The organism is Virgibacillus sp. LDC1 (assembly GCF_025792345.1).
Lineage (GTDB): Bacteria > Bacillota > Bacilli > Paenibacillales > Paenibacillaceae > Paenibacillus_AQ > Paenibacillus_AQ lautus.
In genome coordinates this window covers 3,460,288-3,690,973 of sequence record NZ_JAOXLZ010000001.1, presented here as the reverse complement: position 1 = coordinate 3,690,973, position 230,686 = coordinate 3,460,288, and the positions used below count along the sequence as shown (strand labels likewise).

Here is a 230,686-nt window from a genome sequence, read left to right as displayed (position 1 = left end):
GTGAAATACCTGAAGTACTTCACGTTCTTGACCAAAGAGCAAATTGATGAGCTGGCCGAAAAGGTGCAGAGCGAGCCGCATAAACGCGAAGCGCAAAAAATGCTGGCTGAGGAAATGACGAGATTCGTGCACGGCGAGGAGATGCTGGAGCAAGCCAAGCGCATTACGGCGGCCTTGTTCAGCGGCGATATTAAATCCCTTACGGCCGATGAGATTGAGCAGGGCTTCAAGGAGATGCCGACATTCGAAGCCACGCCGGAAACGAAGAATATCGTGGACTGGCTTGTGGATCTGGGCATCGAGCCTTCCAAGCGGCAAGCTCGCGAGGATATCACCAAAGGCGCCATCTCGATGAACGGCGAGCGTATCAGCGACGTCGGTCACGAGGTGACAGCCGACCAAGCGATTGGCGGCCGGTTCATCATCATTCGCAAAGGCAAGAAAAACTACAGCTTGGTGAAAATGTCCTAGAAGACGGTATAACCATCGGGGAGAACGGTGTCCCCGGACGAAAACACCCGTAAAAAGCCGCTAAACACGTTTCAAGGTGCTTAGCGGCTTTTTTTAGAGATAAGAAAGTATAAACTCCTGAGGCTAGCCATCCTGATCTCGCAAGAAAAACTTCCGCTATATGCGGTCTATCTTCTTGGAAGTTACGCCGATCCGACGTTTTTCTTAAGAGATAAGAAAGTATAAACTCCTTGAGGCATATCATCCTGATCTCGCAAGAAAAACTTCCGCTAGATGCGGTCTGTCTTCTTGGAAGTTACGCCGATCCGACGTTTTTCTTATTTATTGGAAGATTCTCTCTTTTAATAGGATAATATCTGTAGTGTTAAAGGAGGTATATCATGAATATTCAACTGCAGACCGAGCTGTGCCAACGGTTCCATATCCGCTATCCGCTTTTTCTGGCAGGAATGGCGGGGGGACCGACGACAGTTGAGCTGGTCGCCGCCGTATCCAACGCAGGCGGACTCGGGACGCTGGGTGCGGCTTATATGGAGCCGGCTGCCATTCGCCAGAGCATTCAGGAGATTCGCAAGCGGACGGATCAGCCTTTTGCCGTCAATCTTTTTGCGCCCAGTGCCCCGGATGGCCAAGAGCGAATCGGAGAAGTTCAACAGGAGCTAAACCGGATGCGGGATGACCTTGGCATTCCCCATGCAGGCAAGGATCTCGTAACTACCCCGGATTGGTTCGAGGAGCAATTCGCGGTTCTGATCGAAGAGAAGGTGCCCGTCATTAGTACGGCATTCGGGATTCTGGATGAGCCTCATATGCAGCAAGCGAAAACAGCCGAGCTTCGGGTTGTTGCGATGGCAACCACGGTCCGTGAAGCCATATTGGCTGAGCAGGCAGGGTGTGATGCCGTCGTTGCCCAAGGCAGCGAAGCGGGCGGACACCGTGGAACGTTTGACATTTCGGAGCACACGATGGGTGCCCAAATCGGAACGTTTGCCTTGGTACCGCAAATTGTAGATCGCGTCAAGATTCCCGTGATTGCCGCCGGAGGCGTGATGGATGGACGCGGACTCGCGGCATCGCTTGTTCTTGGAGCCCAAGGCGTTCAGATGGGGACGCGATTTCTGACGGCGGTTGAATCGGGTGCGCATGAGGTTTACAAGCAAGCGCTGCTTCAGAGTACGGAAGAGAGCACGGTGATCACCAAAGCGTTCTCGGGCCGGCCTGCAAGGGGCATCCGCAATACATTCATCAGGCAATGGGACGAGAGCGGTATAGCGCCGCTGCCTTTTCCTACGCAGAATACGGTAACCCGCGACATCCGAAACGCGGCTAATCGCCAAAACAATCCGGAGTATATGTCATTGTGGGCGGGGCAAGGCACCAGAGGCCTTACTTCGGGACAAACGGCAGCGGATATTGTGGCCGAGACGATCCGGGAAGCGCTGTTGTTCTGCCCATTTCGTGAATCCGATCATTTAAAATGAGAGCGGATTATGCTATACGCTTAGGAAAACATGAAGCAGCAGGCCACCTAAGGAAAAACCTTGAGGCGGCCTGTAAAGCTTTTTGCTAGAAACCGCCGTAAGTATCTCCGCCTTCGCCGCTCCACGTCATCTCCACGAAGGAGGATGGATTGGAAGACGTCGCTGTTTTGGAACCGGAAGCGTAGAGCCCCCCGGCAACCCCGGTCATTGTATAGTCGGTATATAATTTGTTCGAAGTATAGTTCGTGTAAATCATCGCTCCCGACATATTGGATGCGGTTACGTTCTTAAGCTCCAAATTGCTTCCGTAGGACACTCCGTCCGAGGCCGTGGTTTTGCTTGTTCTGAACGCCTGACCCGTGGCTGCATTGTTTTTGACCGTGGTGTTGATAATCTGTACGTCATTGGCCCGCATGAATATTCCGTTGTTGCCCACGGTTGATTCCGGTATCGTATTCTGAAAGTCAACCGTGCTGCCAATCACTTTGATATGATGCGTGCCCTCTTTGAAATCAAAGCCGTCGTTTTTGGTCTGTATGGCGCTGCAATTCAGGAACGTAATATAACCGCTTCGATCCGGATTCGGCAGTGTGGTCCAGTTCTGATCGGCATCCCCCACATAGAAGCCCTCGCCGAATTTTCCGCCTTGCCCCGCACTTTGTGCGGTACTGTTCGAGACAAGCCAGTATTGGCTGTTTTTCCGAATCTTGAACGCTTCTGCCGTCGTATTTTTGACCGTTACGTTGGTTACGTAACCATGTGAGGCTTCGATCAGAAGCCCTTTGTTCGATTTGGCATTGGAGTTAATCGTCACATTCTCCAACTTGTAATAGCTGTTTTTGATATGGAATGCGGCGTTTCCCGCCGATGCCGTGAAATGAAAGGTAGCCCCGCCGCCCGTGCCGCGAATCGTGATGTAATTGCCTGACGATCCGCTCCTGGAAGTTGCAATGGTTCCATCCGACACCGAGTAGCTCCCGGACACTTCGATAATGTCGCCGGGATTCGCACTGGCTAAGTAGCTCCGCAGCGTCGCAACGTCACCGGCGGGGACCGTTTTGGTTGCCGCCTTTACAATATGACCAGGGTAGAATGCGAATACAAGCATGAAACAAAATAAGGATACCATGCCAAACTTGAATGATGGCTTGATCATTATGAAACCTCCTCGCTATTTTGGACACTATTCATCGTACCGTCGCATTTTTTGCCTTGCATTCTTTCTGTGCGAAACACATCACCCCACTTGATAAGGATCAGAATCATTGTTTAAGCGCTCTAATTATAATCCAATCCCAATATCACATTGCTGCTTGAAAATATCATAATTTCGTCTGCATTCGATACTGAAGGGGCGTCATGCCGTACTTTTTTTTGAACATCGCGATAAAATACGAGGGGTAGTTATATCCGGTCTGTTTACTGATGTCTTCGATTGTCAGAGACGGCAAGCCAAGAAGCGTTCTGGCTTCATCCAAACGCTTGTTGTTTGTATATTCAATGATGGTCATGCCCATCTGCTCTTTGAACAGCTTGGACAAATAACTGGGGGAGAAATGAAGCTCTGCAGCCATTTCGTTAATCGTAAAGGATAGATGATAGTGCTTGTCAATCCACCTTACCATGGCGCCGACAGGCTCGATCGAACCAGCGGCTGTATGATACTTGAAGCCCCCGCTGCGATCCGGCGAGTAAATATGGCTATTGAAGTAGGTGAAGAAATGAAATAAAAACAGGACGACAACTTCCTTCTGAACCTTGGTCGGAACGCTAGCCAGCATCTCATGCAGCTGCAAAAACTGATTTTCCAAATATAAGGCATCCTTGGACGACAGATGAAACACCTGATTGGACCACGGATGCTCCAGCAATTGTGAAACAGCGGTTGTCAGCTGTGGGAGTGCCGTGAGGAAACGCTCGATGACGGACGCTTTGATTTTCAGCAGGCTGCGAATGTAATTCGGCGGTACGATGACTTTAATATGGTGAATTTGAAAAGGTTTAATCAACACCAGGGTGCCGGGCTTCAGCGAGTACGTTTGATTATTGACGATATATTTTCCGGCGCCCTCGTGAATGTACAGGATCTCCAATCCTTCATGATAATGAAAATATTCCACCGGCTCTGTATGTACGCTTCGATAGTTGAACAGATACAAATTGTCACGCCAGGGAATCGAATGGTGAATTTTCATCTGAAACCTCCTTTTGCATGAATGATAGGGATGATAGGTTCAATTACAGGGCCTCAAGCATTTCGGATACATCGTATGCCTAACCCTGCAAATCATGCTTCTGATACTCAAACCCTAAGCGAATGGATTTAACGTACAAGAGGGAATTCCGGGAAGCCGTCGAACATTTTATCATAATATATATGTTAAAAAATGCTGCAATGACGGCATAACGGGGGTTATGATGTCCACGCCTATTTTGTCTACAAAACTGTATATACCTCCTCCCCGATCCAAGGCTGTTCTTCGTCCCCGCTTGATTGAGCGTTTGAACGAGGGGCTGCGTCTGCAACGAAAGCTGACTATGATTTCCGCCTCTGCAGGCTGCGGTAAAACCACGCTGCTCAGCCAATGGATCGAAGGCTCCCCGCTGCCCGTCGCCTGGCTGTCATTGGAGGAGGGAGACCGTGAGCCGGCAAGATTCCTGGCTTATCTTGCGGCTGCCCTGCAAACCATCGGGGTTGATATCGGAGAGGGCGTCATGAGGAAACTTCAAACTCCGTCCCCTGTTCCTCTGCCGGTCGAAGCTATCGTCACGGCCATTCTTAATCACATCGGGGTCCTACCGGACCGTTTCATTCTGGTTCTTGATGATTACCATGTGATGGATTCCAAACCAATCGACAGCGCTCTGGGCTTTCTCATTGAGCGGATGCCGCCGCAGATGCATGTGGTTATCGCCAGCCGCCACGATCCCGATCTGCCCTTGGCCAGGCTGCGTGCCCGAGACCAGTTGACGGAAGTGCGGACATCGGACCTGCGCTTCACATCCGCTGAAACCTCTGAATTCATGCGACGCGTCATGGGACTGGATTTGTCAGCGGAGGATGCAGCGCTCCTTGAATCCCGTACGGAGGGCTGGATTGCCGGCCTGCAATTAGCGGCGCTGTCCTTGCAGGGCCATCAAGACGCAGCCACTTTCATCCGATCCTTCGGCGGCAAGCACCGTGATGTACTGGACTATCTGGTCGAAGAAGTGCTGCAGCAGCAGCCTGAGGGCATTCAGGATTTTTTGCTGTACACCTCCATCCTTGACCGGCTGTGCGGTTCATTATGCGAATACGTTCTGATGAGCGAAGCTCGTGATTCTCCGATGAACGCCATCTCCGGGCAAGAGACCCTGGAGTACCTGGAGCGCGTTAACTTATTCATTGTTCCGCTCGACAAGGAGAGGCGCTGGTACCGATATCACCACCTGTTCACGGATGCACTGCGGCAGCGTCTATCTCGAAAGGGCACTTCTGCGGTTGGCGGAGAGAGGGATGTATCCGAATTGCATCGTCGTGCAAGTGAATGGCATGAACGTCATAAACTTCTGCTGGAAGCTTTCCACCATGCGATTGCCGCGCAGGATGTGGATCGGGCCGCACGTCTGATTGAAGGGGAGGGGATGCCCCTGGTTTTCCGTGGAGCGATAGGCCCTGTGCTTCATTGGCTGGATTCCTTGCCTAAGGAGGAATTGGATGCACGGCCCGCTTTAAACGTGATGCAGGCTTCTGCGATGTTAATGGTCGGCCAAATGACCGGTATCGAACCTAAACTTCAAGCCGCCGAGACTCATCTGCATGCTGCGGAGGGCGATTATACCCGGGATCTTATAGGGCATATCGCCTCTATACGTGCCACCCTTGCTGTCAGTAAACATCAGCCGGATACCATCATGGCCGAATCGCGCCGGGCATTGGAATTCTTGAATCCGCATAATCTGCCTGTCCGCACGGCCACGATATGGACGCTGGGATACGCCTACCAGCTGCAGGGGGATCGGGCCGCGGCTGGCAAGGCGTATCAGGAAGCCGTAACCATCAGTCAGAAGATTGGGCACATGATGATCAACATGATGGCGACGCTCGGACTCGGAATCATTCAGGAAGCGGAGAATCAGTTATATGCTGCGGCCGAGACGTATCGGCGTGTTCTGCATTTGGCAGGTGACCCTCCACTGCCGGCAGCATGCGAAGCGTATTTGGGCCTGGCCCGAATATGCCGTGAGTGGAATGACCTGGATGCGGCGGAACAGCATGGGCAGCAGGCCCTCTACTTGGCCGGGCAGTTCGAGCATACAGACAGGGTCGTGGCCTGCGAGGTGTTTCTCGCAAGGCTGAAGCTTTCACGGGGAGCGCTGAGCGAAGCGGTTGCCATGTTAGCCAAGGCGGCTCACTTCGCCCGTCAGCATCATTTCGCGCATCAGCTGCCCCATATTGCCGAGGCACAAGTGCTAGCCATGCTGCAGCAAGGAAATGTCCGTTCAGCGTCGCAGCTTGCCCAGAAGTATGATCTCAAGCTCAGCCAAGCCCGAGTGCTGCTCGCACAGGGGGATACGGCGGCAGCACTGGTAATACTTGAACATTTACGAGCAGATATGGAAGTTAAGGGATGGGCGGACGAGCAGCTCAAAGTGAAAGTGCTGCAGGCTTTGGCCCTTCAAGCCCATGGTGAGAAGCTGAAAGCCGCACAGATTATGGCGGAGGTTCTGGGGATGAGCGAGCCGGGCGGTTTCATCCGGTTGTTTATCGATGAAGGGCAGCTGATGCGGAAGTTACTAAGCGTAGCAACTATGAGCAAACCGAAGCAGCTGCCCTTAAGAGGAGCTGTAGACGGGCCGGAGCAGAAGCTGTTATGGCCCATCCATGATTATCTGGAGCGGCTGCTGCATGCATTTGATGTTGAAGGACTAGAAAGTGGAGTTACATCAGTATTCGTTCCAGGGTTTGTTCAGCCTGCGGAGTCTCTGATTGAGCCGCTTAGCCGGCGGGAATTGGAGGTTCTGCAGCTTATTGCCGATGGACTATCGAATCGTCAGATTAGCGAGAGGCTTTTTGTTGCCCTCAGCACTGTGAAAGGGCACAACCGGATGATTTTCGATAAACTTCAGGCCATGCGCCGTACCGAAGCTGTAGCGCGCGCACGAGAGCTGGGTTTACTGTAAGTGACTGACGGTCGGTCGCAGAATGGATATTCATCGATAGCTATCTCCCTTCCGATATCGCTGTTCATGAGAAAACCATACTTAAGTATCTATGTTCCAGTACCTGACGGCAGATATACTGATTGCAAATGCAGGTTTGGAGGAAACCCATGAAAGCAATGGTATGCACCGCTTATGGATCACCGGCTGTGTTAAAGCTGCAAGAGGTAGAGAAGCCTATCCCAAAAGAGCGCGAAATTCGGATCAAAATTTACGCCACCACCGTCAATTCGGGGGATTGCCGAGTACGGGGATTACGCAGTCCTCTTGTGTATAAGATTCCCATGCGATTGGTGCTGGGTCTGAGAAAGCCAAGACAACCGATACTCGGGGTGGAGCTGGCAGGGGAAGTAGAAGCAATAGGCAAGGATGTTACGCGGTTCAAGGTAGGCGATCAGGTCTTGGCATTCAGGGGAATGCGATTCGGTACGTATGCCCAGTATATCTGCATGCGCGAAGACTCATTTTTGCTGATGAAGCCCGATCATGTGACTTATGACGATGCCGCCGCCGTATCTTTCGGAGGAACGACGGCCCTGCATTTTCTTAGAAAAGGGAACATCCGGCAGGGGCACAAGGTTCTGATTTATGGAGCGTCCGGTGCGGTGGGGACGTTAGCCGTACAGCTTGCTAAGCAGCACTATGGAACAGTTGTTACCGGCGTTTGCAGTACCGTGAATGTGGGGCTGGTGAGGTCGCTCGGAGCCGATCAGGTCATTGATTATACAAAAGAGGATTTGACCACAAGCGGAGCGCGATACGACATCATCCTGGATGCGGTCGGTAAACTGCCGAAATCCAGATGCAAGCATTTGCTCACCCCGGGCGGGAGCTATGTAACCGTTGAAGGGCAAGGGGTGGCCAAGGTGCTGATGGAGGATCTGAGATTGCTTGCGGAGCTGCTTGGAAAAGGGAAGATCAAGCCGGTCATCGACAGAAGGTATGCATTGGAGCAAATGGCTGAGGCGCACCGGTACGTAGATGAAGGACGCAAGAGGGGCAGCGTTGTCATCACGGTGGACCATGATCATTGAGGAAAAGTCATCATTCACGGCGGGGCATGATTATGACAGCAGATGAAGCAAGGCATCATTCAAGGATATAGACAGCCATCCAAGCATGCCCCCGGACCACACCGTGCTGACACAGGGAGCAGTGCCGCCGCACGATGGTACTCATTGACTAGCCGATCCTGCAGAGGGTCGGCTTTTCTCATCGGAATGAGGGGAAGCGGTGATCAACATCCGGATTATAGCAGGAAGAAATCTCTAAACCTTCTACTAGGAAGTGATATATAATGTGATCACATATATGAATTCCAAGGGAAGGGCTGCTGCATACGATGTCTAAAGCCGATAATATGCTGGCTATTCTATGGCTGCTGAAATCGCGAAAAAGAATCACGGCAAAACAGCTATCGGAGGAACTGGGCGTGCATATCCGAACGATTTACCGGAATATCGATGCCCTGTGCATTTCGGGTGTACCCGTCATTTCGGAGATTGGACGCGATGGAGGGTACTACATTCCTGAACATATCAAGCTGGAGCCCCTGTTTTTTGATGCCGATGAGCAAAAGGCGCTTCTTCATGCAGCCGCATTCGCACGGGAAGCGGGGTATCCGTCCATCGATCCGCTCCATCGAGCCGTTTCCAAAATAAAACGATATACGAATCCGGAGCAGCTGGAGCGTTTGGAGCGCCACGAAAGCAGCATCGAGGCCATCCATCCGCCCGCAGCATCCGGGCTTACCTCCATGCTGCATGAGATCGAGGCGGGGATCGACCGGCAAACCAGTCTGGTAATCGATTACGCAACAGGCTATGACGGTGTCAGGCAAACGCGTACCATAGATCCATATGGGCTCGTCCATTGGAAAAGCAAATGGTATGCGGTGGGCTATTGCCATTTGCGCGGTGAAATTCGCTGTTTCCGTGTCGACCGTATGAGCGATATCCGGCATACCGACAACACGTTTGAACGTCCGACGCCGTTTTCCCCGCGGGAGTATGTATTGGAGAGCTTACTGTCGGGGCAAGGTACCGAATCCAATCCTCATTTGGTTTCCGTGCATATCCAAGGGATCCCTCAAGCTTTGGACGATCTATGCGCGCACTGGCTGCTCAGTCAAGCCCTCGTCGAACGTACGGCGGAGGATGCGGTGTTCAGGCTGGATGAGCATACGTTATACACGCAAGTTGCCTACTACCTTTTGTCGTTTGGCGGGAAGATTCGAATCATCGGGCCCGAGGAACTGAAATCAGGCATGATCGACATTGCGGAGTCCCTATTAAAATATTATCAATCCTAAGCATAAACACTGACCTTCTTTGTCAGTGTTTGTATTATATAATAAACTCCATCAGATAGCGTCAGGGAGGAGAGAGCACGATGGCAGGCACGATTTTTAAACAAGAAGTGATGAAGGCAACGGAACGTTCGTGGGAAGAATGGATCGTGGTCCTTGGGCAGGAAGTGGGTCCGCTCTGGTCACACGAGCAGATCCGAAACCATATCGTTGAGCAGCATCGGATATCCGATGAATGGGGCGAATGGATCGCTGTCATGTATGAGCAGATCATGGGGCGTGTGCCGGTCGGCGTATCCAAAGATGCCGGGGTGCAGATCGGGGTCAGAAAGACGATGGCCGTGACGAAGAGAGAGTTTGGGATTTCCTCATGTCTTCTGAGGGACTGCCCTTATGGATCGGAGATGTCCCTTCTCTGGAGCTGCAGGTCGGGCATGAGTATGAGTCAAAGGAAGGCGTGTCCGGCAAAATTACGGTGGTCGTACCTTACCATAAGCTGCGCTTAACTTGGAAACGCAAGGAGTGGGACAACCCATCCCGGCTGCAAATTTATGTGTTGTCCACGAAAACGGGAAACACGACCATTGCGATTCACCAGGAGATGCTGGATGACGTTTATATGAGAGAGATCATGAGGCGCTATTGGGATGAGATGCTGACTACCTTACAAAGCCGGGTGATGGTGCCCAAATGAACAGATTTAGTTATTTGGTTCTAAGGGTGAATTGATTGGATTGAACTTGATTTGATTTGATTGAATTGAATTGAATTGAATTGATGGATGGATTGTGTGGATCGACCGCCCGTCCGATTTGTAACGATTAACCTACTGTGTCGAACGGATAGAATGAATCGAAGGACGAGGATGTATTGATGGACGGATTGTATCGATTAATTGGATTTTATCCATCGATGGAACTGACTTGTGGACTGATTGCATCGGTCAATTAGATTGAATTGATGGTTGTATTGTGTTAGTAGATTGAGATTTTGTTTGTCCGAGGAATACCAGGCCGCTGAATAAGGGTGTTGACTGTTGGATCGTTTGAGGACAGAGGATCCGCTATGAAGTCTCGAGTGATGGGTTTTGGGTAATATGAGGACACCAGATCCGCTATTACATAGAATATGGCTGTTAATCGTGGTATTTAAAGTAAATAGCGGATTCTGAGTCCGGAAGTTCGGCTAAAGTGGCTGTTTTTTCGGAATAACGGATCTGGTGTCCATTAGTTTGTTTATTTGTATCTTGGATATCTGCAAGAACTTCAATACCTCAATACCTGCAATGCTTGTAATATCTGCAAGAACTGCAAGAACTGCAGGAACTGCAAGAACTGCAAGATTGCAAGAACTGCAAGAACTGCAGGACCTGCAATATCTCCAAGGATGTTGCATGCTCCCGTCAGTACTGCAATACAAGCGGAGCTGATAGGTACGGGCTCGTGTTGGACTGACTCTTGCAACGTTTTGAGGACAGAGGTTCCGCTATTTCGCCTCGAGTGATGGGTTTTGGGTAATATGAGGACACCAGATCCGCTATTACATAGAAAATGGCTGTTAATCGTGGTATTTATAGTAGATAGCGGATTCTGAGTCCGGACGTTCGGCTAAAGTGGCTGTTTTTTTCGATATAACGGATCTGGTGTCCACTTAGTGTAGCTAATATTCGTTTCTTGGGTATCTGTAAGAACTGCAAGAACTGCAGGACCTGCAAGAACTGCAAGAACTGCAAGAACTGCAAGAATGCAAGAACTGCAGGACCTGCAATATCTCCAAGGATGTTGCATGCTCCCGTCAGTACTGCCATTAGACGCGGAGTTTGTAGATAATGGCTCGTTTTTGGCTGACTGTTGCAACGTTTGAGGACAGAGGTTCCGCTATGAAGTCTCGAATGATGGGTTTGGGGTTAAATGAGGACACCAGATCCGCTATTACATAGAAAATGGCTGTTAATCGTGGTATTTATAGTAGATAGCGGATTCTGAGTCCAGAAGTTCGGCTAAAGTGGCTGTTTTTTTCGAAATAACGTATCTGATGTCCGCTTAGTGTAACTAACATTCGTCTCCGGATACTGCAATACCTTCAATATCTGCAAGAACTGCAAGAACTGCAATATCTGCAGTACCTGCAAGAACTGATTCATGCTCCCGTCAGTGACTGCCATTACAAGCGCAGTTTATAGGTACGAGCTCGTTGTTTTCCGCTTGCTATGTCCAGAATCTGGAGCTCGACCAGTTTATGCAATAAGCGCCGGGTGTGCCGGTCACTCACCCTAAGATGATTCGCGAGTTCTAATGGGGTTATCGGGCGCAGCAATCGTCGCGCAAATCGGACAGCTTCTGCTTCCAGCCAACTTAAGGACGCAGGCACATCCGACGCTACAAACCTGCCGACGAAGGATAAGATGAGCTGCTGGCATTGTTTTGGCTCATCGACGATGGAGGGGTAGGCAATGGGAAGGAATGTCCAACCATCCAGTGCCAATAAGCAGTGACGGCGGCATAAATCCTTAAACCTTCTGACGTCCAGATCGCGGGCATGTGGTCCATATCCTTGGATTTCGATGCCTCCTCTCCCATCACCGGGCATATAGGCAAGGTCCAAATAACGATAACCATTGCTGAAATCGCGTACTTCCCATTCCGGATGCAAGTCATTGAAATTACCGATCGCCGAAAACCATACCGAGCGCAGGAACTCTACGGTGCCGTGGCCTAACCCTTTATGAAGGATTTCGAGCCTGCGGGGATTCTTTTCATTCAAGATATTGGTGTGAATCCAGAGCTCATATTGTTGATCAAACCGTGACATGACCAGTTTCCCTCCTTAGTAATAGATGGAATGCGATTGCGCTAGACAATAAAAAAGCCGCCCCATACAATGCAACCCCAATCCTTCATTGGGGCACTTTGCGTAGAAGCGGCGTGTTCTTCACGTCCTTATGATGGCTAGTATAACTCGTGTTTTGCGGGTTTAGCAATAGGTATTGCTTTCAGGCTATGCTTAACAGCGATATAGTTCTTCCAATTGATTAAAAAAGCATATGCTGGCGTGATATTTGCAAATTTAGGCCATGAACCGCTTTCCGTTACGATCGAGAGTGGTTTTTTTATGTTGCCCCCATAAATATGACGTCATATATAACGAAATTAGACTATTTTACGAATATATATTGTGTATTATTTATTTATATTGTACATTAATAACATGAGATGATTATTAAAAATGCATAATTGGAGGTGAGTTGAAACCAGAAGAGTTTGAAGCGAGAATGGAGGTTCGGTCTGTAAATGATCAGGAAGCTGATGGCGGGAAGTTCGAACACAATCTGATACCAAGAAAGGATGAGTGAAGTATGGACAATTCTGTTAAAAGGGTGAATATGGGTGTCATCTTGTGCAGGCATTGCAATGCTCAAATCGATACGGTGGATACCAATCGAATCGCTACCTTCTATGGCGTGTGCGATCAGCCGGAGTGCCAGCAGCTGCACAGCCGCATGCATGTATCAGTAAGTGATGTAATAGACCAAGAGTAATGACAGGAGAAGGCTGGTTCCCAAAAACGTACCACTTGATGTGGTGCGTTTTTGCGTTGAACGAAGAATGCGAGTGCTGCGCGCTCTTTCGAGTCTAAGTAAATGCTTTGTTCACTGACAGCGGGTGCTAACGCACTTGTCGAACTCGGGTGCTGCGCGCTCTGTCATGCTTGTAACTACGGTGCACTTGTCTAAGTAAATGCTTTGTTCACTGGCAGCGGTTGCTAACGCGCTTGTCGAACTCGAGTGCTGCGTGTGCTTAGTGCTTGTCAAAATACGAGTATCCTATCGCGCTTGTAATAATACGATACTGTGCGCACTTATCAAACGGCGGGTGCTCTATCCACGCATGTCACAGTGCGCCTTGTCGTGCTTGTCAAACTACGATGCTCTGTGCATTTGTCAAACTGCGAGTACCCTGTACGCTTTGTCTAATTGCAAGTCCAAAGCACATACTTAATCAGTGATTCCGTTTGTCGAGCAAACCTAACGATCGGATGAATTGGCATGGTCTTCCCGATGAAAAGTGGCCCTTAAGGATGCCTTTCCATCATGCTAAGATAAGAACTGTCAAGCCGCCAATATCCAATGGGACCACGGCCCTTCTAACGTCTTTCAATCCCGAAGGTCCACATTCATTTTATATCGAGTACGCGGGAGGTTATCATTTATGAAGATATTCGTAGCGGGCTCCACCGGAGTGATCGGCCAGCGGTTGCTTCCCAAACTGGTGCAAGCCGGTCATGAAGTTACAGGCATGACCCACAATCCTCAGCGGAAAGGGTTGATCGAATCATGGGGAGCAAGAGCGATCGTGGCGGATGCCTTTGATCGACAAGGGATGATAGCTGCGATCGGGGAAGTACGGCCGGATGTCGTTATCCATCAGCTCACTTCGTTAAGCCAATGGAATCTGGAAGATAATGCGAGGATTCGGATGGAGGGTACCCGCCATCTGGTAGAAGCCGCGCAGATCCATGGCGTTACACGAATGATTGCCCAGAGCATTGCCTGGGCATACGAGCCGGGGGAGCATCCCGCCGCCGAAGACGCCCCCCTGGATATCCAGGCGCCTGCACCTCGCAAGTCCACGATAGACGGTATCATATCGCTGGAACATGCCGTTGTCCAAATGCCAAACCACGTCATTCTAAGGTACGGCATGTTCTACGGTCCCGGCACGTGGTACGACGCCAACGGGGTCATGGCGGAAAAGGTACGAACTCGAGCTCTTCCGGCAACGGACGGCGTTATATCATTTCTCCATATCGAGGATGCGGCGAATGCCGCTCTGCAGGCATTGGACTGGCCGGCGGGTCCGGTTAATATCGTAGATGATGAGCCTGCTGCGGGAACGGTATGGCTGCCGGTGTATGCCGAAGCGCTGCAAGCGCCATCTCCAGCATATCAAGCGGGGAGCAAGCGCGGCGAACGCGGCGCTTCGAACGCCAAAGCCCGGATGGAGTACGGCTGGCAGCCGCTACATCCTACGTGGCGAACAGGGTTCGGGCAATCGCTGAGTTGAGAGAGCTTAACAATGCACCAACCGATTCCTGCCGTTAAGAGTATATACACAAAAGAGTATGCTGTTCACAATACACACCGTGATCGATCTGAAAGGGGAACATCTAGAGCATGTCCCAAGCAACGCACGGTTCGCACAGGTAGCAGTGCGCACAACTCCATGGAGATGCTATAAGACTTCCGGTCATTTCGCTCCCTTATATGCAAGAAGCCAAATGCCTGCCGGTCATTGGTAGATTCAAAGAGCTCCTTGTTGATATGGGAATGAAAAGAAAGCTATAGTTAATAGAAAGGATGGATGGCCATGAGTATGACTGGGCCGAAATCGAGCTGATTTGACTCACACTCAATAAGGAGGGGCTAGCATGACAGAACGGCTGCCATGTCGAAGCGAAGGCTGTTCCGCAACGATACTACCGGCAACCGCGGCCAAGACCGGCGGTTATTGCATGCCGTGCAAGCAGCAGATGGAGCGTAAGGAACGGCAGCGTTACATAGAACAAAATCGGAGAGACATCAACTTATACGAAGGGATTACAGATCCCGTAGAGGTCCTTAAGATCATGCATGCCCCGCTGAAGCGGGATCCATTGATTCGATATATTCCCTATCCGCAGAAAAGAGAAGAGGTATATTCGGCGTTATCTCCAGGCGAGGCCGAACGCATGCTGAATTTTGCCCTTGATCTGCTGGAAGCGGGCGATGAGGACACCTGTCAGGAAATTCTTGTGTCCCTGATCTGCTATCAGAACAAGTCGCTTGAAGCCTGCATACCAACATTGCTGGAACGTAGTATCTATTACCCCGGCATTCTGTTCAAGGATGCCTCTGCCCGGAGCCGGGACGAGCTGCTGCAACAAGTAGAGCAGGACAGCGATCATCGCAACCATCTGCTGCTTGCCCTGGCTTGGATCGGAGATGATCAGGTTGTGCACCAATTTCAAGAATGGAGGTCAGATCCTCCATCCTGGGCGGAGGAACTATATGTCCCGCCTGAAGCTTATGCGCATGAGGGGGGCTGGGAGCTTACGGAGAATGGGGGCAAGCGCCGGTTATTTTTCAATGAAAGCTTCGCCATAGAGAAAAGGGTGCTGTCCGAAAGCACATGGATAGCGGAACACGAACCCGCACAATTTTTGAAGGAGAATTCCGCGCTCTGTCCATGGTGCGGGCGTCGCCTGACCACCCTGACGGATCTGGACATCAGCCACCCGAAGCTTCGATTCCTTGGATTGTCTGGAGATAGGCTGCGTGTGAGCACCTGCGTGACCTGCAGCTGTTACGATACGATCTATATGGATGTGGATTTCCATGGGGAATCCAACTGGAGCCAAGCCAATAGTAGACAGGGTTATGTACCGGAACCTGATTCCGAGGAGGATGATAGAAGCTATGCAGCGGCGGCGCGGTCCTTACGGCTTGCGGACCATCCTCGCAACAGCTATTATGTGGCCTATTGGACGCTCGGTCCGGCGGTTTCGCAAATCGGCGGCTACCCGGCTTGGATTCAGGACGCCGTATATCCTACCTGCTCCTGTTGTTCCTATAGCATGACATTCATTGGGCAGCTGGATTGGGAACAGATTGAGGAGTATGGGGAAGGCATATATTATATGTTCCTGTGCGCGGACTGCCAGGTCACGGCAACCTTGTTTCAACAGACGTAGGCTTACTCTAGCAAGGATTTGAAAAGCTATCAGATCGGTATGCTAGTTTTTCCTTTCCAGTATGGTTTTTCTCTAATGGAAGGAATACCGTATCGATTAAGTCCGGTAGATCCCGCAGTTGCATTGGTGAACGGAAAGGTGACACGTGATGACGTCAGCGTTCCATTTCTGGCCAATACGAGCATGTTTCCATTGGAGTTGATTACATCACAGCTAGGCATTCCGATGTCCTGGAATAAGACGACAGGCGAGGTGATCCTGGGGAAAAACACCATAAGGAAAGCTTGATGAAGGCACGCCATACGGCGTGTCTTTTGCTATTCTGAGGAAAAGCATCCATAACTATATATAGAGAAACACATCCAGTCCCCACCTCATCGGCAGGGATCATCTTCTCAACCACCTCTCTAATCGCTGTCCGTGACTCATCACTTCACCGGTGTGAACATCCGATTTGCCGCTACAAACGAAGTAATACCTATCTCCATGGGGAATCTCTCCTTTAAGATTTTTAACACGTATAGGTCATAAGCTTTATTTAATTACGGGTGCCACAGTACCTTTGGTCACAGCCCAAAATACAAGAGCAACAGCACTGACAGAGGCCCCGAGCACGCATACCCCACTCCAGCCGAAGTGTGCGTAAATATGGGTTGAAGCAATGGAACCGGCAGCACTTCCGATGGAATAAAAAATCATGTACCCGCCAACCATCCGACTGCGCGCCTTCGGGCGCAATGCAAAAAGCATACTCTGATTCGTAACATGCACGGCCTGTACCGCCAAGTCCAGCAGAATAATGCCAATGACCAAGGCGAACAGCGACCGTTCCGTGTAGCTGATTGGCAGCCATGACAGCAATAGCAGGAACAATGCAATCCCCGTCGTTCTTTGTCCATAACCCCGATCAGCCAGCTTACCGGCCTTTGCTGCAGCCAATGCACCCACGACGCCCACGAGACCAAACGCGCCGATAGCCGAGTGCGAAAGGGATAGCGGTGGCGAGCTCAGGGGCAGTACCAATGGGGTCCACAAAATGCTGAAAGCCGTAAAAATCAGCATAGCCAATACAGCACGGATCCGTAATAACCGTTCTTGCAGGAACAATATCAGTACCGACTTTAGCAGTTGAGAATAGGAAAGAGTCTTTACCTTACGCTCAACATTTGGCAGCACCTTATATAATGCGTAAACCATCAGCAGCATCAACACGGCAGACACCAGATAAACCGAACGCCACCCTGCAAGATCCTTCAAAACCCCTGAAATGGTTCGCGCAAGAAGGATGCCAATCACAATTCCGCTGGTTACCATACCTACGGCACGCCCTCTCTCAGCAGGGGCAGCTATGGCAGCAGCGAACGCCACAATGGTTTGCGTTACAACGGCAAGCAATCCGACCAAAGCCAAACCTGCGAAGAGCATCGTGCCGGAGGAAGCAGTACCAACGATAACCAGAGCCATTATGGAGATTACCATCTGACCGATAATCAATCGGCGCTGGTTCAGCAAATCCCCCAGAGGCACCAGCAGCAGCAGGCCCAATGCATAAAAGACCTGTGTGACGGTAATCAGAATTCCGATGATGGAATAGTCCATGTTGAACTCGTTCGATAGTTGATCGAGCAGCGGCTGTGCGAAGTAGATATTGGCAACCGACATACCGCAAGCAATCGCAAACAATAACGTAACGTTACGAGTCAGGGGAGTACGATGAACGGATTCGGTCGAGGTCACCGTCACCTGTAACGCATTCGCCCCTGTGTCGTTTTTGACCGCTACCTTTTCTGTAATATCCTCCATTTTTGTATATTCAACCCTTTCATTTTTTATGTACTGATCAGTATGGTAAATTTCCCGATAAATATATCTTATAAACTCATGCCGTGTCAACACGTTTATTTTTGACGATTAGGATGACATCTATTATGTTGGTTTTATCCTGACATAGAAAGAAAATCGTTATTTGACAAGAGCATCGGTACATCATAAAATTAATTATACTGATTGGTAATAAAATAAGCTGTTTACATGCAGTTGTGATCATGGAGTTTCCTAAAAATAAAAAGTAACGAGAGGTAATTCATTATGGGGCGAATCCGCGAATTTGATGAAGAGAACGTATTAGATGCCGCAATGCAGCTATTTTGGGAGAAGGGATATGAGGCTACCTCATTGAGCGATTTGACTTCCAGAATGGGCATTCAGCGGCCAAGTATATACTCTGCCTTTGGAGACAAAAAGGAACTGTTTGAAACCGCTCTGCGCAAATATACGAGGTCGCATGCTTCCGAGGTGCGAACCAGGCTGCAAAACCATCGAACGGTTAGAGAGGCGTTTCGAGCTTTTTTTGAGAACGTGGTTAATGAGGAATATTCCGAAAGCCGCAGCCGAGGATGCTTTTGCATTAATACGATGGTCGAGCTTGCGCCTCATGATGAGAAATTTGAAATTCTCACAAGGGAGCATCAGATGTACCTGGCGGTCATATTTCAAGAAACCATTGAACGAGGCATACAATCGGGCGAGCTTGCGAGTGACACAAACGCCAAAGCTTTATCACAAGCGCTCATCGTATCGCTAATTGGGCTGACCGTCATGTTGAAATCCCGTCCGGAGCGCTCATTCGTAAATAATACGATAGAGGTGACTCTTACATTGCTTAGATAAATGGTCATCCTAACTGGAACGTATAAAAGGTGCTATTCCACGAAATGAATGATTTGGTAGGATGCTATCGAGTTTCACGGTCGTGTTGTTACAGTCGTCCAATCATAGTAAACTGTTCTAAAAAAACAATAGTAGGTGCATCGATGAATATAAACATACGGACAGGACGAATAGAGGACCTTCAAGAAATCATGGCTTTGATTGCACGCTGCGTTAGTGTCATGCAGGCTGGAGGCAGCGATCAATGGGATGATCAGTATCCGAACCGGGAGGTCATCGGTGAGGATTTACAGCGTGGAACGTTGTTTGCGGCTGAGGGAGAAGGCCGTATTTTGGGGATCGTTGTCCTCGACGAATCGCAGGCTGAACAGTACCAGACCATTAACTGGAGGCAGGTAGAGGGACCGCATCTGATGATGCATCGCCTTGCTGTCGATCCGGAAGCACACGGACAAGGCATTGCGCGAAAATTGGTAGCTTTCTCCGAAGAATATGGCGCACGCGAGGGTTACCGAAGTCTTCGATTGGACACCTATGCCAAGAATACGGCGGCGCTCAGGCTGTATCAGGGCTTAGGTTATGACCTGCGGGGAGAAGTGAAATTCCCGGGAAGAGCGGCAAGCTTTCCGGTATTTGAGAAGGTGCTTGGATAAACAAGCCATGAAGTTAGTCTGCTGAGGATCAGCACGTATGCTGGTCCGAGGCGGACTTTTGTTGTTTTAAGGAAATCAACGATTTCTTGGATCAAGGCGTTGGGCATGTCGGGATGCCCATTTTACTTTCTATTTAGACTTTTTTCAAAATAGGTATTGCATTTCGGTGCAGGAATGAGAGATAATGTATTTAGATGAAATTCTAAATAGAAATCTGGTGATGCACATTGGGGTTTCCGGAAACATTCAAGGCGTTATCTGATCCGGTGAGACGGGACATCCTGGTTATGCTCAAACGCGGCAAAATGTCAGCCGGTGAGATCGGTCAGCATTTCGATATGACCGGGGCGACCATTTCGTATCATTTGTCACAGCTGAAGAAGGCCGGACTGATATTTGAAACAAAATATAAAAATTATGTTTACTATGAGATCAACGTGTCCGTCTTCGAAGAAATCATGCTGTGGTTTTCACAATTTAACGGGGGGAAACAAGATGAGGAAAAAGAATAGTTCAATGCTGGTTATAACAACGCTGATATGCTTGTTGCCGATTATTTTATCGATGACAGTGTACAGCCAATTGCCTGAGCAGGTGGCTGTTCACTGGGACGCGGCGGGCAATCCGGATAATTATGTGTCGAAGGCGGTTGCGGCGTTTGTGCTTCCGTTGATTACGGCGGTTATTAACGTCATTGTCCATGTAGCGCTTAACAACGATCCTAAGAAAATGAACGCCGCCCCGGTTTTAAGAACGATGGGTCTATGGCTTATCCCCGCGCTGTCTCTCATTCTCATGCCGATCACGCTGTTCAAGGCCATGGGGGCCGAGCTGCCGATCCAGACGATTGCACCGGCTCTCGTGGGCATGCTCCTCGTGGTCACCGGCAATTATTTGCCGAAGAGCAAACAGAACTATACGGTGGGCATCAAGCTGCCTTGGACGCTGAACAGCCAGGATAATTGGAATAAAACGCATCGTTTTGCCGGGTACCTGTGGATGACAGGCGGAGCGTTCATGATCCTGACGGCGTTTCTGAAAGTGAATCTTGCCGTCGCAATTGTTCCTGTCATTATACTGATTGTGGCGGCTCCAGCGATTTACTCTTTCTCTTTGTTTAAAAGGGGCGTGTAACCGCCGGGCTGCAACATATGAACTATAACGAATCGCAAAACAAGCTGACTCCATAAACGATGGGTCAGCTTGTTTGTTTTACGGCAGAGTGCGAGCCTTGCTGTTCGAGATGCCTCCGCTGTAGTAGTTATAGACACTGCGCCGCACGAGGATGAAGCTTATATTTCACGACATGTTTGCCTTGCGATCCGGTTACGGGAATCAGCAGACCCTTATCGCAAAGAGAGTGAAGGAAGCGAAGGGCTGTACGATGATTCAGTCGCAGATGCGTTTTCACGTCAATCGGGCGCAGGGGCCGTGCCAGCATGCATGCAAACCGGATGATTTCGCGTTCCGTTACCGACGATACGCTTGTTGAATGTGGTTCTGCCAGATACCGGCTCAGGACCTTCCGCAGGAGCATGATGCACAGTTCCGGACGATCGGTCACATCATCGCAAGCAAATGAAATCACCTGATACCCCATGGCGGATAAAAAGGTTTCCCGATTCAGCTCGTCGCAATATTTCTGCCGGTCCGTCTCGGTTGTATACGTGCTAAATGGTTTAACCTCAATGATCAGTCTCAGATGCGGAGTGATGAAAGCGAAGCTGCAGTAATAGGAACGTCCGCGCCAATCCAGCACCTCGAATTGTGGATGTAAATCGCGAAAGTGACCACGCAGCGGCCACCAGACTTTTTGGCAAAATAAGGTTTCGGCCTCACCATGCCCTCGTTCCAGACGGCCTCTTCTTTCTCCAGTCCTGTTGCTCAGATGATAATACATAAAAATCCCATATGCCTTCCGAAAATCCATTCGACCGCATACCTCCCTAAATAAAAAAAGAACGCCCCGGCTTCACTCCAAATTTGGAATGCGCTGGGACGTTCTTCGTCTCTTACCACTCATTATAATCAATAGGTGATTGTTTAACCACAGGCTATCTCATGAAAATTACGGGCTCTGTTCAAGCACCGCTTCCCGGGTTCTTTTGCTGCGCCAACGAAACATGATCCGGCGCAGCAATTTGATAAAATAGCCAACCAAAAAAGCCGAAATAACGGTACCCTCGCGTACGCCTTCAATCGAACCGAAAGCAAACAGCGAGATGACGATACCGATGGACACCAGGGTCCAGTCGAATATGATCTTGATGTTCCCGAATTCGGCACCTAGTTTTTCGGAAATGACTTTCACGATGCCTTCACCCAGGTTCAGGATCGTATTAGCGATGATTTGAAGATAGATGCCGATCGCCAGAATCATGCATCCCGTCAGTAACGCTAAAATTTTCATGAAATACATCGTAAAGTTGAGCGAACTTACGATATACGCCCCCATATCCAGAAACAGGCCAAACAGAACACCGACAAACACTTGCAGGTACTGCATCCTGGGAAACTGCTTACCGAGCAGGAGGACCTGGATCACTACAAACAGCAGGCATAACAGGATGGTCATCAGTCCCATGGAGAGGGGGAATTTTAAACTCAGCACATACGGTACGCTGGCAATCGGGGAGGTTCCGATATTGGCTTTGGTCACGAGAGCCGTGCCAAGTCCCATTAAGAATAGTCCTGCAATCAGGATGATATATCGTTTCATAAGCTGCCTTGTCATGGTTGCATTCCTTCTTCTGTGTGATATAGATGGATCCGCCGCGACTAACATCAAAAAATGATAGCAGCTTTCATTATATCACTAAACAACGACAGCGAAGCAGCTGTAAAAAATTGAACCGGAAAAAGCTGAACTCCATAGTCATGGAATCCAGCCTTCCTCTTGCCTTATTTACCGTACGGATCAATCGTCTGAATGGTGCCGTCCTCATTGTAGGTCAGCTCGGTGAACTTGACGCTGCGTTTGTTGTCGGCCCCGCCGGAGAGGGAGCTGTCATGGTAGAAGAGATACCATTTATCCTGAAACTGAACGATGGAGTGATGGGTCGTCCAGCCGATAACAGGTGTTAGAATCGTGCCTTTGAACTCGAAAGGCCCCGTTGGACTTTGGCTCGTCCCGTAGACGATTTTGTGTGTTGAGCCGGTAGAATAAGAAAGATAGTAGGTGCCGTTGTATTTATGGACCCAAGGTCCTTCAAAATATCTTCGCTCTTCATCCCCCGCGACAATCGGGTTGCCCTCCTCATCGACGATGGATATTTCTCGCGGCGTCTCCTTGAAAGTAAGCATGTCGTCGCTCAGCTCGGCGACCCGCGGTCCGATGGCAGGCGCATCCGCGGCAGGTCCTTCCGCATCCGGAATATGGGATCCCGTCTGCCATTGTTCCAGCTGTCCGCCCCAGAGGCCGCCGAAGTAAATATAGGCCCGGTTATCGTCGTCCACGAATACGGCAGGGTCAATGCTGTAACTGCCCGGGATGTAATGAGGCTCCGGCTTAAAGGGGCCGGAAGGCGAGGAGCTTGTCGCTACGCCAAGTCGGAAAATATCGTCATGATCCCTGGCAGGGAAGTATAAGTAGTACGTGTCGTTCTTGAAGGCGGCATCCGGTGCCCACATTTGCTTCTTCGCCCATGGAACATCCTTCACATGAAGGGCTTCGCCATGGTCCACGCATGGAGCATTCACATCATCCATCGAGAGAATGTGGTAGTCTTCCATGTCATACTGGTCGCCGTTATCATTGGACGTGTTCTCGTGATCCAGGTCATGGGATGGATAAATATAAATTTTACCCTCGAATACGTGGGCGGAAGGGTCCGCGGTATAGATATGGGTTACGATCGGTTCGTTAGGCTGTACGGGTTTGGTCATCACGTTTCCTCCTTGAATCGTTGCATTGTAAGCGCTTGTATTTATTCTATCAGACGCTTTCCACTCAAAAAACCTAATAAAATTAGGTTTTTCACCTAAAAATATTAGATCTTTTTTAGTTGAGCCTTAGAAGTGATTCCAAATTACCGTCTTTTCTACCGGTAAACGGGTAGAAGGATGAGCCGGAACGGACTTCTTACCGATCGCAACCAGCATAACGGGAACCAAATGGCGCGGAACCCCGAATGCTTCCGTGAATAGGCTTGCGCTGTATCCGCCCATCGGGCATGAATCAAGACCGCGTGCCTTTGCAGCCAGCATGAGCTGCATGGCGGCCATGGAAGCGCTCCGTATCGCTTCTTCCTGGGCGAGTTCAGGCGCATTGGTGTACGAATTCATAATTTGCCGGACCAGATTCGTTTTGACCTCCTCTGGCATGAACCCAGCCTGAACCGCTTGGTCATATATCGCTTCAGCATGTTGATGGGCCTGCAGGTTTCCCAACACCGCGATGACAGCGGAGGCTTCAACGATTTGCCTTTGTCCATATGCGATGGGCAGCAGTTTTTCTTTGGCGGCCTTATCTGTAATGGCAAGATACGTCCAATGCTGCAGATTCCAAGCGGAAGGTGCGGTACTCGCAATCTCAAGCAATTCTTGAATCTCTTCATGACGGAGGTTGTGCTGCGGGTCAAAATGTTTAACCGCTTGACGTTCACGTACAGTCGTTAAAAAGTCGGTATGCGAGATGGATGACATACGAATCAGCTCCCTATCACAGTTATCTTCATTCTTAAAGCTGGGAAGGTGTTCCCCAAGCAGCGAACGGTTACTTGAAATATAGGATAATGATGCGTTTGAAACCATTCCCTATTTTGAAAACTGTACCGATACAGTGGTGAGGTCCTGTATAATAAGAGTCACAAGGGGGCGTGATCGTGAAAAAGTATTTATCCATTCTTACCGATATGGAATCGAAAATTCAGGAAGGCCAATACCGTTCAGGGCAGAAGCTGCCTTCCGTTCGAAGTGCGGCACAATCCTACGGGTGCAGCATCAGTACGGTGATTCGTGCCTATTCCGAGCTTGAGAAACGGCACGCCATTTATTCGGTTTCGCAAAGCGGCTATTATGTCGTCCAGAAAGACGGAGATTCGGATAACATGGATAAGAGTTGGATTGATTTTGCATCGGCCTCTCCGGACGTGAATGTATTCCCGTATCTGGATTTTCAGCATTGCCTGAACAAGGCGATTGATACCTATAAATACGAGCTGTTTACCTATGGCGATCCGAAAGGGATGGAGAAACTGCGCCATACGCTGGTCTCCCATCTGGCAGGAGCTCAAGTGTTCACTACCGCGGAGAGGATCATGATTACGGCGGGCGCCCAGCAGGCACTTGAGATTTTGACTAAAATGCCGTTTCCCGGCGGAAAGTCCGTCATTCTGGTCGAACAGCCTAGCTACAATAATTATTTGCAGTTGTTGGAGAGTGAAGGAGTACCCGTTATCGGAATCGCGCGCACGGCAGCTGGCATCGATCTGCAGGCTCTGGAGGAGCATTTCCGCTCCGGACATATTAAATATTTCTATACCATGTCGAGATATCATAATCCGCTGGGCACTTCCTACAGCGCCGAACAGAGGAAGGCCATTGCGAAACTGGCGACCCGATATAACGTCTATATCGTCGAAGACGACTATATGGCCGATCTAGGCGAAGAACGGGGATATGATCCTGTCTATGCGTACAACAGAACATCGCACGTCGTATACCTGAAGAGCTTCTCCAAGATCATTTTCCCCGGACTGCGCTTAGGAGCCGTCGTCCTGCCGGAACGTTTGCTTGAAACGTTTCATGCTTTCAAAAGTTATGGGGATACGTCGCTGCTGTCCCAAGCGGCGCTCGAAATTTATATCAGCAACGGGATGTACGAGCGGCATAAGCAGAAAATTTACAGCCAGTATGAAACCCGAATGCAAGCCCTGAATGCCGCTTTGCAGCGGTACGAGGGAACCGGATTCATTGAAGCCATGCCCGGCGACGGCGGCATATATAAACTGTTTAAGCTGCCGCAGACCGTTAACCTGGAGCGATTGATCAGGCGGCTGCAAGAGCGGAACGTTCATGTGGTGTCCGGCAAGCATTTTTATCTGTCCGACTACCTTATGCGCGAGAAGTTTATACGTATCAGTATTTCTAGAGCGCGATTGGATCAGATCGAGGAAGGGGTTCGTGTTATAGTGGAAGAAGTAAAGCGAGAGGTCGGAAATCACTGGTAATGCCATATCGTGGAACGAAGGAGCGAGGCTTTTCATGGAGCATAAGGAAAAAGTATACAACACCGCGGTCGAAGCTACGCTGGAGGTCATCGGCGGAAAGTGGAAACCGGTCATTCTATTTCATCTTACCTTCGGTAAAAGACGCAACAGCGAATTTTTAAGCCTGATTCCCCAGATCACCCAAAAAATGCTGACACAGCATCTGCGGGAGCTGGAAGAGGAGGGCATTATATTACGCAAGACGTATAATCAGGTTCCGCCCAAGGTGGAGTATGAATTGAGCGAGTATGGCTGGAGCTTGAAGGAAATTCTTCATTTGATGTGCAGATGGGGAGATATTCATATCGAACGGAAGTATGGGGAATCGGCCATGGTGCTGGAGAAGCCGGCATTTGAGGATCGGCATTAAAAGGTATAATAAATGAAAGAGCCGACTATTCCACGTATAGTCGGCTCTTCGTCATGCAGCTTGCGCGATTATTTATGGAATAACTTTACGTCGCCGGAGCTCGTCAAAGATATTCATGAACATGGCTTCCGTATCGACATACTCATGAAAACCGAAGCGGCGTGCCTTCGAACCGTCTGCAAAGAAATCATAATCCCAGGAGAACACAAAATCACCGAACTTCCAGGATGAAACCTCTTGATACGTGTGCTCCGCAAGTCCATGCAACTCAACCATACGATTCCAGACCGGCTCTTTATCCGCCATGACCGTTTCCAGATTCATCTGCAGGGGCGGCGCGGTTTCCATGCCGAAATAATTCGCAATCTTCGGCCACAACTCGTTCCAGCGGAACAGGTCCCCGTTCGTGATGTTAAATGCTTGATTGGCGCATCGTTCATCGGTAGCAGCCCAAACCGTGGCTTTGGCGAGCAGATCGGCATCGGTCATCTCCAGCAGACTGTGATAGGCTCCCGGCTTACCTGGGAAACGCAGAGGAATGCCGAGCTCTTTTGAAATCGAGGCATAGACGGCAATGACCATCGCCAGATTCATCGGGTTTCCAAGGGCAAATCCGCTGACAACGGATGGACGCAGCGCGGACCAGGTCCAGGCTTTGCCTTGCTGCCGTTCCTCCAAAAAGTTCTGCTGATCGATATTGAATTCTGGCGGCATATGGTTCGCATCCGTCTCCCGGGCCGGCGTCTTGAATGGACCGAGATGCGCGCCGTATACCTTGTAGCCCTGCATCAGGCTGACATGCTGCAGATTGGCAGCAATGGGCTCGATAGCTTCCACGACATGGACAAGCATGGCCAGATTTGGTGCGACAAGCTCGGCCCACGTTGGCCGGTCCTGATAAGCCGCATAGAAGATATGCGTCACTTCGGTCAAAGAGCTTAATTTGGCAATCGTATCCTCCCGATCAAGCAGGTCGGCGGAGATATAACGTACGCGGTTCGTGGAATCTCCGCCTCGGCGCGATACGCCGACGATATCCCAGCCTTGAAGCGTCGAAAGGTGCTCGATGAGGTTGCGGCCGATCACCCCGTTGGCCCCTACAACCAAAGCTGTTTTTTGCGAATGATGTGAACGTTGATCTGTATTCATAGGTTCATCTCCCTAACGTGATGTTCTTGATTAATGTCATTTTGCACGTTAGGGTTCGGCTTGAGAAGTACGCACTTTGAAGTGATATAATTACTTTTTGGTAATGTTTAAGTTATGCCAACCATTTTTCAATCTAAGGAGATACGATGAGCTCACCCTATCATTTTCATGATGGCCAGTTCGAGTGAGAAAAATGTTATTATTTTGAATATATTATATTAAAACCTGCTTTTCTCATCCGATTCAGATAAAAACAAAGACAGAAATTGGACTCGACAACCTGCTCCCATCGGTGATTGGGCTACCACACCCGCTGTAAATGGAGTCGAGGCATCCATTCCAAAGTATCGAATCAATTTCCAAGCTTCACCATCCGATGAGTAGTAAAAAGAAATAGTTCTATCCTTCTTCGTTATTTTTAGATAAGGATTGCTAACGAATACACGCTCGGAATTACAATCATCCGAAAAGCCGTTCTGGGTAACAACGGACACAATCGTTGCATACTCACCATTGTATTCAAAACATAGCTTGGCCCAATTATTCTCGTCTGCCATCAACATCAAGCACCCGGAATCATATAAATGGAGCATATCTACCTGAAGCTGCGTTACTAGCTGGAAGGTAGAATCAACCTGAAGGTGAAGATAGGGGGCAGAATGAGCTATATGTTTTCCTCCAGGGTCTTTGAAAAAGTCTGCCTTCGACGGGGCATCCATGATTAGCCGGTCATCTGATGTAAACTCCCAATGCTCAGGCTCATTCAACCACATTAATTTCTGTCTTGTTTCGGGATGAAATAAATTCATACTCATAACCATCACTCCTCTATTGGATTGAATGCAAACTTCATGTTGAACCAAGCCGGGCAGATTCTAGCATATAACATATACTCTATGTACTTCGTATTTAGCATGTTTAAGTTCATGATCTGAACTACATATATAATAAACCAGGTGGCATCAATTGCAAGAAAAAAAAGGTAGAAAAGGAAATGTATCATCATGCTTGTTCCGTAAGTTTTCATAAGACCCAGCCGTTTTTGAGTTGATGATATCCTCGACATCGAACTGCCGGATTCCAAATAAAAAGACTTCCGGTGAATGAATCGGAAGTCTTTTTTTGAAAGGGAATGTTCATCCCGGCGGTCGGCTAGATATAGGACAGAAACAGGGTCGCGATGCCAAAGTAGATGACAAGCGAGAGAATATCGTTAATGGTTGTAATTAACGGTCCGGAGGCCACGGCCGGATCAATTTTGAATTTGAACAGAATGAGCGGAATGATTGTACCTGCCATCGTGCCCACGATGAGTGTTGCAATCAACGAGCTTCCGACCACAAACCCCAGATAGAGATTGCCCTGCCAGAAATATGCGATCAAGGATATCAGGATCCCGCATATGACCCCGATCATCAAGCCGACCTTCAGCTCTCTTGCTAACAGCCGGTACACCAGCGATTTGGTCATTTCTTTCGTAGTCAGGCCGCGTACAATAACAGCTAGCGACTGCGTGCCGGTATTGCCGGTCATTCCGGCAATCATGGGCATGAAGAAGGCTAGCGCCACAACCTGTGCCAGCGTCTCTTCAAATCGGGAAATGATCGTTCCCGAGATCAGACCGATGAATAAGAGCAGGATCAGCCACGGTAATCTTCGAAAGGCGGCAACGGTTGCTTTGGTGTTGAAGTCAATGGATTTGCCCCCGGTGGCGTTCATTTTTCGAATATCCTCATCGGCTTCCTTGATGACGACGTCGAGAATATCGTCAACCGTAATGATGCCTACAAGTGTGTTATCCTGTTCAACGACGGGGATGGCGACCAGATCGTATTTTTGGATCATCTGAGCGACTTCCTCCTGATCGGCATCCACAGGTACGGACAGCACCCGGCTGTGCATGATATCCACCATATATTCATCCGGTTCGGCCAAGATAAGACCCCGGTAAGACACCACGCCCATCAGTTTCTTGTCTTGGTTTATGACGTACAGATAGTTGATCGTTTCGGAAATGGAGACGTAGGTTTTCAGCTTCTGGACGACCTCGGATACGGTGTAATGCTGGGGAATCCACACGTAACGATTGGTCATGATTCGGCCCGCAGTTTCCGGCGGGTATTTCATCAGGTTCAAGACAAATTGGGATTCCTCGTCCCGCATTCCCTTGAGGAATTCGTCTTTCTGCTCAGGTGACAGCTCATCCAGCAAAATGGCGAGGTCGTCGTTATCCATCAAGTCCATGATGATGGCCGTTCTTTCTTTGCCCAGCCTGCCCAAAACTTCGATCTGCTGGTCATGCTCCATTTCCTGAATCATATCGGCCAGCTGCTCCTCGTTCAGAAACTGCAGAAATCGGGTCTGGTCCGCATCGCTGAGATGGCTATGTATTCTGGCCAGGTCATAAGGAAGAAATTCATCGATCATTCGCTGAAAGTCATTGGGTGTTTTTGCTTTCAGACTCTCTATAATGTCCGGCATCCATTGCTCCAGTGTCCGAGTATTCACGCCGACAATCCTCCTTTCTGATTCCGTTCTATAATAACGAAATGATTACGTATTATAGGGTTCACCATAACGACTTATTATTAAACAATCCGGATACGGCGAGCGGATGAAAAATATAGGTGATGGACGAGAAAAAAGAGTCCGCAGCATCAGTTGCAAACGGTTGCAATTTCAAATAAGATATAGGCGCACAAATCTAAGAGTAGGGGTGAGTATATGAAGTACAGACGTCTCGGAAAAACCGATCTGAAAGTATCGGTAGTCGGTGTGGGAACCTGGCAGTTTGGCGGTGATTGGGGGAAGGATTTCAACCAACAGGAAGTCGATGCCATTTTAACGCATGCGAAGGAGCTAGGCATTAATCTGCTCGATACAGCCGAATGTTATGGTCCTCATCATATGTCCGAGAATTTCATCGGTGATTTCTTGTCGCGCGACCGCCGCGAGGATTGGGTCATTGCCTCGAAGTTTGGTCATCGATGGCATGAGCAGTGGGAGAACGCATGGGATACGAAGCAGATTCGAATTCAGCTCGAGGAATCACTTAAAGCGCTTCGTACCGATTACATCGACCTGTATCAATTCCATTCCGGCTCGGATGAAGTGTTCAACAATGATGAGATGTGGACGATGCTGGACAAGCAGGTTCAGGCGGGAACCATCCGTAATCTGGGCATTTCTATTGGAAGTAACAGAAACATCTATCAAACGGATAAGGCTGCGGATGTGAATGCCAAAGCCATTCAGGTCGTGTATAACCGTCTGGAGCAAGCTCCGGAGGAAGAGGTTCTTCCTTCATGTTTGAAGCAGGATCTTGGAGTATTGGCGCGAGTTCCGCTTGCAAGCGGGTACTTAAGCGGAAAGTATAAGCCAGGGACGGTCTTCAGCGATAACGTGCGCAAGAACCGTGACCAGGACGAGATCAACGCCAAGCTGAAGCTTGTGGAAGAGATTAAGCAGAACGAAGTGCCGGAGGGCGTGAATATGGCCGAGTGGGCGCTGGCCTGGTGCTTGAAGCATCCGGCTGTCAGCTGCGTCATTCCAGGCTGCAAGAGCGTCGAGCAGGTGGAGGCAAACGCGAGAGCCGTGGAGCTGGATTTGGTTCAAGACGACCATCCGGGTGCATGGAAATCTTAAAATTAATACTGGCCTCGACTCGAATGCGAAAAGGCGATGACAGAAAAAGCACCCGCGGGTGCTTTTTCTTGTGTCATCCGTATCTTGTTGGAAACCGATCAACCATTCGCTTCTCAGGCAAGAATCGAAATTTAAAGTTCACTCGATGATGCGCGGGATGGTTCAATGCGATGATGCCGCGGTTTTCCTGAACGATTCAATCAGGCTGGTAAAGCTGTCCCCTTCACGGCCATTCGCCAACCCCCGCTTGAAGATCTCCAGAACCGCTTCAGGCAATGAAGCGTCAACGCCTGCATCCTGTGTGGTATGAACGATGTGCTCAACGCTGGCAACGCCCATGGCGAGCCGATCTACGTCCCCCGGATATTCTCCTGCATCGATGCGCGGGGTATAGAACTCAATGAATTGTGGCAGCGAAGCCATCGTGTTGATTGCATGTGACTTCAATTGCTCTGCCGTGATGCCGTTCGCTTGTCCTACTGCAACAGCGTGAAGATAACTGAGCATAGCCGTCCAGAACATATCCATTCCGATCTGATAATACAGCGCGGCGAGTCCAGGATCTTCCCCCCTGTAGTCCGTGCTAGTCAACACTTCAAGCACCTCCTTGTGTGCCTCGAAGACATCCAAGGGTCCGCTGTAAAAGGTGAAGGATTCCGACTTGCCGATTCCCGACGGAGGAACCTGCACACCGCCTGTTAGATGCGAAGCACCATGTCCGGCCAGCCATTTGGCTGCTTCCCGGGCTTTCTCCGGGGTGTCCGAGCTTAGATTAACGAATACCTTGCCGGCGAGGCTTTCTATGGCATTTTCCAGGATGGCGTACATTGCGCTGTAGTCGGTAAGACTGAGAAGCACTAACTCATTGGCATCCAGTGCTTCCTTAATTGTAGAGGCTCCGACAGCTCCCAGTTTAATAAGCTCATCGGCTTTGCTGGCCGTACGATTCCACAAGGTGACTGCGTGGCCATGGTTTAGAAACGTGCGTGCCATCGCTTGACCCATCGGTCCCAGGCCTATGATCGTCACTGATGATTGACTTTGCGTACTGTTTTTCATATTGAATTATAGCTCCTCTCGATAAGTCTAACCCCATGCTAAACGATGACACTGGTGTCAAAGTCAACTGCTGAAGTTCGGCTTATGATTCTGTGATTTTGCAGAGCGGATATTTCAGTGTGATAGACTCATTGCACGGGACTTTGTTATAGTTAACTTAACGGGATTTTTTGGGGAGGAACCAGATGAAACCTATTAATAAACTTAGCATTCAAGATGATTTTGTTGGTTTTTACTTGCTGAAGGAATTAAATATGAGACAGACCAACGGCACGCCGCCGAAAGATTATTTTGACATTATTCTCTCGGATGCGAGCGGCCAGATTTCGGCCAAGTACTGGGATGTGACCATTCAGGATAAAGAAACGTTCCTGCCGATGCAATTAGTCAAAATCCAGGGAACCGTACTGAGCTACCGGGATCAGCCTCAAGTTAAAATCAGCCGAATCCGCAAGGCAACGGATGAGGATGGCGTTTCCTTGACCGATTTTGTGAGGGCTGCGCCAATTCGCCCCGTGGATCTGTTACATACAATCAAACTTACGATGAACGAGATTGCGGAGCCGCAGGTACGAAGCATTGTGCAGTATTGTGTGTCGAAGGTGGAAGAGAAGCTGATGCATTATCCGGCTGCCAAAACCTATCATCATGCCTATTTTGCCGGACTTGCCTATCATATTGTCCGCATGCTGGAGATTGGCGATTTCATCTGCAAGCAGCGGCCGTTTCTGAATCCGGACTTGATCAAGGCCGGCATTATCCTGCATGATATCGCAAAGCCGGAAGAGATGATCGCCCAGATGGGCATCGTTACGGACTACAGCAACCAGGGAAAGCTGATCGGACATATCGCCCTGGCATCCAACTGGATCGTGGAAGCGGCCATTCAGAACGACATCGCGCTTGAATCCGAAGTGGTTTTGGGCTTGCAGCATCTCGTACTTTCCCACCATAACCTCGGAGAGTGGGGGAGCCCGGTTCAGCCGCAAACGGCCGAAGCCGTCGCGCTGCACCATATCGACCTGCTGGACGCCAAGCTGCAGATGGTGGAGGACGCCCTGGATACGACGCTTGAAACGGAGCCATGGACACCGATGATCCGCGGACTCGACAATAAGGCAATTTATCGGTTAAAGGTATAACGATTGAGGCATCCCCCGATTCATTGGATCGGGCAGGATGCCTCTTTATGATGCCTCGGGAGGCTTATGATTCTTGGATCGGTATGGTAAAGCGGATTGTCGCCCCGCAAGGTGAGGTATTCTCGGCGGAAATATGCCCTCCATGATGCTGAATGAGAAGTTTGGCGATATACAGCCCCAGACCGGAATGCCCTTTTTGTCTGGAGGAAGGATGTTCTCCTTGATAAAACTGCTTAAATACCTGCTGCAGATCTTGCTGCTTCCCAAAGCCTGCTCCATTATCCGTAACAGACATCATCACCTGCTGCTCGGTGAGTTCGATACGCCATAGAATCTGTCCGGCTTCAGGGGTATATCGAATGCTGTTCGAAACGAGATTATCCAGAACCTGCATGATGCGATAAGGATCCAAGATGACGGGTTTCTTGTTCATTCGGTTATCATTGATTTCTGTATGGAAGGTTATGTTCTTATTGCTGCATAAAGCGGTATATTCCATGGTTTTTTCATCCGCCAGCTCCTCAATATCCACGGGAAGGGGCTGGAGCCGAAAAGACACCTTTTCAATTTCTGCGATGGTGTTCATATCCTGAAGAAGTTTCGAAGCACGTGCCGTGTTGCGTTTGATGACTTGCAAATATGGCGATCGTTTGGTTTCATAAGACTCCCCGCTCATCTGCTCCAAGCCTTCAACATGTCCTTGAATAATCGTAAGCGGTGTCCGAAGGTCGTGAGCGAGAGCCGCAAACATGGTGCTTCGATCCTGCTCCAATCTCCATTCCCGCTCGATGGATTGCTCAAGCTCTTGACGCATGTCCTCAAAAGCATTCGTAAGCCGGTTAACTTCCGTTATGGACGATGTTCCTGTCATGGAAAAGTGTAAGTTTCGCTCTTTAATCTGTTCGGCTCCTTGCAGAAGCTGCTGCAGCGGAGTGCTGATCTTTCGGCTGAATCGCCTTCCGAATATCAGAGTGAACAGGATGATATACAGAAAAGGGGTCAGAAAAAAGGCCAGGAACCCGAAGGTTACCAAAGGATTCAGCGCCGGATTGGCTGCCGTCACCTTCAGGTTGTATCCAAGCAGAAGAGCCCCTGCAAGATCTCCGTCACTGGAGACAACCGGAATGTACTTAACGACTTGATTCATGCTTCTGTGGATCTGGTTTAAGCGTGCCATGATCTTCTGCCGGTCAAGCGATTCGTAGAGAGGAAGATCCCCGTATAAAGGTTCGCCGGTAAGGGACACAACCAGGTAGGACATGCCCTGCGAGGGGATTACCTTTTCCAGATCGGCTTGTCCCTGCGTGCTCATGACCGAATCGCCCCGGGCCTCGACATATTCCGAAATAACAGGGATTTGAGCTTCGTAATGATTCGCCGGGAGCGCGATGTCATGGTTGAACAGGTAGCCGAGCAGCAGCACGAGCAGCCCCCAGGTTACAAGCGTAGCCAGCAGGCTGCAGGCCAGAATCGAGACGAAATGGCGGGCGAACGTGTTTTTGATGGAACGCTGCTTCATCATTTGGGATCCCACTTGTAGCCAATGCCCCATACGGTTTGAATATAGCTGCGGTTCTGTGCATGGGCGGCCAGCTTGGCCCGGATTTTCTTGATGTGCTCGGTAATGGTAGCGTCGTCCCCCTCAGCGTCAAACCCCCATAACTTCTCGTAAATCTGCTCTCTGGAAAAGACCTGCCCCTGATGCATCGCCAGCAGTTCCACGATCTGATACTCCTTATTCGTCAGAGCGATGCTGTGCCCGTTGCAGCTAACGGCATGTCCCTTGCAATCGATCGTCAGGGCTTGGAACCGCAGGATGCCTTGTTCTTTTTGCGTGTGGATTCTCTGTTCTCGCCTAAGATGGGCATGGATTCTAGCTTTCAATTCCGCGAGGCTGAAGGGCTTGAGCAGATAATCGTCCCCGCCCGCAGCCAGCCCTCGTATCCGGTCCACTTCACTTTGGCAAGCACTCAAGAACACAATGGGACACTGCGTCCTTTCCCTAAGGTGCTCGCAGACCTCAATGCCGTTCATCTCGGGCATCATCACATCGAGTATGATCAGGGACGGCTGTTGTTTGCTCTGGATCAATGCATCCCGTCCACTTCCGGCAGTCAGTACGTGATAGCCTTCAAGCTCCAGCGCGTCTTGTATAAAAGAGATGATCTCTTCTTCATCATCTACCAATAGGATCGTTTCGTTTGCCATATCGATTACATCCTCCAAGAAATAGCTTTTAAAATATATCTGATTAGTGTACACGTCATTTCTAAAGAATGAATAAAGAAAGTTGGATTACTTGAAGTTTATAAGTGCCCATACTTCAACGGAGCAGGCGGAATCATCTGAAGCAGCGGCAGCGGTCGCCTTTGCTCACGGATTTCAACCATTCTTTAATGGATAGATAGAAATCTGGGGGCAACAGCGATCGGAAGAATGATCCGCATGCGGAGTGATGTTTAAGCTACTGTAAATTTACAGGTTAGTAGATGAGTTTCTTTATCCTTTCTTTATGATTGTACCTTAACCTGAAGGCACATTGATAAGGAGGTACAATGATGGCAACGAATCTACAGCCAAGAATAAGGCTCATTGACAGTTTGAGGGGATTTGCACTATTAGGCATCTTTTTGGTGAACATTACGTTTTTTACGACATCGCTACAAACGATTTCTTTCGGGGTCGAATTATGGTCAGGCTGGTACAATGAAGTCCTGATGCTGCTGCGCGGAATTGTCATTGACGGCAAATTTATTTTGATTTTCTCTTTCCTGTTTGGTTTTGGCATGGTGATGTTACAGGAGAGCAGTCAGGCAAAAGGCCGGAACTTTAATCGCATCTATGCTCGAAGGTTGACGGCATTGCTTCTGATCGGTCTGATCCATGGAATCCTGATTTGGTACGGAGACGTTCTGACCCACTATGCACTCATGGGTTTTCTACTGATGCTGTTTCAACGCTGCAAGCCGAGAACGCTGCTGATCTGGTCACTGTCCCTGCTGCTGCTTGTTCCCGTTCTCCTGACGGGAGCAAGCCTGCTGAGCTCTTCGGCCGGACAAGTCTTTGAGCCGTTTAGCCAGGCGGATGCCCATCAGATCGGAATCTATTTCCAGGAGCGGGATGCCGCCATATACGGTGAGGGGACGATGGCCGAGATCATCGCTCAGCGGCTGAATGATTACATCGGCTCCATCTTGAATATGGTGGTCTTTTACCCGCAAGTATTAGGGATGTTCCTGATGGGTGCCTACTTCTGCAAGCGCCGTATTTTGCATGAGGTCCGGAAGAACCGGAAGGGGATCATCCGATTGGTCGCGATGGGCGGAGGTCTGGGTCTTGTCCTTCAACTCGTGATGTCGCTGGCGGAAGGACTTCCATCCTGGGGCGAGGCCGTCGTTTTATTCGTTGGGGCACCACTCTTGACCCTGGGCTATATCGGATTGTTTGCACTTTTATACCAGAACAAATCGTGGCAGAAGGTGTTGGATCTATTTTCTTATCCGGGAAAAATGGCTTTCACCAACTATTTGCTGCAATCGATCCTTTGCGGATTGATCTTTTACAGCTACGGATTGGGGTGGTACGGAATGATCGAACCGATCTGGCAGATGGTGATGGTATTCATTATCTTCGCTATGCAAGTTGTATTCAGTAGATCCTGGTTAAAGCGGCTTCCGATCGGACCATTTGAATACGTTTGGCGCATGTTTACGTATTGGGGAAATCCGGTGAAACAAAGAGAAAGGGTGCATGTTTCTTCCTGAAGAACAAGGCCGCCCATAAGTCTTCGCTGCATCAAAGCACCCAAGCTTTAAATAAAACTCTTGCATTATCGATCCCGGGTGTAATACAATGCTTCTTAATTAACCAACACGATATGTTATAACAAGCGATGATGGAAAGAGTAAGCGAAAGAACGTTCCTGACAGGAAAGGGCCGCCACCGACTGAGAGCGCCCGGGCGAAGGTTCTCCGCTGAAGTTCATTCCGGAGCTGGTATGCTGATAATCTGCATGTTTCGTGCAGATGGTAGGTTTACCCGTAACCCTTGCGTTAAGAGGTTCAAGTGAGATGTGTTTGCTTTTTTTGGCATATCTAATAAGGGTGGTACCACGACTCCTCGTCCCTTTCCGGGCGGGGGGTCTTTTTGTTTTCATAAACTAGAAAAATAGGTGAGGGAGAGATTTCAGATGAGTCAAGGACGTTTGGAACAATTAAGATCGGAGCTCGATTCCGTTAATCTTCAGCTGCTGGAGCTGTTGTCGGAACGGGCACGGATCGCCCAGGAGATCGGTCAGGAGAAGCAAAAGCAGGGAGTTCCTGATTTTGATCCGGTACGCGAGAAAAAAATGTTGGATACTCTGGTGGAGCATAACCAAGGTCCTTTTGATAATGAAACGGTGCGTCATTTATTTAAACAGATTTTCCAGGCGTCCTTGAAGCTGCAGCAAGTCGATCACAAGAAGCATTTGCTGGTGAGCCGGAAGAAGAAACAGGAAGATACCCTGATTCAACTGGGCAGCACCATCATTGGCGGCGGCACGCCGGTCATGATCGCAGGGCCGTGCTCCGTTGAGAGTTATGAGCAAGTACGCCAGGTTGCGGCTGCCCTTAAGGAAGCAGGCATAACCGTCATGCGCGGCGGCGCGTTCAAACCGAGAACGTCGCCTTACGATTTTCAGGGCTTGGGCATTGAAGGTCTGAAAATTCTGAAGGAAGTGGCGTCCGAGTTCGGGCTGAAGACGATCAGCGAGATCGTGGACCCTGCGCATATCGAGCTTGCGTGCGAATACATTGACGTTATTCAGATCGGTGCGCGGAACATGCAGAACTTTGAGCTGTTAAAAGCGGCGGGCGACGTTCAGACGCCGGTGCTGTTGAAACGCGGTCTTGCGGCTACGATCGATGAGTTCGTGCACGCTGCTGAATACATCGTGTCTCGCGGCAATACGCAGGTGATGCTGATTGAACGCGGCATACGGACGTACGAGAAGGCGACGAGAAACACCTTGGACATCTCGGCGGTGCCGATTCTGAAACAAGAAACGCATCTTCCTGTGCTGGTGGACGTGACCCATTCCACAGGCCGCAAGGACATCCTGGCTCCTTGTGCCAGAGCGGCTCTAGCTGCAGGTGCGGACGGCGTGATGGTCGAAGTTCATCCCGATCCGGCTACGGCGTTGTCCGATGCGGCGCAGCAGCTGAATATTCCGGAATTCCATGATTTCCTGGCGAATGTGAAGAAGTCCGGATTGCTGTAAACCATGCATTCTTTGGCCTCTGGAAGATAAAGGGTTGACAAAACGATTCTCATTCCTTAAGATAGTTATCAAAATTCATATCGAAATGTTTTGATTAGAAATAGTAAAAGCGAAATGACTTTTCAGAGAGCCGTTGGCAGGTGTGAAACGGTAATGTCGTTCCCTTTGAACTCGTCTATGAACAGCTGCCTGATCATGTAGGGTTAGCCGGAGTTCCACCGTTATAGGGATAGATGGTGATGGCCATCGAAGAAGATCATTTTGCATAAAATGAATTAGAGTGGTACCGCGGGTTCAACCCCGCCTCTATACGTAGAGGCGGGGTTTTTTTGTTGGTTAAATTCCGGGTTTAACCAACCCCGCTTGATATAAATCAACGAAATGAACGATCGATTATCGAGGAGGAATATCAAATGGAACGCAACATTATTGTATTGGACACGACTTTGCGCGACGGAGAGCAGGTTCCGGGCGCCAAACTGAACGTACAGCAAAAGATCGAATTTGCACAACAGCTAAAGCGGCTGAACGTCGATATTATCGAAGCGGGTTTTCCCGCGTCTTCGGCAGGGGATTTTCAAGCGGTTCAGGAAATCGCCCGAACCGTGGGAGACAGCGTCTCCATTACTGCGCTTGCACGCGCGGTGAAGGGCGATATCGATGCCGTATATGAAAGCATTAAGCTCGCGCAAAACCCGCTGATTCATATCGTGCTCGGCACCTCGAACATCCATGTGGAGAAGAAATTCAACCGTTCCAAGGATGCCGTGCTTCAGATGGGCGTGGATGCCGTGAAGTACGCCAAAACGCTGCTGCCCCATGTGCAGTATTCGACGGAGGATGCCTCCAGGTCCGATTTTGAATATCTGTGGACAACGATCGAAGCCGTCGTGAAGGCCGGAGCAACAATGATTAACGTGCCGGATACGGTCGGTTACGCCGTTCCGGATGAATTCGGCGAATTGATCCGCAAAATCAACGAGCGCCTGAAGAATCTGAACGATCAGGTTGTCCTCAGCGTTCACTGTCATAACGATCTGGGGCTTGCTACGGCAAATACGCTCAGCGCAGTGAGAAACGGCGCCGAGAAAGTGGAATGCACCATCAACGGTTTGGGGGAGCGCGCAGGCAATACGTCGCTTGAAGAAGTGGTCATGGGGCTGAAGGTCCGGGAGAATCACTTTAAGGCCTCCACCAACATCCGGCTTAAGGAGCTGATCCGAACCTCCCGGCTGCTGACGCATTTGACGGGCCTGGATGTGCAGGTGAACAAGGCGATTACGGGCGAGAACGCATTCGCGCACTCTTCCGGTATTCATCAGGATGGTCTGCTGAAGGATAAGCAGGTTTATGAAATTATGTCGCCGGAGGAAGTCGGCGCCGACAGCATGGAGCTGATCCTGACGGCGCGGTCCGGAAGGCATGCGTTCAAGAATGCGGTGGAGAAGCTGGGCTTCGAGACAGGCGAAGGCGAAGATTTTGAAACGCTGTTTGAGAAATTCCTGCAGCTTGCCGATGCCAAGAAGGAAGTATATGACCATGACGTTTTTTATCTGGTGACCCAGCATCGTACCCATGAAGAAGTCAGCAGTCATCTGTATGAGCTGGATTCGTTCCAGGTCGTGACCAATGATCTGTATCCGACGGCAACCGTGATGCTGAGAAAAGGCAGCGAGACGTTCAGGGACAGCATGGTGGGGGATGGCCCGATCGATGCGCTGTACAGCGCCATGAAAGCGTTGGTCGGTTTGGACGTACAGTTGAAGGATTACAAAATCAACAGTCTGTCCAGGGGAAAAGAGGCTATCGGCCGGGTGAATATCCGAATCGAATATCAAGGCAAAGTCTATTCCGGGCGCGCCATGGATACGGATATCATTAAGGCAAGCGCTTTGGCTTTTCTTAACGGGATTAACGCGGTATTGCTTGATGCCGGCCAGGATGCGCAGGTGCAAGCGTCGGCGATAGAACTATAGTTAATACCGTCATCAGATCGTTGATGGTTGATTCGATACGATAAAGGGAGCTCGGTACGTTTACCAATGGGTAATCAAAGATAACGTAAAGCTGTTGCGGAGCTAAGTACCCCACGCTATTTCTAATGTAGAAGTGGGGTATTTGGCCGTCCGTAAAGGATAACTTTTGGAACAAACAACACTTATTGACCGAACGTTACAAAATATATATAATGAGCTGGAAGCCTTAGGAAAGGAGCCAATCACCGTGAAAAGAGTATACAGGGGCATCTTGTTGCAACCACGAAATGGTACTTTACTATATGTAGTATTGTAGTATTTTAGAGAGGCATGATTTTTTAGATATTTTTGTACTGGATAGTAAAAAAGTTGGTTTTATGTGAAAGCGAAAATCCAGCCATAATAGGGTTGGAGTTATTGCGTTTATTTTTGTACCGAAAGTTACAAAACTATAGAATCATCATGATAGGAGTTGTTCCCATTGCCATTTTCCATTTATATATTAGGTTTAATGATCTTCTCGATGACAACCTCTGAGTTTATGGTAGCAGGCATGATGCCTTCGCTTTCAGCAGAATTCGGCGTTTCGGTTGCAGCCATCGGGTATCTCATTACCGCTTATGCTGTCGGCATGATTATAGGAGGACCGCTGCTGACGGTGGGGCTTTTAAAGGTGCCGCGCAAACAGGCTTTTATGATCTTGGCTGCCATCTTCCTTGTCGGTCAGACGCTGGGCGCTGTCGCGTCCACATATGAAGTAATGATGGCGGCCAGAGTGATCACGGGCATCTCTTCTGCGGCAGCGTTTGGCGTATCGCTTGCGATTTGCTTTTCCCTCGTCGGTCCGGAGTCGCGTGGAAGGGCGGCGTCGATCGTCCTCGGCGGTTTAATGGTGGCAACGGCGATCGGACTTCCGCTGGCGATGTGGATCGAGCAGCTGCTCGGCTGGCGCGCCAGCTTCTGGGCCGTGGTGGTTCTGGTGTCGGTATCCGGTTTGGTAGGGCAGTTTACGATCCCGTCCTTATCCAGACCTGAATCGTCCGGCATCCGGGGAGAGTTTGTCGCCCTAAAGAATCGCCATCTATGGGCTGCTTATGCGACTAGCATGCTGATTATCGGAGCTACCTTTGCCGCATTCAGTTATTTCTCGCCGATCTTAACCGATCTCGCCGGCTTTGGCGCTCGGGCGGTTCCGATCCTGCTTGGCGTTTACGGCGTGGCAACGGTGCTTGGCAACATGGTCACCGGCAGGCTGGCAGATCGATATATGATGCAGATCCTCACCATTGGGTTGGTCGCTCTAGCCGCGGCTTTAGTGGTATTCGGATTATTTGTGCACAGCCAGGCGATCGCTATGATTGCGGTTGTGATCGTTGGTTTGGCGGGTGTGCCCATGAACCCGGCCATGGCGACCCGGGTCACCCGGGTTGCCGATACGGGATCGCTTGTTACGACGGTGCATGGGTCCGTTATCAGCCTCGGCGTTGTCGTTGGATCCTCCATGGGAGGAATGGCGATGGATGCCGGTTATGGCTTGGCATCGCCTCTATGGGTTGGGGCACTGCTGGCTGTTCTCGGCCTGCTGTCCCTGCTGCCAGCCGCGCGAGGTGGAGGAAAAGCACAGCCTTTGTCTTCCGATCAATGATGGATTACCTGAAACCACCAGCACCGATTATAACGGGGACAGGTGGTTTATCGAACAGGGACTCCGAGAACCCTTCCACGACCCACTTGCTCGCATCACCACTAAACGGCAGAAATGCCGTTTTTTTTATTATGAAGAAATAAACGCCCCTGCTTGCACATGACGAAACGTCATGTGTAAGAATAGGATGCAGGAGGTGCGGCAGTTGGAAGAAGAAATGTATACGGTAGGTCGGTTGGCAGAGATATGTGGTACCACCGTCAGAACTTTGCAGCACTACGATAAAATCGGATTGCTTGTGGCGACTCGCAGCGGAGATAAGAACAGCAGATATTATACCGAACATGATTTGGTGAAACTCCAGCAAATTCTATTCTATAAAAATCTGGGATTCACCTTAAAGGAAATACAAGATCAGTGCTTGGCTCTCGGAGCCAAAGGGGATCTTAAGCAGATATTACAGCGTCAAAGCGACGTTCTTTTCAAGAAAGAGATGGAGTTCCGAAGTGACCGGGCCTATATAGATGCGATGGTGGCGAGCCTGGAGACGAATCATCCTATGAACCTGGAGACGATGCTGGGGCTCACTGTGAACAGAAGGAAACATATTTTATTGGATTATCAGGATATGTCGCTTCCACCACAGGCAGCACAGGCTTTCGAAGAGTTTTTTCCGGATCTCGAGACCGCACTCCAAGTATATTGGAAGTGGAAAGAACTGGTTCTGGAGGCATTCTTGCTGACCAACAATGGGATTGACCCTGTCAGCGAAGCTGGATATGTCTTCGGCGAGAAGTGGCATTTCTTTGTTCAAAATGCTACGCAGGACAACGGGGAGATCTTAGACGTTTATCGGGCAGGTTATGCATCAAAGCAAACTTGGCCGCAGGAGGACCGTTTTCTCATGGAACATTGCGATTCTTTTATTGAAGCGGCTCATCAGTCTTTTTTGAAGAAAGGAGAGACAGATGGTGACAAATGATAAGCCTACCGGGCGTTTCCTCACAGAGAAGGGAAAGGCAGAGTTTGAGGCGGCTTATGAAGCTGCCATGAAGTTTCTCCCTCCGCCGCTTGAAACGAAAGATATTGAAACTGCATTTGGCCGTGTACGGATCTATCGATTTACCAAAGAAGAACATAAGGGGAAAGAGCCGCTCCTGCTATTGCCCGGACGCTCGTCATCCACTCCGATGTGGGAGCCGAACCTGCCTGGACTTATGAAGGAACGGCCGGTGTATACTCTCGATCTGCTGGGAGAGCCGGGAATGAGCTGTCAAACACAGCCGATCCGAAATGCTGAGGATCAAGCCAGTTGGTTGAGTGAGGCATTGAGCAAAGTGGATGTAGAAACCGTCCATCTCATAGGCGTTTCCATTGGAGGCTGGACGGCCATGAATCTTGCAAGACACGCTCCATCGAAAGTGGCAACGATCAGTTTATTGGATCCGGTCCTTGTTTTTGCGCCTCTGTCACTTAAAATGATGGCTGCCTCAATTCCTGCATCCGTACCGATCGTTCCCAAGTTTATCAGAGAGAAAATGCTGAGCTACATTTCAGGCGGAGCCAAAGCGGATGACAGTGAACCAATTGCAAGGCTGATAGAGTCGGGTATGGCAAATTATAAGATCAGCCTGCCGACGCCGGATTTGATGAGCGCGGAGGATTTGAAGAACATTCATATCCCCGTATTGGCTCTAATGGCAGAAAAAAGCACAATGCATAACTCGCAAAGAGCGGTGCAGAAAGGCAAAACCCATGTGCCGAATATTCAAATCGAGAACTGGCCTGGCGCCTCGCATGCCATGAATGGCGAGTTTCCGGAAGAGGTGAATGCAAGAATACTTGCTTTTGTTGATCAGCATTCTGATAACGAACTTATCTAGTCAATGACAGACGGCTTTGGCCGTCTTTTTTTATCCTCATAACCCGGTACTTTAAAGAATACATGAACGGGGTGTAGAGAGGTTGTTCTCCTCCCAGCAAACGGACAGCATAGGAAAACACATGCGATCAGAAGAAAGTACATGTTAATTTTCGGGAGTTGGATGTTATTATGAAAGCGCTTTAGGTTTGAGGTGAGACGCTCAGGGGGATAGGGATATTCTGGTTCATAGGGAGATGGGCAGCTCGAAATCCGAGCTGCGATGCAGAAGCGACAAAGGTAAACAATCTGTCAGAAATATGGAAGGAAGCGATGTGGATGAGAAGAAAATGGAGTTTGATTTTGATGAGCGCGCTAATTGCCTTAACCGCGGTCGGCTGTAATGGTGCCAAGGAAGCGGATGGCGGAACCTCCGGTTCTTCCGGCGCTGCCGCTGATGGCAAGCTGTCTTTCACGATGTCCATGGCAACCAGCGGAAACAAACATGCCGAGCGTTCGAAGGACGTAAATGAAGAGAGATGGGTGAAGGAGCTTGAAAAGCTGACCAATACGGATATTGAACTGACCATGCTGCCGCTGAAGGACTTCGACAGCAAAATGACTTTAATGTTTGCCTCTAATGATATTCCTGACGTCGTTCAGAACGTGGGAGGGGCTACAAGCAAGGGCATGTCCGGTTCCGTGGAAGCAGGCGTATTTATGCCGCTTGACGACTTGCTGAAGGAGCATGCTCCGAATTTGATGAAGAGCGTGCCGAAGGAAGCCTGGCAGGAGACAAGCTATGACGGCAAAATTTACGGAATACCGGCATGGCTGTCCAACCCGTCCCGGAGAGGGCTGTATATCCGGACCGATCTGCTGGAAAAGACAGGGCTCCCGGCACCCAAAACGGTGGATGAATTTCTGGACGTGATGCGTGCGATGAAGAAGGAAGGCGTTGAGTTCCCGTATCAAATGCGGGAGAACTTTAAATATGCGGACACGATTCTGGGAGCGTTCGATGTGCTGCCATCCCAGTACGAACTGCAGAACGGGGAGGTCGTTCCCAAGTTCTTCGACGTGGAAAATATGACAAAGGCGCTGGAGACCTATAAGACCATGTACGATGAAGGACTAATTCCTAAGGATTTTGCGACCCTGACCTCCAGTGACTACGGCAAAAACATTGAAAGCGGCAAATCCGGCATGTGGTCCGCCAACGCCCAGCTTCTGTCAGGCTTCCGCGGTAAGCTGAAAAATGCCGTGCCGGACGCCAAGGTTGATATCATTGCATCGCCGCGCGGTCCGGAGAACACTGGAGGCCATTTGCTGTATTCAAGCATAAATACGTCTTACTATATTAACAGTAAGGTCTCAGAAGAGAAGGCCATCGGCATTATCAAGTTTTTTGACTGGATGCTGACGCCGGAGGCAGAGACATATTTCTCGTTCGGCATTGAAGGCGAAACTTTCACCCGGGAGAACGGCGCGATCAAGTTTACGCCGCCATCCACGCCTGAAGCCATGGACGAAGACGGTTTCCGCGGCATGTTCTGGTTCGTCCACGATATGGTGTACAACAAGGCAAAGGAAGAGCTGACCGAGGACGGGCAGGACATGATCAAGTTTATGGATTCGGTAGTCTTCAAGGAAGGGCTGGGGTCGATCCGCTTCTCCCCGGCATTGGAGGCTTATTCCAAATATCCGGACACCGCGCCGCAAGGCGATGACGTGGGGCCAAAGCTGGTTCTTGATCATATGATCAAGATGATCTACGGCAGAGAGCCGATCTCGGATTGGCCGAAAGTGATTGAGGAGTACAAGAAGAAGGGCGGCCTTGAGATTATTAAGGAAGCCACAGACCGCTACAACGAAGGAAAGGGCGTTGTCGTCTCGGAAAACCGGAAATAATCGATTCATGAAGAAAAGGAGATGTTCACATGAGCTTGCATGACAGGAGCGGCAAACAAGCTGTATTCTTCGAGCGAATCATGGGGCTGCCGGTCTTCGATACCCATACCCATCTTATCGGTGACCGGCTTGGTGCAAGGGACTTCTGGGAAATCGCCCATTACTTCTGGTTCTATCGAGAGCTCCAAGCCGGTGGCTACCCGGATGAGGCCGATAAATTGCCTGAGGAGCAGCGAATTGCAGCTTTTCTAAAAGCCTATCGATCAACGAGAAGCACGCTGATGAACTGGGTATTCACCTCCATTATGCGTGAATTATACGGAGTCATCATCAAGGATGAACATTCGGTGCGGGAAGCCATGGCTCGCGTTCAGCATACATCCGCCGAACAAGGCTGGGCACAGCAAACGGCAGACCGGATGAATATCCGCCGGTTTGTCGTGAATCATCCGGAACATGCGGCGTTTCAAGGCATGCGGGACGATGCCGTATTGATCCCCCGGATTGACGGAGTGCTGGGTCCATGGGTTGACCGGATCGTGCAATCTAATGATCTGGCCAGGACATTTCTGGATGTGGGAGGCGAGATTGACTTGCTGCTCGGCGAATTTCGCGAAGCTGGTCTCCCGGGCATCATGACAACGCTGCCGCGGTATGAATCGAGCTCGCACATCCGTAAGGAAATTGGGCCGGCAAGCGGGCGTGACGACATTCTAATGGAGCTGCTGCACGTCCTATGTGGTGCTGCGGCTCGGAACGGCCTGCTCGTTCAGTTGTTTTTGGGAGTGGAGAGATCATGGTGCGGTGCGGCGTTCCCTGCCAATGATACAGAGCGGATTCTAAAGCTGACTGCTTTGTTTGAGTCGTACCGTTGTGAATTTGAGCTTGTGCTTGCATCGGAGCTGAACAATCTCGATGCGGTGCAGGCAGCCTGGAATTTCCCGAACGTTCATGTCGGCGGCATGTGGTGGTTCAATTTCCGAGCGAGCACCTACCGGGACAGCATGCAGTACCGTCTGGAGGCACTCCCGGCAAGCAAGAGCTCGATTATCGTCTCGGATGCCCGCTCTATGGAATGGAGTTACGGCAAGATTTTGCTTGTGAAGAAGCTGGCCGCCGAATTTCTGTGGGAGCGGGTCCTATCTGGCTGGATCGACGAGGAGACGGCACTGCATACGGCAAATGAATGGTTCTACGCGAGTGCCATGAGACGCTATGGCATTCGTTCGGAGGATCATGACTGAGGAAAATAAGGAAAATAGTTTGACATATCGATAATTCTCGATATAATGATACGTATGAAACCAATCGAAGTGTTTAAAGCATTGTCCAATGAATCGAGGCTTGAAATATTGCAGTGGCTCAAGGAACCGGAACAACATTTTACGCCCCATGAAGGGATTGATATGAGGAAAGTCGGGGTATGCGTAAGCCAGGTGACCGAGAAACTGAATATGACGCAGTCCACCGCATCGCAATATTTAGCGATTCTACATCGGGCAGGTCTGATCAAGACAGAGCGGCTTGGGAAATTCACGTATTATACGCGGGATGAAGAGGTTATCCGGGAAATCGGAGAGTATTTGAAGCAGGAGATATAGCGCAGGCACTGAATGATTCCTTAAGAAATAAGGAGTATTCAGTCTTGCTCCGCAATTCACATCTACATATTGCGATATGTATTTTTATTGGTTTAATATATCGACAATTCGCGATATATAAATATTAAATAAAGGAGTGTAATTCATATTATGACGGGTGCTTGGAAGATTTATTTTTTGGCTATCGTTAGTTTTTTAGTAGGAACGTCGGAGTATATTATATCGGGAGTTTTGGATAAAATTGCAGATTCGTTAGGGATTACAATAACCGCTGCTGGTCAGCTAATCACGATTTTCTCATTGGTCTATGCGATCTTGACCCCCATTCTTATGGCGCTAACCGCTAAAGTGGAGAGACGGAAGCTGTTGGTTTATTCATTAGGCATTTTTGTGATTGCGAATCTACTGTCATTTGCCCTTCCGGGGTATGTTCCATTTGTGATTGCGCGCGTTATGATGGCGGTGGGCGCAGGGATGGTAGTTGTAACTGCACTCGGGATTGCCGCCAAAATCGCGCCGCCGGGCAAACAGGCGAGTTCGATCGCTACGGTCATCATGGGCTTCACGGCTTCCCTGATCATTGGCGTCCCCCTCGGCCGTGTCGTAGCTGCTGCTTTTGGATGGAAATCAGTGTTCGGTTTCATTGCCATTCTGGGGGTTGTTTCCATGATTGTGCTGCATAAGGCGATTCCGAAAACAAAAGGAGATGCTCCCGTACCGCTGCTCCAGCAATTCGCGCTGCTCAAGAAGCCTAAAGTTGCACTCGGTTTGGCGATCACGTTCTTCTGGCTGGGCGGGTATTCCATTGCCTATACGTACCTGTCTCCTTACCTTCTTCTTGTTAGCGGCCTGAACGAAGGTCTGATTAGTGCAGCACTGTTTGCCTTTGGCATTGCCAGCCTCATTGGCTCCAAGTTCGGTGGATTCAGTACGGATCGATGGGGAGTACCGCTTACTTTATCCGGTGGCATGATTCTGCATATTCTCGCGCTAATCGTTCTGACTTTTACCCAAGCAGCCGTATCTGTCATTCTCGTGTTTGCGATTCTTGTTATATGGTCGTTATCTGCCTGGTCTTCCGGTCCGACGCAGCAGTATAACCTCGTCCAGCTGGAGCCGAATTCATCCGGGGTTATGCTGGGCCTGAACCAGTCCGTGATGCAGCTCGCCATGGCTGCGGGCGCAGGCATCGGAGGGGTTGCCGTCGAGCAATGGTCCTTGTCATCCATTACCTGGATCGGTGCCGGGGGCGTTGCCATAGCCATGATAGTGTCGTTTGTTCTTTTCCGATTAGGGAAGCAGGAGAGCGCGGCGCGCGCCCCATTGGAAGCTTAATGGGATAACCGCTGGCAACGGCTACGCTGTGACGGAGCCTGATATGCTGCATCTTTAACACGGTCTGAAAACGAAAGAATCCATAAGACATCGCCCTTCTCCAGCGAAGAACCGGACATCAATTTGACGCCCCGAAATGAGAAAGTTTATGCTATGATCAATGGATGGCGGAAAATTTGGTTCCAAATTTTGCGAAGGAGGAGATGCGATTGGCTAAGCTTAAAGATATCGCCGAACGGGTCGGGGTATCCATATCTACGGTTTCGCGGGCCATCAGCAATGATGCAAGCCGTCCGGTCAACGAGGATACTAAGCAGAAGATCCGGCAAGCGGCGCTTGATCTTGGTTATAAACTACCTGAGCCATCCCAAAGCGTGCATGTTAACGGCATGGCCGATAAGCGGGTTGTCTGTGTCGTTCCCCAAAACCTGATGGACGACCACCCGTATTTCTCAACGGTTCTTGCCGGTTTCCATAAAAAAATGGAGGAACTCGGACAGCCCCCGGCAATCGTTCGTACATGCGAGGAAGTCGGCGATGCGGACAAAATACGCCACATGCTGAGGGAGACAGGCGCTCAGGGGATTGTAGCGGTCAGTTGGTACGACAAGGAGCTGTTTGAACTGATACAGCAGGCCGGGGTTGCCATCATGGGCGTGAGTTTGAATGATGACCGGCTGACCGTGCCGGTTGTAGACTGTGACCGGATTTTATCAGCAAGGGCAGCCGTACGCCACCTGATTGACCAGGGACACACGCGAATCGCTTATATCGGGGGCCCTGCGTATTCCAAGCAGATGGAGAGCGAAGAACGGTATGTCGGATATAAATTCGCGATGCTGGAAGCCAACCTGGAAGTGCGCGAGGAGTGGCTGATGAATACCGGATGGAATGTGGATCGGAGCTTCAGCAAGATGTCCGAGTTATTGGGGGGGCTTCCCAAAGAGTTATGGCCAACGGCTGTTTTTTGTGCCAGCGACATGCTTGCCATTCCGGCCATGCGTGCCGTTGTCGAGAATCGAGGGCGCATACCGGAAGATATCGCGATCGTGGGGATGGATAATATTGATGTAGCCCAATATACAACGCCCCCGTTAACCTCCGTCTCCGTACCGAAGTACGAAATCGGCAGGGTCGCTGCCAAATCCATCGTGGATTATTTGGACGGGCACTTCAAGGTGGCAACCAAAATATTACTGCCATGCTCATTGATTGTTCGGGAGTCCTCCAGTTTTACTAGAGAATGAATTTAACTACCGCATCATGTATGATTAGTTGACATATAATATAAAAGAGGATCGTCGAACAGCTGCCGGCTTGAAATCAGGCAGCTGTTTTTTACGATTTTTCACCCAAATATCAATATTTTTGTGCCAAAATAGTCCAAAAAAATGTTTGACAATGCCATATCGCTATATTATCATGAGTGCAAATCAATGAAATATTTGGAATGAGATTTCTGGTTTAGGAATTCGAAAAAAAGTACTCTTCGTTTCATTTCACCCTATTATTGATTGCGTTTTCATCCCTTTTATATAAAGAAATTTTAATAATATATTAATTCCTCTCATTCATGAATTAGGCCCTTCGCATTGTCTGCGTGATGCCTTTCGTGTATCAATATTTATCCAAATATAATCCAAAATAAAGGGAATTATATCCAAAATGAATCCAAAGAAGTGAAATAATACCTGACTTATTCGGGTTTTATTTATATCATGATTTGGCGTTACTATACCTAACATATTGGGCGCCACAATAACCGTATTGACTTATGGATAGCTGAGGTGGTGGTAGCTTAGTCATATGACGGATTGCAGAGAAAAGGAGGGAAATCATAAACGAGTACTTTCCAAGCTCCATGCATGTGAATTGGAACTGATCCGCTGAATAAGCGGATACCCCGTGTTTTGATGGCATGTCAAGATGGCTTTGCTAGGATTAAGAGGTTAACCCAATCCATACATACGAGGTGATGCTCATTGGCTAATACGACCCTGCAGCCCGCAGCAATCGAGGTACCTGAAACGAAACGTAAGCGCTTACTGTGGAATCGTGTTTTACGCAATTGGCAGCTTTATGCCCTGATTTCACCGGTCATCGCCTATTACATCCTGTTCCAGTATGTTCCGATGTACGGCATCCAGATCGCCTTTAAGGACTTTATAGCAACGCAAGGGATATGGGGCAGTCCGTGGGTCGGCTTTGAGCATTTCGATCGCTTTTTCAACAGTTATTATTTCTGGCGCCTGATCAAGAACACACTGGGCATCGGGTTATACAGCCTTGCTGTCGGTTTTCCGATCCCGATTATTCTGGCTTTGCTCATGAACGAGGTTCGGGCTGAACGTTTCAAGAAATTCGTGCAGACCATCACGTATGCTCCTCACTTTCTATCTACCGTGGTCGTTGTCGGCATGATGATGATTTTCCTATCGCCCCGCTACGGCATCATCAATCATTTTATTGAAATGTTCGGCGGTCAGCCGATCAATTTCATGACGGAGCCTTCCTGGTTCAAATCCCTGTACGTTCTGTCGGATGTATGGCAGACCATGGGCTGGAGCTCCATTATCTATTTAGCAGCCCTTGCCGGCATAGACAGCCAGCTGCACGAAGCCGCACGTGTCGATGGTGCGACCAGGCTTCAGCGCATATGGCATATTAACATCCCAGGCATTATGCCAACGATCATCATCCTCTTGATCCTGAACATGGGCAGCATTATGGGCATCGGGTTTGAGAAGGTGCTCCTGATGCAAAACAACCTGAATATGGAGAGCTCCGACATTATTGCCACCTATGTCTACCGAATGGGGATTCAGAATGCCGAGTACAGTTTCTCCGCAGCCATCGGATTGTTTAATTCCGTCATCAATTTTGTCCTGCTGGTTGCCGTGAACTTTATTTCAAAGCGCGTGAGCGAGACCAGTCTTTGGTAAAGAGGGGAGCGAAAGAGCCATGCAAATCGAAACCAGAGGGGACCGCATGTTTAATGTTATCAACTATACGATTCTGATCCTGGTTACCATCATTGTTATGTACCCGCTGGTCTTTGTGCTCAGCGCATCGTTTAGCGACCCGCAGGCGGTTCTGAGGGGCGAGATGCTGCTGTGGCCCAAGGGAGTCAACCTGAATTCCTATGTGAAAATATTTCAGAACAAGGATATCATCAGCGGCTTTACCAACACGCTGGTGTATACATCGCTGGGCACGTTCATTAATCTCACGATGACCATCCTTGCGGCCTATCCGCTGTCGCGGAAGGATTTTGTCGGCCGAAATGCCATCATGGCGCTGCTGGTCTTCACGATGTTTTTCAGCGGAGGACTCATTCCGACGTATTTGCTGATCAAGAACCTCGGCATGCTGAATACGCTCTGGGTCATGATTATCCCGAATGCCGTATCGATCTGGAACATCATCATTATGCGTACCTTCTTTCAGCAGTCCATACCCGGCGAACTGCAGGAGGCCGCGACGATCGATGGATGCTCGAACATTAAAATTTTGACCCGGATCATACTGCCGCTGTCCATGCCGATTATCGCGGTGACCATTTTGTTCTATGCGGTCGGTCATTGGAATGCGTTCTTCAATGCACTTCTGTATTTATCGGATAAAGATAAATTTCCGCTGCAGCTCATCCTGCGCGAAATTCTGATTCAGGGGCAAACGAACGACATGGTCAAAATGTCGACCGAATCGGCGATCAAGCAGCAAAGGGAAGTGGAGGGCATAAAGTACGCGGTGCTGGTCGTGGCTAATATTCCCGTGCTGGTGCTCTATCCGTTCCTGCAGCGGTATTTTGTCAAAGGCGTGATGATTGGGGCCATCAAAGGATAATTCCTTGTATGGATAGATGGATGGAACATGAAAAGGGGAGGATTACGGATGAAGCTGAAGCAATGGGGAAGTCTTCTGTTGACCTGCATGTTGTCGGTATCGCTGGCGGTGGGCTGCAGTTCGAAAGGTTCGGGAGGAACGGCTGAATCGGACTCCGCGGGTGAAGGGAAAACAGCGATGAATGAGACCGGGTTTCCGATTGTCAGTGACAAGATGACGGTGACCGGATTTGCCGGAAAGTTCTTTGCCAACGCCGACTGGAACAACATCAAGCTGTGGCAGGAATATGAGAAAATGACCAATATTCAGGTACAGTGGGACACGGTGCACAAAGACAACTTGGCGGAAAAACGGAATTTGCTGCTCGCCGGCGGCGATTATCCGGAGATGTTCTATGCTTCCGCATTCCCGAGGGCAGATTTGCTGAAATACGGCAAGCAGGGCGCTTTTATCCCGCTGAATGACCTAATTGACCAATATGCGCCGAATTTCAAGGCATTGATGGAGAAGTATCCGGTCATTGAGAAGGGGATTACGATGCCCGATGGCAACATTTACGGGCTGCCGACGCTGTATGATCCGGAGTTCCGGTCCGTGCTGTACGGAACGCCGTGGGTGAAGTCGGAGTGGCTGACCAAGCTTGGCCTTCAAGAGCCGCAGACGCTGGATGAATTCTACGATATGTTGAAGGCGTTCAAGGAGAAGGATCCGAACGGCAACGGCCAGAAGGATGAATATGCCTGGGGTGGTGTGGGAACCGCAGGCATTGTCAACTATTTGCGCGGTTCGTTCGGCCTCAATTATCACGGAACCTCGAACATTAACGTGGATACCGATCCGGCGAGCGGAAAGGTCCGGTTCATTCCGACGGATCCAAGATACAAGGAACTGCTTCAGTTCGTGAACAAGCTTTACAAGGACGGCCTGCTGGAGCAGGATATCATGTCCGTGAAGAGCACGGAGGTGGACGCCAAAGGCGTAGAGGGTCTTCTCGGCGTGGTTGATAATGTGGACCCGGTCGCCATCTACAACCAGGAGGGTTACGTAGGACTTCCGGTATTGAAGGGGCCGCACGGCGATCAGATGTTCAGCGCCACAGGCTCTCCGCTGGGGAACATCGGGATGTTTGTCCTGACCGATAAAGCGAAGAATCCGGCAGCGCTGATCCGCTGGATGGATTACTTCTACAGCGACGAAGGCATCCGCATGTTCTTCATGGGCTGGGAAGACGAAACGTATAAGGAAGATGCAGAAGGCAATGTGGATTACGTGGACGAGATCAAGAACAATCCGGACGGCCTCAATCTGGACCAGGCGGTAGGGCAGTATCTAATATGGCCTGGCGGATATTATCCGGGCTTCGTGACACAGAAGTATTTCAAGGGAGCGGAAGGTCTGCAGACGTCCGTAGAGAACGCAAAAAAAGCCGAGCCATACGTCATCCCTCAAGACAAGGTTTGGCCGCCGTTTAATTTTACGGCCGATGAGCAGTCCGAGCTTACCGGTATCCAGACCGACATTCACACGTACGTGGATGAGATGCGGGATAAATTCATAGCCGGCAACGAGTCCTTTGAGAACTGGGATCAATATGTAGCTAACCTGCAGAAGATGGGGTCGGAGCGCTATCTGGCCATTTACCAGTCCGCGGCAGACCGATATACCGAATAAATGCGAGTACCAGAACCTAAAAGAAGGAGCGACATGATATGACACAATTGAAAGCCATATTGATCGGGGCAGGCGCGCGCGGCGCCGGGGGTTACGCCCCCTATGCCCTGGATTACCCGCATGAGCTGACCTTCGTGGCTGTAGCCGAGGCCGATCCGGCGCGGCGCATCGGTTTTGCCGAGAAGCATGGAATCCCGCCGGAGCGGTGTTATGAATCCTGGGAGCCGCTGCTGGCAGAGCCCCAGCTTGCCGATATCGCCGTCATCTGTACGCAGGACCGCATGCACTATGGTCCAACCATGAAGGCTTTGGAGAAGCAGTATCACGTGCTTCTGGAGAAGCCGATGTCTCCGGAACCGAAGGAATGTCTAGAGATGGAGCAGGCTGCTATACGTAACAACAGGCTTTTGACCATATGCCACGTGCTGAGATATACCCCTTTTTGGAGTACCATCAAACGCGTGCTTCAGGAAGGGACGATCGGCGAGGTGGCTTCGATCCAACTGAACGAGAATGTGGGATATTGGCATATTGCCCACAGCTTTGTGCGGGGGAATTGGAATAACTCCGACAAGGCAAGCCCGATGATACTGGCCAAATCCTGCCATGATATGGATGTGCTGTCGTGGTTGATGGACCGTCCTTGCACGCAGGTCACTTCGTTTGGCTCTCTGATGCATTTCCGTGAGGAGCAGGCCCCCGAAGGTGCGGCCGACCGCTGCCTTGATTGCCAGGTGGAACCAACCTGTCCATATTCGGCACCCCGGTTTTACTTGAGCGATCAATACAAGGGATGGGCGGGGCATTTCACCCAGGAGCTGACCAAGCCGAATATCATCCAAGGGCTTCGCGATACGGACTATGGCCGCTGCGTCTATCGGAGCGATAACAACGTGGTCGATCATCAGGTCGTCAATATGGAGTTTGAGGGCGGCGCCACCGCGATGTTCAGCATGTGCGGATTTACGTATGAACAGGAGCGCAGAATTCAGATCATGGGCACCCGCGGCGAGCTTCGGGGAGAGGAAGGCAAGATTACGGTTTACGATTTTCTGACCGGACAGAAAACGGAGATTACCATTCCTTCACAGTCCAGCGGACATGGCGGGGGCGACAGCGGAATTGTGTCCAGCTTCTTGAGAGAGGTTCGGAGCTATAATGGACAGGAGAGCCTGACGTCGGCCAGTGCCTCCGTACGAAGCCACCTTATTGCGTTCGCGGCAGAGAAATCGAGGCTGAATCACGGCCAATCCATCAATTTGAACGAATATGCGCAGGAATTGATGGCGGAAGAAAACGCGGTGAAATAAATGGAATTATATTAAAAATACATCATGTGAAAAATTCATAATAGATAACAAGAAGAAACCGCCGATCTCGTAGATCCGCGGCTTCTTCTTTTTTATTTCACCTGATCAATGGACAGGCTGACTTTATAATTCCCATACTTCAGAAGCTCTTCCAGAAAATCATTCAATTCCTTGGGCGAGCCCGCCCGTACCCTGAGCCAATAACAGCCCTCACCGCTGACGCGGTGGGTTTCGGCGACCATGTCGTGGGACTGAACAAAGGATAAGAAGGGAGAATGAGCCGTATTTAACGCCAAGAACATGGTGATAAAAGCATGTACGGCCAGACCGATTTTGTCCGGGTTCCAACGAAGCGTAAAGCCTTCGATGACACCCAGATCCTGCAGCTTACGAACACGGGCCCCGACAGCTTGTCCCGTCAAATGCACCCGCTCTCCGATGGCTTTGTGGGACAGGCTCGCATCCTCCAGCAGGTGATGTAATATGCGAAGATCGACTTCGTCGAGTTCATGAGCGCTTGGCATGGTCATATCCTTTCACGATGAAAGTGAGTCCCCCTAATACCTTTCACGAAGCTGTAGGCGGGAAGTTCAGCGTTCTCTATAATGGGTTCAGAACCATATTAAATGAAACAAAGGGGAAATGAAAGTGAAACTTCAACTGATACGTAATGCTACGTTAAGAATACAGTACGCCCATCTTGAACTGCTGGTCGATCCGATGTTTAGCGAGGCCAAGGCGAACCCGCCGGTCATCAACTCCGCGAATGACAGACGGAATCCGCTTGTACCGCTGCCGTTCTCCGTGACTGACAAGGTCCATCCGGATGTGGTGCTGGTTACGCATCTGCACCAGGATCACTGGGATCAAGCTGCGATTGATGCACTGCCAAAGACGAAGCCGATCCTGTGTCAACCGGGGGACGAGGATACCTTGGTTTCGCAAGGCTTTACGTCCGTGACGGCAGTCCAGGAAACCCTGGAATATGAGGGGGTTACGATAATCCGAACCGGTGGTCATCATGGCACGGGTGAGATCGGTCAGATGATGGGACAGGTATCCGGTTTTATTTTGAAAGCAGAAGGACAGCCGACCCTGTATATAGCAGGAGATACCATCTGGTGTGATGAAGTGAAAGAAGTTTTGGATGTCCACAAGCCTGATATGACGGTTGTCAACGCCGGCGGTGCCCGGTTTCTCACTGGAGACCCGATTATCATGGATGAGGACGATGTGATCGAACTGCTGCGTCATGCTCCCTACACGAAGGCGGTTGCGGTCCATATGGAAGCCATCAACCACTGCCTTGTGACAAGAGAGGAGCTGTCCGGTCGTCTGGCAGCGGAAGGTCTGCGCGATCAAATTGAAATTCCGCAGGATGGTGAATGGGTCGAATGGAAAGTGTAATACGCAACAGCTCGGCACAGCAGCGGGAAAGGCTGCTGTCAGCCGCTGGTTTCTGTAGTAGTGGGACTGTCTGAACATGATATAATCTATGCAGGAAGCTCCGTGATGCGGAGCTTTTTTGTTGTCCCACCTCATCTACTGCTTTTCATCAAAAATAATCCAGGAACGATATGTAATCCTGACATACTAGATGTCAGGATTTATGTTTTAATATTCGATTCAGAAGTCAAAAAGTACGAAGCGCGAGGAGTGTTATCGATGAAGCTCGACCGGCTGCTAGGCATTACGATGGAATTGTTGACCAAAAAAAGAGTGACGGCCACGGCGCTTGCCGCCCGGTATGAGGTCTCGGTTCGTACGATCTACCGCGATGTGGACCTCATTAATCAGGCTGGCATTCCGGTTGCTTCCTATCCCGGTGCGGATGGCGGGTTTGAATTAATGAACGGGTTCTATCTGACAAGGCAGCACTTCTCCGTTGATGACTTTTTGGCCATCTACAATCTTTTAAAGGGCATCGAAGGGACTGTGAAGGGGAGATACACCAGCATTATGAATAAGCTCGGAACCTTGCAGCCTGCCCTGTTGAACGGAGGATGTCATGAACAACTCCTATTCGATATGAGCACGTCGAAGCATGAGCGGGCATGGGTTCAGCCCATTCTGAATGCCATGGAATGCTCGAACCTGATAACACTTCAGTATACGAGTACATCCGGCAGCTGCTCGGAGCGGCAAGTGGAGCCGCTGCAGCTATACTGGGAACAAGGCGTGTGGTATTTGGAGGCTTACTGCTTGTTAAAGCAGGCGAAACGAATCTTCAGAGTATCGCGCATATCCAGTCTTGAAGTATCCACCGACACGTTCCTCCCAAGAGGTAACCTGGAGCGGGAGGATCGGGAGGCGGTGCAGGGGATACAGGCTCATCTCCGCTTCGATTCATCCGCCGGACCGCGGGTGACCGAGCAATTTCCGGAGGCCTTCATCTCCGGCGAGGGACTTCTTGATGTCCAAACTATTTTTTACACCAAAGCTTATGCCATCTCGGTGATCTTAAGCTACGGTTCAAAGGTGGAGATCATCTCCCCGCCGGAGCTGAAAGAAGATCTGCTGCAGGAGATGGAGGAAATCCGTAAACGTTATGTAATGATGAACAATCCAAAAATATGAATCGTAACCCAACGATATCAGGGAGGAAGTTCAAAATGACCATTTTGATAACAGGAGCAACAGGAACCGTAGGAAAACACATCGTGCAGCAGCTTGTGCAGCAAGGCAGCGAAGTGAGAGCAATCTCACGCAATCCGCAGCAAGCGAAAGTACCGGAGGGCGTTCAGGCGGTTGCCGGAAATCTCAATGACCCGGAAAGCCTGATTCCCGCCCTGCAAGGCGTAACGGCCATGCATTTGATCATCTCCAGTGATGAGGCGTACGGGTCCCTGCAGACGGATCCGCGAATTATTGAGCTTGCCGAGGAGGCAGGCATAAAGCGGGTAACGGTATTGGTAGGCTATGAAGAAGGTCCTGTCGAAGCTGCCCTTCGAGAGAGCCGAATGGAATGGACCTTGCTTAAGCCAGGGGAATTTATGGCGAATATTCTGGTGGATTGGCAGGAGTCGATCCGCAAGGAGGGGGTTGTCCGCGAGCCGTTCGGCCATGCGCTGAGTGCGAGAATCCATGAAGCCGATATTGCGCGGGTTGCCGTCGCCGCACTTCTTGAGGAGGGTCACCATGGCCAAGAATATTTCCTTACGGGACCGGAAGCCCTCTCGCGAACGGAAGCGGTTCGGATCATAAGCGAGGTAACAGGCAAGGACATCCGTTTTGTCGAACTGACCGAGGAACAGGCGAGAGATCAATGGAGAGCGCAAGGCTATGACGAGGAATCGATTGAGTTTTTTGTGCAAATGGGAAAAAATCCGCCCGAGATCGGTTATACCGTATTGCCGACGGTGGAGGAAGTCACGGGGCGGCCGGCAGCCAGGCTTGCTGATTGGGTCCGCGATCATCTGGACGATTTTTAAGAGTAAGCCATCATGGCATTCTAGGGACAGATTTTTATAGGAAGAGGAGGAGCTGTGAAACTTGCCATACGCCATTGAAACGAAGGAGCTTCGCAAGTCTTACAACGGCATAGAGGTCGTTCGAGGAATCGATCTGCATGTCGAACAAGGAGAGCTGTTTGCCTTGTTAGGTCCGAATGGCGCCGGAAAAACAACGACCATCCACATGCTATCTACCCTGGTTAAGCCGGACGGGGGTTTCGCAAGCGTGGCCGGTTTTGATATTGTGGGCAATGCCCGGAACGTTCGGAGAAGGATTAGCCTGACAGGCCAGTTTGCAGCACTGGATGAAGGGCTCTCCGGCCTTCAGAATTTAATGCTGATATCAAGGCTTTACGGTTATTCGGCGAAAACGGCTCGATCCGTAAGCGAGGAGCTGATCGAATCCTTTGGGCTCAGCGAAGCGAAGGAGCGCGCGGTGCAGCATTACTCTGGCGGGATGCGGCGGCGGCTGGATATTGCCGCCAGTATCGTTACCGAGCCCGATGTTATTTTTCTGGATGAGCCGACAACAGGCCTCGATCCGCAAAGCCGCAATCAAGTGTGGGAGGTTGTAGGGTCTCTTTTGAAGCGGGGAACCACTGTGCTGCTGACGACGCAATATCTGGAAGAAGCCGACCAGTTGGCGGACCGGATTGCCGTGATGGATAAGGGGAGTTTGATTGCGGAAGGGACGCCCCGCCAATTAAAGGCTTCCGTTGGCAACAGAACGTTAACCATCCAATTCATCGAACCGGCCGATCAGCGCAGGCTCGGTACTTTGTTAAACGAGGCACACGCGCTGAACGTATTGGAGGATGATCATCCGTTGGTACATAAAATCCCGGTGGAGGACGCAAGTACCGCCACTGAGGCTCTGCGTACGCTGATGAATAACGGATTCGCCATTGAATATTTCGCCTTAAGTGAACCGAGTCTGGATGAGGTCTTTCTGTCACTGACCCATGCGAAGTCGAAGGGAGGCAGAGGCACGCCATGAGTGTAAGCCAACATACAGCGAATAAGAACGGCGTGCTGCCTGTTCGTCAAGCCGATATCGATCATCCCAATGCCCTGACGGCGATCCGAATCTTTATGTGGAGAACTTGGCAGCATACGAAGCATAACGGGTTTGGTCTGGTGATGGATGCGGTTCTGTCACCGGTTCTGCTGCTGCTCATATTTAGTTACTTGTTCGGCGGTGCCATGGCCGGGTCAACCGGAGCTTATATTCAATTCCTATTGCCCGGCATCCTCATCCTGACGGTCGTTCCCATGACGGTGTACAGCGGAACCACGATCTGCTCGGATATTACCAAAGGGGTGTACAATCGTTTCCGAACGCTGCCCTTTTGGCAGCCCGCTTCCGTCATCGGCTCCATCCTTACGGATGGTTTGCGTTATACGGTCGGCGTTATCGTTGCCCTGGGTACGGGGCTTGCGCTGGGCTTCCGCCCCGAGGGCAGCGCCATCCAAATGGTATGCGCCATTGCTTTCATTTTGTTTTTTGCATTCAGCGTCAGCTGGATATTTGCCCTGATCGGCGTTGTGGCCAAGCGGCCGGAGACGGTGTCGGGGTCCAGCATGATCGCGATATATCCGCTGCTGTTTGCCAGCAACATTCTGGTGGATTCGTCGACGATGCCGAAATGGACGGGCATTCTTATCGATCTGAATCCGATCAGCATGGCGGCAGCCACGGTCAGGGGACTGATGAACGGCACGGCTACCATGGCCGTGAGCATGTTCGGAATCGGGGTCTGCGTGGTGATTACCGCTATTTTCGCCCCGCTCACGCTGTATCTGTATCAGACAAAAAACGAGCAGTAAGAGACACAAAAAAACCAGGTTTGCATGAGCATGCAGCCTGGTTTTTTATCTATGGTATGTCATTTGCGGTTGATGTAAATCGTATCACTATTTTTGGACCCACGATAAATACACAATACTACAACGGAAAGTATAAGTCTATATTTTTTTCGGGAAACCCCTATACTTAAAGCTATTCTTTAGCAAAGAGGGGGAAATCGGAATGCTGAATCGAAGCGAAAGCGCGGAGCGGGCATATCTTGAGTTTGTATTCAAGGAGCTTCATCGAGCATCGGAGGAATTAGAGGGGAAGGTGTCCGACTCGTATAAGGAGATCATTGAAGCGAAGAAATACCTGTGGGTGAACATGGCCCAATTGGATGCGGCGGAACGGGCGGCCAACCGGGTTGATATTTCCTTGTCGATTGATACGGGAGAGAAGACGGTATCGAGGCTGCAAAGGATTCGCAAACTGCTCGCCTCGCCGTATTTTGGCAGGGTGGATTTCCGAACGAATGAAACGATGGAAGAAGATGCTTACTATATTGGCATCCATTCTTTCACGGACGGAGGGAGTCAGGAGCATTTCATCTATGATTGGCGCTCGCCGGTAGCAGGCTTGTTTTATGATTACAATGTCGGTCCTGCGTCGTATGAAGCCCCCATGGGCAGGATGCAAGGCGAAATTACCGTCAAAAGGCAGTACAAAATCAAAGACGGTCAAATGGAATATATGATTGAGAGCTCCATGAACATCAATGACGACGTGCTGCAAAAGGAGCTCAGCAGCACGTCGGACGAGAAGATGAAGAATATTGTGGCTACCATCCAGCAGGAGCAAAATGCCATCATACGAAACGAAACCGCAAATGAGCTGATCATACAGGGGGCGGCAGGTTCAGGCAAAACCTCAGTGGCTCTGCACAGGGTAGCTTTTCTGTTGTACCGCCATAAGGAGACTTTGACTTCCAGCAACGTGCTCATTATATCCCCCCATAAAGTATTCTCTGATTATATATCCAACGTTCTGCCGGAGCTTGGCGAAGAGAAAATCATGGAGGTTACGATGGAGGAGCTTGCTGCCAAAGAGCTGAGAGGATTATGTCAGTTTCAGACCTTCTCCGAACAGGTGGACGAAATCGTGCACGCCCATGACGAGCAGGCTATTGAACGGATCCGGTATAAGGCCGGCATGCACTTCGTGCACGAGCTGGAGGCTTATATGAAATATGCCGATGAGCAGTTCTTCCTGCCTGCGGATATTCAGCTGAAGGGCGTATGCATTTCGGCTTCAGAGATCATGGAGGGTTACCTTGGCACCATGACCATGCCGCTCAGGCAGCGATTGGAGAAGACGGCCTCCATCCTGTCAGGCCGGGTTCGTACGGAGGATGGAGAGAGGCTGACAACCGCAGAAGCCAATAAAGTCAAAACCGCGATCAAAATGTTCAAATTTCAAAATGCGCTCAGCATGTACAAGGAATTCTTCTCGCATAGGAACAAACCGGACATGTTCGTCATGATCGGAAGGAAAACGATCGATTATGCTGACGTTTTTCCGCTGCTGTATCTCAAAATGTATTTGGAGGGAAGCACATCATACGATATGGTGAAGCATCTGCTCGTCGATGAAATGCAGGATTATACACCGATTCAATATGCCGTGCTCTCCAAATGGTTTTCGTGCAAAAAAACGATTCTTGGGGACAGCAACCAGTCGGTCAACGTATATACGTCCACTTCACTGCATGATATCAAGGGCGTGTTTCCATATGCCGAAACGATCGAACTTGTAAAGAGCTATCGCTCCACGCTGGAGATTATGGGACTTGCGAAGCGAATCCGTCCGGGCAGCACCATGATTCCCGTGGAGCGGCATGGAGAAGAACCGCAGGTGATCCGGTGTCGTGACGCCCAGGAGGAGCTGGCGTTCATTCAAGAGCTTAGCCGTCACTTTTTAGATTCCGGGCTGCAGACGATGGGGATCCTATGCAAAACGTCCTCGCAGGCCCGGCAGGTGTACGAGTCCATCAGGGAGCTTGGGGGCAGCGTGAATCTGCTCGATTTTAGCAGCGACCGCTTTCAGGATGGGATTACGATCACCTTCGCCCATATGGCCAAGGGCCTGGAATTCGATCAGGTTATCGTTCCTTTTGCGGACGGCGAAAACTATCGCTCCGAGATGGACCGAAGCTTACTCTACATTGCTTGTACCCGGGCCATGCATAAACTTTCGCTGACCTATTCGGGTGAGCCGGCAGCTTGGTTGGCCGTGTGAGCGTGAGCCGAAAATCAGGATAGCGTCATCCATGTCATCCATAGAAACACCTTTTAAGGAAGTCGCAACCGATGCTTGCGGCTTTTTTTCTTTAGACCATGCATAAGATTTCAGCGAAGCTGAGCTCATTCGATCATCGCAGGAGAACTTAACCTTAGCGCCGCTTCTTAGGCATTACTTCGATAAACGTTTTGGTTATGTCTGAATTTGAATAAATCATATGGCGTTTAGGAAGGAGGACTGATTTATTTCTCGAACCTATTAATATGAGAGTAGCACAGCAAACGTATGGAAGGAGGAACGTAACGGGCTAATCAATCCAACAACGGGACAGGAAGTGATATGGGACATTGGACTCTCATCGAATACTTGGAGATTTTTTCAGGAAGACGTGGCCGTTTTATGTATTGTCGATTTGCTGCCATTTGGTAGCCAACATCATTCACGTGAATTTCCCAAGGGTGCTGGGCCATTTTACGGATGAACTGAAGGATGGTTTATTGTCTGTCGATGGCATCGTGCGTTACAGCTGGACGCTGCTGGGCATCGGCGTCGGCTTTGCCGTCATCGGCGGGATCGGCCAGTTTCTGGTTATGTACACGGGGCGGTATTTCGAATTTATGAACCGGCGCCGATTGTTTGTCCACTTTACGGGGCTCAGTGAGCGATTTTATTCCAAGCATGGCGTTGGCAAGCTGCTAAGTTATTTCATGAATGACGTGACTACGGTAAGGGAAGCCATCTCGATGGGGATCAATCAGACGGCAAACTCCTCCATCCTGCTGGTTTCCACGATCGTCATGCTGCTGATCACGAACGTACCGCTGTATCTGGTGGCTGCGAGCATCGCCCCTTTGCTGCTGATTCCGGTTATTGTTGTTTGGCTCGGACCGATTATCAGAAGAAGATCGCTGCAGGTGCAGGAAGCGCTGGGCTTGATGACGGAATCCGCGGAGGAGCAGTTTGGCGGGATCCGCGTCACCAAGAAGTTCGCGGTGGAAGATACGATGAAGCGGCGCTTTGGGACGACGGTGGACCGCATCCGGGACAAGCAGCTGCGGCTGGTACGCGTATCATCGCTCTTTCAATCGATCATTCCGTTTCTGGGCGCCACCTCACTCATTATCGCCCTCTTATTCGGCGGTTACCTGACGATTCTGGGACGCATTACAGTCGGAAACTTTGTCGCATTGACGCTTTACATTCGCATGCTGATGAATCCCCTGCAGCAGATCGGCAATGTTATTAATGTCGTTCAGCGCGCGAGGGCTTCGCTTGACCGATTGAACGACCTGCTTGGCAAGCAGGCCGATATTAAGGAACTGCCCGGCGCCAAGGAGCTGAATCAGGAGATCCCGGGCATTGAAGTGCGTGATTTATCCTTTTCCTACGACGATGTGGATGGTCAAGAGGAGGGGGCCAGACAGGTTCTGCGCGGTATTCAATTGGATGTTCCGCCAGGATCGACGCTAGGCATTATTGGCCGAACGGGAAGCGGCAAGACTACGCTTATGAAGCTGCTGCTGCGTACCTATGACCCGCCTTCGGGGAAAGTGCTGATCGGGGGGGAGGATATTCGGAAGCTTACATTAAAAAGCCTGCGTGAAGGGATCGCCTATGTTCCCCAGGACGGCTTCCTGTTCAGCTCGACCATCCGCGAGAATATTGCCTTCTATAAACGGGACACAGAGCCGGCAATCGTTGAGGAAGCGGCACGAAAAGCTCGGGTGTATGACAACATCGCAGAGTTTCCGGACAAGTTCGAAACCCGCCTTGGGGAGCGAGGCATTACGCTTTCCGGAGGACAGCGGCAGCGGACAAGCCTTGCACGGGGCATGATCAAGGATGCACCGATCCTCATTCTGGATGATAGCGTAAGCGCGGTTGACGCGGTGACGGAGACGGAAATCATGGAGACGATCCGGGATATCCGCGATGGGAAGACCACGATCATTATTGCGCACCGGATCAGTGCACTGAAACATGCCGATGAGATCATCGTCCTGGATCAGGGAGAGATTGTTCAGCGGGGTACGCATGAGGAATTGCTGTCGAAGGACGGACTGTACCGAACGCTGCATGACATTCAGGAAGAGGGGATGAAGCATCATGGCACAGGCCATTAACAATTGGCAGCTGGACCAGAAGGCGGATCTGAATGCCCCTCAGTCCAAGCCCAAGTATATATCCACATTCCGTGCTTTATCGGGTTACATGAAGGAATACCGGCTGATCTTTGCCGGGTTTATCGGCTGCACCTTGATTGCCATATCGGCAGAGCTGCTGCAGCCGTACCTGATGAAAATCGCAATCGATGATAATCTGATGGTCGGCAAGAACGATTTTCGGAGCCTGATGGTCATTTGCGGCATTTATTTTTTGTTATCGCTGCTCAGTATGGTGTTCACCTATTTGCAAAATAATTTGCTGCAAAAGGCGGGGCAGAGCATTGTAGCGAGCATTCGCAAACGGCTGTTTGCCCATATATCCAAGCTGTCGATGTCTTATTTCGATAAAGTGCCGAGCGGTAGCTTGATTACGCATGTATCCAGTGATACCGAAGCGATTAATCAATTTTTTAACCAGGTGCTGCTCAGCCTGTTCCGCGACGGCTTCACCTTGATCTTCATTCTGATCCTGATGTTCCAGCTCGATGTTACGCTGACCTTATACTGCTTGATCCTGCTGCCGATCATTGCAGGGATCGCCATTGCGTTCCGGCGTTATATGCGCCACACCTACCAGATGGCCAGAACGCGGTTATCCCGGCTGGTGGCCTTTGTGGCCGAGAATCTCTCGGGGATGAATCTAATTCAAGTTTTCCATCAGCAGAAGGAGCAGGAGAAGCAGTTCGAGGAACGGAACGGCTCTTACTTCAAGGCCAATATTCGGGAGATCCGGACGAATGTGCTGTTTAACCGCTCCTACGAAATATTGAACAACTTGGCCATTGCGTTCGTGACGTGGCTCGGCGGACAAGCCGTCCTGGGGACAACGCTGGAGTTCGGCGTGCTGTACGCCTTCATAACGTATATCCGTTTATTCTTCCAGCCGATCAACACGATCACCCAGCAGTGGAATACGCTGCAATCGGCGACGGTCGCGATTAACCGGATATGGGGTCTCTTGGCGATTCAGCCTGAGGTTACCGATCAACGCAAGCCGGCGGCCATTGAGAAAGCAAGCGTCGAGGGACGCGTTGACTTTGACCGGATCACGTTCGGTTACGAAGGCGGAGCGCCGGTTATTCAGGACCTGGATCTCCATATCAACCCCGGAGAGATGATCGGAATCGTCGGAACCACCGGAGCGGGAAAAAGCTCGCTCATCAGTCTCCTGTGCCGTTTCTATGACGTGAACGAAGGAAGCATTCGGATTGATGGAATCGACATCAGGGAGCTCGCACAGTCCGATCTGCACCGGATGGTAGGCCTTGTTCAGCAGGAGCCGTATCTCTACTCCGGGACGGTGCTGGACAATGTACGGTTGTTCGATGAGACCATCTCGAGGGAACGGGTGATCGAGGCTTGCCGCTTTATCGGTGCGGATTCGATCATCATGAGGATGAAGGAAGGCTATGACACCCGGTTGTCGGAGCGGGGGAGCGGCCTGTCCGCCGGCGAGCGGCAGCTGATCTCCTTCGCTCGGATCATCGTCTTCCAGCCCAAGATTCTCATTCTTGATGAAGCGACCGCCAACCTGGATTCGCATACGGAGCAGCTGATCCAGAACGCGCTGCAGCTCGTGGCCGAAGGGCGAACGACCCTTGTTATTGCCCATCGCCTATCTACCATCATGGGGGCAGACCGGATTCTGGTCATGAGCAAAGGTCGGATCGTGGAGCAAGGCACGCATCAGGAGCTGCTGGACTCCCATGGGTATTATGAAGAGCTGTATCTTCACTCCCAAGGTCAGAAGCAGGAGCATGAGACTGCCGGTTCATTGTATCGTACAAAATAACCGCATCAGATTCTTGCCAGAGGACGGAGCTTTCATTAGCGCTGTCCTCTTTTTTTATGAGCGTGCGATTAGGGAAGCCGTATTTATAAGGCGCTTGACAACAAGTCAATGAAGTTCAGAGCCGTTCTGGAGACGTGATGATCCCTCAGCCAGATCAAGGCTGTGGAAGCCGCTGCCGGGGTGTCCTTGATTTTGAAGGCATGAACAGATGCAGGCACATGCTGCTTGACCAGCGTTTCGGGAACAATCGCCACGCCAAAACCCGAAGCGACCAAACGCAGCAGCAGCGAAATGTCGGAGCATTCGGCTACGATGTTCGGCTGTAGTTTCTGTTCCGAGAAAGCCATCTGGATCGTATAATACACGCCTAACCCTTCCGTGCTTGGCAGAATGAGCGGATACTGCGCAATATGCGGGAGGGTTATCTCCTGTTCGATGGATGGCTCAGAAGTGAGCATATAAAAAGGCTCCGTCTGCAGATGAAGGATCGAGAAATCATCCAATTCAAGCGGCAGGCGAACGATCGCTACTTCAAGCGACCGGTTTCTCACGAGCTCACAGAGCTGATACGACTCGTTCTGCTGAATTTTATACGAAACCTGAGGGTATCTTGCTTTGAACTCATGCAGCCATGACGGCAGTTCTACCGAAGATAATGTATTGATGCCAAGACTCAGCGTACCCTTATCGCCGTTCCCGACCTCTTTCACCTCGGCTTTGGCCTCTTCCATGAGCTGGGTCATCTGGAGCGCATATTTATACAGCGCTTTACCCGATTCGGTGATTTCAAGCCGCTTCCCTCTACGATATACCAAGACGGACCCGAGCTCTTCCTCCATTGCTTTCAGCTGTTGGCTGAGAGGGGGCTGGGATATATGAAGCCGGTTGGCGGCAAGCGAGATCGTACCTTCCTCCACGATGGCAATAAAATAGCGGAGCTGTCTGATGTCCATAGGTTGATGCAACCCTCCTTGTATATGAAAAACCTTAGTGAATTCAATTTTTTAAGTATTTTTCATATGGTTCTGTCTCATGTTAGCATACCAATATACACGATAGAAAGAGGAGGGAGCATCGAGTGCCGCGTTTATCAGCCATTCTATTGATCCTTTTCCTGTCGGCCTGTCAACCCAATCCGGAGAAAGAAGAGGTGCAGAATATGAATCGTGAACTCATTGAATATGCCGAGCAAGGCAATACGGAGCAAGTACGACAGCTTCTTCAATCCGGCGCAGACATCAATGCGACGGATGAGCGAGGAAGAACGGTCGTGATGGCTGCAACCTACCATAATCATGTCGGAACGGTAGAGGCTTTGATCCAGGCAGGCGCCGATATCAATATTCGGGATCATCAACTGAACAATGTATTTTTGTACGCCGGTGCTGAGGGAATGATGGAAATTTTGCGGTTGGCGATCGATGCCGATGCGGATGTGACGTTGACCAACCGTTATGGCGGGACGGCTCTCATTCCGGCCTCTGACCGCGGACATGTGAAGATTGTTCAGGAGCTGCTGACCCGGACCGACGTCGATGTGAACCATATCAATAATCTGAACTGGACCGCACTGCTGGAGGCTGTTATTCTGGGTGACGGCAGCGAGAATTATCAGCGTATCGTGAAGCTGCTGCTGGATCATGGAGCGGACCCTCGGATTTCCGACGGGAATGGCGTAACTCCCCTGCAGCATGCCAGGGAGCGGGGATACCAAGAGATCGAACGCATCCTATTGGATGCGACGCTATAAACAAAGAGCAAGTCAAATAGAAGGCAGTATAAGCGAGAAGGGGATGAACGCTATGAACGAACAGAGCACTGCATATTGGCTGCTGAATGTCCGTCTGGAAACAGGTTATCGCTGCGAGGATGACGTCGTGATCGGAACCGAAACGGGACTTTTTCATATGAAAATAGAGAATGGGGCTTTCTCAGAGATCCGCCCGGCGGATGCTTTGCCTGATACGTTATTGCCGACTCGGGACATGTTGGGGGATCTAATGCTCCCATCATTTAGGGATATGCATATCCACCTGGACAAAACCTATTATGGAGGCCCTTGGAAGGCACCGAGCCGTCCGGCTCACGGAATATTCAGCCGAATCGAGGAGGAAGAGAGACTGCTTCCGAAGCTTCTTCCTACCGCCAAGGAAAGAGCGGAGGGGCTGCTGGATCTGCTGCTGCGCTACGGGTCTACCCATATCCGCTCCCATTGCAATGTGGATCCTGTTGTCGGCTTGAGAAATTTAGAGGCCACCTTGCAGGCGGTTGAAGGATACAGGGAAAAAGCTTTTGTTGAGATTGTAGCATTTCCTCAGCACGGCTTGCTTCGAAGCCAGTCCGTCTCCCTGGTCAGGGAAGCGCTCCGGAACGGAGCAGCGCTTGTTGGCGGTCTGGATCCCACAACGGTGGATGAGAACATGGAGAAATCACTGAACACCGTGATGGAGCTGGCGGTTGAAGCCAACGCCGGCATTGACCTGCACCTGCATGAGTCGTCGCATGTAGGGCTGAATACCTTTAAGTATGTAGCTGACCTTACGGAGGAAGCGGGTTGGAACGGGAGAGTCACGCTCAGCCATGCGCTGGCTTTCGCGGACGTCTCACCAAGCGAAGTGGATGAAGTGGCGATTCGGTTGGCGGATCTGGGCATTTCCGTCACCTCTTCCGTACCGCTTGGCCGAACCATCCCGATTCCGCAGCTGCACCGCTGCGGCGTAGACATTTCGCTTGGGCAAGACAGCATTATGGACCATTGGTCCCCGTTTGGCAAAGGGGATAATCTGGACAAGGCGGGCACGCTGGCCGAACGCTTCCATATGTACGATGAGCGTTCGCTCGGACAGGCTCTCGGGTTTATTACGGGAGGCGTGACGCCGTTAGAACAGGACGGCCGTTATGCCTGGCCTAATGTCGGAGATGCGGCGGACGCGGTGATCGTAGAAGCCAGCTGCTCCGCAGAAGCCGTTGCCAGGAGGTCACGCCGCCGGGCCGTGCTGTTCAAGGGAAAACCGGTTTACGAAGCATGATATAGAAACAGCCGCTGCATGCCGGGCTTTTCCGGTGTGCAGCGGCTGTTGTTGGTTAATGGGCTACGGAGTTGTTATTCCCTGAAGTAGGGAGACTCCGCTATGATTTCCTTCCAGGGAACATAAGTAGCCTCCACCACGGATTTACCGCTCTGCCTCAAATATTCGGTTACGATCCGATAGCCGATGGCGTAACCCGCATAAGGCGGAATGCCCATCTTCGTGAACCCGTAAAAGTCCCCTTCCAGATCCCCGAACATGTAACCTCGTATCTCATTGAACCCGGTTATGTGCAACGCTTTCCGGTAGCGCGGCAGGAGCTCGCTGTGCTGGTCCTCGTCCAGGGAATGAACCCAGGGTCCCAAGTGATCCTCCCCGTACATCTCGGCGGCAAAAGCTTCAGCGAGTCCTTCCAGCACAAGGTATTGAGCGACCGTTGTCTCTGCGCTCCATGGCTCGTAAGAGAGCCGGACGTTATGATGGAATTCATGTGCCGTAATGGCTGCGAGCCTTGGCAGATTATAATCGTTCGGCCACACAACAACCATGATTTGCCCCGGCGTTCCCCCTGAGCCTGTATATCCGGGATGCGGGCCGAACCGCTCATGATCACCGAGCGCTAGGGTGAAGAGCAATTCCCCCAGCTCAATGCCGTGAGCTTGCGGTTTCAATGCAGTATAAGCCTTCATCACGGCTTCCTTGCACCGGCTCCAGGAGCCGGCTTGTTCAAGTCGGGACAAAGCCTGGAGCGCCTCCTCAGGATGAGCGGCCAAGCGGTATAATCCCAGCAGCTGCGTCATATCGTAATCGTCCTGCCCTTGAGGCATACGCTTACGTATCGTGTCCATAAACGGCTGAAGTGGCTGATTCACAAGCTGCTCATATGCGGAGCTCCGCAGCTCAGGCTCAGATTTCAAAGCTTGTTGTTGATGGGTTAGTGTATCGATAGCGATCAATTGCATGTTGATTTCCTCCTCTAACCGGAGCATGGCTGCTCCGTATTATCATGAGGATAATCCTTTACGCTGCGTGAAGGTCAAGCCCCTTATTGACGAACGCTTTTGACAATGAAACCGTCTCCTGCCTTGTTCGGATTAGAAGGAATGGAGGTGACGCTTAGATTCTGAAGCATAATGCCCCCATCATCCGCCGTGAGTTTGGGGCTTTTCCCATTGACGCGGCAGCAGGAGAAGGCGACGGGGGATAATCGTGCCATGGTCGCAAGAGCCCCATTGACCTGCGGCGCTTCGACGATCCATTCCGCCGAGGTCTGTGGACCATTGTACCGCTGCAATGTGCGAAAGGTCCAGTTCCGGGATACGTTTCGAAGACAGATCAACCAGTTCGAGCCGCTGCGCTTGATGATGCTGGCAAGCATACGGTCGCCCGGCTGAATGGGCAGCGGAATGATCGTAACCGAGGCGGGGAGAATCTCCCACCAAGCATAATAATAAGCCTTGCCGTCTATGAATTCATGACCCGTTCCGGTCTGTATCAGATTGCTGTTGCCGAATCCGTCAATGCCGATCCATGCCGAGGAGTAGGACGCCCCGCGGCTTGGACGAACAAACGGCACATTCCATTTGGCGGAGATCCGTTTGAAAGCCCCTTTTTTTCCAGTGATGCTGTAACCGCTCCAATTGCTTGATATCCATCCGATGTTACGACGCGGCTTGGCTGAAGTGTCAAGTTGGCATGTGTGATTCCACTGATCTATCGTGAGAATCCCCATATCTCCACCGCCTTTACTAGATTGATAGTATATCTAATGAAGAATCGGTAGAGTTGGTATGGGTGATCTGTTAGAAAGTTATTGCACGGCTTTGAGGAACGTTGTTCCTTCGTGAAGTCCTCCCTGCAGCAAACTCAATCGTCCGTGGAAGAGAACGACGATGTTTCGGTTATCATCGAGGATCAAGCGACGGGCGCAAGTTTAGAATCGGCATTTCATAACTTGTGTGGAACGATGAACAGGCGTTTAAGGCTTATGGGTCATCGACACTTCATTATCGCATGCTAGTTAAGATGCCTTAGCGCAAAAACAAACAGGATCATCGCCCCTAAAGAAGTGATGGTTCGTACATGATTCCAGGGCAACCAGCGTTTCAGGTAGTTGTTCCACACCTCGCCTCCGGCACTGCTTCCCGGGTCAAAGGCGGCCAGTGCGTCATTTAGCGGGACGTTGAACGCCATCGTTACGAGGAATCCTGCTAAATAGAGCAGGCTGGCGGTAAGCAAGTATAACGAGCCCGGTTCCCCCCAGCGCATAAGGGATAGAACTGCAAGGACGATACTCGTTAGGGCAGTACCTGTAAACAGTGCACCGAACGTCGGGTTGAGTATGGTTGCATTAATGGACTGCATGGCGTTGATCCCCTGTTCGTTCGGAATCCGGGCCAGCGCTGTCATTATAAAAGACGAGAAAGCGAAGAACAGCCCGGCTATGAGTCCTGATCCAGTTACCGAGAATAAAGCCAACAAAAAAATCAAGCGGTCACTCATGGATGGTATACCTCCAATGTCATAGGTTATTACGGGTATGGTTCCAGTAAGCTCATTTAATTGTTTGTACATACAAATATAATAGGATTTCCAGCAAAAGTAAAGACCTAAACATGCAGAGACTTCATAATCAATCTATAGACTCAGAAATACATATTAATATTTTCTATTTCTGGTAATTAGCTTGTTATGTCGCCCGTTATGAAAATAAAGAATATGAAGAGAAAATGCCGAAGGAATGGCTGCTGCACGTTGCTTTCATATCGAGTGGCCTCCTTTCAACGAAAAAAAGTTCAGAATATCCACACTATTTTCAAAATAGAGTTATATATACGCTCTCGTAAGCGTATACAAATTTTGGATAATATATCAAATATGCTGCAGCCAAAAGGAGGGATCCGTATGAAGTCAGGTAAGAGGGGATTTTGGCTAGTAACGACGGCTTTATTAAGCGTTTCTTTGTTATTCGGTTGTACCGGGGGGAAGGGAACGCCGGCCGATACCGGTGATCCGGAGCCGGGAAAGGATGGAGAAACGGCTAAGAAAATCATTACCGTTACGTTTCGGGATGACGGAATCGGCGAGAACGGAGCGTTCTATAAATGGCTTAAGGAAGTATCGGCCAGTTACCCCGATAAAAGTGTAGAGATTAAGCCGACACCGATTCAGGCATCGGAAGGCGATTATTTTGCCAAGGTGGCCTTGGCGCTCAAGTCTAAAGATACGGCGCCGGATATTGTGACAGAGGATACCTTTATCCTCAACTCTGATGCAAGCGCAGGTTATCTGGAGCCGCTTGACGATAAATTGGCAGCGTGGGAAGACTGGAGCAACGGTTCCTTTATCGAAGCGATGAAGAAGGGGGTCACCGCCAGCGATGGCAAGGTATATGGCGTTCCATACAATACGGATTCCAGGGGACTCTGGTACAACAAGGACATTTTCAAACAAGCGGGTCTTCCGGAGGATTGGCAGCCTAAGAATTGGGAAGAGGTCTTAAGCGCTGCGCGAACGATCAAGGAGAAGGCGCCTGACGTTGTGCCGATCTGGATGAACATGGGCAAGGCTACAGGCGAAGCAACCTCCATGCAAACCTACGAAATGCTGCTTTATGGAACAGGCGAAAGACTGTATGACGATGCCAGCGGCAAATGGATTACGAAAAGCCAGGGCATTCTGGATGCGCTGACTTTTGTGGAGACGGTGAATAAAGAGAAGCTCGGACCGCCGCTCTCCAAAGTATTGAATGGCCAGGCAGGCAACACGGCTTCCCGCGAATACCTGCCGCAGGGCAAGCTGGCCATTTCACTTGATGGCTCCTGGATTACGGGCAACTATATGGAATCAGGTGCGGCGCCATGGCCTGAATACAAAGATGTGCTTGGTTTCGCACCGATGCCGACCAGCCAAGGGCAGGACCCTGGGTCGATTACATTGGCCGGAGGGTGGGCGCTGTCGATTCCAAGCAACTCCAAGAATAAAGACGAGGCTTGGGAATTTATCAAGTATGCGCTAAACAAGGAAAATACTCAGAAGCTTGTCATGTCCTCGGGGAATATCACGGTACGTGCCGATGTTGCCAAGGATCCGGAATATACGAAAATGCCGTTCAACGAAATCGCGACCGAATACCTGCAGAACGCAGAGTTCAGACCGGCGCAGGAGAAGTATCCGGAAGTGTCGACTCAAATCCAGACGATGGTGGAGTCCGTGGCAACGGGAACGTCGCCTGCGGATGCCATGAATAAATATGCGCAGGACGTCACCCGCATTGTCGGAGCGGATCATATCGTGGAGAAATAATCGGCTATAAGCAAAACCAGCTTGCTCAAGCACTCCATTCATCGCGGAGGCTTGGGCAAGCGGTTTTTCAGATCATCCGTATGGAAGGAGAACCACACATGAGCAGTCTGTCCGTGGACGTTTACCCGAAACGAAGAAAAACGTATACCTGGCTCTTTTTTTTGCTGCCTTCAATCGCGATTATGCTCGTGTTTTTTATATATCCCATCCTGTTAACGTTCTTCTATTCCTTCACCAATCTGGCGTTAACCGGCGAAGCGGCGAGGGAGCTCAAGTTTATCGGCCTTGACAACTATACCCGGATGTTCCAGGACCCCACGGTTCGAATCAGTATCTGGAACACGCTGGTTTTCCTCATCGGCTCGGCGGTGATCGGGCAGCAGGTGCTGGGATTTCTAATCGCGCTGCTGATGAAGCAGCGGAACAAGACGTTTCGGCGGGTGATTGGAACGATTGTGCTGGCGGGCTGGGTGACGCCCGAGATTGTATGCGCCCTTTGCCTGTACAGCTTTTTCGGGGATGAGGGCACGCTCAATGCAATTATCACTTTTTTTGGATTTTCGGAAGTGACCTGGCTGTTTACCGTCCCGATGCTGACGATCATTCTTGCGAATATTTGGCACGGCACGGCTTTCTCGATGCTGGTATTTCAAGCAGCGCTGGATGACGTGCCTAACGAAATCGAGGAAGCGGCGGTGGTGGATGGAGCCTCCAAGTGGAAAATCTTCACGCGCATCATCCTCCCTTACATCAAAAGCACCATTACAACGAACATGATGCTGGTTACTTTACAGACGCTCGGGGTGTTCGGGCTCATCTATGCGATGACCGGAGGCGGTCCGGGCAACTCCACGACAACCCTGCCGATCTTTATGTACAATCAGGCGTTTGTAAACTATCAATTAGGCTATGGAACCGCCATTTCGCTGCTGCTGCTGTTGATCGGGATTGTCTTAAGCCTGCTGTATATCAGGTCGATGAAAGAGTAACCAGAGGTGAGATCATATGAATGCCAAACAACGTAAATTAATCTATCGTATTCTGCCGTACGCGATCCTTACGGGGATCGGCATATGCTTTGTGCTGCCGCTGCTCTGGGTGCTCGTGGCTTCCGTCGATCCGAATGCGATGCAATCGCTGAAGATGCCCAGCAAGGTTACCGGCGCAAACTATGTCGAGGTGATGACCAGCAGCGAGAACCAGCGTGCTTACCTGATTGGTCTGGTGATGTCGCTTGGCCAAGCCGTATTGGTTGTTCTTCTGGCGCTGCTTGCAGCTTATCCGCTATCCCGTTATCAGATGAAATATAAGAAACCCTTTATGCTGACCATTCTGTTTATGACATCGCTCCCGATTACGGCTGTGATGGTGCCTGTTTACCAGCTGTTCCTGGGGCTGAAGCTGTATGACAATATTTTGGGCGTCATCTTGTTCTATGTAGCGTCGTCCATGCCATACGGGATTTGGATGATGAAGAATTTCATGGATTCCGTGCCGAGCGATCTGGAGGAAGCCGCCTGGGTGGACGGGGCTTCGGTGTTTACGGGAATGCGCAAGGTCGTGGCACCGCTGATGGTTCCGGGTATTTGTACGGTGGCGATATTTACCTTCTCGGGCAGTTGGGGCAATTTCTTCGTCCCGTATATCCTGCTGCAGTCGCCTGAGAAATTCCCGGCTTCCCTGAAGCTCTATCAGTTCTTCGGGCAGTATGGCATGGTCGATTACGGCAGCCTGGCCGCCTTCTCGGTGCTGTACGCCATCCCGGCGATCATCATGTACATTCTCTCCCAGCAATTCATGTCCAAGGGCTTCGGGCTGCAGGGCGGAACGAAGGGATAGGAAAAATAAAAGAATGCAGGGCATCGGGTGCCCAAAGTAGAAAAAACGGCAGCCATGCCGTTTTTTTGTGTTTGGCGAAATCTTTACCGTGAGCTGTATTGTCCCAATCAAGCATGGCCCTGCCTGGGGCCGAGGTCCAATGAATCGCGAAGACGCTTGATATCTCGGATCGGAGGCAAACCGAACATGCGGGCATATTCCCTGTTGAACTGAGTGGGGCTCTCATAGCCGACCTGAAAGCCGGCATCCGCGGCTTCGGATGTTTCCGAGAGCAGGAGCCGGCGGGCCTCTTGCAATCGGATTTGTTTTTGATATTGAAGCGGGCTCATGGCGGTGATTTCCTTGAAGTGATGATGAAGCGAAGAAGGGCTCATATTGACGGCTGCGGACAGGTTAGCGATGTGTAAGGGCTGATTATAATGCTGCTCGATCAACTGGGCCGCTGCCGCGATTCGCTGCGCATGACTGCCGCTGACGGCAAACTGTTTCAGGGATTGGCCTTGTTCTTCTTGAAGGATTCGATAAAGAATTTCCTTCGTGATCAGAGGAGCAAGGACGGGAATATCCTTTGGCGTATCCAGAAGGCGTACGAGTCGGACGACGGCATCCAGCAGCGCTTGATTCATCGGGCTGACAAACAGGGCTTTTTTGGAATCGGATTTCTTAGGAGGAGTCCCTTGGCAGGATTTGAGTAAATCGAAGATCTGATGTCGATCCAAATCCAGCCGAAGGCACAGGTAGGGCTTCTCCGGTGATGCTTGAATCACTTGGCCGGATAAGGGCAATTGCAGCGAGACGACAAGATAACTGGACGGGTCGTAAAAATAGCATTCCTGTGCCAGCATGATTAGTTTTCTGCCTTGAATCACGATGCACAGTGCGGGCTCATGAATCGAGTGAATCATTTCCGACTCATTGGATGCCCGTATAAAAGATAGATCGGCTATAGCCGTAGCATGCGTACCGTCAGTACCCGTGTATTTTTCTATGTATCCTGCAAGTTCGTTCTGCAGACTGATTCCTTCATGATCTAACATCCCGGTTCGATAAACCTCCTCCGATGGTATCTGATTTAATCTTAATCAAGTTTGTAGGAATAGGCAAGAATCGTGGTGGATTCGGCTACCGAATGAATGCTGTGTGAACGCATAATAAGAATATCCTCGATGGTTGAAGACAGGACGGTTATTCATGAAATTCAAGAGGATCAGATAAGAGGAATGGGGGTATATGCAATGGATCCAGCTCTTAACGCGAATGGGGTGCAGCATCCCTATGCAGGCATGTGGGTGACCAAGGACGGATATATCCGCCACGAGCTGCTGCCGAACGGTCGTTATGATGAAGCACGGGGTCGGCGCAAAAGCGCCTATCAAGGCCGCTATTTCATTCAAGGCGATCATATCGAATATGTGGATGACACCGGATTTACGGCTGACGGTGATTTTCGGGACGGCGTTCTCTATCATGCAGGGATGGTATTGTATCGGGAAAACTGACCGTGCGTTTATAGCAGAAGACGGCTTGGCTTGGAAGTTCAGAACAGGATCAGGAGGAGAGTTGTATGTCTAACGTAAAAGGAAAAGTCGTGGCCATTACAGGCGCGAGCAGCGGGATCGGCGAAGCGGCAGCCCGGTTGCTGGCTCATCATGGCGCCCATGTGGTTCTTGGGGCAAGAAGAACGGACCGGCTGGAGAAGCTTGCTTCCGATTTGAATGGGGAAGGCGGCTCAGCGGTTTACCAATCGCTGAATGTGGCTCATCTCGATCAAATGGAATCTTTCATCGACTTGGCGGTAAGCCAGTTCGGGCGGATGGATGTCATGCTCAACAATGCCGGGGTCATGCCTCTATCACCCTTGGAGGCCTTGAAGGTGGACGAGTGGAACCGGATGATCGATGTGAACATCCGCGGCGTCCTCCATGGTATCGCAGCAGGGCTGCCGGTGATGCAGAAGCAGGGCTTTGGCCAATTTATCAATATCGCTTCCATTGGTGCGTACGAAGTATCGCCAACCGCAGCCGTTTATTGTGCCACCAAGCATGCGGTTCGCGCAATCTCGGAGGGCCTGCGCCAGGAGGTCGGCAGCGGTATTCGGGTCACGCAAATATCGCCGGGCGTGACGGATTCGGAGCTGGCCGACAGTATATCCGATGATACGGCCAGACAGGTCATGAAGGAATATCGAAGAATATCCATCCCGGCGACTTCGATTGCGCATGCGATTTTATACGCCATCGAGCAGCCGCCGGAAGTCGATGTGAATGAAATCATCATCAGGCCGACCTCGAGTTCCGCTTAATTCAAGGATACGTCCATGATGAGAACAACCCCCTATGGAGCGTTGGTTCATATTACCGAAAAAGCTAAGGTCTGAGCACAAGCCGTCAGGCTTCTGCATGAGGGAAGGGAACAACAACTGCATCAGGGAGCTAACGAAAAAGCTGTTGAATTAAATCTCAACAGCTTTTTTTGTTGGAAGGATTTGTTATACTTTAGTCGTGTAGCTACATGAGGGTGTGTATAACGTAGCTGTAATGATATTTTTAGCGTGATGAATGGAGGAGTATAAGTTGGGAGTTAAACGCATTGTCGCAAATGTCGCAACGAAGGATGTCGCCGCAGCCAAGACGTTTTATCAAGATGTGCTGGGTCTGGATATGTTAATGGATCATGGCTGGATCACCACTTATGGCTCGCAGGAGAGGATGAGCATACAGATCAGCTTTGCTTCCGAGGGAGGCGGCGGCACGCCCGTCCCGGATCTGTCGATCGAAGTGGATGAGCTAGAGACTGTGCTGGATGCGATGAGGCGGTCAGACTTTTCCATTGAATATGGACCGGTTGATGAGCCTTGGGGAGTAAGACGCTTTTTTGTCCGCGATCCGTTCGGGAAGCTGGTCAACATTTTGATGCATCTGTCACATGATTGAGTATACGTGGGTCAAGTCGGTATCCTCGCATGCGTGCTCATATTCTACCTGGTTCATAAGGGTGAACACATGTGATATACTGTTTATAATATAAACAATTAGCAGTTGCCATCAGAAGCTAGGATGCAGAAAGGATACACTGTTTATGTCAAACGATGAGAGTATGGATTCGGATATTGGATCCAAGCTGCCCAGAGGGGCGGCTCTTAGCTGGGGATTGGTAAAGCCGCCGCAGCGGGGACCGAAACGGGAGATGAGCCTGTCGCAGATTGTGGAGACGGCTATCGAGATCGCCGATAAAGAAGGGCTTTCCGCTGTCTCCATGAATCGAATCGCGTCCTCCTTGGGTTTTACCGCCATGTCGCTGTACCGGTACATTTCCAGTAAGGACGACCTTTTGCTGCTGATGCAGAACGCCGCGTGCGATATTCCCATTCCGCCGGAAGATTCTGCCGACTGGCGCGAGAATATGCGGGTCTACGTCAAATCGACGATGCAGGTATTCCGGGATCACCCCTGGTTTGGAGACATTCCGATTACGGGTATTCCCATTACGCCGAATAATCTGCGATTTATCGATTGGGGTCTGCGGTTCATGACGGATCTGCCGCTGAATGATTATGAGCGGATGTCTTTGATTCTCTTGTTAAGCAATTACGCTAGATCAAGCGGCATGATGCAGCGGGATATGGACCGCGCCATACAGGCAGGCTCCACCCCGGAACAGTTCAGTGGAATCGATTATACGGCAGCGCTGAAACAGCTTATGAAGCCGGATCGGTTTCCGTTCCTGTATCCGGTTGTGATGTCGGGGGTCTATACGGAAGACAACGAGGAAGTGAATCCGATTGGCAATGACATTGATTTCGGGTTAGAACGCATTCTGGACGGCATTGATCATTATCTCCAGACCAAGACACAGCCGGGAAAGTCGGACAAGTAATGATATCGGCCAAAGTTACAGTTACAGGTCGTGGTGGATAAGAGAGTGCAATAAGAAAGTGCCGTAAGAGCATGCAGATAAGAGTGTATAGTAAGAAAGTGCAGTAAGAGTGTGGAGTATGAACTTGCCGTAAGAAAGTGCCGTAAAAGCGCGCCGCAGCTGGGTAAAAAAACCGATCCTCGCATGAGGATCGGTTTTTTTGCTGGTTGATTAGGCCAAAGCGGATGTTTTAACAAGCGTCGGGTTTGGTAGATATCGTTCCGGGACGGACATGACATCCGCTGGAAGGCAGATGCCATGTCCAGAGTGGCTCTTAAAAAAGCAATGCTACATCGTGCGCACTGCTCCAATATGCGCACGATGCATGGTCCGGGGCATCCTTGGATAGCTGTCGCCCCCTATGCATATTTAGCGTCGCCCAGCTTTTCTCTTAAAGGTCCACATGCTCCATACCATGGAGCCGATAAGGATGAACAGACACCATCCTATTGCCCAGCCGATATGACCCTGGATGGAACCTCCCGTCAGCAACCCACGAATGGACTCGATCACCGGCGTGATCGGTTGATTGCTTGCGACCCCTTGCAGCCATCGCGGCATCGTCTCCGTAGGAACGAAGGCGCTGGAGAGGTAGGGGAGGAAGAGCAGGGCGAATCCATAGCTGCTGGCCGCTGCCGGACTGCCTGCAACGAGGCCGATGGCGGCATAAAGCCAGGTGAAAGCAAAGATAAAGAGCGCGATCAAGCCGATGGCGAGAATCCAATCCAGAAGTCCGGCTGAAGGCCTGAAACCAACGAGCAGAGCCACAGCGATAACGACGCCAGTTGCCAGCATGTTTCGGGCAAGGCTGGCTACCACATGTCCTGTAATAACACTCATGCTTTGAATGGGCATCGTCCGGAAGCGGTCAATGATGCCATTGGTCATATCTTGGGAGACATCGACGGCCGTGCTGGACGATCCGAAACCTGCGCATAGCAGAATGATTCCCGGCACCACGTAGTCTACATACTGTCCGCTGGGATCAATGGCGCCGCCAAATACATAGGTGAACAGCAGCATCAACATGATTGGCAGCATCATTGCCGTAATCATCGCCTCCGCGTTCCGGATGCTGTGACGCAAGCTGCGACCGATAAAGACGGTCTGGGTGACCGCGAAGGACGTTGTTTTTGTATTCGAAGCTGTTGCTCTCATGATATGATTTCCTCCAATTTCTTGTCGGTTAGCGACAGGAATACATCATCCATATTCGGTCTATGAAGACTTACGCGCGTCTCATTCGGTATCAGGCGAGTGAACTCTTGAAGCGTCTGCGCGACGTCCCCGATGCTGCCGCTTGTCGGAATCCTGTGAATCACCTCTTCGTGTTCGTTACGGAGCTCCAGCACTTCTCCTCCGACCCGGGCCTTCAGCTCGGCCGGGCTTCCCTCAGCAACGACTCGCCCGCCATCCAGGACCGCGATCCGATCCGCGAGCTGATCCGCTTCCTCCAAATACTGCGTGGTCAGCAGTATGGTGATGCCCTGGCTCTTCAATTGCAGAATGATATCCCACAGGGTACGGCGGCTGCGTGTATCCAGTCCCGTGGTCGGTTCATCCAGGAACAGCACGGGCCGCGGAACGACAAGGCTGATCGCAAGATCAAGCCGTCTCTTCATCCCGCCCGAATACGTCTTCACGCGCTTGGCGGCAGCAGCAGTGAGATCGAATTGTTCGAGCAGTTCGGCGGTTCGCAGGCGCGCTTCCGCTGCAGATAGACCGGACAGCCTGCATATCATCCGCAGGTTCTCTTCCGCAGTCAATACTTCGTCAACGGCAGCGAATTGGCCGGTCAGACTGATGGACTGCTGCACATCCTGCTTGTGATGGCGGAGATCAAATCCGTTAATCCTCACGCTGCCGGCATCGGGCGTCACCAATGTGGACAGGATGTTGATCAGGGTTGTTTTGCCGGCCCCATTAGGACCCAGAAGAGCAAATACGTTTCCTTGCGGCACGCCCAGGTCGATCCCGTCCAGCACGGTTTGGTGCCCAAAGCTTTTGCGAAGTTGCCGAATCTCAACAGCATAGTTACTCATTGTCAGAACATCTCCTTTAATTAATTGTATATATAATAAACAGTTTAATTGATAATTAGTATATAGCATAAACAGTTATTGTGCAATACGATTTTTTTGCGTTTGGAATGGTTTGATGTTCCAGGAGGATAGGGGTGTCGGGGCATAAAAAAAAGCCTGACGCGATGTAACAAAACATCAAGTCAGGCTCTTATAGGAATTAGTTCATGGTATATGCGATCTTATCGTTACGAACGATCGGATTCGTCATAAAGCTCCAGTTCAATGACGGTATTGCGTTTGTCGGGGAGCGGATAGGTGAAGTGTTCAGGCCGCGCGAAATTCACAAATGCGTCCTCGATGAATTCCGCTGCGCTCCATGGGCGGCTGAGGAACAATTCGTATCCGTCCGCGAGCAGACGGGCCTTCTTCACCTTGTCGGCCATGCCGATGAGATTGATCGGTCCGATGGACTCCTCAAAGACGTGGGCATACAGCTTATTGCCTTTTTGGGTGTACCGACCCCAATCCGGCTTCGGATAATCAGCGGCCGCGCAGCCATAGATGCTGTCGCCGTTCTTGCTCATCCAGTCACCGATTTCCTCCAGCACGTCGAGGCTCTCCCTCGGGATGACGCCTCTAGCGTCTGGTCCAACATTCAGCAGCATGTTGCCGTTCTTGCTGACGCATTCCACCAGCTTGCGGATGATCGTGGTTGCCGATTTGTAATTGCGGTCGGCGGCTGCATACCCCCAGTTGTTATTCAGCGTGATGCAGGCTTCCCACGGGATCGGGGCACCTGTCTGATCCACGACGCCGTGCGGCGGAATGATTTGTTCAGGTGAAGCGAAATCTCCACTGTAAACGGAAGGATCGGTAGTATAGATGCTGCCTCCGCTCTCGCCGCTGCCTTCGAGCCGGTTGTCGATGAGAATGTGCGGCTGCAGCTCGCGGATCATCTTCATCAGCTCGGTGGCGCGCCACACTTCGCCGCGCATGTTGCCATAGGAGAAGTCAAACCACATAATATCGAGCTTGCCGTAGCCTGTCAGCAGCTCTCGGACCTGCCCGTGCATGTAATCCAGGTATCGGTCGAAGTTTTTAGGATCGCGCTTGAAGGCTTCGTTCGCGCGCATGGGGTGAATACGGTCTCCATAGGCCGGATAGTCCTCATGGTACCAGTCGATCAGCGAGAAGTAGAGGCCGACTTTAAGGCCTTCTTCACGGAAAGCTTCCAGAAACTCCTGCACGAGGTCCCGCCCGGCTTTGGTATTCGTTGATTTATATTCCGTCAGCTTGCTGTCGAACAAACAGAATCCGTCATGGTGCTTGGCCGTCAGCACCGCATATTTCATGCCTGCTTTTTTGGCCGCTTTGGCCCACTCCCGCGGATTATAGTCAACGGGATCAAATTCATCGAAATAGGTCTGATAGTCTTCGATGCTCATCTGTTCCGAGCTTCGGAGCCATTCGCCTCTGGCTGGGATCGAGTAGAGCCCCCAGTGGATGAACATGCCGAAACGGTCGTTCTGGAACCATTTCACACGCTGGTTTCGTTCCTGGATGACTTGATTGGTTGGAGTGGTAGTCGTTGTCATGGATTCAAACCTCCGATTCTTGGAATTGTCGAGTTTGATTTTAACAAGAATGTGTTAGTATGAATAGATAATTACTTAACTCTGACGGGTATTATAATAACTTTAGAGGATAATCGAAGATGAAGAATGAACGAAATGAACATGAAGCCATTCAGCAGATGCTCCTGAACATGCAGGTTCAGATCTGGGAGGCCGAAAGAACGCAGTGCTGGCCGGAGTGGAAGGAATTCGACTACACCGTGTCTTACAACAAGCTCTATTTTATCCTGGATGGGGAAGGATGGGTGAAAATCGGCGATGAGGAGCTGTATCCCGTTCCGGGTCAATTGGTTCTGATGCCGGCACGGACCAGGCAATCCTACTCTGTCATCAGCGGCCGCCCCTATCTTAAATACTGGTCGCACTTCTCGGCGACCGTAGGCGATTCCGATGTATTTTCCTGGCTGAACGTTCCCTATTGCTATGATTTGTCGGGGAACGCAGAGATGCCGGCATTATTCCAGCAGCTGGTCGATGCGCATCGCTCCGATACCATCGCCGCGCGTTTGCGGGAAAAGTCGGTGATGCTGGACATCCTGTCCCGAGTGTTCGAACACCAGCACCCGCAGATTCATAAGGACAAAATGGAAGATATGGGCAGGCTCCACAAAGTGCAGCAGTACATTAAGAATCACCTGCATGAGGAGATTACGCTGGAGCAGATGGCGGGGACGCTGCATTTGCATCCGAATTATTTTATTAAGTACTTCAAGCGGCATTTCGGGATCACGCCGCAGAAATATTTAAGCCTTAAGCGGATGGAGCAGGCCAAACTCATGCTGAGAACGACCCCTCTGAGCATCAAAGAAATTGCGGACGCAACCGGCTTTGAATCGGCGAACTATTTCTCGAAAACGTTTCGTAAAGAGGTTGGTTACAGCCCCTCGGAATACCGGAACAATATATAGCAAAAAAGAGGCTATCCCAGAAATTCGATTCGGGGAAAGCCTCTTTTCTTCAGACCAGCTATATCTAAAAACCTTTTCCTCCAAGCGGTTTAAGCTTGAGCGGCTCCGCGCCGGCGATCAGCGGCCGTCCGCGCTGAAGCAGCTCGGACGTATCGGCTCCCTGCAATGAAGCGGCATGCGCGTCTTGGCTGCTCCACAATTCCGTGACCCATACGGCATTCGGATCGCTGTCCGAAACGTTGACGATATAGAGTTCACAATCTTTGTTATCGCTAAGCATCGCTGCTGCTTCGAGCAGGATCTCTGCAAGTTCATCCCGTTTGCCGGGATGGGCGATCAACTTTCCGTACATCGCGAATTTCTCCATCGGGTTCACCCTTCCTTTTTGGTCATGTCGCTTAACATGCGTTCGTAATGGAGCGCCATGCTTGTCGTGATTTCTGACAGTTTCAGAACAAGAGAAGCGGGCTCCAGAATGGTTAAAGATTTGCCATAAGGGAGAAGAAAATAGGGAACATAGGACGTCAGCGAAGACGTATCCAGTCGGAAATGAGCTTCTCCATCACAGCGTTTCACAAGCGTATGTCCAAATAACCAATGCTGACTTAATTCATTCAGAACATGCTCGTGGCCTTGGATGACGACATGGACCAGCCGTTCATGGCTGCCTTGATCGGGCAGCAGACTGCCAAGCAGTACATCCTTGGCCGAAAAATCAGCGGGCCGTTCAAATACATGTTCTGTCGGCTCCAGCCCAATGATCCGATCCACGCGGAAATTGCGAATCTCTTGACGCAGATGGCAGAAGCCGGCGGCATACCATTGACCCTTCCAGTGGATGATGCCGTAGGGGTCAAAGTTTCGGGTAATGCTGGCGCCTTCCCTGCCCTTCGAATACGTCATTTTCAGGGTTTGCCCGTGCGCCGCGGCACTTTCAAGCGTCTGAAGCAGCGGCCGCAGCCCCTTATGGACAGGAGGCTGCAACACCGAGACGCCGCCGCTGTGCCGTTCGATCTGAGAAAGCTGCTCTTCGTTCGTATACAGCTTCAGCTTGTCAATCGCCCGCTGCAGCGCGTCGGTAAACGGATAGCCGCTTTCTTTGGCAAAGATCGAAGCATGCACCAATGCCTTCTGCTCTTCTGCATCAAACATCAGTGGGGATTCGGCAAACTGTCCGAGGATCCGAAAGCCGCCGTTCGGCCCGGAATCGGCGATGATGGGCGCGCCGCTGGCGCATAACGAATCGATGCAGCGGTACACCGTTCGAACATGGATTTCCAGTTCATCGGCGATTTGCTGTGCGGTCATCTTTTTGCCCGAGCGGAGCATCCACAGGATCGACAGCATATTATCCGCTTTAGACATAAAGAATGCTCCTTCCAGATGGGGAGAATCCCCATGTTACTTCGAATAAATTGTATCCTTTTTACACGAGCGGGTCCATGCCCTTGTCGATCCATGAATCGTAGGTCGGACCGTAGAGCTCGGGAATCCGCAGGCTGGCTTGTCTCATCAGCACCGTCATCTGTCCGCGGTGATGCGCTTGATGAACCAGGGTAAAATGCAGGAATGCCGCATTGGTCCAAGGCTCTCCGTCGAATTCACGGGTAGCGCGAAGATCATCCTCGCTCCATTGTGATTTCACGGCATCCAGAAAGGCATGCCGGATCCGGCGGTAGCTGTTCTGAATCTCGGCGGCGGAATCCGGGATTCCCTGCTCGCGGGACGGGCCTTCAAATTGTAGACCGAGCATGGTCATGTACTGAACCGACATGACCAAATGCCATGCCAGCTGACCGAGCGTGCGATGCTGATCCGTCATGGCGGTTTTGAGCGAATCATCGGTTAATGCGTCCATGACTTGTTCCGTGATCCGTGCCTCTTTTAACCATTCTGTCGTAAAATCCTCTATGCTCATGTTCATGTGTAAACCCTCGCTTTATATTAGGATGGATGCTGTAAGTCGAGTATATTACATCATTCCTGGCAATTACGGTCAGTGATTATGGGGAGAAGATGAATTTATGTATTTCCGTGTTTAGCCGGAAATTATCTGCATGGTCTATAGAACCCTCTTCATTTATAATGTATGAGATTTAAAGATCGTGCCGGATATCGAATATAGGGGGTGTGCAGCATGCAGGACACGATTCGCGAAATCCCGGGGGCAGATCAATGGCTGACCGTTCAAACGGTTGCCAAGGGCTGGTCGGCAGATCGTAAATACTATGTTCAGGATACGGAAGGCCAGGAGTGGCTCCTTCGATTATCCGATATCTCTCAATATGAGCGAAAGCGGTGGGAGTTTGAAGCGGTAAAAAAGCTGGATCCTATCGAAATGCGAATGTCCCGCCCGATTGATTTTGGCGTCTGCCATGAGGGCAGGCTAGTATTTTCACTGTTCACATGGGTTCCGGGAGAAGATGCAAGGGATGTGATTCCTTTGCTGGATTCTGAGGAGCAGTACCGGCTTGGCGTTCAGGCAGGCAGATATTTAAGCGAAATGCATCGAATTCCGGCTGAAAGCGGCTTTGATACGTGGGCGGTTTATTATCGTTCCAAGATGGATAGGTACATCAAAAATTATGGGAGCTGTGGCATCCGACTCGCAGGTGCGGACAACATGATTCGTTATATGGAGGAGCATCGCTATTTGCTTGAGGGACGGCCCCGTGCTTTTCAGCATGGGGATTATCATATCGGCAATATGGTGGTTACTCCAGAAGGTGAACTGGGCATCATCGATTTCAACCGGGCGGATTCCGGTGATCCTTGGGAGGAGTTTAACCGGATTACATGGGATGCCGTAATTAGCCCGTGGTTTGCATCCGGTCGTATTCACGGATATTTCCAAGGTGGAGAGGTACCGGATTCATTCTTCAGATTAATGGCACTTTATATCGCGAGCAATCAGATTTCCTCGATTCATTGGGCGATTCCCTTCGGAGAGCAGGAAGTGGAGGTTATGCTGAATCAGGCGCAAGAGGTACTGAACTGGTATGAGGAGTTTCAGACGCATATACCAAACTGGTATAAACCGATGCCGAGGTCGTCTTAGCCTATCATTGACAGGATAGCAATCTAGAAGAATTTATTGAAGCCACAGCATGATACGATAATAAAAAAACAGACGGAGGTTTGTACTCATGTCATCAGCGGATATTCGGTTTGTCGGCGGAAACAATATTGCCCTTAAAATTCCGAAGTACAAGTATGAGGAAACGGTGCATTTTTACAAAGAGGTTTTGCAGCTGCCTTATTTGGGCTTCAAGGATGGTTCACACCTCTTTCAGCACGGCCCCAACAATTTATGGCTGGATTGCATGACTCACTATGCTCAGCAGGATGTCTGGTTAGAGGTCACTACGGATCATCCCGAGGCGGCCGCTTCCTATTTGAGAGAGCGTCAGGTGGATCGCAGGGATGAGGTGGAGGTTTACGAGAACTCGCAGGGCTACTGGATATCCGATCCATGCGGGACGATCATTCGGGTGAATCCCAGAAAAGCAACCGAATAGGCGTGCGACCCGGCGTATGTGTTTGCCGTTGAAGACACGCATCCCTTGAGACTTGAGGTTATGTCGAAACCTCCAACACTCATCCGGAAGATTTTAGCTCACTCACTAAGTTTCATGAACCGGGACACAAAATCACTAATTTTCATGAACCGGGACACAAAAAACCAAGCACTTCCTATCCAATCCAAAGGTTGTGAGAGGAGATGCTTGGTTTATTCTTGTCGCTGTGAATTGACGCTACGGCTTCAGAACCACCTTGGTGCAGTCTTCTTCATGATCGCTAAATATCCGATAGGCATCGCTTGCTTGTTCCAGTGGAAGCCGATGGGATACAATCTCGGTTGGATCAAATTCCCCGGCGGTGATCTTCTTGAACAGCTCCGGCATATAATGGATGACGGGGGCTTGTCCCATGGTAAGGGTAATGTTCCGTTCAAAAATATGGCCCAGCGGGAACATGTTGTACAATGAGCCGTATACGCCGGTCAGCTGAACGGTGCCGAATTTGCGAACGGCATCGATGGCAATATCAATTGCGCTTAACGTTCCGCCCTGGAGCTTCAGCTTTTGACCGATGGCTTCCATGGTTGACTTCTTCCCGTCCATGCCGACGCAGTCGATCACAATATCTGTTCCGCCCTTGGTGATCTCGCAGATGTACGCGCCCATATCATCATAGTCTTCAAAATTGTAGCTTTCAACGTTGTTCATTCGCTTTGCTTTTTGCAGCCGGTAAGGAAGGCGGTCCACGGCGATTACCCGTTTAGCCCCCTTCATCCAGGCGAATTTCTGGGTCATCAGACCGACCGGTCCACAGCCGAGCACCGTGACGGTATCGCCTGGCTTCACGCCGGCATTCTCCACGCTCCAATAGGCCGTAGGCAGAACGTCGGACAAGAAGAGAAGCGCCTCATCCTCCAATTCGCATGACTCGGGGATGACAAACGGCATAAAGTTCCCGTACGGTACGCGCAAATATTCAGCCTGCCCGCCAGGATAGTTGCCATAGCGTTCAGTTAAACCCAAGTAACCTCCGGTATGGACATCCGGGTTGCCGTTGGAATTGTCGCACTGACTCTCCATATCGTGATTGCAATAGTAGCAGTGGCCGCAAGAAACATTGAACGGAAGAACGACGCGGTCGCCTTTTTTCACGCGGGTTACGTTAGCTCCGACCTCTTCTACTATCCCCATAGGCTCATGGCCGATCACGTAATCTTTAGTCGCAGGCATAGCCCCTAGGTATATATGAAGATCGGAACCGCAAATAGCCGTAGAGGTGATGCGGACGATAATATCATCCTGAGTCTGGATGGAAGGATCCTCCACGTGTTTGACCTGAATGTCTTTTGCGCCTTGAAATGTGACTGCTCTCATACGTTCCCTCCTCAGCGATGTACAGATGTTATCTTGTTAATACCCGATATGCACTTTTATTAACATCCCCATCGCTATGAATGCATATGCGCTGCTAGCGCAACAACATAGTTTGTGGAAGAAGAAAGGCCAATGCTGAACCATAGGACGATCACGGTGATAAGATTACTGCTGATTCCATAAATGGAGGGGCTTAGAGCAATGATGAATGAGGCTAATCGTTATTTGGAGAATCTTAGCTCGCAAGAACGGGATATACAAAACGAAGTGAATAATGAGCTGCTGACATTAACGAGAGAGAAGGGGGAGTGGACAGCGTGTCAAATGTAATTTCGGATTCACCGGACTCAGCGGACGTTATTTGATCCGATAAGAGCTAAACTTCGATTCTAGCGGACATGAGGTTCGTTATATGCTTAAAAAGTCCGTTTTTCCGCAGCGAAAAGGTTGAATAGCGGACTGGGTGTCCGTTACCATATGAGATTGGCCTAAATCGTGGCAAATAACAGATCTGTGGTCCGTTCGCAGCTGTTTGTTTGGGGATGCAGCTGTATGTTGGGGATGGCAGCTGTAAGGTTGGGGATGCAGCGGTATGTTTGGAGATGACAGCTGTATGTTTGGGATGGCAGGCGTATGTTTGGGAATGGCAGCGGTATGTTTGGGGATGCAGCCGTATGTTGGGAATGGCAGCCGTATGTTTGGGATGGCAGCTGTTTGTTTGGGGATCACAGCCGTATGTTTGGGGATGCAGCTGTTTGCTTGGGTATCTAGCCACAAGTTTGGGGCCCGCATAGGGGCACACCCCCTGGGAGGACCCGCGACCCCAAAATCCGCGATGTTCACAGCAGATGTTTGTTTGTAAGGACACGCCCCATGGCTGATTTATTCGATTAATCAAAGCCGCAGGCCAACATGGCCATTTTCTTCGGTCATCAAGCCGCCGCCCCCAAGGATAAGCTTATGAATGGCGTAATAAGGGGTTTTTCATACAAACCAAAGAACGCGTATTGGCAGGGAGTCGGTTCTCCCGCCATACGCGTTCTTTTTTTAGAATATTACTTTTACTCTACGGACTGTGCTGGGTGTCAAAAGTTACACGAGCTTCAAATACTCTACGATCGTCAGCAAGCCTTGATCGAAATTCTCCAAATTAAAATGCTCGTTCGGAGCATGCAGATTCTCGTCCGGCAAGCCAAAGCCCATCATGACGGCAGGTGCATCGAGCGTGCTGGACAGCTTCTCCACGATCGGGATGGACCCGCCATCCTTCGTAAAGAGGGCACGCGTGCCGTAGACATGCTCGAACGCGTCCGCGGCTTTTTGCAGCATCGGATGGGATGGATCGATGTTAAAGGCGAATGCTTTTTCCTTCGGCTTAAAGGTAATCTTCGATCCGACGGGAGTGTGGGCATGCAAGTGGGCTTCAATCGCGTCAAGCACCGCTTGCGGATCCTGGTCTGCTACCAGACGGCACGTAATTTTGGCATGGGCCTCCCTCGGAATGACCGTCTTGCTGCCTTCTCCTTGGAACCCTCCATATACGCCGTTCAGCTCAAGGGTCGGACGCGCTCCCACGCGTTCAACGAAGGAGAACCCTTCCTCACCGTACAGGGAATCGAGGCCGAGATCCTGCTTCAGCTTATCCTCGTCGAATTCCTGCTTGGCAAATTCCTCGCGCATTTCAGGCGACAGCTCGAGCACGCCGTCATAGAAGCCTTTTACGGCGACGCGGCCTTGCTCGTCATGAAGCGAGGAGAGCAGGGAGACGAGGGCATGCAGGGCGTTGGGTACTCCGCCGCCATATGTACCGGAATGAAGGTCGGTATTAGCTGTTTCCAGAGACAACTCCAGGGAGCACAATCCGCGAAGGCCTGTAGAAATGGCCGGTTTGCCAGGTGCGAGCAGGGACGTATCCGAGATCACGATGGCGTCAGCAGCCAGCTTGTCCTTATGGTTGTCAAGGTAGAGCGGGAGGTTCGGGCTGGACACCTCTTCTTCGCCTTCAATGCAGAACTTGATGTTGACCGGAAGCTCTTTCTCTTGCTTCAAAATGGCTTCAACGGCTTTGACATGCAGGAACAGCTGGCCTTTGTCATCCGTTGCTCCGCGTGCATACAATTTACCGTTGCGGATAGCCGGCTCAAAGGGCGGCGTTTCCCACAGATGAAGCGGATCTACAGGCTGTACGTCATAGTGGCCGTAGACGAGCACGGTCGGTTTGCCTTCGGCATGCAAATAGTCTGCCGTAATAATAGGGTGTCCTGCCGTTTGATGAACTTCCACATGCTCAAGTCCCGCTTCGGTCAGCTTGCCTGCGAGCCACTCGGCAGCCTTTGCCACATCGCCTTTATGCTCGGACAGGGCCGAAATGCTCGGAATGGACAACCATTCCTTCAACTCATTCAGATGGGTTTCGCGGTGTTCAGCGAAATACGCTTTATAATCAACGCTCATGATATAGGGATCCTCCTTCAATATACATTGGCATTCGATAGATGCCGTACCTTACTATTCTAACCGTTTTTCGAAGAATACGAAATATAGCGGGATTAATCTTGAATCGTGTCATGACTCTCTTCCGGCTGTTATGATGCAAAATTGTCCAAAAGGTTTCTCCAGAACATCCGCAGCGCGGGACTGATCAGCTTATTGCGGTGGCGAACGGCATAAATCCGGCGCTCGGGCAGCCAGGACGGAATAGGTCGTGATTGGAGTTTCCCCTCTGCCAGTTCTTCTTGTATGGCAGCTTCTGCGATCATGCCATACCCCAGACGGTGCCGAACGGCTGCTTTCAGTGCTTCGGTTCCCGAGATTTCCAATGATATTTGAAGGTGGATATGATGTTTGTCAGCCCAGCGGTCAATAAGCTGTCTGCTGATGGAGCCTGGTTCATGCGAAACAAAGGGATGTTCGACCAGATCGCTCGGAATTAAATCTCTTATGCTGGCAAAGGGATGATCCGGGGCAAATATAAGCACCAGATCATCATGGATCAGCGGCTGTACGATAAATTCCGGCTCATCTACTTGCGTGTTCGATATGATGCCTACATCGAGCTCGTATTTTTTGACTTTCTCGATAATATAGGCTGCCGGTCGGACATCCAACTGGATGGACAATCCCGGATAATTAAGTTTCAACTGTTGCAGAAACGGCGGTAACAGGTACGTAGCGGGAGTATGGGTGCTGCCAATGGCGAGTACTCCTGCAGCGGTTCCGCGGAATACATCCATGGTTGATGAAGCTTCCTCAGACAGGGAATGGATCTGCGATGCGTAATGATAAAAGGCTTGACCGGCTTCCGTAAGCTTGATGACATGGTAGGACTTGGTGTGAAACAGGGCAAGGCCAAGCTCTTCCTGCAGCTTGTTTAAATGGAAGGTGACGGTTGGCTGGGTAATGCCCAGCTTTTGAGCCACAAGGTACAGCTTCCTCAGCTCCACGGCAAGCACAAATACTTTTAATTGCTGTAAGTTCATGTTGCTATCCTCTCTTTCCATTTCATCATTGATACTCTTAATCTTATCTAACATTTGATAGATATTATTTAACTCTTTGTTAACGCAGCGATAATTTTTAATTGAATCTGGCGCGTTATGCTGAAATGGAACCAAGAAGGAAATCAGAAACAGGAGGGTGACATGAACCAAAAAAGAGGCTTTAAACATGGGATATTCATTGCATTAACTGCGTTGATGATGATGTTGTCGGCTTGCGCGCAATCGGATGGACAGCAAACGGTTCGATCTCAGGAAACGACCGGACCTATTACCAGCGGAAGCGGAAGTACCGCCGGACAGTCGGACGTATCCTTGAACAGCGACGACGCAGAGGATACCGGAGAAACGATCTACTTATACGGAAATGATTTTGTAGATTTCATTGCTCCGAAGTTTATGGAAGAGACAGGCTTCAAGATAGAAGCCGTGCATTACGGCGGGGGAGAAGCATTGGCCAAAATAGAAGCCGAGCAGGGTAACCCGCAGTGGGACGTCCTGATGATGGATGGGCACGGCTCGGTGCGCAATTTGGCAGATCGCGATTTCCTGATGACTGACTGGGAGCCTGAGAATCTGGGGAATCTGTCCGAAAACGGAAGGAGTTATGTGCCCAAAGATTTTTCATACTTTCCTGTCGGCATTCATGCGGCCGGGGTCATCGCTTATAACACAACGCTGGTAACGCCGGAGAAGGCACCGACGACCTGGGAGCAATTTTTTGCCTATGACGGCCCTGTGGGTCATGCAGATCCGGCCGTAGCAGCGCCTGCCTATCCGCTTGTATCTGCTTTTTTTGAGCAATGGGGTGTCGAAGCGGCAGAGCAGAAATATGAGCAGCGTTTTAAGAAGGAGCTGCATGTCTACCCCAAGAATGGTCCGGTCGGAAAAGCATTGTTAAGCGGAGAAATCGAGGTTGCGGCACTCCAGGAGCACAATGCTTATGAACTGAAGCTTGCAGGTGAGCCTATTGAGGTGATATGGCCGCGCGAGGGTGCGCCAGGCAGCTTGCGTGTTGTAACGATCAGCAAACATACCAAGAACCCGGCAGCGGCCAAGGCGTTTGTGGAATATATGCTAAAACCCGAGACACAGCAGATGTTAACGAATCAGGATTCAACGGACAGCTTCTTTACGCCGCTCGCTGAAGGTGTGTCAACGCGAAGTGAACGTGAACCGAACGGAGCCTTTATGCTGCCTTCTGCGAAGTGGGCCTCAGAGCATGAGGTTGAGATCAAGACTTGGTTTGCGGATCAAAACGTAAGGTAGGCACATAACATGAATACTTCGGAAGCTCGCTATGGAGGCGGGGTAACCCTCCTCCTGTTTGTTTTTATTTTTCTGCCGCTGCTTGCCGTGCTAATCAACGTGATTTTCCCTGGACTCTTTTTCGGTCAGATCCAGTCCAGCAGCTTGGGCTTGATCGGAGACATATTTCATCGACCTCTGTGGAAACAATCCCTCCTGAATTCAGTCACATTAGCGCTGGGGACGGCTACGTTCGGTACGATCCTTGGAGGCGTACTTGCTACCATCCGGGCAAGATGGAACTTTGCAACAGCAAGATTGCTGGATATGACGGCGTGGGTTCTGCTGATCGCGCCATCGTTCATGATTGCACAGGGCTGGGTATTGTTTGCCAGTGCGGATGGACTGGTTCATCAGTGGCTGGGGCTGACATGGGTCACCTCATTTATATTTCAGCCTGCCGGACTTGTGTTTGTCATGTCCCTAAGCAAATTCCCGTTAGCTTACTTGGCTATTATGGCAGCTTCGGAGTGGAATATAAGGCAGTTCGGTTATGCAGCCAGGCTGAACGGCGCGAGGCCTTTCACCGTATGGAGAACCGTCGAATTGCCACTGGCACTCCCTTCTTATGTTGCGGGCTGGACCCTGGTCTTTATGGATTCGATCGGCGATTTCGGGCTGCCTGCCGCATTGGCAACTGTGTATAAATTCCCGACGCTGACCTACTCCATTTACTCGGCCATTTACCAGTCACCTGTACGTTTTGATATGGCGGGAGTGCTGGCATTCTACCTGGTATTGATCCTGGTGCTGGCGATGACTTTGCTGATGGTGACCCTCCGTAAATCCAGATTCGACTTTCTGAATGCGAGAGCAGTCAAAATGGAGAAGGTTAAACCGCGGTTTGCCTGGATGTACAATCTGTCCATTACGGTTTTTCTTTTCCTGAGTCTCGGGATTCCGATTGGGACGAGTGCAGCGGTATCTCTGCTGAAACAGGCAGGCGGAGGCCTGAATCCGGGCAATTTCACGCTGGATCATTATCGTGAATTATTTGCAGGACAGGCTGGGGATCACCGGCTGCTCGGTTATCTGGAAGGAATGTATCATTCACTCGCAATTGCAGCCGCAGCCGCATTGTTTAGCATGCTGATCGGGTTTGTTGTTGCCTACATGCTGACCTTCACGGAGTCTAGGCTAAAGCCCATGCTTCAGCTGTTCTCCATCATATCCCTCGCGGTCCCCGGCGTTGTGCTCGGGATTGGCTATATTTTCATATGGAATCAGAAATGGCTGGAGCCTTTAGGACTCCATTTATACGGAACCCCCTCGCTGCTCGTGATTGCGGGTATAGCCGGTGCCATCCCCTACGCAGTCAGGGTCCAGCTTGGAGCGTTCGGCAATTTGTCCGGCACGATGCTGAAGGCAGCCGCTATCCAAGGGGCGAGCATATTCGAACGGATGCGGGATATCGTACTGCCCATGGTGCGTCAGTCTTTGCTTATCGCGATCCTGGCTTCGTTTGGAACCAGCGTGTTTGATTTGGCCCTGGCCTCGATGCTGAAACCGGCTAATTATTCACTGATGCCACTGGTTATCGACAGAGCTTTTGAATTCTCGCGCTACGGCTATGCTACGGCTGCTACCGTTGTAAGCTGCGGCACCGTGGTGCTCATCATCGTACTGCTTCAAGCTGCGGGACGTCTTGTATTTCGATGGCTGGATGGCAATAGAATGCGGTAGACGGCAATGGGTATCGATAGACGTGATCCAACTTAGAAAGGATGGAGAGTGGAATGATCTTAAAGGTAAAGGGCGTATCGAAGTCATTCGGCTCGCAGCAAGTCTTGAAGCCGATCACGTTTGAAGTGAGGGAAGGGGAGCGCATTTGCATTCTCGGTCCATCCGGCTGCGGAAAATCGACGCTGCTGCAGATGGTTGCCGGACTGCAGGGCATAGATTCAGGCGAGGTAGAGATGGCGGGGGTCACCGTTGAACGGGGGAGACACTATATTCCCCCGGAGAACCGGCCCATTAATATGGTGTTTCAAGATTATGCCCTTTGGCCGCATATGACGGTGAAGCAAAATATGGAGTATGGGATGAAACGCCGAAAGTTAGACACTAAAGACAGAGCGAATACATTAGATCGACTCCAGTCGCTTCTGAAGCTGGAAGGCTTATTGGACCGCCTGCCGGCCCAACTGTCTGGTGGTCAGCAGCAGCGAGTAGGCATAGCGAGAGCGTTGGCAACAGAGCCAAAGCTGATATTAATGGATGAACCGTTGTCTAATCTGGATGTCAAACTTAGAACGGATATGCGCGGTGAATTAGCCAGATTGCTCGGCGAATTATCCATCGCTACCCTGTATGTGACGCATGATCGTATGGAGGCATTTACGGTCGCTGATCGAATCCTGATTTTACGGGATGGAGGAATTGACCAATTCGGAGAGCCGAGGGTGTTGTTTGAGAGACCGGCAAGCCCTTGGGTTGCGCAGCTCATGGGCTACCATAATCAGCTGGAAGCCAAACTGACCCAGGATGGACAGCCTATGGCCATGCTTGCCGGGAGTCCGATAGCCGGGCTCCGCATCGGCGTGGATAAGGGAGACGGCAGGGCCGTGATGATGGTCCATCCTGAATCCATCCGGATTTGGCGCGGCGAAGCTTCGCAGGAAGGGAGCCTGCTGAAGGTGACGGTGGTGCAGACGGTATACGAAGGAACAAGATGGAGAGTCATTGTGGAAACGGCAGATCAGCAGCCCATTCATTTATTCCATGATTGCAGCGTGGATGCCGGAAGCGAATTGTTGATACGACTGTCTCCGGATCAAACCATGATCTATGCAGACAGCAGTATGTTAGCCCCATGAGCGAGGTGTACGCGGTTTCGGATGTCCATGGTTACGGTTATCTGCTTGAAACTCTCCTGCGGCATGTACATTATGATCCGGAGGTGGACCGCTTGTTCTTGCTTGGGGATTATGTAAATAAGGGACCGGATTCAGCAGGGACACTGGATTATGTGGAGGAACTGCGAGATTCCGGTGCTATTGCGCTGCAGGGTAATAACGAACGCAAATGGCTGCATCACCGACCGGAACAAGCAGGGCTTGCGGCTCCCAGGCTCAAGAAGTATCAGCAGTTCATAACAACAATGCCGCTATGGACCGAGTATAATCAATTCTTGTTTGTGCATGCAGGCATTCGGCCCGGAATTCCGCTTCATGCTCAGAGCCCGGAAGAATTAACGGAAATTCGCGAGCCGTTTCTTCTGTCCCCCCGATGGTTGGATAAGATGATTGTGTTTGGTCATACTTCTACGTTTCGGTTGGGTGTACCGCCAGAGGAGCTCTGGTATGGCGACGGTAAGCTGGGTATCGATACCGGCGCAGGACACGGATATTATTTAAGTCTGATTAATCTGACCTCGGGTATACAGTGGTCCATATCGGTTATGCGGCCTGAGAACATTACGTGCCGGAAGATGAAAATAACGGGAGCATCCGGTCTTCCTAAATAATATACTTCCATATAAACAAGAAATACGCAGCATCGCTGTTGAATCGTGATGCTGCGTATTTCTATGGAGGACTCATCACCAGAGGGTTGATCAGAATTGATCCCAGCCATTTCCAATGAGCTGGCGCTGCAGGAATGGCAACTGCTGCTGTTGTTGAATGAACTGCTGACGCTGTTGTTCTTGTAATTGCTGCTGCGAACGGAACTGCACTTGTTCTTGAGTTGGTAGTCGCTGTGGTTCAGCAGCATACGTTCCATGCTGCGGTTGATCCTGAGCCTGGAACTGCTGCTGGAACAACTGCTGCTGCTGCTGTTGCTGGAATTGCTGCTGCTGTTGTTGTAGCAGCTCATAATCACGGTTCACAGTGCCTTCTTGATGATAATAGTGCTGATTATGATGAGACGCATGAGGCTGATGTTTCATCTGTCCTTGCACTTGCCCTTGCTGCCGGCAGTTTTTGGGCGGCCCGATGACAACCGTGTCGGTGATCGGCGCCAAGGTCTCTTTGACTTTGGCTTCATCTAGGCAGTAGGTGTGAGCGAACACGCTGGCCGGCGTCAATCTCAAAAGATCCGAACCTCCAATGAATTCAGGCACCGGCGCGTCAAAGACCGCGATCAGGTGCGTGTTGTCAACCGTCGCCATTTCATAATGCCACCAGCCTTGGGGCACAAGCGCAACCTGACCCGGCGTTACCGTGAAGTTCAGCAGCTCCTTCGTAAACGGATTGATAAGGGAGACGATGGCTGAGCCGGAAACGACATAGACCAGCTCCGTTGCATTCTGATGGATATGCGGCTCCACTACGTTTCCGGTACTGAGATATATATCCAGCAGGGAAGCGTTGCCAAGCGTGTTTAATTCTTTTACGGAGAGAGAATTAATGTAATTCTGACTATCTTTTTTGAAAAAAGGGTTATTGCTCATATCGTAAGTATACCGAACGGAGGGAGAAGTGAAATCCATATAAGAGACCGCCACTATTGATTCCTGCCCTTCATAATGTAATAGGCGTTGACCCATAACACACGTTATGCCCATGGGCAAACATCCGTGAGCCCATTTTATGAATCAGCAGATGCAAGCCGCCCGCTGGCAGGGCGGCTTGCGCTTAAATCCTATGGTGGGCAGGCGAGGTCAGGCCGATTTCGGTATGGAAATCGGGGACTTCCGACCAGCCGAGAAGCTGACCAGTCCTGCAACCAGGCCGAGCGCGAGCACAAATCCACCGAGCCATGGATGATATTGAAGCGTGGACGTTGTATTCACCATGAAGCCTCCTGCACCCGCGCCTGCGGCTAACCCGAGATGCACAATGGAGGTGTTTAGGCTGAGAATCAGATTGGAAGAGCCCGGAGCCTGCTGGATAAAATAACTCTGAACGGCCGGACCCGCCGCAAACATGGACAGCACCATGATTCCCATCAGCACGAGCCCTATGAACGATTGGCCGGCGAGCAGCGGAAGAAGCGCGAATACCGCGATATGAATGAGCGTGCTGAGGGTAATCACTTTCGCAGGCCCAAACCGGTCGACCCCATATCCGCCGAGCCTGGAGCCAATTGCTCCAAAGAGTCCAAAGCCGAGCATAATGATGCTGATGCCTGACGGCCCCATATGGAAAATATCCTGGATAAATGGCGTAACATACGTGAACAGTACCGAGTTACCCGATTCCCGGAAGAACGTGAGCAGCAGTGCGCTCACGATGACCACGCTCCCCAGCACTTTGAATTGCTGGTGAAAGGGAATAGGTGCGTCCCCTTCAACATCCGGCAGGAGTCTAATCAGGACAAAGGCGACCACCAGACTGAGCAGAGCCAGCAGCAAAAAGATGGATTGCCAGTTCAGCAGATTTGTGATCCATATTCCAATCGGAACGCCCAGCACCATGGCGCTGCTGAAACCCAGCACGATGGTGCCGATGGCACGGCCCAACTTATCCGGGGACACCATTTTGGCTGCGGTCCCCATTGCGGCAACGAGATAGACGCCTGAGCTAACACCAAGGATGACACGGGAGGCCATGAGCATCCATACCTCGGTGCTGAAATAGGAAACCAGACTGCCGGCAATGAACAGCAGAAGCGAGCCGAGCAGTACTTTTTTACGGTTCATCCGAGCGGTCAGCGAGACCAGAAACGGTGTCCCGATCGCAAAAGCCAGCGAGAAAGCGGTAATCAGCTGGCCGGCAAAGGCCAAGGAAATATGAAGGTCGTCAGCGATCGCATACAGAATACCCGAGACGACCAGTTCCGAGGTGGCGGTAAGAAAAACCCCAAGCGCCAATAAATATATCGTAAATCGATTCATATCTAATTCATCCTCTCGATAGGAGATCAATACCCTCTGCGATCATGGCTAGCACATGTTGCAAGCGGGTTGGTATAACTTGAAATCTCTTTGTGTTTGTATTATAAGTAGCGCGCATATATTATGTAAGAAGGCAAAGTATTTGGATATTATCCAATCATTTTGACTAACTTACGATTAGTTAGTGGTGGGGTGAGGCAGTGGAACCGATAAGAGAAGACTTTCAGGAAAAGCCAGCGTTCAATCATATCTGCTCGGTGCTGCAAATTCTTGGAGCCAAATGGGCGTTTCTCGTCATCGCGCAATTAGCTCAAGGACCGAAACGGTTTAATCAGCTTCATCGGGATGCAGCCATCATCAAGACGCAATCCTTAACGGATGTGCTCCGGCATTTGGAAGGCAGCGGGATCGTAAGACGCGAGGTATTCCCTACCGTTCCGGTCTCCGTGGAGTATTCATTGACCGAGAAAGGGCTGGACTTCCTGGATTCTTTGCAGGAGATGGAGAAGTGGGCCGAAAAATGGGGCGTGGAGCAATCCTCTTGACTGCTGCCACAAAAATAGTACACATATCAGAAAACTCATTTCCCAAGGTTTATAACAGGAAATGAGTTTTCTTTTTTTTGAAAATTACGTATTCTTATAGATAACATTTTCAGATTGGGTATGAAGGACAGGGAGGTGGTCGCCGCTTGCGAATCCATAAGATTAACCTGCTGACAAAATTGTTGATTTCCTATTTGCTTGTGCTGATGTTTCCCGTGATTGTCATCCTGTGTTATTACTATCCGTATTCGGCAGAAGTGGTGAAAGAGAAGGAAATGGACTGGAATGCGCATATTACGGAGCAGTTCATGACATCGATGGATACGTTTACAAGGTATGTGTACAATCTGCCGTTTGAACTGGTGCAGAACCGGGAATTCAAGATGTATAAGGCGGAGGAAAGCGACTACCAGCGGGTGCTTATTGCCAATGAGATGAAAAAATACAATGCAACCGATGCGTTTATTTACAACACCTTGCTGTATGTGAAGAACATCGGTTATTTGTTTTCCAAAACTGGAAGCGCATACAGTCTGGACGACCTTTCCATTCCGGGCGTCGGTTACTATTATGAAAACTGGGCGCATGAAGATATGATCCAGACCCTGAATGATCTTAATTCTCCTATCGTCAGGCCTGTGGAGAATGTGGTTGTGCCCGGCAATAACCGGGTCAGAATGCTGACCTTCGTACAGCCGCTGCCGGTAGGAGGCTCGAATTCTCCCGGAGCCGTCATGATCATGGTCAGGGAGGATACGATTGTCCGGATGATGAAGTCCGTTTCGGAAACCTATAGCGGTGATTTTTATGTGTTTGACGGCCAGGGAAGGCGATTGGTATCCTCCAATGATACGTCATACCAATCCTCCGATGATTTCAGGAATCTTGTGCACGGCATAGGGGAAGAGTCAGCATCCTCTTCGGGCATTTACCAAATCAGCGGAACGGACTATCTGGTGTCGTTCTCCGTTTCGGATAAGAATGGCTGGAAATATGTGAGTCTGCTGCCGGTAACTGAGTCCCTGCAGGGCATTCGGACGATTCAGCTGAATACGGCCATCCTGGTCGGGCTGATTCTGCTGCTTGAAATGTTCATCATCTACGTATCCATCCGGAAGAACTACCAGCCGATCCGCCGTTTGGTTGATCTCGCCGTTCAAGTTTTTGAACCGCGGGAGCGGAAACACATGAATGAAATCGATACGATCAAATATACGTTGGAGGAGCTTTCGCTGGCCAACAGCAAGCTGGACGAGCATATGAAGGGATCTTTGCCGATTATGCGGGATAACCTGCTGTTTGAGCTGGTGAGCGGGCATATTGCAGCCTGGGATGATTTTGAACGGGAAGCAGGAAAGGTCGGTATCCGGTTTCATCATGATTACTTCACGGTTGCCGTACTATGCTGCGAAGCGGATGGAGAAGGGATAGAGAAGATACTGGATTACTGCCGGAACTATGAAGGACGGCTGCCGGATGATGTCCAAGGCTATTTCTTTAAAAGCATCTATCAACAGGAATTGATTCTGGTGTGCTCCCATGAGGAGAATTTCCCCCTCAAATCCTGTCTGGAACGGATGCAAGATGAAATATTGGAGTATACGGGCCGGCGAACGGTGATTGGGATTGGCAAGCCTAGCGCAGCTCAATTGCCGGTGGACCTCCATCTCTCCTACCTGCAGGCGCTCCGCACGGCGGAGTTTCTGCGCATCCGGAAGACAGCGACCGTGCTGATTTTTGACAACCTCGAGGTCCCCCAAACCGGAGCCGTATCCTATTTTGCCGAAATCCTGCAATCCCTCGAACTTGCGATCCTCAAGAACGATGCGGCCATGCTGGCCTCTTTGGCGGAGCGATTGATCGGTTATTTAAGCAATGACAGCCTGCCGCCGCATATGATACGGAGCGTGTACCTCAATACGGTTACCGTCATCTTCAACGGCCTCCAGCGGTTCCGTCATGACGATCAGAGCCTGCTTCGGCTAACCGAGGCGGCATTTAACCACCGTTATACGCTGGAGCAGATGATCGGAATTATCAGGGAGAGTTGTGCCAAGCTGTGCGACATGATCAGCGAAACGCTCCCCGTGTCCCGTTCGGCATCGCAGGAAGAGATTCTGTCCCTCATTGCGGAGAAAGGAATGGATCCGAACTGCTCGCTGCAGATGATGGCCGATTATTTTGATATGTCGGTCTCTAACTTCAGCCATCACTTCAAAAAAACGATGGGGCAAAATTTCAAAGAGTATATCGATCAGCTTCGCATCCAGAAATCCATTCAGCTTCTGCGGAACAGCGAGGAGACCCTTGAAGCCATCTCCCAACAGGTCGGGTACACCAACACCTCGAGTTTTATCCGTTCCTTCAAAAAGATGGTGGGCACGACACCCGGACAATATCGGAATACACATAAAGCATAAAACGAAGACCGCTGATGCCGACTAAGGCAGCTTTACAGCGGTCTTTTATAAACTTTTTTCTTTATAAGCTTCTGTGCCGGCGCTTTTTTAAGCAAAGCAGCTTCAATTTTTGAACATATACAATATTTGAATTACCTTCAGCGGGCCAAACTGGATACGCTTTCAATCGATTGATTATAAGCGCTTTCAAAAAATGAGGATGCTTAAAAAACTGTTCGTTTACGGGGCTCTTCCCCTCCGTTTAGAGTGATATGTGTCCCAAGGCAAGGCCAAGACATGGCTGCATTTCCTATGGACCAGACCAACAAACCAAACCAGGAGGTAATGGAATGAAGAAAAGGGTAAACGTTTTCATCTCGCTCGTCGCCATCACGGCCATGTTGTTAACAGGCTGCAGCGGGGCAGGAGGCGACCAGAACGAATCGGCCGAGACGCCCGGAGAGCAAACCGGCAGCAAAGTAAAGCTCACCGCCATCATTACCAAGCACCCGCTCACGAAGCCGCTGGCCGAAATGGAATGGCTGCAGAAGGTTGAGGAAACGGCGGGCGTGGACATCGAATGGCAGGAGATTACCGCAGACTGGGGACAGAAGAAAGGGACGATGCTGGCTAGCGGAGATATTCCCGATCTGTTTATCGGGCCGAACGTCATTACGGATGCCGACTTTGCACAGTTCCAGGGGCTCTTCCAGGATCTGTCCGGCATGCTTGATCAAGCACCCAACGTACAGAACATGTTTAATGAAAAACCGGATACCAAAGTGATTGCAACGCAGTCGGACGGCAAAATATACGGTCTTCCGAAATACCAGCGGTTCTGGCCGGCTTCCGCCAGCAGGCAATTCATTAACCAGCAGTGGCTGGATCACCTCGGCCTGAGCATGCCGACGACATGGGATGAGCTGTATGAAGTGCTCGTGGCCTTCAAAGAGAAGGATGCCAACGGCAATGGCGATCCCAATGACGAGATTCCGATGGATTGGCCGGGAGGCATCGGCGGATATTTTAACCCTGCGGTCCTCTTGGGCAGCATGGGCATCACGCTGACAGACGGCAGCGGGCAGGGTTATTTCGTGGAGGACGGACAGGTGAAGAACTTCCTCACCGATGACCGGTACAAAACGATGGTCATGTTCCTGAACAAGCTGTACAAGGCCGGGCTGATTAACCCGGAAGTGTTCACCCATGATTATACGAAATATCAATCCATTGCGCGCGGCGAAGGGGACACAGCCAAGGTCGGCTTCACTTGGGGATGGGTGGCTTCCGACCGTTTCGGCGAACAGCTGGCACCGCAGTATGCTTCCATGCCGCCGATGAAGGTGTCGGCAGATTATGCTGGGAAGCTGTCCTGGAGTTATGATCATTACTCCCTGAACTATGGAACCAACCATATCGTGATGTCCGCCAAGACCAAGAACAAGGAAGCGGCCATGAAATTCATCAACGAGCTCTATGCTCCCGAGGTGGGTATGCAAGTGTTGTTCGGATCCATCGGTCCGAATATTAAAGATAACGGAGACGGTACATATGCCGTTTTGCCTCCTGCCGATGCCAAGATGGATCCGGGCACATGGAAATGGACCTCAACGATGGCGGACAACGGCGCATTTTATATTCCCGATTCCTTGAAGCTGACGCTCGGCACCGATATGCAGGAGGTGCTGGGACAATCGGAGCCGCTAGAGGCTGCTTTAGAAGACGTGGATCCCGACAAGGACGTGTTCCCCGGCATGTTTATTAAATATTCCACCATGGACAATAACGCCATGAGCCTGAACAACACCAACGTGATGAATCTGGCGGAATCCAGCTTTGCCAAATGGGTGACCAAGGGCGGCGTGGAAGCCGAATGGGACGCGTACATCAAGGAGAGCGAGAAAGCAGGCCTGAAGCAGAACTTGGAAATCATGCAGAAATATTATGATGACTACATGAATCAAAACTAGGAGGGAGGATATGGAATTCCGTAAAAGACAGAACACCTTCAGACGAGATTATCAGCTGTGGATTATGATTTTTCCGGCGATTGCCGTTATTCTCTTGTTTAACTATGTCCCGATGTACGGCATCCAGCTTGCGTTTCGGGATTACGATTTCAGCCAAGGCCTGACCGGCGGAGAGTGGCGAGGGCTCGCCTACTTTCAACAATTCATCGACAGTTACCTGTTCACGGATTTGATGCGAAACACGTTTCTGATCAGTCTGGCCACGATCGTGCTCGGCTTTCCGGCTCCGATTATATTAGCTCTCATCCTTAACCAGATCCGCAGAAAAAAAATGAAGCAGCTGATGCAGACCACCGTATACCTGCCTCATTTCATATCCATTATCGTGCTGGTCGGCATGCTGAATGTGCTGCTATCCTCCGAAACCGGAGTTGTCGGTCACTTTATGAAGGCGGTGGGGCTGGGACATATCAATTTGTTAGCCTCCACCTCGACTTTTATCCCGGTGTATGTGCTCTCTGACATATGGCAGCATTGCGGCTGGAACAGCATTATCTATCTTGCAGCCTTGTCCACCGTGGATCCCCAGCTGTATGATGCTGCCAAAATCGATGGGGCCAGCCGATGGCAGACGATCCGGTATGTCGACATTCCCGCCCTCATACCCACCATCATCATCCTGTTTATTCTCAGCATGGGGAATATCCTCGGGACCGGCTTCGAGAAAATATTCCTGATGCAGAATTCGCTGAACCTTCCCGTCTCGGAGGTCATTGCCACCTACGTCTATAAAATCGGGATCATCTCCAATCAATTCAGCTTGGCTTCGGCCATCGGTTTGTTTAACACGCTCATCAATTTCGTATTCTTGTATGCGATGAACACGATCTCGAAGAGAATGTCGGAAACGAGCCTATTCTAATGATCGGGGAAGGAGAAACGGTTGTGGAACATGAACTTACCAGAACGCGCATCAACGGCAAGGAGATAGCGTTTAAGGTCACATTGGGTTTTCTGTGCGGTTTGATTTTTTTGATGATCGCCTATCCGCTGTACTTTATCATCATTGCTTCGTTCAGCGACTCAACACTCGTCTCTACGGGGAAGGTTATGTTTATCCCTAAAAACATCAGCTTTTTCGGTTACCAGGAGATTTTCAAGGATATGCGGATTTGGACGGGGTACCGAAATACGCTGTTTTACACGGTATTCGGCACCTTGGTTAACATGCTGTTTACGCTTCCGGCGGCTTATGTGCTGTCGAGAAAGGAATTTCGCGCCAGACGGATCATCATGTTTATTTTCGTGATCACGATGTTTTTTAACGGCGGGCTGATTCCTACCTATTTGTTGATGAAGGGGCTTGGCCTGACCAACACGATCTGGGTGTTTATACTCCCCTTCTCCGTGAATGTGTTCTATTTGATCATTGCGCGGACCTTTTTTGAGAACTCGCTGCCGCAGGAGCTGCATGAGGCGGCCGTCATGGACGGCTGCTCCCATTTCACCTTTTTCTTCAAGGTGGCACTGCCGCTGTCCAAAGCCTTGGTATCCGTCATCGGACTCTATTATTTGGTGGGGCATTGGAATGACTTCTTCACCGCGCTGATCTACATCCGGGACACGAAGCTCCAGCCGCTGCAAATCGTTCTGCGGGATATTCTGCTGTCGAACCAGGTGTTCTCGAGCGGTGCAGGAACAGGCGGGGATGCAGGAGGGTATGCCCAGCGCTATGCCGATCAGATCAAGTACGGGGTCATTATCGTATCGACGCTTCCGATTCTGCTCATTTATCCGTTCATGCAAAAATATTTCGAGAAAGGCGTCATGATCGGCTCCATTAAAGGGTAACGCGTTCGGCGAATGTACGAATCAAGCTTAGAAGAGTAGACAAAAAAAGGGGGCTGTCCCGAAAGATCCTGGATCTTGGGGGGACAGCCCTTTTGGAATTACGGCACATCAGAATACGAGAAGCCCGGCAGGCAATATGTATAGGGGAAATGTAACGGTAACTTATGACTGATTCCGGATCATATCCACGAAGTTCATGGCGGCAGCGGATAACGATTCATGCTTGCGGGTGCAGACCGCAATGATATTTTGCAGCTCGATTCCATCGACATAGACCCGGCTCAGTTCGCCGCGCTCCACATACTCCCGCACGACAAGTGAGGATACAAAGTTTGCGCCGTATCCGGCAATGACGGCCGTGATCGCTTCGTGCAGACCATTGAATTGCAGCGTGATCCGCGGGGAAGGCGCGCTATGGGTACGACATAAGGCAAATAACCGCTCCCGCGTTGAACTGCCTTCCTCCCGCATAACAAAAGGCTCTCTCATCATCTCATCCAGGGAGATGCGCTGATTGGCGTAACGGTGATCGGGGGATACGACAAACCATAACTCATCCCGGAACAGCTCCTCGGTCCGTATCGTATTCGGAGATTCCTCTGGCAGTCCGCCGTATATCGCAAGATCGACATCCATATGTAACAGCTGCTTAAGCGCATCGCTAGAATTCGTGGTGGTTATGCTCATTTCTACTTCTTCGTACCGCTGCTTGTATTTCGCCAGCCAGGCCGGCAGGAGAAAATGGGAAGGAAGATAAGTTGCCGCCATCCGGATTTGTCCCCTCGAACCGCTGCGATAATCCAGACAGAATTGTTCAATCTGCTGCTCGACAGAGAAGAGTCTTTTGGCAAGCGGGACGAGCTCGGCACCGGCCTCCGTCAACCCGATGCCCCTGCCTTGTGGTTTGAACAGCGTAAGGGAGAGTTCCTTCTCGAATTTTTTTACCTGGGCTGTTATGGCGGGTTGGCTTATATTTAACAATTCGGCAGCACGGGTAACACTACCCGTTGTGGCGATGACGTGAAAGAGCCGTAATGCGTGTAAATTCATGAGAAGCGCACTCCTATCCATTCATATATTCAAGTTATGTAAGTTGCTTAAATATATATTATATCTATAACAATAAATCACATACAATGATTTTGTAAGATCCAAATGGAGAATAAGGGAGGAAACGGATATGAAAAAGAAGGAAGCTGCAGCTGCAACTTGGGAAAAAGTGGACGATTACCTCACAGAACATTTGATTCCTTATGATGAGGTGCTGGAGAAGGTGTTAGCTGCAAATCGGGAGGCCGGATTGCCGGAAATTGATGTATCCAAGGCTCAAGGTAAGCTGCTGAACGTCATCGTACAGATCAAGGGAGCCAAACGAATTTTGGAGATCGGTACACTGGGAGGTTACAGTACGATCTGGATGGCTAGGGCGATTGGGGATGGCGGGCAGCTGATTTCACTGGAGCTTGATCCGCATCATGCCGAGGTTGCCAAATCCAACGTGGCATTGGCCGGACTGGAGGATAGAGTGGAAATCCGGGTAGGCGATGCCCTGAAACAGCTGGAGCAGTTGGCCGAGGAGAAGGTGGAGCCGTTCGATCTGATCTTCATCGATGCCGATAAACCCAACAATCCCAATTATTTGAAGTGGGCGTTACAGTTCTCACGGCCGGGCACCGTCATGATTAGCGATAATGTGATCCGGGATGGAGAAGTTATCGATCATCACAGCACAGACCCCCGGGTGCACGGTATCCGCAAATTCATGGATATGCTCTCCGCCCACTCCGCCATTTCCGGCACGGCAATTCAAACGGTGGGAAGTAAGGGGTATGACGGATTTTATATCGGAGTTGTATCGTGAGCTACTAGACTGAAGCATCTTCGGTTTGCGGCGATGAGTAATAAGTTAATGGCAGAAGGAAAAAGCCACACTCGGCAATCGAATTCGCAAGTATGTTTTAAAAAAGGAGGTATCCAAAGATCTTAGATCTGGCGGGATGCCCTCCTTTTTCTGTTAAGAGACGCTATTCCTCCGAATCCGGGATGACAAAAGACACGCTTGTCCCTTCATGGACCTCGCTTTGAATGGTAAGACCGCTCCCATACGTCTGAATCAACCTGCGATTCGTGTTGTAGAGGCCGATTCCTTTTTTGTCCTCTCGCGGAGCATCCAGCAACTCCTGTACTTTTTCTCTGCTCATTCCCATGCCGTCATCCTTGACCACAATCAGCGTGGAAAATTGCTGACGTTCAATACGAATTTGTACGGTTCCGCCATTGGCTATTTTCATAATACCGTGCTGTACCGCATTCTCGACCAGAGGCTGAATCGTTAAGGGAGGAAGCAGGAGGTTCATATTCTGATCCACGTTCCATCTGACATGGAGCCTGTTGCCATGTCGCTCCTTCTCAACATACAAATATGCGCGTACAAGTTCGAGTTCTTCCGATAGTGAGACAAATTTGCCGGAGTTTTGATATTGAAAGCTGATTTGCAGGTATGAACTAAAAGCCTCGTTAAGTTTTCGCATTCGTTCCACATCAATTTCACTCAAAGCGTGGATTGAATTCAAGGTGTTGAACAAAAAATGCGGGTGGATTTGCGCTTGCAGATAGGCAGCTTCCATACGCAGACGCTCGTTCACGGACTGCTTTAGCGTAATCAATGACTGGATACGGTATTTAAGCTCCATCGGATCCACTGGTTTCGTGACATAATCGTTGGCACCGGCCCGAAACCCCGCATACATGTCGGAGGGCTCACTTCGCGCCGTCAGCAGAAGCACAGGGAGCTCGGAAGAGGAATAACGCTCTCTTATCTTCCGTGTCAGCTCGTAACCGGAAATCTGCGGCATCATGACATCAGCGATTACCAAATCCCATGACCTCGTTCCGAGCAATTCCAGCGCTTCTCCGGCCGAAGTTGTTAATTGCAGGTGGTAAGGTTCAGACATCAATATACTCGCAAGCACTCGCAAATTTACAAGGTTATCGTCAACGGCTAGGATGTTCAACTGCTCTTCCGCTGACGGGACTTCTGCGGTTTGGAGCGGCTGGTCATTCAGGTCGTTCCGGCTTGCCGCCATTTCTTCATAAGCCTCGAACCGAACGGCCGATATATCGGGGGACATCTCTACGTCAGTCGAATCAGCCAAAGGAAGCGTGAAGGTAAACGTTGAACCCCTTCCGATTTCGGAGTGAACCGTCATCCAGCCGCCATGAAGCTCGACCAATTCTCTGCTGATGCTAAGGCCCAAACCTATGCCGTTGGTGTCGCCGTATCCGGGATCGCCTTGTTCGTAGGGCAGAAATACCCGCTGCTGTGTTTCCTGATCCATTCCCGTTCCCGTATCCGTTACCTCGATGAACATTTGTCCGTTCTTGGCGTTGGCCGTTACGGCAATGCTTCCTTCCTCGGTATGTTTGATGGCATTATGCAATAAATTCATGAGGATTTGCACAAGCCTCTTTTCATCAGCCATAACTGGAGGGAGGGCTTCGGATGTGTCGATATTCATTTTCAACTGCACGGCTTTTCCTTCCAGCAAATACTTCAGGATATCGATAACGCCATTTACGATAGAGGGAAGAGATAGCGGCTCGGCATGCAGTACGATTCGCTTTTCCCTCAGCCTTACGGCGTCGAGTAGATCATTCAGCAAATGCGACATCTGGCGTCCAACCTTAACAAGGAGCTGCATATCCTCCGCACTTCGATTGTTCATATTATGCTGTTCCCTGTCCGAGACACTCTGGGCGATATTCATGATCCCGTGCAGCGGCGTTCGCAGCTCATGTGACGTCTGGGCCAGAAACCGGTCTTTCATTTTGTCCGCTTTCTGCAATTCGCGGTTGAGCTTGCTGATTTTATCGACGTTGCGGAAATAACGCTTAAACCAATAGGCAGAGAAACCGATGATGGCCGCGATGACATCAACGGGGTAATACACTTTTGGAAGTTCCTGATATTTAATGAGTGCTCCCCAAATAACACTGGAGAAAACACCACTGGCTGCCAAGAGCAGAAAGATCGCGTCCTTCCTGCTTGCTGCCACCATTCTCCCGAACATATAGATCGAGATGATGATTGGCAGTATATAAAAAACGGTAAAAACTTTATACTCCACCGTCCAGAAAACAAGCGAAGCAGGCGCGATTGCAATAAATCCGGAATATAGAAGCAGGGAAACGCCATAAGCGGTAAACCATCGGCTGCGGGTCTTCAAGGTGAAACTTCTGGTCATTTTCAATATGAAAAAAGATAGCCAAGAATAAGACAAGATGGAGATTTTAAGATCCCAAGCGTAATTGATGGGCAGCCATTTCAGCAGTAAATCGTCATCTGACACTACAATCGTGACGGATGCGGTGAGAAGCAGCAGAAAAAAATCAAGAAGTGTCCATTCCCGCGGATTGAATAAGAACAAGATGCAGGAATACAGTCCGTGAAGGATGAGCACAACGAATGTAATGAGCTGAAGGTCGATGGAAAGTCCGCGTTCATCATGGATGGCTTGGCTGGATCCCAGCTTGATGGAATTTACAATTCCGCCGGCGAACGGATTCTCAAAGTTGGTAACTCGAATGATCAAGTCAATTTCTTGATCAGCAGGAGCGGGCATATAATCGACAACGAAGGGACTTCGAGCCGGTGAATAGGTGTCTTTGCCGTCTTCTCCGGTCCTGCCCATCTCTCCCATCTTAAGGCCGTTTATCTCGACGCTCGCCGAAGCCTGAATCTGTTGGATCCAGAACGATAGGGGAGCGGTTAAGGATGGATCGACCAGAATACGAAGCCGATAGGTTCCGGTACCATAGGCAGATCCGGATTCCTTCGTTTGGCTCCCCCGCCAATTTCCCGGAACCTGCACATAGCGATGCTGCGGATTGGTTTGCTCCAGCTCTTGTTTTGTGGCAAGCATGTCAGGATAGAACTCCCATTCTCCATCCAATGTTATGGACTTGGAATGAATGAGGTCCCAGCTGCGTAAGTCGAGCACCCCTTGGGAGGCTTTCGGATGGTGGGGAGGAACGAAGGTCTCGATCCAATACCACCGAATGCTGAGGAGCACGGACAGAAAAACAGCAACTGCCAATATATACTGAAGAATCTTTTTAATTTGAATGCGATAGGTATGGTTTGCAGATCGTGTTGGCACGGTTCACGTTCCCTTTTAGGTTTGGTATGGTTTAAGATCCGAGAATTCTTCTTCTTAATATACGAGAAAATGTGACGATCGTATAGCTATTCCCCAATAAAAAGCATTCGCTCGGTTCTTTGGTAGTAGCCCCAAGTAATGACGGACAAGCGTTCCGTTTACCTTTAATGAAATCGGGTAGAAAATAACCGCCTTTTACCTGTCATGAATCAGGAAAAAGGCGGTTATTGTGATCATGATTAGATTTGGGTCATTCTTTATAATGGCTACATTCCTACGTCATGCCCGGATGGACTGCCCTTTGCGTCCTGCTCCTTGGGAGTGAACGGCCACCAGTTGGCCCGGCCAAAGATACGGACCATCACCGGTACGAAGAATGGCAGGAACAGGAGTGCATAGAGCACAAGTCCAACCAGGACAACCGTTGCGATCTGCATCATGGACAGTACGCCGGACGGGTACATCGCCGCAAAGGTACCGCCAAGGATGACCACCGCAGACAGGATGACCGTACCCATGTTGCGCATGGCATGCAGAATGGCATCCTGAACATTCCAGGACTTGTTTTCGTTAAAGCGCGCCATTAGGAAGATGCTATAATCCACTCCAAGCGCGATCAGCATGACAAAGCTGAAGAACGGAGTAGCCCAGGTAATGCCGGAATACCCGAAGCCGTGAACGAAGATCATCTCCGTAACGCCGACAGCCGTAAAGTACGTGATGAGCAGTGAGACAATCAGATAGATCGGCATCACGATGGAGCGCAGCAGCACGACCAGGATAATGAAGATTCCGCTCAGCATGAGAATTACGGTTCGCGAGTAATCTTCATTCGATATGTTCTGCAAATCGTTGTTCGTGCTGGTAATGCCGCTGATGGCAACCTCGGCGTTCTCCAATTTCGTGTCGTTTACTGCGCGATCCACCGCCGCTTGTATCTGTTCGACGCTGCCCAGCGCTTCTTCGCTGTACGGATTGGTTGCCAGAACCACATCCAGCGTCATCACTTTGCGGTCATCGCTGAGATAGGTATCGAATACCGTCTGGAATTCTTCATTCTCAAGGGCTTCCTGCGGAATGAAGAACCCGCTGAGCTCTTCATCCTGAACGTCCTGGATCTGCTGCAGATAATCCTGAGCGGAATGCAGTCCGTCCGTAATTTGTTTCAATCCGTCCGCACTGGAATTCAGTCCTTCCGTCAGCTCTCCGATCTGGCCGGTTAGGTCGCCAAAGCCGTCGGCAAGCTGCTTTTGGCCGCCCTGCAGCTGGTCCAGACCGCCCGTAATGGAAGGAATTTGGCTCACGATCTGTCCTTGCCCATTAGCTGCCTGCGAAAGGCCGGATTGAAGCTCGGCGATACCGGCCACGAGCTGCTGAAGACCGTCGGCAAGCGCCGTTTGCCCGGCAGCTGCCTTAGCGTAGCCGGCATTGGCTTCCGATAATCCTGCAGACGCGCCTTTAAGCTGCTCGGAGATTTGTCCTAACCCTGCTGCCAGCTCGGCTGTGCCTGCGGCCGTTTGGGTAACGGTACCTTTAATGGTTTGGTAGTCGGTATCCTGAACGAGTTCCGGATGGCTGCTCTCCAATCCCGTGAAGGAGCCTTCAAGTCCGCTCAGTGCGGCCGCAACACCGCCCAGCTGCTCTTTAAGTCCGGCAACGCCGCCGTCAAGAGCTGTTAATCCGGTATCAAGCTGTTTATAACCTTGGAGAAGCTGGGCATGGGCTGCAGCTAACTCTTTCGCGCTTTTCGCAGCCTGCGCAAGTCCGGTTTTGAGTTCGCCTGCACCTGCGCTGCCGCTCTGGATTCCTTTTTGAATGGCGCTGAGGCCTTGGCCAAGCTCCGTGATGCCGTCCTTGAGGTCGGCGGTTCCCTTAGTCAGCTCTTTGGCTCCCGCTGCGGCTTCATTCAGCTTCGGCGTATTCTCGCTGAGCTGCTTGCCTGCTTCGGATAGTCCATTCTGAATCTGGGTCAGTCCGTCTTGGGACTCTCCCAATCCTTCATTTAACGTTTTGACTTGAGTTGGAATGAGGAAATCGTTGATTTGCTCACCGGTTGGACGGGAGAGCCCGCGTACGCTGGACACGCCATCCACCTTTTCCACTTCACGGCTGATTTTTTCCGCGAGTCCCATGTATTCCGCCGTATCCATCCGGTCATCGTTCTTGATCACGATGGTGGATGGCAGCGATTGTCCGGGACCGAAGCTGTCCGAAATAATGTTAAAGCCCTTAACCGAAGCGTAACTTGGCCCGATTTCCTCCAGGCTGTTAAACGACAGCTTGCCGCTGTACGTAGCCAGGAAAGGGGCCACGATAACAGCTACGACAAGCAGCGCAGCCCAAGGACGCTTAAGAGAGAAGGAACCTGCCGCTCCCCAAAGCTTATTTTCGCTATGCTCCAGCTTGCCGCGTGACGGCCAGAAGAGTTTCTTCCCAAGGACCGCCATGAAGAACGGCACGACTGTAACCAATGCAAGAAGCATAACGGCGATGCCGATCGCAACCGCAACCGCGGATTTGTACAGAATGAATTTGGATAACCCGATAGCTGCAAAGCCGACAAATACGGCAAGCCCGGAATAAAGCACGGTGCCGCCGGCTTTTCGGTAAGTCTCGATGATCGCCGTCTTGGTATCCTCCGACGTGGTGAGTTCTTCCTTAAACCGGCTGATCAGCAGGATGCAGTAGTCGGTCCCGATACCGAACATGACGGCCACCATAAAGATCTGGGTAAAGGTCGATATCGGGAAGTTGAACTGGTCCACGAGAAAAGAGACAACCGACTGCGACACGATATAACTGAGCCCTACGGTCAACAGCGGCACGAACGGTGCGACGAAGGAACGGAATACAACGAATAGTATGAGGAGAATAAAGACGACTGTAATATATTCCGTTTTCTTCAGGCCTTCCTCCGAGCTGACGATGGTATCTTCATTAATGAGTCCTTCGCTTGTCAGGTAATGATCCGCTTGAACGCCTTCGAGCACCTGATCGACCTTCTCGGGCAGCTCTTTCACCGCTTCCTGGCCTCCGCTGACCTGAAGCGCGACCATGATGGTCTTGCCGTCTTTGGCAATCAGTGTGTCTTCCAGCTCCGTTTGCGTGAACGGTTCATTGATGGAATCGATATGGAGGCTTTCTTTTTTGTCATTTAAAGCTTGAACGCCCTCCCGTATGCTCTCCTTATCCGTTTCGCTTAACCCATCGGGTTTATTGAAGACGAGCGCAACCTGGTGAAGGGTTTCCCCGCCCTCGCCGCCGGAGGCTTCCTTGAGAATTTCAGCAGCGCGTGAAGAGGTGTAACCGTCCGGTACGGATAATTGCCCTTTCTCCCGCACCAAGTCCGACATGGATGGCGCGAACAAAAACAGCACGACTGCGGCTGCCAGCCACAGCACGATAATGGCCCATCTTGCTTTCAGTATGGCTTTCAATTCTTTCTCCCCCCTGATTCCAACATCAATTGCCCCAGTTTCTCGAACATCGAGATAAACATTTCGATATCTTTTTCTTCAAAATGCTGCAGGTAAGGGGAGATGATCTCCCTCATCTGCTCCTGGGCAGATTCAAAAATCGTATGTCCGTATTCCGTTAAAGTCAGATAAACCAGCCTGCGATCTGCTTCGTCCCGGGTTCTGTCAATAATGCCGGCATCCACGAGACGATTGACGATAGCGGTAATCGAGCTCTTGCCGACGGCAAGCGTTTCCGCCAGATGGGATGAAGTACAGTGATCCATGCTGTTGATAATGCGCACAACCTGAAACTGGTCATTGGTCAGATCTTCACCGAGATGTTCCCGAATCTGGGCGTTAATCCGCCGGGTGACCAGCAGGTAGACATCCACATATCGGTCGATCCATTGCTTTGCCTTGTCGTTCAACAATAGTTCTCCTTTCAAATAGTTCACGTATGAAATAGTTTCATTAATGAACTATATGGCAGGAGGAAAGAAAAGTCAAATGTCCGCATGACGGAAAAGGCAGACGGCCCTGGAATAAAATCCTCTTGGCCGGTCTGCATGACGTTTAATCGAACAGGCAATGTCCTCGATCAAAGGGGGAGGCTAGAACTTACCTCGGGTAATACGAATATCCCGGATATTTCACGACAGGCCACTTTTCCTTGCGCAAAGCATCGGTGACTTCGGTTCCAACTCTCAGGTTATCCTGGACCAGGTCCCGAGGGGTCAAGGCCATCCATTGATTCAGGGAAACATCCTCGAACCGGTCGCTTCTGAACATTTCCAGAAACCATAAGGATTCCGTGCCCGTGTTCTGTATGTAGTGGCCGAAGGCAAAGGGGACATATCCCACATCACCGGCTCTGTAATCAAAGGTCCGCGCCGCTCCATTGCCGGCAAACACGGTCATGCGTCCTTGTCCGGCCAGGTAATACTGCCATTCATCCTGATTCGGATGCCAATGAAGCTCCCTCATGGCGCCCGGTTTGATCTCAACGAGCGCGGCTGCAACGGTTTTGGAGATCGGAAAATTGCTGGAATCCACGATTCTTACGCTTCCGCCGGGGGTTATGATCGGTTCTTGCGCCAGCAGCCGGTGCTTGAAACTTAGCGGCACTGTTCCGTAAGGGGATTGGACCTTCTGGCTTTCGAGCGAACCTGGCACCTGATCCTGAAAAATATAAACCTGTTCCTTCGGGATATGGTCAAAAGCGTTCTCCGGAACGCCGAAGTTGGCGGACAGCACATCCTTTGGCGTATGGGCAAACCAGTCGGAGATCGATAAGGTGTTCAGGTCCGAGAAGTGGCCGTCGTCAAAAACCAGCAGGAATTCACAGCCTTCCTCGAGTCCCTGGATCGAGTGGGGGAGACCGGCAGGAAAATACCACAGATCGCCGGGCCCCACATCCGCGATGAAATTTCTACCGCTTGCATCCATTGCCGTAATTCTTGCGCTGCCCCAGATCATATAGGCCCACTCGGCCTGCTGATGCCAATGAAGCTCCCGAACGCCGCCGGGCGTGAGGCTCATATTGACGCCCGCCAGCGTGGTGGCAACCGGCAGGTCCCGTACGGTAATCTCCCGCGACCAGCCGCCATGATTCAACTGCATATGCGTGTCGGAGAACGACATTTTCAGATTGGGCATCAAGCCCGCATCCGTTGCCGGTGGCACAAGCATGTCGGGATTCTCGATATCCCTCATCACATCCCGAGGGCCATAGTCCGGCCCGCCTGCTCCGTCGCTGCGTATCGGCTGTGGTATGCGGTCATGAGTTCCTCTGTTCCGGTTCTGATCCTCCATCAATCTGCATCTCCCTCCATATGGTTTTTACGTAACCTATCCGGTTAAACTGCTATCCATTAAGTTTATGAGCCAGCGCTTGGCTAATATGTTGAGGAATGCGAGGTCATTCCATGGCGGGTTTCGCAATGACATATCTCACTTCAAATCGATAAGACAGTTGACATTTGAAAGCGCTGCACATACAATAAGTCTCAAATAGATCTATGATAGATCTATCATAGATTCAGGAGGGACACGCATGAACCACAATGAGCTGCTGCTTGCTTTCTATGGCGATGATTTCACGGGCTCGACGGATGCGATGGAGGCGCTGGCCCGAAGCGGTTACCGCACGGTGCTGTTTTTGGAAGCTCCTTCGCTTGATCGGCTTAAGAAGTTTGTAGGCCTGCGCTGCATAGGGGTAGCGGGTACCAGCAGAGCCAAATCCCCTGAGGATATGGAGACCGAGCTCCGGCCGGTGTTTGAGAAGCTGTCCATGAGCGGTGCGCCGCTCGTTCACTATAAGACATGCTCCACCTTCGATTCTTCACCGGAGGTTGGCAGTATCGGCTGCGCAATTGGGGTGGCAAGAGACTATTTTCCCGATCAGGTTACGGTTCCGCTGCTGGTCGGAGCCCCCCGCTTAGGACGCTATACGCTGTTCGGCCAGCATTTTGCGAAAATGCAGGATACGGTGTACCGCTTGGACCGGCATCCCGTCATGTCGCAGCATCCTTCCACGCCGATGCATGAGGCGGATCTGCGTCTTCATCTGGCGGCGCAGACGGCCGATACCATTGCTTTGATGGATATTGTCGAATTGGATGGAGACCAGGATGCGGTTCTTGGCCGTTATCGTGATAAACTGGGAGAGAAGCCGGGAATTCTGCTGTTCGATGCGCTGGATGAGGACAGGCTCAAGCGTTGCGGGCAGCTGATTCAGGACAAGCCGGAAGGGGCGGGGGCATTCGTTGTCGGTTCGTCCGGCGTCGAATACGCCTTGGCCGCCCATTGGGATGAGCTTGGACTTGCTTCCCCTTCGCTGGAGGATAGCACGGCCAAAGCGCCGGTCCGGCCTACCGATACGATTCTGGTGGTGTCCGGGAGTGCCTCGCCGGTCAGTCGGCTTCAGATTGAGCGGGCGATAGCCGCAGGGTTCCGCGGCATTCGCATTACGCCAGACGTGATCGAGGATACCCATGATACTGCCCAGTCGGAACTTGTTCAGCAAGCTGTAGACATTCTCGCCGAGGGACAAAGCGTGGTGCTCTATACGGCGCTTGGCCCGGAGGATGAAGCGATCGGTGAGACGCGAACGCGGTTGAAGGCCATGGGACTGATCGGAGCGGAAGCGGGCGAGTTTATCGGCAGAAGCCTCGGGAAGTTAACGAAGCGGGTCATGGATCAAGCCAGGCTCCGCCGGATTGTCGTCGCTGGAGGAGATACCTCCGGTTTTGTCACCAGCGAAATGGGCGCCTACGGGCTGGAGATGATATGGGACGTGTCCCCCGGGGCTCCGCTGTGCAGGGTATATTCGGATGACGCCGGCCTTGACGGTCTGGAATTGGCCCTCAAGGGCGGGCAGCTGGGATCGCCGGATTATTTTATCAAAGTACGGGATGCCGGGTTCCCTGAACCGGATCAATAGCATGGGATCAATAGCCAAGATAGGAGAATCAACGAATGATGATGGATAAAAGCAAAGGGACCACTTCTTCTCTTCTGTTAAAAGACGTGGCCTACAATGAAATCAAGGAAAGCATTCTGAACGAGAAGTTTGAGCCGGGACGATTCTTGTCCGAGCGGGAATTGATTGAGCTGCTGGGGATGAGCAAGACACCGATTAAAGCAGCGTTGACGCGGCTGGAAGCTGAGGGCTTTGTCACGGTCTCCTCGAAGCAGGGCATTATCATCAATGATTTATCCGTGAACCGGATCGTGGATATCTACGATCTTCGGATCGCGCTGGAGACGTTCAACTGCCAGCAGGTCGAATCCAGACTGACGCCGGAGCAGGAGCAGGAGCTGGAGAGCAATTTAGCCGAAACTGCCGATATCGTCAGCCGGCTCGACGTCAAGAATTTCGCCCAGGCCGACCATGATTTCCACCTGATCATATGCGAGTGCACGAGCAATCAGGAAATCCACCGGGTGCTGCTGAACTACCATGATCATCTTCAGCGAATCACCCGGCGGCATCTGCGGAAGGATCCGCACCGGATGGAGAAGTTCCTGGAGGATCACTGGAAGATCTATGAAGCCTTGAAAACCGGCAAGGAGAGCAGCGCCGACGTGATGCGCAAGCATCTGCAGGAATCAAAGCAAGCGCTTTTTATATAACAGAGAGATACGGGATCACACCGCGATTTTGAATTACATCAAGGGGGAGAGACAATGAAGGCTGTATATGTGGAGGATGCGTACAAAGTTGTCGTTAAAGACGTGGACATACCGGAGATCGGGGCAGGTGAGGTGCTGATCCAGGTAAAAGCAGCCGGCATTTGCGGCTCGGATATTCATACCTACAAAGGACTGCACCTGTTTCGGAAGCCGCCTGTCATTATCGGCCACGAAGTGTCCGGCGAAATCGTGAAGGTGGGCAAGGACGTCACATCCTTCCGGATCGGCGATCGGGTAACCGTGGAGCCCCAGGTCGGCTGCGGCAAATGCGATTACTGCCTGACTGGTAGAACGAATTACTGCGCGGAGCGGGGAGCACCGGGCCTGAAGGGCTGGTACGGTTCGATGGCGGAGTATTTTGCGGCGCCGGAAGCATGCGTCTTCAAACTGCCGGATCAGCTGGACCATGAGCTGGGCGTGCTGGTTGAGCCCTTCGCGGTAGGGGTCCATGCGGTACGCAAAGCCGGGATCGAAGTCGGAGACAAGGTCGCCATTCTCGGTGCCGGACCGATCGGGCTGCTCGCCATGACGGCTGCGAAGGCTGCCGGCGCTACAACGCTCATGGTGACGGACGTCATGGATTATGCGCTTGAATCGGCGAAGGAGATGGGGGCTACTCACACCTTAAACATCCGCGGCAAGGAACGTTGGACCGAGGAAGCCAAGTCGGAAATCGATGGCGAATTTGATAAGGTGCTGATTGCAGCCGGGGTTCCCGGGATCGTGGATGATGCCCTTGCCTTGCTTCGCAAAGGCGGCCGCTGCGTAACGATAGCGATGTTCCATGGCACGCAAACCTTCGATATCGTGAATCTGCAGCAAACCGAGAAGGAAATCGTGGGCTGCATGACGTATACGCGCGAGGATACCATATCGGCCATCGATTTATTAGCCAGCGGAGCGGTGGACGTCAAAGCCGTCATATCCCATCGACTGTCTTATGAAGATGCAGCGGAAGGGTTCCGCCTGGTAGACAAGAAGGAAGATTCGTCCCTGAAGGTCATCGTCACCTTTTCATAATCAACATTTCCCCGCAGCTTCTGCTTCTAGCGGCGGAGGCTGCAGGAACTTCATATCAGATTGGGGGAACGACAAATGTGGAAAAGACTCGCAGTTGTCATGGTGGCTGCACTGCTCATTGTAAGCGCTTTATTTATGACGAAGCCGAATACGGATGAGGGCCCGATGAAGCTGAGGCTCGGTCATATTACGGGCGAATCCGATCCGTGGCATCTGGGCGCGCTCAAATTTGCGGAATTGGTGAAGGAAAAAACGGGCGGCGAGATCGAGGTAGAGGTGTATGCCAGCTCGATGCTCGGGAATGACCGTGACCTGATCGAAGGGATGCAGATCGGATCGGTGGATTTTGCGCTGCCGGCGGGCGTGTTATCGAATTTCTACAGTCCTTATGCCATCTTGGAGCTGCCGTATTTGTTCCGGGACAAGCAGCATTTGGAGAACGTGCTCTATGGGGATGTCGGCGATGAACTGAAGCAGAGCTTGCTCGACAATGCCGAGGTCCGCGGTCTGGAGTTCTGGATGAGAACCCCGCGCGAGCTGACCGCCAACAAGAAGATTGAAACGCCAAGCGATCTGCGCGGTTTGAAAATCCGCGTGCCGGAAATTCCGGCTTCCATTGCGGCTTGGGAAGCGATGGGCGCGACGCCGACGCCGATGGCCTTTGGCGAAGTCTATTCATCGCTGCAAACCGGGGTTATTGACGCGCAGGAGAATCCGGTTGCTTTTACGGCCAGCTCCAAGATTCAGGAAGTGCAGAAATATATGATGATGACCGATCATGTATACGGTTACGTGATGCTCGCAATGAGCGAAGTGACGTATCAACGCTTGAATGAGTCTCAGCGGCAGGCTATTGAAGAAGCGGCCAAGGAAGCGACGGAATACGAGAATCAGCTGGTCTTTGAACAAGAAGAGCAGATCATCAATGAGCTTAAGGAATTCGGTACGGAGTTTGTGGAAGTGGATAAGGGACCGTTCGAGACGGCAGCCAAATCGGTGCATGAACGCTTTGCCAACATGTACGGAAGAGAGCTGTACGACAAAATCATCAACACGCCATAACTATTTTTTCTTCAAGAGGGGGGATAAGCCATGCGGCAGACATTAAAAGCGATCGATACGCTCAACAAACTCGTGGGCATCGCAGTGGCCATGATCCTGGGTGTCATGTCCATCCTGATTATCATGCAGATTATATACCGGATTGTCGGATATCCGCTTCACTGGTCCGAAGAGCTTGCCAGATACTTGATGGTTTACCTTGTATTCCTGGGTTCCTCGCTGGCGCTGCGCCATCATCGGCTGGTAGCGATCGAGCTGCTGCCGGAGCTGGTGAGTGAAGTCAACCGAAAGGTGATTCGAATCACCGTCATGGCGATATGCATCGTGTTTTTCGTTCTTTTGCTGGTCCAGGGCATCGATATTCTGGGCCGGGTCTCCGTACAATCGTCAGCAGCGATGGGGCTTAGCATGTCGGTTCCTTATGCAGCTATTCCGATTGGAGCGGTGCTGCTCATCATGAATGCGGTAGCGGTCATTCTGGAAACGATCGTTTCCGATACCATACCGCCAGCGAAGGAGGAAGGATTATAATGCCTACCGTACTATTCGGATGTCTGATCCTTTTCTTCGCCATCAGTGTCCCAATTGCCGTATCGATGGGGATGGCGTCGGCGGTAGCGATCTGGTGGGAAGGCGGCACGCCGCTGCTTGTACTCGTACAGCGCTCGTTCACGTCAACGGATTCATTCCCGCTCATGGCGATTCCGTTCTTCGTGTTCGCGGGTACCTTGATGGAATTCGGCGGGATTTCAAGACGACTGGTGAACCTGGCGAATGCGCTTACAGGCCATTTGCCTGGCGGACTCGGACTTGTAACGATTGTAACCTCGATGTTTTTTGCCGCTATATCGGGTTCTTCCGCCGCGGCAACCGCGGCGCTGGGCAGTATCCTGATTCCGGCCATGATCTCCCGGGGGTATCACAAGAACTTTACGGGTGCCCTTCAAGCGACGTCCGGTGAGTTGGGGGTTATCATTCCGCCAAGCATTCCGTTGATTCTATACGGGGTAGCTGCCGAAACTTCCATCGGCGATCTGTTTATGGCGGGTCTCATTCCGGGAATTATGATTGGTTTATCGCTTATGATTGCCGTTTATATTATTGCGAAACGAAAAGGCTATGCGCGCGAGAAGAGAAAGACGCCGACAGAAGTATGGCAGGCCTTTAAGGAATCCTTCTGGGCCGTCCTGATGCCGATCATTATTCTTGGCGGAATTTACGGCGGTATCTTTACGCCGACCGAGGCTGCCGGCGTTGCCGTAGCGTACGCATTCATTGTCGGCGTATTCGTATATAAAGAGATTAAATTCTCCAAGCTGATTAACATTCTGACGCAATCCACGATTACAACATCCGTGATCATGTTCATCATTGCAAGCGCCGGGTTGTTCAGCTGGATCATGACGCGTGAAGGAATTCCGCAGGCGGTTGCAGGTTTCTTCGTGAACATATCCGATAATCCGATTGTGTTCCTGCTGCTGGTCAACGTGTTCCTGCTCATCGTGGGCATGTTCATGGAATCCAATGCGTCGATCATCATCCTTGCCCCTCTGCTGGCGCCGGTAGCAGCTGAATTCGGGATTGACCCGACCCATTTCGGTATCATTATGATCGTCAACCTGGCAATCGGGATGTGCACGCCGCCGCTCGGCATCAATCTGTTCATATCGGCCCAGATCGCGAAGATCCGGCTGGATCAGATCACAAAGGGGATGGTGCCGTTCTATATTGTGTTGATCATTGACCTGTTGCTGATCACGTATCTTCCGCAATTGTCGATGTTCCTGCCGAACTTGTTAGGCGGTAAATAGCAGTACGGGTCGAGCTCGTCAAATGAGTGGTTAAATTTGAAGTAGAATAAACGCTGAAATACAGGAGGCAGATATCATGGCTAGCGCGGAAACGATTAGAAAAGAACTGCAGCATACCGGCAAATATATGATGCAATATGACCTCGCGTGGGGTAATGCGGGGAATATCTCCGCCAGAACGGAAGGGGACCGTTATGTGGTTACGGCCAGCGGGACTTTCCTTGGCGAACTGGAAGAATCGGACCTGATCGAATGTGATCTGTCCGGAAATGTATATGGAGCACAGGGGCGCAAACCGTCCAAAGAAACACCGATGCATCGGGCGATTTACGAGAGCCGTCCGGAGATCGGCGCAGTGCTCCATGCTTCTCCGTTCTATACAACACTTATTGCCTGCTCCGATCTGGAGCTCCCGTCCAACATGTTCGTAGAGACCATGTATTATCTGGAGCGAATCGAACGGGTGCCTTATTATCATCCGGGCAGTGACGCGCTGGGCGAGGGCGTTCGGGATAAGGCCAAGCTCGCCGATGTGCTGCTGCTGGAGAACCATGGCGTGGTTGTGTACGATACGACCATTCGCGAAGCGCGGATGGCCCTGCAAACGTTGGAAGTGGCCAGTCGGATGCTGATTACGTCGATGAGCGCCAAGGTGGGTATTCAGGGTCTTGGTCCGGAGACGGAGCGGGAATTCCTGGAGAAGGCAGGTTATAAGCCTAGGCGCGATTGGAGCTTGTAGGATTCGCGAAAGAGTGAGAAGAAGCATGCTTCCGGATGAAGAAGTCCGGAAGCATTTTTTTATTGTCGGAACATGGAAGGAATGCTCTATATGTCTTCGCGGAAAGGTGCAATACGTTTTCCAAGCGTGAGACCCGTCCATACCAGCAGCAGGGTGATCGGCAGGGCGATGATGGTTCCGAGGGCGAGTGAAGTCATATTGATGATGTCTGCATGAAGCAGGCGATAGAGCGCATATATCCCGTACGGAATTTCAAGGATGGCGGCAGTAATGACACCCGGGGTGTATGCCCACAGGGCGATCGATGCTCCCACGTGTTTCACGCCATCCAGCAGGAACACCGTAACAAAGCCCGCGAACAGCGCGTTGAATGGGCTGCTGCTTTCGAAGTTAAGAGCTGTAAAGGCCGTTACGCTTGTGAGAATGAAGCCGATCAGCAGGACGGCAAATGTGAATTGCAGGGTGATGTGTTTATCCCATGGAATGGAAACAGGCGAGAATGGGGAGACTCTGGGGTTATTCTTGTTCTTCCTTAGCCACCATTCCATCGTGGCGATCTCTTCTCCATCGTGAATGAAAAATACAACCGGCAGCAGCCACAACATCATGGCGAAACTCCAATCTGGCATGATGGACAGCATGATCCTCATTTCTCCCTTCCATCTAACAATATTAGCGATACGGATATAAATTGAGTAAACACTCAAATTCAGTGGACAAAAGAAGCTGATGCAGAGAGGTTCTTTCTGTTCTGCGATCAGCTTTTCTATTCGATCCTTCCTGAGATGAACATCGCGACTTAGGATTCTTCATTAAAACCATGCATGAGCAGCCGGACGAGCTCGCGAATATAGGATTCGTCCCCGAGCGGGAGCGCTTCCTGCCCGAAACGGGAATGGAGCATGCAATAGACCAGGATGGAGGAGGTCATCATCATCAACGCAACCTGAATCGTTTGTTCCGGTTGATGCTTCGATTCCGCCGCCTGTTTGAGTATGCTGCTGCCTGTGGTCCCAAAACCTTCGATCAGCCGGGACACCTCATTGGATACCTCGGCATCCCTTATGAGTTCAGGTGACCAAATGAGCATCAGATAATCCATGTTCGTCCTGAGGAACCCGAGGTACGCTAAGCCGTATTGAAACAGGGCTTCCTCCGCAGGAAGCTTAGACAGTTCACCCGCATCCTCTTGAAGCTGCGCAACAAAGGAAAAATTGTTCACGAGGTAGAGCAGCAGCTTCCGCTTATCTCCGAAGTGGTAGAAGATTAGCCCTTCGGCAACGCCGCTTTCAGAAGCAATCTCTTTGGTTGTCGTCGCATGAAATCCCTGCTGCGAGAACAGCTTCAGAGCGGCGTTCAATATCCGTTCCTTCTTGGCATTTCGTTTGCTTGTTGCAGGCATAGGCAGATGGCTTCCTTTTTTGATTACATGATGAATTTAATTTACTGAGTGTTTACTCAAGAGTATAATCGATTCCCAGGTATTGTCAACCCTCGAAATATCAAGGCATGGAATGTTCTAAATTTTCATTGTTATTGATAATAATGAAGGGAGGATTTGTATAAAGCATGCTGCCTATGTGATGGAGAAGAGGAGAATCACATCAATTGCTTGTCTGTTTTTCGGCATGCAGTTTATGTGTTTTTTTGTTCTCTTTTTTTACGAATTCTTGCGTCTTCTCGAATGGCAGAGCGAAATTTTCGAAGAAAGGGGAATGTCGGTTGTCTAATAATGAAAGCGTTTTACACAGCAAGAAACCTAAAAGCGCAGCGATAAGAAAAAGGCTCTGGGGTGAGCATGCTTTAGCCTATGGATTTCTGGCACCCTCCATCATCTTGTTTATGATGTTCCTGTTCTACCCGATGCTGAAATCGGTTTATCTCAGCATGACGATAACGGATCCGCGGGGTCAGGTTGTTGAATTTGTATGGTTGGAGAATTTTATCCGGCTTCTATCAACCGAATCATTCTATAAGAATCTAGGCGTAACGCTGATGTTTATTTTGTTTACCGTGCCCACCTCCCTGATATGGTCACTGTTTCTTGCCGCCATTACCCACAACAAGCTGCGAGGGATGAAGGTGTTTCAGTTTGTCTTCTCATTGCCGATTGTCATTTCCGTCGGGACCGGCTCGATTATATGGTTCTTGCTGTTTCATCCTACGGCGGGCATGCTGAACTATTTTCTAAGCCTCGTTCATCTCGGGCCGATCCCTTGGTTAACCGATCCTTCCTGGGCTCTGATCTCGATCTCGATCATGACGATCTGGATGAACATGGGGTTTCTGTTTATTGTGCTGTCCAGCGGTTTACAGGGAGTTCCGGAGGAAATATACGAGAGCGCTAAAATGGACGGCTCCGGGCCGATCCGGACCTTTATCCAAATCGTACTGCCGCTGCTGTCACCCACGATTTTCTTTGCTTTGATTGTATCGGTTATCGGTGCATTCCAAGCATTCGGACAAATTCACATCCTGACCAAGGGTGGCCCGATCAACTCCACCAATGTCATGGTTTACTCCATTTATCAGGATGCCTTCGTCAATTTCCGGTTTGGCATCGGCAGCGCACAGGCACTGATCCTGTTTGCGATTATTCTGCTCCTTACGCTGCTGCAGTTTAAAGTTCTGGAAAAGAAGGTGCATTACCAATGACCCTGCGCGGAATCACGTCCCTGTTCACCTATCTGCTGCTCATCCTCCTGTCTTTGATTGTGTTATATCCGCTCATCTTTACGGTGTTCTCATCCTTTATGACCGAGAAGGAGGTCGCTAATTTTCCACCGCCGCTCTTCCCGTCGAGCTTTTATCTGGGCAATTTTACGGAGGCCATCTCCGGCTTTCCGATTATTCGCTTTATTCTGAACAGCTTCATCGTCTCGTCGGCCATCATGATCAGTCAGGTCATTACATCGAGTCTGGCCGCATACGCGTTTGCATTTCTGAATTTTAAGGGCAAGACACTGCTGTTCGGACTCTTCTTGTCAACGATGATGATTCCTTGGGAAGTCACGATTATTCCCAATTATCTGACTATTAAGGATTGGGGCTGGATGGACAGCTACCAGGGATTGATTGTGCCGTTTATGGCAGGGGCTTTTGGCGTGTTTTTGCTGCGCCAGTTTTTTCTGCAGCTCCCGCGTGAGCTGTTTGATGCGGCGAAAATCGACGGGTGCGGTCATATCCGCAGTTATCTGTCCATGGTGCTGCCGTTGTCCCGGTCTTCCATTGCTACCTTGGCGGTGTATACCTTTCTGACGCACTGGAATCACTTCTTGTGGCCGCTTTTGATCACGAACCAGGCCTCGATGCGAACCGTGCAGATCGGGGTGGCTATGCTGCAGCATGCTGAGGTGATGTCATGGAACCTGATTCTGGCCGGCGTGACCATAGTGCTGATCCCTTCCTTTGTGCTGCTGGCATTTGGCGTTAAACAATTGGTGCGCGGAATTACCGCTGGTGCGTTGAAAGGTTAGTGCGGTGGTTGGCCTGTCATAGGCAGGTTTATCATAAGAAAATTTTTACGAACGAAAGGGGAGGGAATCGCGGATGAAAAGAAGAACGAGGCTGGTTAGTATCGTGTTAGCTGCGATCATGCTGCTGCTTAGCGCATGTAACATTAACATGGGCGAGGAGTCTGAAAAAGGGGGGGATCCCGTACCAAAGACCGATGCCGGCACTCAAAAAGTGGTGTTCTGGCATGCGATGGGAGGCGCGACAACCAAGGTGGTTGATCAATTAGTCGCTAACTTTAACGCTTCGCAGGACAAGGTGCAGGTAGAGGCGGTATATCAGGGAACCTATGATGACCTGTTAAGTAAGCTGAAGGCGTCGATGGGTACAAACGAGGGACCGTCCGTGGTCCAGATGTACGAGATCGGCAGCCGGTTTATGATCGATTCCAAACTGATTACACCCATGCAGGAGTTCATCGATGCGGATCAGTGGGATGTGTCGCAGCTAGAGCCTAACATCAGCGGGTATTATACGTTTGAGGATAAGCTGTATTCCATGCCTTTCAACTCCTCTAATCCGATACTGTATTACAATAAAGACCTGTTCAAGGATGCAGGGCTCGATCCGGAAAGTCCGCCCCAGACGTTTGAAGAACTGAAAATCGCGGCAGACACGATATCGAAAAAAGGGAAGGCGGTTGGAGCGAATTTTGCCATATACGGCTGGTTTATGGAGCAGTTGTTTGCCAATCAGGGTGCGGAGTATGTGAACAACGGCAATGGCAGAGACGATTTGGCGACCGAGTCGCTTGTCAATACCGAGCCTGGTGTGAAGGTGCTGACTTGGTGGAAGGATCTGATCGATTCCAAGGCAGCCAATAATCTGGGACGTAAAACCGATGATTCCAAGAAGGCCTTTTCGGCCGGTCAGGTCGCCATGATCCTGGACTCAACCGCAGCCTTGAAGGGACTTGTGGATAGCGCGGAAGGCAAATTTGAAGTAGGCACAGGCTTCCTTCCGAAGCCGGAAGGAGCTGGAGAAGGCGGCGTTATCGTGGGCGGAGCAAGCCTCTGGATGATGAACAGCCGTCCTGAAGCAGAGCAAAAAGCCGCATGGGAGTTTATTAAATTTTTAACCTCCCCATCGGAGCAGGCATACTGGCATATCAATACCGGGTACTTCCCGATTACCACGAAGGCGTATGAAGAAGAAAGCGTGAAGGAGAATCTGAAGAAATTCCCGCAATTCCAAACGGCCATTGATCAGCTGCACCAGACGAAGCTGGTTAAAGCGACCCAGGGGGCGGTGATGGGCGTATTCCCCGAGGCAAGACAGATTGTGGAAGGTGCGATTGAGGAGGTACTGAACAATAAAAAGTCACCACAGCAGGCCTTGGACGACGCAGCGAAAGAAATTACGACCAAAATCCAGGATTATAACCGTACCGTGAAGTAGTATAGATGTGGAGCCAGGGCTAAACGGTGGGTGAGGAGCAGCGAGAAACACCTCTTCATTGAGTAGAGGCAACCTGTGTATGCCCGGGTATTTGATTGGCATGGAGGTTAGATAGAAACCCACCTCACAACCGCAAGCGACGGAATCATGATTACCTACGTTCTCTTGAGGCTATACTGGTGGTGTTTGAGTTTACAAAAGAAACGCGAAAGCGTATACTCAGACAAAATAACCGTTAATTAGAGTACCTCACCGAATAACAGCTACTTCGTGAGGAAATTCCCTTCCTCTTGTGTTAACACTCACATTTAGGGCGTATATAACGTTATTCGAAACTGAATGCCCCTATCCCGGATGAATGCGATTAATCGCGCTTATCGGATGGAGGGCGTTTTTTCATATCGTTGCGGACATAGACAGGGGATAGACAAGATGAGCAGATTGACGAAGGAATTGGCGCAAGAAATTGTAACGCGGACGATGCAAGTGATTCATTATAATGTAAACGTCATGGATGAACGGGGGCGGATTATCGGTTCTGGCGACCGCTCGCGCTTATATCAGAAGCATGAAGGGGCGCTCATTGCGATTGAGAGGAAAGGTCGCTTCGAGATTGACGAGGAAAGCGCGCGCAAGCTGCAAGGGGTGCTGCCCGGAACGAATCTGGCCATTCACTTCCAGGGCGAAGTTGTTGGGGTCATTGGCATTACCGGCGATCCGAACGAGGTGACCAAGTACGGCGAGCTGGTGAAAATGACGGCGGAAATGTACTTGGAGCAAGCAGATCTGCTGGAGAAAGCCCAATGGGATAAGCGGATGAAGGAGGATTTCCTTCAGTCCGTCATTCATGCGGACGGCAAGGATAACGCCATGCTGCGCCTCCAGGCGGAACGGATTGGCTTCCATCCGGATAAGGCGCGGGTTGCATGCATTATGGAGCTGACCGGTGCGCAGGACGCGAATTCATTGTCTACGCTCAAGCAGGTGGTTGAAATATTGGAGGGTCGGCCCGCCATCGACCTGATCGCCATTCGCAATACGCGCCAAATCGTGTTGTATAAGCCCCATCTCCATCCGCGGGAGCCGAACACCGATATATGCGAAGGCATCCGTCACATTCGCAGGCTGCTGGAGGAGAAGCGGATTGCACCGCTCCGCATTGCGGTTGGCAAGGCGTATTCCGGCATCGACGGCTTAATCGCGTCTTACCGTTCCGCGCAAGATACGATGCGGGCAGGCCAGGCGATATTCCCGGAGCAGACGGTATACTACAGTGAAGATATGCCGAATGAGACCGTGGCAGCGAACGTTACGCCTTCGTGGGTGGTGGAAGAGCTGAAGCGGCTATGGTGGCGATTCGCGCAGGAGGATAAGAGCGGGGAACTGCAGCAGACGCTGGCGGCCTATTATGATGAGAACGGCGAGCAGCAGCGCATCGCCGAGCGGCTGTCGATTCATCGGAATACGCTTCGCTACCGGCTGCAGCGCATTCATGAGGCGACCGGCAAAGACCCGAAGCATTTTCGCGATTTATATACGCTGATGACGGCCCGCTGGCTAAGCGCGCTAAGAAGAGAGGAAGCCGGAGAGTGACGGCGTCTGGAAGGAACATGCATGATTTGTGCATTTGAACAAAAAACATGTTCTATAAAGCGCTTTATTTCATTTTTATGCATGATGAAGCGCTTTCACATTACAGGTACAGTCATAGTATAACGAATGGAGACAACACATTAGGGGGTCTTGACTATGGACGTATCTGTAACTGTACTTGGTGCTTTGACGGCATTGGTTGTGGCGATTGTGCTTATATTGCGTAAAGTCCCTCCGGCCTATGGCATGATGATTGGGGCACTTGCCGGGGGGGTCGTCGGCGGAATCGGGCTGGTTGATTCGGTGAATTTGATGATGGAGGGCGCGAAGGGCATGATTCCGGCCGTGCTGCGCATCCTGGCAGCCGGCGTGCTTGCCGGCGTCCTGATTGAATCGGGCGGCGCGAAGACGATTGCCGAAACGTTGGTCCGTAAGGTCGGCGAGACGCGTGCGCTGTTTGCGCTGGCGTTCGCGACGATGGTACTGACGGCGGTCGGCGTATTTATCGACGTCGCGGTCATTACGGTGGCACCGATTGCGATCGCGATTGCGCAGCGCGCCGACTTGTCCCGCATGGCGATATTGCTTGCCATGATCGGCGGTGGGAAGGCCGGCAACATTATGTCGCCGAATCCGAACGCCATCTCGGCGGCAGAGGCATTCAATATTCCACTGACATCGATGATGATGGCAGGAATCATACCGGCTGTCCTTGGGCTTTTTGCCACTTATCTGATCGCGAAGCGCCTGTCCAAAAAGGGAACGAAGATCACGGGCCAGGAAAGCGTAGACGACGGCGCTCAGCAGCTTCCGAGCTTCCTGGCGGCGATGATGGCTCCGATCACGGCGATTGTGCTGTTGGCACTGCGCCCGCTGGCCGGCATCGTCATCGATCCGGTTATCGCACTGCCGGTCGGCGGCCTCGTTGGCGCCTTGTGCATGGGCCGCATCAAGCAGATCAATCAATTTGCGGTATCGGGCTTGGGCAAAATGTCGGGCGTGGCTATCATGCTGCTCGGCACGGGGACGTTGGCAGGCATTATATCGAATTCGCAATTGAAGAATGTCATCATCGACAGTCTAGCCACCTCCGGCTTGCCGGCTTGCCGGCTTACTTGCTTGCGCCGATCAGCGGCGCGTTCATGTCCTTGGCCACCGCTTCGACAACAGCCGGTACCGCGGTTGCCAGCTCGGTGTTCGGCTCGACGATTATGGGGCTTGGCGTTGCTTCCCTGGGGGCTGCGGCGATGATTCACGCCGGGGCGACCGTCTTTGACCATATGCCGCACGGCAGCTTCTTCCACGCAACGGGCGGAAGCGTCAATATGGCGATGAAGGAGCGGCTGCGTCTTATTCCGTATGAGACCGCAATCGGTCTCGTTCTGGCCGCCGTATCGACACTGGTGTTCGGCGTGTTCGGCTGGTTCTTGTAATCTGCGGCAAAATGATGGTTCAGGCAGTTGGTTAAGACTGATGGAGAGGGAGTGGAGAGAATGAAGGTTGTAATTGCTCCAGACTCATTTAAAGAGAGTTTATCCGCATTAGAGGCATGTCATGCCATAGAGAAGGGAATGCGCGCCGTATATCCCGAAGCGGATATCGTAAATGTACCGATGGCTGACGGCGGGGAGGGCACGGTGCAGTCTTTGGTGGATGCGACAGGTGGGCGATTGGTTCACCGCGAAGTGACGGGACCGCTTGGCACCCCCGTGACCGCGTTCTACGGCATACTTGGTGACGGAAAGACCGCGATTATCGAAATGGCGGCCGCCTCGGGACTAGCGCTTGTGCCGCCGGAGCAGCGCAATCCGCTCGCGACGACGACGCGGGGCACCGGCGAGCTGATTACGTCGGCGCTGAACGAAGGCGTCAGCACGATTATTCTCGGCTTGGGCGGCAGCGCCACGAACGACGGCGGCGCCGGCATGGCGCAGGCGATCGGGGTGCGGCTGCTTGACGCTCATGGCTCGGAAATTGGCCATGGCGGCGGAGAGCTGCATCGCATTGCCCGCATCGATACGGGCGGAGCCGATCCGCGGCTGAAGCAGGTTGCCTTCGTGGCCGCGTGCGATGTGGATAACCCGCTGACCGGAGAGCGCGGCGCCTCGGCCGTATTTGGCCCCCAAAAAGGCGCCGATCCGGCCATGGTACAGCAGCTTGACGGCAATCTCGCCCATTATGCGGCGATGATTCAAGCATGCTTGGGCCGCGACGTGGCCCAGATTCCCGGCGCTGGCGCAGCCGGAGGGCTTGGCGCAGGTATGCTCGCTTTTTTGGCCGCTGAGTTGAAGCGGGGCGTGGATATTGTTATCGAAGCGACGGGGCTGGCTTCGCATGTGAAGGATGCGGATCTCGTCATTACGGGAGAAGGCCGCATCGACGGACAGACGATTTACGGCAAAACGCCGATGGGCGTGGCCAAGACGGCCAAGCGGTACGGAGTGCCGGTCATCGGCATCGCGGGCTCGCTTGCGGACGGGCATGAAGCGGTGCTTGAGCATGGCATCGATATGGTGTTCACGATCGTGCCCGGCGTATGCAGCCTGGACGATGCGATAAGACAAGCCGCCGCCAATATGGAGCGTACAGTGCGCAATATGGCGATGACGTTAAAATGCGGTAGCAAGTTGGCTTGAATAAAATGACGATTAGAGACGGGCATGATGGAATTCGAGTATAGGATTTGATTGGCAATCCTGTTGCTAAGGGGCCGTCCCATTAGTAAGTCTGCTTACTCGATGAGACGGCTCAGTGGATGAAAAAACAACAAAAAATAAAGGAATGGCGGTTCCAGGGAGGTCAGCCCTGTACCGCCATTTCTGTCTTTGACGAGAGATATTTTCCTCCAAATCCATTAATGGTTTGGATAGCACCTCCATTTTACAGAAAAACGGCTTCTTTGCGTCTAAAAAAGTAAGAAATCTGCCCGGCGTAGCGGAGAGGACAAAAGGATTCCGGACAAGCGTCAGTGTTCGCCATTACCCCCACAGTTCGTCTTTACCCAGAACCATTCCAAGAAATGTGGGGGCAACTGCGATGGTAGGAACGATTCGTACACGGAGTGTCTTCTAACAGCAAGCAGGGGTCCTCCCGCAAGATCTAAGATCTTGCGGGAGGATCCCTTGTGACCCCTTACCGTGGTTCCGCGTAATACTCCACAAGGAAATCACGGAACGAAATCGCGGCCTTGGACAAGTACCTGGATTCCAGCCATGCAATTTGGAATATGCGGCGGGTCAGAGGCTCCTGAATGCTTAGCTTCGTCAGCTTTAATTCCTCGCCGCTTCTGCATTCACCGATTAAAGCCACGCCAAATCCGGAACGGACCAAATCGGCTATGGTTCCGGGATCCTCCACCTCGCAGACGATCTTCGGCTGAAAACCGGCTTGTTTGCAAAACTCATTATTCATCTTCTGATACGGATGGCCTTCTTTATAACCGACAAAAGATTCTCCTGCAGCCTCGCTTAAGTGAATTTGATTTTTTCCGGCTAAGCGGTGGGTAGGGGGAACGGCTAAGAACACCTCTTCGACGAGCAAAGGCAAACTGCGTATATCCGGGTGCCGGATGGGCATGGAAGTGAGAAAGAAATCAACCTCATTATGTTCAATGGTCTGAACCATATCCTCCATCGAAGACTGGATGATATGAAAGTTGACTTTCGGATGTTTGCTTAGAAACAATCTTAAAGGCTCACGGAGCTGCTCCATGTTGGATAGGGCCATATGAATGCGCCCATGCTCCAGTCCCGCCAGATCCTCGACTTCCCGCCGTCCTTCTTCCAGCAGCTGCAGCGCTGCTTTGGCTTTTGCCAAAAATGCTTTGCCATACGGATTGAGACGGATTTGCCGGCCTTGGCGTTCAAATAACGGAGCGCCGAGATCCTCTTCGAGTCTGGAAATGGTCTTGCTGAGCGCCGGCTGAGCAATATGGAGCTCCTCTGCGGCTTTGGTCATATGTTCAAGTCTTGCTACGGTTACAAAATACTTCAGCTGTAACATTTCCATTACGGTCCACCGCCCTTGCTTATATACTCCAGTATATATATACATAGACAATTTTGTATTTTTTATTATCTATCGATGATTATAGAATGATCTCAGAAAGAAGATCAAGGGATTCATGAAAGGATGATCGATATGAGAGCCGCTGCGTTTCGTACGATTGGACCGCCGGATGTCCTGCGTGTCTTGGAATTTGAAGATCCTCAGGCCGGTAGCGGTCAGGTAAGAGTTAGCGTCAAGACAGCTGGCGTACAGCCGGCCGACTGCGGAATCAGGGGGAGCGGCTGGGCGCCGCCCGGCGTGACATTGCGGATGCCGCAAATCCTCGGTAACGAGTTCGCCGGAACGATAGATCAGGTAGGTGAGGGAGTCACCGGCTTTGTGGTTGGAGAGGACGTCATTGGCTGGTCTGTACTCGCCTGCTACGCTGAGTATGTGGTGGTCAGCACAGATCAAGTGGTACGCAAACCGGATTCCATGCCTTGGGAAGAAGCCGGTGTCTTGACCGCATCGGGACAAACCGCTCATACGGCACTTGGGACGTTAGGGGTCGGTCACGGGGATACGGTTTTGATTCATGCGGCAGCGGGTGGCGTCGGTTCTTTTGCCGTCCAAATTGCTCATGCCTGGGGAGCCCGGGTCATCGGAACGGCAAGCGAGCGAAATCATGATTATCTTCGTTCACTGGGTGCTGTTCCTGTTGTTTATCGCCCAGGTCTTGTAGACCGGGTCAAGGCTGCAGCCCCCGAGGGAGTGAGTGCAGCGCTGGATGCCGCCGGGGAAGAAGCGCTGCGGGCTTCGGTGGAGCTTGTCGGCGACCGGAGCCGCATCGGCACGATTGTAGCCTTCGATCGGGTAGAGGAATTGGGCGTTCGCGCGATCCGCAGTCAGCGATCCAAGGATCGATTGGCCGAACTGGTTCAATTATATGAACAAGGGGAACTGAAGATCCATGTGTCCCGGACGTTTTCGCTGAGCGAAGCGGCAGAAGCGCATCGTATCGTGGAGTCCGGCCATGTTCGGGGGAAGGTCGTGCTGCGAATAGACCAGCCATGAGAACCGCGCATGATGTTGGAGGAATGATTCGTACGCGCAGCGTCATACAAAAGACGGAGGGGGCGTCCCAGACTAAGGTCCAGGAAGAAACTTGTCCGTGGCAGCGTGTTAACTTTTTCCTTCACGATATAATGGACATATACATAAAGAGGAATGGACGTGGAGGTTTTTATGAGAAAACAGAGTATGATGGCAGTGAAAATCTCATCGCTGTTGATATTTGCCGTACTGGTGGGATGCGATGCCGCCAATAATGCGGAGGAAGCATTAAATCAGGAGCTTGATAAACTAGCGCAAGTCGGAAATATTGCCGGCGATTCAGCGCTGGCTATCAGTGATCAAGTAAAGCGGGAAGGGAAAGAGTTCGAGTTGACGACGGCTCAGGAAGCGGGAGCAGCCGAGGGACTGGCCATCGACCATGCCGTAGGCAATATTGAGCTCATCGCTGTACCCGGTAATGAGATCAAAGTAAAAACCACCGTATGGTTTAACGAAAGCTTCTTCAAGAATGACAATATTCGTACCCAAGTTACGGAGCAGGCGGCCACTTCTTTTACGCTCAACGACGGTACGCTGGAATTAAGAACGCACCCTAGGGAGGACTCCAGCAAGAGTCTATGGGATTGGTCGCAGAAGCAATTTGGCGATTCCGGATTCATGATTGATTATGTGATCGAAGTACCGGAAGACCTGCACCATATCCGCATCAAGAATGATGTTGGAAAGATTCGGCTGAACGAATTGAAGGGAGCTTTTGAACTTCAGTTGGGAGCCGGGGAAATTTGGCTCGGTAAAACCGAAATCACGGGCAATTCCAAGATCGTATCCGAAGCGGGCAGCGTGAAGCTGGATCTAGAGCAGATCGATAAGGACAGCACGCTGACGGCCACCACATCGGCAGGCAGCATCACGGCTACGTTTGCGCCGTCCATGAAATATACGCTGGATACGCAAACCGAGTTGGGACAGATTACAGGCGCAAGCCGGGGGCAGAGCGATGTAAACGGCGGCGGAGCGAAAATATCCCTGACTACCTCCGTCGGTTCCATCAAAGTTAATCCACAAACGGCACATGACAGTTAAGAACATGCCAGACTCCATAACGAGCTAATCTCTTGGAATAATCGGGGGAAACTCTTCAAATCCCTCTAGTACATAAGGTTATCAAGGATCAATAAATATACAAAAAAACAAACACGGACGGAGCTTTCGTGTTTGTTTTTTTTGTATGTGTAGACCATAGCGCGAATTGGAAATGGGGCTTACATTAACTTCAATACTTGGCACAGCTGATATAGATAGTGCACGCCGCGTATTTGGTTATGGTTGCGGTAGTTGAGGTATACAAGCGTGTCCTTGAGCACCCGTCTGGCATTATGAACTTGATGATGCTCGAGTTCATGCAGTACATCTTTGATGACTTCCAGCGGGTAATTAGCCGAGCGAAGAATCCGAATGATCATGATCTGCCGGATCTGCGCGCCATCGAACTTTCGGTAGCCGTTATCCTGATCCCGGGGCAGATTAAGGACGCCTTCCTTCTCCCAGTGGCGGATGGCCGAGGTAGGAACGCCGGTCTCTGCCGCAACCTCCCCGATAGTCAACTCTCTTTTCCGGCCACGGGCATCGACAACGTCAAGCTGCTCGGTTTCCAGAATGCGGATGGTCCGCTCCGCGAGGATTTTATCCTGCTGCAGATTGGCCTGGACCTCGCTTACGATCCACAGCGCTTCATCGAGCTCGTTCTCCTGCAGTTTGATCATCACTTGCTTTGTAACGTCTACGCCGAAACCGGGAAACATGGCTCTGATGCATTCAAAGTAAGCGGCATGCTCCTCGGTATATATCCGGTAACCGTTCGGAGCACGCTTCGCAGGAGGGACAATTCCCCATTTTTCATAGTGCTTGAGCGCACTTGTGGTAACCCCCAGTTTCTTGGCGATATCAATCGGTCTGATACCCATGATGGTCCCCCTTGCCACATGCGGATCTGCCTGAATCCTTTTTTCTGGGGGATTGTATCATGAAGCATGGCTCAATGAAAAGCCTGCCGGGAAAATGGCGGATCCTCGTCTTGATTTATGTCATGATGATTGTCGTTCCAAAAATGCGCGAATGTATTGGATGATTTCCGGTCCATGTGACTCCAACGCAAAATGCCCGGCATCCTTCAGGATGTGAAGCTCGGCTTCGGGCAGATCACGCAAATACGGATGGGCCCCGTTCTCAGGGAAGATGTGGTCACCTTGTCCCCATACAATAAGCGTTGGTGGCTGCGCATCCCGGAAATACTGCTGCCAAGCCGGGTACAACGGAGGATTTGATCCGTAATCCAAGAACAAATCCAGTTGGATATCCTGGTTGCCGGGGCGGTCCAGCAGCGCTTGATCCAGCGTGTAGGTGTCCGGGCTAATAAGGGAGGTATCATGGACGCCATGAGTATATTGCCACTTCGTTGCCTCGATGCTGGTTAACCAGCGCAGGGCCTCGCGTTTATCCGGGTTCGCGGGATCTTCCCAGTAAGCTTTAATAGGATTCCAGAATTCTTCGAGCCCCTCATCGTAGGCGTTCCCGTTCTGAATGATCAGGCCTCGGATTCGCTCGGGTTGTCGCGCCGCAATCCGGAACCCGACGGGTGCACCATAGTCCATAAGGTAGATGTAGAAGCTCTTGATATTTAATTGGGCGAGCAATTCCTCGATGAGCTGACTGAAATGGTCAAAGCTGTACCGGAACTGATCATGGTCAGGCGCACTGCTGTAACCAAAACCAGGATAATCCGGTGCAATCACGTGGTACTGATCGGCAAGGGCCGGAATCAATTGACGATACATATGGCTGGAAGTCGGGAAACCATGCAGCAGCAGGACAACAGGCGAGCCGGGAGCCCCCGCCTCACGGTAAAAAATATCCAAACCTTCGATTTGAGCCGTGCGGTACTGGATTTTGTGTTCCACTCGATAAACGCCTCCTTGAATAACCTACGATTTTTTATGATGCGTTTGCTATGTAGATCCTTTTGACTGGTCGGAATGATAAGAAAAAAGCACCCCCTGTGATTTTATTAACCATCATAAATGATTTAAGGGTATTATATATCCTAATTATTAACCTGTAAAGTGTTGTTTTGAGTATTAAAAAAGGAATCTTAGATGATTTATCTAAGATTCCTTCGTTTGCTGCTGTTTCTGACGCTCCAGATAGGCAGCGACCTTCATGCGGTTCCCGCATGTTTTGGGGCTGCACCAGCGCCTTGTGCTATTTTTGCTATTGTCGTAAAAGCGAAGCACACACGCCGGATTTTCGCATTTTTTCACCAATTTCAGGTCATGGGTGGTTAAAAAATCAACGGCAGATGCGGCAACCGGGGTCAACAGATCCAGTGGCTTGCGAAAAAGCATCCGGCTTTTGCGGCTGTACGCGTTCCCTTCCGCCACAAGCGTTGTGCGAAGGATTTGCTCCTTCAGCAGCCCATTGACATACTGCAGGCTAGCTTCTGTTGAACTCTCGTTCACACTGCCCGGCTGAATCAGATGATAGAGGTGGTCGCGTAGCAATCTGGCGGCTTCCACGATTCCGGCTTCCTCCTCGTTGCCGTTATATACCGCCTTGCGCAGGTTGCGTTCCACCACCGACAGCAGGTTCGCCTTCACCATCCAATCCAGTAAAGAATCGAATGTATCCAGCAAATCCAGCGGTTGACCGTTGACAGCGATCTTGGTATTGACGAAATCCAGTACGGGATGGTTGCCAATAAAATAAAATTCGGGTGCGATTTTTTTCGGCATAGGTACCGCTCTCCTCAGAACGTACGATAAGTACTTATTTGTAGCCCATTATATAGTCAATGCTGTGTTTACACAAATGAAACGGCACCAAACATTATACATAAACCTTAAAGCTCCGTGACGGCTTTTGATATCGAAAGCGGCGATAGATCAACCTTTTTATGTTTGGGATTTTGTACTTGCATCAATGTTGTAAGATGGGTTTGTAAAATGAAGTATTGGAGCTAAGGTTCCAAAATGAAAGAGTATTCGAAGCATGTTTTATGGTGAAGGTTCTCAATGAAGCTCAGCTCCACAACACTTTAGGAGGTTTGGAAATGGAAGGAACGATTAAGATTCGCGGTGCCCGGGAGAACAACCTAAAGAATGTTTCGCTTGAAATCCCGAAGTACAAACTGGTTGTCATGACAGGGCCGTCCGGCTCCGGGAAGTCGACGCTCGCAATGGATACACTGCAGCGGGAGTGCCAGCGGCAGTACATGGAATCCATGGGCATGGTGTCGGACTCGGTCAGCAAGCCGAAGGTGGATTCGATTGAAGGACTTTCCCCGTCGATCAGCGTGGGACAGCACATTACGAACCGGAATCCAAGATCCACCATCGGAACGGTGACGGATATCTACACGCTGCTTCGAATTCTGTTTGCCAAGCTTGGTGAACGTACCTGTCCGTCCTGTGGCGATACGGTGATACCTCATGTGGATGGAGAAGCCTATCACGGACTTGCGGATGAGGAAGAGATCAGCGATTCCCACGAGACGGTTCATTGTAGGCGATGCGGCCATGGTCTCGAAAAATTGACGATGTCGCATTTTTCCTTTAACAAGCCGGAAGGCGCATGCGTAACATGCAGCGGACTCGGTCAAACGGTGAGTCTGAACATGGGTGCCGTGTTCCGTCCGGAATTAAGCCTAAGAGACGGCGGGGTGGCAACGTGGTACAGCGCTCTTACCGTTTATAACACCAGCATTCTGAAAGCGGCAGCCAAGTATTACGGGTTCGCATTCGATGAGTTCATGCCGCTTCGGGATTATGACGAGGTTCAGCGTGATCTCCTGTATTTCGGCGTTGAGAGCGAGCAGTTCAGCCGGCATTTTCCTGAGATGAAGCCGCCGAAGTCCGTAGGACAAGGCAAGTACGAGGGTGTAGTTACCGGAATATGGAGAAGGTACCGGGAGAAGGGGAGCGAGTCCGGGGAAGCCTCCCTGTTTCATGAGCATGTCTGTCCGGACTGCCACGGAACGAAGCTCAAGGAGGACAGCCGCCGCGTCCGGATAGAGGGCGTCTCCATTAACGAAGTCAACGCCTGGTCGATCGGGGAAGCCTTGAACTGGATGGAGGCACTGCTGAAGAAGCTGACGGCGGACCAATTAATGATTGTGGAACCGCTCATTCATGATTCCGTCGTCAGACTACAACGTATTATGGATGTCGGATTGGGTTACATGTCCATGGAGAGGCAGGTCGTCACCATGTCAGGCGGAGAAGCCCAGAGGCTTCGGCTCGCATCGATTCTGGGATCAGGCCTCACGGGGGTACTTTACATTTTGGACGAACCGACAACGGGACTGCATCCCAAAGATACCAGGGGACTCATCCAGGTTCTGAAACAACTGAGAGATTTGGGCAACACGGTGCTCGTCATCGAGCATGACGAAGAAGTGATGCGGGCCGCTGACCATATCATTGATATCGGACCGGGTGCGGGAACGATGGGCGGTACGGTTGTCGGTCAAGGAACGCTGGAGGAATTGATCCATAATCCCCAGTCCGTGACCGGATCCTACTTCCGGGATAACACGATGCTCACGGCACCGAGTCGGCGCAGGGCTGGAAACGGAAGCCTGCTGACGATCAAGGATGCACATTTAAGAAATCTGAAACATATCACGACGTCTTTCCCGCTCGGCTGTCTCATATCGGTGACAGGCGTATCGGGATCTGGTAAATCCACACTTTTGTTTGATCTTCTGGCGGAATCCGGAAGTGATCAATCAACTCCAATCGGCTGCAAGGCCATCACAGGTTGGGAATCGGTAGGGCAGCTGATTACGGTTGACCAATCACCGGTATCCCGAATGCAGCGCTCCAACATTGCTACGTATACCGATGTTTACACCCATATCAGAAACTGGTACGCCAGCTTGCCGGAAGCCAAGGAAAGTCAATTGACGGCCAAGCACTTTTCCTTTAACACGCAAGGTGGGCGATGCGAGACATGCCAAGGCCTTGGCGTCGTGTCCGTGCATATGCACTTCCTTCCGGAGCTGGAAGTACGTTGTCCGGATTGCAAGGGCAAGCGGTTTAAGGAAGAGGTTCTGCGCGTGACCTATAACGGTTACACCATCTCCGACATTTTGGATATGACCATTGAGGAAAGTCTGTCGATTCTGGAGGATCGACCGAAAATCATGGAATTGACCCAACTGCTCTGCGATGTCGGACTGGGGTATTTGAAGTGGGGGCAATCGGTGAGTACTTTATCCGGCGGTGAGGGGCAGCGGATTAAATTGGCCAAGGAACTGAGCAAAAAAACGAAGAATCACACGCTGTATTTGCTGGATGAACCTTCAACCGGGCTTCACCCGGGAGATGTCCGGCAGCTGCTCGTTCTGTTGAACCGCTTGGTGGACGCGGGGAACACTGTGATTTTGGTTGAACACAATCTGGATTTGATCTGGAATTCCGATTGGATCATCGATATCGGGCCTGGCGGGGGAGCAGCCGGTGGATCCCTGGTGGCGACAGGAACGCCCGAAGAAGTGGCTGCAGTGGAAGCCTCGTTTACCGGCCGCTTTATCAAAGAAATCTATATGTGACGGGTTGAACGAGAAGGGAGGAAGTTTGTATGGAGCAAGCCGTAGATGAGAAAGGCAAGGTAACAAAAACCACGGTTCGATATTTTATCAAGCTGCTGCGTTCTTCGGGCATTCCGAAGCTGGTGCTCTTTCTGGCGATCGTATTAAGTTTGGTCGGGGCGGTGACGGGACTTATCGTCCCGCTCATCACCGGCCAGCTCATCGATAATTTTGCCGCAGATGCGTTTAATATTCGCATGGTCGGCTTTCTGGCCGTCCTCTTCCTGCTGGAAGCCGTGGCCAGCGGACTTTCGTATTATATGCTTGCCTATGTCGGGAACCAGACGGTGAACAAAATTCGGAAACGGCTCTGGACGAAGGTGCTAGCCTTGCCGGTTCCGTTCTTCGACAAGCATCGCTCGGCCGAGACGATGAGCCGTGTGACCAACGACACGAATGAAGTAAAGACGCTGATCACGGATCATCTGATCGCTTTTTGTTCGAATCTATTGACCGTTTTGGGGGCGGTTGCCATATTGTTTTACTTGGATTGGCGGATGACCCTCATTATCCTGATTGCCGTTCCGGTCGGGTTCGGCATATTAATGCCCATCGGCGGAAAAATGTACAAAATCTCCATCAGTATGTATGGACAGCTGGCCCAGCTGTCCGCCATGCTGACCCAGGTGATCGGCGAGATCCGCCTGGTGAAAGCCTCCAACGCAGAACGGAGGGAGGAGAAAAGCGGGTACGAGGATATGGACAGCCTGTATCGTTTTGGCATGAAGGAAGCCAGGATCAACTCGGTCCTGATTCCGTTGATGTCGATGGTCATGGTTGTGCTGCTGGTGGTCATCATCGGATACGGCGGCGTTCGCGTCTCTTCCGGCGCGCTTAGCGCAGGCGAGCTGGTATCGTTTATCCTGCTGCTGTTCCAGATCATGTTTCCTTTCAGCCAGTTTGCCACGTTCTATTCCCAGCTCCAGAAGGTGATGGCGGCAACCGAGAGATTGCGGCTTATCCTCGAATATGAGCCGGAGAGCGACGATCGTGCGGTGCGTACTGCACCGGAAGGGCATCGGGACGTTGCATTTAAAGAGGTGACGTTTGCTTACCATGAAGGCGAGACCATTCTGTCCGAGGTATCCTTTTCGATACCTGCCAAGAAGGTCACCGCGCTGGTAGGACCCAGCGGCAGCGGCAAAACCACCGTGTTTTCCTTGATTGAGCGGTTCTACACGCCATCCGGCGGGGAAATTTACTTTGGCTCGGAAGCGATCCGTGATTATACTTTGGAGTCCTGGCGGCGAAAGCTAGGATATGTGTCCCAGGACAGCCCGCTGATGACCGGAACGATCCGGGACAATATCGTCTATGGACGGGAGGAGCCGGTCTCCGACGAGGAAATTGCCGAAGCGGCGAAATTGGCCTATGCCGAAGGATTTATTGAGGCCTTGCCGAGAGGATATGACACGGAGGTTGGGGAGCGAGGCATCCAGTTATCCGGAGGTCAGCGTCAACGGGTGGCGATTGCAAGGGCGCTGCTTCGGAAGCCGGACATCCTGCTTCTGGATGAAGCGACGGCAAGCCTGGACAGCGACTCCGAGCATGAAGTGCAGAAGGCGCTGAACAATCTGATGGTCGAGCGTACGACTGTGGTCATCGCGCACCGGTTATCGACCGTCGTCGAGGCGGACCAGATCATTGTGCTTGAAAAAGGACAAATTACGGGAAGCGGGACGCATGAGGAATTGATCCGTAACCATCCATCCTATGTGGAGTGGGCAAAGAAGCAGTTCCAGACCGGGGAGTAGGACCATACAAGAAGGTTTTTATACTGCTCGAATCGAATAGAAATATTAGATAACATAGCCTGAGCTAGATGAGTATAGAGGAGATGAGCAGAGCATGGCGCAGATCAAAATTTACGGCGTCCGGGATCGGTTGGACCCAGTCAAGGAGCAATTATCGGAAGTGATACACGCATGCGTGGTCGAAGCGTTTGAACTTCCGGCGGATAAGAAATTCCATCGGTTTTTTCCCATGAACGGGGAGGATTTCCACTTCCCTGACGGCAGAACGGATCGCTACACCGTGATCGAGATCAGCGTATTTGAAGGTCGTGCTGTGGAAGCCAAGAAACATCTGATTCGATTGTTATTCGAACGGATTCAGAATACGCTGCATATCGCACCGCAGGATGTGGAGATTACGATATTTGAAACACCGCAGCATAACTGGGGAATCCGGGGTTTGCCCGGGGATGAATTAGCTCTGGGTTATAAGGTGAATATTTAGAGCATCCAGAAAGCGCGAAGTGCTTAAGGGACAGTCCAAGCGACTGTCCCATTTTATGGTTATGGAGAATGCAGGACTCCCCACTTTCACTCCTTCAAACGTTCTATAATAAGATTTAAATCGGCAACCAGCTTGGTCATGATGTCGGCTGCATCCGAGACTTGCTTAATGGATTCAAAATGTCCCCGGAACGCTTCGACGATTTCATGAGTATGCTCCGCCGTTTCACTTGTAAACTGGGTCATTTCTTGAATGGACTGATTCATTTGGTCGGAACCCGTATTTAACTGCTGTGTGGATGCGGAGATTTCTTGCATTTGGAGCGCTACCTGCTTTACGGCATGATAGATTACTTCGAATGAAGCCTTCGCCTGATCTACAACCTGCAGCCCGGTGTTCATGTTGTGGTCCACTTGGCCGATGCTGCCTAACAGATCGGCGGTTTCTCTATGTATAGTCCGGATCAGCTCCGTGATTTCCTCAACGGAGGCGGAGGATTGCTCGGCGAGCTTGCGGATTTCACCCGCTACAATCGCGAACCCTCTACCGGCCTCGCCGGCTCTTGCCGACTCGATGGAAGCGTTTAATGCCAGCAAATTCGTCTGGCTTGCAATACTTTGAACCACCTGCAATATATGTCCGATCCGGGCAATATGGTGGTTTAACGTATTTACCGCCTCTTGCGATCTAGTGACGGATTGACCGGTATTCCTGATCTCGGATACGATATTACCGATCATATGACTGCCGAACTCTGCTTGTCTGGCGGATTCTTCGGATGCAGCTGCGGCTTCTGTTGCCGAAGCTGCCACATGCCGGATTCCTACGGCAATATCGCCAATGGCGGCGGTATTCGCTTTCATAACATGTAACTGATGATGTGCTCCGGCGGCTACTTGTTGAACAACTCCGCCAAGATGCTTGCTGATCTCTGTGCTGTGCCCTGATTGACTGCTTAGCTGCAGCGCCGTGTCATTCAATTGGAGGGAGGTCTGCGACAATTTCGATGTGATCTCCTCAATGATCGCGGCACGCTGTTGATGCTGCTCCTCTTTTAATAATGCTTCGATCTTCAGTGTGCTGAGAATTTGCCAGCTGGTTGCTGCCGATGTGAAGATCAGGAATAAGGCATGTATGAGAAGCATGGTGAGCGAGTAACTGGTTGTTCCGAACACAAGTTCAGGAATGACCAGATAGCCAAGCAAATGGTGTATGGCAAATATAGCCGTCATCAATATGATAAGTCTTATATCTTTATAATAGGATAATGCAGCAACAACCATAAAGATGGAAAAGTGAAATTCGACGTGACCGCCTGCGCCGGCAATCATCGAAACGCTTCCAAGCGTAAGGATGAGCGTGTGGAAGTACGGAATCATCGGATGATCCGAACGTCTTGCATAGATGGCCAAAGTTATTGCCAGTAGAACAATAGGGAGGGCAAGCAGCATATACAATGTAGGGCCGAACTGACTCTCCATCTCGGATGATGTGAGCATGCCATGTGCATGCATGGTGTGATCAAACAGATGAAATTTCCGGGCGAGCAGATGTACGATGCCGGCAATAACCATGACGGCCAGTGAGACTGAATTCATAAGCTTGTTCTTTTGTTTCAGCATAAAAAGTTTATCGCGCTCCTTATCTTTCGATATAATGACATGAAAACCTCGATATATCCTACCGTATTTGACAGGAGTTAGCGTTTTCCTTCAAATCGAGATATATAATTTTAAAACATGAAAAATGGTTCTATACGATTTATTTATCGGTATCTGAATTCAAAATTAAAGAGGGGGATATTCTTGACCTTACAGCAGCTGAAATACGCCATTGAAGTAGCCAATCGAGGCTCGATGAATGAGGCGGCCAAACGCTTGTTCATTTCTCAGCCCAGCCTGTCCAACGCGATCAAGGATCTGGAAGAGGAGCTCCGCATTACGATATTCGAGCGGACCAACAAAGGCATATCATTGTCCAAAGAGGGCGCGGAGTTTCTAGGATATGCACGACAGGTGGTAGAGCAGGCCGAACTACTGGAGGGGCGTTATCTGAACGCGAAGCCTTCTCCGCAGCATTTTTCGGTATCCACACAGCACTATGCCTTTGCGGTTAATGCCTTCGTGAAGCTGGTTCAGGAATACGGACAGGATGAATATGAGCTGGCATTGCGGGAGACGAAGACTTATGAAATCATCCAGGATGTCAAGACCCTGCGCAGCGAAATCGGCATTCTGTACCTCAATGAATTTAATGCCAAGGTGATCAACAAGCTGTTGAAGGATGCAGGACTGCAGTTTACCAGCTTGTTTACGGCCAGACCGCATATTTTTATCAGCATCAAAAATCCGTTGGCCAAGCAGTCCATCGTGACCATTGACGAGCTTCAGAATTATCCGTATTTGTCATTTGAGCAAGGGGAATACAATTCGTTCCACTTCTCTGAGGAAATCCTCAGCACGCTGTCCCATAAAAAAAGCATCCGGGTCAATGACCGCGCGACCCTGTTCAATCTGCTGATTGGTCTGAATGGCTATACGATTTCAACCGGGGTGCTGAGCGCTGACCTGAACGGGAACGAGATTATTCCGGTTCCGCTCGCATGCGATGAGACAATCAACGTCGGATGGATCAGCCATAAGAATGCGACCCTATCCAAGCTTGCTGCCGCTTATGTCGAGGCGCTGCATGAAGCGATATCCACCAGATTTTGATGGGTATAGCTTCCAGCTATAGTTAGCTATAGTTTATAAGAGTTACTGTACAACGACAGCAGTATGGTATACCTTTCTTACAGAGAAATTTTTTTTCGGTGAGGGGGAGGAACCATAGATGAGTAGAGCAGTAGAGAATGCATCCAAAAGAACGGTGACCCCTGAGATTTGGAACTCGTAATCAAATAGTCATCCCTCATATCCCCCCTGGGAGGTATCGGAAAAGGATTCCGATAACCCGCTCAGGGGGATTTTTATTAGCGGTTGGACATGATCTGGTTACGGAATTCCCCCGGCGACATGTTGGTGGACTGCTTGAATACCCGGCATAAATAATGGACCTCCATTCCCACCTTCCTCCCGATTTCCTCCAGCGTCAAATCCGTGGTCATCAGTAGACCTTTTGTCTTCTCGATCCTGACTTTAATAATATACTGCACAGGTGTCATCTTCATTTTGGATTTGAAGAAGCGGATGAAATAGTTGGGATTATAATGGATAAGTCCTGCCAGCTGTTCCACGCTGACGTTATCTTTGATGTGCTCCTCGATATACTGGAATACCGTGTTCAGCTTCTGCATATCGGGCAGCATGGACAGCGAGATTTGGCCCTCGGGAACGATGTCAAGATAATGTCGGACAAGCTTCATCAGTATTTCGTTCCTTTGCAGTGGGGCGGTCCAGGCGCTGCTCCGATAGGCATCGATCAGTTCCTTGAATAACAGCTCCATATATGACTCGTCCGGCACATCCAGCACGTGGGGAAGATGAATCAGCTGAAACAAGTTCAGCGTGTCCACCTTGGCGGTAAAATGGCACCAGAACTTCCTGTAGGTATTGTCGCCCACGACAGAGATGGAATGAAGCGATCCGGCTGGCATGAGCACGATTTGCCCGGGGGAGGGATGATATTCTTGTTCGTCGATCTTAATCCAGCCTTCCCCTTCCCTTATAAAATAAAGGGCGTTATAGGACGGCCTCATATTAAAGAAGCGCCAGTTCTGGGACACTTTATCAACCTTGGCAATGGATAAGCGAAGATTCGCGTTAGCCAGGTAGTTCTGAATCAACTTCAGGTGGTTAATATCCATTGGCTGCCCCCTACCGGTTGTGTATTTTGGATACATTGATGTGTTTTTTATGCATTTCAAATCCGAGCGGCATTCATTAAGCTAAATGAGAAATCGCATTCCATGACATATCAAGGGGGAGGAAATGAATTCAAAGCTTATGGCTGATCTGCCATTCCATCAGGATATCAAAGGAAATCGAGGAGGAATCGTTAAGGAATGATGATGATGAAACGGATTAAGAAATACGCAGTAATCGGGTCCGCGATATTATTAATGACCGCATCCATTGCATCTGCCGAACCTGCGGAGATCAGTAAACGGACGGTGACGGATCCTGCTATGGCAAATACCGCCGGGATGCCCGAAATTGAATCATCCGGAGCGACTGATTCCGCTTGGTCGGCAGGAACGCCACTGGACGTACTTAAGAACGATTTCAGCATATTTTATAAGGATTTGCAAGCGATTCCATATTTCGCTGGCGGCGGTGTTGCTGCAGTAGGGGATACGGCATTCAATATCAACGTGCCCGATTATATTCCAACGATTTCGGCAGCCCGTTACGGCAAAGGGCGTATCGTTGTCGCGGGGAGCAAGGAGTATTTCAATCTGACTGAGTCGGCGGGTGATACTGCCGGTAAACTGGCCCGGAATATTTTATGGTGGCTGACGGAAGATGCCACCACGAATCAAGGTCAAGGAAACGATTATACGAACCGCTATGAAGATGCATTGAAGAAATCTGGGAAGAAGGTTCGATTGATAACGACCTCCGCCGGGCTTACGGTAAACCCGGATTTGCCCATTGAATTGGTGAAAATCGACAGTTGGGATTCCGTAAACCTGAATCCGCAAAAATACGCGGCAGCCTATGTAGACCCAACGATGAAGGAAAAGGATCTGGATGCGCTGGATCAATATCTAAGGTCAGGCGGCGGCATTGTCGTGGCGGATAACCTGAGCGGCATCGAGGGAATAACGCGTGATACCCCTGAGGAAATCGTGCTTCAGGTCGGTAATCTGAGGGGAGCCAGACTGAGCCGTGATTTTGCGATTCAAAAGCTGCTTAACCGGGCCGGGCTGACGCTGATGAACCGAGGCTCGGAGTCTAGTGTGGGCGAATCGGCATTGACCTATGAGCAAGCCAACAAACATCATATCAAGACACGGCTTGCTCAAGGCAAGGAAGTGGAAGAGGGAACGATCACTTACGATCAAATCGATATCGGCCCGCCGGGCACCCCTGCGAACAAAAAACAGGAGCGGCTCTACCATATACTAAACGAGACACTCGAAACACTATCCAGCGAATCCCCGCTGTACGCTTGGGCAGATACGGAGGCCGGCAGCCTGCCGCCCGCCGTGTTCCCGATCCAAAAATTTCAGCAGCCCTATACGAATGCGCTGCATAACTTCCGCTTCAGTCATTTTACCTTGGATCCGGCCAACGAGAAATCTCCGTATGCCGACGCATTTCCGGGAGTAGTTTCGGAGGAAGCGGTCATCGTGAACGACCGGGAAGTCGAGGTCGACTTTGATTTCCCCAATACGATGTACACGCACGCCCTTCCGTCGAAAAACTGGATCAGTACCGGATTGTATGCACCCCCCGGTAAAGTGATTACGCTTGAAGTACCGGAAGGCGTGGAGCATTTAACGGTTCAAATCGGTTCGCATGATGACGATTTGAGAGGATCCGGCAAGTGGGGACGAGTTCCGCTTATCGTAAACCACCAGAAGCTGACCCCGGGCATCCATCAAGTTAACAGCCCATATGGTGGCTTCATATATCTCATTCCCCTAAAGGCGAAGGATGATTTCCGGGCAACCGTCAAGATCAGCGGTGCGGCGGAAGCACCGTATTACGTGCTTGGCAAGACTACGCTTGAGGAATGGGAGAGCATTCGCACCGGGCCGGTTGCCGTCCCTTTTGCGGAGCTTCAAGGCGAACGTATTATCCTGACGTTCCCCTCGGATTTGATTCGCCAAGTAACCGACCCGGAGGAGTTAATGCGGACCTGGGACGAAATCTACGACAGTTATGATGAACTGGTAGGTCTTGATCCGGACAGGGCGATGCCGCATACCGCTCATCAATTGAATCGCCGTTACGTCGCCGACGGACAGATCTCATCGGGGGCAATGCATGCGGGATATCCGATCATGATGCCGTTCAGTTATGCGGCCAACCTGCTGGATGTCCATTATGTAAAAACAAGCGCTTGGGGATTCTGGCATGAACTTGGGCATGAATACCAGCAGCGGACATGGACCTGGAGCGATGTCGGGGAAGTGACCGTTAACCTGTTCTCACTTTATACCCAAGAGAAGTACGGGAATGCCTCCGAACTATTGAAAATCGGGAATGACGGCAAGAATTATTATGACCGGGGAATCGAATTTGTAGAACGTCATGATCCGGCAAAAAAATACGGTCAAATCGGCAATTATGAAAGACTGGTGATGTTCAAGCAGCTTCAGCTTGCTTACGGCTGGGAATTCTATACCCGGATATTCGAGAAATACCGCGAATTATCCCGCGATGAAATTCAAGGCACGGTCGATACTTTTGCCGTCATAGCTTCTCAAACGGCTGGAGAGGACCTGACTGAATTTTTCGACAAATGGGCAATAGGTCTGACGGAAGACGGAAAAGCAAGGATTGCCTCATTGAATTTGCCTAAGCCGCAAACCGATATTTGGACGTTAAGAGAATAACCATGAAGAAGCCATGCTTTCTCGATTGAGGAAGCATGGCTTTTTTGTTTATGCAATATAACATATTTTTGTGCAGGATATTGCATGCATGTGACTTTTTGCATACAATGGAATGGTAAATGATATGTACGTTAAGATACTTCGGATCCACGGGAGGAATTTCATATGTCCAGTCAATCGTTAAGCGCTTTCTTACAGGATAATCTAACGGAACTCAAGCAGCAAGGGCTCTATAATACCATCCAGCCTCTTGAAAGTCCGAATGGCCCGCTTATTACCATTCAGGGTCGTGAATTCGTGAATTTATCTTCCAACAACTATCTCGGACTGGCGAATGATGAGCGATTGAAAGAAGCGGCCATCCGGGCTACGACCGATTTCGGGACCGGAAGCGGCGCTGTTCGCTCCATCAACGGAACGCTTGCACTTCATGTAGAGCTTGAGGAGAAGCTTGCGCAGTTCAAGGGAACCGAAGCGGTGCTGACGTATCAGTCCGGTTTCAATTGCAATATGGCGGCGATCTCGGCGGTGATGGGTGCCGGGGATGCGATTTTGTCGGATGAATTAAACCATGCGTCCATTATTGACGGCTGCCGATTGACCAAGGCGAAGGTTATTCGTTTTAACCATTCGGACATGGACGATTTGCGTTCGAAAGCGAAAGAAGCGAGAGAATCCGGTTTATATAACAAAATTATGGTTATTACCGACGGCGTGTTCTCGATGGACGGCGATATTGCGAAGCTCCCCGAAATCGTGGAGATTGCCGAAACCTATGATTTGATCACTTATGTAGATGACGCGCATGGATCGGGTGTACTTGGAAACGGTGCGGGTACGGTGAAGCACTTCGGTTTATCGGAGCGGGTAGATATTCAGATCGGCACGCTGTCCAAGGCGGTTGGAGCCGTCGGCGGTTATGTTGCCGGATCCCAGGATCTGGTGAATTGGCTCAAGGTCCGCAGCCGACCGTTCCTGTTCTCCACGGCGCTGCCTCCAGGCACCGTAGCCGCTTGCATCACGGCTATCGACATCCTGCGGAACAGTAAGGACCTTCAAGAGAAGCTGTGGGAGAACACGAGATACCTGCAGGAAGGGCTCAAAAATCTTGGCTATTCTGTCGGCCGTACGGAAACTCCGATTACGCCTTGCATCATTGGAGATGAAGCTACCACCCAGAAATTCAGCACCAGATTGTACGAAGAAGGCGTGTATGCCAAATCGATTGTATTCCCGACGGTGCCAAAAGGCACGGGAAGAGTTCGGAATATGCCAACCGCCATCCATACGAAGGAGATGCTGGATCGCGCACTTTCCGCATATGAAACCATCGGACGCGAGCTGGGTCTGATCTAATAAGGGGGCACAAGTGATGAAACGAATTATGGTAACCGGTGCGCTCGGTCAGATTGGCTCAGACCTGGTGGCAAAATTGCGGAAGATATACGGCGAAGAAGCGGTTCTCGCAACGGACATTCGCCAAATTCAGCATGAAACGTTGCAATCAGGACCGTTCAGAATACTGGATGTAACCGACCACCACGCTTTCCACGAAGCGGCCAAAGAGCACCGGGCGGATACGATTATCCACCTGGCAGCCCTGTTGTCCGCCAAGGCAGAATCCAATCCTGCCCTGGCGTGGAACCTGAACATGGGCGGTTTGTTAAGCGCGCTCGAGACGGCACGGGCATTATCCTGCCAGTTCTTTACGCCGAGCTCCATCGCGGCATTCGGAGCGGACACCCCGAAAAGAGCAACGCCGCAAGACACGCTGCAGCGCCCGTTAACGATGTATGGAGTCAGTAAGGTTTCCGGTGAGTTGTTGTGTGACTACTATTACCATAAATTCGGAGTGGATACCCGCGGATTGCGCTTTCCCGGGCTGATCTCCCACTCCGCGCCTCCAGGCGGGGGAACGACAGATTATGCGGTTGAGATGTATGTAGACGCCATCCGCAATGGCAGCTACACTTCTTATATTGATAAAGGGACCTACCTTGATATGATGTACATGCCGGATGCGATTTCCGCCATCATGACATTGATGGAAGCGGATCCGTCCAAGCTGAAGCACCGTAATGCCTTTAATGTCACGGCAATGAGCGTTGATCCTGAGGGTATTGCGGCCAGCATCCGCCGGCACATACCGGATTTCAGCCTCGACTATAACGTGGATCCTGTCCGTCAAGCGATTGCGAATGAATGGCCGGATTCCATCGATGCAACTGCAGCACGCGAAGAATGGGGATTTGATGTACAATATGATTTGAACCATATGACCGATGATATGGTGTCAAAGCTTATGGAGAAGCCGCAAGCGGATCAGAGCAAGATCAGTTAACGGCTTAGTTTCAGAAGGAGGATATGGTTACACTTGGAACCCATTCATAAAAAGGTAGGGAGAAATCTGCAAGCCATCCGCAAATCACGGGGCCTCAGCCTCGATAACGTAGCCGAGTTGACCGGTGTAAGCAAAGCCATGCTGGGACAGATCGAGCGGGGGGATTCCAACCCGACGATCTCCGTATTATGGCGCATCGTTAGCGGCCTCGGCATTTCATTCACCACGCTCATCGAAGAGGCGGAAACCGAAGTAACCGTGGTATCACCGGAGGACGTGGAGCCTTTTCACGAGGCCGAAGGCGCGTACCGGGTATACCCTTTGTTCTCCTACAACCTGCGCACTAAATTTGAGTCCTACATGGTTATGATGGATCCGGGCTGCGATCACGGATCTGAAGCTCATAATGATGGCGTTGAGGAGTATATTTTTGTACATCAGGGGGAGCTGGAGCTCTGGCGCGAAGACGAAAGCTACACCGTGCCTGCCGGAAGCTCCGTGCATTTCTCGGCTAACCGGCCCCATCGGTACGTGAACCCTGGCAACGAGACAACGAAATTTTACACGATTATTTTCTATGCGGATGCCGCAGCCAGGGGCTGATCATTAGAAACAGTTATACCGTTTGATTACCGTCAACCGAATATTAAGAAAAGTTAGTGCCGCCCGGAGAAAATACAGCCCGATTTTAAAAATCGACTGTATGGTGTTCCGGGCGGCCGTTTTATATTTAGGACGTGGGAGAAGAGGCCGCAGGGGGAGGTGGAATTGAAATTATTCGTTTTTCATTGTGATTACAAAATCATTGACAAAGGAGTTGAACGGTTGACTATGGGTTTCCACACCAAAAAGTGGCTGAAGCTGTTATTGGCAGTTGCGTGCGCGCTTGTGGCCGTTCCGCCAGCAGGAACGACACTGATGGCGGCCAATGGTATGACAGAGCAGGCTGATGTTCATTTATTAGACTCAAACACGGCCGCGAATATGGCGACCCAACAGGATCTGGATGTTATTTACAAGGATTTGTCCGGTTATCCGACGGTATCGGCCACGTATAACGGGGGGGTTGCCGCCATCGGAGATCAAGCCTTCGTTCTGGCGGTCAACCCCGACACGACGCCAATTCTTGCGGCTGCCCGTTACGGAAAAGGCAAAGTCGTTGTTGCAGGCGACGATTCTTATTTCAAGTTTACCCCCGATATTACCGATGAGCGGAAGACGGTGGCCCGTAACATCCTCCTGTGGCTGACCGAGGATTCCGAGACGTTGACCTATCAGGAGGCATTGGAAGGCAAGGGCCGATTACCCATGTTGTCGGCAACGTGGAAGAATTATACCATCGAAACCGATGTGCCGATCGATCTGGTCCGGTTGGAGCAATTCACGCCTGAGCATTTGGATCCGTCCCGCTACCCCGTAGCTTATGTTGACGGCACGCTGAAGGATAGTGAGATCGACGTCCTCGAGGATTACGTCGCGCAGGGTGGTCATGTCGTAGTCCCCTTAAAGGGATGGGTGATGGAGCAGTATCCGCATGTCTTTCTCGGGAATGAATATCAGGGCCGCTCGGGCAGGCTCAGTGAGGATTTCCCGGTACAGCGCCTTTTGAACCGGATGGGTCTTGGTCTGATGAACAATACGGCATCGACTCGAACGGAAACTTTGCCTAAATTGACGCCAGAGCAATCCGCCAATTATCACTCGCTAAAGCTGCTGGAGCAGGCTGAAGCGATTGAGGCAGGAACGCTGTTGCCAGATCAGGTGAACGTCGGGCGGCCGGGCGCCGGCGCAGATAAGAAGCTGCAGGTCATCGCTTCGGTGACCGGTGGAACCGTCAGCAGCATCACCCCTCAAAGTCCGCTGTATGCCGTGATCGAGCAGGATGCCAGCGATTTGGAGTCCCAGCTTACGTTTCCGCTGGATCGATCCAAAGCGCCCTATACCAGTGCATTGTTAGCTTTTCAATTAGGGCGGATCGGCAATGATCTGACGGCACCCAAATCCCCTTATGCCGATCAATTTCCTGGAGCCGTTCCGACGGACGCCCCGCGGGTGACGGGACAATCGGTTCACGTGAATTTTGATTATTCAACCTTTGACTATTTACGTCAAGGCACGGTTCCAAAGAATTGGATCAGCACGGGGATATACGCGCCGGCCGGGGAATGGGTGACGGTTCAGGTCCCTGAAGGCACGCAGCATCTGGATGTGCAGGTTGGGGCACACACGGACAATTTGACAAGTAAAACAGAATGGGAAAGACCTCCGGTCATAACGCAGCGAAAATCGCTTCTTCCGGGTGAAAATCGGATTCGCAGCCCGTATGGCGGTCTGATTTACCTGATTCCGACCAAGCCGCAGCCTGGTGTTGAGACGAATATTGAAATCAGCGGCGGGGTTCAAGCGCCGTATTATATCCTTGGAGAGACCTCTCCCGATCAATGGGAGAACGCTGTTCGTGATTATCCTGCTCCCTGGGCCGAACTGCAGGGACGCAGAGTGATCTTGACGCTTCCGTCAGAGTATATCAGGCAGCTTGGAGATCCGCAGCAATTACTGGAGAAGTGGGACGCGATCGTGGACTATACAGAGGAAGTTGCAGGGCTTTCCCCGAATCAACCGCTGCCGCATAAGAGTATAGACCTTCCGTTCCGTTATGTTGCGGATCGACAGATTAGCGCGGGTTATATGCATGCCGGCTATCCCATCATGTTCCACATTGATCCTTCCGCGGGTCATGCCGTTGACATATCCCGCGTAACGCAAGGTGGATGGGGCTTCTGGCACGAGACCGGCCACGAATATCAGCAAGGAGCTTGGAACTGGAACGTAACGGGCGAAATTACCGTTAATATTTATTCTTTATATGTCCAAGAAAAATTCGGCAACAGCAGCAACTTATTGATTCGGAACGCGGAAGGAAAGGACTTCTACGACCGCGCATTTGATTATATCGAAAGCGACATACCAAACAAGTCGTTCGGCAGCTCGGGCCAGCTGGATCTCTTCGGTTATCTCGTGATGTTCCGTCAGCTGTCGCTAGCTTACGGGTGGGATTTCTACGCTGAGCTTCATAAGGCGTACCGGGAGCTGCCAGCATCGCAGCTGCCTGCGACGAACCAAGAGGAGATCGATACGTTTGTGATCATGGCATCCACCATCGCAGGTGAGAATCTGACGGAGTTCTTTGACAAATGGGCGCTGCCGTATTCCAAAGAAGAAGTTCGTTCCCGCGTTGACGCCCTGAATCTCCCGATGCCTTCGCAGGAGGTGTGGCGGCTGCGGGAGACGCATACGCTGAACGCTCCTCCCGAGATCAAGGCCGACATGGAAGCCGAATGGAACCGTGAATCGGTGAAGCTCACCGTTGCCATGACAGCGGAAGCCGAAGCGGCGGGCATGCGAAGCCAGTACAAGATTGGATCCGAGGGCAAATGGACGGATTACACGGCTCCCATACTTGTAGAAGCGGAAGGCGAGACAACGATACATGCCCGGGCGGCCGCGATGTCGGGCGTGACAAGCGACGAGGCTTCCAAAACGGTGAAGATCGACCGGACCGGGCCGGAAATTAGGGCAAACGTGACCCAGTCCGTATACCAGACCGAGCGGTTCACCATCTCACCTCAAATCACGGACTCATTAAGCGGTGTATCCGGCGTCATCGTGGAACTGGATGGCAAGGAAGCTGCAGAAACGCTGGTTAGAGACCCGTTAACGCTAACGGCCGGACCGCACACTCTTCGGATTATGGCCGAAGATGCAGCCGGGAATATCACGGCTCGCGAATACCCATTCGAAGTCGTTGTCGATCAGCAACAGCTCGACGATATCGTGAGAGCAGGGGAAGAGAAGGGCTGGATCGACAACCATGGCATCTCCCAAAGCTTATTGGCCAAAATCGCGGATTTCCAGCAGCACCCGGCCGGAAGCGAAGCCGCCGAAGATGCGCTGACTTCGCTGGAGCACGCCATCAAAGCACAGCAGGGCAAGCATATCGATGCAGGCTTCGCGGAGCTTCTTCTTGGGGACATAGCCTACATTCGAAGCCGAAGCGAGGTTTCCTAGCAGCTTACCTTCATGCAAGGGGCGGCCTTTCCGGCCGCCCTTTAAATCTTTCAAGACCATGCAATCACTAAAAAAATCAGTCCGAGATTAAATTTAGACCATGTACCGGCTTAAGAAAGTATTGCACAATTAGAAAACACGGCAGTGTTCAACCGCCAAACGGATCTGTAAAGTAGGTGCATAACAAACAAGAAGATCGCACAGCACGCGAATAAAAAGGGAGGCGAATGATATTGAAGTTAAACAGGTTTAAGCCATTCTGGATCGTTCTGCTCGCTGCCGTCACAGTCATGACGGCGGCCGGCTGCAGCGGCCCGGACAAGGATCAACCGGTAGCGAAGGAAAATCCTGAATCCCCACCGGTTTTATCGCAATTAAGTTATTGGGTGCAGATGGTCAGTCAAGTATCCGCCACGATGAAGAGTTATAACGATATCGAGGCGTATAAGGAACTGGAGAAGGTCACCGGCGTGAAGGTGGATTTTCAGCATCCGCCGCAGGGTCAGCAGGCTACGGAGCAGTTCAACCTTATGATGACCTCGGATAAGCTTCCGGATGTCATCGAATATTCATGGGCCGGTTACCCTGGCGGTCCGGAAAAGGCGATCAAGGACGGCAAAATTATCAAACTCAACGATTTGATCGATCAATATGCCCCGAATTTTAAAAAGGTGCTTGAGGATAATCCGGAATGGAAAAAAGAAATCATGACCGATGACGGCAGCATATACGCGTTCCCTTTCCTGCGCACCGACGACAGGCTCAAGGTATTTCTGGGACCGACGATCCGGCAGGATTGGCTTGATAAGCTTGGACTTTCGATGCCAACCACCATCGATGAATGGTACGCCGTGCTGAAAGCATTTAAGGAGCAGGATCCGAACGGCAATGGTGAGGCTGATGAGATTCCGCTGTATCTGGCAAAGGGCGATGTCGATACAACGACAGCATTTCTCGGCGCATGGGGAATCAATGCCGGATTTTACCAAGAAGACGGGGAAGTAAAATACGGTCCGACGGATCCGAGATTCAAGGAGTTTTTAATGCTCATGAACCAGTGGTATAAGGAGGGACTGCTTGATCCGGACTTTGCCACGACCGATGCGAAAATGCTGGAGGCGAAGATCACCGGCGGGCAGATCGGTTCCGCCATTCTATACACAGGCAGTGGGATCGGCAAGTATGGAACGCTGATGAAGGATAAGGATCCGAGCTTTAGGCTGGTGGCAGCCCCTTACCCTGTGATGAACAAAGGCGACAAGCAGATTTGGGGTTATAAAGACCACGCATTTACCGGGGTAGGGGCGGCGATAACGACCAGCAACAAAAACCCGATCGAAACCGTCAAGTGGCTGGATTACGGATATTCCGAGGAAGGCACCCTGTTGTTCAACTTCGGAAAAGAGGGCGTCAGCTACACGATGGAGGACGGCAAGCCGGTGTTTAAGCCGGAAGTGTTGAACGACAAGGCCGGGCTGCCGCTGATCCAGTCCATGTCCAAGCATAACCGCGCCACTTTCAGCGGACCGTTCATGCTCGATATTCGGTTTGATGAACAATATACCACCGAGCCGGATCAGCTGGAATCCAAGATCATCTGGGCCGAGCCGACCATGGAGAAGAAAATGCCGCGCACAACGCCGACCCAATCCGAGAGCAGCCGCTATGCCTCCATTATGACGGATATCAACACATACAAGGACGAGATGTATTTGAAGTTCGTTATGGGTGCCGAGCCTTTGGATCAATTTGATAAGTACGTTAAAACGATTGAAGGCATGGGGCTGAAAGAAGCGCTTGAAATACAGCAGAAAGCCTTGGAGCGTTACGGACAACGGTAGATCGCCCTGGAGCGGCGGAAACATTCTTTCTGTCTCAGCCGCTCTTGGCGTGCAATTTATTTTTGGAGGGAGGGATTCGATTGTCTGCTGCGCAGGATTATCTCCTTGAGCATCGCAAAGGGAAATGGTCAACGATTGTTAAAGATTTGAGACGGAACAAATTCGTTTACATACTAGCGATACCCGTCATTCTGTACTATGCCGTCTTCCACTACGGCCCCATGTACGGCCTGCTGATGGCTTTCAAAGACTTCAGCATCGCTGACGGCATTTGGGGAAGCCAGTGGATTGGCTTTGAGCATTTCCGCAATTTCTTCGACAGCTATTATTTCGAACGCCTTCTGCGCAATACTGTGCTGATTAATGTTTACGAGCTCATCTTTGCGTTTCCGGCACCGATAATCCTGGCCTTGCTGCTGAACGAAATCCGCAGCCGCCTGTTTAAGCGTACGGTCCAGACGATATCCTATTTGCCGCATTTTGTATCCATCGTCGTCGTGACCGGCATCATGTTCGATTTTCTCGCAAGAGACGGCTTGATTAATCAGCTCCTGGGCTTTTTCGGTATAGAATCGATCCCGTTCATGAGTGAAGCGGGCTGGTTCCGCCCCCTATATGTCGGCTCCGGCATTTGGCAGGGCGTGGGCTGGGGATCGATCATTTATCTGGCGGCGATCGCCACCATCGATCCGACCTTGTACGAGGCAGCCAAGATGGACGGGGCAGGGCGCTGGAAGCAGATGCTGCACATCACGCTGCCGGGCATGCTGCCGACCATCATCATCATTTTTATTCTCAATATGGGCTCCATGCTCAGTGTGGGCAGCGAGAAGGTGCTGCTGATGTACAGCCCTCTTACCTATGAAACGGCGGACGTGATCTCGACCTTTGTATACCGGAGAGGGGTTCTGGAGACGGATTACGGCTTTACGACCGCCGTCGGATTATTTAACTCGGTGGTCAGCTTTATCTTGCTGGTTCTGGCGAACTCGATCAGCAAGCGGGTCAGCGAACATAAACTTTGGTAGAAAGGGGCGTCGGTCATGGCAAACAAATTATCCGCCGGAGAAAAAATATTCACCTGCTTCAACGCGCTGATCATGATAAGCCTGTGTTTCGTCACCCTATACCCATTCGTATATGTTGCCTTCGCTTCGGTCAGTGATCCCGCTTCCCTGGCCCAGCACCGCGGGCTGCTGTTGATGCCGCTCCATATCAATTTCGACGCCTATAAGGCGGTGTTTGAAAATCCGATGATTACGACGGGTTACCGCAACACGCTGATCTACGTCGTTGTAGGCACGGTCATCAATCTGGTGGCTACCGCTATCGGCGCGTATGTGCTGTCCCGCAGAAATTTGTACTTCAAAAACCTGCTGATGATGCTGATCGTCATCACCATGTTTTTCGGAGGCGGCCTGATTCCGACTTATCTGCTGATCAATAATCTAGGGATGCTGAACACGATCTGGGCGATGCTTATCCCGGGGATGATCGGGACGTTTAATATGATCATTATGCGGACCGCCTTTCAGTCCGTCCCGATAAGTCTTGAGGAATCGGCGAAAATCGACGGTGCAAGCGATCTGATTATTCTGTTCCGGATCATCATTCCACTGTCCATGCCCGTCATCGCGGTCATGGTTTTATGGTATGCCGTGGGGCACTGGAATTCGTATTTCGGCGCGCTCATCTACTTAAGGGACCGGGAGTTGTTCCCGCTTCAGCTCGTGCTGCGCGAAATCCTGATTACCAATACAACCGACAGCATGATGACGGAAGCCTCGGGAGACCGGATCGCTATCGCGGATACAATTAAATATGCGACGATTATCGTATCGACATTGCCCATTCTGCTGCTGTATCCGTTTTTGCAAAAATATTTCGTCAAGGGCGTTTTGATCGGCGCCATTAAGGAATAGGAGGAGAGCGATGACGGACTCATTGGAAACCGCATTGGAAAGAAAGAACCGGATGCAGTGGTGGAAGGAGGCCAAATTCGGCATGTTCATCCACTGGGGCGTTTATTCTCTGCTGGGGCAAGGGGAGTGGGTCATGTACTTCTCCAAAATTCCGGTCAAGGAATACGAGAAACTTGCTGCGGAATTCAATCCGGAACAGTTTGATGCCAAGGCATGGGTGGCTTGCGCTAAAAGGGCCGGCATGAAATATATCGTCATCACGGCCAAGCATCACGACGGTTTCGCCATGTACCATTCACGGACGGATCCGTTTAATATCGTCGACGCTTCTCCATTCGGCCGAGATCCCTTGAAGGAATTATCCGAAGCCTGCAGGGTGGAAGGAATCCGGCTCTGCTTTTATTATTCCCATGTGATTGATTGGCATCATCCGCACGCGATCCATGACACGTACAACAATCTATGGGACTACGAGCTGGAGAAAAAAGCGTTCTTCAGCTATTGGAACCATAAAGCGAAGGGGCAAATACGCGAGCTGCTGACGGAATACGGCCCAATCGGCCTGCTCTGGTTCGACACGTCCGGGGGATTGTCGAAGAAGGAAAGTGAAGCTATCGTGAGCATGATCCGCGAGCTTCAGCCCGAATGCCTGATTAACAGCAGGGTGAGCCATTGGCCTGATTTCGGGGATTATCAATCCAAGGGAGATAACGAAATCCCGATGCATGGCGAGGAAACCAGGGAGTGGGAAACGCCGATGACCCTTAACCAATCGTGGGGGTACAGCACCAAGGATCAAGTATGGAAATCGGCGGATGCTTTAATCCGCAAGCTGGTGCACATCGTCAGCAAGGGCGGGAATCTGCTGCTCAATGTCGGTCCGACAGAAACAGGCGTGATTCCGGCAAAGTCGGTTGAACGTCTGGAGGAAGTGGGTGCCTGGCTTGAGCGAAATGGAGGGGCGGTATACGGCACCAGTGCAAGCCCGTTCCCCTATGAACTGGAATGGGGGGCCGTTACGGTGAAAGGGGAGATGGTTTACCTTCATGTATTCAATCACTATTGGCCTGCTGAAGAACTGGTATTGAACGGAGTGAAAAACAAAGTTAAAAAAGCTTACCTGCTGGCGGACGGGAACGCCAGTGGCCTCCCTGTGGAGCAGAGCTATCATCTGGAAACGGATCATTATGCGATGCGGATCCGGCTGCCGGAGCTTCCCCCGGAAGATTATGTGTCGGTTGTCGCATTGGAGGTCGAAGGCGGGCTTGAGGTAGACCGGGGATTTATTCAACAGGCACAGGACGCCATTAAACTGGATTTGGTACTATCGGAAATAACGACAGGCAGCGGGATGAACGAGGCCCGGTGGACCTTTAAGGCAGCATCGCCCGGCGTGTTTGAAGTCGTGCTCGTTAATTTCAAAAAATCCGGTGCCGTCTGGGAAAAAGAATATGATCATGAAGTTACCGTCCGGGCAGCAGGGCAGACGGCAGCTTGCGTTCCCAAAGAGGATGTGGTCGTCAGCGACTCCATATCCTGTCAGCATCCGTATACCGAGGTTCACTCGTCGATCGGTCGCATCGTGATTGAGCAACCGGGCACTTATGCGTTGACGTTATCGACGAAGCTTGCCAAGCCGAAGCCGAACGGACCGGAAATTTGGCAGGCGGCGTCCGTGAAGCTTCGTTCGGTGCGATTGGTTCAGGTGTAGAACCTTGCTGTACCCAGCCTATAGGCTTCACGTATGCCGTCAAACGGGAGGTTTGCACTTATCTTTTGTGATCGGATTTTAAAGGGTTAGGAAGGCAGTTTGGCGAAGGATTCAAGATGATAGGTTTCCATACATTTTCTTGGAGGAATGCGTCATGATCTCGATACCCAGCCTTCTGCCCGGCAAGCGCAAAAGCAGCCGGGGACGTGTCTTGAAAACCATGATCGTTTCGTATATGTTCATACTTTTGCTGCCGATGACCGTTGGACTGTTTCTGTATGAACGGGTGGAAAACGTGATGGAAAACAATGCGGAGCGTTCAAATTCGGCGATGCTGGAGCAGCTGCGGCTTTCCATGGACAGCAAGCTCAAAGAAGTGGATATATTGGCGAAGCAAATCATGTTTAACCCCAAGCTGGCTAATCTGCTGAACCTTGATCGGCATGATCAAGGGGAATCGTATCGTCAGGTGGAGTTCGTCCGCGATTACCTGAACCGTTATCAAACATTTGTAAGCGGATTCGTAAAGGATTTCTATGTTCACCTGCAGTCGGGAGACGTCATCTTGAAGCCAGGCATGCGAACCGATGCAAGAGCCTTCTACGACAAGTATTACCGATTTGAAAATATGGATTTTGAAACTTGGAAGCAGAGCATGCTTGGCCGCTACCACAACATGTCATTCCTGCCCTCCGATGTGCTGCTGCAGAATCCGAACCAAGGTAACGGCAACCCGGCGGACGTGATCACCTACGCGCAATCACTTCCGGTCCATGATGTGTCCGATATCCGGGGAACGCTCGTTATCATGATCGATGGGCAGCAGGTTCAGGAGATGTTCCGGCAAATCGAGTCCGCAAATGACAGCGAGATTTATATAGTCGACGGGGAACACAGAGTCATCGCAAGCTCCTCGGGCTCGGAACTGTCCGCACAGGTGACGGAAAGGCTTGCCGGGTCATCGGGATTGTTTAAAGAAATGCTGAACGGTACGGACAGTATGATAACATTTACGGAATCCAAGGAGGCGGGATGGCATTACGTGTCCGTTATGCCGATGGATAGTGTCATGGAGCGAGTGACGCAGCTGAAAAGAATGGCTTTGTCGGTGTTTATCGCATCACTTCTCGCAGGAGCAGGCGTCGCATGTTGGTTTGGGTACCGCCAGTATAGCCCCATTAAACGCGTGGTTGATGCCATTCTCCAGGGAAAGCCCATTCAGGGTAAACCAGCCACCAACGAATATGATTTCATATTGCAAACGATCGAAGGATCGTTTGTAGAGGAGCGGGATCTGAGGGAGCGATTGTTCCGGCAAAGCCCCGTCATCCGAGCCGATTTTCTGTCAAGGCTCATTCGCGGTTACATCGATCCGGATCACGCAGGGAAGGAGGGAGGGCCGTCTTTAACGACCATGGGCATCCACTTCCGGTCCGATATGTTTGCAGTCATCATCGTTCAGGCAGTGGATATTACAAGGCTGTCGCCGGAACCATCGGAGCAAGATTGGACGCAAATCCGGTTTATTGTCTCGAATATCGGCACGGACATTGCGAATTCGGGCCACCAGGGATTCGCCGTCGATATGGAACGCGACCGGGTAGCGTTCCTGGTCAATTTCCATCCAGTTGAGAGCGGGGAGGCTCAGCTCTTCCTTCATGAATTTGCCGAACGATTTCTCCGGGTACTGGAGGATCGTTTCCATATTTCCGTGACGATTGCCGTTAGCAGCATACACACAGGAAACGGAACAATCGGCAGTGCTTATCTCGAAGCCATGGCCGCTCTGGATTACCGAATGTTCAGCGGAAGAAATTCCATCATTCACTTCGGTCATGTGCGGGACATTAAGCATCATTATTACTATCCGATCGAATTCGAGACGCAGCTTGTCAACCATGTGAGAGGCGGAGACAAGGAGAACGTCGCTAAGCTGCTGGACAATATTTATACGATGAATTTTAACTCGGCGGGCATGACCCCTGAACTGGGCAGATGCTTGTTCTTCAATATCATAAGCACATTTCTGAAAATACTGAATTTGACGAACACGGATCATGAAAGCCTGCTGGGCCCGAACTTTGACCCTGTAAAGCATATATTCGGTTGTGCCACAAGTGATGAAATGCAGGCTGAGACGAAACGTTTGTATGAAAAGCTGACCCGTCTCTTTCATACGGAGCACAGCGATCATAGTATCCAGCTGCAACGGGATATTATGGCATTCATCGATCGGAATTTAACCGACTATAATTTAGGACTCGGTATGATTGCCGATCATTTCGGCATGACGCCTCAATATATCTCGAGTTTCTTTAAGAAGATGAATCGATGCAATATCACCGACTATATTACCCGCGCGAGGATTGAGAAAGCGAAGACATTGATGGAGCAATCGGAACTGACCAATGCGCAGTTGGCCCAACTGGTTGGCTATACCAATGATGTTGTGTTCATCCGGGCCTTCAAGAAGTTAGAGGGGGTCACCCCCGGCAAATATCGGGCGAGCGCTAGCGGATAATAATGTTGAACGCGAGAGAGGAGTGGCCAATCAGAAATGGAAGCGATTCAGGAACCTTTAAAATACGGCGAGGTAACGACATGGACGCAGCAAAGGACCGAAGCCGCCATCGAATTCGTTCTTCATCGGATCGATCAGAATTTAGACATGTTCTCCAATCGGTTTCCGTCCCCTGCCAGCCGCAATAATATCTACGAGACAATCGGCAACACGGAATGGACCTCGTCATTCTGGACCGGAATGCTGTGGCTGGCTTATGAAGTCACGGGAGATGCCAAGTACCGGTCGACTGCGGAGCTTCAGCTCCACAGCTATAAGGAGCGCGTGGAGAAACGAATCGCCACGGAGACGCATGATCTGGGATTTTTGTATTCATTGTCCTGCGTTGCCGCATATAAGCTGACCGGGAATACAGAAGCGAGACGGATTGCCTTGGCCGCAGCAGACCTATTAATGGAGCGGTATTTCGAGAAAGCCGGTATCATTCAGGCTTGGGGTAAGTTGGACCAACCGTCACAGCGCGGCCGAATGATCATCGACTGCTGCATGAATTTGCCTTTGCTCTATTGGGCGACGGAGGAAACCCGCAAACCGGAGTATCGTCGTGCCGCCATAAGCCATGCACAGCAATCCGCTCGTTATTTGATCCGTGAGGATTCCTCAACGTATCACACGTATTATATGGATGTCGAGAGCGGAGAACCAAGGTTTGGGCAAACGTCCCAAGGATATTCGGATCATTCGTGCTGGTCCCGCGGTCAGGCCTGGGCCATTTATGGTTTACCGCTCAGTTATGCATATATGAAGGAAGAATCGCTGCTGCATGATGCGGAGCGGGTAACGAATTACTTTTTGAATCGGCTGCCTGAGGATTATGTGTGTTATTGGGATTTGATATTCACCGAAGGGCTGGAAGAGAGAGACAGCTCGGCCGCCGCCATTTCGGTATGCGGAATGCTGGAACTGGCAAAGCATTTGCCTCTCTCACACCCGCGGCGCCGTACGTACGAGAACGCGGCACTGCGCGTTTTGGGGGCATTAAGCGATCGCTATACGACGGTATCGCTCCCAGGATCCAACGGCATTCTGCAGCATGCGGTGTACGGAAAGCCGCTCGGCAACGGAATTGACGAATGCTGCATTTGGGGGGACTATTTCTATTTTGAAGCTTTGGTAAGGGTCTATAAAGATTGGGATATGTACTGGTAAATGAAGAGGATTCATATTCAAAAGACAAAAGTGAATGTATGCGGTACCCCTGCATCAGCGTGGCTGATGTTAGGGGTGTTTTGTCTGTCTGTTTGGTTATGTTGACAAAATAAATTAACTCGTGTTAATTTATTTACACATGTTAACTTTGAAGAGGTGCTAACACAATGGATCCGGATATCTCATTAAGGGAATTAAAGAAAGCTAAGAACAAAATCGCACTGTATGAGGCGGCACTATCGTTAATGAAGGACCGGATGTTCAGCCAGGTTATGCTGGAGGACATTTGCAGGCGAGCCGAAATATCAAAAGTCACTTTTTTTAAGTTTTATCAACGCAAAGAGGATCTGCTGATTTATTTTATGCGGGTATGGCTGACTGAGCGGGTTATCGAGATCGACACGGAAGGGAAAAAAGGGTTTCAGGCTTTCCGGCATCTGTTGTCCCAAGTGGCTAAGGAGCATCAAGTGAGGCCGGGCATGATGCCGAGCCTGATCTCCTTTCTCGCGGAGCAGAACATGCAGCCCTGCATGCCGGAGCTGAGCCCTGCCGAAGTATCGCTGCTTTTTCCCGGTCACGAAGAAGCGGGGAGCCAATCGCCCAACATGTATGCTTTATTCCAGCAGTTCATGAAGGAAGAAGATCAAGCCGGAAGACTGAACCAAGCTCTTACCTTGGAGCAAGCCGTACAGATCTGTTTCACCATTTTTTATGGCGCGTTTCTGACGGCGCAATTATACAATTCAACCGAAATCGGTCGCTTTTACGAAACGCATCTTGGTCTGCTAGAAATAAAGGAAGAGGAGTGAACAGGTATGAGCAAAGTCATTCCAGGTCGATATACCGCACACATGGAAGGATCCTTCGTTGTATTCGTGATCGGGTTTCGGATTAACAAGTGGTGGGCGGTCCATAAGTGGCTGCCTGTCATGAATGCCATGTCCCCGATGCTTCAGGAGCTGTACCGGAACAAGGAGGAGCTCGGCTTTATGGACGGTACCTATCATTTTTCCGGCAAGGGACTCACTCTTATTCAATATTGGAGGAGTTTCGAACGCCTGGAGCATTATGCCCGTCACGGAGCCAATCACCTGAAGGCATGGCGGGATTTCAACCGCAAGATTGGAACGGGAGGGGACGTAGGGATATTCCACGAAACCTATTTGGTTCCGGAAGGACATTATGAATGTCTGTACAACAATATGCCGAGGTTCGGTTTGGCAAAAGCGGGAGCCCATGTCCCCGCGACGGGACGCAGGGAAACGGCAAGCCGGCGGCTTGGCCGCGAGGGAGAACCAGCAGTGCCGACTCCTCCAAATCCGTAGTTCCGGTCTATAGTCGGTTGATCTCCCTCTGCTGCCGCAGCTTATGTCATAGGATAATTACCATAGGTCATGGGCGGCGTAAATGCTGTGGAAGTCGTGAGGCTTTAGACATGTTTTTCTTCCACGCTCCAAAAAAGGGTTGGTAATCCCCGTTTATTCTTCTATGATGATATTACTTCAAATCGGCGATGAGATAAGGAATTAGTTCGCTTTAGGGGGATGCCTATGGGAAGAAAAGCATGGTTTTACCGTCAGCTTTTATCGTATATGCCGGTCTTCTTTATCGTGATTTCCTTTGTGTTTTTTGTCTTTTTTCAAATGCTCGGTGAGCAGTCGCGGAAGGGCGCGATTCAGGCCAATGAGACGATGATTCAGCAGGCGATGCGATCGGTGGATAATTCGCTGAAGGCTATCGATCAGATGCTGGTGCAGGAATTGCTGTTCAACCCCGATATGTCGGGATTTTTCAATCAAGAGGATCAGGACAACGTCTATTTGAACATGCAGGCGGTGAAGGCCATGAAGCAGTTCAAGGTGTCCAATCCACTGGTCGATTCCATGGTGCTCGTGCGGACCCAGGATGAGTTCGTCCTGAGTACTTCGTCCTCATTTAACTTACAGGATTATGCGGATTATGACTTTCTTAAGCCTTATTTGGGCCAGGTCAATAGTGAGGCCAAATGGAGTACTGTACGGAATTTCCGGGAATTCAGCTTCAATAGCATGCAGCATGTGATAACCCTGGTACGAGATGCGCCCTTCGTTACCCATGGCAAAGGCGTTATTGCCGTCAACATCAAGGTGGACGCCATACATAACATGATTCAGGGCATGGTTAATCCCGATGTTAGTTTCATTCATATGAAGGATACGCAGGGGCGGTCCATGATCCCCGACACCTCAATAGTCGAAAGCGGGGAGCTTGTCTCCCAAGCGGTGTCGCCATATACCGGGTGGGTATATGAGGGAGGACTAACCCAAGGCCGAGTGGTTGGTATCGTCAGCCAGCTGTACAATATCTGGTTTATCGTCGGCTTGCTGATGTGCGTTGCCGGGGTCGTCTGGATCGTATTGGTTACGCGCCGAAACTATAAGCCGATTGAAGCCATCGTGTCCCGGATTCATAACTATTCGCAGTCTAAAACGAGCGCGCTGATCCATAACAGTAAACAGGATGAGTTCGCTTTTATCGAATCTGCACTCGAAAGTATGCTGGAACAGGCGAGCAGCTTTCAACAGCAGCATCGGGAGGATTTGCTGCTGCGCAGAGCGTATCTGTTCCAGCAGCTGATGGAGGGGCAGTACCCGTCCCATTTGGAGCAGTGGAACGAGCAGCGGGACGCCATGGGACTGCCGGACTTGTCCGAATCACAGATCGTCAATGTCATCGAAATCGATAAATATCCATTGTTCTGCGAGCAGTACCCGCAGCAGGACCAGTATTTGATCAAATTTGCCCTCAAAAGTGTCGTTCAAGAAATTGCAGCCGGGCAGGAAACGAGTGTTTGGACAGAATGGATATCCGCTTCGAAGCTGGGCGTGATGACGATGGCGGATGACCAGGACGCAGAACAGCACGTGGTCACGCTGCTTGAACAGGCCCGCCAGTGGGTGGAGCAGCATCTGAAGCTGACCATAACCGTTGGTATGGGGGAGAAAGCGGAGCGATATACGGATATTCCGGACTCCTATGAGCAGGCACGCACCGCATTGAAATACAAAATGATCCTCGGCGAGAACCGAATCATTCATTACACCCAAGTCTCCGGGGAGGAACGGGGCCATGCCTTCGATTTCTTGAACCTGATCCGTTCGATGGCTCAATCCTTCCGGCTCGTCAACAGGGATTGGCAGGAGAAATACAATGCCCTCATCCATAACATTGGACAAAACATGCTGGACCGGGACGGCGTGGTGAACCTGGTGGATTACATGATGTACTCGCTCGGACGTGAAATGTCGTGCATGGCAAAAGAATTTCAGGATTTGTGGCTGACAGAGGGGCAGCCTGCCTTACGGAACGCGCTCCAATCATCCGATACACTGGAGCAGCTGGAACAGGAGTTCGGGGAGGCTTTATCCGCTCTGTACGACAGTATGCTCGCTCTCATGGAGGGCCGAAATCATGCGGACACGATTCAGAAGGTGCGCTTGTTTATGGAGCAGAACTCGAGCAATCCGGATCTGTCTCTCAATTATTTAAGCGAACGCTTCAATATGAACTGGAAGACGCTGAGCAAGCTGTTCCGGGAGGAGACCGGCCAGAAATTCGTGGATTATTTAATTGAGCTGCGGATGAACCATGCCCGGAAGCTGCTCGAAGAGACCTTGCTGCCTGTACAAGATATCGCGACCGAAGTTGGGTATTCCAATGCCATCTCATTTGGCCGGATGTTTAAAAAGCTGATGGGGATGTCACCGGGGGATTACCGTGAGCAGGCTGCTTATAAGCAGCAGAATTACGGGAACTAACGATCCTTCTGACGGCTTCATGCATACTGATCAAGTAGAGAATCCTTCTGACTAGGTCATGCATATATAACCAAGCAGAGAGTCCTGCGGATGAACCGTCCCGCGGGCTTTTTGCTGTAAACGGAGATAGGTTTAGCGACGGAAAAAGGTTTATTCGCCCTTACGGCCCTGTCGACCCTAAAGTTCCCCCTGCTCGCGGAAATACGTTGATTCGGAGAATCTTGTTTATTGATCGGATGCAGCCGTCCGCTCTAGACTTGGGATCAACACAAAGCGAAGGAGGGTGACCCCATTGGCTCGTATGAGCAGCGCAATCCCAGTACCTGCAGATGCACAGGCACCAACGAATCTACCACCGAACAAGCCCATGAACCGAACGAGGAAGAAGCTGATGAAGCACTGGCAGTTCTACCTGCTCGTATTCTTCCCGTTAGTCTACATCATCCTCTTCAAATACGTTCCGATGTTCGGCGTCTTGATTGCATTCAAGGAATACAACGTCGTACAGGGGATATTCGGCAGTCCCTGGGTAGGATTCGATTATTTCCGGCAATTATTCGATGCTCCGTTCTTCTGGCAGTATGTCCGCAACACGCTAGAAATTTCCCTGTACGGCCTGCTGGTCGGTTTCCCTGCACCCATTCTGTTGGCGCTGGCACTGAATGAGATCAGGAACGGCCGCTTCAAGAAAACCGTCCAGATGGTGACATACGCGCCGTACTTCATTTCAACGGTGGTCATCGTTTCGATTCTGATCGTGAACCTCTCGCCCAATACGGGGCTGATGAGCAATCTGTTCCGGGCGCTCGGGCTTGAGACCGTTGATTTCCTTGGCGTGCCGGAACTGTTCAAGTCGATTTATGTCTGGTCCGATGTGTGGCAGTTCACCGGTTACGGCGCCATCATCTATATTGCGGCCTTGGCTGGAGTCAATCCCGATCTGTACGAGGCGGCAAGAGTGGACGGGGCAACCCGGCTTCAAAAAATCATCAATATCGATATCCCCAGCTTGTTTCCGGTCATCGTCATTTTGCTCATATTAAATCTGGGGAACCTGATGAGCCTGGGCTTTGAGAAAATTTATCTCATGCAAAACCCGCTCAATCAGAACACGTCCGAGGTCATTTCCACCTATGTGTACAAGGTCGGTCTGCTCGGAGCAAATTTCAGCTTCTCTGCCGCCATCGGCCTGTTCAATTCCATCATCAATTTCATTCTGTTGGTTATCGTCAATTACGTATCCCGAAAAGTCTCATCCACAAGTCTATGGTAGGAGGAATCGCATGAGCAGGTCAACCGTACGGGAGTCCGCTGCAGACCGGATTTTCCTTGGTATCGTGTATTTGTTTCTATCCGTCGTTCTGATCGTCATTCTGTTTCCGCTGCTCCATATTGTAAGCGCATCCTTCAGCTCCCCGGGTGCGGTGTCCTCGGGCAAAGTGTGGCTGTGGCCGGTGGATGTGACCTTGATCGGCTACAAAGCGGTGTTCCAGAATTCCAACATTCTGATCGGGTTTGGCAACTCGCTGTTCTATGCCGTTGTCGGCACGATCGTAAACGTTGCATTCACGGTGATGCTTGCCTATCCGCTCGCCCGCAAAACGTTTTACGTTCGCAACATCATTATGATGCTGCTGGTGTTCACAATGTTTTTTGACGGTGGGCTCATACCGAACTATTTGCTCGTGAAGTCGCTCGGCATGCTCGACACGCGCTGGGCCATGATTATACCGGGTGCGCTAGCTGTATTCCAGGTCATCATCGCCCGGACTTTTTTTCAGACGACGATCCCCGATGAACTGGCTGAAGCGGCGGAAATGGATGGGAGCAGCGACATTACCTTTTTCCTTAAAATCGTCCTTCCGCTTTCGAAGCCCATTCTGGCCGTGCTCGGGCTGATGTATGCCGTCGGCCATTGGAACTCCTATTTCAATGCCCTGATTTATTTGAAGGACAGCAGCCTGTTTCCGCTTCAGATCTTCCTGAGGGATATTCTGATCCTGAATTCCGTCAGCGCCGAGATGGTGACCAACGTGAATGAGCTGCTGGTCCGCGAAGGGCTGAAGGATTTGCTGAAGTATTCGCTGATCGTGGTGGCAAGCGCCCCGGTATTGATCATTTACCCGTTTGTGCAGAAGTATTTTGTCAAAGGCGTAATGATCGGATCCTTGAAAGGGTGATTCCTATTTCGTGAAGGAGGTGGGGTCGGCATTATAGAATAGGGTATTTCCGATGTTCGGACATATAGGGGGTATATGCAAAAATACGGTTTCGCTTACGAAGTACGGGCAGGTATTCCATATTAGGGAGGAATTGATTTGAAAAGGTTCACTGGATTAGGTTTAAGTCTGGTTCTCGTGGCAGTGCTGGCTCTATCCGCTTGCGGCAAGACAAGTGAAACAGGAACTGAAGGTCCGGCAAGCCCTCCGGAGTCAGGGGCACCCGTTGAACTATCGGTATTCGCTCCTCAGTCCGCCGGCATCGAGAGCCTCGATGTCAATCCGTTCTCCAAGCATATCGAAGAGAAGCTGGGGATTACATTCAAATGGAATACGACGCCCGACGCGGTATTCAACGACAAGAAACTGCTGATGCTGGCCAGCGGAGACTATCCGGCGCTCATTATGAATGCCGGCATATCCAAGGCGGATCAGATCAAGTACGGTATGCAAGGGGCCTTTATCCCCTTGAATGAGTTAATCGACAAGCATGCACCTAACATTAAAAAGGCGATGGAGGAAGTCTCCTATTTAAAATCGGCGATGACCGCGCCGGACGGCAATATTTATGCGCTTCCGAAGGTGAATGAGTGCCTGCACTGTACGTATGGACAGCGGATGTGGATCAATACAACCTGGCTTGAGAAGTTAGGTCTAGAGATGCCAACCACTACCGATGAGTTCTATGAAGTGTTGAAAGCCTTTAAGGAGCAGGATCCGAACGGCAATGGCAAGGCCGACGAAATTCCGATGACCACTTCGCTCGATGTGTGGGGAGGAGGAGTTGATGCCTTTTTGATGAATGCTTTTATATATAACAATGGCACGACTTATTTAAGCGTGAAGGATGGCAAGGTGATTTTGTCCGCGGCTGAGTCCGAGTGGAAGGAAGGTTTAAAATATCTCAACAAGCTGTACAGCGAAGGTCTGATCGACAAAGGAGCGTTTACCCAAAACGGCGATGCCGTCAAGCAGCTCGGCAACAAAGCGGACAATGTGGTCGGCGCCGTTGGTTATGCGCTGATCAGCAGCGTGCTGGAACCAACCGATGCCAAGCCCCGCCATAAGGAATATGATGTCGTACCCCCGCTGAAAGGACCGAATGGCGTGCAGCTTGCAGGTTATAGCGTCGGAGCAGGGGATGGATCGTTTGTCATTACGAATAAAGCGACGGAGGAGCAGCGGATCGCGGCGATCAAGCTGGCGGATTACCTGTTCTCCGAAGAAGGCACCGTGATGACCTCCTGGGGCTTTGAAGGAGATGGATGGCGGAAGGCGGAGTCCGGTGCGCTTGATTACAATGGCGAGCCGGCCGCATACGAAGCGCTGAAGCGGGATGTACCCGAGGGATCACTTGACGTAACCTGGTGGCAGCTTGGAACGATGCTGATGGTGAACTCCCTCCGGGAGTCCTTTGTCGCTCCGGAAGATCCGTTTGGCAACGGAGCTTATGAGTATCGCTTGTGGCTGGCTGCGAAGAAATACGAGCCTTTTGCCAAACCGGAGTTGGTGTACCCGACGGATGTGTTCATCGATCCGAAAGACGCCACCTTCATCGCACAGATTCAGAAGACGATTCAGGATTACGTGAAATCGAATCTGGCCCAATTTGTAACCGGCAGCAAGGACATCGAGAAGGATTGGGATGCCTATGTCAGCGGATTTAAGGGACTGCAGCTGGATAAGTATCTGGAGATTCATCAGAAAGCATTAGACAACCAAGGATAGAGGTATAGGAGGTTTATCGCTTGCACAATTTCATTGAATACGCTGCCAATATTAAGCCCTCGGAACGTCAATTAGCCGTCCAGGAGATGGAGTTCTACGCATTCTTTCATTTTACCATCAATACGTTCACGGATATGGAATGGGGCACGGGAAAAGAAGATCCTGCGCTGTTCAATCCGGCGCAGCTGGATGCGGATCAATGGGTCAGCGCTTGTGTCAGCGCCGGGATGCGCGGCTTGATCCTGACCTGCAAGCATCATGACGGCTTCTGTTTATGGCCGAGTCAATATACGGAGCACTCCGTGAAGAGCAGCCCTTGGCGAAACGGGCTTGGGGATGTGGTGAAGGAGGTTGCCGATGCCTGCAGGAGAGCGGGGATCAAGTTTGGCATCTACTTATCCCCGTGGGACCGGCATGAACCGTCATATGGCGATTCGCCGAGGTATAATCAATTTTTCCTGAACCAATTAAGAGAATTGCTGACCGGCTACGGCGAGATATTCTGCGTCTGGTTTGACGGAGCCTGCGGCGAAGGCCCGAACGGCAAGCGTCAGGAATACGATTGGGAAGCGTACTATGCCCTGATTCGGGAATTGCAGCCGAATGCCGCCATTTCGGTATGCGGACCGGATATTCGCTGGTGCGGGAATGAGGCGGGGCATTGCAGGGAGTCGGAGTGGAGCGTCGTTCCTGCGTCGCTGCGCCAGAATGAAGCGATCCAGGAAAAGTCGCAGCAAACCGATGACCGGGCGTTTGCGCGCCGCTATGAATCGAGTGAAGAGGATCTTGGCAGCCGGAGCGTCATTCAGGGCGAGAAGGAGCTGGTATGGTATCCGGCCGAAGTCAATACCTCGATCCGTCCCGGCTGGTTCTATCATGCGTCCGAAGACGATAAGGTCCGGTCACTGGAGGAATTACTGCATATTTACTACGGCTCGGTTGGCGGCAATGCCACTTTTCTGCTCAATATTCCGCCGGATACCCGCGGATTGGTTCATGAGTTCGATCTGCAGCGTCTGCAGGAACTCGGGGACGCCATTCGAACAACGTTTGATACCAATCTGGCTGCCGGTGCGGATATTACGGCATCCGAGACGAAAGCCGGATCGGATGCACGAAATATGGTCGATGGCAGCAAGAATACGTATTGGAGTCCCGAGGAGGGTACGGAATACGCCGTGATTGAGTTGGACATCGGGCAAGCGATAGATTTCGATCATATCGTATTGGCTGAATACCGGTACGGGCAGCGGATCGAGCGCTTCGAGCTTGAATATATGGAAAATGGGAACTGGCACGCAATCCAATCCGGGACGGTGATCGGGCGCAAACGCATCTGCCGTTTTCCCGCTGTACGGGCTCAATATATCCGGCTTACCATTTTGGAATCGAGATGGTGTCCGCGCCTGTCCGGCTTTGAAGTATACCGGAGCTCGAAGGATTGATGGGAGCATTCTAACATCTGGCGGATATCCGGTATGGAATTCCGCTATGGAATGCCATGATAAGGCGGCCATCGCAAAAGGGCGGTGGCTCCTTTTTTTCGAAAACGTAAATTTTACCTTCCGTTCCACCCAGATTAGTGTAAGATGTACGTGAAAGCACCCCATTTCATTGTAGAGAGGATGTAACCTGCATGAGCCATTCCGTATCTTTTGAGACCCGGCTGTTGAGCTCTTTGACCAAAGTATTTGCCGATGAAGAACTGTCCCAAGCCTCGTATGACAAAGGGTCTTCGTTTGGCAATGAGACGTTCTCGTTTCAAGTTGCTTACCGTTCCAACCGCTTGTTGAAAAACATCCGGGTTCATCTGCAATCCGCGTTGAGCGAACGGATTACCGTCCGTTCTGTAGGCCTGGTTCCATCGGAGCTGCCCACGTACCATGATCATGACGAGTTTATCTTAAGAGCTGCTCCCGGGCTGTATCCGGACCCGTTGCTGCCTTTGGCATCAGAGTCTGTTGTAACCGGATGCCCGAACCAGTGGAGAAGTTTATGGATTACGGTACAGCCTGAGGGTGAGATTAAGGGCGGTACATATGAAATCCGGCTTCGTTTTGAAGCGGAATCGGGGGAGTCGCTTGGGGAAGAGGTATTTACACTGGAGGTGATTCCGGCAACCTTGCCGGACCAGACGCTGATTCATACGGAATGGTTTCATGCCGATTGCTTGGCGAACTACTACGAGGTGGAGATATTTAGTGAACGGCACTGGACGTTAATCGGTCAATTTATGCGGACCGCCGCTCAGCATGGCATCAATATGATCCTGACCCCATTGTTTACGCCTCCGCTGGATACGGAAGTGGGCGGAGAACGGCCAACGGTGCAGCTGGTTGACGTGGCTGTTACCCAGGATGGAACGTATGCGTTTGGGTTTGATAAGCTGGACCGCTGGGCAGACCTGTGTAATTCTAATGGGATTCAGTACCTGGAATTCTCGCATCTTTTCACCCAGTGGGGAGCCGGGCATGCGCCGAAGATTATCGCTAACGTGAACGGAAAGCCTGAGAAGCTGTTCGGATGGGAGACGGATGCAACCGGAGAAGCGTATCATGCCTTCATCCGGCAATTCATACCGGCCCTCACCGGTTGGATTGAAAGCCGGGGACTTGAGCAGCGCTGTTATTTCCATGTATCCGATGAGCCATCCGAGTCCCATCTGGAGGCTTACGGTCATGCAAGCCGGTTGATGAACGAGCTGCTGCCGGATTACCCGATCATTGACGCGCTCTCCGATATTTCGTTCTATGAGCAGGGGCTGGTGAAGCGTCCGATTCCGGCCAGCAATCACATTGAGCCTTTTCTGGATCAACAGGTAACGCCACTGTGGACCTATTATTGCTGTTCCCAGTACAAGGAAGTGTCCAACCGTTTCTTCAATTTGCCTTCGGCAAGAAACCGGATCATCGGGATTCAGCTGTATAAGTTTAATATCGAGGGATTTCTCCATTGGGGGTATAACTTTTGGAATTCGCAATACTCGAAACGCGCCATTGATCCGTTCAAGGTGACGGATGCGGATTGCGGTTTTCCTTCCGGGGATGCTTTTGTGGTATACCCTGGTGAAGAAGGACCGATTGAATCCATTCGGCTGAAGGTATTCCAGGAAGCGCTTCAAGATTTGAGAGCGCTTCAACTGCTGGAGACACAGATCGGCAGGGAGGCTGTGCTGCAGGCGCTGGAGGAAGGGCTCGAAGAGCCGATCACCTTCAAGACGTACCCGAGGGATCAGGAATGGCTGCTGTCGAAGCGGCAGTGGATCAACGATAAGATTAAGGAAAGTTTGGTTGTGAAGTAAGCGGGCTGGCAGCTTATTTAGACTAATCAGGCGATTTAGGCCGCATGAATCATCCGTAAAACTGCCCCATCTTCTTTAGAGAAGGTGGGGCAGTTTTTGATTTGCATAACGGCTGCTTTTTCCTCGCCCGGATGGTTTCTTCCAGGATGCATACTTGCTTAGGCGAGTTCCATTATGGTTCCATGGTTAGGGAAGATGGCATGTTTCTAAAGTATACCGATGTCAAGGGCAGACCGATCATAGAGATAAGATGTTTGGGGTACTGGGAACGTTTAGCCGTACCGGGTAAACCACGCCCGAGGCGAAAGAGGCCTGCCGTGGTTCTAGTGGTATCTCCGAAAATATGCCATCATAAGAGCAAGGGGGAACGGACGATGTATTTGGATTTCAAGTTGGCGAATGACCGGCCGGCCTATATTCAAGTCAAAGATTACATGAAGCGCTTGATGACGACCGGCGCGCTGCAAGCCGATCAGAAGCTTCCCTCCACGCGTGAGCTAAGCGCGCTGTTTCGAGTGGGCCGCAATACGGTGCTGAGCGCGTACTCGGATTTGGAGGACGAAGGCTTTATCTATGCGGTCAAAGGGCAGGGGCACTTTGTTACCCCTTCAATCAGCGGAGCTTCGCTGCAGCCTGAAGGCAAACGGCTGGACTGGGGTCCTCGCCTGAACGAATACGCCAGGCTTGCGGAAGCGCATGATCTGATGAAGCACGGTATTCGAGCCGAGAAGGGCTCTATATCTTTTACAAGCATCGCTCCCGATGAGAAGCTGTTCGACCTGCAAAATGTCAAGCGTGCATTCCTGGACCGGATGTCGCTTGAAGGCGATGTACTTCTAAACTATGGTTACGCCAAGGGCTATAAACCGCTTATTGATTACCTTCTCCGTTACATGGAGAACAAGGGCGTGAATATGGAGGGTAAGGATATGCTGATCACCAGCGGTTTTACGGAAGGCTTAAGTCTGGTGTTATCGGCCTTGAACAAAGGGCATGGCCGCATCCTGTGCGAGAATCCCACCCATCATACAGCCATTAAAAATTTTAAAATGCACGGGTACGCCATTACCGGCGTTGAAATGGAGCATGACGGCATCAGCCTGACGGAGCTCGCGCGCGAGCTGTCGGAGCGGACGTACGACATGGCCTACCTCGTGCCTTCCTATCATAATCCTACAGGAATCGTGATGTCCCACCAGAAGAGGCTGGAAGCGCTGCGGCTTCTGAATGAGCACGAGATTCCCGTTATCGAAGATGGTTTCAACGAAGAGCTGCGCTATTCGGGCTCGCACATCGCGCCGCTCGTTGCATGTGCAGGCGGCGAGAACAACAGCGTGATCTATTTGGGCAGCTTCTCCAAGATCCTGTTTCCCGGCCTGCGAGTGGGCTGGGTGCTAGCCGACAAAACCCTGATTCATTATTTGGAGAGCGTGAAACGTGCCCGCAGCATTCACACATCCACCCTGGATCAATCCCTGCTCTTTCAATATTTGTACAACGGCAACTTCGAGAAATATTTAAAGAGGGCGAAGGCCGAGTACAAGCGAAAATATGAGCTTGCGATCCGCTGCTGCGAGGAGTGGATCCCAATGGAGCGGTTGTCCGGGGACGGCGGGCTTCACCTGTTCGTCGAATTCGGTCCCGAATTCCGAACCCGTGAGCTGCTGGAAGCCTGCTCCGCCCAGGGCGTGGTGTTCACGCCAGGCGACATTTTCTATACCGATGGCGGGGGCCATCACACCATGCGTCTCGGATTCTCCCGCGTCTCCGACGAGAATATCGAGCAGGGGATTCGGATCATCGGCGAGGCGGCAAGGAAGCTAATGTAATCGGACTGCAACAGAGGTCGGAAGAATAATCCGCGCGGAGTGATGATTAGCATCCAAGGAATGCTTCTTTGAGAAAAAGATCTTCTGACTTCAACGAAGAAGGCAGAATTATTCTGGAGAAGCGGAGCGTTCTCCTGAAAGCTTTCTAACGGAAAGCTCGCTTCGGAAGCCAATGCACCCGTCGGATTTCAACTACGAATAATCAAATCAGTAGAAATCTGAGGGCAACAGAGATCGGAAGAATAATCCACATGCGGAGTGCTGTCATACTAAACTTTTTAGGAGGTCTACATCATGAAGGTTGGCGTCATCATGGGAGGCGTATCATCCGAGCGGGAAGTTTCGCTCATGACCGGCAAAGAGATGATCGCGCATTTGGATAAAAGCCGCTACGAGGTTTATCCGATCGAGATTAACGATAAACGCGAGCTGATCAGCAAAACCGAAGGCATCGATATGGCTTTGCTCGCCCTGCACGGGCAATATGGGGAAGACGGGACGGTGCAAGGCACACTCGACTCCCTGGGCATCCCGTATACCGGAAGCGGCGTTCTCTCCAGCAGTGTCTGCATGGATAAAGACCTGAGCAAGAAGCTGCTGCGGTACGAGGGATTGACTACAGCCGATTGGGTCATGGTCAGCAGTATGGAGGAGCTGGCCGCCGCCGACGTGGAGGGACTCGGTTTTCCTGTCGTGGTGAAGCCGAACGCGGGCGGGTCCAGCGTTGGTACTCGGATCGTGCGTGATGCGGCTGCCCTTGCCTCAGCGGTAGAAGAGGCATTGCGATGGGACCGCTCCGTGATGATCGAGCAAATGATCGAGGGGGAAGAGATCACTTGCCCGGTTTTGAAAGGTGAGATGCTCCCGATTGTGTCCATCAAGCCGAACTCCGAATTTTTCGATTATACATCCAAATACGAAGAGGGCGAAGCGGATGAGCAGGTGATTGAGCTTCCAGCCGAACTTCAGCAGCGGGTGCGTACGGCTGCGCTTCAATGCTATAAGGCGCTGAAGTGCAGTGTGTATGCCCGGATCGATATCATCCTGAAGGACGATACTCCTTATATTTTGGAGGTCAATACGCTCCCGGGTTTAACGAAGAACAGTCTGCTGCCAAGAAGCGCGGAAGCGGCGGGTTATTCGTTCAGCGGACTTCTGGATGCCATTATTGAAACTTCATTATCGGAACGAAAAAGCGAAGGCAAGGAGTAGAAGCATATGAATACAACGAGCAGCTTTCTAACATCAACGGTGCAAGTCATGCCGCCTTCCGGCATCCGGCAATTTTTTAATGCTGCGGAAGCGGATGGTGACGTCATTTCTCTCGGCGTGGGTGAACCGGATTTTGTGACGCCCTCGTGTGCGATTGAGGCTTGCAAACGAGCTCTGGAGCATGGCCGCACGATGTATACGCCGAATGAAGGGCTAACGGAGCTAAGGGAAGGGATTGCGGAATATCTGGTTGCCGGATTCCAGCTGCAATATGAACCGACGAGCGAGATACTGGTCACGGTTGGCGGCAGCGAAGCGATTGACCTTACGCTGCGGGCGCTCATCTCGCCGGGGGATGAAATTATTATTCCCGTGCCGGGATATGTCGCTTATGCTCCTCTTGTGCAATTGAACGGAGGAACTGTCGTCGAACTGGAGCTCTCCGCAGAGCATGACTTCAAATTGACGGCGGACGCGCTGCAGAAGGTGATTACACCCCGGACGAAAGCGATCGTTGTTAACTTTCCGAGCAATCCGACAGGCGCCGTTATGACCTATGAGGATTGGCTTCCGATTGCACGTCTTGCGGTTACGCACAATTTGGTGGTGATCTCAGACGAGATGTATGCCGAACTTACCTACGGCCGCACGCATACCAGCATTGCTTCGCTGCCTCGAATGCGGGAGCGCACCATCGTCATCGGCGGATTTTCCAAAGCCTTTGCCATGACGGGCTGGCGGGTCGGATACCTCTGCGGCGATTCCCACCTGGTGAGCGCCATGGTCAAGATTCATCAATATACTGCACTCTGCGCACCTATAATGGGGCAGATTGCGGCTCTCGAATGTTTAAGGAATGGACTCGAGGATCGGGACGTAATGAAGCGGGCTTATGATGAACGCAGAAGGATGTTTGTGCAAGGTCTGACCGATATCGGCCTAGGCTGCCGCGATCCTCAGGGTGCTTTCTACGCTTTCCCCAGCATAACCGGAACGGGTCTGGGCTCGCAGCAGTTTGCGGAGCGATTGCTTCGGGAGGCAAAGGTCGCCGTTGTACCCGGTCATGTGTTTGGCGCCGGGGGCGAAGGCTTTATTCGCTGCTCGTATGCAACTTCGTCCGATCAATTGAGCGAAGCACTCGATCGAATGGATCGCTGGCTTCGAACGCATGCAGGTGCTGACCATGGTCTGCCCACCTTACAGAATTCTTGAGAGTTTGCGGTAATCGGTAGCGGTAATCCCCTCCAGTCTGCGGAAGATTCGGCTAAAATAATGAATATCCGGGTATCCGACCCCTTCGCCAACCGCCTCGATCGAGATGTCGGATTCCCGGAGAAGCCGACGTGCTTCCCGGTGACGAACGGTTTGCACGAATTCACTTGGCGGCATCCCGGCAAAGCGTTTAAACAATTTGGCGGTATGATCCGGGCTTAACATCAAATGCTCCGCAATCACTTTGTTGCTCCAGTCTTTGGCTGGAGTTTTTTCGATTTGAGACATCAGTTCAATCAATTTGGCATCGTGCGGTGACGTTTCCGTCAAGGCCTGGGAAGGATGCGTCCGAAGCAGTTGCACCAGCACATCCAGCATCAGCCCTTTGCAAGCAAGCTCATAGCCGGCGGGACGCAGGGTGAATTCTTCCACGATTCGTTCCATCATCTGAACGCAAGGCAATGGTGGCGTGTAGATTACACGGGAAGAGAGTGGGGGGAATTCGGAGGACACCGCTTCATGCGCGAATTTATCCGTATCCAGCACGACTTCATTCACGATCATGTCCGCTTCGGTCTGAATGTCCAGCTCATCAAAAAAATCAAAATGAATCCCCAGAAACCGCGCGTCAGGATGGGAAACCACCTCATTCTGGTGGTAAACACCGGACGGCAGAAAAATCAGCTGACCGGCCTCGATGCGATAGCGGTTCCCGTACATCGTTGTAGCGGCTTCCCCTTGGTATACATAGAGCAGCTCAAAATCGTATAACCTGCGCTGCGGGAGTGATCCCGTCGCCATGCGTTGAAACTGCGCATAGTGAATGCAGGGTGACCATTCGCGAAAAGGCGCTTCGCGTTGTATCGGAAAATCGAGGTCCATATCGACCATTGTATGCTCACTCCCAAAAGTTTTTAAGAGATGGTAAATAGAACGGATTTGTCCAAATAATCACTTTTCTATCTAAATCATTTGGTGGAAAATTTATTTATTATATAAGTATTATTACATCCTAAAGGTTTATTTACAACTTGACGGAAAAAGTCAAATGATGCGTTTCAGAAAACGAGTGTTACAACATCAACCTATTGATTTTAGGAGGGATTCACGATGAAGAAAGGGATTAATATCTGGTCGTTCCCGGGAGATGCTTCCATCTCCGACTGCATCCGATTGGCAAAAGAAGCCGGGTTTGAAGGAATCGAATTGTCACTAAACCAAACAGGGGAGCTCGGGCTGCAGGCTGGCGATAAAGAAGTACAGGCCATAACGGCACAGCTGAAAGAAGCGGACCTGGATATCGCGGGTTTGGCGACAGGTTTGTATTGGGAATATCCGATGACCAGTGATGATCCGGCTGTCCGTGAGAAGGCCATGGATATTTGCAAGAAGCAGCTGGAACTTGCGTCTGCTTTCGGAGTGGATGCCATACTTGTGATCCCAGGGGCGGTCGGGGTCGATTTTGTTCCTGGTTCAGCCGTCATCGATTACGAATATGCCTACGAGCGGGCTCAAGAATCCATTCGCAAGCTGGTTCCTTACGCGGAAAGCGCCGGCGTTGCCATCGCGATCGAGAATGTATGGAATAAATTCCTGCTGTCACCACTGGAATTGCGGACCTTCATCGATGAGATCGGTTCCGAATATGTCGGCTCCTATTTCGACGTAGGCAATGTTGTGAATAACGGTTATCCGGAGCACTGGATTCGGATTTTGGGTAAGCGGATCAAAAAAGTCCATTTCAAAGATTACCGCAGACAGGCAGGCGGGCTTCACGGTTTTGTCGATCTGTTGGCAGGGGACGTTAATTATCCGGCCGTCGTTGAAGCGCTGCGTTTGATCGGCTATGACAACTATGTTACGGCAGAGATGATCCCGGCGTATACCCACTATTCGGAGCAGATCATATTTAATACATCCAATGCAATGGATGCGATTCTTGGACGTACGCCATCTTTGCGCAAGCCAGATGCACGCGAGCATCAAGGCCAATCATAATAAGGGATACGGAGGGAATAAGGATGCTGAAAATCGGGATTTTGGGATTTGGTTTCATGGGCCGCATGCATTTTGACAATTATGTTCGACTAGCCGAAGAGGGTGCGGACATCCAGCTGGTGGCGATTTGCGACCTGCGTATCGATGAGCTTAAGGACAGCAAAGCCAACGGCAATATGGCGACCGAACGGGATGTATACGACCTGGAGCCCTATCATCTTTATGACCATGTGGACAAAATGCTGGAGCATGAAGAGCTGGATATTGTGGATGTATGCCTGCCGACTTATTTGCATGCAGACATGTCCTGCATGCTGTTAGAGCGGGGCATTCACGTCATGTGCGAGAAACCTGTCGCAGGCAGCTCCGAGGAAGCCTGGCGCATGGTGAAAACAGCCGAGCGCGCAGGAAAAACGCTCATGATCGGACAATGCCTGCGTTTTTGGCCAGCCTATGAATATTTAAAAGAATGCGTGGAGGACGGCCGTTATGGAAGCATCGTTGCAGGCGAATTCTTCCGGGGATCGGAGCCGCCTCAAGGCTGGTTCCTGGAAGGAGACAAGAGCGGTGGCTGTATCACGGACATGCATGTGCATGACGTGGATATGATCCATTGGCTTATGGGCAAACCGGAGCGGGTATCAACATTCGCCAAAACGATGATTAAAGGGAGCTCGTACGATATCGTATCCACCCACTACAGTTTCCCGGATGGCAAAGTGATTAACGCTCATGCGGATTGGACACTGCACGGCGAACACGGTTTTTATATGGGATATCGGGTGAATTTCGAGGAGGCTACGCTGGTGTTCGAGAATAATAAACTGACGGTGTATCCTGAAGACGCTCCAGGCTTTACGGCTGAGCTGTCCGGGGATTCTGGCTATTACCGTGAACTCCGGTATTTCATTGAGCATGTAGCACAAGGAGAGCCGGTAACGGTATGTACCCCAGAAAGCGCTGCCGGATCGCTAGAAATTATTGAAGCCGAGATTCGTTCCGCGAGAGCGAACGGCGCTTTGGAGGCCGTATCGGGGAAACAGGTGGTCTCTTAATTTTACTTACTTTAGAGTAAAACCAATAGAAACAAGGCCAATCAGGGAATAGCCTGATTGGCCTTGTTTCGTTAATGAGTCACGGCTGCGTATCAAGCAATAGCCTTGACATCCTGCAGCAAGAACTCTGAATGATTGTGTGAATGTTAAGCTCTGAATGTTTTCAAGAAGTCTACGGCGAGCTTGATATCCGCTTCCGGATTGGCTTTCACTTCACGTTCGATCGTCAGATACCCCGTATAGCCAATATCCTTGAGAGCTTGCAGGTAAGCATTCCAGTTAACGCCGCCTTCTCCAAGCGGCACCTCACGGAACTTCTCGCCGGATTCCGCCATATCGGCAATTTTGTCATGGTCAAGGGCAGGTGCCTCGTATCCGAAATCGCCGTATACATCACGAGGGTCGATGTAATCAACCAGCTTGATTCCGTCCTTCGCGTGCGTATGAACGATATAATCCTTCAGGTTGTACACACCCTGTACCGGATCGTCCCCAGTGACCATGACCATATTGGCGGGATCAAAGTTAACGGATACACCGTTGGAACCCAGACCGTCCAGGAATGATTTCAAATGAGCCGAAGGCTCCGGACCTGTCTCGATGGCAAAGAATGCGTTCATGGACTTCGCGAATGTGCTAAGCTCCAGGCAAGCTTTGTGCATCGTTTCGTATACGCGGCTGTTGTGATCTTGCGGCACGATACCGATATGCGTGGTGATGATATTGGTTCCCAGCTCCAAGCCGAGCTCCATGATTCGCTTGGATTTCTCGATTTTAGCCGCATTTTCAGCAGGGTCCTGGAAGCCGTGTCCGCCAAGGTCACCAACGAGGGCGGAGATTTCAAGTCCCAGTGAATCGATGTAATCCTTCAGTTCTTTTCGGGCCGCAGCAGAGAGGTTGGCCGGATCCATTTCGCCGTGAACGGCATAGATCTGAACGCCGTCTGCACCGACTTCCCTTGCTTTAAGAAGACCATCTCTTACTCCAACCCGAAAGCTGTCAACAATAACGCCAATTTTGTTAGGCATGATAGGTTTCGACATCCTAATATCCCCCTTATATCATCCTTGTGTCATCCATAAGCCGTCTGCTTTAAGCTTCGTTCCAGGCTTTACGGAGATATTCCAATCCAAACTTAGCTCCCGTCCGGCAATCTTCCAGCCCCTCGAATTCAATCGAGATGTAGCCGTCATATCCGGATTCCTTCACGATGCGAACGACTTCCGGCATATCGATATCGCCTTGGCCGACAATCGCGCCACGCAGCCAGTTGCCGCTGGAGGTGTTAAACCAACCGGATCCAGGCGCGCGGTGAGCCGGGCGATAATAGAAGTCTTTGAAGTGAACCATCGAAGCGAGGCCGATGTTGTTCTTGACAGCCACGGTGGACACCTCATCTGCACAGAGGAAGTTCCCGATGTCCAGGGTTGTTTTGAAGTTAGGGTGATTAACGGTCTGAACCAGCGCTTTTACGCGGTCGCTATGCTGAATGAAATAGCCATGGTTCTCCACGCTTGTGGTAATGCCGCGTTCTGCCGCGTAATCGGCTATGATACGGCATGCATTGGCCAAACGGGGAAGCTCCTCTAGGAAATGCGTGATGGACAAGTCCTTGGAAGAGCCTACGTCATGGCGCATCAGCTTGACGCCAAGCGCAGCTGCAATGTCTACTTCGCCTTTAACTCGTTCAATCTCCGCTTCATAAGCAGCGTCATCCAATTCCGCAAAATTAGCGCCGATGGCATAGTTGGAGATTTCAAGTCCTTTGGATGCGGCATGGGATTTAATCGTATCGATCAACTCCGGTGTTTCCTTCAGGTTAAAGCCGAGCGGAACGATCTCGATATGCTCTCCGCCGATTTCCGCAACGTAGTCGATGACATCGGTAATGGTCATTTCGCCTTTGTTCATGGCCTGGTACAGGCTGTACGAGCTTATTCCTAGTTTCATAAGAGAACTTCAACCCCTTTTTCGGCGGATTCATAGATCCCGCACAGAATCTTCATGATCTCAACGCCGTCTTCTACCGGGCTGAGAGGTGACGTGCCGTTCTCGATGCTGGAAATGAAATGATTGACTTCGCTTTGGAAAGCCGCGTCAAAATCGAATCCTTTGTTGTCCGTTTGAGGCTGGATGTTGATGATGGTATCGTGCTTCTCCGTAACGATGACCACTTCAGGATCAATCTCGAATCCGCCCTTGTCTCCATACAATTTAACGGATTGCAGATTTTCCTTCGAATGAAGTGTGAAGCTGACGTCCACCAGTAAAGAGGCACCGTTCTCAAAACGGATCATCGCATTCGCCATATCCTCAACCGTGTTCTTCTCAGCGTCATAGTCAGCCGCTTTGTAGAAGGAGAGGTTGCGGACGTTCGAGCGATTGCCCAGCTTCCGATATGTATTGGCGCTGACAGAAACCGGTTTGGGGCGACCCATCATGTACCAGCACAGATCAATGACATGCACGCCGATATCGATAAGAGGTCCGCCGCCGGAACGCTCAATGTCTGAGAACCAGCCGCCTGGATTGCCAAGACGACGAACCGAGGAAGCCTTCGCGAAATAGATGTCCCCGAATTCACCCTTGTCTGCAAACTCACGGAGCATCTGAGCATTAGGGTCATAACGTCTTACAAAGCCGACCTGAAGCAGCTTGCCGGAGGATTTAACGGCTTCCTGTACTTGAAGCGCTTCCTCAACGGTACGGCAGAGAGGTTTCTCAACCAGGACGTGTTTGCCCGCATTCAGTGCCGCAATACTGATTTCGGCATGCGTATTGTTCCAGGTACAGATGCTTACTGCATCGATTTCCGGATCAGCCAGAAGTTCATTATAATCGGTGTACACTTTGGTAGCACCGTATTTTTCAGCTGCACGCTGTGCTCTTTCTTCATTTAAATCGCACACGGCCAGCAAATTCGCGTTCGCATGTTTCTGATAGGATTGCAGATGCATAGCAGAGATCGATCCCGTGCCAATGACGCCAACATTAATAGATTTCATGAGTTCACTCCTCTGAATTTACTGCATTACACTTTCGTATTATAATGCTTTTAGAGGAAGACACCATGATAAACCGTGCTGTTTGTTTGTACAATTGTGCTGTCTTACTGGAAGGAGATCAGAACATTGGACACAACACTGCGAGAACCGATGACGATGCCGGATCCTCAGTTTCCGATCAAGGTTCATCGTTGCGAGTTTGATGGACGGGGACAGGTTTTGTTTAACCACCATTGGCATGAACATCTTGAAATTTTATACATTGTATCAGGGGAAGCGAGCCTGGAGTGCGGCTCGTCCACCTTCACGGTCAAGGAAGGCGATATGATCGTCATTAACCGGAATGAGCTGCATTACGGCCTCAGCCTGTCGGATCATTTGTTTTATTATGCGTTAATCGCGGACTTCTCGCTGCTTCAGAGCCATTCGCTGGATGCAACCGAGATGAAATTCATCACGCCCATCACCCAGAATCGGCTGATCTTCGAGAATCGAATTAGCGGGGATGATGCGCTAGCCTCCATGCTGTCTATCATTCATGAGCTGGAACAGCGGGAGTTCGGTTATGAGCTGGCCGTCAAATCAGAGCTGTATCGGCTGCTTACGCTGCTTGTACGAGGTTATGTAGCGACGGTTCTTACCCTGGATGAGTACATCGAGCGGATGAAGAATGTGGAGCGGTTTGCCCCGATATTCAAGTATATCGAGGAGCATTACCGGGAGGATTTGTCAGTGGAGCTCCTATGCGGCATGGCGGGTCTCAGCCGCTTTCATTTCAGCCGTCTGTTCAAGGAGATCAGCGGCCGGACCGTGACGGAGTATGTGAATGAGACGAGGCTTAACCGGGCGGATTATCTCCTTCGCGAAAGTCCGCTTACCGTATCCGAAATCGCGGCTGCGACCGGGTTTAATGATATTTATTATTTCAGCCGAACCTTCAAGAAATATAAAAGCATGGCTCCATCGGCTTTACGGAAAAAGTGAGAATCGGCTTTAAAGGTTCTGAATAGGCTCCATGTAGACATAAGTATAAAAGCAACCTATAATGAATAATCATATTTATTGCATAAAGTGGCGGAGATAACGGAGAACCCTTTTGCTTAAATGCGTGCTGTATTTGGTATGCATTCCTAGCAGAAGCGGTTCTTTTTCTTATTATGAAATAGGTTCTTTATTTTAAATTCAGAGGGGAGAATGTCAGGTGGACACAAGCTTATCCGCCAAGATGCGGACCCAATATTTGCAGGGCATGTCGGCAAAAAAGCTGGATGTGCTGGTGATTGGCGGCGGTATCACGGGTGCGGGAATTGCTTGGGACGCCAGCTGCAGAGGGATGAGCGTCGGATTGGTGGAAATGAATGATTTTGCTTCGGGAACAAGCAGCAGATCAACGAAGCTGATTCATGGCGGTCTTCGGTATCTGAAGCAAGGAGAGATCGGCTTAGTACGTGAAGTGGGTTCTGAACGGGCACTGCTTCACCGGAGCGCTCCACATCTGGTGGAGCCAATTCCCATGCTGCTCCCAATTTATAAAAAAGACACGTATGGATATCTTGCCAGCGCGATCGGGTTGTATCTGTACGATTGGCTGGCGGGGGTCAAACGCAGTGAACGGCGGAAGATGTTCCGGCGTGAGAGTACCCTAACCCTTGAACCGCTCTTTCGAAAGGAGGGATTGAAAGGTTCCGGTTATTATTATGAATACCGAACCGATGATGCGCGATTAACGGTTGAAGTGATGAAGTCTGCAAGGGCCAAGGGAGCGCTCATCGCGAATTACGCCAAAGTCCAGGAATTCATGTATCGGGGAGGAAAAGTAGTAGGGGCTCACGTAGAAGACCAAGTGAGTGGTAAGACCTATACGATATGCGCCAAAAAAATCATCAATGCCGCCGGGCCATGGGTGGATCAGATCAGACTCAAGGATAACTCGCTCAAGGGAAAGCGGCTGCTCTTAACAAAAGGCGTTCACCTGGTGGTGGATCATGCCAAGCTTCCGATACGGCAGGCTGCTTATTTCGATGTGCCGGGTGGCAGAATGATTTTTGTCATTCCAAGAGAGGGCAAGACCTACATCGGAACGACCGATACCGTGTATGAGGGGGCGATTGAGACGCCCGGTATTACCGAGGAGGATCGGCGGTATCTCATCGATGCGGTAAATCATGCCTTCCCGGAAGCAAGGCTGAAGCCGGACGATATCGAATCCGGATGGTCGGGGTTACGGCCACTCGTCCGCGAGGAAGGAAAAGGTCCTTCGGAAATATCGAGAAAAGATGAGATGTTTATATCCGATTCCGGATTGATCACCATTGCAGGCGGAAAGCTGACCGGATTCCGGAAAATGGCCGAAAAGGTGGTGAACCTTGCAGCCAGACAGCTTCAAGACGCTGATGGCACCATTTATCCTCCTTGTACGACGGATCGGGTTCCTATCAGCGGAGGCGACCTGAACGGCCTCACCTATGAAGAGGTTCGGAAGAAGTTAATCAAGCAGGGTGAATCCCTCGGCATCAGGCCTAAAGATATAGTGACCCTCATGAACAGGTACGGCTCCAATACGATGGAACTGATGAACCGGATCGGTGTCTCTTCGCAGGAAGCAGATACGATCGAGTCTCGATTGTTACGTGCGGAAATCGAGTATTCCATCGACTATGAGATGACGATGACCGCAGTGGATTTTCTGTTAAGAAGAACAGGCTGGATATTATTTGACCGGCAAAAAACCGAGCGAATCATAGCACCCGTGATGAGGCTTATGCGAGAATATTTAGAATGGAATCATGAGGAAGTCGACAGGCAGTGGGAGCTGCTGCAGGATCAATTGCAGTTGGCATGGGGGATGGCGGAAGGCATCAGGATGGAACGGTTTACGGATTCGCCGGATCGGGAAGGCGTAACCGAATCGCGCTCCGACGAGGAAGCCGAGCAATCCACCGCCATGTCGGCGATGAATCGATAGGATTTTATTTACGAGGATCATCTTGTCAAATGTAAAATGTGGATGTAGTATAACCATATAAAGTTATAGAGCTGGGCAGAGATGATGAGAAGCCCTTTGCATAACGAGAATCTTTCATTTGTCATGAGTGAAGGCTTTTTCAATGCAAAGTGCTTCTCATTTTTTTGTATCCGCGTGGAACTGCTTGTCCAAAGGACTAAAGGACATGACACCATCATATGTATACTTTACGGATGGGGACTGTGGGTCCAACAGAACTGATCTGACCAGAACATGTCCAATTTACGTTTACGGGCGAAAATACAGATTGAACATGCAGAGGAGAACGAAATATGGATCATTATTCAGGGTATATTTTTGATTTGGACGGTACGATCTATCTTGGGGCTGAGGCCATTGATGGTGCGGTGGAGACCATTCATTATTTGCAGGGACTGAATAAGAAGCTATTGTTTTTGACCAACAAAACGATAGATTCCAGGGAAAACTATTTGAAGAAATTAAGGAAGCTTGGCATTCAAGTGGAACTGAATCATATATTGAATCCTGCGCTCGTTACGATTCATTATCTTCAGAAACATCATCCCGGCGCAAATGTGTATGTCATTGGTGAGGAAATATTGAAGAACGAGCTGTTGGACAATGGAATACGATTCGCATCATCGCCGGAGGAAACCGACGTTGTGGTTGTGTCGTGGGATCGGGATTTTCACTACCGTCATCTGGATTTTGCCTATCAGGCGATTAAACGGGGCGCCGAAGTGATTGCCACCCACCCGGATCGAACATGTCCGATGCCTGGCGGCGATGTCCCGGATTGCGGCGGCATGATCGGTGCCATCGAAGGCACTGCCGGCATCACAATTACGACCGTCATGGGCAAGCCCTCCGTCTTGACGGCACTGACGGCTCTTGATATTTTGGGAGTGAAGGCGGAAGATTGTCTGATGTCAGGGGATCGGCTGGAGACGGATATCAAGATGGGAAATCAGGCAGGGATGAGTACGGCAATGGTGCTGACCGGGGTATCGAGCAGGGACGATCTGATGGACAGCAGCGTGAAGCCCACCTATGTGTTGAATTCGGTCTACGATATTTATCTCAGCGGTTCTGCCGTGAAGCAGGCAGACGAAGCAAAGTCATGATGATTTACAAAAATATGCCGGGGCAACGGGAGAATTGGAGATGTTGCTGCGGCAACGAGGTGAAAATATGAAAACCAGTGTTGAAGGTGCACAACGAATTTCGTATTGCTTGAAGCGTAAGCCCATTATTACTTCATTAATGAATGCCGAGGAACTTCCTGCTGTATTAGCGACCGAATCGAACATCGTGTTTATTCTTAAGACCGATATTTTTATCATCGAATCGATCGTCGAGCAGATTCGGGAGGCGGGCAAGCTCTCGTTTGTGCATTTTGATCTGATCGAGGGGATCGGTAAAGACAAAACGGGGGTTAAGTATTTAGCTGAAAAGGTTGGCATTGACGGTATTGTCACGACAAAAAACACGGCGATTGTAGAAGCGAAGAAACTGGGCTTGTTAACGGTTCAGCGTCTGTTTGTATTCGATTCCGTTTCCCTGGACAACGGGATCAAGATGATTAAGGCCTCTAATCCGGATGCTATTGAAGTGCTGCCGGGCATGGTGTGTCAGCGGATCATGGAACGGATTCGTGCAGAGGTGGACGTGCCCGTCATCGCAGGAGGACTCATGATCGATTTGGAGGATTTTGATACAGCTTTGAAGAGCGGTGTAATCGGCATATCCACTTCCAGCAAAGAGCTGTGGCGCTGGCAGGATGAACATATGGTATAGCGAAGAGCCGCCTTACATGACTAAGATGGGTGGAGATTAGGGAATGGATGTGTTTCAACTGGATACGGAGACCATGCTGATGCGGCTGCTGTTCGCTGCATTGCTTGGCGGTTTAATCGGTTGGGAGCGGGAACGCAGAAATAAGCAGGCCGGTTTAAAAACCCATCTCTTGGTGGCTGTCGGATCAACGCTGATTATGCTGACTTCCATTTACGGTTTTGATTCTGCACTGATCAATCATCCCAATGCGAGGTTTGATCCTGCCCGGCTGGCGGCACAAGTTGTAAGCGGTATCGGTTTTCTTGGTGCGGGGGCTATATTGCGGCGTTCCAATCATATCATTTCAGGTCTTACCACGGCGGCAACCCTATGGGTAGCAGCGGCTATCGGTTTAAGTGTCGGCTCCGGTTTTTACTGGCCCGCGATCATAACGACAGCGATTGTTCTGGTCAGCACGCTGGTGTTGAATAAATTGGAATCGAAATTTCTCTTTATCAAAAAGTCAGGCAGTTTGAAGATCATCATTGAGGCTGGAGACCGTCCGGTTCATGTGAGCACCATTACCGAATTGCTGCAAAAGGCAAATATGACGGTGGAAGGCATGATCGTGAATAATGATACGACGGAAGACGATTCGACCAAGGTGACGATGGAATTCCGGGTGTATTCTTTTAACAGCAAGGGAATTAACGGATTGTTCGAGCAATTGTGGCAGGTAGAGGGAATTAAGCAGGTTCGCATGAACTGGCGAGATTAAGAGCTTATCGGATTTGTTTGATGTGTTAATGATACATGGTCAGGTCCTGTGATTGGACTATATATGCTGGACAGGGCTGAGCCCGGGTGGAACCGGACTCAGCCCTTTTTTCGTCTTCTATGGGGCGGCAGATGTATTCAGGGACGAGCTTCCTAAGGCCTTTGCTTGAGGGCTATCAAAAGCCGGGATGCTGCTGGCAATCAGGAACTGGGCTGCGTAATACGTGGTCATGATCCATATGTTCGAAAAGCGGATATCGGCAACAAACATGTTCCAGGACAAGATCGAGTCCGAGATGACAAAGAGCAGGCTTCCAACCATCGCATATCGATTCCCGGTCATGATGGCTGTCCAGAGCATGAATGAAATGACAGCGATATAAGCGATGACAGGAATAATCAAAGCCTGTTCTCCATTCGATTTGAGCGAAGACACCAACTGGATGCCCATCCAAACCGAATAGCCTGCAATCGGAACGATGCTAAGTAGGCGAGGACCTGAATAACGCCACTGTCCCAAGAAGCCGGCCGTATAGAACAGATGTCCGATCAGAAAGGCAGAAAGACCGACAACAAACCAGATGAGCGTCCCGTCACCGATCATGCAGAAGAACAGTCCTGTTAACAGCAGATAGTGAACCTTAGAGGCATGGGGCGGGAATTGCCGATAGGCAAACAGGATGATGAGCCACATCGGAATGAGCTTGAACAGCAGTTTCATGACCAAGGGTTCGGATGGAATGAAGAAAATATAAAGCAAACTCATAATCAGGATGATCAATGGCAACATGTATCGTTTCAAATACAGTCCTCCTATGCGTATGTAATCTTAATGTTAGACAATTCTTCTTGCAGCGTCCCAATCCCTCTTTCTTCTCTCCGCATGAAAAAGGAATGTAAAGCAAATAATGGAGTTAACTTGAGCTTTGAAGAATGGGGGTACCCGACATGATACGCTACCGATCTCGTAACCGCCGCCCGGCTCCCGCCAAGAAATCAGAGGAGCAGGCGGTATCCCCGAAGTCAGGGTCATCCGTGATTTCAGGCCATATACAAGAGCTGCTTAATCGCATACGGACCGAGTCCGGGGATAGCCCGGATATTGTTACCCGGCGTTTGAAGCTGGGCGGTCAACCGGAGGAGAACTGCGCCATTGTATACTTGAACGGGCTCAGCGATCCTGAGATGGTCAACCATTTCGTAATGGATTCCCTCCTGCGTTTAACCCCCGATTTATGTAAGGGTGAGGGACCCGATGCCTTCCTGGACAAAATCATGAAGGATGGGCTGTCAATGGGCGAATCCAAAATAATGACCGAATGGAACGACATGATGCTGGCCATTCTGTCCGGGGATACGGTGATCCTGCTGGAAGGTGCTGAGAAAGCCATCGTGGCGGGGACGCAGGGCGGGGAATGGCGATCCGTTACCGAGCCGACCTCCCAGCTTGTTGTTCGCGGACCCAAGGATAGCTTCGTGGAGTCCATAGCCACCAACATATCCCTTATCCGGCGGAGGATGAAATCCCCCGATCTCTGGCTCGAGACTATGAAAATTGGCACCGTAACCCATACCCACGTTGCTCTTATGTATGTGAAGGGAAAAGCAGATCCCGGGATCGTAAAGGAGATTAAAGAACGGCTGAATGGCATTGAGATTGAAGGTATTCTGGAATCGGCTTATATTGAAGAATTTATACAGGACAAAACGGTAACCCCTTTTCCCACGATCTACAATACGGAGCGTCCCGATGATGCCGCCAGTAAATTGCTGGAGGGAAGGATCATTGTCCTGGTTGATGGTACCCCCTTCGTTCTGGTCCTTCCAACCTTATTTGTTCACTTCTTCCAATCACCCGAAGATTATGCACAGCGATTTGATATTGCGATTGTGATGCGGATTGTCCGCTATCTCAGTTTTATTATATTGATCTTGGGTCCATCGGTTTATATAGCCCTAACTACCTTCCATTACGAAATGGTGCCAACCTTATTGCTAATCAGTTTGGTTGCTCAACGGGAAGGGGTTCCGTTTCCCGCCTTTGTCGAAGCGATGCTGATGGAAATCGTATTTGAGATTCTGCGTGAGGCCGGGGTGAGGATGCCTAGAGCCATCGGGCAGACCGTCTCGGTTGTCGGTGCTTTGATTTTGGGACAGGCAGTCGTTGAAGCCGGGCTGATTACGCCAGCCATGGTCATTGTCGTGGCTTTGACCGGTATTGCAAGCTTTGCCATACCAGCCTATAACCTGTCTATCGCCGGACGCTTAATACGGTTTGCTTTTATGATACTGGCCGGCATGTTCGGATTTTACGGGCTGACGCTGGGATTAATCATTCTGGTTGCCCATATGAATAGTCTCCGTTCGTTCGGAGTTCCCTATCTATCGCCGATCAGCCCTTTCCGATTACGGAATCAAAAAGACGCTGTCATCCGTATGCCTTTCAAGTCGCTCCAAGCGGAAGCCTTGTCCGCAACTCATTCAGGCAGCAGTCGACAAAAAGGTGCTTCGGGGGCAGTTGCATCGCAGGAAGCTGGGAATACATCCGGTTTACACTACCGGAATGCCGAGAGGGATAACAGTAGTGCCGGGGACCGAAATACGGCTGTTCCAGCCGCTGAGGCCAATCGTAAATAACTTTAGGGGTGTGGCCGGGATATGTGCAGATACAGATGGTGGGTTATCGTCCTCCTATGCTGCTGCCTAAGTACGATAACGGGCTGCTGGGATGCGACTGAATTGAATAAGCGGGCCATTGTTGCCGGTATCGGCATTGACTGGAAGGCAGAAGAGCAGCAATATATGATTTCCTTCCAGACCATCATTGCGGATGAAATATCCGGCAAAACGGGCAGGGGAGCGACACCGACATCCATATACAAAGCATCCGGAAAAACGATCATCGAAGCGCTGCGAAATACGTCTCGAAAAGTACCGCGTATCATTTCGCTTGCCCACACGGGATTAATTGTTATATCCGACGAGGTGGCAAGAAACGGAATTATCGATCTATTCGACTATTTGGACCGCGATTCCGATATTCGATTGACGACCGAAATATTGGTGGCCGCAGAAGGGCAAAGGGCGGAAGACGTGGTTGCTGTATTGACGCCCATCGGGAAGATTACGGCCTTCGCGCTTGTACAGAAGATTGAGTTAACCTCGAGACAATTAAGCGAGAACTTCCGTGTAGAGGTGGATGATGTCATTCGGGATCTGCTCGTTCCCGGTGGCGGGCCTGTCATTAACGGCGTTTTCATCGAAGGTGATGCGCAGCGAGCCGTAAAGAAATCCAATCTTGAAAGTTCGGAGAGCGCGGGTCTGGGCGTTATCTCCAATCTGGCTATTTTTAAGGGCGACAAACTTAAAGATTGGATGACCAAGGAAGAGAGCAAGGGAACCGTGTGGATCAAGAACAAAATGCAAGCAACGCCATTAAATATAAAACTTGAAAATGGACAGGGCGAAATTGCATTGGACGTGATGCGATCAAAGACCCGGCTGGAAGCGAAGTTTAAAGATCCGATTCAACCTGTTATCCACATATTCGTCGAACTTAACTACTCGATCCGGGAAGTGATGAGCGACATCGACCTGCGGAATCCGGATTCGATGAGAACGATTGAAGCAGCCGCTAACCAAGAGGTGGCTCACATTCTGAAATTAGCCGTGAAAAAGTGCCAGGAAGCGAACAGCGATATCCTGGAATTCGGCCAAACGGTAGAGCGCGCCAGACCCGAAGCTTGGCACAAGATGAAGGGGCGATGGGATGTTATCTTTCCGCAATTGGAAGTGGAATATCATGTGAAATCCGTTGTGCGTAACTCACAGACAAGAGATCGATCCTTTAAATACAACATGAAGACCCAGTAAAGGAGAGCTGAAAAGTGAAGGTGAAAATCAGTCCGCTGCAGTTCTTCTCGTTGCTGGTACTGTTTCAGTTCGGAACAACACTTGTGGTGAACATGGGGCTGCAGGCTGGTAAGGATTCGTGGATTGGGCTGCTGATTGGCATGGTAATCGGGACGATGATGTATTCGCTGAATGTTTACTTATACTCCATGTTTCCTGATCATTTGCCGACGGTTTATTATCGAATATTGCTTGGGAAATATTTAGGGGGATTGGTGGGGGTATCCTACTGCGTGTTTTATCTGTATACAGGCTCCAGAGATATCGTGGACGGAGGGTTATTGGTAATGGCTTCGGCAGCCCTTAAGGAGACACCCCTCCTCATTGTCAATCTGATCATGGTGATGACCGTTGCTTTTGTGCTTCATCAAGGTTTGGAGGTGCTTGGGCGTACCGCTTTGATCTTCTTGGCGATTGTTCTGCTGATCAGCGTATTCAGCGCCCTGGTTATCGTATTTTCATCGATCGTGGAAGTCCATCGCTTGCTTCCTGTTCTGGGTAACGGCATACAACCCATCATTGAATCTGTATTGAAAAAAAATATGAATTTTCCGTTTGGGGAGTTGATCGTTGCTACGGTCCTCCTTCCGCATCTGAGCCAGCAGAAGAGCGGGATTAAGGCAGGGTATCTGGCTATTTTATTCAGCGGAATGATGCTGGCGCTAACCTCTGCCGTTACCATTTCTGTGCTTGGGGACAACATCACGGAGCGTTCGGTTTTTCCACTGCTGACGATGGTCGGAAAAGCCAATATTTCGGAGTTCATTGAGCGGACGGAAATTCTGATCGTGATGGTTCTAATTATTGGTGTCTTTTTCAAAATAAGTCTGTATTATTATGCTGCATTGATCTCTGCATCCGAGCTGTTCAACATTCCCTATCAAAAATTGATTTATCCTTTCGCTTTAATCATGCTCGGTAATTCGATGATTCTGGCCCGCTCGTATAGCGAGCATCTTATGAAAGGAAGCCAACATCTATATACGGTTCTCCCTATATTTTCAATCGCAGTGCCCTTGCTGCTTGTCCTGATCGGTTTGATACGCAGGGGAAGTTCTGAGGGAAAGGCAAAGTCCGAATCTAGCTCCGATTCATGAACCTTGTCCCGCGTTTCCAGGACTTTGGTTTGAATCACGGGGCTTTTTATTTTTGAATGCCCGATAACAATCGGGAAGGATCAGGAGACATAGCAGCACCGTAACCGTTAGCTTCTCTATGATGGAGAATAGAGTAAACTGCCAGTTGATGATAAAGTTATACCATGGGAACCCGAACAGACAATCTGTAAGCACGGTATAAGAAAGGCAGAGGGAGCCTGACAGCAGGATGATCGCATATTTTTTGATATACATCGTTATTTCCTCACATTTCATATGGTTTATGACACGCCAATCCATGACAACGTTGTATTAGTATGAAGGGTTTATTGAATAAACATACAGTGGAGAGTTTTTATCCAATCGAGACGGCTGGGACAGAAGTATAGTAAATCCGTTTATAGATGGGCCTAAGGGTTATAGATCTTATATAATGAAAATAGATAGTGAACCGGGCTTTAGGAGGGGAGAGTTTGTGATGAAGAAACGTCAAGGCGTGAGAAGGCTGCTGGCTGGGATCGTGGCGGTAGTGTTAGGGATGACCGGTTCCGTGGCATATGGGGGAGAAGCTTGGGCTGCGGACACATCCTCAGGTGGACCTATCGAAGTTCGGGTGAATGGAGGCCGACTTCTGCTGGAATCACCTCCCTTTATTCATAACGGCAGGGTGATGGTGCCTTTCCGCGGGATTTCAACAGCGATGGGAGCCGAAGTGCGTTGGGACCAAGCCAAGCAGACGGCCATTGTAAGTAATGGCACACATACAACGAGTTGCACCGTGGGGCAGAATCATGCCATGAAAGACGGCAAAGCTGTGACCCTGGATGCCCCGCCTCTGCTCAAGGAGGGACGTATTTATATCCCCCTCCGATTCTCGGCAGAGGGTCTGGGAGGTAAGGTTGTTTGGAATAACCAGGCTAAAGAAGCTATGATCTATCCGTTACTCACACCGAAGGAGGCAGAAGCAGTTCTGTCCAAGATGAGTGATCAAGCGATGACATTTTTGAAAAACAAGGATTTTGAAAAGCTTGCAGAGCTCGCTCATCCAAACGGGATCACTTTTTCCCCTTATGCGCATGTTGACCGGCAGAAGGATGTCACACTTGGCAAGCAGCAGCTGAGGAAGGGATTTAACCACGATACCTTATACCGATGGGGTGAGTATGATGGCAGCGGAGAATCAATCTCGATGAATTTTGAGAACTATTTTAATAAATTCATCTATACCCGCGATTTTGCCGCAGCGCCATGGATCGGTTACAACCAATCCAAGAGCGAAGGAAATACGGTGAACAATGCAAGCAGCCAGTATAAGGGAGCTGTCATCGTCGAGTATTACTTCGATGGAGTTCATCCTGATTATGCGGGGATGGATTGGGAAAGCCTTCGGCTTGTATTTGAACAAGATGGGGAGAACTGGGTGTTATCTGGCGTCATACATGATCAATGGACCATCTGAGATCAACTTGAGCTGTCGAAACCATATATAGTTTGATGGTTTCGACATTTTTTTTAAAAAAATGCTTGCTTTTTAACTCTGGGCGTAATATACTCTTAATTACGGTGATCAACTCGATCACGACTTACATAACATGCGGTCGTGGCGGAATTGGCAGACGCGCACGGTTCAGGTCCGTGTGGGCTAACCCCCGTGGAGGTTCGAGTCCTCTCGACCGCATCTATGAAGCAAAGCTGTTTTTCAAGTGGAAATTAACTTGAAGAACAGCTTTTTTCGTTCCTCTTCATGTGGAAATCGCGTTATACTAAACAAGAGGAACCGTTCAGCTTTAGGGTAAATTCGATGGAGTTGGATTTATAATATAAGACCTGTTAGCATTACTGGCTGGTTATTATGAACACAAGGGGTGTGATCCTGTGATAAAACCTCGAAAAGGGCTTAGCTTTATTTTGTTGCTGCTTGTTGTCGTTAGTTTGTCTGTTGGATGTCAATCGACGGATGAGGGGAATACGGCTGAGCTTCCGGTACCGGAGCAATCGGTGAATTCTTCGAATGAGGATGCCCCGGAGAGAGAGCCCTCATCCGGCTCAGAAGACGATGACGCCGCGGGAAGCGGTGCCGTTGCAGAACCGGATGAGGATACGGACGTTACTCCAGATCATCAGGCCGCTGAGCCCGATGTGGATTTAGCGGATGTGACGGCGGTCCGGCTCATTAATCATAGCTCGGGCTGGATTGGCGGAGAAGGCTGGATTGCTTTTAGTGATAACGGTGGTACGGAATGGGAGGTTCAAGCTCAGCCGAAAGGCACCGTACGTCAAATCTTCGCGCTGAATGGTAAGCAGGCGTGGACGGTGATGGAGAATAACGATCTGTACCGCACTATGGATGGCGGGGAGACGTGGATTCGGATTGGAAGCACGCCGAATGCCGGATTTCTCCATTTCACATCGCCTGAAACGGGATTCAGCGGTCAAGCCAAAACCGAGGACGGAGGCAAAACTTGGATCAACCTGGATATACCGGATACGACTGTCGGCAGCCCTGCCACGGGAGCTATCACCGATGAAGCTGCTGAAGCTCCCAGGAACGAAGGCGCTGCTGTGTCTTGACCGTTATATGTTGTTTCTGCGAGGCCCCATAACGAATGAATAACAAAGAAGGCCGGAATCTCCGGTCTTCTTTTTGTGGTCTCAGCGAGGAAGAGGCAGAACGATGAATCGTATCGTTCATTAAGGCAGCTCTTTGAATATTATTCGGGAGCCTAGCCAAAGACCAGCCGTTACTCCGAATAAACCGAAGAGGACCACCAGGACGATCAGATTCAAGGAGTGCCAGCCCAGCAGGAATCCAAAACCGCTTCCCATGGTTGTTCCGGCCAGCAATCCCAATGCAGCACCAATTTGCTTTTGACGTAGCGTCATCTTTCTGTCACCTCAATTGTTGGATGATGCAAACGGAATGTTACTTGTATTCCCTGATCATCTCGAAATATGCCGTAACAGAAAATAAGCCCGGCTTAGCCGGATCGACCCGGCAAGCTGAGCATTGGTTGAATAGTAAGTATGGTTATAATATAACGTGCAACTTCAATTAGGAATTTTGCTTTAATGCGCAATCTGCGAATAGAACAGATTTAGGGATACGGAAGAACTGTTCCGCTTTTTCCTGGAACGCTGCGGACGGCACGGTGCCCTGGTGCAGCCATTTGCGGAATGTGCCGGGATGAACGCCGATCCAGCGGCTGACATCGCTTACCGACAAATCATGAACCATGCACAGACCTGTCAGAATCCGATTGCTAACGGGTGATCGTGTCAGGGTGCGTTTCATGAAACGGGAAGGCGCCGGCTGACAGATTAAAGGTGACTTGTCCAGCAGTTCTTCCCTGAAGAGAATGTGGCGGGGATAACCCAAGTAGTCACAGGCCTTCTCCAGGTTGTTTTTACCGGGAACGCGTCCCTCATATACCCAGGCGCTGACACTACGGGAGGATACTCCCAGTTCCTCGGCCAATTGCGACAATTTGATATCGTTGGCCATAAGTACGGCTAGTAGGACGCGGTTGCGAATTTGGCAGCGGGTCGGCCGGCGAAAGCGCTTGACTCGCACACCTTTCCCCAAATATTTACGATTGATCAGGGACCACGCCTCAATGGAGTGTTTTTCTTGCTGCAGTTGTGTAGGCATAATTCCTCCGATTTTTTTAACACAATACTACAATATTCGACACTCACTTTTCAATAGCCAATCATCAAACAATTGTTTCCATTTCGTTGTTACCTGATTTATAAGTCGGATGTAATGGTCCGATAGACCTACCTGTTTGATTGATTATTTTGATGTATCGTTCGCTTTTTCATGATATTTATAGAGGGGAAGAGGTTATTGATGAGGAAGTATAGAGTCAAATCCGAACGATAAACGAATTATCTATTGACTCATTCGTAAATCCGTTTTATATTAACTATGGTTGATGAAGAACAAAGAAGCTTATTCGTATATCCCTGAAAATAAGGTTCAGGGGTTTCTACAAGGGACCTTAAATTCCTGACTACGAATAGGATGCGCAAGCATACCTATTCGAAGCAGGATTTTTTTGTGTCCAGAAGCGGTGTGCAGAAGCGACAGTCAAACACACAGGGGGATATGATGAGCAAATATGATGTTATCGTTGTGGGTGCCGGTCCGGCCGGTATTTTCGCTTGTTATGAACTGACATTGAAGTCACCAGGAAGCAAGGTGCTGCTGGTTGACAAGGGACATGATATTTACCGGAGAAGCTGTCCGATCCTGGAGGAGAAGATTAAGCTCTGTCCACCGGCAGTAGGACGTAAGGAATTTGCCGGTTGTTTGCCGGCCTGCTCGATAACAGCCGGATTTGGTGGGGCGGGCGCATACAGCGACGGCAAATTCAACATCACCACGGAGTTTGGCGGCTGGATGACCGATTATTTGCCCGGCTCCAAAGTCATGGAGCTCATCCAATATGTCGACGCTATCAATCTGGAGCATGGAGCGACACCTGCCATTACGGACCCGACAACAAATGCGATCCGGGATATTGAACAGCGTGGATACGCAGCAGGCCTGAAGCTGCTGCGTGCTCAGGTAAGACATCTTGGAACCGAGCAGAATTTGGAGATTCTGAAGTCGATATATGAATATTTGAAGACTAGAATTGATATGGCTTTCCGGGCGGAAGTCGAGGACATTGTTACCGTCAAAGAAGACGGAACTCACCGCGTCACCGGCATTGCGATGAAGGGCGGAGAGGTCCATGAGGCGAATCTGGTGATGATTGCTCCCGGCCGCGACGGGTCTGCCTGGTTGACCGGCATACTTAAAAAACGCAGATTGAAAATGCATAATAACCAAGTAGACGTGGGCGTTCGGGTGGAAACCTCGGATGTGGTCATGCGCGAGATCAATGAGCATTTGTATGAAGGCAAATTCATCTTTAACACCTCGGTTGGAACCCGGGTGCGTACGTTCTGCAGCAATCCTTCCGGTCATGTTGTGGTTGAGAACCATAGCGGAGTTATGGCAGCCAATGGCCATTCTTATAAAGATCCGGCATTGGGATCAGCCAATACAAACTTTGCGCTGCTCGTATCCCATAAGTTTACGGAGCCGTTTGACAAGCCTAATGAATATGCGCGTGAAATTTGCAAGCGGGCTAACGATCTATCCAGCGGCGGGGTCATTGTACAGAAATACGGCGACGTGCTCCGTGGCCGGAGATCCACCGAAGGCCGAATTCGCGAAGGATTTCTGGAGCCGACGCTGAAGGAGGCCGTTCCTGGTGATCTTGGCTTGGTGCTGCCGTACAATACCATGAAAAGCCTGATCGAGATGGTCGAAGCCCTTGATAAAGTCACACCGGGGATTGCGTCGGAGCACACGCTGTTCTACGGAGTGGAGGCAAAGTTCTACTCCGCAAGGCCGAAGCTGTCGGAGTCCTTCGAGACGGAAATCAAGGGGCTATACTGTGGCGGGGATGGCGCCGGAATTACCAGGGGGCTTGCTCAGGCGGGAGCCGCCGGCGTCTGGATTGCCCAGAACATGCTGAACCCATTAAGTTCGTGATTGCAGCGGTTGTTCCCTTAAAAAGAATGCTGATTTTTGGAGCACATTCTGGTGTAAGCCAGACGGTGCTCCTATTTGGTTAGATCTGGCGCAGCTGATATGTCCGATATGTTGGTGGGAGCGATTTCTTTTTCCGGACGAACGGGGTATGATAGATACGAAAGATTTACATAAATGCTAGAGATGGAGGAACGGACGATGATTAAACATATTGTTTTTTTCAAACTGAAGGACTCATCCGCCGAGAATATTGAGAAGACGGTTCAGGTGCTGCGTGATATGGATGGCAAGATTCCGATGCTAAGATCCCTTGAGGCGGGTGCCGATGTTATTCGCTCCGAGCGCTCATATGATTTGGCTTTGATCGTTGAAGTGGACAATCTTGAAGATTTGCAAGCATATGCCGTTCATCCTGTTCACCAGGAAGTGATCCAATACATTAATACGGTGAAAGATCATACGCTTAGCGTAGATTTTGAAGTGTAGGCAATGATATAGACCTTACAACAACAGGCTGGAGGAGATTTGCGGTGTATTATGTGAATCAAGAACAAATTGAACGGCGCCTGAGCGCGATTCCCGAAATTGCGGAAGGGTTGCGTGCTGCGGCACAAACATGGGACGGAGGCCTGGTACTGGGCTTGGTTCAGGAGCGTGCGCTTCATCTGGCGATCGAAGTCGTAACGGATGTCGGCAGCTACTTGATTGACGGATTTATTATGCGGGATGCCAGCAGCTATGAAGATATCATGGATATTAATCATGAGGAAAAGGTGTTCCCCGAAGAGGTTCATAAGGTGCTGCTGGAGCTGGTACGATTGCGTAAACCGCTTGTACAGGATTACTATGATTGGGACAGGCATGCGCTTCATTCTTTAACCTCGATTCTGCCTGATGTGCTGGAGCAGTTTGCGGGAAATGTCCGTGAGTATTTAAAAAACGAGATGTACTGATGCTTGTATAGTACGATTAAGAGATATCCCATGATGCCATGGGCTCTTCCATACGATTCATCCATAACAGACCTTCAGGGAATCCTTGAACGGTCTGTTTTTTGTTGGCTTCCTTACGAGCGCTGGCATGTTCCGAAGCTTTGGGGATCCTCGTGGTTTTTCGGTGCCGGAATAAAAAAACGCCGATGTTGTGTCAAGACAAGCCCATGCTGCTTATAATGCATCAAGCGACTAGGCATTCGCCCGGTCGGACGAAAGGAGGAGTTCCCCATGACAGAATGGAGTGCGCTGGCCGCTGCCATCGGCATCGTTCTGATCGCGGTTGCGGCGGTGATCATGATGCTGTCGGTTAAAAAGCTGATCGGGCGGGCCGAGACCATGCTGGGCCGCCTTGAGGAAGACAGTACCCGTTTGACCCAGGAAGCCTCGCAAGTGCTGGAGCAGGCATCCGTCTCGTTAGAGATGATTCAGCGACAGCTGGCGGCCGGTGAAGCATTTGCCGCTTCCATGTCCGATGCTGCGTCAGCGGTAGCCAAGACGGCCGATGCGGTTCATGCTGTAGGGAAAAAAGCTTCCATAACCGCCATTGAGCATCTGGAACGTGCTCGCCTCGATAATGAACGGCAGATCGGGGAGATGTTCCGGTGGGTTGATGCCGGAATGACGCTTTGGCATTCATGGAACAAGTACACCTCCAAGTCCGGCGAAGGGCAAGCCAAATAGAAGGAGAGATGGAATATGAAAGAGAAGAGCAAAGGACTCCTCTGGGGAGTATTGATCGGCAGTGTTGCAGGTTCTGTTACCGCACTTCTTCTGGCTCCAAAATCCGGCAAAGAGCTTCGGAATGACATTGCCGACGGCGCCCGCGGCATCGGCACCAAGGTGCAGGAGGCAGCGGAGAAGGTAGGAGAGCAGGGGGTTAACCTGATCGGCATCATGACAGATCGGGCGGAGAACGTGATCTCCGACATTCAGTCCTGGCGCAACCGGCAAGAAAGCTGGCTGGCGGAAGAGGAAATTGCGCAGGTCTCCTCGTTTGACGAGGATTTTGAAGAAGAGGATTATGCAGCCACTGTTACTGAAGTGAAGATCAACGATGAATCCAGGATCAAATAATCGCTTCAGCACATCATTTACGAGGATAAGGATTACGCCAAAATACATGAAAGCCGGGGCGGCACAGAGCCCCGGCTTTGCTGTGTATAAATGATTCGAAATAAAGTCCCGATTACTGCCCTTTGCTCCGGTAATGGAAATTCGGCGAACGGATGTCGTTATGATAAGAGGTGTGGAAAATATGTGTTGTAGCCGGCGAGACCGGAGGAATCAGCCAGCTCCAATCCCCTGTGAGCTCCCGCCCGGCTTGCTGTTCACGCTGTTCAAACAAACCGAATTGGGCTGCTGCCGAATGATGGTCTACGATGCTGACGCCTGCTTTCTTGAAGGAATAGAGCACGGCAGCATTGAGTTCAACCAAGGCGCGATCCCTCCATAAGGTCGTCACGCTGGAAGTATCTTGACCCATCAGCTTGGCAATAAGCGGAAGCTTGTTGTAGCGCCCTTCGTCTGCTAGGTTACGGGCTCCGATTTCGGTTCCCATATACCAGCCGTTGAACGGTGCGGCCGTGTATATAATGCCGCCGATTTCAAGCAGCATGTCCGAGATGAAAGGCACCCCATACCATTTTATCCCTTCCTCTTTAAGAGCTGGAAGTTCGGGATGCTCCAAGGGGACCTCCAGCACGTAGGCTTCAGGTATCGGAAACCACTCCGGCGGCTCATTCCCCTGCTGCACAACCAGCGGCAGCACATCATAGTCGGTCAAGTCTCCCCGCCACCCCAGCTCCATGCATTCCTTCGTGAAGGATAGGGAAGCCGGGTCGCCAATCGTCCCATCCGGCGTTTCGTAACCCGCATACCGAATCAATTGGTGGTTTTTGATCATAAGTGGGGCCTCCCCTGGATGTGCGGCCCTGAAAATCGTAATCGTTGGCATGATTTTTCCGCCATTGGTGGCACTCTCGATATGGTGGAGAAGTGCTGAGAAAATGTCAGCGGTCTCCGTTAAGTGCCTGGCATCGAATACTTTTAGGCGATCCCAAAACAGTCTGCCGATACAGCGGTTGCTGTTTCGCCAAGCCATTTTGGCCCCGTGCGTCAGTTCCTCGAGCGTATGCTTATATGTACCTGTCAGCTTGATCTGTGAGCGGATGTCCCTGAGCCGGGCCTCGGTTTCTTCCGGAGAACGGTTTAATTCTGCATAACAAAGCTGGATATACTGCTTCGCAGCTTCCATAAGGTCGGTATGATGTATGTTGTCATTCACGTAGAATTCTCCTTTACTATACGCGCGCTTACTATAGTATAAACTACCTATGGTCACCGACTGGCGCAAGAGTCCTACAATTGCTTGAACAAATAACCAACTCTCTTTGCAGCGGCGCCCTTGTTGAAGATAGGGGGGAATTGGGGTAAGATTTAAGGTACATTTCGATCCGAAATGACATATGGTATCACAGTAAACCATGAATTTGACAAGAAGGAAGCGGTGGGTTCGTGCAGCAAGCAATCGCAATACTAGACTCGGGTGTCGGCGGGCTGACAGTCGCTAAAGAAGTGATGAGACAGCTCCCGAGAGAGAAAATTATTTACTTCGGAGATACAGCCCGCGCACCCTACGGACCCCGTACGCCGGAAGAAGTCCGTTTATTTACGGAGCAAATTGTAGATTATTTAATTCAGTATGATCCTAAAATGATTGTGATCGCCTGTAATACGGCTACGGCGGCGGCGCTTGATTATATTTCGTCCAAAGTGCCTGTACCGGTCATCGGTGTCATTCACCCAGGGGCGCGTGCCGCCATAAGTGCAACGAAGACCGGTAACGTCGGCGTAATCGGTACAGTCGGAACCATTGGCAGCGGAGCATATACAGCGGCTCTGAAACAGCTCTCGCCCTACATCGAGGTGGAAAGTCAAGCCTGTCCCGAACTGGTACCGCTCGTCGAACACGGATTGTTCCGATCCGAGGATGCCCTGCAGGTGGTGCAAGAATCCTTGAGAGGCATCAAGGATACCTCCATTGATTGTCTGATCCTGGGCTGTACTCACTATCCGTTCCTGAGGAATACGATCCAAACCGTCATGGGGCCGTCCGTGAAACTGATCAGCTCCGCCGATGAGACGGCTCGCGAGGTCAGCACGATTCTGTACGATAAAGGCCAGCTCGCGAGCAGCATGGAGAGTCCGGTGCATCAATTTTTCTGTACAGGAGATCCGGTCATTTTTCAGAGCATTGCGACCGAATGGCTCGGAGAGCATATCAAGCGGACACCTGTTGTCTGGCAAATTACGAAGCTATAATTCACAGTTCATACCTAAGAGCTAATCTGAATGAATAAGAGCAGGAAACGCAGGCAGGACAAGGAATAAGACCTTGTCCTGCCTTTATTAATTTCCGGTGCCAGGATTAGAAAAAGAGCGGGACTCACGCCCCTTTTTCGATCTTTTGCATCATACATGTTGGACAACCGGCCGCTCATATACATGGAATGGACGCTAATTGAAGCGGCTTTGCCGCGGAAAGGAATCCATTATGCAGCAATATGTCGTACAGAAAGGCGACACGCTGAGACGCGTGGCTGCCAGATATAGTCTGGCGTATGAACAGCTGATTACGGCGAATCCATGGGCGGCGCAGCAGCCGTATCTCCAGCAGGGGCAAATGCTCTATCTTCCTGCATCGTTGCGCCGAAGGTATGTCATTCAGGAACATGATACCTTTGATAGCATTGCCAATACGTTCCGGTTTCGGAAGGAAGCCTTGGAAGAACTGAATCCCGGGTTATCGGCTCATCATCTGCCACAGGGAAAAACGATCGTTCTGCCGGGTACCACGCATAAGCGCATGATACGATTAACCGGCGAATACGGACCGGGGGATCTGGAACGCGATATACAAGAGATGCAGCTGCGCTACCCTGTTATCGAGTGGAGTGTCATCGGCCGAAGTGTGCTCGGCAAACCACTATATGCGGCCAAAATCGGTAAAGGCCCTAAGAACCTTCACATTAATGCAGCACTGCATGCCAATGAATGGATCACAACCCCTTGTCTGATGCGTTTCATGGAGGAATACGGCAGGGCATTATCGCAAGGGTCGCCGGTTTATTTTCAGGAGCCGGATGCCTGGTACCGGAACTATACGTTATGGGTTGTGCCGATGGCAAACCCGGATGGGGTAGAGCTCGTACAGGAAGGAGTCACTCCTTCTCATCCATATTATGAACGACTGCTCGATTGGAATGGCGAACGCGAGGATTTTCGGCGCTGGAAGGCGAATATGAACGGCGTGGATTTGGGTGACCAGTTTCCTGCACATTGGCATGAGGAGGTCGCGCGTAGGGGGAAAGTCCGCCCCTCCCCGCAGGATTATGCGGGGACTAAGCCGCTTAGCGAGCCGGAAGCCGAAGCCGTATATCAGCATACATTATCGATATCTCCGGAACGGGCCATTTCCCTTCACAGCCAAGGCAGGGAGATCTATTGGAATTACAGGGACTACGAACCTCCGGAAAGTGAGGACATGGCCAGAAGATTAGGTCAGGCCGGCGGTTACAGGCCGGTGAAGCTGCAAGGCAGCGATGCGGGATACAAGGATTGGTTCATTCAGCAATACCGGAGGCCGGGCTTTACCGTGGAGATTGGTTATGGGATGAATCCGCTGCCACTTGAGGATTTCGAGGATCTGTGCGTCGAGGTGGGATCCATTCTAGCTGCGTTTATGTCTTTGGAATAGGATATTTTGAAACGAAAAGGTCTATTTAACGTATACAATATAGAAGAATTCGGCCGCTGCTTTCATGGATCACAAGGCAGTGGCCTCTTTTCGCCCTTTTACCGCTTGCGGCCCGGACGGAATATGGTTTATGCCGGGATTTCTTAGAGATTTGCTATTTGGGTAATGATATAGACATGCTGCGTGGAATGGAGGGAACAACATGAAGTGGAGAAGATTATGGTCGCTTCGGCGCTGGTCGCACGTATTCCAGCGGATATTCGGTTATTTAACCTCTTCCCGGGTTACACTCGGGGACAAGCTGTTATTCCTGGTTCCGGTTGTGCTGTACTGGGTGCTGCCGGACTTTATGCCATTGCTGCCGATTGATGATATCGGAGTTACGATGCTGCTGATGAACTGGTTCGTATCCCGCGTCGAACGGAAATATCCGGGTCTGCACGGTGAGGATCAAGGCACCGCCAAGCGCGTACGGTAAATGGGCTTAGGGCTGTCACAATACAGACAGGACCCTTGCGAAAAAGCCGGCAGGGGTCTACAATAACATATTGAATGAAACATCCGTGAGGAGATGAATATACGTGAAATGTAAAATTACACGAAATGCCGCCAAGGTGTTAAAGCGAGAGCTGGACAAGGAAGAGAACAAGGACAAGAAACTTCGCGTGCTGGTTACCCATGCGCATGGAGATCATGCCCACTACGGTCTGGATCTGGATACGCCGAAGGAAAATGATGTCATCGTAACCACAGATAAAGAAATCGATGTCATTTTGGAGGCGGGACAACCTTTCCTGGACGGCGTCAAAATCGACTATCTTTATTTTCCTGAGGAAGGCTTTGTGATTACGAATCCGTCCCAGGGCAATCACGGCGACCACTAGGTTACTTCAGAATAAAGAAGGTAATGTACAATGGCTAATGATATTCGCGTCTGCGAGAAGTGCAGACATACGAAGTTGAAGACAATGATCCCGAAGATTAAGAAAATGGTACCGGATGCCGACATTAAGATCGGCTGTAAATCCTATTGCGGTCCTTGCGGGAAACGCGCATTTATTTATATCAATGGCCGCTATGTCAGCGCGCCTACCGAGGATGAAGTGCTGGCAAAGGCGCTGCCGTTTGTGAAATAACAAACAAACAGCAGGCTGTTTGACACACCTTCATCAAAGTTTCGTGGTATTCCCATTATACGGGTATAGTTCCTGGCTCCGCCATCCATGCTAAGAGGGCAACAGGAACAACAACTTTAGAAGGGAGCATCCGTCATGAACAGTCACGATTCCAGTCTTCATTCCAACAGTCCCAGCAACAGCGCGCTAGATTCCGTTGAGAAGCTGCACCGTGCCGTATCCTCGGCAATGTCCCACCCGACGGAACAGCTGATTCAGCAAGCGGAGAATTCGTTATCCCACACGGAGCAAGCGGTTTCCCAGGTGATTGAGCAGGGGAACGAAAACGCGGTGGAATTGGCCGAAGAGTTGTTAGGCGAAGAGAAGGAACGTCTGTCCAAGCTTCGTTCAGCTAAAAAGTAGTTTATGATCCTGTGCAGTCCGTTCAATAGCTTTCGAGCTAGTGAACGGGCTTTTTTCCCCATCCGGTGATTTGGGGATTGGCGGGAACTTTGATCATCCTGCTCGCTATTCTGATATGGTTGCTGCTAAGAATGAAGAAACGCAACTTGAAGTTATATATCACGCTTCCGCTGAGTTTGGTTTTCTTTGCGATGTCAGCTGGCATCATTCCGCTCTTCATGCGTCTGACAAGCTCCCCTTGGAATTCAATACGACTCTTTGCACCTGACATTGCCTATATGACGCTAGGGATTGTAGCTATCCTGGCATGGATGGGGCTTTTGCTGATGTACGGAACGCTTGTCAACCGGAGAAAACAGCTTGAGTCGGTTACCCGCCGGACTTGATATAAGAAATGCAATCAGGAAACTGATGATCCTTTCATAAATGCAGCTTGACGTGCGTCTTCGATTACTGCCTAGCCAAAAAACCAACCAGGCTGATGGATAAGATCAGCTTGGTTGGTTTGGTTTAAAGCAGCCTCACTCAACAGCGATCAGAGGCTAAAATAAGATTTGAAATTTTCTATCGCTAAGCCCGGTTATCGGGCATTCGCTTCGCCCTGCGATTTAAATAACTTCAGCAGGTCATACGTGATCACTTGATCGGAAATCCGCAGTATCTCCTGTGTCTCATCATAACCGTCACGACAGGCCTGGATATCGGTCGGCTGACGTGCAGCGAGATCGTAGCAGGTTCCCCCTTCAAGTCCGGCCGTCTCGGTGGGCAGGTAAAACACCTTCTCATCGGAGAATGCGCCGCTGCGCAGCGGAATCAGACGCGGATTGTCATGAAACAGATGGCTTCCGATCCAGTAATACGGTTCTTTCGGCACGCCGAGAAGATGAAGAATACTTGGGGTCACGTTCATCATGCCGGAGGCTTCCGGATATACTCCGGCATGCCCTCCATCAGGCAGGCGGATGAGCAGGGGAACCTGGTTCATGATTTGCTCCATGTCGAGCGCATTCAGCTCTCGTCCCAGGAATTTCTCATAGTCCGCTTTTTCCTTGATCGAATTGTCGTGATCCCCATAGATGATCAATATGGTGTTATCCCACAGTCCTTGCTGTTTCATCTGCTCGACGAACTGGCCGAATGCTTCATCAACATAGTGGATCGACTGTAGATAGTTCCCGAATATCGAGCCTTCAAAAGCCCCTGTATCCAGCTTCACACCATCCTTGGGGACATAATACGGATGATGGCTCGTTAACGTAATCAGGAAGGAATAGAAGGGCTGCTTGATGCCTTTCATTGCATCCAGCGATTGCGCGAAGAACGCTTTGTCGCTCAATGACCATCCCTCTACATCGTTCATTTCAAAATCCTTCTTGCTGTAAAAACGGTCGTAATTCATCTCCCGGTACATCGTGGTCCGGTTCCAGAAGCTGCTATCATAGGCATGGAACACGTTTGCGCCATAACCCTGTTCTTTCAGAATCTCCGGAAGCGTATCGTACTCGCGATCAGCATATCGCGTAAATACGGAACCTGTGGGCAGCGGAAGCAGGGAGCTGTGGGTGACAAAATCCGCATCGGACGTTCGCCCTTGACCGGTTTGATGATAGAAATGGCTGAAATACATACTGTCCTGCATCAACCGGTTGAAGTTAGGGGTGATTTCCTGCCCGCCGATCGACTGGCCGATGACAAAATTCATAAAGGCCTCCGTCTGAATCATGATGACATTGCTGCCTTTATACTTTCCGAACAAGGCGTCCGCACCGGACGGCTCCATACGTTTGGCATCAAACCATGCCTTGATCTGATTGATTTCCTCTTCCGCCAGCTTGGGCTGCCCCACGAGATGATCTCGTCCATAACGGTAGATATCATATCCGTGAAAGCCGATCAGTCCCGTCACATTATACAGCGTAATATTCCACCAATTGCCTTCAAAGAGGCCAACGGCCCATGTATTGGATGCTTTCTTGATAGGAACGAAAGTCATGACCATGCCCAGGATGAACACAAGCGTGCCTGTTACCAACCGGCGAATGATCCGGCTCTGCCGATGCTGGCGGTATTCCCCCGGGAGTGTATAGGTTCCAAAGGTGGATCTCCGTTTGCGGAACACCATGACGGCGGTAAATGGGACAACAATAAGCCAATCGATAAAAAAGAACAGATCGTACGCATGAACCAGGGAACGAATGCTATCCCCGAGGGAACCAACTTGTCCGGCCTGCATAAGCACCGGCACGGTTATGAAATCATCGAAGTAGCGGTAATAAATCAAATCGGCGTACAGGATCCCCGTCCATAAGAGATTTAATAAAGTTAAAGCCGCAAGCCGGCCTCTTGCCGGAAGCCACAAGGTCCAGAAGGATATCAGCAGGAGTGAGCCGACAGCGATCACATAATCGGCCTGATCCAGCTTCATGTTGGTAATATGGAGATGATGATCAAGCATGACCAGCTTGTACATCATGAGGATAAGGAATAATAAATATGCGGTGTACCGGTAATGCAGCCCTTTGGAGACCCGGCTTCGGATATCGCTCCATGATGGGGATGAGAGCACGTGGGTATCCTCCTTTATCTCAAACTAAAACATTCTCGAAACGCGGTCAGTCCTCTATGCAAGAACGTCGATAGACACTTTCCTAATTATAGCTTGGCCCGGCATGAAATCAAACGACGATGCAGCAAAAAAGCCGCCCAAGGGCGGCGTTTGCAAGAAGCGTCATTTCGTTATTCCACCGATTTGTTACGCGGCGGCAAGGGGCCCAGGTATTGATAATACTGGCATTCGATCCGGCCATTGAACAGCTTGCGGCGCTTGTCCGCCTTGCGGCCGAAATAATGCTCAAATTGCTTGGTCGGACTGAGTGCGAAGAAGGACCAGGTCGGAAGTGAATGCGTTACGGATCCGAGCTGGCGAATGAGACGTTCAACCTCCTCTTTCTCGCTTAACCGTTCGCCATAGGGTGGATTGGTGATGATACAGCCGAATTCACCCTCAGGGATGGCTTTGGCTGCAGGGAGAACCCTAAAGTCGATTTCGCCGGCAAGTCCCGCGCTTTTGGCGGCTGCCTTGGCTACTTCGATCGCTTTCGGGTCGATATCGCTTCCGGCGATATGCAGCGGAATATCGTCCTTCACTGAGTCAAAAGCTTCCTCGCGCGCATCCTCCCAGAGGTTGTCCCCAATAATATCCCAATGCTCGGACGGGAACGAGCGGCGCAGGCCGGGCGCAATATTCCAGGCCATCATCGCGGCTTCGATCAGAATGGTGCCTGAACCGCAGCACGGGTCATACAGCGGACGATGGGGGCCCCAGCGGCTTAATTGCAGCAGAGCGGAAGCCATGGTTTCCTTCAGCGGAGCTTCCGTAACCAGCTTGCGATAGCCGCGTTTATGAAGGGCTGGTCCTGTGGTATCCAGGGTCAGTATGGCTCTATCCTTCAAGAGAGAAACCTCGACTACATAACGGGGGCCGTCCTCGGGGAACCATTCCGTACGGTGCGAGAGCTTCAGCTTCTCCACGATTGCTTTTTTCACGATGCCCTGACAGGCGGGAACGCTGCTAAGCTGCGATTTATGGGAACGCCCTTCCACAGGGAACTCGCCATCCGCCGGAATCCACTCCTCCCATGGAAGAGCTTTTGTTCCTTCAAAGAGCTCGTCGAAGGTAAAGGCTTTAAACTCACCCATCTTGACGAGAATACGGTCCGACGTCCGGAGCCACAGATTGCAGCGGCAAATATCAATCAGGTCACCCGAAAAGGTAACTCTGCCATTTTCTACTTCCATGTCGGTGTACCCGAGCTCTTTCAACTCGCGGGCAACGACGGCTTCCAGCCCCATCGGGGCCGTCGCGATCAATTGTAATCGAGGCATTAACGATGTCAACTCCATTTAACATGTGTACGGCGATAGTCGCCGCCGGTTCAATCTATATAGTATAGGCGATTGCATTGACTAAGACAATTATCATATGATAGTTCTCGTTAGGTTTAACGGGAAACAGCGTATTTTATCAAGATAAGGGAGGCGGCTTCATTGCTTACGACCCCTGATGATTATGTTAACCAATTATACCCTGAAGATGAAGAGCTTCAGTATGTGATAGAGGCCATCCGCGAGCATGGGATGCCGGAGGTTTCGGTGGCACCGGCATACGGCCGACTGCTGACCATGCTCGTCCAGACAGCCGGCGCAAGGAATATTCTCGAAATCGGCGCCCTTGGCGGCTATAGCGGAATCTGTCTGTGCCGAGGACTTCCTGCGGACGGCAAGCTCACCTCACTCGAGCTGAAGGAAGAATACGCAGAGCTTGCAGGCACGCATTTGGAGAAGGCCGGATTCCAGGATCGGGTGGAGTACCGGATCGGGCCGGCTGCGGACAGTTTGGCAGCGTTGAAGCAGGAAGGACGGACCTTCGATTTTTTCTTTATTGATGCGGATAAGGAGAACTATCCTCTATACTTGGATTATGCCATGGAGCTTGCGAATCCGGGTGCCCTTATTGCCGGGGACAACTGCTTTTTGCGCGGCAGAACGCTGAATTCCGACAAGAACGGTCCTTCGGTTCAAGCGGTACGCCGGTTTAATGAAGTCATTGCGACGGACAAGAGGCTGGTCAGCACGCTGCTGCCTGCTTATGATGGGCTGATCCTGGCACGCGTTAAAGGATGAAATCATAAACCGATAATAACAAGGGGCTGTCCTCGGGTCGATATAGACCACGGGACAGCCCCTTGTTGTTTGGATTGGGAGACTACCTCCATCTTTAGATGAAAGACTCCGGGGGATCAACGATATTTGGGCGAAGGCTTTTGCGAGAACAGCTTTCGTCTCACCCACATCATATTGATGATCAACAGGCAGCCGGACGTAATAAACAATCCTTCGATTCCGATGAAGCCGGATAAGAATCCGCCGATCACCGCCCCCAGCATGTTGCCAAGCGCGAGCGAGCTTGTATTGAATCCGAAGGAGCGGCTTTCCATGCCGTCCGGCGTGTAAGAGCGAATCAGCGCGTTGACGCTCGGCAGCAGCCCGCCCATGAAGACGCCCATCATGAACCGCACGATAATCAACTGCCACACCGATTGAACGAAGGCTTGCGGGATCAGCGTAAGTCCCGTCCCGATCAAGGCGTAGGTCAAGATGCGGTGTGCTCCGACCTTGTCGCTGAGCTTGCCGAGAATCGGGGAGGCGATCATATTCGACAGACCTGTCACCGCTACAACAAACCCGGCCCATATCGCAATATCCACCGCGGATCCATGAAGCTTCTGAACGTACAGCGGGAGCAGTGCCATGGGACTGATCATGGCGAATTGCAGCAGGAACGTGACGGCGAATAACGCCGGCAGCTGCGGAATGTGGCTCAGCTCCTTGAGCCCGGCAATAACCGAAGGCTGAGGCGCCTTGGCTGCCTGCTCGCGGTTGAAATTTTCCTTAACGAGGAACAAAGCAAGCATTGAGGCGGCAAAGATCAGTCCGCCAGTGATATAGAAGATCGGCCGGAATCCGACCCAACTGGCCATGAGTCCGCCGATCAACGGACCGAGAATCGTGCCGGCAACTTGTCCGGACTGCATGATGCCCATCGCAAATCCCATTCGATTCTTGGGCGTTGTGCCCGATACGAGCGATATCGCAGCAGGGTTAAATCCCGATATGGTACCGTTCAGCAGACGCAGAACCAGCAGATGCCATGGATGGGTAGCAAAGCCCATGCAGGCAATGACCAGCGCCATGCCGAAGCCGGAGCGCAGCAGCATGATTTTGCGTCCGTATTTATCTGCGACTTTTCCCCAGATCGGTTGAAAAATGAATGATGTCAGGAAGTTGGCTGCGAATATCAATCCTGCCCATAGTCCTATTTCCCGGTCTCCAACGACATTCAGGTCTTGCGCCAGATATAATGTCAGGAACGGGGTGATCATGGTCATCCCGGAGTTGACCAAAAACTGTCCGAACCAAAGCACAATGAGATTGATTTTCCAATTGGTCAATGTGCCCTTCACTTCCTTTCTAAGCTGTCGAGCCCGGAATGACCGGACGAATGGTGGAGCTACCCTAAAAATGCCGTTCTTCCAGTATAACATATTTAAAAAGTGCCAAAAGCTAACAATGTCATAAGATTGTCATGTGATTTTCATAGGATGTCCATGTAAGACGGTTGTTACTTACTTTTAAAAAGGGCATAATGAAATTTAGGAAACTTTATACACATTGATGGGGGCCTAATCATGACCTATAACGATCAATTCATCCGCGCTTGCCGCAAGCAGGAAGTGAACCACGTTCCTGTATGGTACATGCGCCAAGCGGGACGCTACGACCCGGAGTATCGAAAGATTAAAGAAAAGTACTCCCTACTGGAAATATGCAGTCAACCGGAGCTGGCGGCAGAGGTAACCTTGATGCCCGTACGGAAGCTTGGTGTGGACGCGGCAATTTTATATTCCGATATTATGAATCCCGTTGCCTCGATCGGGGTAGACTTCGATATTGTGAAAAATATCGGCCCCGTGATTGATAATCCGATCCGAACTGCGGCGGATGTAGAGAAACTGCGCCCGATTGATGTCGAGGGAGATCTTGGACATGTCCTGGAGACGATCCGTATCCTGGATAAGGAGCTGGAAGTGCCGCTAATCACGTTTGCCGGCGCTCCGTTCACGATTGCCAGCTATCTCATCGAAGGCAGACCATCCAAAAACTATCTTCGAACAAAAGAGCTCATGTACAGTGAGCCGAAGGTATGGTTCTCGCTGATGGACAAACTCGGGGATATGGTGATCGCTTATTTGCGTGCCCACGTCGCTAACGGTGGGAAAGCGTTTCAATTGTTTGACAGCTGGGTGGGGGCATTGTCTCCACAGGATTTCCAAACGTTTGTGCTTCCAACCATTAAGCGTATTTTTGCAGAGCTTCAGGATCTGAGTGTTCCGAAAATTTATTTTCCAGGCGTGAGCTCAGGCGAGCTGCTGCCAACGCTTACGGATCTGAAAACGGATGTCATCGGTCTTGATTGGAGAGTGTCCATTGCAGAAGGACGCCGCCGCTTAGAGCATAAGTATGCTGTTCAGGGCAATTTGGACCCGACCGTTCTGACCGGGCCGATGCCGGTCATCCAGCAGTATGCGAAGGAGATTATCGATCAGGGGATTCAGGAGCCCGGCTTTGTGTTTAATCTAGGGCACGGTTTATTCCCGGAGGCTTCGCTAGAGAAACTGCGTGAGTTGACATCGTATATTCACGAATACTCCGCTCAGGCACTGCAGGCAGGTGCACAACGCTCTTAAATGTTGAATATTTTATTAGTCAGAGGTGAGATGGTATGAAGAACAAGATTGGCGTGTTGGTTATGTCCTACGGCACTCCGGAGAGCATGGAAGGAATCGAGAGTTATTATACCCACATCCGTCGCGGGAATAAGCCGTCGGAGGAGCAGCTCAAGGAGCTGACAGACCGCTATGAGGCGATTGTGGGGGGCGTGTTTCCACTCCGCGAGAATACCGACCGGCAGGTACGCACGCTGCAGGATACATTAAATGCGGATCCTCGCGCGATCGATCTTGAGTTTGTATGCTATCAGGGACTGAAGCACGCAGCTCCGTACATCGAAGATGGCGTTGAGCAAATGGTCCGGGACGGCATTAAGGAAGCCGTCGGCATTGTGCTGGCTCCTCATTACTCCACCATGAGCATCGGATCCTACGTGAAGCGCGCTCAGGCCAAAGCGGATGAGCTGGGACTTGAGATTTCGTTTGTGGAGAGCTATCACATGCATCCGAAACTGATCGAGGCCTTTGCCGATCGGGTGTCCGCCAAGCTGAACCAGTTCGAGGAAGCAGGGGCTGACCGGGACAGCGTGAGAGTGCTGTTCAGTGCTCACAGCCTCCCGGAACGCATCTTGTCCATCGGAGATCCTTACCAGGAGCAGCTGCTTGAGACATCCAAAGCCGTAGCCGAACAGGCAGGCGTCAAGCAGTGGCAGTTCACATGGCAAAGCGCTGGCCGGACGGCGGAGCCTTGGCTGGGTCCGGACATTCTGGATACGCTGCAAACGCTGAATAAAGAAGAGCAGGTCGAGGATGTGCTGGTTGCGCCGGTCGGTTTTGTCTCGGATCATCTTGAAGTCCTGTATGATCTGGATATTGAAGCCAAGAGCATTGCCAAAGAAATGGATATGCGGCTCGAGCGCATCGACTCCTTGAACAGCGACCCGCTTTACATGGAAGCGCTCAGTGATTCCGTGATCACCTTGATAGGCCTGTAAATCCGTTATTACCCGAAATTCGAATAGAATGCTTAGATATGAACTCCCCGGCGACGGGGGGTTCTATTCTTTATAGGGAAGCTGGTATAATGGGGGGAGCGACTTATTACGCGAGCTCATAAGGGAATAAAGGAGTGACCTATGCATCTGTCACGATCAGAGAAAAGCAAGGCCGAAAAGAAGGCCCGTAAGCAGCGAACCGGACAGGTTTGGATCATACTTAACTTATGTCTGATTGTTATGATCGCTGCTTTGCTTGTCTATCATTTTAAATTTAAGGAAGATCCTGTTCAGCAAACGGCTTATCTGCCTGGTATGCCGGAATTTGGCATGGAAGGGGATCGAACGGATAGCCCAGGCTCCGGACAACAAGCTGACGGTGAGGGGGCGGATCCGAAGCCTCCAAAGACGACGGAGACCGGCGAACCCCCAGGTTCCGATATGACCGAGCCGGAAGGCAGCGCAGCAGAGGATCCTGCCGATTCCGCTACCGCCAAGCGGGTGGTGATGCATTTTGCCGGGGATACCTTGTTTTCGGGCAAAGTGGAGGATGCGCTGAAGAATCACGGGTATGATTATCCCTACAAGCATCTGGGTACGGCATTTCTGGAGGATGATTTGACCGTTCTTAATCTGGAAACGCCCGTTACGAACGGAGGCGTTGGCGCCGCCAATAAGAAATTCGTATTCAAGTCCTCGCCGGACGTATTGCCGGCCCTTCGAGATGCCGGGGTAGAGGCCGTTAATCTGGCTAACAATCACATCCTGGATCAAGGCCAAGAAGGACTTTTGGATACCCTGAAGCATCTGAAGGACCATGATATCCGTTACGTGGGGGCAGGACGGAATGAGGAAGAAGCCTTCGCGCCCCAGTATTTCGAGCTTCAGGGCATGACGGTTGCATTGCTTGGATTCAGCCGTGTGCTTCCGGAGACGACCTGGTACGCGCTGGAAAACAGGCCGGGGGTGGCCGGGGCTTATGATCATGTGCTTCCCAAGGCGGTTAAAGCGATTCAGGCGGCACGTTCCAAAGCCGATCTGGTGGTCGTGATTGCCCATTGGGGAGAGGAGCTTCATAAGGCGCCGAATGTCCATCAGATCAATCTGTCACGCGCGTTCATTGACGGTGGGGCTGACCTGATTATCGGCGGGCACCCCCATGTGCTGCAGGGATTGGAGCAGTACAAAGGCAAGTGGATTGCGTATAGTACAGGTAATTTCATATTTACCAAATCGTCGAATGAAGATACGTGGAAAACAGCCGTATTCCAGGCATCATGCAGCAACCAAGGAGACTGTGACTTGAAGCTGACGCCTTACCGTACGGAGATCGGACAGGTCATCCCGCTTGAAGGCAAAGAAGCTGAGGACTTGCTGAAAGAGGTGGAGAAGCGATCCGTCGGCGGTGTCAAAATAGCGCTTGATGGTGAAGTTATAGCAGGCAAGGCTGTGGAATAATTCGTTAAATGTTACATCAAGGAGGTCCCACCATGAATAATTTATGTGTGGCTCACCGGGGGTTCTCCGGTAAAGCACCTGAAAATACGCGCGCAGCCATTCAGATGGCGATGGATGAACCCTTCGTGCATTGGATGGAAATTGATGTGCAACTGACTCAGGACGGGGTCCCTGTCGTGATACATGACTTCAGCGTGGATCGTACGACGACCGGGAAGGGCAAGGTGAAGGATCTGACCTGGCAGCAAATCCGTAGGATGGACGCCGGCGAATGGAAGGGCCGCCAATTCAGGGGAGAGCAGGTACCCTCGCTCGATGAAGTCCTGCAGCTTGTCAAAGGCCGATTGAAGCTTAATATCGAACTCAAAACGAGCGGAGACATGTATCCCGGTCTTGAGAAAGCCGTTTTGGAACGGATTCATGCCCACCGGATGCTTTCGGATGTGGTGCTTACTTCCTTTGAACCGAAAGCCTTGATCAAAGCGAAGGAATTGGATCCTGAAGTGAAAACCGGACTTATTATCGATGCGCATCCTCGCAATTTGGTAGCGCGCTTGAAGCAAATGAAATGCTCCTTTTTATCCATCGGCTACTCCCATCTGGATGCGGCCTTCGCGTCGGATTTGGTGAAGAACGGCATTACGCCGATGGCCTGGACGGTGGATGATGCGAAGAGCATGAGATCGCTCGCTCGAATGAATCCCGCCATCATGATCTGTACGAATCGCCCCGATACATGGGGTCAGATTTTTATTAATAAAATAGCACCCAAAGTTCCATTCTGGCGAAGAAAATGGAGGTTTTAATGTATGTGTGCCCTGGTGAATAACGTTTATTGTGTAGGTCGTAATTATCAATTGCATGCGGCGGAGCTCGGCAATGCCGTACCGGAAGAGCCGATGATATTTCTAAAACCGTCGCATGCCGTCGTTCCGCTGGACGGCAGCGTGCTGATGCTGCCGATGGACCGCGGCAGTCTTCATTTTGAAGGCGAGCTTGTTATACAGCTCGCGGAGGATTACGCGCCAGGTAAAAGTGTTGATGAGCTTGTAAAAACGATGGCCCTTGGCATCGACTTCACGCTGCGTGACGTACAGTCGGTCATTAAGGAGAAGGGACATCCTTGGACCGCGGCAAAAGCGTTTAAATCTTCCGCACCGCTTACGCCATCCATAACGTTTCCCGGAACCGCGAAGCTGGCGGATATGGATTTTACCGTAAGGAAGAACGGCGAAGAGGTACAGCGCGGGAATGTGAAGGATATGATCTTCTCCCTCCAGCGCATCATCGATTACATCGGCGAGCATTATGGCCTTGGCCAGGGTGATTTAATCTTCACGGGGACGCCGGCTGGCGTAGGACCGACGGAATCCGGCGACGTGTTCGAATTGTACTGGGGAGATGTCCGTCTGGGCCGCTGCGAAATCGGGTAATCTGATATGCTTTAACATGGGAGGGGTCACAGATGGATTGGCTGATCGGAGCGGCAGGTGCCCTTATCGTGGCAGGAGCCGCGTACAGGAAACGATCGCTATCGGAATCCGGAGCCGCAGCCGCTATTCTGATGGGTACCATATATTACGGAGCAGGGAACGTGTTTTGGTTCGGAACCCTGCTTCTTTTTTTCATTACGTCCACACTGCTTTCCCGATACGGGAAGCAGCGGAAGGCAGACCTGGAGAAATCCTATGCCAAGACCGGCCGGCGGGACGCGGGCCAGGTATTCGCCAATGGCGGCATCGGCATGGTGCTATGTCTGTTAAATGCATGGTTTCCGTCCGATCTGTGGGTATTCCTGTTTATAGGTGTGATGGCTACGGTAACGGCGGATACCTGGGCCACGGAGGTAGGCAGCCTTAGCCGGAAGCCTCCGCGCTCCGTGCTGAACGGCAAGGTACTGACCGCCGGGGAATCCGGCGGCGTCTCCTGGGTCGGCTCCACGGCTGCAGCGGTAGGGAGCATACTGATAGGCGCAGGCGGATGGCTGCTTGCCGGATGGAGCGGCATGAATGCAGAGATATTGCCGTATGTCCTTGCAGCCCTTGCGGGTGGATTGGTAGGAGCTTTTGCCGATTCGTATCTCGGAGCGACCTTACAAGTGATGTATCGCTGCCGTGTGTGCGGTAAATCGGTGGAAGTATCTCATCACTGTGGTGAAGATACCGTGCGTACGCGCGGCGCTGCCTGGATGTCCAACGATGCAGTTAATCTGGTCAGCTCACTTCTCGGCGGCGCGGCAGCTTATGGGATTGCAGTGCTTATTGCGTTATAATGTATCCATCTTACCGATGAAACAACGAATCAACGAAATCTATAGATGTAAGTAGGGATCATAACAATGAATATTTTGACCGTCGAACAGGTAACAAAAAGTTATGGAGACAAAATTCTGTTTCAAGATGCGTCCTTCGGAATGGAGGATCAGGATAAAATCGGCATTATCGGCGTTAATGGCACGGGGAAATCCACATTTCTGCGCGTCATCGCAGGGATCGAGCCGCCCGACTCCGGTAAAGTATCGATGGGCAATCGCATCCGGGTGCGTTACCTGGCACAGAACCCGGAGTTTGATCCGGACAAAACCGTCCTGCAGCAGGTGTTTGAGGGCGATCTTCCGGAGATGAAGGCGGTGCGGGAGTACACCGAAACGATGGAGCTGCTGGAGCTGCATCCAAGTCATGAGGAGCTGCAGCAGAAACTGCTGAAGCTCAATCAGACGCTCGATACGCTGCAGGCGTGGCAGCTAGAAAGCGATGCGAAAACCATCCTGTCCAAGCTGGGCATCCGGAATTATGACGCGAAGATGGGGACGCTCTCAGGCGGCCAGCGTAAGCGGGTGGCATTAGCCGCCGCTTTGATCCAGCCTTCCGATTTGCTCATATTGGACGAGCCGACCAACCATATTGATAATGAATCCGTCGCCTGGTTGGAACAGTATTTGCAGAAGCGCCGCGGAGCGCTGCTCATGATTACGCATGATCGGTATTTTCTGGATCGGGTGGCCAATGTCATGCTGGAGCTGGATCACGGACGGCTGTTCCGATATGAGGCGAATTACAGCCGTTTTCTGGAGCTGAAGGCAGAACGCGAGGAGCGTGAGGCCGCTTCCGAGCAGAAGCGCCAGAATTTGCTGCGGAGCGAGCTGGCTTGGATTCGCAGAGGTGCCAAGGCCCGTACAACCAAGCAGAAGGCGAGAATTGAGCGTTTCGAGAAGCTCAAGGATCAGGAGATGGTACACAGCTCCGGTGAGCTGGACGTATCGGTCGCTTCCACCCGCTTGGGACGCAAAATTCTGGAGATCGAAGGTCTCCAGAAGAAGATTGACGACAAAACGTTAATTCAGGACTTTTCCTACATTGCCGTTCCCGAGGATCGGATTGGTATCGTAGGCCCGAACGGCAGCGGCAAATCCACGCTGCTCAATCTGATTGCCGGACGGATTCAGCCGGATGGCGGGGAAGTCGTGCTCGGACCGACGGTCAAGCTCGGTTATTTCACGCAGGAGCATCAGGAGATGGATGGCAGTCAGCGCGTGATTGAGTATATCAAGGATGAGGCGGAGGTTGTCCGCACGGCGGACGGCTCGGCGATTACCGCGGCCCAGATGCTGGAGCGATTCCTGTTCCCGCCCGCGCTGCAGTGGACGCCGATTGCGAAGCTGTCCGGAGGAGAGAAGCGACGGTTGTATCTGCTGCGGGTGCTGATGAGCGCGCCGAATGTGCTGCTGCTGGATGAACCGACGAATGATTTGGACATTCAGACATTGTCCGTCCTGGAACAGTATTTGGATGAGTTCCCGGGCGTCTGTATCGTAGTATCCCATGATCGTTTTTTCCTGGATCGAACGGTGGACAAGATTATGGCGTTTGAGGGCAAGGGTCAGATTCGTGTCCATGTTGGCTCCTACAGCGAATATGCGGAATGGATGCAGCGTCATGGCGGTGAAGCTGCCGGGAGCAAGACGGAAGCATCCAGTTTCAAGTCAGCGTCGGGGGATAATGGAGGTTCGGACAACAGCTCGGCTAAAGAAGCGCCGCGGGAGCGCTTGAAATTCAGTTATAAAGAACAACGGGAGTATGAGCAGATTGACGGTCTCATCGAGGATACCGAGAGCAAGCTGGCATCCATTCAATCGGAGATGGAGACCGCCGGCAGCGACGCAGCCAGGCTTCAGGAGCTGATGAAGGCTCAGGAAGAAACGGAGCGTGAGCTGGAGCATCTGATGGAGCGCTGGACCTATCTGAACGAGCTCGCAGAGAAGATTGAACAGAGCAAGAAATTGTAATGATTCAAGCGATCCATATCAATAGCAAAAGGGGTGTCCCCAGGCATAATGCCTTGGCGGGACGCCCCTTTGTTAGTATCAGGTTTCAGCGAAGTCTGAACCATTTTGATCATCGTAAGAACAACATCCACCAAACGCGGACGGTCTTTTGTGCAAGTACGTGGATAGACGTTGGTTATGAATGATTTACTTTACGTAAGCTGCGAGCAGTTTGACGGTGTTAAGAACGGCTTGTTTATGCGTTCTTTCCATCGCGTGGGATGCATGAACGCCGGGACCAATCAGCGCGGCCTTGATATTGCTGCCTGCGGAGAGCGCAGCGGAAGCGTCAGAGCCGTAATGAGGGTAGACATCCACCGCATAAGCAATGCCTTCGCTTTCGGCCAGCTGGATCAAACGGCTGGTCATGTCATAGTCGTAGGGACCGGAAGAATCCTTCGCGCAGATGGACACATCGGTTTCCTTGCAGCTCAGGTCATCGCCGATGCAGCCCATATCGACCGCAATCATTTCGTTGATGTCGGCAGGAATATAGGCAGCGCCATGTCCCACTTCTTCATAGTTCGAGATGAGAAGCTTCACATTGTGTTTAGGCTTCCAGTTATCCCGCTTCATGCTTTCGAGCAAGCCGAAGAGTGCGGCGACACTGGCTTTGTCATCCAGATGGCGCGATTTGATGTAACCGCTTGGCGTAATGACCGGACGGGCATCAAAGGAAACAAAATCTCCAACCCCGATGCCGAGTTTCTTCACATCATCGGCCGACTCCACCAATTCGTCGATCCGGACCTCCATATGGGCTTCCTGGCGCTTGAAATCGCGTGCATCGCTGTACACGTGAACGGAAGGATGGGTAGACAGGATGGTGCCTGTATATTTCTTGCCGCTGCGAGTATGGATGATGCAGTATTCATTCTCAATGCTGTTCATCATGTATCCGCCAACGGAGGTAAGGCGGAGTGTGCCCTCTGATTTCACGGCACGAACCATCGCTCCAAGTGTGTCCACATGAGCGCTCAGACCAACCGTACGGCTGCCGTCTTGTCCGGGAACGGACAGAATGGCACCGCCTTTTTCATTCCATTCCAGCGAAACATCAAGCGAAGCAGCTTCCTGTTCGATCCGCTTCATAATGTCTTGGGTATATCCCGTAGGGCTCGGAGTATCGAGCAGTTCTTTTAGCAGGTCCAGCACATAAGTTTCATTCGGTTGTATCGACACGAATTGTTAAACCTCCTTGGTTCAATCGAACACCTTCCCTATTCAGCGGGGGCGTCCTTTTGTTCTTTCTTGCTTTCCTCTTCCGCAGCTTGTACTTCCGGGGTGTATCCCGTTACTTCACGGATATGTATAAGTTGCTCCGCTAACGAACGGATCTCCTTCTGCATTTGATATTGACGGTAAATGCCGAATGTACCGACAATGAGTCCCCCGATCAGCGAGCACCCGATAATCAGCAGAATCAGCGGTACATTGACGGTGCCGAATAACAGATTGACTGCGACCGGATTGACGTTGATGACGGCGAATACAGCCGTAATCAGGGCAAACAATAAGGCTGCGATTAGCGACCATTGAATTTTCATGGGGAACACCTCCTTCCTCCAAACAGTATAAAATCCCTTGCCTGTAAAGGGCAAGGGATTTTATTCCACTGGTCAATTGGGATTCGCTCATCCTGCAATAGTGGATGTTTATTTCGTCAATTGCTCCATCTGGCTGATGATGTCTTCAAACACGCTCATCGCCTCGCGAATCGGCTCCGGTGAGGACATATCCACGCCTGCCTTCTTGAGAATGTTAATGGAGTAATCGCTGCCGCCGCTCTTCAGGAAGCCGAGGTAACGGTCAACGGCAGGCTGGCCTTCCTCCAGGATTTGCTTGGAGAAGCTGGTCGCAGCCGAGAAGCCGGTCGCGTATTTGTATACATAAAAGCTGTTGTAGAAATGAGGAATCCGCGCCCATTCCATGCCGATCTCCTTATCCACCTGCATGCCTTTGCCGTGATATTTCACGTTCAGCTCATAATAGATGTCGGAAAGATCCTGTGGCGTCAGGGATTCGCCGCTCTCCGCGCGTTCGTGCACAATCTTCTCGAATTCGGCAAACATCGTTTGACGGAATACCGTTGTCCGGAATTGATCGGCATAGTAGGTGAGCAGGTACATTTTCTGCTTCGGATCCTTGGCGTTTTTCAGCAAGTAATCCATCAGCAGCGCCTCGTTCGTGGTGGATGCCACTTCAGCCAGGAAGATGGTGTACTGGGCGTCGCGATATTTCAGGGCATTATCGGAATAGTAAGAGTGAAGCGCATGACCCATCTCATGAGCAAGGGTAAACATGCTGTTCAGGTTATCTTTATGGTTCAGCAGCACATAAGGATGGGTGCCGTAAGCGCCCCAGCTGTACGCGCCCGTCCGTTTGTTCTCGTTCTCGTATACATCGATCCAGCCATTGTCGTATCCTGCTTGCAGGCTGCTCAGATAATCTTCGCCCAGCGGCGTAAGACCTTCCTTGGTCATTTGCTTCGCTTCTTCGTAAGTAATATCCCACTTGTACTCTTCTACGAGCGGAGCGAACAAATCGTACATGTGAAGCTCATCCACGCCCAGCAGCTTCTTGCGGAGCTCCATGTAGCGGTGGAGAAGCGGCAGGCTCTCGTGAATCGTGTCGATCAGGTTGGTGTAAACTTCCTTCGGAATGTTATCGCCATAGAGCGCCATTTCGAGAACGGAAGGGTACTTGCGCACGCGGGAATAGAAGATATTTTTGTTTACATTGGCACTCAGCGTAGCTGCGATCGTGTTTTTCTGCCTGCCGTAGGTTTCGTACACGGCTTTGAAAGCACGCTCGCGAACTTCGCGGTTCGGGCTTTCCAGGAATTGAATATAGTTGCCGTGCGTGAGCTCGACGTCCTTGCCGTCCTCGTTTTTGATTTTCGGGAATTTCATATCCGCATTGTTAAGCATGCCGAAAATGGTCTGCGGCGCAGAGGAGAGGTTGCCGACTTGAGCCAGCAGCGCTTCTTCCGTCTTGGACAGAACGTGCGCTTTCTCCCGTTTCATTTCGGTCAGCGTGAATTTGAATTCCTTGAGGGAAGGGTCATCGATCAGTTTATCCAGTTCCGCTTCGGACAGGGACAGAATTTCAGGTGTGATGAAGGAGAGGGCTTCTCCGGCTTCCACGTTCAGTTTCTTGGCTTTGGCAGTCAGTGCTTGATATGTAGGGTTTGCTGTATCCTCATCATGGTGCATATGGGCATATACGTATAAGCGTTCGGCGTGATATGAGATTTCGTCTTCGAGCTCGAAGCATTCCTTGATGGAAGCTGCGTTGGTTAACTTGCCTTGATAATCGGCTGTGCGTTTCAGAAGATTCTTAAGCTCCGCAAAGCTCGCATCCCAAGCCTTCTGGTCAGCGAATAAATCTTCAAGCTTCCATTGATGCTCTTTAGGGACATCAGCGCGTTTTAACAATTGTTCCATGGAAATCCTCCTTGAATGATAGGTATTAGTTGGAGTCCGGGTTCCTTCAGATAAGACTTCGTTGCGGGTAGTCGAAAGAGCGATCAGGCTGATTGCAATCGTAATGCAGAGCACCTTGGCGCCTCTCATGGCATCATACCTCCTCGAATTGAAGCATCCGAGCGATAGTATGCCGCGTACCCGCCACTTTCATCCTATAAATTTACGAGGAACCCAGATTCAAGAAGCTGTATACAATAAGGTAAAAGGCAAACAAGATGAAGGCGACGGCAATCAGGGCCATCCCCTTCCTCAGTCTTGGCGGTATCTTATCCCGGTACATGATCATGATGGCACCGAGACTGAACGCGAGGATAATGAAGATGACGATATTCGTATAATCCATGCTCTACACCTGCTTAAAAGCAGCCATCATGTCTCTCCACTCATCTTCCCGGCCTTCAAAATCTGCTTTGGGGAAACGGTTTTGAGCCCAGTGCATCAAGGCTGGCCGACTCATAAAGGTATGGGTCTCTTCACCCCACTGGTCCGAAATTTCGCGGAGAACGATGTACCGGCCCTGAACTTCAACCGTCATCATGTTCCACTTGTCTTTTTTGTATATTTCATGTTTTTTGATCATATGCATTCTCCGTTTGCTACTTAGGCTTTTGGGTAAATGATAACGCACTCGCGGGCGTAAAAGCAAATAATCTTCTGTTAAATAGTGGCTCAAAAAAAGCCCCTTAGGGCGAATTGACGGATTGCATTGTCAGAAAACATGGGATATAATATGGATATTCGCCATAGATGGCGGTATTTTTAGGAGGTTGTTCATTTGAAAGGTACAGTTAAATGGTTTAACGCAGAAAAAGGTTACGGCTTCATTTCCGTTGAAGGTGGCGAGGATGTATTCGTACACTTCTCCGCAATTCAAGAAGAAGGCTTCAAGAGTTTGGAAGAAGGTCAAGCGGTTGAGTTCGACATCACTGAAGGTAACCGTGGTCCTCAAGCAGCCAACGTAACAAAACTGTAAGTTAGCTCCCAATACGGAGATCTTATAGAATTACCAAGGCATGAAGCACAGTTCTCGGTTTAGAGAACTGTGCTTTTTTGTGTTCCAATGGGTCAAGCCATTGTCATCAGTAAGCAAAGGCAAGTACGGATGAATATCTGGTCCGTACTTGCCTTTGCTGTTTTTGGAGCAAGGGAGGAAAATGCAAGCGGGTAGTCTAAACGCTGATCCCGCCGACATTCATATCCTCCGGCTTGGCAAAGAGGTGCCGGTAAAGAAACCCGAGACCAGCGACAAAGGCCAAGAGGGCAGCGAGCTGATAGAAGGCGGGTCTTCCTGCGGCTTCGAACAGCAAACCGCCGAAGGCTCCGCTGAGAAGTCCTGAAACGCTTGACCAGAAGATAACGAATAGAGCCATGCCGGTCGCGCGGTACTGCCAAGGGATGATCCGGGTAACATACCGCACGGCGGTTACATAGAACACGCCGAACGTAATGCTGTGAAGCGACTGAACCGCGAGTACGGACAACG

General features: G+C 50.8%; 200 protein-coding genes, 1 tRNA gene, 1 pseudogene, 1 riboswitch and 1 other annotated feature (2 of these 204 running past the window's edge). Of the genes and pseudogenes, 140 read left to right on the top strand and 62 right to left on the bottom strand.

The genetic code is table 11. From position 1 onward, the window contains the following. Positions 1 to 471: the 3' portion of a tyrosine--tRNA ligase gene (gene tyrS, locus OHJ21_RS16590; protein ID WP_100538678.1), read on the top strand. Its footprint begins 789 nt before the window's first position; only the last 471 of its 1,260 coding nucleotides appear in the window; its start codon lies off the left edge, out of view; the stop codon is at positions 469 to 471. Between the two features lie 380 nt (positions 472 to 851). Beyond that, positions 852 to 1,952, top strand: coding sequence for an NAD(P)H-dependent flavin oxidoreductase (locus OHJ21_RS16585; protein WP_486020584.1), 1,101 nt, complete (start codon positions 852 to 854; stop codon positions 1,950 to 1,952). An 85-nt stretch (positions 1,953 to 2,037) separates the two neighbouring features. On the opposite strand, the gene OHJ21_RS16580 is transcribed toward OHJ21_RS16585, so the two are convergent. Together OHJ21_RS16580 and OHJ21_RS16575 are read right to left on the bottom strand one after the other, a co-directional pair. Then, positions 2,038 to 3,108 carry a hypothetical protein gene (locus tag OHJ21_RS16580; protein WP_486020583.1) on the bottom strand — a complete coding sequence of 357 codons (1,071 nt, stop codon included), beginning with the start codon at positions 3,106 to 3,108 and terminating at the stop codon, positions 2,038 to 2,040. Between the two features lie 166 nt (positions 3,109 to 3,274). Continuing rightward, positions 3,275 to 4,147: a helix-turn-helix domain-containing protein gene (locus OHJ21_RS16575; RefSeq protein ID WP_486020581.1), complete on the bottom strand. Its 873-nt coding sequence runs from the start codon at positions 4,145 to 4,147 to the stop codon at positions 3,275 to 3,277. Between the two features lie 223 nt (positions 4,148 to 4,370). On the opposite strand from OHJ21_RS16575, the gene OHJ21_RS16570 reads away from it, so the two are divergent. From OHJ21_RS16570 to OHJ21_RS16550, 5 genes are all read left to right on the top strand, one after another. After that, a complete protein-coding gene (locus OHJ21_RS16570; RefSeq protein WP_486020580.1) occupies positions 4,371 to 7,115 on the top strand; it encodes a winged helix-turn-helix domain-containing protein in 2,745 nt (914 codons plus the stop codon). A gap of 149 nt (positions 7,116 to 7,264) precedes the next feature. Then, positions 7,265 to 8,188 (top strand): NAD(P)-dependent alcohol dehydrogenase, encoded by a 924-nt coding sequence (locus tag OHJ21_RS16565; protein WP_100538674.1) that lies wholly within the window; start codon positions 7,265 to 7,267, stop codon positions 8,186 to 8,188. Between the two features lie 308 nt (positions 8,189 to 8,496). Then, a complete protein-coding gene (locus OHJ21_RS16560; RefSeq protein ID WP_326119236.1) occupies positions 8,497 to 9,465 on the top strand; it encodes a helix-turn-helix transcriptional regulator in 969 nt (322 codons plus the stop codon). Between the two features lie 80 nt (positions 9,466 to 9,545). Then, positions 9,546 to 9,968, top strand: a complete 423-nt coding sequence (locus tag OHJ21_RS16555; protein WP_486021060.1) for a hypothetical protein — start codon at positions 9,546 to 9,548, stop codon at positions 9,966 to 9,968. Continuing rightward, complete coding sequence (locus OHJ21_RS16550) at positions 9,860 to 10,156, top strand: SRPBCC domain-containing protein (protein WP_486021049.1); 297 nt, start codon at positions 9,860 to 9,862, stop codon at positions 10,154 to 10,156. The genes OHJ21_RS16555 and OHJ21_RS16550 overlap by 109 nt, the downstream gene beginning before the upstream one ends. 1,469 nt (positions 10,157 to 11,625) lie before the next feature. Here the strand turns inward: OHJ21_RS16550 and OHJ21_RS16545 are convergent. Further along, positions 11,626 to 12,273 carry a transcriptional regulator gene (locus tag OHJ21_RS16545; protein WP_486020579.1) on the bottom strand — a complete coding sequence of 216 codons (648 nt, stop codon included), beginning with the start codon at positions 12,271 to 12,273 and terminating at the stop codon, positions 11,626 to 11,628. Positions 12,274 to 12,817: 544 nt separating this feature from the next. Here OHJ21_RS16545 and OHJ21_RS16540 point away from each other — a divergent pair. From OHJ21_RS16540 to OHJ21_RS16525, 4 genes are all read left to right on the top strand, one after another. Continuing rightward, entirely contained in the window at positions 12,818 to 13,000 is a 183-nt protein-coding gene (locus OHJ21_RS16540; protein WP_100538669.1) for a GapA-binding peptide SR1P, read from the top strand. Positions 13,001 to 13,670: 670 nt separating this feature from the next. Then, entirely contained in the window at positions 13,671 to 14,525 is an 855-nt protein-coding gene (locus OHJ21_RS16535; RefSeq protein ID WP_486020578.1) for an NAD-dependent epimerase/dehydratase family protein, read from the top strand. 364 nt (positions 14,526 to 14,889) lie between these two features. Next, entirely contained in the window at positions 14,890 to 16,191 is a 1,302-nt protein-coding gene (locus OHJ21_RS16530; RefSeq protein WP_486020576.1) for a DUF1963 domain-containing protein, read from the top strand. Between the two features lie 39 nt (positions 16,192 to 16,230). Beyond that, a complete protein-coding gene (locus OHJ21_RS16525) occupies positions 16,231 to 16,479 on the top strand; it encodes a stalk domain-containing protein (protein ID WP_486020575.1) in 249 nt (82 codons plus the stop codon). A gap of 246 nt (positions 16,480 to 16,725) precedes the next feature. Here OHJ21_RS16525 and OHJ21_RS16520 read toward each other — a convergent pair whose 3' ends face one another. After that, positions 16,726 to 17,994 carry an MFS transporter gene (locus tag OHJ21_RS16520; RefSeq protein WP_486020574.1) on the bottom strand — a complete coding sequence of 423 codons (1,269 nt, stop codon included), beginning with the start codon at positions 17,992 to 17,994 and terminating at the stop codon, positions 16,726 to 16,728. A gap of 285 nt (positions 17,995 to 18,279) precedes the next feature. On the opposite strand from OHJ21_RS16520, the gene OHJ21_RS16515 reads away from it, so the two are divergent. The 4 genes from OHJ21_RS16515 to OHJ21_RS16500 all read left to right on the top strand — a co-directional run bounded on the left by OHJ21_RS16515 (position 18,280) and on the right by OHJ21_RS16500 (position 20,648). Further along, positions 18,280 to 18,861, top strand: a complete 582-nt coding sequence (locus OHJ21_RS16515; RefSeq protein ID WP_326119229.1) for a TetR/AcrR family transcriptional regulator — start codon at positions 18,280 to 18,282, stop codon at positions 18,859 to 18,861. A 143-nt stretch (positions 18,862 to 19,004) separates the two neighbouring features. Beyond that, positions 19,005 to 19,514, top strand: coding sequence for a GNAT family N-acetyltransferase (locus OHJ21_RS16510; RefSeq protein WP_100538665.1), 510 nt, complete (start codon positions 19,005 to 19,007; stop codon positions 19,512 to 19,514). 227 nt (positions 19,515 to 19,741) lie between these two features. Then, the gene (locus OHJ21_RS16505; protein ID WP_100538664.1) at positions 19,742 to 20,026 is read left to right on the top strand and encodes an autorepressor SdpR family transcription factor; all 285 of its coding nucleotides are present in this window, start codon (positions 19,742 to 19,744) and stop codon (positions 20,024 to 20,026) included. Then, positions 20,010 to 20,648, top strand: a complete 639-nt coding sequence (locus OHJ21_RS16500; RefSeq protein WP_486020571.1) for an SdpI family protein — start codon at positions 20,010 to 20,012, stop codon at positions 20,646 to 20,648. The genes OHJ21_RS16505 and OHJ21_RS16500 overlap by 17 nt, the downstream gene beginning before the upstream one ends. 127 nt (positions 20,649 to 20,775) lie before the next feature. On the opposite strand, the gene OHJ21_RS16495 is transcribed toward OHJ21_RS16500, so the two are convergent. The 4 genes from OHJ21_RS16495 to OHJ21_RS16480 form a co-directional block, all read right to left on the bottom strand. After that, positions 20,776 to 21,444 carry a hypothetical protein gene (locus tag OHJ21_RS16495; protein ID WP_486020570.1) on the bottom strand — a complete coding sequence of 223 codons (669 nt, stop codon included), beginning with the start codon at positions 21,442 to 21,444 and terminating at the stop codon, positions 20,776 to 20,778. 138 nt (positions 21,445 to 21,582) lie between these two features. Continuing rightward, the gene (locus OHJ21_RS16490; RefSeq protein WP_486020569.1) at positions 21,583 to 22,233 is read right to left on the bottom strand and encodes a YczE/YyaS/YitT family protein; all 651 of its coding nucleotides are present in this window, start codon (positions 22,231 to 22,233) and stop codon (positions 21,583 to 21,585) included. 182 nt (positions 22,234 to 22,415) lie between these two features. Further along, positions 22,416 to 23,399, bottom strand: a complete 984-nt coding sequence (locus OHJ21_RS16485; protein ID WP_394054317.1) for a glycoside hydrolase family 43 protein — start codon at positions 23,397 to 23,399, stop codon at positions 22,416 to 22,418. 126 nt (positions 23,400 to 23,525) lie between these two features. Further along, positions 23,526 to 24,158 (bottom strand): nitroreductase family protein, encoded by a 633-nt coding sequence (locus OHJ21_RS16480; protein ID WP_326114603.1) that lies wholly within the window; start codon positions 24,156 to 24,158, stop codon positions 23,526 to 23,528. A gap of 179 nt (positions 24,159 to 24,337) precedes the next feature. Between OHJ21_RS16480 and OHJ21_RS16475 the strand changes: the two genes are divergently transcribed. Both OHJ21_RS16475 and OHJ21_RS16470 read left to right on the top strand, forming a co-directional pair. Further along, the gene (locus tag OHJ21_RS16475) at positions 24,338 to 25,684 is read left to right on the top strand and encodes an aminotransferase-like domain-containing protein (protein WP_486020568.1); all 1,347 of its coding nucleotides are present in this window, start codon (positions 24,338 to 24,340) and stop codon (positions 25,682 to 25,684) included. Between the two features lie 34 nt (positions 25,685 to 25,718). Then, positions 25,719 to 26,093, top strand: a complete 375-nt coding sequence (locus OHJ21_RS16470) for a winged helix-turn-helix transcriptional regulator (RefSeq protein ID WP_100538657.1) — start codon at positions 25,719 to 25,721, stop codon at positions 26,091 to 26,093. Positions 26,094 to 26,165: 72 nt separating this feature from the next. Here the strand turns inward: OHJ21_RS16470 and OHJ21_RS16465 are convergent, their stop codons facing one another. The 3 genes from OHJ21_RS16465 to mgtE form a co-directional block, all read right to left on the bottom strand. After that, positions 26,166 to 27,242 (bottom strand): SDR family oxidoreductase, encoded by a 1,077-nt coding sequence (locus OHJ21_RS16465; protein ID WP_394054320.1) that lies wholly within the window; start codon positions 27,240 to 27,242, stop codon positions 26,166 to 26,168. Positions 27,243 to 27,460: 218 nt separating this feature from the next. After that, the gene (locus OHJ21_RS16460; RefSeq protein ID WP_486020567.1) at positions 27,461 to 28,057 is read right to left on the bottom strand and encodes a DUF1349 domain-containing protein; all 597 of its coding nucleotides are present in this window, start codon (positions 28,055 to 28,057) and stop codon (positions 27,461 to 27,463) included. Between the two features lie 337 nt (positions 28,058 to 28,394). Beyond that, positions 28,395 to 29,750, bottom strand: coding sequence for a magnesium transporter (gene mgtE, locus OHJ21_RS16455; protein WP_486020566.1), 1,356 nt, complete (start codon positions 29,748 to 29,750; stop codon positions 28,395 to 28,397). A gap of 216 nt (positions 29,751 to 29,966) precedes the next feature. Here mgtE and OHJ21_RS16450 point away from each other — a divergent pair, with 216 nt between their 5' ends. After that, on the top strand, positions 29,967 to 30,887 hold the full coding sequence (locus OHJ21_RS16450) for an aldo/keto reductase (protein WP_326119221.1): 921 nt from the start codon (positions 29,967 to 29,969) through the stop codon (positions 30,885 to 30,887). Between the two features lie 162 nt (positions 30,888 to 31,049). On the opposite strand, the gene OHJ21_RS16445 is transcribed toward OHJ21_RS16450, so the two are convergent. Further along, positions 31,050 to 31,946, bottom strand: coding sequence for an NAD(P)-dependent oxidoreductase (locus tag OHJ21_RS16445; protein ID WP_486020564.1), 897 nt, complete (start codon positions 31,944 to 31,946; stop codon positions 31,050 to 31,052). Between the two features lie 185 nt (positions 31,947 to 32,131). On the opposite strand from OHJ21_RS16445, the gene OHJ21_RS16440 reads away from it, so the two are divergent. Then, positions 32,132 to 33,088, top strand: coding sequence for a 3'-5' exoribonuclease YhaM family protein (locus OHJ21_RS16440; RefSeq protein WP_100538650.1), 957 nt, complete (start codon positions 32,132 to 32,134; stop codon positions 33,086 to 33,088). Positions 33,089 to 33,152: 64 nt separating this feature from the next. Here the strand turns inward: OHJ21_RS16440 and OHJ21_RS16435 are convergent, their stop codons facing one another. Both OHJ21_RS16435 and OHJ21_RS16430 read right to left on the bottom strand, forming a co-directional pair. After that, a complete protein-coding gene (locus OHJ21_RS16435; protein WP_486020563.1) occupies positions 33,153 to 34,610 on the bottom strand; it encodes a sensor histidine kinase in 1,458 nt (485 codons plus the stop codon). Further along, a complete protein-coding gene (locus tag OHJ21_RS16430) occupies positions 34,607 to 35,296 on the bottom strand; it encodes a response regulator transcription factor (protein WP_100538648.1) in 690 nt (229 codons plus the stop codon). Before OHJ21_RS16430 ends, OHJ21_RS16435 begins: the two co-directional genes overlap by 4 nt. Positions 35,297 to 35,646: 350 nt before the next feature. Between OHJ21_RS16430 and OHJ21_RS16425 the strand changes: the two genes are divergently transcribed. The 15 genes from OHJ21_RS16425 to OHJ21_RS16355 all read left to right on the top strand — a co-directional run bounded on the left by OHJ21_RS16425 (position 35,647) and on the right by OHJ21_RS16355 (position 55,504). Then, a complete protein-coding gene (locus tag OHJ21_RS16425; protein ID WP_486020562.1) occupies positions 35,647 to 36,852 on the top strand; it encodes a DUF418 domain-containing protein in 1,206 nt (401 codons plus the stop codon). A 425-nt stretch (positions 36,853 to 37,277) separates the two neighbouring features. Next, on the top strand, positions 37,278 to 38,348 hold the full coding sequence (locus OHJ21_RS16420) for a bifunctional 3-deoxy-7-phosphoheptulonate synthase/chorismate mutase (RefSeq protein WP_100538646.1): 1,071 nt from the start codon (positions 37,278 to 37,280) through the stop codon (positions 38,346 to 38,348). An 81-nt stretch (positions 38,349 to 38,429) separates the two neighbouring features. Beyond that, positions 38,430 to 38,659: a binding site (T-box leader), on the top strand. Positions 38,660 to 38,761: 102 nt separating this feature from the next. Next, positions 38,762 to 40,324, top strand: coding sequence for a 2-isopropylmalate synthase (locus tag OHJ21_RS16415; RefSeq protein WP_486020561.1), 1,563 nt, complete (start codon positions 38,762 to 38,764; stop codon positions 40,322 to 40,324). A 481-nt stretch (positions 40,325 to 40,805) separates the two neighbouring features. After that, on the top strand, positions 40,806 to 41,969 hold the full coding sequence (locus OHJ21_RS16410; protein ID WP_486020560.1) for an MFS transporter: 1,164 nt from the start codon (positions 40,806 to 40,808) through the stop codon (positions 41,967 to 41,969). A gap of 205 nt (positions 41,970 to 42,174) precedes the next feature. Then, positions 42,175 to 42,951 (top strand): MerR family transcriptional regulator, encoded by a 777-nt coding sequence (locus OHJ21_RS16405; RefSeq protein ID WP_486020559.1) that lies wholly within the window; start codon positions 42,175 to 42,177, stop codon positions 42,949 to 42,951. Beyond that, positions 42,938 to 43,852 carry an alpha/beta fold hydrolase gene (locus tag OHJ21_RS16400; protein WP_486020558.1) on the top strand — a complete coding sequence of 305 codons (915 nt, stop codon included), beginning with the start codon at positions 42,938 to 42,940 and terminating at the stop codon, positions 43,850 to 43,852. Before OHJ21_RS16405 ends, OHJ21_RS16400 begins: the two co-directional genes overlap by 14 nt. A gap of 317 nt (positions 43,853 to 44,169) precedes the next feature. Next, the gene (locus OHJ21_RS16395; protein ID WP_486020557.1) at positions 44,170 to 45,741 is read left to right on the top strand and encodes an extracellular solute-binding protein; all 1,572 of its coding nucleotides are present in this window, start codon (positions 44,170 to 44,172) and stop codon (positions 45,739 to 45,741) included. 29 nt (positions 45,742 to 45,770) lie between these two features. Next, positions 45,771 to 46,985, top strand: coding sequence for a glucuronate isomerase (locus OHJ21_RS16390; RefSeq protein ID WP_486020555.1), 1,215 nt, complete (start codon positions 45,771 to 45,773; stop codon positions 46,983 to 46,985). Positions 46,986 to 47,039: 54 nt separating this feature from the next. After that, positions 47,040 to 47,342: an ArsR/SmtB family transcription factor gene (locus tag OHJ21_RS16385; RefSeq protein ID WP_100539494.1), complete on the top strand. Its 303-nt coding sequence runs from the start codon at positions 47,040 to 47,042 to the stop codon at positions 47,340 to 47,342. 150 nt (positions 47,343 to 47,492) lie between these two features. Next, positions 47,493 to 48,677, top strand: coding sequence for an MFS transporter (locus OHJ21_RS16380; RefSeq protein ID WP_486020554.1), 1,185 nt, complete (start codon positions 47,493 to 47,495; stop codon positions 48,675 to 48,677). A gap of 209 nt (positions 48,678 to 48,886) precedes the next feature. After that, positions 48,887 to 49,924, top strand: coding sequence for a LacI family DNA-binding transcriptional regulator (locus tag OHJ21_RS16375; protein ID WP_326119214.1), 1,038 nt, complete (start codon positions 48,887 to 48,889; stop codon positions 49,922 to 49,924). A 735-nt stretch (positions 49,925 to 50,659) separates the two neighbouring features. Next, a complete protein-coding gene (locus OHJ21_RS16370) occupies positions 50,660 to 51,619 on the top strand; it encodes an ABC transporter permease (RefSeq protein WP_100538638.1) in 960 nt (319 codons plus the stop codon). A gap of 19 nt (positions 51,620 to 51,638) precedes the next feature. Further along, positions 51,639 to 52,523 (top strand): carbohydrate ABC transporter permease, encoded by an 885-nt coding sequence (locus tag OHJ21_RS16365; protein ID WP_326114619.1) that lies wholly within the window; start codon positions 51,639 to 51,641, stop codon positions 52,521 to 52,523. A gap of 48 nt (positions 52,524 to 52,571) precedes the next feature. After that, positions 52,572 to 54,194 carry an extracellular solute-binding protein gene (locus OHJ21_RS16360; protein ID WP_486020551.1) on the top strand — a complete coding sequence of 541 codons (1,623 nt, stop codon included), beginning with the start codon at positions 52,572 to 52,574 and terminating at the stop codon, positions 54,192 to 54,194. 38 nt (positions 54,195 to 54,232) lie between these two features. Continuing rightward, positions 54,233 to 55,504: a Gfo/Idh/MocA family protein gene (locus OHJ21_RS16355; RefSeq protein ID WP_486020550.1), complete on the top strand. Its 1,272-nt coding sequence runs from the start codon at positions 54,233 to 54,235 to the stop codon at positions 55,502 to 55,504. Positions 55,505 to 55,596: 92 nt separating this feature from the next. Here the strand turns inward: OHJ21_RS16355 and OHJ21_RS16350 are convergent, their stop codons facing one another. Further along, complete coding sequence (locus OHJ21_RS16350) at positions 55,597 to 56,028, bottom strand: Lrp/AsnC family transcriptional regulator (RefSeq protein WP_100539493.1); 432 nt, start codon at positions 56,026 to 56,028, stop codon at positions 55,597 to 55,599. A 124-nt stretch (positions 56,029 to 56,152) separates the two neighbouring features. Between OHJ21_RS16350 and OHJ21_RS16345 the strand changes: the two genes are divergently transcribed. The 8 genes from OHJ21_RS16345 to OHJ21_RS16310 all read left to right on the top strand — a co-directional run bounded on the left by OHJ21_RS16345 (position 56,153) and on the right by OHJ21_RS16310 (position 67,000). Beyond that, positions 56,153 to 56,911, top strand: coding sequence for an MBL fold metallo-hydrolase (locus tag OHJ21_RS16345; RefSeq protein WP_100538634.1), 759 nt, complete (start codon positions 56,153 to 56,155; stop codon positions 56,909 to 56,911). Between the two features lie 258 nt (positions 56,912 to 57,169). Beyond that, the gene (locus OHJ21_RS16340) at positions 57,170 to 58,081 is read left to right on the top strand and encodes a helix-turn-helix transcriptional regulator (protein WP_486020549.1); all 912 of its coding nucleotides are present in this window, start codon (positions 57,170 to 57,172) and stop codon (positions 58,079 to 58,081) included. Between the two features lie 35 nt (positions 58,082 to 58,116). Next, the gene (locus tag OHJ21_RS16335) at positions 58,117 to 58,935 is read left to right on the top strand and encodes an NAD(P)H-binding protein (protein WP_486020548.1); all 819 of its coding nucleotides are present in this window, start codon (positions 58,117 to 58,119) and stop codon (positions 58,933 to 58,935) included. 61 nt (positions 58,936 to 58,996) lie between these two features. Continuing rightward, a complete protein-coding gene (locus OHJ21_RS16330; RefSeq protein ID WP_486020547.1) occupies positions 58,997 to 59,953 on the top strand; it encodes an ATP-binding cassette domain-containing protein in 957 nt (318 codons plus the stop codon). Next, positions 59,950 to 60,783 carry an ABC transporter permease gene (locus OHJ21_RS16325; protein ID WP_486020546.1) on the top strand — a complete coding sequence of 278 codons (834 nt, stop codon included), beginning with the start codon at positions 59,950 to 59,952 and terminating at the stop codon, positions 60,781 to 60,783. Before OHJ21_RS16330 ends, OHJ21_RS16325 begins: the two co-directional genes overlap by 4 nt. 202 nt (positions 60,784 to 60,985) lie before the next feature. Beyond that, positions 60,986 to 63,040 carry a HelD family protein gene (locus OHJ21_RS16320; protein ID WP_486020545.1) on the top strand — a complete coding sequence of 685 codons (2,055 nt, stop codon included), beginning with the start codon at positions 60,986 to 60,988 and terminating at the stop codon, positions 63,038 to 63,040. A 350-nt stretch (positions 63,041 to 63,390) separates the two neighbouring features. After that, entirely contained in the window at positions 63,391 to 65,166 is a 1,776-nt protein-coding gene (locus tag OHJ21_RS16315) for an ABC transporter ATP-binding protein (protein WP_486020544.1), read from the top strand. Continuing rightward, positions 65,150 to 67,000 (top strand): ABC transporter ATP-binding protein, encoded by a 1,851-nt coding sequence (locus tag OHJ21_RS16310; RefSeq protein WP_127591689.1) that lies wholly within the window; start codon positions 65,150 to 65,152, stop codon positions 66,998 to 67,000. Before OHJ21_RS16315 ends, OHJ21_RS16310 begins: the two co-directional genes overlap by 17 nt. Positions 67,001 to 67,083: 83 nt before the next feature. Here the strand turns inward: OHJ21_RS16310 and OHJ21_RS16305 are convergent, their stop codons facing one another. Next, a complete protein-coding gene (locus OHJ21_RS16305) occupies positions 67,084 to 67,953 on the bottom strand; it encodes a LysR family transcriptional regulator (RefSeq protein WP_326114627.1) in 870 nt (289 codons plus the stop codon). A gap of 206 nt (positions 67,954 to 68,159) precedes the next feature. Here OHJ21_RS16305 and OHJ21_RS16300 point away from each other — a divergent pair, with 206 nt between their 5' ends. Together OHJ21_RS16300 and OHJ21_RS16295 are read left to right on the top strand one after the other, a co-directional pair. Further along, positions 68,160 to 68,750, top strand: coding sequence for an ankyrin repeat domain-containing protein (locus OHJ21_RS16300; RefSeq protein ID WP_486021048.1), 591 nt, complete (start codon positions 68,160 to 68,162; stop codon positions 68,748 to 68,750). Between the two features lie 52 nt (positions 68,751 to 68,802). Further along, on the top strand, positions 68,803 to 70,029 hold the full coding sequence (locus OHJ21_RS16295; RefSeq protein ID WP_100538625.1) for an amidohydrolase: 1,227 nt from the start codon (positions 68,803 to 68,805) through the stop codon (positions 70,027 to 70,029). Positions 70,030 to 70,103: 74 nt separating this feature from the next. Here OHJ21_RS16295 and OHJ21_RS16290 read toward each other — a convergent pair whose 3' ends face one another. From OHJ21_RS16290 to OHJ21_RS16280, 3 genes are all read right to left on the bottom strand, one after another. Continuing rightward, the gene (locus OHJ21_RS16290; protein WP_394054324.1) at positions 70,104 to 70,991 is read right to left on the bottom strand and encodes a DUF2268 domain-containing putative Zn-dependent protease; all 888 of its coding nucleotides are present in this window, start codon (positions 70,989 to 70,991) and stop codon (positions 70,104 to 70,106) included. An 83-nt stretch (positions 70,992 to 71,074) separates the two neighbouring features. Further along, positions 71,075 to 71,761, bottom strand: coding sequence for a G1 family glutamic endopeptidase (locus OHJ21_RS16285; RefSeq protein WP_394054325.1), 687 nt, complete (start codon positions 71,759 to 71,761; stop codon positions 71,075 to 71,077). 284 nt (positions 71,762 to 72,045) lie between these two features. After that, positions 72,046 to 72,531, bottom strand: a complete 486-nt coding sequence (locus OHJ21_RS16280) for an anthrone oxygenase family protein (protein ID WP_326119200.1) — start codon at positions 72,529 to 72,531, stop codon at positions 72,046 to 72,048. Positions 72,532 to 72,933: 402 nt separating this feature from the next. Between OHJ21_RS16280 and OHJ21_RS16275 the strand changes: the two genes are divergently transcribed. The 3 genes from OHJ21_RS16275 to OHJ21_RS16265 all read left to right on the top strand — a co-directional run bounded on the left by OHJ21_RS16275 (position 72,934) and on the right by OHJ21_RS16265 (position 76,173). Beyond that, positions 72,934 to 74,334 (top strand): ABC transporter substrate-binding protein, encoded by a 1,401-nt coding sequence (locus OHJ21_RS16275; RefSeq protein WP_486020542.1) that lies wholly within the window; start codon positions 72,934 to 72,936, stop codon positions 74,332 to 74,334. A 98-nt stretch (positions 74,335 to 74,432) separates the two neighbouring features. Next, complete coding sequence (locus tag OHJ21_RS16270; protein WP_100538620.1) at positions 74,433 to 75,323, top strand: carbohydrate ABC transporter permease; 891 nt, start codon at positions 74,433 to 74,435, stop codon at positions 75,321 to 75,323. Positions 75,324 to 75,339: 16 nt separating this feature from the next. Further along, a complete protein-coding gene (locus OHJ21_RS16265) occupies positions 75,340 to 76,173 on the top strand; it encodes a carbohydrate ABC transporter permease (RefSeq protein WP_098748258.1) in 834 nt (277 codons plus the stop codon). Positions 76,174 to 76,280: 107 nt separating this feature from the next. Here OHJ21_RS16265 and OHJ21_RS16260 read toward each other — a convergent pair whose 3' ends face one another. Then, positions 76,281 to 77,210 (bottom strand): AraC family transcriptional regulator, encoded by a 930-nt coding sequence (locus OHJ21_RS16260; protein WP_100538619.1) that lies wholly within the window; start codon positions 77,208 to 77,210, stop codon positions 76,281 to 76,283. Positions 77,211 to 77,408: 198 nt separating this feature from the next. Between OHJ21_RS16260 and OHJ21_RS16255 the strand changes: the two genes are divergently transcribed. From OHJ21_RS16255 to OHJ21_RS16240, 4 genes are all read left to right on the top strand, one after another. Further along, positions 77,409 to 77,672, top strand: a complete 264-nt coding sequence (locus OHJ21_RS16255; protein ID WP_100539491.1) for an Atu4866 domain-containing protein — start codon at positions 77,409 to 77,411, stop codon at positions 77,670 to 77,672. Positions 77,673 to 77,737: 65 nt separating this feature from the next. Then, positions 77,738 to 78,475: an SDR family oxidoreductase gene (locus OHJ21_RS16250; protein ID WP_100538618.1), complete on the top strand. Its 738-nt coding sequence runs from the start codon at positions 77,738 to 77,740 to the stop codon at positions 78,473 to 78,475. A 271-nt stretch (positions 78,476 to 78,746) separates the two neighbouring features. Further along, positions 78,747 to 79,106: a VOC family protein gene (locus tag OHJ21_RS16245; RefSeq protein ID WP_100538617.1), complete on the top strand. Its 360-nt coding sequence runs from the start codon at positions 78,747 to 78,749 to the stop codon at positions 79,104 to 79,106. 145 nt (positions 79,107 to 79,251) lie between these two features. Beyond that, the gene (locus tag OHJ21_RS16240) at positions 79,252 to 80,049 is read left to right on the top strand and encodes a TetR/AcrR family transcriptional regulator (RefSeq protein ID WP_100538616.1); all 798 of its coding nucleotides are present in this window, start codon (positions 79,252 to 79,254) and stop codon (positions 80,047 to 80,049) included. Positions 80,050 to 80,457: 408 nt separating this feature from the next. Here the strand turns inward: OHJ21_RS16240 and OHJ21_RS16235 are convergent, their stop codons facing one another. The 3 genes from OHJ21_RS16235 to OHJ21_RS16225 form a co-directional block, all read right to left on the bottom strand. Continuing rightward, entirely contained in the window at positions 80,458 to 81,246 is a 789-nt protein-coding gene (locus OHJ21_RS16235; RefSeq protein WP_165789679.1) for an ABC transporter permease, read from the bottom strand. After that, positions 81,243 to 82,130, bottom strand: a complete 888-nt coding sequence (locus OHJ21_RS16230) for an ATP-binding cassette domain-containing protein (protein ID WP_100538614.1) — start codon at positions 82,128 to 82,130, stop codon at positions 81,243 to 81,245. The genes OHJ21_RS16235 and OHJ21_RS16230 overlap by 4 nt, the downstream gene beginning before the upstream one ends. Positions 82,131 to 82,357: 227 nt before the next feature. Then, entirely contained in the window at positions 82,358 to 83,707 is a 1,350-nt protein-coding gene (locus OHJ21_RS16225) for an alpha-L-fucosidase (protein WP_100538613.1), read from the bottom strand. Between the two features lie 119 nt (positions 83,708 to 83,826). On the opposite strand from OHJ21_RS16225, the gene OHJ21_RS16220 reads away from it, so the two are divergent. Further along, positions 83,827 to 84,654 (top strand): AraC family transcriptional regulator, encoded by an 828-nt coding sequence (locus tag OHJ21_RS16220; RefSeq protein ID WP_100538612.1) that lies wholly within the window; start codon positions 83,827 to 83,829, stop codon positions 84,652 to 84,654. Between the two features lie 64 nt (positions 84,655 to 84,718). Here OHJ21_RS16220 and OHJ21_RS16215 read toward each other — a convergent pair whose 3' ends face one another. From OHJ21_RS16215 to OHJ21_RS16205, 3 genes are all read right to left on the bottom strand, one after another. Continuing rightward, positions 84,719 to 85,021 (bottom strand): putative quinol monooxygenase, encoded by a 303-nt coding sequence (locus tag OHJ21_RS16215; RefSeq protein ID WP_100538611.1) that lies wholly within the window; start codon positions 85,019 to 85,021, stop codon positions 84,719 to 84,721. Positions 85,022 to 85,026: 5 nt separating this feature from the next. Next, positions 85,027 to 86,019, bottom strand: coding sequence for a helix-turn-helix transcriptional regulator (locus tag OHJ21_RS16210; protein WP_326114644.1), 993 nt, complete (start codon positions 86,017 to 86,019; stop codon positions 85,027 to 85,029). A gap of 61 nt (positions 86,020 to 86,080) precedes the next feature. Continuing rightward, the gene (locus OHJ21_RS16205; RefSeq protein WP_486020540.1) at positions 86,081 to 86,578 is read right to left on the bottom strand and encodes a DinB family protein; all 498 of its coding nucleotides are present in this window, start codon (positions 86,576 to 86,578) and stop codon (positions 86,081 to 86,083) included. A 213-nt stretch (positions 86,579 to 86,791) separates the two neighbouring features. Here OHJ21_RS16205 and OHJ21_RS16200 point away from each other — a divergent pair, with 213 nt between their 5' ends. Beyond that, a complete protein-coding gene (locus tag OHJ21_RS16200; RefSeq protein WP_486020539.1) occupies positions 86,792 to 87,712 on the top strand; it encodes an aminoglycoside phosphotransferase family protein in 921 nt (306 codons plus the stop codon). Between the two features lie 88 nt (positions 87,713 to 87,800). Continuing rightward, positions 87,801 to 88,172, top strand: a complete 372-nt coding sequence (locus OHJ21_RS16195) for a hypothetical protein (RefSeq protein WP_100538607.1) — start codon at positions 87,801 to 87,803, stop codon at positions 88,170 to 88,172. A gap of 237 nt (positions 88,173 to 88,409) precedes the next feature. Here OHJ21_RS16195 and OHJ21_RS16190 read toward each other — a convergent pair whose 3' ends face one another. Continuing rightward, positions 88,410 to 89,549, bottom strand: a complete 1,140-nt coding sequence (locus OHJ21_RS16190) for a zinc-dependent alcohol dehydrogenase (protein ID WP_486020536.1) — start codon at positions 89,547 to 89,549, stop codon at positions 88,410 to 88,412. 201 nt (positions 89,550 to 89,750) lie between these two features. Between OHJ21_RS16190 and OHJ21_RS16185 the strand changes: the two genes are divergently transcribed. Continuing rightward, positions 89,751 to 89,879, top strand: a complete 129-nt coding sequence (locus OHJ21_RS16185) for a hypothetical protein (RefSeq protein ID WP_279300458.1) — start codon at positions 89,751 to 89,753, stop codon at positions 89,877 to 89,879. A gap of 762 nt (positions 89,880 to 90,641) precedes the next feature. Here the strand turns inward: OHJ21_RS16185 and OHJ21_RS16180 are convergent. Together OHJ21_RS16180 and OHJ21_RS16175 are read right to left on the bottom strand one after the other, a co-directional pair. Continuing rightward, positions 90,642 to 92,003, bottom strand: coding sequence for a dipeptidase (locus OHJ21_RS16180; RefSeq protein ID WP_100538605.1), 1,362 nt, complete (start codon positions 92,001 to 92,003; stop codon positions 90,642 to 90,644). Positions 92,004 to 92,134: 131 nt separating this feature from the next. Next, entirely contained in the window at positions 92,135 to 93,028 is an 894-nt protein-coding gene (locus OHJ21_RS16175) for a LysR family transcriptional regulator (protein ID WP_486020534.1), read from the bottom strand. A 162-nt stretch (positions 93,029 to 93,190) separates the two neighbouring features. Here OHJ21_RS16175 and OHJ21_RS16170 point away from each other — a divergent pair, with 162 nt between their 5' ends. Genes OHJ21_RS16170 through OHJ21_RS16155 form a run of 4 tightly spaced genes read left to right on the top strand, consistent with a single transcriptional unit; the run spans position 93,191 to position 97,820 of the window. Next, a complete protein-coding gene (locus tag OHJ21_RS16170) occupies positions 93,191 to 94,315 on the top strand; it encodes an extracellular solute-binding protein (protein WP_100538604.1) in 1,125 nt (374 codons plus the stop codon). A gap of 9 nt (positions 94,316 to 94,324) precedes the next feature. Further along, positions 94,325 to 96,037, top strand: a complete 1,713-nt coding sequence (locus OHJ21_RS16165) for an ABC transporter permease (RefSeq protein WP_100538603.1) — start codon at positions 94,325 to 94,327, stop codon at positions 96,035 to 96,037. Between the two features lie 53 nt (positions 96,038 to 96,090). Further along, a complete protein-coding gene (locus OHJ21_RS16160) occupies positions 96,091 to 97,170 on the top strand; it encodes an ABC transporter ATP-binding protein (RefSeq protein WP_100538602.1) in 1,080 nt (359 codons plus the stop codon). After that, positions 97,167 to 97,820, top strand: a complete 654-nt coding sequence (locus OHJ21_RS16155; RefSeq protein ID WP_100538601.1) for a metallophosphoesterase — start codon at positions 97,167 to 97,169, stop codon at positions 97,818 to 97,820. Before OHJ21_RS16160 ends, OHJ21_RS16155 begins: the two co-directional genes overlap by 4 nt. A 90-nt stretch (positions 97,821 to 97,910) precedes the next feature. On the opposite strand, the gene OHJ21_RS16150 is transcribed toward OHJ21_RS16155, so the two are convergent. Next, positions 97,911 to 98,801, bottom strand: coding sequence for a cupin domain-containing protein (locus OHJ21_RS16150; RefSeq protein WP_394054332.1), 891 nt, complete (start codon positions 98,799 to 98,801; stop codon positions 97,911 to 97,913). Positions 98,802 to 98,957: 156 nt separating this feature from the next. Next, positions 98,958 to 100,133 carry an MFS transporter gene (locus OHJ21_RS16145; RefSeq protein ID WP_100538599.1) on the bottom strand — a complete coding sequence of 392 codons (1,176 nt, stop codon included), beginning with the start codon at positions 100,131 to 100,133 and terminating at the stop codon, positions 98,958 to 98,960. Between the two features lie 200 nt (positions 100,134 to 100,333). Here OHJ21_RS16145 and OHJ21_RS16140 point away from each other — a divergent pair, with 200 nt between their 5' ends. The 5 genes from OHJ21_RS16140 to OHJ21_RS16120 all read left to right on the top strand — a co-directional run bounded on the left by OHJ21_RS16140 (position 100,334) and on the right by OHJ21_RS16120 (position 106,898). Then, positions 100,334 to 100,678: a winged helix-turn-helix transcriptional regulator gene (locus OHJ21_RS16140; protein ID WP_100538598.1), complete on the top strand. Its 345-nt coding sequence runs from the start codon at positions 100,334 to 100,336 to the stop codon at positions 100,676 to 100,678. Between the two features lie 146 nt (positions 100,679 to 100,824). Continuing rightward, positions 100,825 to 103,098, top strand: a complete 2,274-nt coding sequence (locus OHJ21_RS16135) for a helix-turn-helix domain-containing protein (RefSeq protein ID WP_100538597.1) — start codon at positions 100,825 to 100,827, stop codon at positions 103,096 to 103,098. Positions 103,099 to 103,427: 329 nt separating this feature from the next. After that, complete coding sequence (locus OHJ21_RS16130; RefSeq protein WP_100538596.1) at positions 103,428 to 105,047, top strand: ABC transporter substrate-binding protein; 1,620 nt, start codon at positions 103,428 to 103,430, stop codon at positions 105,045 to 105,047. Between the two features lie 10 nt (positions 105,048 to 105,057). Next, a complete protein-coding gene (locus OHJ21_RS16125) occupies positions 105,058 to 105,969 on the top strand; it encodes an ABC transporter permease (protein WP_100538595.1) in 912 nt (303 codons plus the stop codon). Next, positions 105,969 to 106,898: a carbohydrate ABC transporter permease gene (locus OHJ21_RS16120; RefSeq protein ID WP_486020530.1), complete on the top strand. Its 930-nt coding sequence runs from the start codon at positions 105,969 to 105,971 to the stop codon at positions 106,896 to 106,898. Before OHJ21_RS16125 ends, OHJ21_RS16120 begins: the two co-directional genes overlap by 1 nt. 162 nt (positions 106,899 to 107,060) lie before the next feature. Here OHJ21_RS16120 and OHJ21_RS16115 read toward each other — a convergent pair whose 3' ends face one another. Beyond that, positions 107,061 to 107,948 (bottom strand): LysR family transcriptional regulator, encoded by an 888-nt coding sequence (locus OHJ21_RS16115; protein ID WP_100538593.1) that lies wholly within the window; start codon positions 107,946 to 107,948, stop codon positions 107,061 to 107,063. 130 nt (positions 107,949 to 108,078) lie between these two features. Here OHJ21_RS16115 and OHJ21_RS16110 point away from each other — a divergent pair, with 130 nt between their 5' ends. Further along, the gene (locus OHJ21_RS16110) at positions 108,079 to 108,759 is read left to right on the top strand and encodes an O-methyltransferase (RefSeq protein WP_100538592.1); all 681 of its coding nucleotides are present in this window, start codon (positions 108,079 to 108,081) and stop codon (positions 108,757 to 108,759) included. A gap of 163 nt (positions 108,760 to 108,922) precedes the next feature. Here the strand turns inward: OHJ21_RS16110 and OHJ21_RS16105 are convergent, their stop codons facing one another. From OHJ21_RS16105 to OHJ21_RS16090, 4 genes are all read right to left on the bottom strand, one after another. Then, a complete protein-coding gene (locus tag OHJ21_RS16105; RefSeq protein WP_486020529.1) occupies positions 108,923 to 111,994 on the bottom strand; it encodes a hybrid sensor histidine kinase/response regulator in 3,072 nt (1,023 codons plus the stop codon). Positions 111,995 to 112,323: 329 nt separating this feature from the next. After that, positions 112,324 to 115,494, bottom strand: coding sequence for an MMPL family transporter (locus OHJ21_RS16100; RefSeq protein ID WP_100538590.1), 3,171 nt, complete (start codon positions 115,492 to 115,494; stop codon positions 112,324 to 112,326). Beyond that, entirely contained in the window at positions 115,491 to 115,943 is a 453-nt protein-coding gene (locus OHJ21_RS16095; protein ID WP_100538589.1) for a MarR family winged helix-turn-helix transcriptional regulator, read from the bottom strand. Before OHJ21_RS16095 ends, OHJ21_RS16100 begins: the two co-directional genes overlap by 4 nt. Positions 115,944 to 116,133: 190 nt before the next feature. Beyond that, positions 116,134 to 117,327, bottom strand: coding sequence for an oxalate decarboxylase family bicupin (locus OHJ21_RS16090; RefSeq protein WP_165789678.1), 1,194 nt, complete (start codon positions 117,325 to 117,327; stop codon positions 116,134 to 116,136). Between the two features lie 241 nt (positions 117,328 to 117,568). Between OHJ21_RS16090 and OHJ21_RS16085 the strand changes: the two genes are divergently transcribed. From OHJ21_RS16085 to OHJ21_RS16055, 7 genes are all read left to right on the top strand, one after another. Continuing rightward, complete coding sequence (locus OHJ21_RS16085) at positions 117,569 to 118,957, top strand: four-carbon acid sugar kinase family protein (RefSeq protein WP_100538587.1); 1,389 nt, start codon at positions 117,569 to 117,571, stop codon at positions 118,955 to 118,957. A gap of 35 nt (positions 118,958 to 118,992) precedes the next feature. Next, positions 118,993 to 119,649 (top strand): GntR family transcriptional regulator, encoded by a 657-nt coding sequence (locus OHJ21_RS16080; RefSeq protein ID WP_486020528.1) that lies wholly within the window; start codon positions 118,993 to 118,995, stop codon positions 119,647 to 119,649. A gap of 54 nt (positions 119,650 to 119,703) precedes the next feature. Beyond that, the gene (locus OHJ21_RS16075) at positions 119,704 to 120,729 is read left to right on the top strand and encodes a zinc-dependent alcohol dehydrogenase (RefSeq protein ID WP_127591653.1); all 1,026 of its coding nucleotides are present in this window, start codon (positions 119,704 to 119,706) and stop codon (positions 120,727 to 120,729) included. Positions 120,730 to 120,804: 75 nt separating this feature from the next. Continuing rightward, the gene (locus OHJ21_RS16070; protein ID WP_486020527.1) at positions 120,805 to 121,791 is read left to right on the top strand and encodes a TRAP transporter substrate-binding protein; all 987 of its coding nucleotides are present in this window, start codon (positions 120,805 to 120,807) and stop codon (positions 121,789 to 121,791) included. A 30-nt stretch (positions 121,792 to 121,821) separates the two neighbouring features. Continuing rightward, positions 121,822 to 122,322, top strand: a complete 501-nt coding sequence (locus OHJ21_RS16065; RefSeq protein WP_100538583.1) for a TRAP transporter small permease — start codon at positions 121,822 to 121,824, stop codon at positions 122,320 to 122,322. Beyond that, entirely contained in the window at positions 122,322 to 123,602 is a 1,281-nt protein-coding gene (locus OHJ21_RS16060; RefSeq protein WP_486020526.1) for a TRAP transporter large permease, read from the top strand. Before OHJ21_RS16065 ends, OHJ21_RS16060 begins: the two co-directional genes overlap by 1 nt. Positions 123,603 to 123,678: 76 nt before the next feature. Next, positions 123,679 to 124,341: a class II aldolase/adducin family protein gene (locus OHJ21_RS16055; RefSeq protein ID WP_486020524.1), complete on the top strand. Its 663-nt coding sequence runs from the start codon at positions 123,679 to 123,681 to the stop codon at positions 124,339 to 124,341. A gap of 86 nt (positions 124,342 to 124,427) precedes the next feature. Here OHJ21_RS16055 and OHJ21_RS16050 read toward each other — a convergent pair whose 3' ends face one another. Beyond that, on the bottom strand, positions 124,428 to 124,982 hold the full coding sequence (locus OHJ21_RS16050) for an HXXEE domain-containing protein (protein WP_486020523.1): 555 nt from the start codon (positions 124,980 to 124,982) through the stop codon (positions 124,428 to 124,430). A 158-nt stretch (positions 124,983 to 125,140) separates the two neighbouring features. Beyond that, the gene (locus tag OHJ21_RS16045) at positions 125,141 to 125,743 is read right to left on the bottom strand and encodes a TetR/AcrR family transcriptional regulator (RefSeq protein WP_486020522.1); all 603 of its coding nucleotides are present in this window, start codon (positions 125,741 to 125,743) and stop codon (positions 125,141 to 125,143) included. Between the two features lie 320 nt (positions 125,744 to 126,063). On the opposite strand from OHJ21_RS16045, the gene OHJ21_RS16040 reads away from it, so the two are divergent. The 6 genes and pseudogenes from OHJ21_RS16040 (at position 126,064) to OHJ21_RS16015 (ending at position 133,481) form a co-directional block, all read left to right on the top strand. After that, positions 126,064 to 126,996, top strand: coding sequence for a carbohydrate ABC transporter permease (locus OHJ21_RS16040; protein WP_411830441.1), 933 nt, complete (start codon positions 126,064 to 126,066; stop codon positions 126,994 to 126,996). After that, positions 126,993 to 127,817 (top strand): carbohydrate ABC transporter permease, encoded by an 825-nt coding sequence (locus tag OHJ21_RS16035; protein WP_100538578.1) that lies wholly within the window; start codon positions 126,993 to 126,995, stop codon positions 127,815 to 127,817. The genes OHJ21_RS16040 and OHJ21_RS16035 overlap by 4 nt, the downstream gene beginning before the upstream one ends. A 73-nt stretch (positions 127,818 to 127,890) precedes the next feature. Further along, the gene (locus OHJ21_RS16030; RefSeq protein ID WP_100538577.1) at positions 127,891 to 129,252 is read left to right on the top strand and encodes an ABC transporter substrate-binding protein; all 1,362 of its coding nucleotides are present in this window, start codon (positions 127,891 to 127,893) and stop codon (positions 129,250 to 129,252) included. 432 nt (positions 129,253 to 129,684) lie between these two features. Then, positions 129,685 to 130,845: a sugar diacid recognition domain-containing protein gene (locus OHJ21_RS16025; RefSeq protein WP_100538575.1), complete on the top strand. Its 1,161-nt coding sequence runs from the start codon at positions 129,685 to 129,687 to the stop codon at positions 130,843 to 130,845. Between the two features lie 156 nt (positions 130,846 to 131,001). Further along, positions 131,002 to 132,278 (top strand): annotated as a pseudogene (locus tag OHJ21_RS16020) (GntP family permease). Positions 132,279 to 132,338: 60 nt separating this feature from the next. Then, positions 132,339 to 133,481 carry a glycerate kinase gene (locus tag OHJ21_RS16015; RefSeq protein WP_326114687.1) on the top strand — a complete coding sequence of 381 codons (1,143 nt, stop codon included), beginning with the start codon at positions 132,339 to 132,341 and terminating at the stop codon, positions 133,479 to 133,481. A 496-nt stretch (positions 133,482 to 133,977) separates the two neighbouring features. Here the strand turns inward: OHJ21_RS16015 and OHJ21_RS16010 are convergent, their stop codons facing one another. Then, complete coding sequence (locus OHJ21_RS16010; protein WP_486020519.1) at positions 133,978 to 134,853, bottom strand: LysR family transcriptional regulator; 876 nt, start codon at positions 134,851 to 134,853, stop codon at positions 133,978 to 133,980. Between the two features lie 132 nt (positions 134,854 to 134,985). On the opposite strand from OHJ21_RS16010, the gene OHJ21_RS16005 reads away from it, so the two are divergent. Further along, positions 134,986 to 135,906, top strand: a complete 921-nt coding sequence (locus OHJ21_RS16005; protein ID WP_486020518.1) for an NADP-dependent oxidoreductase — start codon at positions 134,986 to 134,988, stop codon at positions 135,904 to 135,906. Positions 135,907 to 136,077: 171 nt separating this feature from the next. Then, positions 136,078 to 136,989 (top strand): DUF4097 family beta strand repeat-containing protein, encoded by a 912-nt coding sequence (locus tag OHJ21_RS16000; RefSeq protein WP_486020517.1) that lies wholly within the window; start codon positions 136,078 to 136,080, stop codon positions 136,987 to 136,989. Between the two features lie 179 nt (positions 136,990 to 137,168). Here OHJ21_RS16000 and OHJ21_RS15995 read toward each other — a convergent pair whose 3' ends face one another. The 3 genes from OHJ21_RS15995 to OHJ21_RS15985 form a co-directional block, all read right to left on the bottom strand. Continuing rightward, on the bottom strand, positions 137,169 to 137,870 hold the full coding sequence (locus OHJ21_RS15995) for a MerR family transcriptional regulator (RefSeq protein WP_326113775.1): 702 nt from the start codon (positions 137,868 to 137,870) through the stop codon (positions 137,169 to 137,171). A 120-nt stretch (positions 137,871 to 137,990) separates the two neighbouring features. Next, entirely contained in the window at positions 137,991 to 138,863 is an 873-nt protein-coding gene (locus OHJ21_RS15990) for an alpha/beta fold hydrolase (protein WP_100538568.1), read from the bottom strand. 204 nt (positions 138,864 to 139,067) lie between these two features. After that, on the bottom strand, positions 139,068 to 139,694 hold the full coding sequence (locus OHJ21_RS15985) for a CGNR zinc finger domain-containing protein (RefSeq protein WP_100538567.1): 627 nt from the start codon (positions 139,692 to 139,694) through the stop codon (positions 139,068 to 139,070). Positions 139,695 to 140,011: 317 nt separating this feature from the next. Between OHJ21_RS15985 and uvrA the strand changes: the two genes are divergently transcribed. The 3 genes from uvrA to OHJ21_RS15970 all read left to right on the top strand — a co-directional run bounded on the left by uvrA (position 140,012) and on the right by OHJ21_RS15970 (position 144,790). Then, positions 140,012 to 142,513, top strand: a complete 2,502-nt coding sequence (gene uvrA, locus OHJ21_RS15980; RefSeq protein WP_486020514.1) for an excinuclease ABC subunit UvrA — start codon at positions 140,012 to 140,014, stop codon at positions 142,511 to 142,513. A 29-nt stretch (positions 142,514 to 142,542) separates the two neighbouring features. Then, complete coding sequence (locus OHJ21_RS15975) at positions 142,543 to 144,306, top strand: ABC transporter ATP-binding protein (RefSeq protein WP_100538565.1); 1,764 nt, start codon at positions 142,543 to 142,545, stop codon at positions 144,304 to 144,306. 94 nt (positions 144,307 to 144,400) lie between these two features. Continuing rightward, positions 144,401 to 144,790 carry a tautomerase family protein gene (locus OHJ21_RS15970; RefSeq protein ID WP_486020513.1) on the top strand — a complete coding sequence of 130 codons (390 nt, stop codon included), beginning with the start codon at positions 144,401 to 144,403 and terminating at the stop codon, positions 144,788 to 144,790. 86 nt (positions 144,791 to 144,876) lie between these two features. Here OHJ21_RS15970 and OHJ21_RS15965 read toward each other — a convergent pair whose 3' ends face one another. After that, a complete protein-coding gene (locus OHJ21_RS15965; RefSeq protein ID WP_486020512.1) occupies positions 144,877 to 146,412 on the bottom strand; it encodes a methyl-accepting chemotaxis protein in 1,536 nt (511 codons plus the stop codon). 183 nt (positions 146,413 to 146,595) lie between these two features. Between OHJ21_RS15965 and OHJ21_RS15960 the strand changes: the two genes are divergently transcribed. Further along, positions 146,596 to 147,504, top strand: coding sequence for a LysR family transcriptional regulator (locus tag OHJ21_RS15960; protein WP_100538562.1), 909 nt, complete (start codon positions 146,596 to 146,598; stop codon positions 147,502 to 147,504). Positions 147,505 to 147,761: 257 nt separating this feature from the next. Here OHJ21_RS15960 and OHJ21_RS15955 read toward each other — a convergent pair whose 3' ends face one another. Beyond that, positions 147,762 to 148,595 carry a helix-turn-helix transcriptional regulator gene (locus tag OHJ21_RS15955; RefSeq protein WP_486020510.1) on the bottom strand — a complete coding sequence of 278 codons (834 nt, stop codon included), beginning with the start codon at positions 148,593 to 148,595 and terminating at the stop codon, positions 147,762 to 147,764. 198 nt (positions 148,596 to 148,793) lie between these two features. Between OHJ21_RS15955 and OHJ21_RS15950 the strand changes: the two genes are divergently transcribed. From OHJ21_RS15950 to OHJ21_RS15845, 22 genes are all read left to right on the top strand, one after another. Next, the gene (locus OHJ21_RS15950) at positions 148,794 to 151,295 is read left to right on the top strand and encodes a M60 family metallopeptidase (protein ID WP_486020509.1); all 2,502 of its coding nucleotides are present in this window, start codon (positions 148,794 to 148,796) and stop codon (positions 151,293 to 151,295) included. 165 nt (positions 151,296 to 151,460) lie between these two features. Further along, entirely contained in the window at positions 151,461 to 152,651 is a 1,191-nt protein-coding gene (locus OHJ21_RS15945) for a glycine C-acetyltransferase (protein WP_100538559.1), read from the top strand. A gap of 16 nt (positions 152,652 to 152,667) precedes the next feature. Then, positions 152,668 to 153,636 carry an NAD-dependent epimerase/dehydratase family protein gene (locus tag OHJ21_RS15940; protein ID WP_100538558.1) on the top strand — a complete coding sequence of 323 codons (969 nt, stop codon included), beginning with the start codon at positions 152,668 to 152,670 and terminating at the stop codon, positions 153,634 to 153,636. A 33-nt stretch (positions 153,637 to 153,669) separates the two neighbouring features. Then, entirely contained in the window at positions 153,670 to 154,239 is a 570-nt protein-coding gene (locus OHJ21_RS15935) for a helix-turn-helix domain-containing protein (protein WP_100538557.1), read from the top strand. Positions 154,240 to 154,404: 165 nt separating this feature from the next. Beyond that, the gene (locus OHJ21_RS15930) at positions 154,405 to 157,704 is read left to right on the top strand and encodes a M60 family metallopeptidase (protein ID WP_486020508.1); all 3,300 of its coding nucleotides are present in this window, start codon (positions 154,405 to 154,407) and stop codon (positions 157,702 to 157,704) included. A 233-nt stretch (positions 157,705 to 157,937) separates the two neighbouring features. Continuing rightward, positions 157,938 to 159,545, top strand: coding sequence for a type 2 periplasmic-binding domain-containing protein (locus tag OHJ21_RS15925; protein ID WP_100538556.1), 1,608 nt, complete (start codon positions 157,938 to 157,940; stop codon positions 159,543 to 159,545). A gap of 80 nt (positions 159,546 to 159,625) precedes the next feature. Beyond that, positions 159,626 to 160,573, top strand: a complete 948-nt coding sequence (locus tag OHJ21_RS15920) for an ABC transporter permease (protein WP_100538555.1) — start codon at positions 159,626 to 159,628, stop codon at positions 160,571 to 160,573. Between the two features lie 15 nt (positions 160,574 to 160,588). Then, positions 160,589 to 161,467 carry a carbohydrate ABC transporter permease gene (locus OHJ21_RS15915; RefSeq protein WP_100538554.1) on the top strand — a complete coding sequence of 293 codons (879 nt, stop codon included), beginning with the start codon at positions 160,589 to 160,591 and terminating at the stop codon, positions 161,465 to 161,467. 10 nt (positions 161,468 to 161,477) lie between these two features. Further along, entirely contained in the window at positions 161,478 to 163,178 is a 1,701-nt protein-coding gene (locus OHJ21_RS15910; protein ID WP_100538553.1) for an alpha-L-fucosidase, read from the top strand. A 154-nt stretch (positions 163,179 to 163,332) separates the two neighbouring features. Next, entirely contained in the window at positions 163,333 to 165,699 is a 2,367-nt protein-coding gene (locus OHJ21_RS15905) for a helix-turn-helix domain-containing protein (RefSeq protein ID WP_486020507.1), read from the top strand. Between the two features lie 36 nt (positions 165,700 to 165,735). Beyond that, entirely contained in the window at positions 165,736 to 166,908 is a 1,173-nt protein-coding gene (locus OHJ21_RS15900; RefSeq protein ID WP_394054358.1) for a glycoside hydrolase family 88 protein, read from the top strand. Between the two features lie 167 nt (positions 166,909 to 167,075). Next, entirely contained in the window at positions 167,076 to 167,717 is a 642-nt protein-coding gene (locus tag OHJ21_RS15895; protein WP_326092620.1) for a TetR/AcrR family transcriptional regulator, read from the top strand. Positions 167,718 to 167,723: 6 nt separating this feature from the next. Next, positions 167,724 to 168,233, top strand: coding sequence for a DUF4188 domain-containing protein (locus tag OHJ21_RS15890; RefSeq protein WP_486020505.1), 510 nt, complete (start codon positions 167,724 to 167,726; stop codon positions 168,231 to 168,233). 225 nt (positions 168,234 to 168,458) lie between these two features. After that, the gene (locus tag OHJ21_RS15885; protein ID WP_486020504.1) at positions 168,459 to 170,705 is read left to right on the top strand and encodes a helix-turn-helix domain-containing protein; all 2,247 of its coding nucleotides are present in this window, start codon (positions 168,459 to 168,461) and stop codon (positions 170,703 to 170,705) included. 301 nt (positions 170,706 to 171,006) lie between these two features. Further along, positions 171,007 to 171,978 carry an ABC transporter permease gene (locus tag OHJ21_RS15880; RefSeq protein WP_394057324.1) on the top strand — a complete coding sequence of 324 codons (972 nt, stop codon included), beginning with the start codon at positions 171,007 to 171,009 and terminating at the stop codon, positions 171,976 to 171,978. Between the two features lie 10 nt (positions 171,979 to 171,988). Further along, positions 171,989 to 172,885, top strand: coding sequence for a carbohydrate ABC transporter permease (locus OHJ21_RS15875; protein WP_100538546.1), 897 nt, complete (start codon positions 171,989 to 171,991; stop codon positions 172,883 to 172,885). A 138-nt stretch (positions 172,886 to 173,023) separates the two neighbouring features. Then, positions 173,024 to 174,652 (top strand): ABC transporter substrate-binding protein, encoded by a 1,629-nt coding sequence (locus OHJ21_RS15870; RefSeq protein ID WP_486020503.1) that lies wholly within the window; start codon positions 173,024 to 173,026, stop codon positions 174,650 to 174,652. 20 nt (positions 174,653 to 174,672) lie between these two features. Then, positions 174,673 to 176,097 carry an alpha-L-fucosidase gene (locus OHJ21_RS15865; RefSeq protein ID WP_486020502.1) on the top strand — a complete coding sequence of 475 codons (1,425 nt, stop codon included), beginning with the start codon at positions 174,673 to 174,675 and terminating at the stop codon, positions 176,095 to 176,097. Positions 176,098 to 176,288: 191 nt separating this feature from the next. Further along, positions 176,289 to 177,953 (top strand): DUF4091 domain-containing protein, encoded by a 1,665-nt coding sequence (locus OHJ21_RS15860; protein ID WP_486020501.1) that lies wholly within the window; start codon positions 176,289 to 176,291, stop codon positions 177,951 to 177,953. 374 nt (positions 177,954 to 178,327) lie between these two features. Beyond that, complete coding sequence (locus OHJ21_RS15855) at positions 178,328 to 179,782, top strand: aminotransferase-like domain-containing protein (RefSeq protein WP_100538542.1); 1,455 nt, start codon at positions 178,328 to 178,330, stop codon at positions 179,780 to 179,782. Between the two features lie 294 nt (positions 179,783 to 180,076). Continuing rightward, positions 180,077 to 180,994, top strand: coding sequence for a D-alanine--D-alanine ligase (locus tag OHJ21_RS15850; RefSeq protein WP_486020500.1), 918 nt, complete (start codon positions 180,077 to 180,079; stop codon positions 180,992 to 180,994). A 6-nt stretch (positions 180,995 to 181,000) separates the two neighbouring features. Further along, positions 181,001 to 182,206, top strand: a complete 1,206-nt coding sequence (locus OHJ21_RS15845) for an aminotransferase class I/II-fold pyridoxal phosphate-dependent enzyme (protein ID WP_100538540.1) — start codon at positions 181,001 to 181,003, stop codon at positions 182,204 to 182,206. On the opposite strand, the gene OHJ21_RS15840 is transcribed toward OHJ21_RS15845, so the two are convergent. Then, positions 182,192 to 183,097 carry a helix-turn-helix transcriptional regulator gene (locus OHJ21_RS15840; protein WP_100538539.1) on the bottom strand — a complete coding sequence of 302 codons (906 nt, stop codon included), beginning with the start codon at positions 183,095 to 183,097 and terminating at the stop codon, positions 182,192 to 182,194. The genes OHJ21_RS15845 and OHJ21_RS15840 overlap by 15 nt on opposite strands. A gap of 219 nt (positions 183,098 to 183,316) precedes the next feature. Here OHJ21_RS15840 and OHJ21_RS15835 point away from each other — a divergent pair, with 219 nt between their 5' ends. Beyond that, entirely contained in the window at positions 183,317 to 184,204 is an 888-nt protein-coding gene (locus OHJ21_RS15835; RefSeq protein WP_100538538.1) for a sugar phosphate isomerase/epimerase family protein, read from the top strand. Positions 184,205 to 184,227: 23 nt separating this feature from the next. Next, the gene (locus OHJ21_RS15830; RefSeq protein ID WP_100538537.1) at positions 184,228 to 185,259 is read left to right on the top strand and encodes a Gfo/Idh/MocA family protein; all 1,032 of its coding nucleotides are present in this window, start codon (positions 184,228 to 184,230) and stop codon (positions 185,257 to 185,259) included. A gap of 146 nt (positions 185,260 to 185,405) precedes the next feature. Here the strand turns inward: OHJ21_RS15830 and OHJ21_RS15825 are convergent, their stop codons facing one another. From OHJ21_RS15825 to OHJ21_RS15815, 3 genes are read right to left on the bottom strand one after another with little or no spacing between them, the layout of a single operon-like run. After that, a complete protein-coding gene (locus OHJ21_RS15825) occupies positions 185,406 to 186,302 on the bottom strand; it encodes a sugar phosphate isomerase/epimerase family protein (protein WP_100538536.1) in 897 nt (298 codons plus the stop codon). 49 nt (positions 186,303 to 186,351) lie between these two features. Next, positions 186,352 to 187,209 carry a sugar phosphate isomerase/epimerase family protein gene (locus tag OHJ21_RS15820; protein WP_100538535.1) on the bottom strand — a complete coding sequence of 286 codons (858 nt, stop codon included), beginning with the start codon at positions 187,207 to 187,209 and terminating at the stop codon, positions 186,352 to 186,354. Further along, positions 187,206 to 188,264, bottom strand: coding sequence for a Gfo/Idh/MocA family protein (locus tag OHJ21_RS15815; protein WP_100538534.1), 1,059 nt, complete (start codon positions 188,262 to 188,264; stop codon positions 187,206 to 187,208). The genes OHJ21_RS15820 and OHJ21_RS15815 overlap by 4 nt, the downstream gene beginning before the upstream one ends. 126 nt (positions 188,265 to 188,390) lie before the next feature. On the opposite strand from OHJ21_RS15815, the gene OHJ21_RS15810 reads away from it, so the two are divergent. From OHJ21_RS15810 to OHJ21_RS15790, 5 genes are all read left to right on the top strand, one after another. Next, entirely contained in the window at positions 188,391 to 189,248 is an 858-nt protein-coding gene (locus OHJ21_RS15810; protein ID WP_100538533.1) for an AraC family transcriptional regulator, read from the top strand. A 217-nt stretch (positions 189,249 to 189,465) separates the two neighbouring features. Then, a complete protein-coding gene (locus tag OHJ21_RS15805; protein WP_486020498.1) occupies positions 189,466 to 191,229 on the top strand; it encodes a glycerol-3-phosphate dehydrogenase/oxidase in 1,764 nt (587 codons plus the stop codon). A 332-nt stretch (positions 191,230 to 191,561) separates the two neighbouring features. Beyond that, complete coding sequence (locus OHJ21_RS15800) at positions 191,562 to 192,374, top strand: HAD-IIA family hydrolase (protein WP_100538531.1); 813 nt, start codon at positions 191,562 to 191,564, stop codon at positions 192,372 to 192,374. 67 nt (positions 192,375 to 192,441) lie between these two features. Beyond that, positions 192,442 to 193,047, top strand: coding sequence for a glycerol-3-phosphate responsive antiterminator (locus OHJ21_RS15795; protein ID WP_100539487.1), 606 nt, complete (start codon positions 192,442 to 192,444; stop codon positions 193,045 to 193,047). A gap of 43 nt (positions 193,048 to 193,090) precedes the next feature. Further along, positions 193,091 to 193,804: an MgtC/SapB family protein gene (locus tag OHJ21_RS15790; protein WP_100538530.1), complete on the top strand. Its 714-nt coding sequence runs from the start codon at positions 193,091 to 193,093 to the stop codon at positions 193,802 to 193,804. Between the two features lie 117 nt (positions 193,805 to 193,921). Here OHJ21_RS15790 and OHJ21_RS15785 read toward each other — a convergent pair whose 3' ends face one another. Further along, positions 193,922 to 194,605 (bottom strand): lysoplasmalogenase, encoded by a 684-nt coding sequence (locus OHJ21_RS15785; protein ID WP_326119145.1) that lies wholly within the window; start codon positions 194,603 to 194,605, stop codon positions 193,922 to 193,924. 146 nt (positions 194,606 to 194,751) lie between these two features. On the opposite strand from OHJ21_RS15785, the gene OHJ21_RS15780 reads away from it, so the two are divergent. From OHJ21_RS15780 to OHJ21_RS15770, 3 genes are read left to right on the top strand one after another with little or no spacing between them, the layout of a single operon-like run. Then, the gene (locus tag OHJ21_RS15780; protein ID WP_100538528.1) at positions 194,752 to 196,440 is read left to right on the top strand and encodes a spore germination protein; all 1,689 of its coding nucleotides are present in this window, start codon (positions 194,752 to 194,754) and stop codon (positions 196,438 to 196,440) included. 21 nt (positions 196,441 to 196,461) lie between these two features. After that, positions 196,462 to 197,676 carry a Ger(x)C family spore germination protein gene (locus OHJ21_RS15775; RefSeq protein ID WP_100538527.1) on the top strand — a complete coding sequence of 405 codons (1,215 nt, stop codon included), beginning with the start codon at positions 196,462 to 196,464 and terminating at the stop codon, positions 197,674 to 197,676. A gap of 14 nt (positions 197,677 to 197,690) precedes the next feature. Beyond that, positions 197,691 to 198,812 (top strand): GerAB/ArcD/ProY family transporter, encoded by a 1,122-nt coding sequence (locus tag OHJ21_RS15770; RefSeq protein ID WP_486020496.1) that lies wholly within the window; start codon positions 197,691 to 197,693, stop codon positions 198,810 to 198,812. Here OHJ21_RS15770 and OHJ21_RS15765 read toward each other — a convergent pair. Then, on the bottom strand, positions 198,807 to 199,067 hold the full coding sequence (locus OHJ21_RS15765) for a YczF family membrane protein (RefSeq protein ID WP_326113803.1): 261 nt from the start codon (positions 199,065 to 199,067) through the stop codon (positions 198,807 to 198,809). The genes OHJ21_RS15770 and OHJ21_RS15765 overlap by 6 nt on opposite strands. A 223-nt stretch (positions 199,068 to 199,290) precedes the next feature. Between OHJ21_RS15765 and OHJ21_RS15760 the strand changes: the two genes are divergently transcribed. The 3 genes from OHJ21_RS15760 (at position 199,291) to OHJ21_RS15750 (ending at position 201,383) form a co-directional block, all read left to right on the top strand. Then, a complete protein-coding gene (locus tag OHJ21_RS15760; protein WP_486020495.1) occupies positions 199,291 to 200,271 on the top strand; it encodes a copper amine oxidase N-terminal domain-containing protein in 981 nt (326 codons plus the stop codon). A 135-nt stretch (positions 200,272 to 200,406) separates the two neighbouring features. Further along, positions 200,407 to 200,490, top strand: a tRNA-Leu gene (locus OHJ21_RS15755). A gap of 197 nt (positions 200,491 to 200,687) precedes the next feature. Next, positions 200,688 to 201,383, top strand: a complete 696-nt coding sequence (locus OHJ21_RS15750) for a WD40/YVTN/BNR-like repeat-containing protein (protein WP_486020494.1) — start codon at positions 200,688 to 200,690, stop codon at positions 201,381 to 201,383. A gap of 120 nt (positions 201,384 to 201,503) precedes the next feature. Here OHJ21_RS15750 and OHJ21_RS15745 read toward each other — a convergent pair whose 3' ends face one another. Next, positions 201,504 to 201,695 carry a hypothetical protein gene (locus OHJ21_RS15745; protein ID WP_486020493.1) on the bottom strand — a complete coding sequence of 64 codons (192 nt, stop codon included), beginning with the start codon at positions 201,693 to 201,695 and terminating at the stop codon, positions 201,504 to 201,506. A gap of 169 nt (positions 201,696 to 201,864) precedes the next feature. Next, positions 201,865 to 202,461 carry a helix-turn-helix domain-containing protein gene (locus OHJ21_RS15740; RefSeq protein WP_071223142.1) on the bottom strand — a complete coding sequence of 199 codons (597 nt, stop codon included), beginning with the start codon at positions 202,459 to 202,461 and terminating at the stop codon, positions 201,865 to 201,867. A 287-nt stretch (positions 202,462 to 202,748) separates the two neighbouring features. Then, positions 202,749 to 202,848, top strand: a riboswitch (purine riboswitch). A 75-nt stretch (positions 202,849 to 202,923) separates the two neighbouring features. Between OHJ21_RS15740 and OHJ21_RS15735 the strand changes: the two genes are divergently transcribed. From OHJ21_RS15735 to OHJ21_RS15715, 5 genes are all read left to right on the top strand, one after another. Beyond that, positions 202,924 to 204,360 (top strand): NAD(P)/FAD-dependent oxidoreductase, encoded by a 1,437-nt coding sequence (locus OHJ21_RS15735; RefSeq protein ID WP_100539486.1) that lies wholly within the window; start codon positions 202,924 to 202,926, stop codon positions 204,358 to 204,360. 198 nt (positions 204,361 to 204,558) lie between these two features. After that, positions 204,559 to 204,846: a Dabb family protein gene (locus OHJ21_RS15730; RefSeq protein WP_076325696.1), complete on the top strand. Its 288-nt coding sequence runs from the start codon at positions 204,559 to 204,561 to the stop codon at positions 204,844 to 204,846. 44 nt (positions 204,847 to 204,890) lie between these two features. Further along, positions 204,891 to 205,313 carry a DUF86 domain-containing protein gene (locus OHJ21_RS15725; RefSeq protein WP_100538521.1) on the top strand — a complete coding sequence of 141 codons (423 nt, stop codon included), beginning with the start codon at positions 204,891 to 204,893 and terminating at the stop codon, positions 205,311 to 205,313. Between the two features lie 270 nt (positions 205,314 to 205,583). Continuing rightward, positions 205,584 to 206,036, top strand: a complete 453-nt coding sequence (locus tag OHJ21_RS15720) for a DUF948 domain-containing protein (protein WP_326092646.1) — start codon at positions 205,584 to 205,586, stop codon at positions 206,034 to 206,036. Between the two features lie 15 nt (positions 206,037 to 206,051). After that, positions 206,052 to 206,429 carry a YtxH domain-containing protein gene (locus OHJ21_RS15715; RefSeq protein WP_100538519.1) on the top strand — a complete coding sequence of 126 codons (378 nt, stop codon included), beginning with the start codon at positions 206,052 to 206,054 and terminating at the stop codon, positions 206,427 to 206,429. A gap of 112 nt (positions 206,430 to 206,541) precedes the next feature. Here the strand turns inward: OHJ21_RS15715 and OHJ21_RS15710 are convergent, their stop codons facing one another. Beyond that, positions 206,542 to 207,609 carry a nitric oxide synthase oxygenase gene (locus OHJ21_RS15710; RefSeq protein ID WP_100539485.1) on the bottom strand — a complete coding sequence of 356 codons (1,068 nt, stop codon included), beginning with the start codon at positions 207,607 to 207,609 and terminating at the stop codon, positions 206,542 to 206,544. Between the two features lie 260 nt (positions 207,610 to 207,869). Between OHJ21_RS15710 and racE the strand changes: the two genes are divergently transcribed. From racE to OHJ21_RS15675, 7 genes are all read left to right on the top strand, one after another. Next, positions 207,870 to 208,676, top strand: a complete 807-nt coding sequence (gene racE, locus OHJ21_RS15705; RefSeq protein WP_100538518.1) for a glutamate racemase — start codon at positions 207,870 to 207,872, stop codon at positions 208,674 to 208,676. A gap of 232 nt (positions 208,677 to 208,908) precedes the next feature. Further along, positions 208,909 to 210,111: a M14 family metallopeptidase gene (locus tag OHJ21_RS15700; RefSeq protein WP_486020490.1), complete on the top strand. Its 1,203-nt coding sequence runs from the start codon at positions 208,909 to 208,911 to the stop codon at positions 210,109 to 210,111. 202 nt (positions 210,112 to 210,313) lie between these two features. Continuing rightward, the gene (locus tag OHJ21_RS15695; protein WP_127591571.1) at positions 210,314 to 210,589 is read left to right on the top strand and encodes a hypothetical protein; all 276 of its coding nucleotides are present in this window, start codon (positions 210,314 to 210,316) and stop codon (positions 210,587 to 210,589) included. Between the two features lie 103 nt (positions 210,590 to 210,692). Next, positions 210,693 to 210,995 (top strand): heme biosynthesis protein HemY, encoded by a 303-nt coding sequence (locus OHJ21_RS15690; RefSeq protein WP_100538516.1) that lies wholly within the window; start codon positions 210,693 to 210,695, stop codon positions 210,993 to 210,995. Positions 210,996 to 211,025: 30 nt separating this feature from the next. Next, positions 211,026 to 211,247 carry a YuzB family protein gene (locus tag OHJ21_RS15685; RefSeq protein WP_100538515.1) on the top strand — a complete coding sequence of 74 codons (222 nt, stop codon included), beginning with the start codon at positions 211,026 to 211,028 and terminating at the stop codon, positions 211,245 to 211,247. 135 nt (positions 211,248 to 211,382) lie between these two features. Then, entirely contained in the window at positions 211,383 to 211,649 is a 267-nt protein-coding gene (locus OHJ21_RS15680) for a hypothetical protein (protein ID WP_486020488.1), read from the top strand. Between the two features lie 77 nt (positions 211,650 to 211,726). Next, the gene (locus tag OHJ21_RS15675) at positions 211,727 to 212,035 is read left to right on the top strand and encodes a hypothetical protein (protein WP_486020486.1); all 309 of its coding nucleotides are present in this window, start codon (positions 211,727 to 211,729) and stop codon (positions 212,033 to 212,035) included. Positions 212,036 to 212,229: 194 nt separating this feature from the next. Here the strand turns inward: OHJ21_RS15675 and OHJ21_RS15670 are convergent, their stop codons facing one another. Both OHJ21_RS15670 and OHJ21_RS15665 read right to left on the bottom strand, forming a co-directional pair. Continuing rightward, positions 212,230 to 214,215: an LTA synthase family protein gene (locus OHJ21_RS15670; protein WP_486020485.1), complete on the bottom strand. Its 1,986-nt coding sequence runs from the start codon at positions 214,213 to 214,215 to the stop codon at positions 212,230 to 212,232. A gap of 170 nt (positions 214,216 to 214,385) precedes the next feature. Then, on the bottom strand, positions 214,386 to 215,534 hold the full coding sequence (locus OHJ21_RS15665) for a THUMP domain-containing class I SAM-dependent RNA methyltransferase (protein WP_486020484.1): 1,149 nt from the start codon (positions 215,532 to 215,534) through the stop codon (positions 214,386 to 214,388). A gap of 162 nt (positions 215,535 to 215,696) precedes the next feature. On the opposite strand from OHJ21_RS15665, the gene OHJ21_RS15660 reads away from it, so the two are divergent. Then, positions 215,697 to 216,332, top strand: coding sequence for an O-methyltransferase (locus OHJ21_RS15660; RefSeq protein ID WP_100538508.1), 636 nt, complete (start codon positions 215,697 to 215,699; stop codon positions 216,330 to 216,332). A gap of 116 nt (positions 216,333 to 216,448) precedes the next feature. Here OHJ21_RS15660 and OHJ21_RS15655 read toward each other — a convergent pair whose 3' ends face one another. Next, positions 216,449 to 217,660, bottom strand: a complete 1,212-nt coding sequence (locus OHJ21_RS15655; RefSeq protein WP_100538507.1) for an MFS transporter — start codon at positions 217,658 to 217,660, stop codon at positions 216,449 to 216,451. A 237-nt stretch (positions 217,661 to 217,897) separates the two neighbouring features. Between OHJ21_RS15655 and hemE the strand changes: the two genes are divergently transcribed. The 7 genes from hemE to taeA all read left to right on the top strand — a co-directional run bounded on the left by hemE (position 217,898) and on the right by taeA (position 225,676). Beyond that, on the top strand, positions 217,898 to 218,956 hold the full coding sequence (hemE, locus tag OHJ21_RS15650) for a uroporphyrinogen decarboxylase (RefSeq protein WP_100538506.1): 1,059 nt from the start codon (positions 217,898 to 217,900) through the stop codon (positions 218,954 to 218,956). Between the two features lie 35 nt (positions 218,957 to 218,991). Continuing rightward, positions 218,992 to 219,933, top strand: coding sequence for a ferrochelatase (hemH, locus tag OHJ21_RS15645; RefSeq protein WP_100538505.1), 942 nt, complete (start codon positions 218,992 to 218,994; stop codon positions 219,931 to 219,933). Between the two features lie 141 nt (positions 219,934 to 220,074). Next, positions 220,075 to 221,391: a CapA family protein gene (locus tag OHJ21_RS15640; protein WP_486020483.1), complete on the top strand. Its 1,317-nt coding sequence runs from the start codon at positions 220,075 to 220,077 to the stop codon at positions 221,389 to 221,391. A 32-nt stretch (positions 221,392 to 221,423) separates the two neighbouring features. Then, complete coding sequence (locus tag OHJ21_RS15635; protein WP_100538503.1) at positions 221,424 to 222,197, top strand: glycerophosphodiester phosphodiesterase; 774 nt, start codon at positions 221,424 to 221,426, stop codon at positions 222,195 to 222,197. Positions 222,198 to 222,200: 3 nt separating this feature from the next. Continuing rightward, the gene (locus OHJ21_RS15630; protein ID WP_486020482.1) at positions 222,201 to 222,824 is read left to right on the top strand and encodes a fumarylacetoacetate hydrolase family protein; all 624 of its coding nucleotides are present in this window, start codon (positions 222,201 to 222,203) and stop codon (positions 222,822 to 222,824) included. 32 nt (positions 222,825 to 222,856) lie between these two features. After that, positions 222,857 to 223,663, top strand: a complete 807-nt coding sequence (locus tag OHJ21_RS15625) for a DUF92 domain-containing protein (protein WP_326113814.1) — start codon at positions 222,857 to 222,859, stop codon at positions 223,661 to 223,663. 66 nt (positions 223,664 to 223,729) lie between these two features. Beyond that, complete coding sequence (gene taeA / locus OHJ21_RS15620) at positions 223,730 to 225,676, top strand: ABC-F type ribosomal protection protein TaeA (protein ID WP_326113815.1); 1,947 nt, start codon at positions 223,730 to 223,732, stop codon at positions 225,674 to 225,676. A 186-nt stretch (positions 225,677 to 225,862) separates the two neighbouring features. Here taeA and OHJ21_RS15615 read toward each other — a convergent pair whose 3' ends face one another. The 5 genes from OHJ21_RS15615 to OHJ21_RS15595 all read right to left on the bottom strand — a co-directional run bounded on the left by OHJ21_RS15615 (position 225,863) and on the right by OHJ21_RS15595 (position 229,783). After that, on the bottom strand, positions 225,863 to 226,897 hold the full coding sequence (locus OHJ21_RS15615) for a M42 family metallopeptidase (protein WP_486020481.1): 1,035 nt from the start codon (positions 226,895 to 226,897) through the stop codon (positions 225,863 to 225,865). 38 nt (positions 226,898 to 226,935) lie between these two features. Further along, positions 226,936 to 227,262: a LapA family protein gene (locus tag OHJ21_RS15610; protein WP_100538498.1), complete on the bottom strand. Its 327-nt coding sequence runs from the start codon at positions 227,260 to 227,262 to the stop codon at positions 226,936 to 226,938. Between the two features lie 108 nt (positions 227,263 to 227,370). Continuing rightward, a complete protein-coding gene (gene pepF / locus OHJ21_RS15605) occupies positions 227,371 to 229,161 on the bottom strand; it encodes an oligoendopeptidase F (protein ID WP_486020480.1) in 1,791 nt (596 codons plus the stop codon). 202 nt (positions 229,162 to 229,363) lie between these two features. Continuing rightward, positions 229,364 to 229,546 (bottom strand): hypothetical protein, encoded by a 183-nt coding sequence (locus tag OHJ21_RS15600; protein WP_100538496.1) that lies wholly within the window; start codon positions 229,544 to 229,546, stop codon positions 229,364 to 229,366. Positions 229,547 to 229,549: 3 nt separating this feature from the next. Next, positions 229,550 to 229,783, bottom strand: a complete 234-nt coding sequence (locus OHJ21_RS15595) for a hypothetical protein (RefSeq protein WP_100538495.1) — start codon at positions 229,781 to 229,783, stop codon at positions 229,550 to 229,552. 195 nt (positions 229,784 to 229,978) lie between these two features. On the opposite strand from OHJ21_RS15595, the gene OHJ21_RS15590 reads away from it, so the two are divergent. Beyond that, positions 229,979 to 230,176 (top strand): cold shock domain-containing protein, encoded by a 198-nt coding sequence (locus tag OHJ21_RS15590; protein WP_006211711.1) that lies wholly within the window; start codon positions 229,979 to 229,981, stop codon positions 230,174 to 230,176. Positions 230,177 to 230,372: 196 nt separating this feature from the next. On the opposite strand, the gene OHJ21_RS15585 is transcribed toward OHJ21_RS15590, so the two are convergent. Further along, on the bottom strand, positions 230,373 to 230,686 hold the 3' portion of the coding sequence (locus OHJ21_RS15585) for an MFS transporter (RefSeq protein WP_486020478.1). It continues 877 nt past the right edge of the window; the window shows 314 of its 1,191 coding nt (coding positions 878-1,191); the start codon falls outside the window, past its right edge; it ends in the stop codon at positions 230,373 to 230,375.

Coding starts and splice junctions, on each gene's coding strand:
- OHJ21_RS16585 (WP_486020584.1), top strand. CDS start 852: ATGAATATTCAACTGCAGACCGAGCTGTGCCAACGGTTCCATATCCGC.
- OHJ21_RS16580 (WP_486020583.1), bottom strand. CDS start 3,108: ATGATCAAGCCATCATTCAAGTTTGGCATGGTATCCTTATTTTGTTTC.
- OHJ21_RS16575 (WP_486020581.1), bottom strand. CDS start 4,147: ATGAAAATTCACCATTCGATTCCCTGGCGTGACAATTTGTATCTGTTC.
- OHJ21_RS16570 (WP_486020580.1), top strand. CDS start 4,371: ATGTCCACGCCTATTTTGTCTACAAAACTGTATATACCTCCTCCCCGA.
- OHJ21_RS16565 (WP_100538674.1), top strand. CDS start 7,265: ATGAAAGCAATGGTATGCACCGCTTATGGATCACCGGCTGTGTTAAAG.
- OHJ21_RS16560 (WP_326119236.1), top strand. CDS start 8,497: ATGTCTAAAGCCGATAATATGCTGGCTATTCTATGGCTGCTGAAATCG.
- OHJ21_RS16555 (WP_486021060.1), top strand. CDS start 9,546: ATGGCAGGCACGATTTTTAAACAAGAAGTGATGAAGGCAACGGAACGT.
- OHJ21_RS16545 (WP_486020579.1), bottom strand. CDS start 12,273: ATGTCACGGTTTGATCAACAATATGAGCTCTGGATTCACACCAATATC.
- OHJ21_RS16540 (WP_100538669.1), top strand. CDS start 12,818: ATGGACAATTCTGTTAAAAGGGTGAATATGGGTGTCATCTTGTGCAGG.
- OHJ21_RS16535 (WP_486020578.1), top strand. CDS start 13,671: ATGAAGATATTCGTAGCGGGCTCCACCGGAGTGATCGGCCAGCGGTTG.
- OHJ21_RS16530 (WP_486020576.1), top strand. CDS start 14,890: ATGACAGAACGGCTGCCATGTCGAAGCGAAGGCTGTTCCGCAACGATA.
- OHJ21_RS16525 (WP_486020575.1), top strand. CDS start 16,231: ATGCTAGTTTTTCCTTTCCAGTATGGTTTTTCTCTAATGGAAGGAATA.
- OHJ21_RS16520 (WP_486020574.1), bottom strand. CDS start 17,994: ATGGAGGATATTACAGAAAAGGTAGCGGTCAAAAACGACACAGGGGCG.
- OHJ21_RS16515 (WP_326119229.1), top strand. CDS start 18,280: ATGGGGCGAATCCGCGAATTTGATGAAGAGAACGTATTAGATGCCGCA.
- OHJ21_RS16510 (WP_100538665.1), top strand. CDS start 19,005: ATGAATATAAACATACGGACAGGACGAATAGAGGACCTTCAAGAAATC.
- OHJ21_RS16500 (WP_486020571.1), top strand. CDS start 20,010: ATGAGGAAAAAGAATAGTTCAATGCTGGTTATAACAACGCTGATATGC.
- OHJ21_RS16495 (WP_486020570.1), bottom strand. CDS start 21,444: ATGGATTTTCGGAAGGCATATGGGATTTTTATGTATTATCATCTGAGC.
- OHJ21_RS16490 (WP_486020569.1), bottom strand. CDS start 22,233: ATGAAACGATATATCATCCTGATTGCAGGACTATTCTTAATGGGACTT.
- OHJ21_RS16485 (WP_394054317.1), bottom strand. CDS start 23,399: ATGACCAAACCCGTACAGCCTAACGAACCGATCGTAACCCATATCTAT.
- OHJ21_RS16480 (WP_326114603.1), bottom strand. CDS start 24,158: ATGTCATCCATCTCGCATACCGACTTTTTAACGACTGTACGTGAACGT.
- OHJ21_RS16470 (WP_100538657.1), top strand. CDS start 25,719: ATGGAGCATAAGGAAAAAGTATACAACACCGCGGTCGAAGCTACGCTG.
- OHJ21_RS16465 (WP_394054320.1), bottom strand. CDS start 27,242: ATGAATACAGATCAACGTTCACATCATTCGCAAAAAACAGCTTTGGTT.
- OHJ21_RS16460 (WP_486020567.1), bottom strand. CDS start 28,057: ATGAGTATGAATTTATTTCATCCCGAAACAAGACAGAAATTAATGTGG.
- OHJ21_RS16450 (WP_326119221.1), top strand. CDS start 29,967: ATGAAGTACAGACGTCTCGGAAAAACCGATCTGAAAGTATCGGTAGTC.
- OHJ21_RS16445 (WP_486020564.1), bottom strand. CDS start 31,946: ATGAAAAACAGTACGCAAAGTCAATCATCAGTGACGATCATAGGCCTG.
- OHJ21_RS16440 (WP_100538650.1), top strand. CDS start 32,132: ATGAAACCTATTAATAAACTTAGCATTCAAGATGATTTTGTTGGTTTT.
- OHJ21_RS16435 (WP_486020563.1), bottom strand. CDS start 34,610: ATGATGAAGCAGCGTTCCATCAAAAACACGTTCGCCCGCCATTTCGTC.
- OHJ21_RS16430 (WP_100538648.1), bottom strand. CDS start 35,296: ATGGCAAACGAAACGATCCTATTGGTAGATGATGAAGAAGAGATCATC.
- OHJ21_RS16425 (WP_486020562.1), top strand. CDS start 35,647: ATGGCAACGAATCTACAGCCAAGAATAAGGCTCATTGACAGTTTGAGG.
- OHJ21_RS16420 (WP_100538646.1), top strand. CDS start 37,278: ATGAGTCAAGGACGTTTGGAACAATTAAGATCGGAGCTCGATTCCGTT.
- OHJ21_RS16415 (WP_486020561.1), top strand. CDS start 38,762: ATGGAACGCAACATTATTGTATTGGACACGACTTTGCGCGACGGAGAG.
- OHJ21_RS16400 (WP_486020558.1), top strand. CDS start 42,938: ATGGTGACAAATGATAAGCCTACCGGGCGTTTCCTCACAGAGAAGGGA.
- OHJ21_RS16395 (WP_486020557.1), top strand. CDS start 44,170: ATGAGAAGAAAATGGAGTTTGATTTTGATGAGCGCGCTAATTGCCTTA.
- OHJ21_RS16390 (WP_486020555.1), top strand. CDS start 45,771: ATGAGCTTGCATGACAGGAGCGGCAAACAAGCTGTATTCTTCGAGCGA.
- OHJ21_RS16385 (WP_100539494.1), top strand. CDS start 47,040: ATGAAACCAATCGAAGTGTTTAAAGCATTGTCCAATGAATCGAGGCTT.
- OHJ21_RS16380 (WP_486020554.1), top strand. CDS start 47,493: ATGACGGGTGCTTGGAAGATTTATTTTTTGGCTATCGTTAGTTTTTTA.
- OHJ21_RS16365 (WP_326114619.1), top strand. CDS start 51,639: ATGCAAATCGAAACCAGAGGGGACCGCATGTTTAATGTTATCAACTAT.
- OHJ21_RS16360 (WP_486020551.1), top strand. CDS start 52,572: ATGAAGCTGAAGCAATGGGGAAGTCTTCTGTTGACCTGCATGTTGTCG.
- OHJ21_RS16355 (WP_486020550.1), top strand. CDS start 54,233: ATGACACAATTGAAAGCCATATTGATCGGGGCAGGCGCGCGCGGCGCC.
- OHJ21_RS16350 (WP_100539493.1), bottom strand. CDS start 56,028: ATGCCAAGCGCTCATGAACTCGACGAAGTCGATCTTCGCATATTACAT.
- OHJ21_RS16340 (WP_486020549.1), top strand. CDS start 57,170: ATGAAGCTCGACCGGCTGCTAGGCATTACGATGGAATTGTTGACCAAA.
- OHJ21_RS16335 (WP_486020548.1), top strand. CDS start 58,117: ATGACCATTTTGATAACAGGAGCAACAGGAACCGTAGGAAAACACATC.
- OHJ21_RS16325 (WP_486020546.1), top strand. CDS start 59,950: ATGAGTGTAAGCCAACATACAGCGAATAAGAACGGCGTGCTGCCTGTT.
- OHJ21_RS16320 (WP_486020545.1), top strand. CDS start 60,986: ATGCTGAATCGAAGCGAAAGCGCGGAGCGGGCATATCTTGAGTTTGTA.
- OHJ21_RS16310 (WP_127591689.1), top strand. CDS start 65,150: ATGGCACAGGCCATTAACAATTGGCAGCTGGACCAGAAGGCGGATCTG.
- OHJ21_RS16305 (WP_326114627.1), bottom strand. CDS start 67,953: ATGGACATCAGACAGCTCCGCTATTTTATTGCCATCGTGGAGGAAGGT.
- OHJ21_RS16300 (WP_486021048.1), top strand. CDS start 68,160: ATGAATCGTGAACTCATTGAATATGCCGAGCAAGGCAATACGGAGCAA.
- OHJ21_RS16295 (WP_100538625.1), top strand. CDS start 68,803: ATGAACGAACAGAGCACTGCATATTGGCTGCTGAATGTCCGTCTGGAA.
- OHJ21_RS16290 (WP_394054324.1), bottom strand. CDS start 70,991: ATGCAATTGATCGCTATCGATACACTAACCCATCAACAACAAGCTTTG.
- OHJ21_RS16285 (WP_394054325.1), bottom strand. CDS start 71,761: ATGGGGATTCTCACGATAGATCAGTGGAATCACACATGCCAACTTGAC.
- OHJ21_RS16280 (WP_326119200.1), bottom strand. CDS start 72,531: ATGAGTGACCGCTTGATTTTTTTGTTGGCTTTATTCTCGGTAACTGGA.
- OHJ21_RS16275 (WP_486020542.1), top strand. CDS start 72,934: ATGAAGTCAGGTAAGAGGGGATTTTGGCTAGTAACGACGGCTTTATTA.
- OHJ21_RS16270 (WP_100538620.1), top strand. CDS start 74,433: ATGAGCAGTCTGTCCGTGGACGTTTACCCGAAACGAAGAAAAACGTAT.
- OHJ21_RS16265 (WP_098748258.1), top strand. CDS start 75,340: ATGAATGCCAAACAACGTAAATTAATCTATCGTATTCTGCCGTACGCG.
- OHJ21_RS16260 (WP_100538619.1), bottom strand. CDS start 77,210: ATGTTAGATCATGAAGGAATCAGTCTGCAGAACGAACTTGCAGGATAC.
- OHJ21_RS16255 (WP_100539491.1), top strand. CDS start 77,409: ATGGATCCAGCTCTTAACGCGAATGGGGTGCAGCATCCCTATGCAGGC.
- OHJ21_RS16250 (WP_100538618.1), top strand. CDS start 77,738: ATGTCTAACGTAAAAGGAAAAGTCGTGGCCATTACAGGCGCGAGCAGC.
- OHJ21_RS16240 (WP_100538616.1), top strand. CDS start 79,252: ATGTCAAACGATGAGAGTATGGATTCGGATATTGGATCCAAGCTGCCC.
- OHJ21_RS16235 (WP_165789679.1), bottom strand. CDS start 81,246: ATGAGAGCAACAGCTTCGAATACAAAAACAACGTCCTTCGCGGTCACC.
- OHJ21_RS16230 (WP_100538614.1), bottom strand. CDS start 82,130: ATGAGTAACTATGCTGTTGAGATTCGGCAACTTCGCAAAAGCTTTGGG.
- OHJ21_RS16225 (WP_100538613.1), bottom strand. CDS start 83,707: ATGACAACGACTACCACTCCAACCAATCAAGTCATCCAGGAACGAAAC.
- OHJ21_RS16220 (WP_100538612.1), top strand. CDS start 83,827: ATGAAGAATGAACGAAATGAACATGAAGCCATTCAGCAGATGCTCCTG.
- OHJ21_RS16215 (WP_100538611.1), bottom strand. CDS start 85,021: ATGGAGAAATTCGCGATGTACGGAAAGTTGATCGCCCATCCCGGCAAA.
- OHJ21_RS16210 (WP_326114644.1), bottom strand. CDS start 86,019: ATGTCTAAAGCGGATAATATGCTGTCGATCCTGTGGATGCTCCGCTCG.
- OHJ21_RS16205 (WP_486020540.1), bottom strand. CDS start 86,578: ATGAACATGAGCATAGAGGATTTTACGACAGAATGGTTAAAAGAGGCA.
- OHJ21_RS16200 (WP_486020539.1), top strand. CDS start 86,792: ATGCAGGACACGATTCGCGAAATCCCGGGGGCAGATCAATGGCTGACC.
- OHJ21_RS16195 (WP_100538607.1), top strand. CDS start 87,801: ATGTCATCAGCGGATATTCGGTTTGTCGGCGGAAACAATATTGCCCTT.
- OHJ21_RS16190 (WP_486020536.1), bottom strand. CDS start 89,549: ATGAGAGCAGTCACATTTCAAGGCGCAAAAGACATTCAGGTCAAACAC.
- OHJ21_RS16185 (WP_279300458.1), top strand. CDS start 89,751: ATGATGAATGAGGCTAATCGTTATTTGGAGAATCTTAGCTCGCAAGAA.
- OHJ21_RS16180 (WP_100538605.1), bottom strand. CDS start 92,003: ATGAGCGTTGATTATAAAGCGTATTTCGCTGAACACCGCGAAACCCAT.
- OHJ21_RS16175 (WP_486020534.1), bottom strand. CDS start 93,028: ATGAACTTACAGCAATTAAAAGTATTTGTGCTTGCCGTGGAGCTGAGG.
- OHJ21_RS16170 (WP_100538604.1), top strand. CDS start 93,191: ATGAACCAAAAAAGAGGCTTTAAACATGGGATATTCATTGCATTAACT.
- OHJ21_RS16165 (WP_100538603.1), top strand. CDS start 94,325: ATGAATACTTCGGAAGCTCGCTATGGAGGCGGGGTAACCCTCCTCCTG.
- OHJ21_RS16160 (WP_100538602.1), top strand. CDS start 96,091: ATGATCTTAAAGGTAAAGGGCGTATCGAAGTCATTCGGCTCGCAGCAA.
- OHJ21_RS16155 (WP_100538601.1), top strand. CDS start 97,167: ATGAGCGAGGTGTACGCGGTTTCGGATGTCCATGGTTACGGTTATCTG.
- OHJ21_RS16145 (WP_100538599.1), bottom strand. CDS start 100,133: ATGAATCGATTTACGATATATTTATTGGCGCTTGGGGTTTTTCTTACC.
- OHJ21_RS16130 (WP_100538596.1), top strand. CDS start 103,428: ATGAAGAAAAGGGTAAACGTTTTCATCTCGCTCGTCGCCATCACGGCC.
- OHJ21_RS16125 (WP_100538595.1), top strand. CDS start 105,058: ATGGAATTCCGTAAAAGACAGAACACCTTCAGACGAGATTATCAGCTG.
- OHJ21_RS16120 (WP_486020530.1), top strand. CDS start 105,969: ATGATCGGGGAAGGAGAAACGGTTGTGGAACATGAACTTACCAGAACG.
- OHJ21_RS16115 (WP_100538593.1), bottom strand. CDS start 107,948: ATGAATTTACACGCATTACGGCTCTTTCACGTCATCGCCACAACGGGT.
- OHJ21_RS16110 (WP_100538592.1), top strand. CDS start 108,079: ATGAAAAAGAAGGAAGCTGCAGCTGCAACTTGGGAAAAAGTGGACGAT.
- OHJ21_RS16090 (WP_165789678.1), bottom strand. CDS start 117,327: ATGGAGGATCAGAACCGGAACAGAGGAACTCATGACCGCATACCACAG.
- OHJ21_RS16085 (WP_100538587.1), top strand. CDS start 117,569: ATGAACCACAATGAGCTGCTGCTTGCTTTCTATGGCGATGATTTCACG.
- OHJ21_RS16080 (WP_486020528.1), top strand. CDS start 118,993: ATGATGATGGATAAAAGCAAAGGGACCACTTCTTCTCTTCTGTTAAAA.
- OHJ21_RS16075 (WP_127591653.1), top strand. CDS start 119,704: ATGAAGGCTGTATATGTGGAGGATGCGTACAAAGTTGTCGTTAAAGAC.
- OHJ21_RS16070 (WP_486020527.1), top strand. CDS start 120,805: ATGTGGAAAAGACTCGCAGTTGTCATGGTGGCTGCACTGCTCATTGTA.
- OHJ21_RS16065 (WP_100538583.1), top strand. CDS start 121,822: ATGCGGCAGACATTAAAAGCGATCGATACGCTCAACAAACTCGTGGGC.
- OHJ21_RS16060 (WP_486020526.1), top strand. CDS start 122,322: ATGCCTACCGTACTATTCGGATGTCTGATCCTTTTCTTCGCCATCAGT.
- OHJ21_RS16055 (WP_486020524.1), top strand. CDS start 123,679: ATGGCTAGCGCGGAAACGATTAGAAAAGAACTGCAGCATACCGGCAAA.
- OHJ21_RS16050 (WP_486020523.1), bottom strand. CDS start 124,982: ATGCTGTCCATCATGCCAGATTGGAGTTTCGCCATGATGTTGTGGCTG.
- OHJ21_RS16045 (WP_486020522.1), bottom strand. CDS start 125,743: ATGCCTGCAACAAGCAAACGAAATGCCAAGAAGGAACGGATATTGAAC.
- OHJ21_RS16035 (WP_100538578.1), top strand. CDS start 126,993: ATGACCCTGCGCGGAATCACGTCCCTGTTCACCTATCTGCTGCTCATC.
- OHJ21_RS16030 (WP_100538577.1), top strand. CDS start 127,891: ATGAAAAGAAGAACGAGGCTGGTTAGTATCGTGTTAGCTGCGATCATG.
- OHJ21_RS16025 (WP_100538575.1), top strand. CDS start 129,685: ATGAGCAGATTGACGAAGGAATTGGCGCAAGAAATTGTAACGCGGACG.
- OHJ21_RS16015 (WP_326114687.1), top strand. CDS start 132,339: ATGAAGGTTGTAATTGCTCCAGACTCATTTAAAGAGAGTTTATCCGCA.
- OHJ21_RS16010 (WP_486020519.1), bottom strand. CDS start 134,853: ATGGAAATGTTACAGCTGAAGTATTTTGTAACCGTAGCAAGACTTGAA.
- OHJ21_RS16005 (WP_486020518.1), top strand. CDS start 134,986: ATGAGAGCCGCTGCGTTTCGTACGATTGGACCGCCGGATGTCCTGCGT.
- OHJ21_RS16000 (WP_486020517.1), top strand. CDS start 136,078: ATGAGAAAACAGAGTATGATGGCAGTGAAAATCTCATCGCTGTTGATA.
- OHJ21_RS15995 (WP_326113775.1), bottom strand. CDS start 137,870: ATGGGTATCAGACCGATTGATATCGCCAAGAAACTGGGGGTTACCACA.
- OHJ21_RS15985 (WP_100538567.1), bottom strand. CDS start 139,694: ATGCCGAAAAAAATCGCACCCGAATTTTATTTTATTGGCAACCATCCC.
- uvrA (WP_486020514.1), top strand. CDS start 140,012: ATGGAAGGAACGATTAAGATTCGCGGTGCCCGGGAGAACAACCTAAAG.
- OHJ21_RS15975 (WP_100538565.1), top strand. CDS start 142,543: ATGGAGCAAGCCGTAGATGAGAAAGGCAAGGTAACAAAAACCACGGTT.
- OHJ21_RS15970 (WP_486020513.1), top strand. CDS start 144,401: ATGGCGCAGATCAAAATTTACGGCGTCCGGGATCGGTTGGACCCAGTC.
- OHJ21_RS15965 (WP_486020512.1), bottom strand. CDS start 146,412: ATGCTGAAACAAAAGAACAAGCTTATGAATTCAGTCTCACTGGCCGTC.
- OHJ21_RS15955 (WP_486020510.1), bottom strand. CDS start 148,595: ATGGATATTAACCACCTGAAGTTGATTCAGAACTACCTGGCTAACGCG.
- OHJ21_RS15950 (WP_486020509.1), top strand. CDS start 148,794: ATGATGATGATGAAACGGATTAAGAAATACGCAGTAATCGGGTCCGCG.
- OHJ21_RS15945 (WP_100538559.1), top strand. CDS start 151,461: ATGTCCAGTCAATCGTTAAGCGCTTTCTTACAGGATAATCTAACGGAA.
- OHJ21_RS15940 (WP_100538558.1), top strand. CDS start 152,668: ATGAAACGAATTATGGTAACCGGTGCGCTCGGTCAGATTGGCTCAGAC.
- OHJ21_RS15915 (WP_100538554.1), top strand. CDS start 160,589: ATGGCAAACAAATTATCCGCCGGAGAAAAAATATTCACCTGCTTCAAC.
- OHJ21_RS15910 (WP_100538553.1), top strand. CDS start 161,478: ATGACGGACTCATTGGAAACCGCATTGGAAAGAAAGAACCGGATGCAG.
- OHJ21_RS15905 (WP_486020507.1), top strand. CDS start 163,333: ATGATCTCGATACCCAGCCTTCTGCCCGGCAAGCGCAAAAGCAGCCGG.
- OHJ21_RS15900 (WP_394054358.1), top strand. CDS start 165,736: ATGGAAGCGATTCAGGAACCTTTAAAATACGGCGAGGTAACGACATGG.
- OHJ21_RS15895 (WP_326092620.1), top strand. CDS start 167,076: ATGGATCCGGATATCTCATTAAGGGAATTAAAGAAAGCTAAGAACAAA.
- OHJ21_RS15890 (WP_486020505.1), top strand. CDS start 167,724: ATGAGCAAAGTCATTCCAGGTCGATATACCGCACACATGGAAGGATCC.
- OHJ21_RS15885 (WP_486020504.1), top strand. CDS start 168,459: ATGGGAAGAAAAGCATGGTTTTACCGTCAGCTTTTATCGTATATGCCG.
- OHJ21_RS15880 (WP_394057324.1), top strand. CDS start 171,007: ATGAGCAGCGCAATCCCAGTACCTGCAGATGCACAGGCACCAACGAAT.
- OHJ21_RS15875 (WP_100538546.1), top strand. CDS start 171,989: ATGAGCAGGTCAACCGTACGGGAGTCCGCTGCAGACCGGATTTTCCTT.
- OHJ21_RS15860 (WP_486020501.1), top strand. CDS start 176,289: ATGAGCCATTCCGTATCTTTTGAGACCCGGCTGTTGAGCTCTTTGACC.
- OHJ21_RS15855 (WP_100538542.1), top strand. CDS start 178,328: ATGTATTTGGATTTCAAGTTGGCGAATGACCGGCCGGCCTATATTCAA.
- OHJ21_RS15850 (WP_486020500.1), top strand. CDS start 180,077: ATGAAGGTTGGCGTCATCATGGGAGGCGTATCATCCGAGCGGGAAGTT.
- OHJ21_RS15845 (WP_100538540.1), top strand. CDS start 181,001: ATGAATACAACGAGCAGCTTTCTAACATCAACGGTGCAAGTCATGCCG.
- OHJ21_RS15840 (WP_100538539.1), bottom strand. CDS start 183,097: ATGGTCGATATGGACCTCGATTTTCCGATACAACGCGAAGCGCCTTTT.
- OHJ21_RS15835 (WP_100538538.1), top strand. CDS start 183,317: ATGAAGAAAGGGATTAATATCTGGTCGTTCCCGGGAGATGCTTCCATC.
- OHJ21_RS15830 (WP_100538537.1), top strand. CDS start 184,228: ATGCTGAAAATCGGGATTTTGGGATTTGGTTTCATGGGCCGCATGCAT.
- OHJ21_RS15825 (WP_100538536.1), bottom strand. CDS start 186,302: ATGTCGAAACCTATCATGCCTAACAAAATTGGCGTTATTGTTGACAGC.
- OHJ21_RS15820 (WP_100538535.1), bottom strand. CDS start 187,209: ATGAAACTAGGAATAAGCTCGTACAGCCTGTACCAGGCCATGAACAAA.
- OHJ21_RS15815 (WP_100538534.1), bottom strand. CDS start 188,264: ATGAAATCTATTAATGTTGGCGTCATTGGCACGGGATCGATCTCTGCT.
- OHJ21_RS15800 (WP_100538531.1), top strand. CDS start 191,562: ATGGATCATTATTCAGGGTATATTTTTGATTTGGACGGTACGATCTAT.
- OHJ21_RS15795 (WP_100539487.1), top strand. CDS start 192,442: ATGAAAACCAGTGTTGAAGGTGCACAACGAATTTCGTATTGCTTGAAG.
- OHJ21_RS15790 (WP_100538530.1), top strand. CDS start 193,091: ATGGATGTGTTTCAACTGGATACGGAGACCATGCTGATGCGGCTGCTG.
- OHJ21_RS15780 (WP_100538528.1), top strand. CDS start 194,752: ATGATACGCTACCGATCTCGTAACCGCCGCCCGGCTCCCGCCAAGAAA.
- OHJ21_RS15775 (WP_100538527.1), top strand. CDS start 196,462: ATGTGCAGATACAGATGGTGGGTTATCGTCCTCCTATGCTGCTGCCTA.
- OHJ21_RS15765 (WP_326113803.1), bottom strand. CDS start 199,067: ATGTATATCAAAAAATATGCGATCATCCTGCTGTCAGGCTCCCTCTGC.
- OHJ21_RS15760 (WP_486020495.1), top strand. CDS start 199,291: ATGAAGAAACGTCAAGGCGTGAGAAGGCTGCTGGCTGGGATCGTGGCG.
- OHJ21_RS15745 (WP_486020493.1), bottom strand. CDS start 201,695: ATGACGCTACGTCAAAAGCAAATTGGTGCTGCATTGGGATTGCTGGCC.
- OHJ21_RS15740 (WP_071223142.1), bottom strand. CDS start 202,461: ATGCCTACACAACTGCAGCAAGAAAAACACTCCATTGAGGCGTGGTCC.
- OHJ21_RS15735 (WP_100539486.1), top strand. CDS start 202,924: ATGAGCAAATATGATGTTATCGTTGTGGGTGCCGGTCCGGCCGGTATT.
- OHJ21_RS15730 (WP_076325696.1), top strand. CDS start 204,559: ATGATTAAACATATTGTTTTTTTCAAACTGAAGGACTCATCCGCCGAG.
- OHJ21_RS15720 (WP_326092646.1), top strand. CDS start 205,584: ATGACAGAATGGAGTGCGCTGGCCGCTGCCATCGGCATCGTTCTGATC.
- OHJ21_RS15715 (WP_100538519.1), top strand. CDS start 206,052: ATGAAAGAGAAGAGCAAAGGACTCCTCTGGGGAGTATTGATCGGCAGT.
- OHJ21_RS15710 (WP_100539485.1), bottom strand. CDS start 207,609: ATGGAAGCTGCGAAGCAGTATATCCAGCTTTGTTATGCAGAATTAAAC.
- OHJ21_RS15700 (WP_486020490.1), top strand. CDS start 208,909: ATGCAGCAATATGTCGTACAGAAAGGCGACACGCTGAGACGCGTGGCT.
- OHJ21_RS15695 (WP_127591571.1), top strand. CDS start 210,314: ATGAAGTGGAGAAGATTATGGTCGCTTCGGCGCTGGTCGCACGTATTC.
- OHJ21_RS15685 (WP_100538515.1), top strand. CDS start 211,026: ATGGCTAATGATATTCGCGTCTGCGAGAAGTGCAGACATACGAAGTTG.
- OHJ21_RS15680 (WP_486020488.1), top strand. CDS start 211,383: ATGAACAGTCACGATTCCAGTCTTCATTCCAACAGTCCCAGCAACAGC.
- OHJ21_RS15665 (WP_486020484.1), bottom strand. CDS start 215,534: ATGCCTCGATTACAATTGATCGCGACGGCCCCGATGGGGCTGGAAGCC.
- hemE (WP_100538506.1), top strand. CDS start 217,898: ATGACCTATAACGATCAATTCATCCGCGCTTGCCGCAAGCAGGAAGTG.
- hemH (WP_100538505.1), top strand. CDS start 218,992: ATGAAGAACAAGATTGGCGTGTTGGTTATGTCCTACGGCACTCCGGAG.
- OHJ21_RS15640 (WP_486020483.1), top strand. CDS start 220,075: ATGCATCTGTCACGATCAGAGAAAAGCAAGGCCGAAAAGAAGGCCCGT.
- OHJ21_RS15635 (WP_100538503.1), top strand. CDS start 221,424: ATGAATAATTTATGTGTGGCTCACCGGGGGTTCTCCGGTAAAGCACCT.
- OHJ21_RS15630 (WP_486020482.1), top strand. CDS start 222,201: ATGTGTGCCCTGGTGAATAACGTTTATTGTGTAGGTCGTAATTATCAA.
- OHJ21_RS15625 (WP_326113814.1), top strand. CDS start 222,857: ATGGATTGGCTGATCGGAGCGGCAGGTGCCCTTATCGTGGCAGGAGCC.
- taeA (WP_326113815.1), top strand. CDS start 223,730: ATGAATATTTTGACCGTCGAACAGGTAACAAAAAGTTATGGAGACAAA.
- OHJ21_RS15610 (WP_100538498.1), bottom strand. CDS start 227,262: ATGAAAATTCAATGGTCGCTAATCGCAGCCTTATTGTTTGCCCTGATT.
- pepF (WP_486020480.1), bottom strand. CDS start 229,161: ATGGAACAATTGTTAAAACGCGCTGATGTCCCTAAAGAGCATCAATGG.
- OHJ21_RS15600 (WP_100538496.1), bottom strand. CDS start 229,546: ATGGATTATACGAATATCGTCATCTTCATTATCCTCGCGTTCAGTCTC.
- OHJ21_RS15595 (WP_100538495.1), bottom strand. CDS start 229,783: ATGATCAAAAAACATGAAATATACAAAAAAGACAAGTGGAACATGATG.